Annotated in this window: 216 protein-coding genes, 4 tRNA genes, 1 pseudogene and 1 riboswitch (2 of these 222 only partly in view); of the genes and pseudogenes, 85 read left to right on the top strand and 136 right to left on the bottom strand. The window is 70.9% G+C overall.

The genetic code is table 11. The features are described from left to right. Positions 1–432: the 5' portion of a 5-oxoprolinase subunit B family protein gene (locus HNR22_RS19785; RefSeq protein ID WP_179781591.1), read on the bottom strand. Its footprint begins 225 nt before the window's first position; 432 of the gene's 657 nt are visible here — the first part of the coding sequence; the start codon lies at positions 430–432; its stop codon lies off the left edge, out of view. 107 nt (positions 433–539) lie between these two features. On the opposite strand from HNR22_RS19785, the gene trhA reads away from it, so the two are divergent. Continuing rightward, positions 540–1217, top strand: a complete 678-nt coding sequence (trhA, locus tag HNR22_RS19780) for a PAQR family membrane homeostasis protein TrhA (RefSeq protein ID WP_179781590.1) — start codon at positions 540–542, stop codon at positions 1215–1217. Positions 1218–1351: 134 nt separating this feature from the next. On the opposite strand, the gene HNR22_RS19775 is transcribed toward trhA, so the two are convergent. Then, positions 1352–1639 carry a DUF6458 family protein gene (locus HNR22_RS19775; RefSeq protein ID WP_088950887.1) on the bottom strand — a complete coding sequence of 96 codons (288 nt, stop codon included), beginning with the start codon at positions 1637–1639 and terminating at the stop codon, positions 1352–1354. A 113-nt stretch (positions 1640–1752) separates the two neighbouring features. Here HNR22_RS19775 and HNR22_RS19770 point away from each other — a divergent pair, with 113 nt between their 5' ends. Beyond that, positions 1753–2292, top strand: a complete 540-nt coding sequence (locus tag HNR22_RS19770) for a SixA phosphatase family protein (protein ID WP_179781589.1) — start codon at positions 1753–1755, stop codon at positions 2290–2292. Positions 2293–2344: 52 nt separating this feature from the next. Here the strand turns inward: HNR22_RS19770 and HNR22_RS19765 are convergent, their stop codons facing one another. The 4 genes from HNR22_RS19765 to HNR22_RS19750 form a co-directional block, all read right to left on the bottom strand. Continuing rightward, the gene (locus tag HNR22_RS19765) at positions 2345–2614 is read right to left on the bottom strand and encodes a DUF6458 family protein (RefSeq protein WP_030332052.1); all 270 of its coding nucleotides are present in this window, start codon (positions 2612–2614) and stop codon (positions 2345–2347) included. Positions 2615–2897: 283 nt separating this feature from the next. Beyond that, a complete protein-coding gene (locus HNR22_RS19760; protein WP_179781588.1) occupies positions 2898–4754 on the bottom strand; it encodes an acyl-CoA dehydrogenase in 1857 nt (618 codons plus the stop codon). A 129-nt stretch (positions 4755–4883) separates the two neighbouring features. After that, positions 4884–6008 carry a PP2C family protein-serine/threonine phosphatase gene (locus HNR22_RS19755; protein ID WP_179783633.1) on the bottom strand — a complete coding sequence of 375 codons (1125 nt, stop codon included), beginning with the start codon at positions 6006–6008 and terminating at the stop codon, positions 4884–4886. Positions 6009–6112: 104 nt separating this feature from the next. Beyond that, entirely contained in the window at positions 6113–6745 is a 633-nt protein-coding gene (locus tag HNR22_RS19750; protein WP_179781587.1) for a septal ring lytic transglycosylase RlpA family protein, read from the bottom strand. Between the two features lie 187 nt (positions 6746–6932). Between HNR22_RS19750 and HNR22_RS19745 the strand changes: the two genes are divergently transcribed. Genes HNR22_RS19745 through HNR22_RS19735 form a run of 3 tightly spaced genes read left to right on the top strand, consistent with a single transcriptional unit; the run spans position 6933 to position 9048 of the window. Next, positions 6933–7484: a phosphoribosyltransferase family protein gene (locus HNR22_RS19745; protein ID WP_179781586.1), complete on the top strand. Its 552-nt coding sequence runs from the start codon at positions 6933–6935 to the stop codon at positions 7482–7484. Positions 7485–7517: 33 nt separating this feature from the next. Beyond that, complete coding sequence (locus tag HNR22_RS19740; RefSeq protein WP_179781585.1) at positions 7518–8558, top strand: questin oxidase family protein; 1041 nt, start codon at positions 7518–7520, stop codon at positions 8556–8558. Between the two features lie 58 nt (positions 8559–8616). Further along, positions 8617–9048 carry an ASCH domain-containing protein gene (locus HNR22_RS19735; RefSeq protein WP_179781584.1) on the top strand — a complete coding sequence of 144 codons (432 nt, stop codon included), beginning with the start codon at positions 8617–8619 and terminating at the stop codon, positions 9046–9048. Between the two features lie 5 nt (positions 9049–9053). On the opposite strand, the gene HNR22_RS19730 is transcribed toward HNR22_RS19735, so the two are convergent. Next, positions 9054–9938, bottom strand: a complete 885-nt coding sequence (locus tag HNR22_RS19730) for an LLM class flavin-dependent oxidoreductase (protein ID WP_179781583.1) — start codon at positions 9936–9938, stop codon at positions 9054–9056. A gap of 140 nt (positions 9939–10078) precedes the next feature. Between HNR22_RS19730 and HNR22_RS19725 the strand changes: the two genes are divergently transcribed. From HNR22_RS19725 to HNR22_RS19715, 3 genes are all read left to right on the top strand, one after another. Then, positions 10079–10435, top strand: coding sequence for a hypothetical protein (locus HNR22_RS19725; protein WP_179781582.1), 357 nt, complete (start codon positions 10079–10081; stop codon positions 10433–10435). Between the two features lie 74 nt (positions 10436–10509). Beyond that, positions 10510–11211 (top strand): dihydrofolate reductase family protein, encoded by a 702-nt coding sequence (locus HNR22_RS19720; protein ID WP_179781581.1) that lies wholly within the window; start codon positions 10510–10512, stop codon positions 11209–11211. Then, complete coding sequence (locus HNR22_RS19715) at positions 11208–11882, top strand: dihydrofolate reductase family protein (RefSeq protein ID WP_343059882.1); 675 nt, start codon at positions 11208–11210, stop codon at positions 11880–11882. The genes HNR22_RS19720 and HNR22_RS19715 overlap by 4 nt, the downstream gene beginning before the upstream one ends. A gap of 72 nt (positions 11883–11954) precedes the next feature. Here the strand turns inward: HNR22_RS19715 and HNR22_RS19710 are convergent, their stop codons facing one another. Next, positions 11955–12299 (bottom strand): VOC family protein, encoded by a 345-nt coding sequence (locus tag HNR22_RS19710; protein ID WP_231927181.1) that lies wholly within the window; start codon positions 12297–12299, stop codon positions 11955–11957. Between the two features lie 229 nt (positions 12300–12528). Between HNR22_RS19710 and HNR22_RS19705 the strand changes: the two genes are divergently transcribed. Continuing rightward, on the top strand, positions 12529–13044 hold the full coding sequence (locus HNR22_RS19705) for a DUF6886 family protein (RefSeq protein WP_343059881.1): 516 nt from the start codon (positions 12529–12531) through the stop codon (positions 13042–13044). Between the two features lie 73 nt (positions 13045–13117). Beyond that, the gene (locus HNR22_RS19700) at positions 13118–13447 is read left to right on the top strand and encodes a hypothetical protein (RefSeq protein WP_179781579.1); all 330 of its coding nucleotides are present in this window, start codon (positions 13118–13120) and stop codon (positions 13445–13447) included. Positions 13448–13507: 60 nt separating this feature from the next. Here the strand turns inward: HNR22_RS19700 and HNR22_RS19695 are convergent. After that, positions 13508–13581: transfer RNA gene (locus tag HNR22_RS19695), tRNA-Gly, on the bottom strand. 202 nt (positions 13582–13783) lie between these two features. On the opposite strand from HNR22_RS19695, the gene HNR22_RS19690 reads away from it, so the two are divergent. After that, complete coding sequence (locus tag HNR22_RS19690) at positions 13784–14767, top strand: zinc metalloprotease (RefSeq protein WP_179781578.1); 984 nt, start codon at positions 13784–13786, stop codon at positions 14765–14767. Between the two features lie 74 nt (positions 14768–14841). On the opposite strand, the gene HNR22_RS19685 is transcribed toward HNR22_RS19690, so the two are convergent. Beyond that, positions 14842–15381 carry a pyridoxamine 5'-phosphate oxidase family protein gene (locus tag HNR22_RS19685; protein WP_179781577.1) on the bottom strand — a complete coding sequence of 180 codons (540 nt, stop codon included), beginning with the start codon at positions 15379–15381 and terminating at the stop codon, positions 14842–14844. A 97-nt stretch (positions 15382–15478) separates the two neighbouring features. On the opposite strand from HNR22_RS19685, the gene dcd reads away from it, so the two are divergent. After that, a complete protein-coding gene (gene dcd / locus HNR22_RS19680; RefSeq protein WP_179781576.1) occupies positions 15479–16057 on the top strand; it encodes a dCTP deaminase in 579 nt (192 codons plus the stop codon). A gap of 75 nt (positions 16058–16132) precedes the next feature. Here dcd and HNR22_RS31890 read toward each other — a convergent pair whose 3' ends face one another. Next, entirely contained in the window at positions 16133–17173 is a 1041-nt protein-coding gene (locus HNR22_RS31890) for an NlpC/P60 family protein (protein WP_179781575.1), read from the bottom strand. 13 nt (positions 17174–17186) lie between these two features. Then, positions 17187–17322: riboswitch (cyclic di-AMP (ydaO/yuaA leader) on the bottom strand. Positions 17323–17558: 236 nt separating this feature from the next. On the opposite strand from HNR22_RS31890, the gene HNR22_RS19670 reads away from it, so the two are divergent. After that, positions 17559–19538, top strand: a complete 1980-nt coding sequence (locus HNR22_RS19670) for an N-acetylmuramoyl-L-alanine amidase (protein ID WP_179781574.1) — start codon at positions 17559–17561, stop codon at positions 19536–19538. 54 nt (positions 19539–19592) lie between these two features. Here the strand turns inward: HNR22_RS19670 and HNR22_RS19665 are convergent, their stop codons facing one another. The 5 genes from HNR22_RS19665 to HNR22_RS19645 all read right to left on the bottom strand — a co-directional run bounded on the left by HNR22_RS19665 (position 19593) and on the right by HNR22_RS19645 (position 25865). After that, positions 19593–20606: a C40 family peptidase gene (locus HNR22_RS19665; protein WP_179781573.1), complete on the bottom strand. Its 1014-nt coding sequence runs from the start codon at positions 20604–20606 to the stop codon at positions 19593–19595. A gap of 167 nt (positions 20607–20773) precedes the next feature. Then, on the bottom strand, positions 20774–21775 hold the full coding sequence (locus HNR22_RS19660; protein WP_179781572.1) for a hemolysin family protein: 1002 nt from the start codon (positions 21773–21775) through the stop codon (positions 20774–20776). Beyond that, the gene (locus HNR22_RS19655) at positions 21768–23093 is read right to left on the bottom strand and encodes a hemolysin family protein (RefSeq protein ID WP_218906527.1); all 1326 of its coding nucleotides are present in this window, start codon (positions 23091–23093) and stop codon (positions 21768–21770) included. Before HNR22_RS19655 ends, HNR22_RS19660 begins: the two co-directional genes overlap by 8 nt. A 104-nt stretch (positions 23094–23197) precedes the next feature. Then, complete coding sequence (locus HNR22_RS19650; protein WP_179783630.1) at positions 23198–25393, bottom strand: (Fe-S)-binding protein; 2196 nt, start codon at positions 25391–25393, stop codon at positions 23198–23200. 208 nt (positions 25394–25601) lie between these two features. Beyond that, positions 25602–25865 (bottom strand): cell division protein CrgA, encoded by a 264-nt coding sequence (locus HNR22_RS19645; RefSeq protein WP_088950861.1) that lies wholly within the window; start codon positions 25863–25865, stop codon positions 25602–25604. A gap of 221 nt (positions 25866–26086) precedes the next feature. Between HNR22_RS19645 and HNR22_RS19640 the strand changes: the two genes are divergently transcribed. The 4 genes from HNR22_RS19640 to HNR22_RS19625 all read left to right on the top strand — a co-directional run bounded on the left by HNR22_RS19640 (position 26087) and on the right by HNR22_RS19625 (position 29652). Next, a complete protein-coding gene (locus tag HNR22_RS19640) occupies positions 26087–26890 on the top strand; it encodes a DUF881 domain-containing protein (protein ID WP_179781571.1) in 804 nt (267 codons plus the stop codon). A gap of 932 nt (positions 26891–27822) precedes the next feature. Then, positions 27823–28716 carry a class E sortase gene (locus HNR22_RS32050; protein WP_425488066.1) on the top strand — a complete coding sequence of 298 codons (894 nt, stop codon included), beginning with the start codon at positions 27823–27825 and terminating at the stop codon, positions 28714–28716. Positions 28717–28720: 4 nt separating this feature from the next. Further along, positions 28721–28999 (top strand): hypothetical protein, encoded by a 279-nt coding sequence (locus HNR22_RS19630; protein WP_088950858.1) that lies wholly within the window; start codon positions 28721–28723, stop codon positions 28997–28999. A gap of 2 nt (positions 29000–29001) precedes the next feature. Then, positions 29002–29652, top strand: coding sequence for an aminodeoxychorismate/anthranilate synthase component II (locus tag HNR22_RS19625; RefSeq protein ID WP_179781569.1), 651 nt, complete (start codon positions 29002–29004; stop codon positions 29650–29652). 21 nt (positions 29653–29673) lie between these two features. Here the strand turns inward: HNR22_RS19625 and HNR22_RS19620 are convergent, their stop codons facing one another. The 8 genes from HNR22_RS19620 to HNR22_RS19585 are packed head-to-tail and all read right to left on the bottom strand — an operon-like array spanning position 29674 to position 39382. Next, the gene (locus HNR22_RS19620) at positions 29674–30366 is read right to left on the bottom strand and encodes a SanA/YdcF family protein (RefSeq protein ID WP_179781568.1); all 693 of its coding nucleotides are present in this window, start codon (positions 30364–30366) and stop codon (positions 29674–29676) included. 20 nt (positions 30367–30386) lie between these two features. Beyond that, positions 30387–32204, bottom strand: coding sequence for a Stk1 family PASTA domain-containing Ser/Thr kinase (gene pknB, locus HNR22_RS19615; RefSeq protein ID WP_179781567.1), 1818 nt, complete (start codon positions 32202–32204; stop codon positions 30387–30389). Then, positions 32201–33613 carry a serine/threonine-protein kinase gene (locus HNR22_RS19610; RefSeq protein WP_179781566.1) on the bottom strand — a complete coding sequence of 471 codons (1413 nt, stop codon included), beginning with the start codon at positions 33611–33613 and terminating at the stop codon, positions 32201–32203. Before HNR22_RS19610 ends, pknB begins: the two co-directional genes overlap by 4 nt. Then, a complete protein-coding gene (locus HNR22_RS19605) occupies positions 33613–35118 on the bottom strand; it encodes a penicillin-binding transpeptidase domain-containing protein (RefSeq protein WP_179781565.1) in 1506 nt (501 codons plus the stop codon). The genes HNR22_RS19610 and HNR22_RS19605 overlap by 1 nt, the downstream gene beginning before the upstream one ends. Next, positions 35115–36605 (bottom strand): FtsW/RodA/SpoVE family cell cycle protein, encoded by a 1491-nt coding sequence (locus tag HNR22_RS19600; RefSeq protein WP_179781564.1) that lies wholly within the window; start codon positions 36603–36605, stop codon positions 35115–35117. The genes HNR22_RS19605 and HNR22_RS19600 overlap by 4 nt, the downstream gene beginning before the upstream one ends. Positions 36606–36635: 30 nt before the next feature. After that, the gene (locus HNR22_RS19595) at positions 36636–38105 is read right to left on the bottom strand and encodes a PP2C family protein-serine/threonine phosphatase (protein ID WP_179781563.1); all 1470 of its coding nucleotides are present in this window, start codon (positions 38103–38105) and stop codon (positions 36636–36638) included. Next, on the bottom strand, positions 38102–38587 hold the full coding sequence (locus HNR22_RS19590) for an FHA domain-containing protein FhaB/FipA (RefSeq protein ID WP_088950851.1): 486 nt from the start codon (positions 38585–38587) through the stop codon (positions 38102–38104). The genes HNR22_RS19595 and HNR22_RS19590 overlap by 4 nt, the downstream gene beginning before the upstream one ends. A gap of 6 nt (positions 38588–38593) precedes the next feature. After that, positions 38594–39382: an FHA domain-containing protein gene (locus HNR22_RS19585; RefSeq protein WP_007454122.1), complete on the bottom strand. Its 789-nt coding sequence runs from the start codon at positions 39380–39382 to the stop codon at positions 38594–38596. Positions 39383–39589: 207 nt separating this feature from the next. On the opposite strand from HNR22_RS19585, the gene HNR22_RS19580 reads away from it, so the two are divergent. The 3 genes from HNR22_RS19580 (at position 39590) to HNR22_RS19570 (ending at position 41661) form a co-directional block, all read left to right on the top strand. Next, a tRNA-Leu gene (locus HNR22_RS19580) sits at positions 39590–39675 on the top strand. 64 nt (positions 39676–39739) lie between these two features. Next, complete coding sequence (locus HNR22_RS19575) at positions 39740–40855, top strand: NAD-dependent epimerase/dehydratase family protein (protein ID WP_179781562.1); 1116 nt, start codon at positions 39740–39742, stop codon at positions 40853–40855. Continuing rightward, a complete protein-coding gene (locus HNR22_RS19570; RefSeq protein WP_425488065.1) occupies positions 40852–41661 on the top strand; it encodes a WecB/TagA/CpsF family glycosyltransferase in 810 nt (269 codons plus the stop codon). The genes HNR22_RS19575 and HNR22_RS19570 overlap by 4 nt, the downstream gene beginning before the upstream one ends. A gap of 64 nt (positions 41662–41725) precedes the next feature. On the opposite strand, the gene HNR22_RS19565 is transcribed toward HNR22_RS19570, so the two are convergent. Continuing rightward, positions 41726–43282: a S8 family peptidase gene (locus HNR22_RS19565; protein ID WP_179781560.1), complete on the bottom strand. Its 1557-nt coding sequence runs from the start codon at positions 43280–43282 to the stop codon at positions 41726–41728. Positions 43283–43499: 217 nt separating this feature from the next. Here HNR22_RS19565 and HNR22_RS19560 point away from each other — a divergent pair, with 217 nt between their 5' ends. Further along, complete coding sequence (locus tag HNR22_RS19560) at positions 43500–44099, top strand: hypothetical protein (RefSeq protein ID WP_179781559.1); 600 nt, start codon at positions 43500–43502, stop codon at positions 44097–44099. On the opposite strand, the gene HNR22_RS19555 is transcribed toward HNR22_RS19560, so the two are convergent. From HNR22_RS19555 to HNR22_RS19545, 3 genes are all read right to left on the bottom strand, one after another. Continuing rightward, positions 44067–44465: a hypothetical protein gene (locus tag HNR22_RS19555; protein ID WP_179781558.1), complete on the bottom strand. Its 399-nt coding sequence runs from the start codon at positions 44463–44465 to the stop codon at positions 44067–44069. The two genes, HNR22_RS19560 and HNR22_RS19555, sit on opposite strands and share 33 nt — an antisense overlap. A gap of 215 nt (positions 44466–44680) precedes the next feature. Next, positions 44681–44902 carry a DUF397 domain-containing protein gene (locus tag HNR22_RS19550; RefSeq protein ID WP_088950846.1) on the bottom strand — a complete coding sequence of 74 codons (222 nt, stop codon included), beginning with the start codon at positions 44900–44902 and terminating at the stop codon, positions 44681–44683. Beyond that, positions 44878–45753 (bottom strand): helix-turn-helix domain-containing protein, encoded by an 876-nt coding sequence (locus HNR22_RS19545; RefSeq protein WP_088950845.1) that lies wholly within the window; start codon positions 45751–45753, stop codon positions 44878–44880. The genes HNR22_RS19550 and HNR22_RS19545 overlap by 25 nt, the downstream gene beginning before the upstream one ends. Before the next feature lie 626 nt (positions 45754–46379). Between HNR22_RS19545 and HNR22_RS19540 the strand changes: the two genes are divergently transcribed. Together HNR22_RS19540 and HNR22_RS19535 are read left to right on the top strand one after the other, a co-directional pair. Further along, positions 46380–46664, top strand: coding sequence for a hypothetical protein (locus HNR22_RS19540; RefSeq protein WP_179781557.1), 285 nt, complete (start codon positions 46380–46382; stop codon positions 46662–46664). 98 nt (positions 46665–46762) lie between these two features. Then, a complete protein-coding gene (locus tag HNR22_RS19535) occupies positions 46763–47224 on the top strand; it encodes a hypothetical protein (protein WP_179781556.1) in 462 nt (153 codons plus the stop codon). A gap of 7 nt (positions 47225–47231) precedes the next feature. Here HNR22_RS19535 and HNR22_RS19530 read toward each other — a convergent pair whose 3' ends face one another. Then, on the bottom strand, positions 47232–48116 hold the full coding sequence (locus HNR22_RS19530) for a PASTA domain-containing protein (protein WP_179781555.1): 885 nt from the start codon (positions 48114–48116) through the stop codon (positions 47232–47234). A gap of 178 nt (positions 48117–48294) precedes the next feature. Continuing rightward, positions 48295–48990 carry a PASTA domain-containing protein gene (locus tag HNR22_RS19525; RefSeq protein ID WP_179781554.1) on the bottom strand — a complete coding sequence of 232 codons (696 nt, stop codon included), beginning with the start codon at positions 48988–48990 and terminating at the stop codon, positions 48295–48297. A 122-nt stretch (positions 48991–49112) separates the two neighbouring features. Between HNR22_RS19525 and HNR22_RS19520 the strand changes: the two genes are divergently transcribed. After that, entirely contained in the window at positions 49113–50495 is a 1383-nt protein-coding gene (locus HNR22_RS19520) for a hypothetical protein (protein WP_179781553.1), read from the top strand. A 107-nt stretch (positions 50496–50602) separates the two neighbouring features. On the opposite strand, the gene HNR22_RS19515 is transcribed toward HNR22_RS19520, so the two are convergent. Continuing rightward, positions 50603–52081, bottom strand: coding sequence for a glutamate-cysteine ligase family protein (locus tag HNR22_RS19515; RefSeq protein WP_179781552.1), 1479 nt, complete (start codon positions 52079–52081; stop codon positions 50603–50605). A 297-nt stretch (positions 52082–52378) separates the two neighbouring features. Next, positions 52379–52960, bottom strand: coding sequence for a YceI family protein (locus HNR22_RS19510; protein WP_179781551.1), 582 nt, complete (start codon positions 52958–52960; stop codon positions 52379–52381). A 99-nt stretch (positions 52961–53059) separates the two neighbouring features. Between HNR22_RS19510 and HNR22_RS19505 the strand changes: the two genes are divergently transcribed. Beyond that, positions 53060–53566 (top strand): MarR family winged helix-turn-helix transcriptional regulator, encoded by a 507-nt coding sequence (locus HNR22_RS19505; protein ID WP_099849546.1) that lies wholly within the window; start codon positions 53060–53062, stop codon positions 53564–53566. Between the two features lie 251 nt (positions 53567–53817). Here the strand turns inward: HNR22_RS19505 and HNR22_RS19500 are convergent, their stop codons facing one another. The 3 genes from HNR22_RS19500 to HNR22_RS19490 all read right to left on the bottom strand — a co-directional run bounded on the left by HNR22_RS19500 (position 53818) and on the right by HNR22_RS19490 (position 59362). Next, the gene (locus HNR22_RS19500; protein WP_179781550.1) at positions 53818–56478 is read right to left on the bottom strand and encodes an ATP-binding protein; all 2661 of its coding nucleotides are present in this window, start codon (positions 56476–56478) and stop codon (positions 53818–53820) included. 124 nt (positions 56479–56602) lie between these two features. Further along, positions 56603–57751 (bottom strand): acyl-CoA dehydrogenase family protein, encoded by a 1149-nt coding sequence (locus HNR22_RS19495; RefSeq protein ID WP_179781549.1) that lies wholly within the window; start codon positions 57749–57751, stop codon positions 56603–56605. A gap of 78 nt (positions 57752–57829) precedes the next feature. Continuing rightward, positions 57830–59362 carry a carboxyl transferase domain-containing protein gene (locus HNR22_RS19490; protein ID WP_179781548.1) on the bottom strand — a complete coding sequence of 511 codons (1533 nt, stop codon included), beginning with the start codon at positions 59360–59362 and terminating at the stop codon, positions 57830–57832. Positions 59363–59528: 166 nt separating this feature from the next. Here HNR22_RS19490 and HNR22_RS19485 point away from each other — a divergent pair, with 166 nt between their 5' ends. Continuing rightward, positions 59529–60089 carry a snapalysin family zinc-dependent metalloprotease gene (locus HNR22_RS19485; protein WP_179781547.1) on the top strand — a complete coding sequence of 187 codons (561 nt, stop codon included), beginning with the start codon at positions 59529–59531 and terminating at the stop codon, positions 60087–60089. Between the two features lie 61 nt (positions 60090–60150). Here HNR22_RS19485 and HNR22_RS19480 read toward each other — a convergent pair whose 3' ends face one another. The 3 genes from HNR22_RS19480 to HNR22_RS19470 all read right to left on the bottom strand — a co-directional run bounded on the left by HNR22_RS19480 (position 60151) and on the right by HNR22_RS19470 (position 63252). Next, positions 60151–61062, bottom strand: coding sequence for a hydroxymethylglutaryl-CoA lyase (locus HNR22_RS19480; protein WP_179783629.1), 912 nt, complete (start codon positions 61060–61062; stop codon positions 60151–60153). Positions 61063–61242: 180 nt separating this feature from the next. Continuing rightward, positions 61243–62580, bottom strand: coding sequence for an acetyl-CoA carboxylase biotin carboxylase subunit (locus HNR22_RS19475; protein ID WP_179781546.1), 1338 nt, complete (start codon positions 62578–62580; stop codon positions 61243–61245). A gap of 72 nt (positions 62581–62652) precedes the next feature. After that, positions 62653–63252, bottom strand: coding sequence for a TetR/AcrR family transcriptional regulator (locus HNR22_RS19470; RefSeq protein WP_088950830.1), 600 nt, complete (start codon positions 63250–63252; stop codon positions 62653–62655). Between the two features lie 96 nt (positions 63253–63348). Between HNR22_RS19470 and HNR22_RS19465 the strand changes: the two genes are divergently transcribed. Beyond that, on the top strand, positions 63349–64602 hold the full coding sequence (locus tag HNR22_RS19465; protein WP_179781545.1) for an MFS transporter: 1254 nt from the start codon (positions 63349–63351) through the stop codon (positions 64600–64602). A gap of 6 nt (positions 64603–64608) precedes the next feature. Here the strand turns inward: HNR22_RS19465 and HNR22_RS19460 are convergent, their stop codons facing one another. Further along, on the bottom strand, positions 64609–65766 hold the full coding sequence (locus HNR22_RS19460; protein WP_179781544.1) for an FAD-dependent oxidoreductase: 1158 nt from the start codon (positions 65764–65766) through the stop codon (positions 64609–64611). A gap of 106 nt (positions 65767–65872) precedes the next feature. On the opposite strand from HNR22_RS19460, the gene HNR22_RS19455 reads away from it, so the two are divergent. The 3 genes from HNR22_RS19455 (at position 65873) to HNR22_RS19445 (ending at position 68261) form a co-directional block, all read left to right on the top strand. After that, positions 65873–66454, top strand: a complete 582-nt coding sequence (locus tag HNR22_RS19455) for a TetR/AcrR family transcriptional regulator (RefSeq protein WP_179781543.1) — start codon at positions 65873–65875, stop codon at positions 66452–66454. 68 nt (positions 66455–66522) lie between these two features. Further along, positions 66523–67080: a SigE family RNA polymerase sigma factor gene (locus tag HNR22_RS19450; RefSeq protein ID WP_179781542.1), complete on the top strand. Its 558-nt coding sequence runs from the start codon at positions 66523–66525 to the stop codon at positions 67078–67080. Continuing rightward, positions 67077–68261, top strand: coding sequence for a hypothetical protein (locus HNR22_RS19445; RefSeq protein WP_179781541.1), 1185 nt, complete (start codon positions 67077–67079; stop codon positions 68259–68261). The genes HNR22_RS19450 and HNR22_RS19445 overlap by 4 nt, the downstream gene beginning before the upstream one ends. A 55-nt stretch (positions 68262–68316) precedes the next feature. Here the strand turns inward: HNR22_RS19445 and HNR22_RS19440 are convergent, their stop codons facing one another. The 6 genes from HNR22_RS19440 to HNR22_RS19415 all read right to left on the bottom strand — a co-directional run bounded on the left by HNR22_RS19440 (position 68317) and on the right by HNR22_RS19415 (position 73811). Beyond that, entirely contained in the window at positions 68317–69219 is a 903-nt protein-coding gene (locus HNR22_RS19440) for a sulfurtransferase (RefSeq protein ID WP_179781540.1), read from the bottom strand. A 91-nt stretch (positions 69220–69310) separates the two neighbouring features. After that, entirely contained in the window at positions 69311–69757 is a 447-nt protein-coding gene (locus HNR22_RS19435; RefSeq protein WP_179781539.1) for an imidazolonepropionase-like domain-containing protein, read from the bottom strand. 2 nt (positions 69758–69759) lie between these two features. Continuing rightward, positions 69760–70527 carry a GDSL-type esterase/lipase family protein gene (locus tag HNR22_RS19430; RefSeq protein ID WP_179781538.1) on the bottom strand — a complete coding sequence of 256 codons (768 nt, stop codon included), beginning with the start codon at positions 70525–70527 and terminating at the stop codon, positions 69760–69762. Positions 70528–70761: 234 nt separating this feature from the next. Continuing rightward, the gene (locus HNR22_RS19425; protein ID WP_179781537.1) at positions 70762–71871 is read right to left on the bottom strand and encodes a TolB-like translocation protein; all 1110 of its coding nucleotides are present in this window, start codon (positions 71869–71871) and stop codon (positions 70762–70764) included. A gap of 228 nt (positions 71872–72099) precedes the next feature. Beyond that, the gene (locus tag HNR22_RS19420; RefSeq protein ID WP_179781536.1) at positions 72100–73284 is read right to left on the bottom strand and encodes a TolB family protein; all 1185 of its coding nucleotides are present in this window, start codon (positions 73282–73284) and stop codon (positions 72100–72102) included. Then, entirely contained in the window at positions 73281–73811 is a 531-nt protein-coding gene (locus HNR22_RS19415) for a SigE family RNA polymerase sigma factor (protein WP_179781535.1), read from the bottom strand. The genes HNR22_RS19420 and HNR22_RS19415 overlap by 4 nt, the downstream gene beginning before the upstream one ends. A 178-nt stretch (positions 73812–73989) precedes the next feature. Here HNR22_RS19415 and HNR22_RS19410 point away from each other — a divergent pair, with 178 nt between their 5' ends. From HNR22_RS19410 to HNR22_RS19395, 4 genes are all read left to right on the top strand, one after another. Beyond that, positions 73990–75759: a proline--tRNA ligase gene (locus HNR22_RS19410; protein WP_179781534.1), complete on the top strand. Its 1770-nt coding sequence runs from the start codon at positions 73990–73992 to the stop codon at positions 75757–75759. A 58-nt stretch (positions 75760–75817) separates the two neighbouring features. Beyond that, complete coding sequence (locus tag HNR22_RS19405; protein ID WP_179781533.1) at positions 75818–76243, top strand: CBS domain-containing protein; 426 nt, start codon at positions 75818–75820, stop codon at positions 76241–76243. A gap of 69 nt (positions 76244–76312) precedes the next feature. After that, a complete protein-coding gene (locus HNR22_RS19400; RefSeq protein ID WP_088950821.1) occupies positions 76313–76741 on the top strand; it encodes a SufE family protein in 429 nt (142 codons plus the stop codon). Between the two features lie 20 nt (positions 76742–76761). Then, positions 76762–77397, top strand: coding sequence for a DsbA family oxidoreductase (locus tag HNR22_RS19395; RefSeq protein ID WP_179781532.1), 636 nt, complete (start codon positions 76762–76764; stop codon positions 77395–77397). Positions 77398–77465: 68 nt separating this feature from the next. On the opposite strand, the gene HNR22_RS19390 is transcribed toward HNR22_RS19395, so the two are convergent. The 5 genes from HNR22_RS19390 to HNR22_RS19370 all read right to left on the bottom strand — a co-directional run bounded on the left by HNR22_RS19390 (position 77466) and on the right by HNR22_RS19370 (position 80832). Further along, on the bottom strand, positions 77466–78014 hold the full coding sequence (locus HNR22_RS19390; protein ID WP_088950819.1) for a YbaK/EbsC family protein: 549 nt from the start codon (positions 78012–78014) through the stop codon (positions 77466–77468). Between the two features lie 95 nt (positions 78015–78109). Next, entirely contained in the window at positions 78110–78304 is a 195-nt protein-coding gene (locus tag HNR22_RS19385) for a hypothetical protein (RefSeq protein ID WP_088950818.1), read from the bottom strand. 116 nt (positions 78305–78420) lie between these two features. After that, positions 78421–79074 (bottom strand): GAP family protein, encoded by a 654-nt coding sequence (locus HNR22_RS19380; RefSeq protein WP_179781531.1) that lies wholly within the window; start codon positions 79072–79074, stop codon positions 78421–78423. A gap of 63 nt (positions 79075–79137) precedes the next feature. After that, positions 79138–80514, bottom strand: coding sequence for an MFS transporter (locus tag HNR22_RS19375; RefSeq protein ID WP_179781530.1), 1377 nt, complete (start codon positions 80512–80514; stop codon positions 79138–79140). Between the two features lie 57 nt (positions 80515–80571). Continuing rightward, positions 80572–80832 carry a hypothetical protein gene (locus tag HNR22_RS19370; RefSeq protein WP_179781529.1) on the bottom strand — a complete coding sequence of 87 codons (261 nt, stop codon included), beginning with the start codon at positions 80830–80832 and terminating at the stop codon, positions 80572–80574. Between the two features lie 217 nt (positions 80833–81049). Between HNR22_RS19370 and HNR22_RS19365 the strand changes: the two genes are divergently transcribed. Then, the gene (locus HNR22_RS19365; protein WP_179783628.1) at positions 81050–85501 is read left to right on the top strand and encodes a cation-translocating P-type ATPase; all 4452 of its coding nucleotides are present in this window, start codon (positions 81050–81052) and stop codon (positions 85499–85501) included. 62 nt (positions 85502–85563) lie between these two features. After that, complete coding sequence (locus HNR22_RS19360; RefSeq protein WP_179781528.1) at positions 85564–86364, top strand: MBL fold metallo-hydrolase; 801 nt, start codon at positions 85564–85566, stop codon at positions 86362–86364. A gap of 100 nt (positions 86365–86464) precedes the next feature. On the opposite strand, the gene HNR22_RS19355 is transcribed toward HNR22_RS19360, so the two are convergent. From HNR22_RS19355 to HNR22_RS19345, 3 genes are all read right to left on the bottom strand, one after another. Continuing rightward, positions 86465–86884 (bottom strand): CBS domain-containing protein, encoded by a 420-nt coding sequence (locus HNR22_RS19355; protein WP_179781527.1) that lies wholly within the window; start codon positions 86882–86884, stop codon positions 86465–86467. A gap of 111 nt (positions 86885–86995) precedes the next feature. Further along, positions 86996–87304, bottom strand: a complete 309-nt coding sequence (locus HNR22_RS19350; protein WP_246380944.1) for a hypothetical protein — start codon at positions 87302–87304, stop codon at positions 86996–86998. A gap of 64 nt (positions 87305–87368) precedes the next feature. Then, positions 87369–87743, bottom strand: coding sequence for a YciI family protein (locus HNR22_RS19345; RefSeq protein ID WP_179781526.1), 375 nt, complete (start codon positions 87741–87743; stop codon positions 87369–87371). 218 nt (positions 87744–87961) lie between these two features. Here HNR22_RS19345 and HNR22_RS19340 point away from each other — a divergent pair, with 218 nt between their 5' ends. Then, a complete protein-coding gene (locus tag HNR22_RS19340; protein ID WP_179781525.1) occupies positions 87962–88519 on the top strand; it encodes an AAA family ATPase in 558 nt (185 codons plus the stop codon). Between the two features lie 42 nt (positions 88520–88561). On the opposite strand, the gene HNR22_RS19335 is transcribed toward HNR22_RS19340, so the two are convergent. The 6 genes from HNR22_RS19335 to gyrB form a co-directional block, all read right to left on the bottom strand. Continuing rightward, a tRNA-Ala gene (locus HNR22_RS19335) sits at positions 88562–88637 on the bottom strand. A gap of 42 nt (positions 88638–88679) precedes the next feature. Beyond that, positions 88680–88808, bottom strand: coding sequence for a DLW-39 family protein (locus HNR22_RS31005; protein WP_007453934.1), 129 nt, complete (start codon positions 88806–88808; stop codon positions 88680–88682). A 43-nt stretch (positions 88809–88851) separates the two neighbouring features. After that, a tRNA-Ile gene (locus tag HNR22_RS19330) sits at positions 88852–88925 on the bottom strand. Between the two features lie 150 nt (positions 88926–89075). After that, positions 89076–89984: a DUF3566 domain-containing protein gene (locus tag HNR22_RS19325; protein ID WP_179781524.1), complete on the bottom strand. Its 909-nt coding sequence runs from the start codon at positions 89982–89984 to the stop codon at positions 89076–89078. 4 nt (positions 89985–89988) lie between these two features. After that, the gene (gene gyrA, locus HNR22_RS19320; protein ID WP_179781523.1) at positions 89989–92511 is read right to left on the bottom strand and encodes a DNA gyrase subunit A; all 2523 of its coding nucleotides are present in this window, start codon (positions 92509–92511) and stop codon (positions 89989–89991) included. A 130-nt stretch (positions 92512–92641) separates the two neighbouring features. Then, complete coding sequence (gyrB, locus tag HNR22_RS19315) at positions 92642–94588, bottom strand: DNA topoisomerase (ATP-hydrolyzing) subunit B (protein ID WP_179781522.1); 1947 nt, start codon at positions 94586–94588, stop codon at positions 92642–92644. A 520-nt stretch (positions 94589–95108) separates the two neighbouring features. Here gyrB and HNR22_RS19310 point away from each other — a divergent pair. Continuing rightward, the gene (locus tag HNR22_RS19310; protein ID WP_088950808.1) at positions 95109–95663 is read left to right on the top strand and encodes a hypothetical protein; all 555 of its coding nucleotides are present in this window, start codon (positions 95109–95111) and stop codon (positions 95661–95663) included. Here HNR22_RS19310 and HNR22_RS19305 read toward each other — a convergent pair. Then, positions 95648–96148 (bottom strand): MarR family winged helix-turn-helix transcriptional regulator, encoded by a 501-nt coding sequence (locus tag HNR22_RS19305; protein WP_179781521.1) that lies wholly within the window; start codon positions 96146–96148, stop codon positions 95648–95650. The two genes, HNR22_RS19310 and HNR22_RS19305, sit on opposite strands and share 16 nt — an antisense overlap. A gap of 104 nt (positions 96149–96252) precedes the next feature. Between HNR22_RS19305 and HNR22_RS19300 the strand changes: the two genes are divergently transcribed. After that, positions 96253–96480: a hypothetical protein gene (locus tag HNR22_RS19300; protein WP_179781520.1), complete on the top strand. Its 228-nt coding sequence runs from the start codon at positions 96253–96255 to the stop codon at positions 96478–96480. Positions 96481–96487: 7 nt separating this feature from the next. On the opposite strand, the gene HNR22_RS19295 is transcribed toward HNR22_RS19300, so the two are convergent. The 5 genes from HNR22_RS19295 to dnaA all read right to left on the bottom strand — a co-directional run bounded on the left by HNR22_RS19295 (position 96488) and on the right by dnaA (position 102892). Further along, positions 96488–97099: a DciA family protein gene (locus tag HNR22_RS19295; RefSeq protein WP_179781519.1), complete on the bottom strand. Its 612-nt coding sequence runs from the start codon at positions 97097–97099 to the stop codon at positions 96488–96490. Further along, a complete protein-coding gene (gene recF, locus HNR22_RS19290) occupies positions 97089–98222 on the bottom strand; it encodes a DNA replication/repair protein RecF (RefSeq protein ID WP_179781518.1) in 1134 nt (377 codons plus the stop codon). Before recF ends, HNR22_RS19295 begins: the two co-directional genes overlap by 11 nt. Positions 98223–98238: 16 nt before the next feature. Further along, on the bottom strand, positions 98239–99111 hold the full coding sequence (gene gnd, locus HNR22_RS19285; protein WP_179781517.1) for a phosphogluconate dehydrogenase (NAD(+)-dependent, decarboxylating): 873 nt from the start codon (positions 99109–99111) through the stop codon (positions 98239–98241). Between the two features lie 40 nt (positions 99112–99151). Further along, on the bottom strand, positions 99152–100285 hold the full coding sequence (gene dnaN / locus HNR22_RS19280) for a DNA polymerase III subunit beta (protein ID WP_088950803.1): 1134 nt from the start codon (positions 100283–100285) through the stop codon (positions 99152–99154). 777 nt (positions 100286–101062) lie between these two features. Next, a complete protein-coding gene (gene dnaA / locus HNR22_RS19275; RefSeq protein ID WP_179781516.1) occupies positions 101063–102892 on the bottom strand; it encodes a chromosomal replication initiator protein DnaA in 1830 nt (609 codons plus the stop codon). A 624-nt stretch (positions 102893–103516) separates the two neighbouring features. On the opposite strand from dnaA, the gene rpmH reads away from it, so the two are divergent. The 10 genes from rpmH (at position 103517) to HNR22_RS19225 (ending at position 113320) form a co-directional block, all read left to right on the top strand. After that, on the top strand, positions 103517–103654 hold the full coding sequence (gene rpmH, locus HNR22_RS19270; RefSeq protein WP_007453904.1) for a 50S ribosomal protein L34: 138 nt from the start codon (positions 103517–103519) through the stop codon (positions 103652–103654). A gap of 34 nt (positions 103655–103688) precedes the next feature. Continuing rightward, the gene (gene rnpA / locus HNR22_RS19265; protein ID WP_179781515.1) at positions 103689–104105 is read left to right on the top strand and encodes a ribonuclease P protein component; all 417 of its coding nucleotides are present in this window, start codon (positions 103689–103691) and stop codon (positions 104103–104105) included. After that, positions 104102–104389 (top strand): membrane protein insertion efficiency factor YidD, encoded by a 288-nt coding sequence (yidD, locus tag HNR22_RS19260; RefSeq protein ID WP_088950801.1) that lies wholly within the window; start codon positions 104102–104104, stop codon positions 104387–104389. Before rnpA ends, yidD begins: the two co-directional genes overlap by 4 nt. A gap of 3 nt (positions 104390–104392) precedes the next feature. Next, a complete protein-coding gene (gene yidC, locus HNR22_RS19255) occupies positions 104393–105385 on the top strand; it encodes a membrane protein insertase YidC (protein ID WP_179781514.1) in 993 nt (330 codons plus the stop codon). Between the two features lie 212 nt (positions 105386–105597). Next, a complete protein-coding gene (locus HNR22_RS19250; RefSeq protein WP_179781513.1) occupies positions 105598–106233 on the top strand; it encodes a R3H domain-containing nucleic acid-binding protein in 636 nt (211 codons plus the stop codon). A 4-nt stretch (positions 106234–106237) separates the two neighbouring features. After that, positions 106238–107086: a 16S rRNA (guanine(527)-N(7))-methyltransferase RsmG gene (gene rsmG, locus HNR22_RS19245; RefSeq protein WP_179781512.1), complete on the top strand. Its 849-nt coding sequence runs from the start codon at positions 106238–106240 to the stop codon at positions 107084–107086. Between the two features lie 610 nt (positions 107087–107696). Beyond that, entirely contained in the window at positions 107697–108668 is a 972-nt protein-coding gene (locus HNR22_RS19240) for a ParA family protein (RefSeq protein WP_425488108.1), read from the top strand. Positions 108669–108695: 27 nt separating this feature from the next. Continuing rightward, positions 108696–109709 carry a ParB/RepB/Spo0J family partition protein gene (locus HNR22_RS19235; RefSeq protein ID WP_179781511.1) on the top strand — a complete coding sequence of 338 codons (1014 nt, stop codon included), beginning with the start codon at positions 108696–108698 and terminating at the stop codon, positions 109707–109709. 1311 nt (positions 109710–111020) lie between these two features. Further along, entirely contained in the window at positions 111021–111860 is an 840-nt protein-coding gene (locus HNR22_RS19230) for a hypothetical protein (protein WP_179783626.1), read from the top strand. Positions 111861–112138: 278 nt separating this feature from the next. Continuing rightward, on the top strand, positions 112139–113320 hold the full coding sequence (locus tag HNR22_RS19225; protein ID WP_179781510.1) for a Cmx/CmrA family chloramphenicol efflux MFS transporter: 1182 nt from the start codon (positions 112139–112141) through the stop codon (positions 113318–113320). 127 nt (positions 113321–113447) lie between these two features. Here the strand turns inward: HNR22_RS19225 and HNR22_RS19220 are convergent, their stop codons facing one another. Together HNR22_RS19220 and HNR22_RS19215 are read right to left on the bottom strand one after the other, a co-directional pair. Then, positions 113448–114452 carry a D-alanine--D-alanine ligase family protein gene (locus HNR22_RS19220; RefSeq protein ID WP_179781509.1) on the bottom strand — a complete coding sequence of 335 codons (1005 nt, stop codon included), beginning with the start codon at positions 114450–114452 and terminating at the stop codon, positions 113448–113450. 7 nt (positions 114453–114459) lie between these two features. Beyond that, positions 114460–115773, bottom strand: a complete 1314-nt coding sequence (locus HNR22_RS19215; protein ID WP_179781508.1) for an aminotransferase-like domain-containing protein — start codon at positions 115771–115773, stop codon at positions 114460–114462. 294 nt (positions 115774–116067) lie between these two features. Between HNR22_RS19215 and HNR22_RS19210 the strand changes: the two genes are divergently transcribed. Beyond that, entirely contained in the window at positions 116068–116733 is a 666-nt protein-coding gene (locus HNR22_RS19210; protein WP_088950792.1) for a GNAT family N-acetyltransferase, read from the top strand. Between the two features lie 38 nt (positions 116734–116771). On the opposite strand, the gene HNR22_RS19205 is transcribed toward HNR22_RS19210, so the two are convergent. From HNR22_RS19205 to murJ, 7 genes are all read right to left on the bottom strand, one after another. Then, positions 116772–117935, bottom strand: a complete 1164-nt coding sequence (locus tag HNR22_RS19205; RefSeq protein ID WP_179781507.1) for an N-acetylmuramoyl-L-alanine amidase — start codon at positions 117933–117935, stop codon at positions 116772–116774. Between the two features lie 171 nt (positions 117936–118106). Then, positions 118107–118430, bottom strand: coding sequence for a thioredoxin (gene trxA, locus HNR22_RS19200; RefSeq protein ID WP_088950790.1), 324 nt, complete (start codon positions 118428–118430; stop codon positions 118107–118109). 31 nt (positions 118431–118461) lie between these two features. Then, entirely contained in the window at positions 118462–119412 is a 951-nt protein-coding gene (gene trxB, locus HNR22_RS19195) for a thioredoxin-disulfide reductase (protein ID WP_179781506.1), read from the bottom strand. Positions 119413–119595: 183 nt separating this feature from the next. Continuing rightward, the gene (locus tag HNR22_RS19190; RefSeq protein WP_179781505.1) at positions 119596–120606 is read right to left on the bottom strand and encodes a hypothetical protein; all 1011 of its coding nucleotides are present in this window, start codon (positions 120604–120606) and stop codon (positions 119596–119598) included. Continuing rightward, entirely contained in the window at positions 120603–121319 is a 717-nt protein-coding gene (gene sigM / locus HNR22_RS19185; RefSeq protein ID WP_179783625.1) for an RNA polymerase sigma factor SigM, read from the bottom strand. Before sigM ends, HNR22_RS19190 begins: the two co-directional genes overlap by 4 nt. 43 nt (positions 121320–121362) lie before the next feature. Continuing rightward, the gene (locus tag HNR22_RS19180; protein WP_179781504.1) at positions 121363–122979 is read right to left on the bottom strand and encodes a protein kinase family protein; all 1617 of its coding nucleotides are present in this window, start codon (positions 122977–122979) and stop codon (positions 121363–121365) included. Between the two features lie 446 nt (positions 122980–123425). Further along, positions 123426–125177 carry a murein biosynthesis integral membrane protein MurJ gene (gene murJ, locus HNR22_RS19175; protein ID WP_179781503.1) on the bottom strand — a complete coding sequence of 584 codons (1752 nt, stop codon included), beginning with the start codon at positions 125175–125177 and terminating at the stop codon, positions 123426–123428. Between the two features lie 126 nt (positions 125178–125303). On the opposite strand from murJ, the gene HNR22_RS19170 reads away from it, so the two are divergent. Beyond that, positions 125304–126764 carry a CCA tRNA nucleotidyltransferase gene (locus HNR22_RS19170; RefSeq protein WP_179781502.1) on the top strand — a complete coding sequence of 487 codons (1461 nt, stop codon included), beginning with the start codon at positions 125304–125306 and terminating at the stop codon, positions 126762–126764. Positions 126765–126905: 141 nt separating this feature from the next. On the opposite strand, the gene HNR22_RS19165 is transcribed toward HNR22_RS19170, so the two are convergent. Continuing rightward, positions 126906–128438 carry a flotillin family protein gene (locus HNR22_RS19165; RefSeq protein ID WP_179781501.1) on the bottom strand — a complete coding sequence of 511 codons (1533 nt, stop codon included), beginning with the start codon at positions 128436–128438 and terminating at the stop codon, positions 126906–126908. Between the two features lie 28 nt (positions 128439–128466). Further along, positions 128467–128973 carry an NfeD family protein gene (locus HNR22_RS19160; RefSeq protein WP_141913045.1) on the bottom strand — a complete coding sequence of 169 codons (507 nt, stop codon included), beginning with the start codon at positions 128971–128973 and terminating at the stop codon, positions 128467–128469. 268 nt (positions 128974–129241) lie between these two features. On the opposite strand from HNR22_RS19160, the gene HNR22_RS19155 reads away from it, so the two are divergent. Together HNR22_RS19155 and HNR22_RS19150 are read left to right on the top strand one after the other, a co-directional pair. Continuing rightward, entirely contained in the window at positions 129242–129721 is a 480-nt protein-coding gene (locus HNR22_RS19155) for a methylated-DNA--[protein]-cysteine S-methyltransferase (RefSeq protein WP_179781500.1), read from the top strand. A 107-nt stretch (positions 129722–129828) separates the two neighbouring features. After that, a complete protein-coding gene (locus HNR22_RS19150; RefSeq protein ID WP_179781499.1) occupies positions 129829–130776 on the top strand; it encodes a hypothetical protein in 948 nt (315 codons plus the stop codon). A 93-nt stretch (positions 130777–130869) separates the two neighbouring features. On the opposite strand, the gene HNR22_RS19145 is transcribed toward HNR22_RS19150, so the two are convergent. Both HNR22_RS19145 and HNR22_RS19140 read right to left on the bottom strand, forming a co-directional pair. Beyond that, the gene (locus HNR22_RS19145) at positions 130870–131949 is read right to left on the bottom strand and encodes an inositol-3-phosphate synthase (RefSeq protein WP_179781498.1); all 1080 of its coding nucleotides are present in this window, start codon (positions 131947–131949) and stop codon (positions 130870–130872) included. A gap of 23 nt (positions 131950–131972) precedes the next feature. Then, a complete protein-coding gene (locus HNR22_RS19140; protein ID WP_030331823.1) occupies positions 131973–132611 on the bottom strand; it encodes a PadR family transcriptional regulator in 639 nt (212 codons plus the stop codon). 175 nt (positions 132612–132786) lie between these two features. Between HNR22_RS19140 and HNR22_RS19135 the strand changes: the two genes are divergently transcribed. The 3 genes from HNR22_RS19135 (at position 132787) to HNR22_RS19125 (ending at position 137915) form a co-directional block, all read left to right on the top strand. Then, a complete protein-coding gene (locus HNR22_RS19135) occupies positions 132787–133236 on the top strand; it encodes a DUF5318 domain-containing protein (RefSeq protein WP_088950777.1) in 450 nt (149 codons plus the stop codon). 197 nt (positions 133237–133433) lie between these two features. Beyond that, positions 133434–136286: a transglycosylase domain-containing protein gene (locus HNR22_RS19130; RefSeq protein ID WP_179781497.1), complete on the top strand. Its 2853-nt coding sequence runs from the start codon at positions 133434–133436 to the stop codon at positions 136284–136286. A 126-nt stretch (positions 136287–136412) separates the two neighbouring features. Then, the gene (locus tag HNR22_RS19125; RefSeq protein WP_179781496.1) at positions 136413–137915 is read left to right on the top strand and encodes a glycosyltransferase family 87 protein; all 1503 of its coding nucleotides are present in this window, start codon (positions 136413–136415) and stop codon (positions 137913–137915) included. Positions 137916–138043: 128 nt separating this feature from the next. Here the strand turns inward: HNR22_RS19125 and HNR22_RS19120 are convergent, their stop codons facing one another. Then, the gene (locus tag HNR22_RS19120) at positions 138044–140458 is read right to left on the bottom strand and encodes a hypothetical protein (RefSeq protein WP_179781495.1); all 2415 of its coding nucleotides are present in this window, start codon (positions 140456–140458) and stop codon (positions 138044–138046) included. Next, on the bottom strand, positions 140455–141246 hold the full coding sequence (locus tag HNR22_RS19115; RefSeq protein WP_179781494.1) for a deoxyribonuclease IV: 792 nt from the start codon (positions 141244–141246) through the stop codon (positions 140455–140457). The genes HNR22_RS19120 and HNR22_RS19115 overlap by 4 nt, the downstream gene beginning before the upstream one ends. Before the next feature lie 636 nt (positions 141247–141882). On the opposite strand from HNR22_RS19115, the gene rpsF reads away from it, so the two are divergent. The 4 genes from rpsF (at position 141883) to rplI (ending at position 143530) form a co-directional block, all read left to right on the top strand. Continuing rightward, positions 141883–142173: a 30S ribosomal protein S6 gene (gene rpsF, locus HNR22_RS19110; RefSeq protein WP_036391391.1), complete on the top strand. Its 291-nt coding sequence runs from the start codon at positions 141883–141885 to the stop codon at positions 142171–142173. Between the two features lie 81 nt (positions 142174–142254). Further along, positions 142255–142788 carry a single-stranded DNA-binding protein gene (locus HNR22_RS19105; RefSeq protein WP_030331808.1) on the top strand — a complete coding sequence of 178 codons (534 nt, stop codon included), beginning with the start codon at positions 142255–142257 and terminating at the stop codon, positions 142786–142788. Then, entirely contained in the window at positions 142788–143069 is a 282-nt protein-coding gene (gene rpsR / locus HNR22_RS19100) for a 30S ribosomal protein S18 (RefSeq protein WP_051723758.1), read from the top strand. The genes HNR22_RS19105 and rpsR overlap by 1 nt, the downstream gene beginning before the upstream one ends. A gap of 14 nt (positions 143070–143083) precedes the next feature. Further along, on the top strand, positions 143084–143530 hold the full coding sequence (gene rplI / locus HNR22_RS19095) for a 50S ribosomal protein L9 (RefSeq protein WP_179781493.1): 447 nt from the start codon (positions 143084–143086) through the stop codon (positions 143528–143530). Positions 143531–143650: 120 nt separating this feature from the next. Here the strand turns inward: rplI and HNR22_RS19090 are convergent, their stop codons facing one another. After that, entirely contained in the window at positions 143651–145183 is a 1533-nt protein-coding gene (locus tag HNR22_RS19090) for a hypothetical protein (RefSeq protein WP_179781492.1), read from the bottom strand. 382 nt (positions 145184–145565) lie between these two features. Here HNR22_RS19090 and dnaB point away from each other — a divergent pair, with 382 nt between their 5' ends. Beyond that, the gene (dnaB, locus tag HNR22_RS19085; RefSeq protein ID WP_343060042.1) at positions 145566–148403 is read left to right on the top strand and encodes a replicative DNA helicase; all 2838 of its coding nucleotides are present in this window, start codon (positions 145566–145568) and stop codon (positions 148401–148403) included. A 23-nt stretch (positions 148404–148426) separates the two neighbouring features. On the opposite strand, the gene HNR22_RS19080 is transcribed toward dnaB, so the two are convergent. The 5 genes from HNR22_RS19080 to HNR22_RS19060 form a co-directional block, all read right to left on the bottom strand. Continuing rightward, the gene (locus HNR22_RS19080; RefSeq protein ID WP_179781491.1) at positions 148427–149104 is read right to left on the bottom strand and encodes a maleylpyruvate isomerase N-terminal domain-containing protein; all 678 of its coding nucleotides are present in this window, start codon (positions 149102–149104) and stop codon (positions 148427–148429) included. Between the two features lie 106 nt (positions 149105–149210). After that, a complete protein-coding gene (locus HNR22_RS19075; RefSeq protein ID WP_179781490.1) occupies positions 149211–149588 on the bottom strand; it encodes a TFIIB-type zinc ribbon-containing protein in 378 nt (125 codons plus the stop codon). Between the two features lie 22 nt (positions 149589–149610). Beyond that, the gene (locus tag HNR22_RS19070; RefSeq protein WP_141911918.1) at positions 149611–150243 is read right to left on the bottom strand and encodes a phosphoribosyltransferase; all 633 of its coding nucleotides are present in this window, start codon (positions 150241–150243) and stop codon (positions 149611–149613) included. 41 nt (positions 150244–150284) lie between these two features. After that, positions 150285–151628, bottom strand: coding sequence for a glycosyltransferase 87 family protein (locus HNR22_RS19065; RefSeq protein WP_179781489.1), 1344 nt, complete (start codon positions 151626–151628; stop codon positions 150285–150287). A gap of 49 nt (positions 151629–151677) precedes the next feature. After that, a complete protein-coding gene (locus HNR22_RS19060; RefSeq protein WP_425488064.1) occupies positions 151678–154206 on the bottom strand; it encodes a putative bifunctional diguanylate cyclase/phosphodiesterase in 2529 nt (842 codons plus the stop codon). A 602-nt stretch (positions 154207–154808) separates the two neighbouring features. Between HNR22_RS19060 and HNR22_RS32045 the strand changes: the two are divergent. The 5 genes and pseudogenes from HNR22_RS32045 (at position 154809) to HNR22_RS19030 (ending at position 158339) form a co-directional block, all read left to right on the top strand. Further along, positions 154809–155518 (top strand): annotated as a pseudogene (locus HNR22_RS32045) (AfsR/SARP family transcriptional regulator). A 105-nt stretch (positions 155519–155623) separates the two neighbouring features. Next, entirely contained in the window at positions 155624–156115 is a 492-nt protein-coding gene (gene moaC / locus HNR22_RS19045; protein WP_141911911.1) for a cyclic pyranopterin monophosphate synthase MoaC, read from the top strand. Next, entirely contained in the window at positions 156112–156582 is a 471-nt protein-coding gene (locus tag HNR22_RS19040) for a molybdenum cofactor synthesis domain-containing protein (protein WP_179781486.1), read from the top strand. The genes moaC and HNR22_RS19040 overlap by 4 nt, the downstream gene beginning before the upstream one ends. Before the next feature lie 75 nt (positions 156583–156657). Continuing rightward, on the top strand, positions 156658–157914 hold the full coding sequence (locus HNR22_RS19035) for a molybdopterin-binding protein (protein ID WP_179781485.1): 1257 nt from the start codon (positions 156658–156660) through the stop codon (positions 157912–157914). Then, a complete protein-coding gene (locus HNR22_RS19030) occupies positions 157911–158339 on the top strand; it encodes a molybdenum cofactor biosynthesis protein MoaE (RefSeq protein ID WP_130405760.1) in 429 nt (142 codons plus the stop codon). The genes HNR22_RS19035 and HNR22_RS19030 overlap by 4 nt, the downstream gene beginning before the upstream one ends. A 4-nt stretch (positions 158340–158343) precedes the next feature. On the opposite strand, the gene HNR22_RS19025 is transcribed toward HNR22_RS19030, so the two are convergent. Beyond that, on the bottom strand, positions 158344–159789 hold the full coding sequence (locus HNR22_RS19025; protein ID WP_179781484.1) for a glycosyltransferase 87 family protein: 1446 nt from the start codon (positions 159787–159789) through the stop codon (positions 158344–158346). Between the two features lie 215 nt (positions 159790–160004). Further along, a complete protein-coding gene (locus HNR22_RS19020) occupies positions 160005–160550 on the bottom strand; it encodes a DoxX family protein (RefSeq protein ID WP_179781483.1) in 546 nt (181 codons plus the stop codon). A 133-nt stretch (positions 160551–160683) separates the two neighbouring features. Here HNR22_RS19020 and HNR22_RS19015 point away from each other — a divergent pair, with 133 nt between their 5' ends. Continuing rightward, positions 160684–161232: a GNAT family N-acetyltransferase gene (locus HNR22_RS19015; protein WP_343059875.1), complete on the top strand. Its 549-nt coding sequence runs from the start codon at positions 160684–160686 to the stop codon at positions 161230–161232. An 11-nt stretch (positions 161233–161243) separates the two neighbouring features. Here HNR22_RS19015 and HNR22_RS19010 read toward each other — a convergent pair whose 3' ends face one another. The 3 genes from HNR22_RS19010 to HNR22_RS31420 form a co-directional block, all read right to left on the bottom strand. Then, positions 161244–162485: an AAA family ATPase gene (locus tag HNR22_RS19010; protein ID WP_179781481.1), complete on the bottom strand. Its 1242-nt coding sequence runs from the start codon at positions 162483–162485 to the stop codon at positions 161244–161246. 137 nt (positions 162486–162622) lie between these two features. Beyond that, the gene (locus HNR22_RS31885) at positions 162623–163072 is read right to left on the bottom strand and encodes an LppU/SCO3897 family protein (RefSeq protein ID WP_179783622.1); all 450 of its coding nucleotides are present in this window, start codon (positions 163070–163072) and stop codon (positions 162623–162625) included. A gap of 392 nt (positions 163073–163464) precedes the next feature. Next, positions 163465–164004: an LppU/SCO3897 family protein gene (locus HNR22_RS31420; protein ID WP_425488107.1), complete on the bottom strand. Its 540-nt coding sequence runs from the start codon at positions 164002–164004 to the stop codon at positions 163465–163467. A gap of 393 nt (positions 164005–164397) precedes the next feature. On the opposite strand from HNR22_RS31420, the gene HNR22_RS18995 reads away from it, so the two are divergent. Both HNR22_RS18995 and HNR22_RS18990 read left to right on the top strand, forming a co-directional pair. Next, on the top strand, positions 164398–165402 hold the full coding sequence (locus HNR22_RS18995; RefSeq protein WP_179781479.1) for an EamA family transporter: 1005 nt from the start codon (positions 164398–164400) through the stop codon (positions 165400–165402). Between the two features lie 10 nt (positions 165403–165412). Beyond that, on the top strand, positions 165413–166054 hold the full coding sequence (locus tag HNR22_RS18990) for a prepilin peptidase (protein WP_179781478.1): 642 nt from the start codon (positions 165413–165415) through the stop codon (positions 166052–166054). Between the two features lie 165 nt (positions 166055–166219). Here the strand turns inward: HNR22_RS18990 and HNR22_RS18985 are convergent, their stop codons facing one another. From HNR22_RS18985 to HNR22_RS18965, 5 genes are all read right to left on the bottom strand, one after another. After that, positions 166220–169414, bottom strand: a complete 3195-nt coding sequence (locus HNR22_RS18985; RefSeq protein WP_179781477.1) for a UvrD-helicase domain-containing protein — start codon at positions 169412–169414, stop codon at positions 166220–166222. 61 nt (positions 169415–169475) lie between these two features. Then, complete coding sequence (locus tag HNR22_RS18980) at positions 169476–170723, bottom strand: metallophosphoesterase (RefSeq protein ID WP_179781476.1); 1248 nt, start codon at positions 170721–170723, stop codon at positions 169476–169478. 13 nt (positions 170724–170736) lie between these two features. Beyond that, positions 170737–170991 carry a MoaD/ThiS family protein gene (locus HNR22_RS18975; protein WP_179781475.1) on the bottom strand — a complete coding sequence of 85 codons (255 nt, stop codon included), beginning with the start codon at positions 170989–170991 and terminating at the stop codon, positions 170737–170739. 3 nt (positions 170992–170994) lie between these two features. Continuing rightward, a complete protein-coding gene (moaA, locus tag HNR22_RS18970) occupies positions 170995–172008 on the bottom strand; it encodes a GTP 3',8-cyclase MoaA (protein WP_179781474.1) in 1014 nt (337 codons plus the stop codon). Further along, positions 172005–172919, bottom strand: coding sequence for a fructosamine kinase family protein (locus tag HNR22_RS18965; RefSeq protein WP_179781473.1), 915 nt, complete (start codon positions 172917–172919; stop codon positions 172005–172007). The genes moaA and HNR22_RS18965 overlap by 4 nt, the downstream gene beginning before the upstream one ends. Before the next feature lie 174 nt (positions 172920–173093). On the opposite strand from HNR22_RS18965, the gene HNR22_RS18960 reads away from it, so the two are divergent. From HNR22_RS18960 to HNR22_RS18945, 4 genes are all read left to right on the top strand, one after another. Beyond that, positions 173094–174140: a DUF4192 domain-containing protein gene (locus HNR22_RS18960; protein ID WP_179781472.1), complete on the top strand. Its 1047-nt coding sequence runs from the start codon at positions 173094–173096 to the stop codon at positions 174138–174140. A 49-nt stretch (positions 174141–174189) separates the two neighbouring features. Beyond that, the gene (locus HNR22_RS18955; RefSeq protein WP_179781471.1) at positions 174190–174441 is read left to right on the top strand and encodes a hypothetical protein; all 252 of its coding nucleotides are present in this window, start codon (positions 174190–174192) and stop codon (positions 174439–174441) included. Then, entirely contained in the window at positions 174438–174836 is a 399-nt protein-coding gene (locus HNR22_RS18950; RefSeq protein WP_179781470.1) for a hypothetical protein, read from the top strand. The genes HNR22_RS18955 and HNR22_RS18950 overlap by 4 nt, the downstream gene beginning before the upstream one ends. A gap of 218 nt (positions 174837–175054) precedes the next feature. Continuing rightward, positions 175055–175768: a GAP family protein gene (locus tag HNR22_RS18945; protein WP_179781469.1), complete on the top strand. Its 714-nt coding sequence runs from the start codon at positions 175055–175057 to the stop codon at positions 175766–175768. Here HNR22_RS18945 and fdhD read toward each other — a convergent pair. Further along, entirely contained in the window at positions 175758–176612 is an 855-nt protein-coding gene (gene fdhD / locus HNR22_RS18940; protein WP_179783621.1) for a formate dehydrogenase accessory sulfurtransferase FdhD, read from the bottom strand. The two genes, HNR22_RS18945 and fdhD, sit on opposite strands and share 11 nt — an antisense overlap. A gap of 152 nt (positions 176613–176764) precedes the next feature. Between fdhD and mobA the strand changes: the two genes are divergently transcribed. The 3 genes from mobA (at position 176765) to HNR22_RS18925 (ending at position 178821) form a co-directional block, all read left to right on the top strand. After that, positions 176765–177370 (top strand): NTP transferase domain-containing protein, encoded by a 606-nt coding sequence (gene mobA, locus HNR22_RS18935; protein WP_179781468.1) that lies wholly within the window; start codon positions 176765–176767, stop codon positions 177368–177370. Continuing rightward, positions 177367–177633 carry a DUF6457 domain-containing protein gene (locus tag HNR22_RS18930; protein WP_179781467.1) on the top strand — a complete coding sequence of 89 codons (267 nt, stop codon included), beginning with the start codon at positions 177367–177369 and terminating at the stop codon, positions 177631–177633. Before mobA ends, HNR22_RS18930 begins: the two co-directional genes overlap by 4 nt. Positions 177634–177714: 81 nt before the next feature. After that, positions 177715–178821 carry a T3SS (YopN, CesT) and YbjN peptide-binding chaperone 1 gene (locus tag HNR22_RS18925; RefSeq protein ID WP_179781466.1) on the top strand — a complete coding sequence of 369 codons (1107 nt, stop codon included), beginning with the start codon at positions 177715–177717 and terminating at the stop codon, positions 178819–178821. Between the two features lie 10 nt (positions 178822–178831). On the opposite strand, the gene HNR22_RS18920 is transcribed toward HNR22_RS18925, so the two are convergent. Both HNR22_RS18920 and HNR22_RS18915 read right to left on the bottom strand, forming a co-directional pair. Continuing rightward, a complete protein-coding gene (locus HNR22_RS18920; protein ID WP_179781465.1) occupies positions 178832–179788 on the bottom strand; it encodes a zinc-binding dehydrogenase in 957 nt (318 codons plus the stop codon). Positions 179789–179859: 71 nt separating this feature from the next. Next, on the bottom strand, positions 179860–180321 hold the full coding sequence (locus tag HNR22_RS18915; RefSeq protein ID WP_088950743.1) for an Lrp/AsnC family transcriptional regulator: 462 nt from the start codon (positions 180319–180321) through the stop codon (positions 179860–179862). Positions 180322–180380: 59 nt separating this feature from the next. Between HNR22_RS18915 and ddaH the strand changes: the two genes are divergently transcribed. Next, positions 180381–181214, top strand: coding sequence for a dimethylargininase (gene ddaH, locus HNR22_RS18910; RefSeq protein ID WP_343059873.1), 834 nt, complete (start codon positions 180381–180383; stop codon positions 181212–181214). Positions 181215–181281: 67 nt separating this feature from the next. On the opposite strand, the gene HNR22_RS18905 is transcribed toward ddaH, so the two are convergent. Together HNR22_RS18905 and HNR22_RS18900 are read right to left on the bottom strand one after the other, a co-directional pair. Continuing rightward, on the bottom strand, positions 181282–182469 hold the full coding sequence (locus HNR22_RS18905; protein ID WP_179781464.1) for an ABC transporter substrate-binding protein: 1188 nt from the start codon (positions 182467–182469) through the stop codon (positions 181282–181284). Between the two features lie 80 nt (positions 182470–182549). Next, positions 182550–183347, bottom strand: a complete 798-nt coding sequence (locus HNR22_RS18900) for an alpha/beta hydrolase family protein (protein WP_179781463.1) — start codon at positions 183345–183347, stop codon at positions 182550–182552. Between the two features lie 84 nt (positions 183348–183431). Here HNR22_RS18900 and HNR22_RS18895 point away from each other — a divergent pair, with 84 nt between their 5' ends. Beyond that, on the top strand, positions 183432–184034 hold the full coding sequence (locus HNR22_RS18895) for a bacterial proteasome activator family protein (RefSeq protein WP_088950739.1): 603 nt from the start codon (positions 183432–183434) through the stop codon (positions 184032–184034). 19 nt (positions 184035–184053) lie between these two features. Here the strand turns inward: HNR22_RS18895 and HNR22_RS18890 are convergent, their stop codons facing one another. The 3 genes from HNR22_RS18890 to HNR22_RS18880 all read right to left on the bottom strand — a co-directional run bounded on the left by HNR22_RS18890 (position 184054) and on the right by HNR22_RS18880 (position 186616). Then, positions 184054–184866 (bottom strand): HAD family hydrolase, encoded by an 813-nt coding sequence (locus HNR22_RS18890; RefSeq protein WP_179781462.1) that lies wholly within the window; start codon positions 184864–184866, stop codon positions 184054–184056. Then, positions 184866–185687: an HAD family hydrolase gene (locus HNR22_RS18885; protein WP_179781461.1), complete on the bottom strand. Its 822-nt coding sequence runs from the start codon at positions 185685–185687 to the stop codon at positions 184866–184868. Before HNR22_RS18885 ends, HNR22_RS18890 begins: the two co-directional genes overlap by 1 nt. A 203-nt stretch (positions 185688–185890) precedes the next feature. After that, a complete protein-coding gene (locus tag HNR22_RS18880) occupies positions 185891–186616 on the bottom strand; it encodes a hypothetical protein (RefSeq protein ID WP_179781460.1) in 726 nt (241 codons plus the stop codon). A gap of 133 nt (positions 186617–186749) precedes the next feature. Between HNR22_RS18880 and HNR22_RS18875 the strand changes: the two genes are divergently transcribed. The 3 genes from HNR22_RS18875 to HNR22_RS18865 all read left to right on the top strand — a co-directional run bounded on the left by HNR22_RS18875 (position 186750) and on the right by HNR22_RS18865 (position 188509). Then, on the top strand, positions 186750–187181 hold the full coding sequence (locus tag HNR22_RS18875; RefSeq protein WP_088950735.1) for an OsmC family protein: 432 nt from the start codon (positions 186750–186752) through the stop codon (positions 187179–187181). A gap of 146 nt (positions 187182–187327) precedes the next feature. After that, complete coding sequence (locus HNR22_RS18870) at positions 187328–187675, top strand: metallopeptidase family protein (protein ID WP_172862248.1); 348 nt, start codon at positions 187328–187330, stop codon at positions 187673–187675. A 111-nt stretch (positions 187676–187786) separates the two neighbouring features. Further along, positions 187787–188509 carry an AIM24 family protein gene (locus tag HNR22_RS18865; RefSeq protein WP_179781459.1) on the top strand — a complete coding sequence of 241 codons (723 nt, stop codon included), beginning with the start codon at positions 187787–187789 and terminating at the stop codon, positions 188507–188509. 83 nt (positions 188510–188592) lie between these two features. On the opposite strand, the gene pheA is transcribed toward HNR22_RS18865, so the two are convergent. The 5 genes from pheA to HNR22_RS18840 form a co-directional block, all read right to left on the bottom strand. Next, positions 188593–189549, bottom strand: a complete 957-nt coding sequence (pheA, locus tag HNR22_RS18860; protein ID WP_179781458.1) for a prephenate dehydratase — start codon at positions 189547–189549, stop codon at positions 188593–188595. A 10-nt stretch (positions 189550–189559) separates the two neighbouring features. Then, positions 189560–190069 (bottom strand): hypothetical protein, encoded by a 510-nt coding sequence (locus HNR22_RS18855; RefSeq protein WP_179783619.1) that lies wholly within the window; start codon positions 190067–190069, stop codon positions 189560–189562. A 201-nt stretch (positions 190070–190270) separates the two neighbouring features. After that, positions 190271–190660 carry an ACT domain-containing protein gene (locus HNR22_RS18850; RefSeq protein ID WP_179781457.1) on the bottom strand — a complete coding sequence of 130 codons (390 nt, stop codon included), beginning with the start codon at positions 190658–190660 and terminating at the stop codon, positions 190271–190273. A gap of 75 nt (positions 190661–190735) precedes the next feature. Continuing rightward, positions 190736–191194: a hypothetical protein gene (locus HNR22_RS18845; protein ID WP_179781456.1), complete on the bottom strand. Its 459-nt coding sequence runs from the start codon at positions 191192–191194 to the stop codon at positions 190736–190738. 170 nt (positions 191195–191364) lie between these two features. Continuing rightward, positions 191365–192102: a hypothetical protein gene (locus HNR22_RS18840; protein WP_179781455.1), complete on the bottom strand. Its 738-nt coding sequence runs from the start codon at positions 192100–192102 to the stop codon at positions 191365–191367. A 164-nt stretch (positions 192103–192266) separates the two neighbouring features. Between HNR22_RS18840 and HNR22_RS18835 the strand changes: the two genes are divergently transcribed. After that, positions 192267–193508 (top strand): arginine deiminase, encoded by a 1242-nt coding sequence (locus HNR22_RS18835; protein ID WP_099849398.1) that lies wholly within the window; start codon positions 192267–192269, stop codon positions 193506–193508. On the opposite strand, the gene HNR22_RS18830 is transcribed toward HNR22_RS18835, so the two are convergent. From HNR22_RS18830 to HNR22_RS18775, 12 genes are all read right to left on the bottom strand, one after another. Continuing rightward, complete coding sequence (locus HNR22_RS18830; protein WP_179781454.1) at positions 193495–194382, bottom strand: DUF5926 family protein; 888 nt, start codon at positions 194380–194382, stop codon at positions 193495–193497. The two genes, HNR22_RS18835 and HNR22_RS18830, sit on opposite strands and share 14 nt — an antisense overlap. 117 nt (positions 194383–194499) lie before the next feature. Continuing rightward, the gene (locus HNR22_RS18825) at positions 194500–194916 is read right to left on the bottom strand and encodes an ATP-binding protein (protein ID WP_179783618.1); all 417 of its coding nucleotides are present in this window, start codon (positions 194914–194916) and stop codon (positions 194500–194502) included. Between the two features lie 60 nt (positions 194917–194976). Further along, positions 194977–196431, bottom strand: a complete 1455-nt coding sequence (locus HNR22_RS18820) for a sensor histidine kinase (protein WP_179781453.1) — start codon at positions 196429–196431, stop codon at positions 194977–194979. 45 nt (positions 196432–196476) lie between these two features. Further along, positions 196477–197265 carry a glycerophosphodiester phosphodiesterase gene (locus HNR22_RS18815; RefSeq protein WP_179781452.1) on the bottom strand — a complete coding sequence of 263 codons (789 nt, stop codon included), beginning with the start codon at positions 197263–197265 and terminating at the stop codon, positions 196477–196479. Between the two features lie 10 nt (positions 197266–197275). After that, positions 197276–197611, bottom strand: coding sequence for a rhodanese-like domain-containing protein (locus HNR22_RS18810; protein ID WP_030487745.1), 336 nt, complete (start codon positions 197609–197611; stop codon positions 197276–197278). A 58-nt stretch (positions 197612–197669) separates the two neighbouring features. Continuing rightward, positions 197670–198632: an LCP family protein gene (locus HNR22_RS18805; protein ID WP_179781451.1), complete on the bottom strand. Its 963-nt coding sequence runs from the start codon at positions 198630–198632 to the stop codon at positions 197670–197672. 176 nt (positions 198633–198808) lie between these two features. Beyond that, positions 198809–200089 carry an LCP family protein gene (locus HNR22_RS18800; protein ID WP_179781450.1) on the bottom strand — a complete coding sequence of 427 codons (1281 nt, stop codon included), beginning with the start codon at positions 200087–200089 and terminating at the stop codon, positions 198809–198811. 180 nt (positions 200090–200269) lie between these two features. After that, entirely contained in the window at positions 200270–201496 is a 1227-nt protein-coding gene (locus HNR22_RS18795; protein ID WP_179781449.1) for an LCP family protein, read from the bottom strand. A gap of 76 nt (positions 201497–201572) precedes the next feature. Then, a complete protein-coding gene (locus HNR22_RS18790; protein ID WP_179781448.1) occupies positions 201573–202550 on the bottom strand; it encodes an NAD-dependent epimerase/dehydratase family protein in 978 nt (325 codons plus the stop codon). Between the two features lie 80 nt (positions 202551–202630). Next, a complete protein-coding gene (locus HNR22_RS18785) occupies positions 202631–204322 on the bottom strand; it encodes a sodium:solute symporter family transporter (RefSeq protein WP_179781447.1) in 1692 nt (563 codons plus the stop codon). Next, positions 204300–204665 carry a DUF485 domain-containing protein gene (locus HNR22_RS18780; protein ID WP_088950720.1) on the bottom strand — a complete coding sequence of 122 codons (366 nt, stop codon included), beginning with the start codon at positions 204663–204665 and terminating at the stop codon, positions 204300–204302. Before HNR22_RS18780 ends, HNR22_RS18785 begins: the two co-directional genes overlap by 23 nt. Before the next feature lie 175 nt (positions 204666–204840). Continuing rightward, a complete protein-coding gene (locus HNR22_RS18775; protein WP_179783617.1) occupies positions 204841–205593 on the bottom strand; it encodes a flavin reductase family protein in 753 nt (250 codons plus the stop codon). Between the two features lie 609 nt (positions 205594–206202). Here HNR22_RS18775 and HNR22_RS18770 point away from each other — a divergent pair. Together HNR22_RS18770 and HNR22_RS18765 are read left to right on the top strand one after the other, a co-directional pair. Beyond that, positions 206203–206988: a helix-turn-helix domain-containing protein gene (locus HNR22_RS18770; protein WP_179781446.1), complete on the top strand. Its 786-nt coding sequence runs from the start codon at positions 206203–206205 to the stop codon at positions 206986–206988. Then, positions 206985–207191, top strand: a complete 207-nt coding sequence (locus HNR22_RS18765) for a DUF397 domain-containing protein (RefSeq protein WP_179781445.1) — start codon at positions 206985–206987, stop codon at positions 207189–207191. The genes HNR22_RS18770 and HNR22_RS18765 overlap by 4 nt, the downstream gene beginning before the upstream one ends. On the opposite strand, the gene HNR22_RS18760 is transcribed toward HNR22_RS18765, so the two are convergent. The 13 genes from HNR22_RS18760 to HNR22_RS18700 form a co-directional block, all read right to left on the bottom strand. After that, positions 207188–208882: an ABC transporter permease gene (locus HNR22_RS18760; RefSeq protein ID WP_179781444.1), complete on the bottom strand. Its 1695-nt coding sequence runs from the start codon at positions 208880–208882 to the stop codon at positions 207188–207190. The genes HNR22_RS18765 and HNR22_RS18760 overlap by 4 nt on opposite strands. After that, positions 208867–209631, bottom strand: a complete 765-nt coding sequence (locus HNR22_RS18755) for an ABC transporter ATP-binding protein (RefSeq protein ID WP_088950716.1) — start codon at positions 209629–209631, stop codon at positions 208867–208869. Before HNR22_RS18755 ends, HNR22_RS18760 begins: the two co-directional genes overlap by 16 nt. A gap of 95 nt (positions 209632–209726) precedes the next feature. Further along, positions 209727–211367: a sodium:solute symporter family transporter gene (locus HNR22_RS18750; RefSeq protein WP_179781443.1), complete on the bottom strand. Its 1641-nt coding sequence runs from the start codon at positions 211365–211367 to the stop codon at positions 209727–209729. Position 211368: 1 nt separating this feature from the next. After that, a complete protein-coding gene (locus HNR22_RS18745; RefSeq protein WP_231927173.1) occupies positions 211369–211782 on the bottom strand; it encodes a DUF485 domain-containing protein in 414 nt (137 codons plus the stop codon). 44 nt (positions 211783–211826) lie between these two features. Then, on the bottom strand, positions 211827–213278 hold the full coding sequence (locus HNR22_RS18740; protein ID WP_246380936.1) for a DUF4153 domain-containing protein: 1452 nt from the start codon (positions 213276–213278) through the stop codon (positions 211827–211829). Between the two features lie 206 nt (positions 213279–213484). Next, positions 213485–214558 carry an ATP-binding protein gene (locus HNR22_RS18735; RefSeq protein WP_179781441.1) on the bottom strand — a complete coding sequence of 358 codons (1074 nt, stop codon included), beginning with the start codon at positions 214556–214558 and terminating at the stop codon, positions 213485–213487. Beyond that, positions 214555–215232 carry a response regulator transcription factor gene (locus HNR22_RS18730; RefSeq protein WP_179781440.1) on the bottom strand — a complete coding sequence of 226 codons (678 nt, stop codon included), beginning with the start codon at positions 215230–215232 and terminating at the stop codon, positions 214555–214557. Before HNR22_RS18730 ends, HNR22_RS18735 begins: the two co-directional genes overlap by 4 nt. Before the next feature lie 183 nt (positions 215233–215415). Then, positions 215416–217488: a carboxypeptidase-like regulatory domain-containing protein gene (locus tag HNR22_RS18725; protein ID WP_179781439.1), complete on the bottom strand. Its 2073-nt coding sequence runs from the start codon at positions 217486–217488 to the stop codon at positions 215416–215418. A gap of 166 nt (positions 217489–217654) precedes the next feature. Beyond that, entirely contained in the window at positions 217655–218317 is a 663-nt protein-coding gene (locus HNR22_RS18720; protein ID WP_179781438.1) for a DUF5701 family protein, read from the bottom strand. 64 nt (positions 218318–218381) lie between these two features. Beyond that, entirely contained in the window at positions 218382–219143 is a 762-nt protein-coding gene (locus HNR22_RS18715) for a LytR/AlgR family response regulator transcription factor (protein ID WP_088950711.1), read from the bottom strand. Between the two features lie 23 nt (positions 219144–219166). Then, the gene (locus HNR22_RS18710) at positions 219167–220393 is read right to left on the bottom strand and encodes a histidine kinase (protein ID WP_179781437.1); all 1227 of its coding nucleotides are present in this window, start codon (positions 220391–220393) and stop codon (positions 219167–219169) included. 39 nt (positions 220394–220432) lie between these two features. Continuing rightward, positions 220433–222004 carry a sugar transferase gene (locus tag HNR22_RS18705; protein WP_179783616.1) on the bottom strand — a complete coding sequence of 524 codons (1572 nt, stop codon included), beginning with the start codon at positions 222002–222004 and terminating at the stop codon, positions 220433–220435. A 264-nt stretch (positions 222005–222268) separates the two neighbouring features. After that, positions 222269–223129 (bottom strand): Fpg/Nei family DNA glycosylase, encoded by an 861-nt coding sequence (locus HNR22_RS18700; RefSeq protein ID WP_179781436.1) that lies wholly within the window; start codon positions 223127–223129, stop codon positions 222269–222271. 165 nt (positions 223130–223294) lie between these two features. Here HNR22_RS18700 and HNR22_RS18695 point away from each other — a divergent pair, with 165 nt between their 5' ends. Continuing rightward, on the top strand, positions 223295–224563 hold the full coding sequence (locus HNR22_RS18695; RefSeq protein ID WP_179781435.1) for a glycosyltransferase: 1269 nt from the start codon (positions 223295–223297) through the stop codon (positions 224561–224563). 126 nt (positions 224564–224689) lie between these two features. On the opposite strand, the gene HNR22_RS18690 is transcribed toward HNR22_RS18695, so the two are convergent. Together HNR22_RS18690 and HNR22_RS18685 are read right to left on the bottom strand one after the other, a co-directional pair. Beyond that, a complete protein-coding gene (locus HNR22_RS18690) occupies positions 224690–225412 on the bottom strand; it encodes a CDP-alcohol phosphatidyltransferase family protein (protein ID WP_179781434.1) in 723 nt (240 codons plus the stop codon). After that, a protein-coding gene (locus HNR22_RS18685; RefSeq protein ID WP_179781433.1) for an iron-containing alcohol dehydrogenase family protein crosses the window boundary here: on the bottom strand, positions 225387–225799 show its 3' portion. Its footprint extends 655 nt past the window's final position; the window shows 413 of its 1068 coding nt (coding positions 656–1068); its start codon lies off the right edge, out of view; its stop codon occupies positions 225387–225389. The genes HNR22_RS18690 and HNR22_RS18685 overlap by 26 nt, the downstream gene beginning before the upstream one ends.

Below are 225799 nucleotides of genomic sequence, written 5' to 3'. Positions count from 1 at the left end.
CAGGTAGGGGAAGCCGGGGGCGAAGCCGCAGAATGCGACCCGGAACCGGGTGCGGGTCAGCCGGGACAGCACGGCGGGCACGTCCACGCCCCAGTGCTCGGCCACCGCCGGCAGGTCCGGTCCGTCGAAGTCGACCGGGACGACGGTCTCCGTGCCGTCGTTGTGCTCGCCCCTGCCGCGACGGGCGGTGGCGGCGATCACAATGGCCGGCTCCCACCGGATCAGCCGCTCGGCCGTGACGGCCGGGTCGGGCAGGCCGTCGAGCAGGACGGTGCTGGCCGCCGGCACGATCTCGACGGCGGCCAGGTCACCCTGCTCCCGACGCCGCCACAGCTCGGCTCGCCATGCGTCGACCAGGTCGGCCTCCGGCACGCCGTCGGGGCTGGTGCAGTCGAGGAGCAGGGCGTGCGCCCCGACGGGCCGGATCCGCATCGGCTCATCTTCGCCGATGGCCGGCGGTCGCGGTGTTCACGGCGACGGTGCCGGGTGTCACCGGCGTGACTACTTGAAAGTAACCTACGGTGCCGTAACCTGAGGAGGTGACCACCTCCGCCCCGCTTCGCCTGAAGCCGGTCGACATCGGTAAGCCCCGGATGCGCGGCTGGCTGCACACGTACGCCTTCTTCGTCGCCCTGGTCAGCGGCATCGTTCTCTGCTCGATCGCCGCCACCCGACCGGGCTGGGCGCCCCTGGTGAGCTGTGTCATCTACAGCCTGACCGTCTGCGGGCTATTCGGCACCAGCGCGCTGTACCACCGTCGGGTGTGGTCGGAGCGCGGCTACCAGATCATGCGCCGGATGGACCACTCGATGATCTTCGTGTTCATCGCCGGCACGTACACGCCGCTCTGCGTCATGCTGCTCGACCCGCGACCTGCCACCGTGATGCTGGTCCTGGTCTGGGGCGGCGCTCTTGCCGGCGTGGCGCTCAAGTTGGTCTGGCCGCACGCGCCGCGCTGGGTTTCCGCGCCGCTCTACCTGGCGCTGGGCTGGGTGGCGGTGGCCATGTTGCCGGACATCCTGCACGGCGGCGGCGTCACCGCACTGGTGCTTCTGGTCGTCGGCGGCGCGATCTACAGCGTCGGCGCGGTCTTCTACGCGTTGCGGCGGCCCAATCCGTGGCCGACCGTCTTTGGGCACCACGAGTTCTTCCACGCCTGCACGCTGCTGGCGGCGCTCTGCCACCACATCGCGATCTACTTCGCGCTGTTCGCCTGAGCGCCGAGCCGGCGCTGTTCGCCTAAGCACTGAGCCCGCGCTGTTCGCCGAGCGCCGAAGCCGGCGCGCGCCGGGGGCAGACGCGAGCCGGGGCCCCGCGACGCTGCGGGACCCCGGAGTTTCGCGAGCGAGGTTCAGACCGGTCGGCCCGGCCGACGCACCTCGCGGTACTCCTGCACGACCTGGTCATCCTGGACCGGCACCACCCGGTCCGCCACGACGCGCTGCTCGCGCACCGGCGCGGCGACCACGGTGCGGCGGCGGCTGTTCCAGAAGTAGAGGGTCGTGATCAGGCCGGCGACGCCGGCCAGCATCAGCACCCAGCCGACCACGGACAGGTCCAGCCAGCCCAGATCGGCCTCCACGGCGAATGCGAGGATCGCGCCGAGCGCGATCAAGAAGATGCTGCCACCAATGCCCATGTCTCGCTCCTCGGCTCAAAACCTGGCGTACGACGCGCCGCGGCCGTCGGTAGGGGTGCGGCATCCATCGACTTACCCAGGCACGGAGATCGCCAATCGGGCAAGCTGGGAGCATGACGGACGCCGACCCCGATACCCGGACGCTGGTGTTGTTGCGGCACGCGAAGGCCGAGCAGGGTAGCGACGCGGCGGACGACGCCGAACGGCCGCTCAGCGCACGCGGGACCGCAGACGCCGCGGCAGCCGGCGCCTGGCTGGCGCGCCACGGGTTGCTACCCGACGTGGTGATCTGCTCGACGGCCAGACGCACCCGCCAGACCTGGCACGGGGTGGCGATGGGAATGACCGGTTCGCCGCCGGAGGGTGGCCCGACTGGGCCACGGCCGACCGTCCGTTACGAGCCCGGCGCGTACGACGCGCACCCCGAGGAGTTGCTGGCGCTGGTCCGCACGGTCGACCCGACGGCTCGCACGGCGCTGCTGATCGCCCACAATCCGGGCATCTCACTACTCTCCGCGCTCCTTGATCCGGAGGGCGCGGCCGACGAAGGGCTACGCACCGCGGAGCTGGCGGTGCACCGTGGCCCACTCGGCTGGACGGAACTGGGTCGGTCGGGCGCTCCGGTCACCGCGCGGCACACCGCACGCGACTGAGCCACCCGCCGCTTCTCGACGGGTGGCTCAGAGGGACGCGCCCAGGTCCAGCTCAGGACGGCGGCGCGGTTGGTGGCGGCGGGTCCGGCGGCGGCGGCATCATCGCGGTCGGATGAGAGAGCCGGTTCTCCTCCACGATGAGGGTCCGAGCCCGCTTGCGCCGGTCCTGCCAGAACCAGAGCGTGGTCAGCAGTACGGCCAGCCCGGCCAGGATGAAGACCCAGCCGACGGCCCGTACGTCGATCCACCAGACGTTGGCTCTCAGCGCGAAGGTCAGGATCGCGCCGATCGCGATGAGAAAAATGCCGCTTCCGACACCCATATGCGCTGCACTCCCCCGTGCGGTGGCTCTGGGCGTTCCCTTTCGAGGTCACGCGACGGTTACCCGCCACGCGACCGGCATACCCGGCCAGGCTCGCCCAATACCCGGCCAGAGGAGGAACCGACCGGTGGTCCTTGCCCCGGAACGGGACGTCGGGGCCGGGAGCAGAGGGAGTCGCTGACCCCCGGACGCGGCGACGGCCGGTGGGGCAGCTGCCCCACCGGCCGTCGGTGTCGGTCCCAGGTGGTGCGACCCGGGACCGGTCAACCGTGCCGTGGCACGGTCAGAAGGCCTCCTCCGGGAGGTCCATGATGTCGAGGTCGGTGTTCTCGATGATCCGCCGGTCGGCGCCGATGCGGGGCAGCACCTCGCGGGCGAAGAAGCGGGCAGCGGCCACCTTGCCGGTGTAGAAGGCCTTGTCGCTGGCGGAGACCTCGCCGGTCAGTGCCTTCAACGCCACCTCGGCCTGCCGCTGGAGCAGCCAGGCGACAACCAGATCGCCGATCGCCAGCAGGAACCGGCGGCTGCTCAGCCCGACCTTGTAGAGCGCGCGGGTGTCGCCACCCTGCGCCTCGCCCAGCCAGCCGGTCATCACACCGAGGATGTTCTGCACCTCGGCCAGCGCCTTGCCGAGCGCCTGCCGCTCCTCCTTGAGCTGGCCGTTGCCCGCCTCGGAGGAGATGAACTCCTGGATCTCGCTGGCGACCGCCATCAGCGCCTTGCCGTTGTCCCGGACGATCTTGCGGAAGATCAGGTCCAGGCTCTGGATGGCGGTGGTGCCCTCGTACAGGGTGTCGATCTTCGCGTCGCGGACGTACTGCTCCAGCGGGTAGTCCTGGAGGAACCCGGAGCCACCGAAGGTCTGCAGGGACTCGTGCCCGAGCATCTCGTAGGCCCGCTCCGACCCGACGCCCTTGACCAGCGGCAGCAGCAGGTCGTTGACCCGCTTGGCCAGCTTGGTGGCCTTCTCGTCGCCGGCGGCCTCGGCGATGGCGACCTTGTCCTGCCAGGAGGCGGTGTAGAGAACCAGGGCACGAAGACCCTCGGCGTACGACTTCTGCAGCAGCAGCGAGCGACGCACGTCCGGGTGGTGGGTGATGGTGACCCGCGGGGCGGTCTTGTCGGCCTGCTGGATCAGGTCGGCGCCCTGCACCCGGCTCTTCGCGTACTCCAGGGCGTTGAGGTAGCCGGTGGAGAGGGTGGCGATGGCCTTGGTGCCGACCAGCATCCGGGCGTACTCGATGATCATGAACATCTGGCGGATGCCGTCGTGCTTGTCGCCGAGCAGCCAGCCCTTGGCCGGTACGCCGTGCTCGCCGAAGGTCAGCTCGCAGGTGTTGGAGACCTTCAGGCCCATCTTGTGCTCGACGTTCGTGGTGTAGACGCCGTTGCGCTCACCCAGCTCGCCGGTGGTCTCGTCGAAGTGGAACTTCGGCACCACGAAGAGCGACAGGCCCTTGGTGCCGGGGCCACCGACGCCCTCGACGCCGACCGGGCGGGCCAGCACGTAGTGCACGATGTTGTCGCTCAGGTCGTGCTCGCCCGAGGTGATGAAGCGCTTCACGCCCTCGATGTGCCAGGAACCGTCGGGCTGCTGGATCGCGCGGGCACGGCCGGCACCGACGTCCGAGCCGGCGTCCGGCTCGGTGAGCACCATTGTGGAGCCCCACTGCTTGTCGATGAAGAGCTTGGCCCACCGCTTCTGCTGCTCGTTGCCCTCGACCTCCAGGACGTGCGCGAAGGAGGGGCCGGAGGCGTACATCCAGATGGGAGCGTTCGAGCCGAGCACCAGTTCGGCGAGGGCCCACCAGAGGGCGCGCGGCGCGTTGGTGCCGCCCAGGTGCGGCGGCAGGTCCAGGCGCCAGAACTCGGAGTCCATGAATGCCTGGTACGACTTCTTGAACGCCGCCGGCAGCGGCGCGGTGTGCGTGGCCGGGTCGAAGACCGGCGGGTTGCGGTCGCTGTCCGTGTAGCTGGCGGCCAGATCGCCGCGGGCGAGGCGGTCGAGCTCAGCGAGGAACGTGCGGGCGGTGTCGGCGTCGAGTTCCGAATAGGGCTCCTGGCCGAACGCCTGGTCCGCCCCGAAGACCTCGAACAGGTTGAACTCAAGGTCCCGCAGGTTGCTCTTGTAGTGGGTCATGCTCGCTGGCCCCGCTTCCGGACAGGTGTTACCGATCAGTAACCCACACTGTATTACTCGCGGGTAGCCAGCGACAAGCGGATCACCCAAGTGACGGCGATTACACACCTCCGGGCCGCGCTGACCGGATCAGCTCTCGGCGGCGCCGACCTCCCAGCTCGGGACCGCTGCGGTCACGCCGGTGCGGGCACCGACGTACTCCATGAGGACCAGAGCGATGTCGTCGTCCAGACGACCATGGACCCACTCGATCAGCGCCGTCTCCAGCGAGGCCAGCCCGTTGGCGACCGTGCCGTGGCCGAGCAGTCGCCAGGCCCGGTCGGCGGTCGGGAAGAACTCCCCGTCCCGCCGCGCCTCGCCGAGCCCGTCGGTGAACAGCAGCAACCGGTCGCCGGGCTCCAGGCGCTCGACCCGGGGGCGGACCACCGGCATGAACCCGAGCGGAGGAGCCGGCGCCGGCGGCTCCAGCGGGATCACCGCGCCCCGACGCAGCAGCAGCGGCGGCGGATGCCCGCAGTTGACGATCGTGAGCGTGCCACCGCGCTCCTCGACCAGCGCCGCGGTGACGAAGTCCTCGTCGCCCACGTTGCGGGCGACCGCGCGGTCCAGGTCGGCGACGACGGCGCGCAGGTCGGCCCGCTCGTACGCCACGTGGCGATAGGAACCGAGGACGATGCTCGCCAGCCGGACCGCGTCCAGGCCCTTGCCGCGCACGTCACCGATGATCATGCGTACGCCGTAGGGCGTGTCGATCGCCTCGTACAGGTCACCGCCGATCTCGGCCGTGGCAGTGGAGGAGATGTAGCGACCGGCGACCGAGAGCGTGCCGACCTGCGGCCCGAGAGGGCGCAGCACCGCCTGCTGGGCCACCGAGGCGAGTTTGGTCAGCTCGACGATCCGGTCCGCCTGCCGCTGGCGGACCGACGTCACCGCCACCGCCAGCCCGGTGGCGAGCGCGACCCAGACCACGTTGACCGAGGTGACCAGCAACATCTCCGGATCGAGCAGCGCGAAGGCGACCCCGATCACTGTCGCGGCGACACCCACCCCCAGCACCACCGGCCACGCCGCCAGTGCGGCGGCCAGGATCGGTGCGGCCGCCAACAGTGCGACGTAGTTCGCCGAACGCCCGTCCGCCGCCTCCACCGCCGACACGATCGCGAGCAGAACGAGGGCCGCGCCGAGGCCGGCGCGGGATCCGGGGCTCAGCGGGCGACGGCCCGACTGAAGGAGTCGCGTGGGTACGAGAGACAGTTTGCCTGATCGGCGTGAAACGGTGAATGAACCTGACCCGTCGTCCGAGGAGGTTCTGACCGGCCGGTCCGATCGACCGGCCGAATCGACGTCACGTGCCCCGCTCAGCCGAGTACCTCGTAGCGGACGGTGAGCGCGCCCACGTCGACCGAGGCGATGGTGGCGAACGCGGCGCGGGAGAGGTCCAGGCAGCGGCCGTCGATGAACGGGCCGCGATCGTTGATCCGCACCACGACCGACTTGCCGTTGGCCGGGTTGGTCACCCGGACCTTGGTGTTGAACGCCAGCGTCTTGTGTGCGGCGGTCAGCGCGTTCGGGTTGAACGACTCACCGTTGGCGGTGAGCTGCCCGTCGGAGTAGAACGAGGCGCCGCAAGAGCCGCTGTCCAGCACCTTCGGGGCGGCGGTGGTCTTCTTGGCGGTCGGCTTCGGCTTCGGCGACGCGGTGCGCTCCTTGCCTCGGGAGGCGGCCTGCTGCGACCGCGTGGCCGAAGGGCTGGCGGACGCGCTCGGGGAGACGCTGGCACTCGGGGAGGCGGCCGGGGAGTTGGGGGCGAGGCTGCTGGCGGCGGTGGTGGGGGCGAGGTCGAGAGTCGTCTGGCCCGACTGAGCGGAGCCGGAGGTCAGCTGCACGGCACCGAACGTGCCCCCGACGGCGAGGGCGACGCCGACCGCCGCGGTGGCCACGATGCCCGCCGGGGAGGAGAAGATGCGGGTACGGGAGTGCTTACCTGCCACCGGCCCGGTCCTTTCGTCGACTGAACAAACCGGGTCGGACCGTAACGAGAGAAGCACTTCCGAAGTCAACGTGATCATAGTGGTATGCCCGTATTTGCACTGGTACGTGTAGCCGATCATCCGATCCGGGGTGGGCCGGCCGGCCCGGGCGTCGGCACGTCGACCGGCCGTGCCGCAAGATGAGTGGATGCCCGCTGAGCTGACCGAACGCCTGGCCGCCCTGTTCCGGTGGATCGACCCCGGTCCGGGCACCAGTCACCTGGTCAGCGACATCTCCGGTTGGTGGCGCGACCCGACGGTGCTGGCCGAGCTGGGACCGGCCCTGGTCGCGCCGTACCGGGCCGCCCGGCCCACGGTCGTGCTCGCCCCGGCGGTCACCGGGCTGCTTCTCGGCCCACTGGCCGCCACCGCCCTCGGGGTCGGCTTCGTGGCCGCACACAAGCCCGGCGACGGCCGACTGCCGGCCGGCCCGCTCACCTGGGCGCAGAGCCCACCGGACTACCGGGGACGGCAGGTCGACCTGGCCGTGCGGGACCGGCACCTCGGCCCCGACGACCGGGTGCTGGTGGTGGACGACTGGGTGCGTACGGGCGCGCAGGTCCGCGCCCTCTACGACATCTGCGCGACGCGTGGCGCCGAGGTGCTCGGCACCGCCGTGGTGGCCGTCGACTGCCCGCCCGAGGTCGCGGCCGACCTGCGGATCACCGGCCTGATCGACGCCGCCGATCTGCACGCTTGACCTGAACCTCGGTTCACGTCCGACGATCGATGCATGAGTGACGGCATTCTCGACGAGGCGTACGAACGACTGCATCGCACCGGCCCCGAATACGAGGGGTGGCTCTCCAACCACGGACCGATGGCCGTCGAAGCGCTGACCCGAAACGGGCACCAGGGACAGGTGCACCGTTGGCTCGACGACTACCTCGGCCGACTCGACGAACTGCCCCGGGGGGTGCACCCGATCGACGACTGGCGAGCGGCGCTGGGCGATCCGAAGCGGGCCGGTGACTGGCTGGCGTACTTCGACCGGCAACTGCGCGAACACCCGTGGCGCGACGTGCTCGGCACCTGGTGGCCCCGCCTGCTGCCGGGCATCGCCGCCGGCGCCACCCACGGGGTGATCCGGGTCGGGCACGCCGTACGCGTCCTCGAAACCGACGACGCGAACCCACCTCGGCTCACCGAACTGGCCCAGGCCCTCGGCTACTGGGCGGCCCGCTGGCAGCCGATCCCCGGCACCGACCGTGTTCTCGACGGCCACCCGGCCGGCTGGGAGCAGATGGATGTGGACGCCGCGCTGGCCGGGCTGCCCCGGATCGACGACCAGACCGGCGGCGTCCGGGATCGGCTGGTCCAACTGCCGGGCGTACCCCGGTGGGAGCCGGCGCTCGCGGCGCTGCGCCCCGCGCGGAGCCCGGACGAGGCGAAGCGCGGGCTCACCACGTTGGTGCACCGCGCCGGCCTGGACTACCTGCGCTTCGGGCACGCCGCGCCGGTCATGCTGGTGCACGCGGTCACCGCGCCGACCGCGGTGCTGCGTACCCTGCCTGCCCTGGACCGGGCGCTGTGGGCGCCGAGCCTCGCCGCGGCCTGGACCGCGACGGCGGCCATGACCTCGGTGTACGCCCCAACCGACGGCATCGCACCACCGACCGTGGCCGCCGCGACCCCGGCGGAGGTCTTCGCCCGAGCGGCTCGGCACGGCGACGAGCACGTGGTCAAGCTCGCCGACGCGGTGCTGGACGCGCACGCGGCGACCGGTGACGAGCGGCTGCTCACCGCCGCCGGCTACGCGGGTCAACTGATCTGAGCAGCGCCCCGGCGCAATGCGGCGGCGGTACGGGGCGCGCTGGCCTAGCCTCGGCAGGATGTGGCCTCGGATCGGCGAACTGCGCACCCTTGCCCTCGGCACCCCCGGCGAGCTGCGGGCGACCCTCAACACCCTCGTGCTGGCCGGCGTGAAGACCGCGACGGCCGGCCGGCTCGCCGAGTATGCGGAAGAGGGCGAGGAGCTGGAGCAGGTCGGGGAACGGCTGGCCCTGGTCGACGACGGCGACGCGCTGGCCGGCGTCGTGGAGATCACTGGAGTCGAGGTGGTCCGCTTCGGTGACGTGCCGTGGGAGTTCGCCCGCGCCGAGGGTGAGGGCGACCGTTCGATCGAGGAGTGGCGCGCCGGGCACTCCGCCTACTGGGCGCGGCTCGGCACGCCGGTCGACGACGACAGCCCGATCGTCTGCCTACGTCTGCGACTGGTCTCCGGCGGCGAGGGTGGAGTCGCCAGCGGCGACCTCGGCACCTGACGAGGTCACCTCTGGCCGCGCAGCTCGGGCAGCAACCGCGTCGCCACGTCCGCCAGGATGGCCTCGTCGCCGGCGTACCAGCTGCTGGCGCGCGGCCAGTGCGTCACCACGTCGGTGAAGCCCAGCTCGGCGGCCCGACCGACCTGGTCGGCGAAGAACTGCGCGCTGCTGAGCGAGAACACCGGCGCCGCGTCCAGCGAGAGGTAACGGTCCAGAGTGGCCGGATCCCGGCCGGCCTCCTCCAGCGTGCGATCCATCCGCGCGGACAGCGCGGACACGGTGTCCCACCAGCCCGACACGTCGTCGGCATCGGTGCCGGTGGTCACCCAACCCTGACCGAACCGGGCCACCAGCCGCATCGATCGCGGCCCGTTGGCGGCCACCACGAAGGGCACCCGGGGCTGCTGCACGCAGCCGGGGTTGTTGCGGGCGTCCACCGCCGCGAACCACTCACCACGCCAGGTGGTGCCGTCCTCGCGCAGGACGAGATCCAGCAGCTCGGTGAACTCGGCGAACCGGTCCACCCGCTGACGCGGCGGCAACGTCTCGCCGCCCAGCACCGCCGAGTCGAAGCCGATGCCACCCGCGCCCAGGCCGAGCAGCAGCCGACCGTCGGAGACGTCATCCACGGTGGTGATCTGCCGGGCGAACGCCGCCGGGTGCCGGAAGTTCGGCGACGCCACCAGGGTGCCCAACCGGATCCGGGAGGTCACCGTCGCGGCGGCGGTCAACGTGGCCATCGAGTCGAACCACGGGCCGTCGACCAGGTCCCGCCAACCCAGGTGGTCGTACGTCCAGGCGTGGTCGAAGCCCCACTCGTCCACCTGCCGCCACCGACGCTGTGCCTCCGCCCACCGCTGGTCCGGCAGGATGACGATGCCAATCCGCATGATCGCCAGCCTAGCCGGGGACAGCACCACCACTGGTTGTCGATCCACCGGTTGCGGTCAAGTCGTACCCTCCGGGAATGCCCGCCGAAGCGCCTGCTGCCCGCGTACCACGGGATCGCCGCTGGCGCACGATCCGCACGGTGGCCATGACTCTCGCGGTGGTTGTCCCGTCCTTCCTCCTCCGCGACCTGTTCGAGTCCCGGTTCGGTAGCGGGCCGATGGCCGACCTCAGTGCGATCGCACTGCCGATGGCGGCGACCGCGTGGCTCGCGCCGTACGCCTCCTATCGGCGACGCGACGCCCTGCTCTGGCTGGCCGGCCCGGGCTTCTACGTCTTCATGGTGATCGCCTGGCGGGTGGCCCTCGCGCCCTACCGGGACTGGCGGCCCCGCCCGGAGGAGTTGCCCCGGATGCATTGGTCCCGCGACCCGGAACACGCCGGAACCTGGTACCTGGCCGAGCCAGCGGGTGACGCACGTCACACTGCTCTCCGGTAGGGGTCCTCCGTTCGGTTCCGACCCCTTGGCGAGCTGCACCCGTCGGGGGTGTGACCGAGGAGAGGACCAGCGCGATGACCAAGGTGACCGCACAGCTGTCGGTGTCGGTGGACGGCTTCTACGCCGGCCCACGGTTCGAGGGCGACGGCAACTGGATGGACTCGGCGGAGAGCGCCGGGTTCTTCCGGATCACCCGCTGGGCGACCGAGGCGTCTGCGTGGCGTGAACGACAGGGCCTCGCCGGTGGTGAGCAGGACACCAACTCCGAGGTCATCGCCGAGTCGTTCGGGGCCGCCGGCGCGTACGTGATGGGGCGCCGGATGGCCGACGGCGGTGAGGTGCCCTGGGGCGAGGAGCCGCCGTTCCGGGCGCCGGTCTTCGTGGTCACGCACCGCCCCCGCCAGACTCTCCTGCGGGGCGGAGGCACCAGCTTCACCTACGTCACCGATGGCGTGGCCAGTGCCGTCGAGCAGGCGCGCGCCGCAGCCGGCGGCAAGAACGTCGCCGTGGCCGGAGGCGGCAGCCTGGTGCGGCAGGTCGTCAAGGCGGGGCTGCTCGACGAGTTGGAGCTGCACGTCGTACCGGTCGTGCTCGGCACCGGCCTGCGACTGTTCGACGCGGACCTCGACCTCGGCGACAAGGAGGCGATCGAACTGACGCCGACCCGCGTCCTGCACACCCCGCAGGTCACCCACATCCGGTACGAGGTGAACGGTCGCGCCCCACTCGTGCTCGACGATCGGGGCAGCGGCGGCGGCCCGACGGTGACCAGGTGACACCGTCGTTCCAGGAGGAGATGAAGATGCCGCAACTGCTGCGGGTGCAGTGCTTCAACGTGTCGCGCGACGGGTTCGGCACCGGCGAGGGGCAGAGCCTGGAACGGCCCTTCGGCCACGCGGACCCCAACCCGCTGTTCTCCTGGCGGGCCGCCACCGCCAGCTTCGTGTATCGCACCGAGCCCGGCGGCACTCGCGGCCTCGACGACTATCTGACCCGCGACGCCGAGTGCAACATCGGCGCAGAGATCATGGGTCGCAACAAGTTCGGCCCTCAGCGTGGCCCCTGGGAGAACCACGACTGGCAGGGCTGGTGGGGGGACAACCCGCCGTTCCACACGCCGGTCTTCGTGCTCACCCACTACGAACGCCCGTCGTTCACGCTGTCCGACACCACGTTCCACTTCCTCGACGCCAGCCCGGCCGAGGCGCTGGCCCGGGCGAAGCAGGCAGCCGACGGTCGGGACGTACGCCTCGGTGGTGGGGTCGCCACCATCCGCGAGTTCCTCGATGCCGACCTGGTCGACACGATGCACATCGCCGTCGCGCCCGTGGACCTCGACCGGGGTGAGCGCTTGTGGGACAGCCCCGACGAACTTCTCGACCGCTTCCACCTCGAGTCGGTGCCCAGCGCCAGCGGAGTCACCCATCTCCTGTTCTGGCGACGCTGACCGTTTGGCGCCTCAGATCTTGGACAGTTTCCGTTACGCCTGAACGGAAACTGTCCAAGATCTGTGCAGGCCCTAAGCGAGGCGGGACAGCACCAGCATGCGGTTGCCGTCGGGGTCCGTGACCCGGGCGGATCGCTCCCCCCACGGCTGGTCGACCGGTTCCTCGGTGACCGTGGCACCGCCCGAGCGCAGGGCGTGCACGGCGGCGTCGCAGTCGTCGGCGTAGACGCACAGCTCCCAGCGGTGCGATTCGGCCGGCCCGCCGGCCTCCGGATTCGCGGCCAGGCCCAGCTCGCTGTTGCCCAGTCGGAGTGCGACGAACTCCGGAACGCCCTCGTCCGGGAACCGGTAGGTCAGCTCGAAGCCGACCACATCCCGGTAGAACCCGATCAGTCGTGGCAGGTCAGGTGTCGTCACGATCGGAAAAGCTTCGGTGAACACGGACCACCTCCAGAGCGGACACTAACGGACGCCCTTGGTGATCGGGAGCAACCGTTTGGGAGGCCACCTCCGTCGAAGAGCGGTTTTCGAGTGCCGGCATTCCGGCGACGCTGAGTTCGGAGCGCGACCGGAGGCTGCCCGAATGTAGTTGAGCTGAGCACCGCTCCCAGGTAGGAACGACCAGATGCGACCAGAGCCTGGGCAAGTGCTGCATTTCTCGGAAGATCCGACGATCACGCGGTTCGTTCCGCATGTCGCCGCGACCGCTCAGCAACCGGGCGCGTACGTGTGGGCCGTCGACCAGGATCGGGCTCCCGATTACTGGTTCCCGCGCCAGTGCCCCCGGGCGATGGCCTGGGTGCTGCCGACCACCTCTCTGGCGGATCGTGATCGCGTCGTCGGAGCGGGCTGCGGCGAGCGAGTCCACGCGATCGAGTACGGCTGGCTGGAAGCGATGCAGAGGGCGCGACTGTTCGCGTACCGGCTACCAGCCGATCGCTTCCAACCCTTCGGCGCTCCCGAACCACACGCGCTCGTGGCAGTCGAGCCCGTCACACCCCTCGGTCCTCCCGAGCCGGTGGGTGATCTGCTGCGGTGCCACGCCGAGGCGGGAATCCAGCTGCGCGTGCTGGACAACCTCTGGTCCTTCTGGGACGTAGTGATCAACAGCTCGGTCGGCTTCAGCGGCATCAGACTGCACAACGCAAGGCCCCGCTCCTGATCCTCCCCGGAAACCGGAAGGAACGAATGGGTCACCGCCTGGGGTCCCTTGACGGCTGTGGGAGTCTCGCCGAGTGCTGGTTAGAGCAATCGTCGGGGCCGTCATCACCGCCATCGGGTGCGCGGGAGCGGTTGTCTTCGCCTATGCCGTGATCCTGGTCGGCGTGAAAGGCCAACGCGCCAGCGAACGGGCATGGGGGCGGGCGGCCAACCTGCCCCGAGCTGTCTTCGCTGGCTATTTCGGCGCTGCCGGTCTTGCTCTGCTGTCGACGGCGCAGCTGGTCCTGTTCTACCGCGACGAAGAGTGGTTCTGGCTGATCGCGCCCCAACAGGGAGCGATGGTGCTGTCTCTTGCGGCGGGATGGCTCGCGATGCACAGGATGGGCAGGTCCGCGTACCAGTAGCGGCCGCAGCAACGTCGAAGGCCCTGGCGGGGACTTGCGTCCTGACCAGGGCCTTCGCAGTGGAGCGGGTGACGGGAATCGAACCCGCACTGTCAGCTTGGGAAGCTGATGTTCTGCCATTGAACTACACCCGCAGGCGGCACCACTGTACCCGAGTGGTCGATCCGGTGCACCCAGGCACCCCCGCGAGCCCGCCACGCCAGGCGCCCAGGAAGAAGTTTCCGGACGGCAACATATGGCCGTTCTCAAATGCGTCGATGGGTTGTAACGTCTGCCACACGTTGCCAGCCACGGCGTGACACACTCCCTGCCGCGCCGCCAGAAAGAGGTGGGCCCATGGGACCCCGTCCCAACCTGCTGACCCGGCGTGCCGCCGGTGTCGCGTCGACGACCCTCGCGCTGCTGCTCAGCACCGCCGCGGTGGGCGTCGTTCCGGCCGCTTCGGCCTTCTCCGCGGCGCCCGGCGGCGCCTGCGTGGAGCCAGCCGACAGCCACTCCAACGCCCGGATCAAGCCCGGTGCCGCGGCCAAGCACGACCCGAACGAGCTGACCGCGCAGCAGGTCCGCGAGCGGGACGCGGACCTCGCCGCTGCGTTGCGCGAGCGCGCCAACTTCCGCACCGGCGCCGGCGCGACGGCGCTGGCCACGGTCACCATCCCCGTGGTGGTGCACGTGATCCAGGAGAACAGCACCCGGGCCGGCGGCAACATCCCCGACTCGATGATCACCTCGCAGATCACCGTGCTCAACCAGGCCTACGCCGGTGCGACCGGCGGAGCGGTCACCGCGTTCGCCTTCCGACTCGACAAGATCAACCGGGTGACGAACCCGTCGTGGTACCCGATCGTGCAGGGCTCGTCGGCGGAGCGCTCGATGAAGTCCTCGTTGCGGGTGGGCGGCAAGAACACCCTCAACATCTACCTCGGCGAGCTGAGCAACGACCTGCTGGGCTGGGCGACCTTCCCGCAGCGCAACCTGAGCAGCATGGACGGCGTGGTCGCGCTGAACGAGTCACTGCCGGGCGGCACCGCCACCAACTACAACCAGGGCGACACCGGCACCCACGAGGTGGGCCACTGGCTGAACCTCTACCACACCTTCCAGGGCGGGTGCGGCGGCTCGGGTGACAGCGTCAGCGACACCCCGGCCGAGGCGTCGCCGGCCTACCAGTGCCCGACCGGGCGCAACACCTGCTCGGCGACCGGGCTGGACCCGATCACCAACTTCATGGACTACACCTACGACTCGTGCATGTACCAGTTCACCCCCGGGCAGGCCAGCCGGATGCTGACCGCGTGGAACGCGTACCGCGCGGCGTAACTTCCCCGCGTACGACCGGTGCCGGCCCCGTCACGACGGGGCCGGCACCGGTGTCTTTCTCCCCAGGACCAGACTCAGGCGGCCGAACACTGGACGTTGCGGCTGCGGCGGGCCGGGCGAGCCTGCGGTACGGCTGAAGGTGCGGCCGGGGCCAGCGGGTCGAGCCACACCTGCACCTCCGGCCCACCGACGGCGACGCCGAGGCCGTGCTGCTCCCGGCGGGCCAACATCGCCACGTCGACGGTGAACTCGAACAACCGCCAGTCGACCTGCGGCTCCGCCCGGGCACCCTGCGCCAACCGTGCGAGCTGGAGCGGATCGGTCACCGGACGGGCGCGACCCGCCACGTACGCCTCGTCGTCGCTCTCCTCCGGAGGGAACGAGTGCAGCGCGTAACGGCCGTCGCGTTCGAGATCGCGGCGCTTCGGAGAGTCGACGATGAAGCAGAACAAGCCCTCGTCGGTGATGACCGGGGAGACCGGATGGACCCGGGGCCCGCCGTCGGCGCGGACCGTGGCCAGGTAGCCGAAGCCTGGCCCGTACTGCTGGAGGAGAACGCGGATCCCGTCGGCGAGTCGGGGCTCGTCGGCGGCGAATTCGGACCAGGAAGCCATGTGGGCATTCTATCGAACAAATGTACGAGCAGCGACCTCGACGCGCTGGTCATCGGCACCGAATCCTGGCACTTTCGACAACAGCTATGGTGGTCCGATGCTGCTCTCCGACCGCGACCTGGTCTCCGAGCTCAAGGCCGGCACGCTGGGCCTGGAGCCGTTCGAGCCCACCCTGGTCCAACCCTCCAGCATCGACGTCCGACTCGACCGGCTGTTCCGGGTCTTCAACAACCACCTCTACACGCACATCGATCCGGCGATGCAGCAGGACGACCTGACGTCGGCGGTCGAGGTGCCAGACGGCGAGCCGTTCGTGCTGCACCCGGGCGAGTTCGTGCTGGCCTCGACGCTGGAGGTCATCTCGCTGGGCGACCAGCTCGCCGGCCGACTGGAAGGCAAGAGCTCCCTGGGCCGGCTCGGGCTGCTCACACACTCCACCGCCGGCTTCATCGACCCGGGGTTCTCCGGTCACGTGACGCTGGAGCTCTCCAACGTGGCGAACCTGCCGATCACCCTCTGGCCGGGCATGAAGATCGGGCAGCTCTGCATCTTCCGGCTCTCCTCGCCGGCCGAGCACCCGTACGGTTCAGCGGTCTACGGCTCGCGCTACCAGGGCCAGCGGGGGCCGACGCCCAGCCGCGCCTGGCAGCACTGGCGCACCTGGCCCACCCGCTGACGGGCTGAGGCACGACGGTCAGACGACGAGGGCCCGCCGCGACGGATCGCGACGGGCCCTCCTGGTCACCCGGGGTCAGCCTGGGCGGCCGTAGCTGTGGATCGGGCCGTCGTCGACCTTCTTCATCTTGACCGGCTGGCCGGCCTGCGAGGCGTGCACCACCCAGCCGTTGCCGACGTACATGCCGACGTGGTGGATGTCGCTGTAGTAGAAGACCAGGTCGCCGGGGCGCAGGTCAGCCTTGCTGACATCCTTGGTGACGCGGCTCTGCTGGGCGGCGTTGTGCGGCAACGACACCCCGGCCTTCGCCCATGCGGCCAACATCAGACCCGAGCAGTCGTACGAGTTCGGGCCCTCGGCACCCCACACGTAGGGCTTTCCGATCTGCGCGCAGGCGAACTTGACCGCCGTGCCGGCGGCGCCGCCGGGGTAGCTCGCCGGACAGGGCGCGGGACGCAGCGGACCGCCGCCCCCGTTGCCGTACACCTTGAGGCGCAGCTTCTGCAGCCGGTCGATCTCTTCGTTGATCTGCTTCTTCTTGGCCGCCAACTGGGCCTCGGTGCGGGCCAGCTGGGCGACCATCTCGTCCAGCGGCGCCTTCTGCGCGGCCAGCTCGTCGCGCAGGTCGGCGACCTCGCGTACGTCCTGCTGCTGGTTGTGCGCGAACCGGTCGAGCATTTCGAGCTGGCTGACCACCTCGCTGGGCGACCGGCTGCCGAGCATCGCGTTGACGGTCGAGACGGTCTCGCCCTTGTACGCGCGCACGGCCAGCGCGCTGACCTTGTCCATCGCGGCGTCGACCTGCCGCTCCAGCGGGGCGATCCGGGCGGCCAGCGCGTCCGCCTGCTTGCGCTTGGCGGCGAGGTCGGCCCGGGTGGCGTTGTGCCGTTCGATGATGGGTTCGAGTGTGTTCCAGTCGGCGTCGATCTGGCGCTCGATCTCGGCGACGGACGGGTCGGCGTGGGCGGCCGTGGCGCTGCCCGTCAGGACGACGGCGACGCCGACCAGTGCGGCGAGAGCGGTGGTGAAGCGGGACCAGCGTGGGCGCGGCACGATCGACGTCGGGACGGCGAATGCCGACCGCTCGGACGACGGCCGCGGGGCATGGAGTGCCACCGGGGTTCCGTACTCCTTCTTCCTGACCGCCTACCGGGTTAGCTGACGGGTTCGGGCGGGAAGTCGGCGCCCTACCGCAGTGGCTGCGGATTCACCCCGAGGGACGTGGGTCCCCGGTTCGCTCGGAAACGACTCGGCGGTGTCGGTCCGTTACCGCCCGGGATGGGCAGAGCTGCTGTCGGGCCGACAAATGACCAGAGTAGAGACGCCCGTTACCGATCCGCAACCCGTACGGCCGTGACACTCCGTACCGATCGGATGGGGGTCACCGACCGTGTATGAAGATTTCTTTCTGAACAAGTCGATAGATGGAAAGGTATTGACGCGGACTCTCCAGCGGCGCGATGGTGACCTGACCTCTACCCGCGAGAATCTAGGGGGTTCGATGCACCATCCAACAGTGTCGGCCGGCTGGCGCGCACTGCTCGCCACGACCGTCGTCGCCGCCGCGAGCGCGGTGCCACTCTCCACGGCCGCCACCGCCGCACCCACCGCCGATCGCCAGCAGCAGTACGCGACCGCGGCGACCGAGTACGGCGTGCCGACGGGCGTGCTGCTCGGCGTCTCCTATCTGGAGTCCCGCTGGGACAGCAACGCCGGCACACCGAGCACGAGTGGCGGCTACGGCCCGATGCACCTGACCGACGCCCGCCACGTGACCGCTCTACCCGGGCGCGGCCACCACGACGCCGGCGCCGAGGACCCACGCGGTGACGACTCCCGGCCCTCCCGCGTGCCCGCACCCCGACCCGTCGAGGCCCCCGCACCGACCGCCGCCGCGTTGCAGACCGTGGACGCGGCGGCCGCACTGACGGGTGCCACCCCCGAGGCGCTGCGCACCGATGCGGCGGTCAACATCCGGGGTGGGGCCGCGTTGCTCAGCGCGTACCAGCGGGAGTTGGGTGCGCCGGTCGGCGCGGACACCGACCCGGCGGCCTGGTACGGCGCGGTGGCCCGCTACGCCGGTGCGGACAGCGCCGACGCCGCCGCGGCCTTCGCCGACGAGGTCTTCACGACCATCGCCGCGGGCGAGTCCCGGGTGACCGACGACGGCCAGCGGATCACCCTGCCGGCACGCGCGGTACAGCCCGAGCGCTCCTGGTTGGACCGGCTGGGCCTGCGCCGGTTGGCCCGCCCGGACGGGCTGGAGTGCCCGCGCACCGTCTCCTGCGAGTGGATCCCGGCGCCCTACGAGGCGTTCGGCGACGGGGACTACGGCAACCACGACCTCTCCGACCGGCCCGCCCGGCAGAAAATCGAGTACATCGTCATCCACGACACCGAGGCGAGCTGGGCGACGACCCTGCAACTCGTCCAGGACCCGACCTACGTGAGCTGGCACTACTCGCTGCGCTCCGTCGACGGGCACATCGCCCAGCACGTGAAGACCAAGGACGTCGGCTGGCACGCGGGCAACTGGTACGTCAACGCCAAGTCGATCGGTCTCGAACACGAGGGCTTCGCCGCGCAGGGCACCTGGTACACGGAGGCGATGTACCGGACCTCGGCGAAACTGGTGCGGCACCTGGCGCTGCGGCTGGGCATCCCGCTGGACCGCCAGCACATCATCGGCCACGACAACGTGCCCGGCACCGTCGCCTCGACCGTGCGGGGAATGCACTGGGACCCGGGCCCCTACTGGGACTGGACGCACTACTTCGACCTGCTGCACGCACCTCGGCTGGACACCGGCACCCCGGCCACCGGGCTGGTCCGGATCGACCCGGACTACGCCACCAACCAGCCGGCGTTCGTCGGGTGCGTCACCCCTGGTGTGCCGTGCACGCCGCGCGGCTCCTCGTCGGTGATCCTGCACAGCGCGCCGTCCGCAGACGCGCCGCTTGTCAACGACATCGCCCTGCGCCCCGACGGCACCCCGAACACCATGGAGGTGTCGGACCATGGGGCCCGGGCATCCGCCGGGCAGACGTACGCGCTCGCCGGGCGGCAGGGCGACTGGACCGCCATCTGGTATCTCGGGCAGCGGGCCTGGTTCCACAACCCGGCGTCCGCGCCGACCGCCAGTTGGACCGTCGGCGTCGTGGCCACGCCGAAACCCGGAAAAACGACCATCCCCGTGTACGGGCGGGCGTACCCGGAACAGGCGGCGTACCCGGACGGGGTGCCCTACCAGACGATCTCGCCGCTGCAGTACACCCTGGCCGCCGGACAGCGGTACGCCGTCGGCGCGGTGCTGGCCGGCGAGTACTACCGGGCCAGCACGTTCGACGGCTCGTCGCCGGGCGACTGGACGGTGATCCGCGGCAAGAACCGCTACGCGCAGATCCAGTTCGGCCACCGGATCATGTACGTCGATCTCGCTGACGTGCAGCTGTTGCCCTCCCCGGTGGGCGCGCCCCGCTGACGAACAACGACGGCCCCCGGTCGGTGACCGGGGGCCGTCAGTGCGTGATCTGGATCAGCCAGGTCTGCGGAACCCGGCGACCGGCATGGTGTTGATGCTGGACACCTGCACCGGTTTGCCGGCACGTGGCGCGTGCACCATCTGGTTGTTACCCAGATACAGCCCGACGTGACTCAGCCCGGAGAAGAAGAAGACCAGGTCACCGGGGCGAGCGTCGGCTCGCGCAACCGCCTTGCCCTCGTTCCACTGGTCACCCGTGTGGTGGGTGAGGTAGATCCCGGCCGACTTGTAGGCGTACTGGGTCAAGCCCGAGCAGTCGAACGAGTTCGGCCCGGTGGCGCCCCAGACGTACGGATCACCGACCTGTTGGCAGGCGGTCTTGATCGCCTTCTGGGCAGCCGTGCTGGTCACACCGTTGATTGTCGGGCAGCCCTCGGTCTTGACCGTGGTCTTGGGCATCGACGCCTCAAGCTGCTTGATCTCGGCGTCGATCTGCTTCTTCTTGGCCGCCAGCTCGTTCTGCTGCTTGGTCTGCGTGACGATCAGCTCGTCCAGCTTCTGCTTCTCGCCGTCGTACTTGGCCCGCACGGCCAGCACGCCCTCGACCTCCTTGCGCTCCTGCGCAGCCAGCCGATCGAGCACGGTGAGCTGCTCGGCGAGCGTGTCCGGCTTGACGCTGACCAGCAGGGAGCCGATGTCGTGCGACGGCCCGGAGATGTAGTAGCGGGAGGCGAGGTCGCCGACCCGGTTGAGCGCCAGCTCGCTCTGGAGCGCCAGCGGCGCGATCTTCTTCTGCAGATCCGCCGACTTCTGTCGATTGACCTTCAGCTGCGCCCGGACCTTGTTGTACTGCTCGATGGTGGGCTCCAGCTGCTCCCACTTCTTGTCGATCTGCGCCTCGATCTCGTCGACCGTCGGATCGGCGTGAGCCGGTGCGGCGAGCAGACCGGCGCCGACTGCGGCGGCGGCGACCAGGACGAGCAGACGGTGGACGCCGCGGCGCAGGCCACCTGGCCGAGCAGACGTGTTCAGGCCGTGACGATGAGGGGGCATGGTTGCCACCGGCATCGACTCCTTTGCAACCGACCGCCGGGCGCCTCGCGTGAGGGAAGGGCCGAGGCAGACGACCCACAGCGGTCGGTGCCTCACATTAGGGAAGCTCGGAGCGGTAATCAAGGTGAGCGCAGTAACCATCACTGTCGTGCAACCGCTTGCACACCAAGGGTATTCGCTGATTAGCCAACGATAGCGGTCAATACGTCGTCGAGAGTGACCACACCGAGAGGGCGCCGGCCGTCGCTGACCAGCACCATGTGTCGCCGCTCGCGGCGCATGGCCAGCAGCAGATCGGCCAGCGTACGCTCCGGCGGCACCACCGCCAGCGGTCGGTAGACCCGGGCGGGCACCGGCGACCGACGACCCTGCCCGGCGTACCCGAGGACGTCCTTGACGTGCACGAAGCCGAGCACCCGACGGGTCGACCGCTGCACCACCGGAAAGCGGGACCGGCCGGTCCGGGTCGCCAACACCTCCAACGACGCCGGTGAGACGTCCTCGGCCACCGTCACCACCGTCGACCACGGCTGTAGCGCGTCCGCCGCCGTGCGGCTGTGCAGGGCCAGGGCGCCGGTGATCCGGGCGTGCTGCTCCTCGTCGAGCAGACCCTCCGTACGCGCCTGGGAGACGAGCCCGGCCAGTTCCTCGGCGGTGAACACCGTCTTCACCGCCTCGGACGCCTCGATGCGCCAGAACGCGAGCACCCGACGGGCCGCCCATTTCATCGCGAGCAGCAGCGGCTTGGTGGCCACACAGAACGCCAGCATCGCCGGGCCGAGCCACAGTGCCGAGACCTCCGGACCGGCCAGCGTGATGTTCTTCGGCACCATCTCGCCGACGACGGTGTGCAGGAAGACCACCACGCCCAGTGCCAGCACGAACGCCACCGGGTGCACCGCCCGCTCGGGCAGGCCGGCCGCGTGGAACGGAGGCTCCAGCAGGTGGGCCAGCGCCGGCTCGGCGATCGCGCCCAGACCCAGCGAGCAGACCGTGATGCCGAGCTGCGCGCCAGCGATCATCAGCGGGATCTGGTTCATCGCCGACAACGCCCAGCTGGCCCGTTTCGATCCGGCGGCCAGCGGCTCGATCACCGTCCGGCGGGACGCGATGAGCGCGAACTCACTGCCCACGAAGAACCCGTTGCCGAGCAGCAGCAGCACGGTCACCAACAGCTCAGTCATCGTCGTCCGGCTCCGCTGGGCGCAACACCCGGACCTGCTCGATCCGGTGCCGCTCCACCTCCACCACTGTGAACTCCCAGCCGTCGGACTCGACAGTCTCGCCGGCCAGCGGGATGTGCCCGAGCCGAGCCATCAGGAACCCGGCCAACGTCTCGTACGGGCCCTCGGGCAGCCGGAAGCCGGTCTGCTCGGCCACCTCGTCGGAGCGGAGCACCCCGTCGACCAGCACGGTGCGCTCACCGCCGGGCACGGTCAGCTCGCCCGCGTCAGCGTCGTCCACGCTGGCCGGGTCGAACTCGTCGGCGATCTCCCCGACCAACTCCTCGACGAGGTCCTCGATCGTCACCACGCCGTCCGTCCCGCCGTACTCGTCGACCACGATGGCCAGATCGGCGCCGGCCGCCTTCAACGCGGCCAGGACGCCGTCCAGGTCGAGGCTCTCCGGCACGTACACCGGCTCGCGGGCCACCGACCCGACCATGGTCGACGCACGCTCGGCCAGCGGCACGCCCAGCGCGTCGGGCACACCCGCCACGCCGGTCACCAGGTCCAGCGTCTCCTCGTACACCGGGAAGCGGGTCCGTCCGGTCCGCCGGGACTCCTCCAGCAGCTCGGCCACGGTGGCCGTGACGCGCAGCGCGACCACGTCCACCCGGGGGGTCATCGCCTCGGCGGCCCGCTTGTCGCCGAACCGGATGGTGCGGCGCAGCAGCATGGCGGTGTCCGTCGGCAACGCGCCGGCCCGGGCCGAGATGGCCGCCAGCAGACCCAGCTCCTCCGGTGAGCGGGCGCTGGCCAGCTCCTCCTGCGGCTCGACACCGAGCGCTCGGACCAGTCGGTTCGCCGAGCCGTTCAATCCCCGGATCAGCCAGCCGAACGTCCGGGAGAAGGTGTGCATCGGCCCGGCCGTGGCCAGCGCCGCCGGCATGGGCCGGGCCAACGCCGCGTTCTTCGGCACCAACTCACCGAAGAGCATGGAGATCAGCGTGGCCAGGGCCAACGCGAGGAACGGGGTGTAGCGCCCGGTGTTCTCCCCGACAAGCGGGCGCAGCAGCGGGGTGAAGAGTCGGGCCAGGGCCGGTTCGGCCAGGTAGCCGGTGAGCAGCGCGGTGATGGTGATGCCGAGCTGTGCGCCGGAGAGCTGGAAGGAGAGTTCGCGCAGCGCGGCGCGTACCGTCAGGGCCGCCTGGTCGCCTGCGGCGGCCCGCCGGTCGATCTCCGCGCGGTCGACCGTGACCAGGGCAAACTCGGCCGCGACGAAGAACGCGTTGCCCGCGGTCAGGGCAACGAACCCGACCAGGGGTAACAGCGTCGTCAAGAGTAGGCCGTCGATGTCGCCTCACCTCGGCGAGATTCTTGCACGACGGCGGCGGCCCCTCGGGGGCCGCCGCCGTCGATGTTCAGATCCCAGATGTACGCGCCTCAGCCGACCGGTGCCGTCTCCTTGCCGCCCTGCGGCTGCTCCGGCTTGACCGAACGGAGCAGCACGCTCGCCACGTCGATCACCTCGACCTGCTCGCCGGCACCCTTGCCGTTGACGCCGTCGTTGAGCATCGTCGAGCAGAACGGGCAGCCGACGGCGACCGTCTTCGCCCCGGTGGCCATGGCCTCCTCGACCCGGTCCACGTTGATCCGCTTGCCGATCTTCTCTTCCATCCACATCCGGGCACCGCCGGCGCCGCAGCAGAAGGAACGCTCGCTGTTACGCGGCATCTCGGTGAGCTCGCCCTCGATGGCGTCCCCGAGCACCTCGCGGGGGGCCGCGAAGATCCGGTTGTGCCGGCCCAGGTAGCAGGGGTCGTGGTAGGTGACGCCACCGTCGACCGGCTGCACCGGGGTGAGCTTGCCGGTGGAGACCAGGTGGGCCAGCAACTGGGTGTGGTGGACCACCTCGAACTCGCCGCCGAGCTGGCCGTACTCGTTGCCCAGGGTGTTGAAGCAGTGCGGGCAGGTCGCAACGATCTTGCGCTTGGCCTTCTCCCGACCCTCGAACGCCTCGTTCAGCGTCTCGACGTTCTGCTGGGCGAGCATCTGGAAGACGAACTCGTTGCCGATCCGCCGTGCCGGGTCACCGGAGCAGGTCTCGCCCTCGCCCAGGATCGCGAACTTCACCCCCGCCTCGTTGAGCAGGGTGGCCACGGCGCGGGTGGTCTTCTTGGCCCGGTCCTCGAACGCGCCGGCGCAGCCGACCCAGAACAGGTACTCGAAGTCGTCCACCTCGCCGACCCGGGGCACCTCGAAGTCCAGGCCCTTGGTCCAGTCCTCGCGGGTGTTCTGCGGGGCGCCCCACGGGTTGCCCTTGTTCTCCAGGTTGCGCAGCATCACGCCGGCCTCGGAGGGGAAGCTCGACTCGATCAGCACCTGGTAACGGCGCATGTCGACGATGTGGTCGACGTGCTCGATGTCCACCGGGCACTGCTCGACGCAGGCGCCGCAGGTGGTGCAGGACCAGAGGACGTCCGGATCGATGACACCGCCCTCCTCGGCGGTGCCGATCAACGGCTTGTCGGCCTCGGCCAGGGCCAGCACGTCCAGGTGCGCGAGCTGCGCCTGGGTGGCCTTCTCCTCGCCGGTCAGGTCCTTGCCGCCACCGGCCAGCAGGTAGGGCGCCTTGGCGTAGGCGTGGTCGCGCAGGCTCAGCACGAGCAGCTTGGGCGACAGGGGCTTGCCGGTGTTCCAGGCCGGGCACTGCGACTGGCAACGACCGCACTCGGTGCAGGTGCTGAAGTCCAGCAGACCCTTCCAGCTGAACTGCTCGACGTGGGCCACGCCGAACTGGTCCTTCTCGGGATCGGCCTCCTCGAAGTCGAGCGGCTTGCCCTGGCTCGTCATCGGGCGCAGCGCCCCGAGGCCGGACCCGGCCGGTCGGGTCGGCTCGCGCTTGAAGAAGATGTTGGGGAACGCCAGGAAACGGTGCCAGGCGACACCCATGGTGACGTTCAGCGAGATGACGATCAGCCAGGTCATCGAGATAATGATCTTGATGACAGCGGCGACGCTCGTACCGTCCTGCCAGGCGGGCAGCACCGCGCCAACGGCGTGGCTGACCGGGGTGGCCCAGAACGGGTACTCGAAGTGGTCGGTGGCGACCTTGAAACCGCGGATCAGCAAGCCGAAGATCAGGACCAGCAGCACGATCCACTCGACGAAGTAGCCCTGCCACATCGTCGAGCCGGTGAACCGGGAACGACCGCCCGGCCGGTTCGGCCGGTTGCGCAGCCGGATCGCCATCAGTACCAGGATGCCGACCAGGCCCAGCACGGTGATGACCTCGGTGGCCAGGCCGAAGATCGTCCAATGCCCGATGATCGGCAGCCCGCCCGTCGGGGTGACCACCTCGAAGTACGCCTCGAGCACCAGCAGTGACAGCACGATGAAGCCGACCATCACGAACCAGTGGGCGGCACCCACCACGCCCCACTTGAGCATCCGCGTGTGGCCGGCGGTCTCCACCAGCATCGTCTTCGTGCGGGCGCCCTTGTCCGTGAACCGCTCCGGCGCGGGCTGCCCGAGCCGGATGACTGCCGTCATCTTCAGGACCGCACGCACTGCAAGCCACACCGCCACAGCGGTGATGGCGGCCGCGAGGATCGTGGTGACGATCTGGACGCTGCCCATCGAGTTGGCCTCCCCGGTCTGCTGCCTGATGACCTCGCTGCGCTCGGTCATGCAATGCAGCCTACGCGAAGGTTACCCAGCAGTAACGTGAGTCATCTCGCAGTAGGCCACGCTGCCTGCGGACACCATAGGGTGCCCCATCCGATCCTGCCGGGCAGGGGCTCGATGAGGTGATGCGCAACCGCCGGTGCGGCGACGCCGAGCCGGCTCAGCGCCAGCGAGAGAGCAGCGCCAGCGAGGCGACCATCGCGCCGAAGCCGACCGCGAGGTTCCAGTACCCCCACGCCATGACCGGGTACTCCTGCTCAGACAGGTAGTAGACGACCAGCCAGCCGATCCCGGCGACGATCAAGGCGACCGCGGTGACCGGCAACCACACCGGGCTAGGCTTGCGCGACGAAGCCGTCGTCGTCGGACGGACGTCCGTCGGCGGGGTGTACACCTTCTTCTTACGGACCTGAGACTTGGGCACGGCGCTCTCCAGAGGGGTGACGACCTCGTCCGGCCTGACAACCGGGCGCGGGGGCGACGGTCCATGGCCAATAATGTTCGAGAGCTAGCGTAGTCCCGATTGCCCGCCCGGACCACGAATGGGGTCAGGCCGGTGCACGGAGTGACCGAAAGAGGCGGGACTGTTCGCATCACCGGCCCGGCCGGGGCGGACCGATCCCTGATATGCGGAAGGAACGCTCGGTGGAGTACACATCCGGCGCAACCTCCTGGCAGAAGGTCCTGCGCCGGGCCGCCGCCGGGCTGCTGCCCCGGCGACCGCGTCAACGGCGTCCGGGCTGGTCGATCGGGGTGCCCCTGATCGCCGCCGCGGCGGGGCTGCTCTTCACCACTTCCGCGACCACAGCCGACGGCACCGCCCTGCGCGAGGACCGGCGACCCCAGCTCAACCAGCTCATCGAAGACCGGCGCGAGCAGGTGGCGGCGAGCGAGCGACGGGCCGCCACGCTGCGCGGCGAGGTCGAGCAACGCACCAACACGCTCGCCGGCTCGGACACCCCGATCAAGAGTCAGCAGAATCGCGCCCAGGGCAGCCTCCAGGCCGCCGGGTTCACCGCCCTCGCCGGCCCCGGGGTGACAGTGGAGCTGAACGACGCGCCGCAGCTCGACCAGACCCAGCCGAACGCCAGCAACGACGACCTGGTGGTGCATCAGTCTGACGTACAGGCGGTGGTCAACGCGCTCTGGGCCGGCGGAGCGGAGGCCATGTCAATCATGAATGTCCGCGTGCTCACGACCAGCGCGGTACGCTGCGTCGGTAACACCCTGCTGCTCCATGGCCGGGTGTACTCCCCACCGTTCAAGATCGTGGCGATCGGCGATCCCGCTGCCCTCCAGCAGGCCCTCGCCAGCTCTGAGGGAGTCCGGTTGTTCAAGGACGCGGTCGACGACTACCAGCTCGGTTACAAGGAAACGACCTCCACGGTGGTGCGGGTCCCGGCATTCGAGGACTCAACCGCCCTGCGCTCGGCTACGGTGCCCAAATGAGTGGGCCGGACGAGCGTCGCGACGGGCGACACCGGAATCAGACCGACGAGCCGACGGATTTCCTTCCCAAGGTCGACCGTCCCGAGCCGGCACCCCGCCCGACCCCGGCCGGCAACTGGCCCGAGCCGGTGCTGCCGAGCCGACCCGCCGCGGCGCGCCCGCCGACCAACCCCGAGCCTCCCCGCGCCACTGAACCTCCCCGCACTCCAGAGCCGCTACGCGCCGCCGGGCCTCCTCGGGACGACCGGCCTGCTGTGCCGCCGCCTGGCCGCACCGATGATCCCGGACGTGTCGACCATCCGGGACGACCGGGCGCCAGCCGACCCGACCCGGCCCCGGGTCGCCCAGGTGTCGAAGCGCCCCCGCCCTGGCCGGGCAACGCGGCGCACAGGCCGAGCCCGCACGGTGGGGCCGGTCTGCCCCCTTCGGCGCCCCCCGGCCCACCGCCGACCCCGACCAACCAGGGCCCGATTCGGCCCGCTGCCCCCGGCAGCGCCCCGACCCGACCTTCCTGGCCCAGCGCCTCGTCCACCCGACCGGCCGGAGCCGCCTCCACCCCGCCACCGGCGACCGGGGACCGGCCGGGTGCGGCCCCGACCAGCCCGGGCGCTGCCGGCGGGCCAACCCACCCGACCTCGGGCGCGCCGGGCCGGCCTGCCCCGTCCGGCCCCTCGACCCCGCCGGTTGCCGATTCGCCGACCGCGTTCATACCCCAGGTCCCCGCACGCCCCACCGGCTCCCCGGCCGTGCCGATCTCACCGGCCGCCCCCGGCCGCGTGTCGGCAGCCGGCCAGGACAACTTCTTTCCGACCGGGCCGGGCCGTGTCCCGCCAGCCGGGCCCGGTCGGGTCCCTCCCCCTGGGCCGGGCCGTGTCCCTCCCGCCGGGTCGGATCGCGCCGTCGACCCTGCCGCCACCGCCTTGATCCCGACGGTGCCCGCCACACCCGCCACCCGGCCGCCGGCCATGGACTCGACGCAGCTGATGGGTGCCGTGCCCCGCGCCTCGGTCCCCGACGAAGAGACCGGCGGCGGCGACAACCCCGCCGAGCCTCCTCGACCCCGGCGCGGCGAACGGGTCGTCCAACTCCGGCCACACCAGACCGGCGAGGGCTACAAGAGCGTCTACTCCGAGCTGACCCGGCCGTCGCTCGGCTCCCGGATCCGCACCGGCATCCGCGTCACCGGCGAGGTCCTGATCACCTTCGGCCTCGTCGTGCTGCTCTTCGCCGGCTACGAAGTCTGGGGCAAGTCGGCCATCGTCGACGCCCACCAGAACGACCTCAACAGCCAACTCGCGCAGGAGTGGGGCCCGACCGACGACCCGACGGTGGCTCCGTCGGTCGGCCCGAGCGTCAAACCGTCTCCACCGGTACGCGGCAAGCCGCTCGCGGGCCTCTACATCCCCAAGCTCGACAAGAACTGGGTCGTGGTCGAGGGCGTCACCCAACAGGACATCCGCTACGCCCCGGGCCACTACCCGGCCAGTGCGCTGCCCGGCCAGGTGGGCAACTTCTCCGTCGCCGGCCACCGCAACCGGGCCACTTTCTGGCGACTGGACGAGCTCAATGACGGCGATGCGATCGTCGTCGAGAGCAAGACCGACTGGTACGTCTACCGGGTGTCGCAGTCGCGGATCGTCCGGCCCACACAGGTGGAAGTGGTGGCACCGGTGCCCGGCGATCCGGACAAGAAGCCGACCAAGCGGATGCTCACCCTGACCACGTGCAACCCGAAGTTCGACAACTACCAGCGCCTGATCATCCACGCCGAACTGGACCGCACCCAACCCAAGTCAGCGGGCCGCCCGGCGGAGCTGGGAGGCTGATCCGATGTACGCGTTCATCTGGCGCAAGCTGCCCTTCGGCCTGGTCGGAAAGCTGACCGGCTCGGTGCTCCTGGTGGCCGCCACGGTGGCCCTGCTCTGGTATGTCGCCTTCCCGTGGGCCGAGCCCCTGCTGCCCTTCGACGACGTGCAGGTCGAGTCCGGCGTTCCCGCGGAGTCGGGCGACAACGCCCCGGTGACCGGTGACACCCCGGCCGGTGACGAGCACGAGCTGCCGTACGACACCGACCAGAACAACCCCGTGCCGTCCTCCCCGAGCAGGTGACCATGCGGGTTCTGGTGATCGACAACTACGACTCGTTCGTCTTCAACCTCGTGCAGTACCTTGGCCAGCTCGGCGTGGACTGCGAGGTCCGCCGCAACGACGAGATCGACGTCGCGGAGGTGGGCAAGGTCGGCGCGGACGGCATCCTGCTCTCACCGGGGCCGGGCAGCCCCGACCGCGCCGGCATCTGCCTGGACGTCATCCGGGAGTACGCGGGCGAGCTGCCCATCTTCGGCGTCTGCCTCGGCCACCAGGCGATCGGCGAGGCGTTCGGGGCTACCGTGACCCGCGCCCCCGAGCTGCTGCACGGCAAGACCTCCGAGGTGCGGCACAACTCGGTGGGCGTCCTCGCCGGCCTGCCCGACCCGTTCACCGCCACCCGGTACCACTCGCTCGCCGTGCTCCCCGAGACGCTCCCCGACGAGCTGGAGGTGACCGGCTGGACCGGCTCCGGCGTGGTGATGGCGATGCGGCACCGCACGCTGCCCATCGAGGGTGTCCAGTTCCACCCGGAGTCGGTGCTCACCGAGGGCGGCCACCTGATGCTGGCCAACTGGGTGGCGGGTTGCGGTCACCCGGAGGCGCTGGAGCGGGCACCCGCGCTCGCCGCCGAGGTCGACGCCCGCCGCCGGGCCGCATTCGCCACCAGCTGAGGCTCCGCCGTCCGGGCCTGCTCAGCTCCGCAGCGCGTTCTGGACCGCCGGGTCAGCGGGCGAGCGGACCGCCGGGGCGCGACCCCGGAGCGCGTCCCACGCCGCCTTGCCACTGGCGAAGTAGTCCCGGACCGACTTCTCGGCCAGCAGGGCTGGGCCGCAACCGTCGCACCGGGCGACCACCCCGTCGACGTCGAGGCCGAGATGTCGACACAACGTCACCGCCCGGGACAGGTGGTAGGACTGGGTCACGATCAGGGCCCGCTCGACGCCGTACACCTCGCGCGCGCGGGCGCAGCTGTCGTAGGTGTCCAGACCGTACGGGTCGGCCACGACGCGACGTGGGTCGACGCCGCGCTCGGTGAGGTACGACGTCATCACGGCCGGCTCGTCACCCGATGTGCCACCGCCGTCGCCGGAAACGAGGACGACAGTGGCCCGTCCACTGGTCACCAGTGCGGCGGCGGTCTCCAGGCGACCGGCGAGCCGATCACCTGGCCGCTGCCGATCGGCCGACACGGCGGTGCCGAGGACGATCACCACGTCGGCGGACGGCGCATCCGCCTCGTCGTGCACGTGGCCGCGCGCGGCGAAGGTCGTCCACAGCCACGGAAGGCTCGCGAGAACCAGCACGGCGACGGCCACGACGGACAGGCGTCGAAGGCGACGCGGCCGTCCGCGCACGGGAGCGCCGGAAGGCTCCACGTCGGTCATACCGGCTTCGAAACCCTGATCTAGTTCTCGGGAAGCCGGCCCGGCGGGGGCGGGAACGGCAGACCGACGCCGCCGCCGTTGCCGGGAGTGGTCGGCGTGGCCGTCGGTGTGCCGGACGGCGTCACGGTGGGCGTCGGGTCGACGACCTTCTCCGGGATGCCGATCTCGATGGTCACGGTCTTGTCCTTGGCCAGTTCGGTGCCCGCGTTCGGGCTCTGCTTCTGGACCCGGCCGGCCTGGTCGGCCGGCACCTCGTCACCGTCCCGGAACTCGACCTTGTAACCCGCCTCGCGGAGCTCCTGGGCGGCCTCGTCCCGGGTGGAGTTGACCACGTTGGGCACCTTGTTGACGTTGCCCCTGGAGACCTCGACGATCACCTTGCTGTCCTGCGGGACGGTGGTCCCCGACGGCGGGGTGACCTTGAGGACGGTGCCCTTGGCCGCGGGGTTGTCCACCGACTTGTCCTGGACCACCAACCCCAGATTCTCGAGCTGAGGCTTGACGTTCTCGAGCTGGGAATTGATCAGACCAGCGGGGATCTTCACGTCGGGCTTGCCGCCGCAGAGCTGGATGGTCACCGTGCTTGCCTGCTTCAACCGTGTGCCCGGCTCAGGATTCTGCTTGGCGACGGTGTTCTTCGTGCAGTCGTTGGCCAGGACGGGGTCGCCCACCTGCGGTTGAAGCTCGGCGCCGCGGATCGCGGCGACCGCGGCGGCCTGGTCCTTGCCGACCAGGGTCGGCACCGACTTGTTGGCCTTGCCCTGCTGCTGGCTCCAGAGCAGGGCCGCGACCAGCGCGATCACCGCCAGCACGCCGACCGCGCTGAACGTCGCGATCAGCCAGGAGGACGCCTTGCGTTGACGCGGGTCGCCCACCCGGGCCATCTGCCCGGTCTGCGGCCCAGCGGTGGGAGCCGGGTAACCGCCCCGGCCGCCGGCAGGGGCCATCGCGACCGTCTCCGCCTCGCTCATGACCGGGGTGGCCAGCACGGGCCGGCCGGCGGCGGCACGGAGCAGGTCGGCCCGCATCTCGCCAGCGCTCTGGTAGCGGTTGAGCGGGTTCTTCGACAGCGCCTTCAGGACGATCGCGTCGATCGCCGGGGTGACGTCCGGGTTGATGTCGCTCGGCGTCGGCGGCGTCTCCCGTACGTGCTGGTAGGCGACGCTGACCGGGCTGTCCCCGACGAACGGCGGGTGCCCGCAGACCAGCTCGAAGAGCACACAGCCGGCCGCGTACACGTCGGAGCGGGCATCGACGGCCTCGCCGCGCGCCTGCTCCGGGGACAGGTACTGCGCCGTGCCGATCACCGCGCTGGTCTGCGTCATGGTGGTCGCACCGCTGGCGAGCGCGCGGGCGATGCCGAAGTCCATCACCTTGACCTGGCCGGTCTGGGTGAGCATCACGTTGCCCGGCTTGATGTCGCGGTGGATGATGCCGTGCCGGTGGCTGAATTCCAGGGCCGCGCACATGTCGGCGCAGATCTCCAACGCCCGGCGCGGCTGCAACCGCCCCTCGGCGCCGAGGACCTCCTTCAAGGTCCGCCCGTTGACGAACTCCATCACGATGAACGGCAGTGTCTCGCCGGTCGGCGCGGTCTCCTCGCCGGTGTCGTAGACCGCCACGATCGCCGGGTGGTTGAGCGAGGCGGCGTTCTGCGCCTCCCGACGGAATCGCATCTGGAACGTCGCGTCCCGGGCCAGGTCGGTACGGAGCATCTTGATCGCGACGTCCCGACCGAGCCGGAGGTCGCGACCGCGGTGCACCTCGGCCATGCCGCCGTAGCCGAGCAGCTCGCCGACCTGGTACCTGCCACCGAGCAGGCGGGCCTGCGCTGTCATCGCGTCTGTCGTCCTTCGCTCGTCGTCGTCCCGCCGTTGCCCGGCTGGAGTCGTACCTCCCGACGGTACGACGTTCGGGTCGGATCGTCGCGCCCGTCGAGTCGTAGCGCGCCGGACGTCACGGCACGTGGAGTCATCCCGGCGTGTTCACCGGCCTGCGACTGCTTCCGCAGGTTGTAGGAAATCACGCCGGAGCAGAGTAGGACCAGCACGGCCAGCAGGATGGCCAGAAGGACCATCCCCGGCCGGGACCGGCGGGGACCGGGCGACGGCACCGACGGGCCGGCCTGCCGGACGTACGCCGGTGGGTGTTCCTGGCGGGACGGTGCCGACGGCACCGAGGCGGCACCGCGCGGATATCCGTTCGGTGCCATCGGCGGCCGGGCTGGCTGGACTGCCGGCGCGACGGCGGTGGGGCGCGGCTGCTGCTGGGCTGGCACGACCGCTGTCGGCCTCGGCCCGGCGGCGGATGGGCGGGCACCTGGAGGACGCATCTGGTGCGCCTGCGGCACCTGGGCCCGGCCGGGCGCGGCGGGCGAAGCCGGCGCCGCGGAGACCGGCCCGGAGTTGCCACCGGCCCGGGCCTGCTGGGAGAGCGTGACCTTGAGCTGGCGGGCGACCCCGGCGAGTGCGGCGGCGCTCGGCCACCGGGCGGCCGGGTCCTTGGCCAGGGCCCGTTCCACCACCTGACGCACCTGCGGCGGGATGTCGGCGGGCAACGGTCGGGGCTTCTCCCGCACGTGCTGCATCGCGATGTCGAGCGGGTTGTCGCCCTCGAACGGGCGCCGACCGGCCAGGCACTGGTAGGCGACAACGCCGAGCGCGTACACATCGGATGCCGGGGTCGCCACACCGCCGGTGGCCTGCTCAGGCGAGATGTACGAGGCGGTGCCGAGCACCGAGCCGGCGGCGGTGAGCTGACCGACGAGGTCGGAGCGGGCGATGCCGAAGTCGGTCAGCACCAGCGTGCCGTTCGGCCGGACCAACAGGTTGCCCGGCTTCACGTCGCGGTGCACGATGCCCTTCTCGTGCGCCGCGTGCAACGCGTCCGCGGCCTGCGCGACGAGGGCCATCGTCCGGGCCGGGGTGAGCCGGCCGACCCGGCTCAGCGTGGACGACAGGGCGTCGCCCTCGACGTACTCCATGACCAGGAACGCGATCTGCTGGTCGTTGCCGAAGTCGTAGACGTCGACCACGCCGGGGTGGTTGATGGTGGCCATGGTGCGAGCCTCACCGCGGAACCGCTCGGCGAAGTCCGGGTCGTCGAGCAGGGCGGGGAGCAGGCTCTTGACCGCGACCGTCCGGCCGAGCACCTGGTCGGTGCCGCGCCAGACGTCGCCCATGCCGCCGCTGGCGATCCGCTCGTCGAGACGGTAGCGGTTGCCGAGCTGAACGCCGGGGCTCAGCATCAGCGACCCCCGGGGTCGGCGATGGCGGCCCGCATGACCTGGCCGGCGATCCGGGCCGCCTCGGCGCTGCCGCCGGAGCCGGCCTGCTCCAACATCACGCAGACCGCGGAGACCGGCGTGCCGTTCTTGTCCAGCGCGAAGCCGATGAACCAACCGTGGTCGGGCCGGTCCGGAGCGGACTGCGCGGTGCCGGTCTTGCCACCGACCGTGTAACCGTTGATCGCGGCCTTCCGCCCGGTGCCGTTCTCCACCACGCTGACCATCATCTCGCGCAGGTCGGTAGCGACCTGCGCGTCGACCGGCTGGCGCAGCTCACGGGCCTTGGCGGTGTAGTAGCTGGTGGTCCGGTCCGGAGCGAGCAACTGCCGCACCAGGTACGGCCGCATCTGACTGCCGTTGTTGGCGACCGCACCGGCGATCATGGCGCCTTCGAGCGGGGTCATCGTGACGTTGTTCTGGCCGATCGAGGACTGGGCCAGCGCGGCCGGGTCGGTGCTGCCGTCGGGGTTCTGCATGTCCCCGGTCCGGCTGGGCTCCGTGCGCAGGCCTCCCTCGCCGAGCTGACCGACGGTGAGGTCCTCCTGCTCGAAGCCGAACTGCCGGGCCTTCTCCTTGATGGCGTCGGCGCCGAGCCGCACACCGAGCTGAGCGAAGCCGGTGTTGCACGACTCGGTGACCGCCTCCATCAGGGTCACCTTCGGCTCCGGGCAGATCGACGCAGCGGCGTTGCGGATCGGGCTGCCCGAGGTGGGCGGGGTGTAGCTCGAACCGGCCGGGATCTGGGTCGTCTTGCTGATCCCGTTCTCCAGCGCTGCCGCGGCGACCACGATCTTGAAGGTGGAGCCCGGCGGCAGCGTCTCGGAGAGCGCGCGGTTCTTCAACGGCTCGGCCGGGTCCTTCTCCAGCTTGTTGAACGCCGCAGTTGCCTCGGCGCCGTCGTGGCTGGCCAGCGGGTTCGGGTCGAAGCTGGGCATGGAAACCAGCGCCTGAACGGCGCCGGTACGCGGGTCGATGGCGATCACCGCGCCCTTCTTCGCCCCCACCTGGTTGTTGCCCAGCTGGTCGTACGCCACGTCCTGAGCCCGCTTCGAGAGCGTGAGCAGCACGTTGCCGCCACCGGTGTCGTCGCCGGTGAACATGTCCTTGAACCGGTCGCCGATCAGATTGTCGCTGGTGCCGGCCAGGAAGTCGTTCTCCACGCGCTCGATGCCGGTCTCGGCGAGGTTGACCGGCTTGTAGCCGAGCACGTGGGCGTACTTCGCGCCGCCCGGGTAGCTGCGCTGGAACTTCAGCTTGCCGGTGGTCTCCTTGCTGGTGGCCAGCGCAGTGCCACCAGCCTCGATGTTGCCGCGCTTGCTCTTGTAGTCGGCGACCTGGACCCGACCGTTGTAGTCGCTGGTGCGGTATTCGTCGGCCTTCTGGAACTGAACCCAGTTGAGGTTCGCGAAGAGCAGGCCGAACAGGACCATGACGACAACGCCGACGCGGCGCAGTGGTGCGTTCACGGCTTGATCACCTCCGTGGGAGCACCGTGCAGCTGCTCGGGCGGGCCACCGGCGGGTCGGGCAGCCTTGCTGGCGCTCCCGCCCACCGGCCGGCGGGCCCCGTCGGAGACCCGCAGCAGCACCGCGATGAGCAACCAGTTGGCCATCAACGACGAGCCACCGGCGGACAGGAACGGGGTGGTCTGACCGGTCAGCGGGATGAGCTTGCTGATCCCGCCGACGATCACGAAGACCTGGAGGCCGAGGGTGAACGCCAGACCGCCGGCGAGCAGCTTGCCGAACGAGTCCCGGACCGCGAGCGCGGCACGCAGCCCTCGCTCCACGATCAGCAGGTAGACGACCAGCAGCGCGGAGAGACCGAAGAGGCCGAGCTCCTCACCGAGGCCAGCGAAGATGAAGTCGTTCTGCACCTCGGGCAGGATCTCCGGCTGACCGCCGCCCGGCCCCGCACCGAAGAGCCCGCCCGTGCCAAGGGCGAGCAGCCCTTGGACGAGTTGGTAGCCCTTGTCGGTCGGGTCGGCGAACGGGTCCAGCCAGATCTCGGCACGCACGTAGAAGTTGGCGAACGGCCCGCCGACCGTCGAACCGAGGACGTAGGCGAGATAGGCGCCGCCGAAGAAGAGGACCAGGCCGATCAGCAGCCAGCTGACCCGTTCGGTGGCGATGTAGAGCGTCACCACGAACATGCCGAAGTAGAGCAGCGAGGTGCCCAGGTCCTTCTCGAAGACCAGGACGAGGAGGCTGACCAACCAGACGCCGACCACCGGGCCGAGGTCCCGTCCACGGGGGAAGTCGATGCCGAGGAAGCGTCGACTGGCCAGCGAGAGCACCTCGCGCTTGCGGACCAGGTAGTAGGCGAAGAACACCAGCAGCGCCAGCTTGGCGAACTCACCCGGCTGGATGGAGAAACCGCCCACCCGGACCCACAGCTTCGCACCGTTGATCTCGGAGATGCTGGCCGGCAGCACCGCCGGGAGCATCACCAGCACGATGCCGGCCAACCCCAGGGTGTACGCGTACCGGGAGATCGACCGGTGGTCGCGCATCAGGGCGAGCAGCCCGGCGGCGAGGATCACCGAGGCGAGCGTCCACGCGAGCTGCCGCCCCCCGATCCCGGCGAAGATGGCCAGGCTCTCGCGCTCGGGCACGGGGGCTTCGCCAAGGTCGATCCGACGCAGGAAACCCACCCCGAGCCCGTTGAGCAGGGCCACCGCCGGCAGCAGGGCCGGGTCGGCGAACGGGGCGAGGAACCGGATGACCAGGTGCAACCCGAGGAAGACCGCACCGAGCGCGGCTGCGGGCATCCAGAAGTCCGGGGTGACCGTGTCCAGCAGGTTCGCTTCGACGGTCGCCCCGTACGCGGCCACCAGCACCATCGCGAGCAGCAGCAGGGACAGCTCGGCGTTGCGGCGCGACCGCGCCAGGCGTACGCCGGACTGCTCGCCCGCGGTGGCGGGCGAGGGTGCCGGTGTGGCCGCTACGGTCACGGGTGGAGTCCTCTGGATCTCAGCCGACGCTCACTCAGGAGACCGGCAACCGGCCGGGTCGAGCGCCGGTGTGGCCGAATCGGAGGGCGTGACGTCGGGTGTGGTGGTCGGGCCGGTCGCACCGACGGCGTCGGTGGCACCGACGGTCGGGCTTGCGCTGACAACCCCGTTGGGGGTCACCGACGCATCGGCGCTCGGGCTGCCGTTCGGGGTCGGCGTCGTGCCGGTCGGCGGGGGCGTCGGAGTGCCGCCCACCGTGCCGGTCGGGTCGGGGGGGCAGAGCGGCTTCAGGTTGGGGTTGCTCGGGGTGTCGCTGGTCAGCTCGGCGAGCTGACGCTCGGCGTCCGGCTCGTTCTTGGCCCGGATGCCGACCTTGACGGTGTCCTGCGCGGCGACCGTGAGGTCGTCCAGTCGGGTGCCGCTGCGCCGGTGCACGGTGGAGAGGTCCATCCCGGCGATCTGACCCTGGACGCCACGGAAGACGGCGACCTGGCCCTCCTCGGTGGCTCCCACGTAGTACTGCCGCTGGGTGTACGTCCAGCCGCCGAAGGCTGCTCCGCCCACGATGATCAGCAGGGCCAGGGCCATGGCTGCGGTCCGCGCCGGGCGGCGCTTCGGCCGGTCCGATTCGTCGTCCGACGCTGCCGGCTCCTCCGGCGCGGGCGGGCGCGGCGCGGAGAGCGCCGATGCCCGTGCGGCCGGGGTCGAGTCGTCCGCGGAGGTCGCCATGCCCCGGTCGCGGGCGGCGGCGCCGCCGACGATCGGGGTCGCCTCGACGATGTCCTGATCCGTCGCGTCGGCGATGATCACCGTGATGTTGTCCGGACCGCCGCCGCGCAGCGCGAGTTGCACCAGCCGCTCGACGCACTTCTGCGGGTCGACATATTCCCGCAGGGTCTCGCCGATGGTTTCGGCGCTGACCACACCCGAGAGGCCGTCGGAGCAGATCAGGTACCGGTCGCCGGGCAGAACCTGGCGCACCGAGTACTCCGGGTCGATGTCCCGGCCGTCCAGCGCTCGGGTGAGCAGCGACCGCTGCGGGTGGCTGCTCGCCTCCTCGGCGCTGATCCGACCTTCGTCGACGAGCATCTGGACGTAGGTGTCGTCCTTGGTGATCTGCGCGAACTCGCCGTTACGCAGCAGGTAGGCCCGCGAGTCACCGATGTGGACCATTCCCAGCTTGCTGCCGGTGAAGAGGGTCGCCGTCAGTGTGGTGCCCATCCCCTCCAACTGCGGGTTGGCGTCCACCGTGTCGCGGAGTTGTTGGTTGGCGGTGCCCACGGCCGAACGCAACGCATCGACGAGGGCGTCCCCCGGGACGTCCTCGTCGAGCGGCGCCATGGCACCGATGACGATGTTGCTGGCGACGTCACCGGCGGCCATACCGCCCATGCCGTCGGCAACGGCGAGTAGCCGCGGCCCGGCGTAGACGGAGTCTTGATTGCCGTCTCGGATCAGACCGCGGTCGCTGTGGGCCGCATAGCGCAGGGTCAGAGTCATGGCCGTAATTCGAGGGAAGTGCGGCCGATCCGGATCGGCACGCCGAGGGGGACGGGGGTTGGTCCGGTGACCTTAGCGCGATCGAGGTACGTGCCGTTAGTCGAGCCAAGGTCCTCGACGTACCACTGCCCGTCACGTGGCACGAGCCGGGCGTGTCGCGCGGAGGCGTAGTCGTCGGTGATGACCAGGGTGGAGTCCTCGGCTCGACCGATGGTGATCTGCGCTTCACCCAGAGTGATCCTGGTGCCGGCCAGTTGCCCGGCCGTCACCACCATCTGGTGTGCCGCCCTACCCCGTTTCACCTTCGCCGGCTTCGCCCCCTGCCCGGTCGAGGCTCCGACCGCGCGTGGTGCGGCGACCAGACGACCGGACCGGGCGCCCGCGAAGAGATCCCGGCGGATCACGCCGACCACCGTGAACACGAAGATCCACAGCAGGATCAGGAACCCGAACCGGGCAACCGTGATGACCAGTTCCGGCAAGGCGGGTCAGCCGTCCACGCGGAAGGTCAGCGTCGTGGTGCCGAGCTGGACCATGTCACCGGGGTTCAGTGCGACGGCGGAGACCCGCTGCCCGTTGACCATGGTGCCGTTGGTCGACCCCAGATCGGTCAGCACGACCTGACCCCCGTCGAAATCCAGCCGGGCGTGTCGCCGGGAGATGCCGACGTCGGGCAGGCGCAGGTTGGCCTGGTCGCCGCGACCGATCACCGTCGACCCCATCTGGAGGGGGTAGGTGCGACCGTCGCCGGAGACCAGCCGCACATTGCGACCGCCACCGTGCCCAGGCGGGGGGCCGTAGCCACCGCCCTGGTCGTACGCGGGGTAGGCGGGCGGGCCGGCGTCGTAGCCGGGTGCCGACACCGGGGCGACCTCGCCGCCGGTGTAGACCTCGGCCGTGACACGGAACATGCCCGTGTCCAGGCCCTCGCCTCGCTCGATCTCGACGATCACGTCGCCGTAGACAGTCCAGGCCTGCTCGCCGATGAACTCCGCCTGCGACTGGGCCAACTCCTGGGCCAGCGCAGCGGCGTACGGCGCCAGCCGACTGTGGTCGAACGGCGAGAGATCGATCACGTAGCGGTTGGGCACCAACGTGCGCCCACCGGCCAGGATCGCCTTGTGCGCCTCGGCCTCCCGCTGCATGGCGTTGAGGATCTCCACGGGGTGGACCACCCCTTTGAAGACCTTGGCAAAGGCCCCTTCGACCAGGCCTTCCAGACGCTTCTCGAAGCGTTGCAGCACGCTCACCGGCTCCTCCTCGGGTCCCGAGGACATGATGGTATCCGGCCGGCGCGCGCGCAGCTCACACGCCGCTCGGCCGCCTGCTCTCGACCCGTTCGGAAGGGCCGGGACTGTCGTGCTAATCTTTCGTCCGCCACGAACGGTAACCGCTCGTGGCGAGCGCCAGGGACAGCGTAGTATTCCCGAGGCCCGCTGGAGACAGGGGGACCGGGGCGGCTACAGTGTTCCGGGTCGTGCCACGGGGATGTGGCGGAATGGCAGACGCGCACGGTTCAGGTCCGTGTGCCCGAAAGGGCGTGGGGGTTCAACTCCCCCCATCCCCACCACAGACGAGGGCTCCGCTTGATGCGGGGCCCTTCCGTCATATCGGGACGTGCCGGACGCCACGCTATGCTGCGATGGATTCTGCCTCCGATGGACCAGGAGTGGCGTGTGAGTGTCGCGTTGGTGACAGGGTCGGGTGGCCTGATCGGCTCCGAGGCGGTCCGGCACTTCGCCGGCCTCGGTCTGGACGTCGTCGGCATCGACAACGACATGCGCCGGTACTTCTTCGGCGAGGACGGCTCCACCTCGTGGAGCCTGGAGCGGCTCCGCCGTGACCTGGGCAACTCGTACACCCATTTCGCGGTGGACATCCGGGACCGCGACGGCCTGGAGCAGGTCTTCAAGAGGTACGGCTCGGACATCGCCGTGGTGATCCACAGCGCCGCCCAGCCGAGCCACGACTGGGCCGCCAAGGAGCCGTACACGGACTTCGACGTGAACGCCGGCGGCACTCTCAACATCCTGGAGAACACCCGCCTGCACGCGATCGACGCGCCGTTCATCCACTGCTCGACCAACAAGGTCTACGGCGACCGGCCCAACAGCCTGCCGCTGGTCGAGCTGGAGACACGGTACGAACTGCCCGAGGACCACCGCTGGCACCAGGGCATCACCGAAGAGATGTCGATCGACCACTCGCTGCACTCGGTCTTCGGCGCCTCCAAGGTCGCCGCGGACGTGATGGTCCAGGAGTACGGGCGCTACTTCGACATGAAGACCGCCTGCTTCCGGGGCGGCACGCTGACCGGCCCGGCCCACTCCGCGGCCGAGCTGCACGGGTTCCTGGCCTACCTGATGCGCTGCGTCATGGAGGGCCGCACATACAACCTGTACGGCTACAAGGGCAAGATGGTCCGCGACGCCATCCACTCGCGGGACGTGCTGACCGCGTTCGAGGCGTTCTTCCGGGCCCCGCGCTCCGCCGAGGTCTACAACCTCGGCGGCGGCCGGCACTCCAACACCTCCCACATCGAGGCGTTCCGGATCGCCGAGGAGATCACCGGCAACGAGGCACGGATCAACTACGTCGAGCAGAACCGCACCGGCGACCACCAGTGGTACGTCAGCAGCATGGCCCGGTTCGAGGAGCAGTACCCGGACTGGAAGATCACATACGACGTGCCGATGATCCTGCGCGAGATCTACGAGGCCAACGTCGGCAAATGGGTGCCCCAGTCATGACTACGCCACGGACCAAACGCAACGTCCTCGGTGTCCTGGTCGACGCCACCGACTACGCCACGGCGACCGATGCGGTGGTGACCGCGGCGCACGAGCGGCGCCCGCTCGCGCTGACCGCGCTGGCCGTGCACGGCGTGATGACCGGAGTGCTGGACCCGGCGCACAACGCGCGGCTCAACTCCTTCGACGTGGTCACTCCGGACGGGCAGCCGGTGCGCTGGGCGCTCAACCTGCTGCACCACGCCGGGCTCACCGACCGGGTCTACGGGCCGACGCTGACGCTGCACGTGCTGTCGCGCTTCGCCGACGAGGGCCTGCCGGTCTACCTGTACGGCTCGACCGAGGAAACCCTCGCCAGGTTGATCCCGGCACTGGAGCGGATGTTCCCGGCGCTGAAGATCGCCGGGGTGGAGCCGTCGAAGTTCCGTGCCGCCCAGCCCGGTGAGGATGCCGAGATCGCCGACCGGATCCGTTCCAGCGGTGCCCGGCTGGTCCTGGTGGGGCTCGGATGCCCGCGCCAGGAGGTCTTCGCGTACGCCATGCGACCGCTGCTCGACATGCCGCTGATGGCGGTCGGCGCGGCCTTCGACTACCACGCCGGGTTGCTCCGCCAGCCCCCGCCGTGGATGCAGCGCGCCGGCCTGGAGTGGTTCTGGCGTCTGGGTCTGGAGCCGAAGAGGCTCTGGCGCCGCTACGTCATCCTCAACCCGGCCTACCTGAGCCGGCTCACCGCGCAGAAGACGGGCCTGTGGAAGGCCCGCCCGCCGGCGCCGGCCACCGAAATGCCGGCCACCTTCTCGGTCTGACCCGATCCCTTACGGCACGAGGCCCCACCGGTCTTCCGGTGGGGCCTCGGCCGTGGGAGACCGGTCAGACGGTCAGGGTCCAGGTGTTGATGTAGCCGGTGTCGGCCGAGTAGGTGTCCCGCACCTGGAGCCGCCAAATGCCGTCGGCGGCCTCACCGGACACGTTGACCGTGTACGTGGCGTTCACGTTGTCGGCGCTGTCCGAGGTGCTGCTGTTCTTCAACCGGTACGCGCTGCCGTCCGGCGCGAGCAGGTCGATGACCAGGTCACCGCGGTAGGTGTGCACGATGTTCACCGCGACGGTGGAGGTCGACGAGGCGTTGCGTCCACAGCCGGAGATGGTGATCGAGCTGGTCACCGCGGCGCCGGCGTCCGGGATCGACACGTCGGAGCCGTTGGTGCCGGTGCAGCCGGTGGGCGGCGGCGGGGTGGTGCCGGTGCCCACGTTGAGCAACAGGTTCGGCGAACCCGAGCCGGGGTTGGAGACCACGTTGGGGGTCGCGTTGGCCACCAGTTGGTTGCGGACCTGCGCCGGGGTCCAGCCCGGGTTGGCGCTGGCCACCAGGGCCGCCGCTCCGACCACGTGGGGCGTGGCCATCGAGGTGCCGCTGATCGTGTTGGTGGCGGTGTTGCTGGTGTACCAGGCTGACGTGATCGACGAGCCGGGCGCGAAGATGTCCAGGCAGGTGCCGATGTTGGAGAACGACGAGCGGGCGTCCGTGTTGGTCGTCGAGCCGACCGTGATGGCTTCCGTGGTGCGCGCCGGTGAGGTGTTGCAGGCGTTCGCGCCGCTGTCGTTGCCGGCCGCCAGGCCGTACGTCACACCCGAGGCGATGGAGTTGCGGACGGCGTTGTCCAGCGAGGTGTTCGCGCCGCCGCCGAGGCTCATGTTGGCCACGGCCGGCTTGATCGCGTTCGCGGTGACCCAGTCGACACCGGCGATGACCCCGGCGTTCGTGCCACTGCCGGAGCAGTTCAGCACCCGTACGCCGACGAGCTGGACGGCCTTGGCCACCCCGTATGCGGAACCGCCGACGGTGCCGGCGACGTGCGTGCCGTGCCCGTTGCAGTCGTCGGCCGAGCCGCCGTCCACCGCGTCGTAGCCGGAGGTCGCCCGGCCACCGAAGTCGTTGTGGGAGAACCGGATGCCGGTGTCGATGATGTAGGCGTGCACGTTGCTCGCCGTGTTCGGGTAGGTGTAGGAGCTGTCCAGCGGCAGGTTGCGCTGATCGATCCGGTCCAGGCCCCAGGAGGGCGGGTTGGCCTGCGTTCCGGAGATCGACACAGTGTGGTTCTGCTCGACGTACGCCACCGCCGGGTCGGCCGCGATCCGCGCCGCCGCGCTCGCGCTGACCTTGACCTCGAAGCCGCGCAGCGCCGCGCCGTAGGTGCGGGCCAACGTGCCACCGTGGCGGCCGGAGAGCCGCTTCGCGGTGTCACCGACCCGGTCCCGGGCCACCGCGCTGTCCTTGAGTACGACGATGTAGCTGTCCGGCACGGCGGTGGCGCCGCCCGCGGCCCGGACCGCACCGGTGGGTTCGGCGGCCAGCGCTGGGGTGCCGACGGCCAGAATGGTCGCTGCGGCCACCCCGACCAGCACGGACCTTCGTGGAAGACCCATTTCCTACCTCCCTCCGACCGGCGGCGGAACGCGACCGCCAGTCCCCTGAATCAATCGACCATTGCCGATCCAGCTGAGGGTAGATCAGGGCCCAGGCAGTTGGACATGTCGAAACGTCCATAACTCCAGGAGGATGCCCCCTACGGGCACGACGTCCGGGGCGAACGGGGGACCGGCCCGGATTCGCCTCGCCGCGATCCGGGAAAGACTCTCGAACATGGAGAGTCAGCTCACCATCCTGCTTCCGGTCGCCGCCCTCTGGTTGGCCGCCGGCGTCGTTGCCGACGGCCTCCCTCGGCTGCACAACACCCGCGTGCTGCGCCGGCGTACCGGATGGTTGCTGGTGTTGACCCTCACCGGGGTGGCGCTCACCGCGGCCGTGCTCGGCGGCGGTCTGGTCAGCGCCGGCACCACGCCGGTCGACCGGGCCGCCGCCGGGCTCGGCCTGGCGGCCGGGCCGGCGCTCGTGGCCGCGGTCTGCTCGGTACGCCGGGTCCGCCGGCTGTGGGCCGGCGCGGGCGCCTTCGCCAGCGCGCCCGCGACACCCGCGCCGCACGGGCTGCGCGCCGCCGCGGCCCACCCGCTGCTCGGGCTGCCACTGCAGGTGACCGCCCTGGCCACAGTGCCTGCGGTGATCGCGGCGATCGGCACCGACCTCGGAGCCGATCCGGGTGTCACCGGGCCGGCGATCACCGTGGGCGCGCTCGCGGTGGCCGCCATCGCGGTCCGGCACGCGCTACGCCACAGCCGTCTCGCCGAGCGGGCCCAGCCCGACGTGCCACGGTCAACGCGGGCGACCAACCCCCTGCACGTATAGCAGCTCCAGGATTGCCCTGGTCGCCTCGAACCAACGGTCCAGCCAGTCCTGCGGGGGAGCACTGCCCTTCGGCGGCAACTCCATCAGGAGGCCACGCAGCAACGGATGATCGGCAAGGGAATCGGTGGACTCCATCGGCCAGCCGGCCGGCGGAAACGACGGCTCGATCAGCGGATTCGGGTCCAGCGAGGGCAGTGAGAGCGGCGGATCCGTCGACTCGGAGGATCCCTCCCGCCCGCTCAACTCCTGGTCCGTCGAAACCACCTCGGTCAGAACGGTGTCCCGACGGGCGCCGCGGTACTTGCCACCGAATCGTTCCGGCTTGGCCGGACCGTTGGTGAGATTGTCTGAACCGATCGTCGTCATCCGTCTCGCCTACTCGCTCGGTTGCGGGTCGGTGCGGCAGACCGTTGACCATCGCCGTACCGACCGGTTCAACGAGACGGGCGCGTTGTGGCGACGGGATTGCCAACGGAACCTCACCCACCACCCTCGCGAACCGACCTCCCACCAGGGCTTTTCCCCGGGCGCGGCAAAGTCCCCGTCCGGAGGACCGGACGGGGACTTCGTTGACCACTCGGTCAGGCCACGCCGAACGCACCGCCCCGGGTGCCGGCGACGAAGGCGTGCCAGTCACCCGGCGCGAAGACCAGGGCTGGGCCCGCCTTGTCCTTCGAGTCCCGCACTCCGACCGCCCCCGTCACGTATGCCACCTCCACGCAGTTGTCACAGTTCGGCCCGCTCTTCGAGCTCTTGAACCATGCTGCCTGCGCCAGGTTCACGGGGAACCCCTTGGTCGCCATTTCCACAACGGCTCCTCTGCCAGTTTTGCGATGTGTGCGACGGACTCCTCCGGACGTATGGCCGCAGCGCGGATGTGATCGAAGATGAAGCTGTACTTCTGTAGTTCGTCGCTCTTCTCGAGGAAAAGCCCACCCGTGGCGTTCTCCGCGTACACAACATCCGGATCACCGGGCTCAGGGAAGCTGAGGATCGTGAAAGTGCCGTCCATGCCGGCATGCGCACCAACCTCGAACGGCAGGATCTGCAGCGTCACGTTCGGCAACTCGGCCACCTCGACCAACCGCTTGAGCTGGCCGCGCATCACCTCGTCCCCGCCCACCGGCCGACTTACCACCGCCTCATCGAGCACCACCCACAGATCGACCGGATCGTCCTGGGTCAATAACGACTGACGGCCCAGACGGACACGCACCCTCTGGTGCACCTGATCAGGGGTGAAGTCCGGCCGAGCGGCGCGGATCATGGCGCTGGCGTACTCCTCGGTCTCCAGCAGACCCGGCACGACCTGCTGCTCGTACGCCCGGATCGAACTCGCCGCCGCCTCCAGCCCGACGTACGCGCCGACGAGCACCGTGCTGTACGGGTGCCACCAGCCCTTCTGGCGCGCCTCCCGGGCGATCTGCACGAGCTCGTCGCTCTCGGCACCGACCACCCCGTAGATCCGCAGCATGTCCCGCACGTCGCGAGGGGTGGCCGTGGTGTGGCCGGTCTCGATCCGGGAGACCTTCGAGGCGGAGCACTCCAACTGCTCGGCGACCACCTCGATGGTGATTCCGGCGGACTCCCGCTGGCGGCGTAGCTCGGCACCGAGCCGTCGCCGTCTGATGGTGGGACTGCGCCTCTCACTCATGGCGCAACCCGTGCGCCACTGGTCCCCGCCGCTGGCTGCTCGACCCCACTCGGGCTACCTCCGGTCACGCGCCACTGGGTGACACCCGCCGGGGGCGCGACCGTCGACCGGCGAGCGTTCGCGACGAAGGGGGGTGGTGCCGGTCCTCGGCCGGCCGCGACGGCGATACCGGCCCTCAGTGTGCCGTCCGGACGCGGATGGCTTCAATAGGCCTTTCGCGCGACACGCTCACGTATCGGCAAAAGTCGACGTGCAACTTGCATGAAGCACGTCCCTGATGCACTCTGTCCGTATGGCACGGATCACTCAGCGTCTCCGTCCGGTCCCTCGGAGTGGTGACCCCACCGAGCCGGGGAAGCCGGACACGACGCGGACCCGGCCGACGATACCCAGACCTGCTCCGGGGTGATGACCCCGCCGCTGCAAGCCGGCAAGCTGCGGCGGCGGGCGCGGTTCCCGGAAGCAGTCGGGTGGTGGTCGGGTGGCGGCACGTCACCAGCGGAGTACGGCCCGACCACCACCATCCGCACCACCGGTTCACGAGGCACGACCCCGTCACCGGCCGAGACGTCCCCCGTTCAGGCACCGCCGGCACCACGGCCGGCCGATCCTCCCCAGGAGCCCATGTGCTTCCCCGCACCGGTGACGTACTGCACGTGACTCGCGCGGCGAGTGTCCAGTTCCTCAGGCCCATCAAGTTCCGGGTGATCCGGTTGCTCGACTGGCCCACCTATGACGGCTGGCTCTGGCTCGACGGCTACGAATTGAACGCCGCGGGCGACGCGGTCAACCGACGCTCGATCTTCGTCCAGCGGGCCGGGCTGGAGCAGCTGCAGGCCGCCCCCGAGCCCCGTCCGCACACCGTGCGGGCCCGGCGGCCGGTCGCCCGTACCCCACTCCGGGTGGGCTGACCGACCCGATCCGCCGCCGGTGGGCGTGCCGTCGCCATAGAATCGGTACGCCCACCCCGGCACCGTTCCACCCGTACGTCCAGGACCCTGACCCTGGGATGGTCATGGTCAATCAGCCCGCCCTGCGGCGGCACCACCGCTCCCGTATCGCCTACGCATTCGGACTACTCGCCCTCCTCGGGGCGATGGCCACACTGCTGGTCCTCGTCCGCGACCCAGCGATGTCGTCCACCCGGCTGACCGCGCCGGTGCCCGCACCGGAGATCACCGTGGTCGACGTCGACCCTCCGTCCGACGAAGATCCATCGGTGCGCGACGACCCCGGCTGGATCGGCGCCGACGCTCGGAGCAGCCACGCCGGAGTTGCCGACCCGACCGCCCCGGTGGCCGGCCACGGCGCCGGCGGCCAGTCCGACGGGCGTCAGGAACTCACCGAAGCAGCTCCGTCCGGGCACACCGCGACGGACGTCCGCCGCTCCCTGTTCTGGTCCGGGATCTTCGGCCTCACCATCTCGCTGGCCGGCCTCGGCCTGGTCGGCACCCGCCGCCGGATGTGGTGACCACCGGTCACGGCGTGTTCGTCACCGTGGGGCGCGGCGTCGTCGGGCTCGCCCCGGTCGAGGGTCGGGCCTGGGAGATCACCAACAACACCTCGTCGTCGGTCGACACCGACGTGCCCGCCTCCGGCTCGGTGCCCACCACGGTCCCCGGCGGCAGTTCCGACGGCCGGTACACCACCCGGTGGGCGAGGCCGAGCCGGTCCAGCAACCCCTCGGCGGTGGCCTGCGGCAGGCCGGTGAGTGGCGGCACCGGCACCTCCTCCGGTGCCGTGGTGGTCGCCGAACTGCTCGGCGTCTCGCTGGTCGGCGCCGCCGAGGTCGGGGACGCGCTGGTCGGCGCGGCGCTGGTCGCGCTGGCGGACGGGAGCGACGGGGTTGACCCCGGGTCGTCGCGATCCTCCTCCCGGCTGGAGAGCACCAACCAGAGGGCTCCCCCGAGCAGGGCGACGAGCAGCAACGCGAGCACACCCCAGAGGATCGGCAGCCACCATCGCCGGCCACCCTGTTCCTCGACGTACCACTCCCCGGCGGGTTCCGCCGATCGTGGCGGCCGCACCTCGGCCCGTCCAGACCACGACGGCGGGGTCGGCGGCGGGCTCGGCGTCTCGGCGGGGAACCGCCTCGTCTGGTCGCTCGGCGCGCCCGACGGCGTACCGGCGGAACGATCGATCGGCATGGTCTGGTCCGGCGACAGGGCGGGGCCAGCCGGCTCGGTGCGGTCGATCGGCGCGGTCTCATCCGGAGCCGCAGGCCGAGTCATCGGTGCGGTCTCATCCGGCGCGGGGGCAGGTCGGGCCGGTTGCGGTGGTTCCGGCCGGTCGGCCGGTGGCAGAGGGCGGGTCCGGTCGTCGTCGTGCTCGCCGGCGGGAGGCTCCTGGCGGTCGTCGCTCATCGCTCGTCCCTTCCCGGACCGGACGGGCGTCATGGCCCTCGACCGTCAACCTAGCCGGCCGTAGCGCCATCGGTGGGGATCAGCGTGTCGCGTCGCGCCTGCTGCCGACCCGGACGCGGCATACCGATCCCCGGCGGAGCCGCGCAACCCGTCGCCGAGAATCAGCCCGCGTCCGAGGTCAGGGGGTGGGCTTCGTGGTCGGCTGTTCGGGGGCGTCCGCCCCACACCAGATGCTGACCTCGTCGTTCCAGCGGGCAGGGCCATCCTCGGCCGGCTCCTGCCGGGTGACCTTTCCGCTGCGTCCGCTGACGTAACGCGGGTAGAGGCCCTCGTCGATCAAGTCGTTGACGGCCTTGTCGCAGTTGTCCCCGACCACGTCCGGCACCTCGGCCGCTGGCGCCGGCCCGGACACCTGAAGTTGCACCGTCGTACCCCGGGTGACCTCGGTGCCGACGTCGGGTGAGGTGCTCTCGACCGTACGACCGGTGCCGCCACCGAAGACCAACCGCCAACCCAGCCGCTGCTTGCGCAACGCGTCCCGGGCCTGCACGAAGTCGGTGCCGATCACCGGTGGCACGGTCAGGCCCGCCCCCTTCGTCGCGGTGGCGGAGGTCCTGCCGGCCGACGGTGTGGCCCGGCCGGTGCTCGGCCGGGAAGCGGTGGCCCGGCTGGTCGGAGAAACGGTCGTTGCCACCGCCAACGGATCCCCCGAGGATGCGCCGTCCTCGTCGGCCAGCAGCCAACCGCCCGTCGCGCCGACCGCGGCCAGCAGCACCGCGGCCAGCCCACCGCCCAGCAGCACGCTGGCCCGGCCCGCGCCGCCGCCGTCCTGACCACCGACGGCATCCTGTCGGCCCGTGTTCGTGTCCGTCATACCGTCCACCGCCTCATCACCGGCGACCGTACCGCCCGCCGCCCAACCTGTTGCGCCGGGCCGTTCATACCGGCGGGTCGTGCGACTCGCCGCGCCGACGACGGGACGTTACGCTGCCCGGCATGGCCAGACAGGGCTGGGGAGTGTCGATCGCCACGGCGATCGGGGTCGCTGCCGGCGCGGGCGCCGCCCAACTGGGCTTCGGCTACGGGCTGGGCGTCATCACCTGGACGCCCACCGATGCCGGGGCCACCGACACCGCCTGGGCGGATGGTCTCGCCTGGGCGACCTGGCTCGCTGCCAGCTCAACGGTCCTCGGCGCGGTCTGCGCGCAGCGACTGCACCAACGCACCACACCGACGACAGCCGAGCCGCAGGTGACGGAGCCCGCCACCGTGCCGGAGCAGGCGACGCAGGGCGGCGGAGTTCCGCCTGCCACCGATGCCGCCGACCCGCAGACGAACCAGGTGACCACGCCCGACGACCGAGGTGGTCTGCTGCGCCGGGTTGCCCTCGCCCTCGGCGCCGGAGTCGGCGGCCTGGTGACGGTGCTGCTGATCGCCGTGCCCGCGCGGGTCGCGACCGGCGCGGACACCGGCGCACCGCAACGGACCGCCGCCGTCCAGGCGACGCTGGGCATCCTGCTGGGCGTACTCGTCGCGGTCTGGGCGCTCCGCTCCCGGGCAGCCGCGGTCAACGTGACCGCGACGGCCGCCTGGCTCTGGCTGCTCGCGGTGGTCTCGGTGATCGACGGGGTACGCGTCGGGCGAGGGCTGACCGGTGCTCAACTGGGCACCTGGCAGCTCGACCCGGACCACCCGCGGTACTGGATCGGTGACCAGCTCTACTGGCCCGGCGCGCTGCTGGCACTCGTACCCGCGCTGCTGATCGGTCTGCTGGCCGCCCGGCGGGCCGCCCGCCCGGCCGGGCACCGCGTCGGCGCGGCAGCCTCCGGCGCTGCCGGCCCGGTGCTCGTCGCGCTCGCCTACCTGACCACACTGCCGCACTGGTCGACGCTGGGCCCCGCACAGTTGTCCACCCAGCTGATCGCCCCGTACGCGGTGATTGCGGGGGTCGGCGGCTCGGTGCTGGCCGCCGTCCTCGCCGAGCGGGCCGAACGGCACCGGGCGGGACACCGCGGCGCGGCCTCGCCGCGTACGACCACCGGCCCGACCTCGACCGTTGAGCCCGAACCGACCCCGGCTACCGCCGGCGGGACGACTCCGACCACGCGGGCCACGCCCACTCCGGTCGCCGAAGCCGACTCCGCCCCACCGGCCCCCGAATCGTCGACCCGCACCGCAGGTCGGCGTGGCAGGGCCGACGCCGCACCGCAGGCAACCGAGGCAGGCTCCCCGCCGAACGAGGGTCCGACGCCCAGGGTGCCCGCACCACGCGTGAACCCGGACGTCCCGGTTGTCGCCCCATCCACCACGGAGGATCCGACGTCCAGCGCCCGGCGCACCCGCTCAGCCCGCCGCACCACCCGCCCCACGGCGGACTGAAAACCGCCCCACCCGGGCCTGCCCCACCCTGTTGACCATGAAGTTGTTGCCATCCCTCCCGGCGTGTCGTGGCAACAACTTCATGATCGACGCGGGTGGGTGGGGGGTTAGGGGACTGGCCAGGTGTGGACGGGGTTGTTGGTGCGTTGGAGTTCCAGGTAGCGCTGGACCATGTGGTGCAGCGCGTCCTTCCGGTCCATGCCGTGCCGCCGCTCCGCCGCCCAGACCGCCTCGGTCTGCCACACGGCGCCGTTGCGGCCGGTCCGGCAGCGCTGCTCGATGATGCCGAGCAGCCGGTCCCGCTGGGCCGGGGCGACACCGAACCCGTCCAGGCCGACGGCGGCGGTGGGCAGCAACTGGTCCAGCACCAGCTTGGTGACCGGCACTTCACCGAGCCCGGGCCAGTGCAGCACGGCGTCGAGGCCACGTCGGGCGGCGGCGTGGAAGTTCTCCTCGGCGGAACTGAAGGTGAGCTGACTCCAGATCGGGCGGTCCGACTCGGCCAGACCGCGGGCCAGCCCGAAGTAGAAGGCCGCGTTGGCGAGCATGTCCACCACCGTCGGACCGGCCGGGAGCACCCTGTTCTCCACCCGCAGGTGCGGGCGGCCGTTCATGATGTCGTAGACCGGGCGGTTCCACCGGTAGACCGTGCCGTTGTGCAACCTCAGTTCCCCGAGCTGCGGCACACCGCCGGCGTGCAGCACCTCCACCGGGTCCTCGTCCTCGCAGATCGGCAGCAGCGGCGGAAAATACCGGACGTTCTCCTCGAACAGGTCGAAGATCGAGGTGATCCACCGCTCGCCGAACCACACCCGGGGTCGTACGCCCTGGGCCTTGAGTTCATCCGGACGAGTGTCGGTGGCCTGCTGGAACAGGGCGATCCGGGTCTCGGCCCAGAGTTGGCGGCCGTACAGGAAGGGGCTGTTCGCGCCGACCGCCACCTGCACGCCGGCGATGGCCTGGGACGCGTTCCAGTAGTCGGCGAAGCTGTCCGGTGCCACCTGGAGGTGGAACTGGAGGCTGGTGCAGGCCGCCTCGGGGGCGATCGAGTCGGTGTGGGTCCGGAGCTGTTCGACGCCACGGATGTCCAGCTCGATGTCCTCGCCCCGAGCGCCGACGATCTGGTCGTTGAGCACCCGGTAGCGCTCGTTGGTGGAGAGATTGTCCTCGACCAGGTGCCCCTCGGTGAGGGTGGGCAGGATGCCGACCAGGACGATCTTCGCGTCGGACCTGGCCGCTCGCTCGTCGGCCCGGGAGAGGCTGCCGCGCAGGTCGTGCTCGTATTCGGCGAAACCGGCGCCCTCGATCAGCCGGGGCTCGGCGTTGAGTTCGAGGTTGAACTGCCCCAGCTCGGTCTGGAAGAGCGGGTCGGCGATGTCGGCGAGGATCTCCTCGTTGCGCATCGCCGGCTCGGCCGCCGAGTCGACCAGGTTGAGTTCGATCTCCAGGCCGGTCATCGGTCGGTCGGCGTCAAACCCGAAGTCGTCCAGCATCAGGGCGAAGACGTCCAGGCACCGCCGCACCTTCTGCCGGTACCGGACGCGATCATCCCGGGTGAAGGCGCCCTGCGAGACGTCCCTGCCCATGTGGTGTCCTCCCGACAACCGGCGCGGTCGGGATCCTGCCGTCCCGGAAAGCGCATTGTGAACCATCACGGTAAGAGCGCCCACCTGACCGGGGCCAGAGGCCAATGGCGGTCATCCGACATCGACCCGAGCGGACGCTGCTCGTGGCGCCATCTGTACCCCGCCGCCAGCCGCCAGGACCCGGTGGCGGCGAGAACAACTCGTGACAATTACCACGACCTCGGCACCGGACGGCAGAGACGACGCAGGGCCCGCGCCGACGTGCGGCGCGGGCCCTGCGTGGTGATCCGGGAGGGATCAGGCCTGACGGACGGCCTCGCCCTCGATCTCAATCTTGATCTTGCGGCTGACCAGCACGCCCCCGGTCTCCAGGGCGACGTTCCAGGTCAGGCCGAACTCCTCGCGGTCGATCTCGGTGCTCGCCGAGAAACCGAAGATGTCCTGGCCGAAGGGGCTGCGGCCGACACCCTCGAACTCCACCTCCAGCTCGACCGGGCGGGTGACGCCCTTGATGCTCAGCTCACCGGTGAGCACGAACTCGTTGCCGCGGCGGGACTTGACCCCGGTGCTGCGGAACTCGAGCGTCGGGAACTTCTCCGAGTCCAGGAACTCGGGGCTGCGCAGGTGTGCGTCCCGGTCGGCCTGCGTGGTGTCGATGCTGGCCGCCTGAATGGTCGCGACGACCGACGACTGCAGCGGGTCCTCGGCGACGGTGATGGTGGCGGTCGCCTCGTTGAACTCACCGCGAACCTTGCTCACCATCATGTGCCGGGCAACGAAGCCAACCCGCTTGTGCGCCACGTCCAGCGCGTAGGTGCCGGCCGTCGGGATGGTGAGGCCGTCCCAGTCGCGGGTAACCGCATCGATGCTGCTGGTCATGCTGCTGTCCTCCAGGAGATTGTTTAGTAGCCCAACGACTGCCTGAGCAACTATAACCACTGCAATATTCCCCGTGTCAAGTACTGCTACCATGAACGGGTGACCAACGTCTTCGACGATCCCCGGATCACCGCCGTCGGCCTGCTCTTCGAGGCACACGCCGGGCTCTCAGCCCGGTTCAACGCTCAACTCGAAGAGCACGGCCTCTCCGCGGTCGAGTTCGAGGTCATCACCCGTCTGGCCCGCTCACCGGGCAACCAGCTACGCATGACCGACCTCGCCGCGCAGACCTCCCTGTCGACCAGCGGAGTGACCCGGGTGGTGGACCGGATGGAACGTGACGGGCTGCTCACCCGGCGCGCCTGCCCGAGCGACCGGCGCAGCTCGTACGCGGTGGTCACCGCCGCCGGGATGCAGCGACTGAACGAGACGCTGCCCGGGCACCTACAGATGATCGAGCAGTGGTTCACCGGCCAACTCGACCCCGAGGCACTGGCGGCCCTTCTGGACGGGCTGCGCCGGGTCCGCGACGCCGCGCATCCGTGCGCCACCGCCGGCAGCGACGACACCAGCTTCGAGCAGCAGACCGACGCCGCCCGGTCCTGAGCACACCCGAGGCTGGGCGCGGTGGCAGCACCGGCAGAAAGACCGGCAGAACTGGCTGAGCCAAGCTGGATGATCCGGGCGAAGCCGGCTTTCTGCCGTCGCAGCGGTGGCAGGCTTCGTGCACCGGGGATCACCGGGGGGTGACGGCGCGGGCGATCAGCGAGGGGTAGCACCAAGGGGGCTCTTCGCCCGCGCCACTCTCTCGCCCCCGGTCGTCCCCGGCCGCGTCCGAGGCATCCAACCCCTCCGGGCTACTGCGGCGCCGCCGGCCCTTCCCGAGCGGCGGTCAACGCGTAGAGCAGTCCCGTCTCCTGCGGCAGCAGCTGGATGCCGCTCTCCCGGCAGGCCTGGGCGAGCCGGTCGAGCACTGCACGGTCGGCAGTGCTCGCGGCCAGCCCCACCAGCGCTTCCACCACGTCCCGGCGGTCCTGGCCCGCCTCGTCGGCGGCGGCGGCGAACCACTCGGCAGCCAACTCCCGGTCACCCCGGTGCAGCGCGAGATTCCCCTCGATCAACGCGCAGAGCCCGGCGTCCGGTCCACCCCAGGGCAGTGCCGTGTCACCGGAGCGCTGTCGCGGCAGGACTCGCCCCGACCCGGCCGCCGCAGCCTCGGCCACCCCGGTACGCAGCTCGGTGAGCACCTCGGTCGCCTCGGCAGCACGCCCGTCCTGGGCGAGCGCCAACCCGACCGTTCCCAGCACCCGGCGGCGGTGCCCGGGATCGCCCAGCTCGGAGAACCCCGCCATCGCCCGTCGACCATGGTCGACGGCGTCCGCGTACCAGCCCTCCAGGCGGGCGACCTCGGCGCGATTGGCCCAGGCCAGCACCCGCAACCGCTGCTCTCCACTCTCGGCGGCGAGTCGGTCCACCGCGGCGAGCCGGCGTCGGGCCGCAGCCAGGTCGCCAACCCGGATCTCGTGCCAGGCCAGGCTGTTCTGGGCCACCGCCAGGTCCCGGGTCCGCCCATTGCGGGCGGCCAACCGCAGCACCACCTCGGCCTGCTCGCGAGCCTCGTCGTGCCGGCCGACGGAGATCAACAAGTTGCCGAGCACGGTGCGCGCCTCCAACTCCCCGGTGACGTCGCCGGCCTTCAGGAAGGTGTCCAACGCCGCGCGCGCCGTCGGCAGTTCCTCGGCGCTGGCGCCGTGCTCGGCCGCGAGCCGGGCGACCCCGAGCGCGGCCCAGCCACGCAGGACCGGATCGGCGTCGGCGGTACGCGGGTCGGCCAGCAACCGGTGCAGCCACTGTCGTCCGACGATGTCGCGCCCACGGAACCGCCACCAGCGGGTCAGACAGGCCGCCAGCCGCAGCGCGGTCAACGGGTCGTCGGTGGCCGCGTGGGCCAGCGACGAACTGATGTCGCTGCTCATCTCGTCCAGCCGGTGCACCGCGTCGGACATTCGTGGGCCGACCAGGTCGATCGCGGTCCGGGCCACCAACCGCGCGATCACCTCCGCGTGCCGCCGCCGGATGCAGGTCAGCTCACCCTCCCCGGCCGCCTGCTCCACGGCATAGTCACGGACCGCGTCGAGCAGCCGGAACCGGAACGACCCGGTACCGCGTACGCCCAGCAGCCCCAGCTCGACGAGCCGGTCCAACAGCGGAACACTGTCGATCGCCACCGTGCCGTCCCGATCGGCCTCGTCGGCGAGCATCTCCTCGGCCAACTCCACCGACCATCGGTTGCCGAACACGGCGAGCTGTCGCAGCGCCGCCCGCTCGTCCGGTGCCAGCAGTCGGTAGCTCGTCGCCACCGCGTCGCGCAGGGTGACCGTGGCCACCGCCGGGGTGGTGTCCGGCCCGCCTGGCACCGGGGTGAGCGCGTCCGGCGCGTCCCAGCCGGGGTGGACGGCGGGATCGGCGGGAGTGGCGAGGTCGAGCACCCGGTCGCCGTACCGGTCGAGGAGCTCGGTGAGGTCGAGGAGCCGGCCGCGGGCGGCCATCAGCTCGATGGCCAGCGGCAGCCCGCCCAGGCGACGAACCAGTGCGGCAAGGGCTGGCAGCTCGTCGGGTGTGGGTGTCTCCCGGCGGACCTGAGCGAGCCGGGCGGTGAACAACGCGACCGCCGGCCACGATTCGAGCGTGGCCAGTCCGGAGCGTTCGGCGTCCGGTGGCGGCACGTCGAGCGGGGCGACCGGCCAGACCCGCTCGCCGGGTAGGCCAACCGGGTGCCGTCCGGTGACCAGCACCCGCAGCGAGGGCAGGGCCGCGAGCAGCCGGTGCAGCGTCGCGGCCACCGGGCCCGGTGCGCGTTCCACCGCGTCCATCACCAGCAGCGCCGGCTGCCCGGCGAGCCGGGCCACCAGGTCCGGCAGCCGGGCCGCGCCGAGCACGGACATCGAGGCGGCGAGCACGTCCGGCCCGTCCGAGCCCTCGCCGATCAGCACCCCGGCCACTCCGGCCGGGTGGGCCGAGGCCACCACGTGCGCCACCGACGTTGCCAGGGAAGTCTTGCCGACCCCGGCCAGCCCGACCAGGCTCACCAGCCGGGGCCCGCGCTCCGCCGTCAGCATTCCGGTCAGCTCGGTGAGGTCACGGTCCCGGCCGATCAGCGTTACCGGTGGTGGGAGGGTGACCGGCCGGTCGGCGGACGTGGTTCTGCCGCTGACCGCGAGCGCAGTCGAGGTGGTGTCCGGCCGGGCCAGCTCACCAGCGGCGCCGCGGGCCGCGGCCAGGAACGCCGCCCGGCCGGTGTCGGTCAACGCCAGCGCCGTGGCGAGCAGATCCACTGTGGTGCGCTGCGGCCGGACCGCCCGACCGCGCTCCAGGTCACGCACCGTCCGCACACCCACCCCGGCCCGGGACGCCAGCTCGGCCTGGGTCAGGCCGGCGGCGCGTCGATGCTCGCGGAGCAGCTCCGACAGGGCGGTACGACCAGCCGGGCTCCGCGACCGATCATGAGCCGGAGTCATGGGCACGAAGAGTACGGATCGACTCCGACGCTCGGCAGTCGAACGTCGGGCTATTGACGCCCACCCGCCGAAACCCGACAGCCGTACGGGCGGTCCACCCGGTGCGGGTGTCCGGCTGGATCTCTCAGAGGCCCAGATCGCGGGCGATGATCATGCGCTGCACCTCACTGGTGCCCTCGCCGATCTCCAGGATCTTGGAGTCCCGCCAGAAACGGGCCACCGGGTACTCGTTCATGAAGCCGTAGCCGCCATGGATCTGGGTGGCCTCCCGGGCGTTGTCCACAGCGATCGTGCTGGCGTGCAGCTTGGCGATGGCAGCCTGCCGCTTGAACGGCTCGCCGGCCAGCATCCGGGCGGCGGCGTCGTAGTAGGCCAGCCGGGCGGTGTGCGCCTTCAGCTCCATGTCAGCGATCTTGAACTGGATCGCCTGGTTGGCACCGATCGGCCGGCCGAAGGCGTGCCGCTCCTTCGCGTACTTGATCGACTCGTCGACGCAGCCCTGGGCGAGGCCGACGGCCAGCGCGGCGATGGCGATCCGGCCCTCGTCGAGGATTCGCAGGAACTGGGCGAAACCCCGGCCACGTGCGCCGAGCAGGTTGGCCGCCGGCACGCGACAGTCGTCGAAGGTCAGCTCGTGGGTGTCCGAGGCGGTCCATCCCACCTTGGAGTAGCCCGGCGCCACGGTGAACCCGGGTGTGCCGGTCGGCACGATGATGGTCGACAACTCCTTGGAGCCGTCCGGGTTCGTGCCGGTCACCGCGGTGACGGTCACCATGGCCGTGATGTCGGTGCCCGAGTTGGTGATGAACGCCTTCGAGCCGTTGATCACCCACTGGTCGCCGTCCAGCACCGCCCGCGTCTGCGTGCCGGCGGCGTCGGAGCCGGTGCCGGGCTCGGTGAGACCGAAACCGGCCAGCGCCTCGCCGCTGAGCAGCTTGGGCAGCCAGGTCGCCTTCTGCTCCTCGGTGCCGAAGCGGTAGATCGGCATCGCGCCCAGCGAGACCGCCGCCTCCAGCGTGATGGCCACGCTGGAGTCGACCCGGGCGATCTCCTCCAGGGCCAGGCAAAGGGCGAAGTAGTCGCCGCCCATGCCGCCGTGCTCCTCGCCGAAGGGCAGGCCGAACAGGCCCATCTTGCCCATCTGCCGGATCACCTCGTACGGGAAGGTGTGCTGCTCGTAGTGCTCGGCGATGACCGGGGCGACCACCTCGCGCGCGAAGTCCCGCACGCTGTCCCGCAGCGCGGCTTGTTCGTCGGTGAGCCGGAAGTCCATCTCATCCTCCTGTAAGGACGGTCCCGCCCGGCGCTCGTGACGCCGGGGCGGGTCGCTGTGCGGGGCCCGGATCGAGGATCAGACCGGGGTGACGCCGTGCCGACGGCGGGAGAAGTGCCGATCCTTCGTACGCGCCGCCGCGAACCGACGGACCAGCTCGGTGCGCAGGTCCTGCGGCTCGACGATGGCGTCCACCACAAGCTCGCTGGCCAGGCGGACGACGTCGATGTCCTGCTCGTACTCGGCCCGCTTCGCGGCGACGAAGGCGGCCCGCTCGTTCTCGTCCGCGATGGCGGCGATCTTGTTGGCGTAGACCGCGTTCACGGCGGCCTCGGCCCCCATCACCGCGATCTTCGCGGTCGGCAACGCGATCGTGGCGTCCGGCTCGAACCCGGGACCGGCCATCGCGTAGAGGCCGGCGCCGTACGCCTTGCGGACCACCACGCAGATCTTCGGCACCGTCGCCTCGGAGATCGCGGTGATCATCTTCGCGCCGTGCCGGATGATGCCCTGCTTCTCCACCGCGCTGCCGACCATGAAGCCGGGTACGTCGCTGAGGAACAGCAGCGGCACGTTGAACGCGTCGCAGAGCTGCACGAACCGGGTCGCCTTGTCGGCCGAGTCGACGAAGAGCACGCCGCCCTTGAACATCGAGTTGTTGCCGACCACACCGACGACCTGGCCGTCGAGTCGGCCGAAGCCGATGGTCAGCTCCTTGGCCCAGAGGGCCTGGATCTCGAAGAAGGAACCCTCGTCGAGCAGGCCCTTGACGTAGCGCCGCATGTCGAACGCCTGCCGCTCGCTGGCCGGCACGAGCGCGGCAAGGTCGGCCTTGGCGGGGGCGGCGACGGCCGGCGCGGTCGGCGGCGCTTGCGTCCAGTTCGCCGGGAGGTACGACAGGTAGGTCTTCACCACGTCGAGCGCGTCGGCCTCGGTCTTGCAGAGGAAGTGCCCGACGCCGGATTCGGTGGTGTGCACCTTGGCCCCACCCATCGCTTCCAGGGTGGTCTTCTCGCCGGTGACCATCTCGACCATCCGGTCCGAGCCCAGATACATGCTCGCGTTGCCGTCGACCAGGGCGACCACGTCGCAGAACGCCGGAATGTACGCCCCTCCGGCGGCGCTCGGGCCGAACAGCGCGCACACCTGCGGGATCGAGCCGGAGGCGCGCACCTGGTTCCAGAAGATCTTGCCGGCGCCACGGCGGCCGGGGAAGAGGTCAACCTGGTCGGTGATCCGGGCGCCGGCCGAGTCGACCAGGTAGACCATCGGCACACCGGCGCCGTACGCCCGCTCGATGATCCGAATGATCTTCTCGACGGTGCGGGCGCCCCAGCTGCCGGCCTTGACGGTGGAGTCGTTGGCCATCAGGCAGACCTGTCGGCCGTCGATCGTGGCGGTGCCGGTGACCACCCCGTCGGCGGGCAGCCCTTCGGCCATCGTGTTGGCGTAGAGGCCGTCTTCGACGAAGGAGCCCTCGTCGACCAGGAGCGCGACCCGCTCACGGGCGAAGAGCTTGCCCTTGGCCGCGTTGGCCGCGTGGTACTTGTCCGCGCCGCCGGACCGGGCCCGCTTGCGCAGTTGCTCCAGTGCCTCACCGTCGAGCGTCACGCCGACTCCCTCGCCATTACGACCTGAACGATCGTTAGGCTAGCGCATCGGCGCGACGGTCGGCGACCCATGGGCGGATCAGACGGCGAAGCTTGACGCAAGACATTGAAAAAGATGAATGCTTGTCGCTAGGCTCCTGACACCCCCTCCCAGATCGGAGTCAGCGATGACCTCACGACTCAATCGGCTCGCGGTCGCGTTCCTCGCGACGGCACTCGCCACCCTCGGCGTCACGGTCGCCAACCCGTCGCCCGCGTCCGCCGCCATGACCATCTGCTACAACACCAGCCAGGCGGGAAGCTACGCCAGCGTCGCCAACCAGGCCGCCTCGATCTGGAACAACGCCACCGTGAACCTGACCCTCTCGGCGAACTGCGGCTCCAACCTCCGCATCTACCGGATCACCGGCGGTGGCTCGTACGCCGTGCGGACCAGCCTCGGCAACGGCCGGGTCTACATCGACACCCAGCAGGCCGCCCAGTACAGCGTGCTGCGGATCATGACCCACGAGATCGGGCACATCCTCGGCCTGCCGGACAACTACAACGGCAACTGCGCGCTGCTGATGTCCGGCGGCAGCGCCGGCACCAGCTGCACCAACGCCTACCCCAGCTCCGCCGAGGCGAGCCGGGTGAGCAACCTCTTCGCCGGCACGTTCAGCGCCACCGACCGCAGCGCGGACATCTTCCGCGACAGCTGGCCGAGCGCGCTCACCTCGGTGAGCTGATCGACCTGGCACCAGGAAGGGGCCGGCGCGTGCGCCGGCCCCTTCGTCGTGTCCGAACCGGTCAGCTCGGCATCGGCGTCAGGCGGGTACGCGGGCCCGCCCGCAGCACGCCGGACGGGAGCTTCTTGCCGAGCAACTCCTCGGCCAGCTCCGCCGCCCCGATCAGGGCCGCCAGGTCGATGCCGGTGTCGATGCCCATGTCGTGCAGCATGTGCACCGCCTCCTCGGTGGCCAGGTTGCCGCTGGCCCCGGGCGCGTACGGGCAGCCGCCCAGGCCACCGACGCTGGCGTCGAACTCGGTCACCCCCAGCTCCAGCGCGGTCAACAGGTTGGCCAGCGCCGTACCCCGGGTGTTGTGGAAGTGCAGCAGCACCGGCACGTGCGCGTTGCGGTCGCGTACCGCGGTCAGCAGCTCGCGGACCCGGCGTGGGGTGCCCATGCCGGTGGTGTCGCCGAACGCGACACGGTCCGCGCCGTCGCGGACCACCCGGTCGACGATGCCGGCCACCCGCGCCGGGTCGATGTCACCCTCGTACGGGCAGCCGAAGCTGGTCGCCACGATCACCTCGACCTGCGCGGACGCGCCGTGCAGCAGGTCGATCAGCTCGGCGATGTCGTCCAGCGACTCGTCGGTCGACCGGTTGACGTTGCGCCGGTTGTGCGTGTCGCTGGCGGAGACCACCACTTCGATCTCGGTGAAGCCGGCGGCGAGGGCCCGCTGGGCGCCCCGGGTGTTCGGCACCAGCGCCGAGTACCGCACCCCGTCGGCCCTGACCGCCCGCTGCCACACCTCGTCGGCGTCGGCCATCTGCGGGATCGCCCTCGGGTGCACGAACGACACCGCCTCGATCCGGCGTACGCCAGTGCCGGAGAGCGCGTCGAGCAGCCGCACCTTGGCGTCGGTCGGGATCGGGTCCTCGTTCTGCAACCCGTCCCGCGGCCCAACCTCACGGATCGACACGGAATCTGGCAAATGGCTCATCGGTCACCTCGCTGTGACGTCGGATCGGGACAGCATGTCGGCCGCTTTGCTCTGCTGCCTTATATGCGACGGCCACTGTCGGCCATGCTGTCGCATATAGGTAAGCAGAGCAAAGGGCGCACCAACCAGTCTCGCCGGCAGGCCAGGCCGAGCCAGGCCAGGCCGAGCCCGTCAGCGCATGCGGGAGACGATGCCGGTGTCGTAGGCGCCGGAGAGGAACTCTTCGTTGGTCAGGAGCTCGGCGAAGAAGGGGACGTTGTTCTTCGGGCCCTCGATCTGGAAGGCGGCGACCGCTGCCTTCGCCCGCTCCAGCACCTCGTCACGGGTGGCGCCGCTGATGATGAGCTTGGCCAGCAGGCTGTCGTAGAACGGGGTGACCGTGTTGCCCTCGGTGTAACCGGAGTCGACCCGGACACCCTCGCCGGTGGGCTCCACCCAGGTCCTGACCACGCCGGGGCCGGGCAGGAAGCGCTTCGGGTCCTCGGCGTTGATCCGCAGCTCGATGGCGTGGCCGCTCGGCGCCAACGCGTCCGGGTCGAAGGTCGGCGCCAGCCCCGACGCCACCCGCAACTGCTCCTCGACCAGGTCCACGCCGTAGACGTACTCGGTCACCGGGTGCTCCACCTGGAGGCGCGTGTTCATCTCCAGGAAGAAGAACTCGTTCGTCTCCGGATCGAGCAGGCACTCCACGGTGCCCGCGTTGCGGTAGCTGACCGCCTCACCCGCGCGTACCGCCGCCGCCAGGAGGCGAGATCGCAGCTCCGGCGACACCGCCGGGGACGGCGACTCCTCGACCAGCTTCTGGTTGCGTCGCTGCACCGAGCACTCCCGCTCGCCGAGCGCCACCACCCGGCCGTCGGCCAGACCGAGAATCTGCACCTCGACGTGCCGCACCCGGGGGAAGTACCGCTCGATCAGCACCGAGCCGTCGCCGAACATCCGCTCGGCGAACGCGCGCACCTTGTCGTACTCGGTGCGCAGCGCGGCCTCGTCGACGGCGACGCCCATGCCCATGCCGCCGCCACCGGCCGCGGCCTTGACCATCACCGGGTAGCCGATCCCGGCGGCGGCCGTCACCGCCGCGTCCAGGTCGGCGGCCGGGTCGGTGGTGCCGGGCGCGACCGGAACGCCGGCCGCCGCCATCAGGTTCCGGGCATTGATCTTGTCGCCCATCGCGGTGATCGCGTCAGCGTCAGGCCCGATCCAGATCAGGCCGCTCGACTCGACGGTACGGGCGAACTCGGCGTTCTCCGACAGGAAGCCGTACCCGGGGTGGATGGCCTGCGCACCGGTCGCCTTCGCGGCGGCGAGGATCGCCTCGGCGTTGCGGTAGCTCTGCGCCGGGTTCGGCGGGCCGATGAGAACGGCCTCGTCCGCCTCGGCCACGAACGGGAGGTCGGCATCGGCCTCCGAGTACACAGCGATCGCGCGGATGCCGAGCCGCTTGGCGGTCCGAATGATCCGGCGGGCGATCTCGCCCCGATTGGCGACCAGCAGTGACTCGATCATGTTTCCTCCCGGCGTCCGGATGGTGGGACGGTAGTCAGGGAATCATGACCGGTGCGGTTCTGACGAGTCGGCTCAGGCGAGCAGCGCGGCCAGGGTCGCGCCGCGCAGCAGCTCGGCACGGCGTCGGCGGTCCACCTCGCCACCGAGGAACGGGGTCGAGTTCATCAGACCGAACGCGGCGTGAGCGAGCACCCGGGCCTCACCGTCGGGCATGCCCGGGTGCAGCGCGGTGAGCACTGTCACCCACTCCTCGACGTAGAGCCGTTGCAGGCGACGGATCTGCCGTCGCGGCTCCTCCGGCAGGCGGTCCAACTCGTGCAGGTGCAACGCGATCACCGCCGGGTTGGCCAGCGCGAACTCGACGTGGAAGTCGATCAGCGACTCCAGCACACCGCGCGGGTCGTCCGGGCGGCCGGCGGCACGTTCCCGCCCACCGGCCAGCAACCCGTCACTGACCGGGATCAGCGCGGCGGCCAGCATGGCCTCCTTGCCGGCGAAGTGGTGGTAGAGCGCCGGACCCGTGACCCCCGCCGCCGCACCGATGTCGTCCATCGACACACCGTGGTAGCCACGGGCGGCGAACAGACCGACCGCGATCTCCAGGATCTCGTCCTTGCGGGACCTGCGCCGGCCCGCGCCCGCCGCACCCCGTGCCTGCTGCTCCACCGTCACCGGGCAAGCGTAGACCCGCGAGCAGCCCTCGGTGGAGCAGCGGTGACGACGTCCACGGCTTGACCCTCGACCCGGTCGAACCCGCACGGTCACCGGATGACCTCCTCAGCTCTGGGCCGGGACTTCCGGCTGCTCTGGTCCGCCGCCGTCTCGTCGCGGTTCGGGGACGCGCTGCGTACGCCGGCACTGGCCCTGCTGGCGGCGACCGTGACCCGCGACCCGCGGGTCATCGCGGCGGTCACCGTGGCCGGTCAGTTGCCGCCGCTGATCTTCGGTCTGCTCGGCGGCGTGTACGCGGACCGCTGGGACCGTCGTCGGACGATGGCCCTGGTCGACGGCATCCGTGCCGTCGTGGTGGCGGCACTGGCCGTGACTGTCGCACTCGACCGCGTCGGTGTCGTGGTGCTGCTGGTCGCGGCGTTCCTGCTCGCCACACTGGGCACGCTCTTCGACTCGGCCTCGTTCGCGCTGCTCCCCGCGTTGGTGCCACCGGATGCGCTGCCCCGGGCGAACGGTCGACTCCAGGCGGGGTCGGCGGTCGCCGGCGGTTTCCTCGGGGCGCCCGCCGCCGGTGTCCTCTTCGCCGTCGCCCCGGCTCTCCCGTTCGCCCTCGACGCCGTCACCTTCGCCGCGGCGGCGCTGCTCGTGCTGGCCCTCGCCCCCACTCCCGTCGCGAGCGTGCAGGCGCGGTCCGGCACTCGGCGCGGGTCGGTGTGGGGCGAGATCGTCGAAGGGCTGCGTTGGCTGCGCGCGCACCGGACCCTGTGGCGGGTCACCCTGCTCACCGCCGCGAGCAACCTGGCGATCAGCGGGATCATGGCGGTGCTGGTGCTCTATGCGCTGGACGTGCTGCGGGTGCCGCCAGCCGGGTACGGGCTGTTCGCCGCCGCCGCGATCGTCGGGGGCGTGGTGGGGGCGCTCGGGTCCGGTCGGCTCGCCGCCCGACTCGGCACGGTGCCGGCGCTGTGCGTGGTGCTCGCCGCGGAGACCGTGGCGCTGACCGGGTTCGCGCTGGCCCGACATCCGGTCCCGGGCGGCTTCGCGTTGGCCGTCTTCGCCGCCGGGACAGTGGTGTGGAACAGCCTGTGGGCGTCGTACGGGCAGCGGAACGTGCCGGCCGGGCTGCTCGGCCGGGTCGGATCGGCCCAGCGGATGGTCGGCCTGCTCACCGCACCGATCGGTGCGGCGCTCGCCGGGCTGGCCGCCGCCGCGTACGGGACGGCGCCGGTGGCGGGTGCGGCGGCCGGCATCTTCGCGCTGGTCACAGTGGCCGCGTGGCGGACACTGCGGCCGGCCGGCCCGCCCGCGGGTGCCCAGCCGGTGCCGGTCGCGCGAGACCTGATCCCCTAGTGCGGTCTAGCCCGGCGTGCGTTCCCGGTGGGACAGCCCGGACAGGCGCAGCGCGATCCGTCGGCGCCACGGTGGCACGGCACCGAGCAGCCGCAACAGCACGTCACGGGCTGGCCGGCGGGCCGGGGAGACGGTGGCCAGCCGGGTCAGCCCGGCGGCGAAGCTGAGCACGTCCTCGGCCATCGGGCGCTGCCGGGCGGTGTAGTCGTCGAGCAGCGCGTCCGGACCACCGTCGAGCACGTCCGCCAGCGCGGTGCCGAGGGCGACCGCGTCGCAGATGCCGAGGTTCATGCCCTGCCCGCCGGCGGGGCTGTGCACGTGCCCGGCGTCTCCGGCCAACAGCACCGGCCCGGCTCGGAACGTGTCGGCGATCCGGTGATGCACCCGGAACCGGGAGCCCCAGAGCACCTCGGTCACCCGGTCGGGTCGTCGCGCCGGACCGCGCTCGTCGAGCAGCGCCTGGAGGTACGCCTCGTCCGGCTCGGCCGGGGCCGTCGCCACGGCGGCGACCAGTCGGACCACCCCGTCCGGGAGCGGGGCCCAGATCAGCGGCCCGGGGCGGGCGAGGAAGAGCGCCGCCTCGTCGCGGGGCAGAACGCTTCGCACCCGTACGTCGGCGAGCACGAAGGACTCCTCGTCGCTGGGGCCGGTGAAGCCGATGCCGACCAACTGACGGACGGTGCTGTGCAGCCCGTCCGCTCCGACGACGAACCGGGCGCGCAGCGTCTTTCCGTCGACCTGCGCGAGCACCCCGGCACCGGTGGTGGCCAACCCGGTCAGCCGGCACGGTCGCCGCACCTGGACGCCGAGGTCGGCCAACTGCCCGGCGAGCACCGCCTCGGTGACCGACTGGGAGACCAGCAGCGCGTAGGGGAACCGGGACGGCAGCTCGTGGAACGGCACCGACAGCAGCACGCGGTCCCGGTCGCGCACGGTGAAGCGCGGCGTCCGCACCCCCTGGGCGTCCAGCGGCGCCGCAGCGCCGATCCGGTCCAGCACCTCCAGGGTGTACGCGTGCACGACGGCCGCGCGCGAGGTGATCGGCGGCTCGGCCAGTTGGTCCAGCACTGTCACCTCGATCCCGCGCCGGGCCAGCGTCAGCGCGGTGGCGAGGCCGGTGGGGCCTGCGCCCACCACCAGGACGTCGGTGCTCGTGGGCAGCATGGCCACCTCCAGAAGACCATTGCCAACATGTGTTGGCAAACACTTGTTGGCGACGCTAGAGGCCTGTCGATTGCGTGTCAACAGGTGTTGGCCTACGGTCGTTGACATGACAGCGTCTGCCCAACCGACCTCTCCCCGCCGCTCGGACGCCACCCGGGCGGCGATCCTGCGCGCGGCCCGGGAACGGTTCGCGGCGGACGGCTACGAGCGGGCCACGATCAGGGCCATCGCCGCCGACGCCCAGATCGACCCGTCGATGGTCATGCGCTACTACGGCAGCAAGGAGGGACTCTTCGCGGCGGCGGCCGAGTTCGACCTCCGACTGCCCGACCTGGCCGCGGTGCCACCCGACCAGCTCGGTGAGACGCTGGTCCGGCACTTCCTCACCCGCTGGGAAGGCGACGAGACGCTCGTGGCGCTGCTGCGGGCCGCCAGCACCAACCCCGGTGCCGCCGAACGGATGCGCGGCATCTTCGCCGACCAGCTCACCGCGGCCGTGGCCACGTTCGGCACCGACCCGACCACTACCGCCCGGCGCGCCGGCCTGGTGGCCAGTCAGATCCTCGGCCTCGCCTACACCCGGTACGTCGTTCGCCTGCCGCCGATGGTGGACACCACACCGCAGGACCTGGTCTCCTGGGTCGCGCCGACCCTCCAGCGCTATCTGACCGGAACGCCGGAGGGCTGACCCAACCTTTTCCCCCTTCCCGTGCGTCTGCCAGGTGACGCGCATCGCGACGGCCGGAAGGGGGGCGGATGGCAGCCACGAGAAACGACGGACGCGACGGCTACCTCGCCTTCGTGGAGAGCCACCAACACCGGCTGCTGCGCGCCGCCTACCTGATCTGTGGCAACCGGCACCAGGCCGAAGACCTGCTCCAGGACGCCCTGCTGAAGCTCGCGCTGCGCTGGTCCTCGGTCCGCGACGGCGACCCCTCCGCGTACGTGCGGGCCATCCTCTACCGCGACGCGGTGTCGTGGTGGCGTCGCCGGCGGCGGGAATGGCTCAGCGCCACACCTCCGGAGCAGGTGGCCCACGACCGGGACGGCGCGTTGCGGCTGACGCTGCACGACGCGTTGGGCCTGCTGCCGCCACGGCAGCGGGCCGTGCTGGTGCTGCGCTACTACGAGGATCTGACCGAGGTCGCCACCGCCGAGGCGCTCGGGGTGACCGTCGGCACCGTGAAGAGCCAGTGTCACGCGGCGCTGCGCCGACTCCGCGAGGTCGCTCCGGACCTGGCCCGGGATGCCCGACCGAGCCAGCGCCCCGCAGCGTCCGGCGACCTGGCGACCGGCGTGGAGGTGAACCCGTGAACGAGCAGGACCTGCGTCAACTGCTGACCGTCAGCGTCGAGGACGTCCGGCCCAGCCACCCCGCGGTGACCGGCTGGGAACGGGCCCGGCGCACTCGGCGTACCCGCCGGGCCGTCGGCGCGGTGGCAGTGGCCGTGGTGCTGATCGGTGGCGGCACTGTCGCTGCCCTACGACCGCCCGCCAACCCACCGCCGGACCACTCGGTGGCGCCGACCGTCGTGCCCAACCACGCCGGACCGGTGGTGCGCGCCCCCGCCGAGCTGACCTTCCCACCTGACCCGCTGGCCCGACTCGGTGACCCGGCGACAGTGCCGCTCTCCGCCCGACCGGTCAAACGGGCGCTGGCGCTGTTCCAGCCGTTTCACAGCGAGGAGTACCGCGCGGACGGTCCCGTCCGGGTGCTCGGGGACGACGGTGTGGTGCGCAGTCTCGACGTGGTGACCCCGGCCCCCACCCGGGACGAGGGCGGCAACCAGGCGCCCGCCCTGAAGTCGGGAGTGCTCTCGCCGGACGGCCGGTCGGCCGCGTTCGCGCAGACCAATGAGCTGATCATGGTCGACCTCACCACGGCGACCGTGCGCCGCATCCCCCTCGATGGCTACCTGGAAATGGTGGTCTGGGCGGGCGACCGGGTGCTGGTCGGCGGCGACGGCCGGACGTACGCGGTGGACCGGGCCTCCGGCGCGGCCAGCCAGCTCAACGTCTCGCTCTGGGACCTGGTCGCGCCCGACCCGGCGGCCGGCCGCGAGGCGGCGCTCGTCGAGGTGAGCGGCATGCGGGACAACCTCACGCTGCGCAGCCGTACCGCCCGCGAGGGCACGGTTCGTTCCGAACAGAAGGTCACCGGCGGCCCGCTACCGGTGCCGTACCAGGTCAACGAGTTCTACGGCCGGGGCTGGCTGCACGGCGAACGCCTGGCCCGCTCGGCGTGGATCACCAACAGCGAGATCGACGGTGCCGAGGGGGTGGCCGTGCTGGATGCCCGGACCGGTGCGGTGGCCCACGTGCTCGACCTCGGCCGTGACCGGTGGAAGGGTTGCTGCGAGGTGCTGGGCTGGGACAACCGGGGTGCCGTCCTGCTCCGCCTGCAGCCGGGCGGCCTGGTGCGCTGGCATCCGGAGACCGGCGAGGTCACCGGCGTGGTCCGCGAGCTGACCGGCATGGTGGCACTGGCCGGCTGAGCCCTCGTCCCCGCGCGGCCGGGTGGTCGCGCGGGGACAGGGCCGGCCGGCTTGGTCAGGCGGCGAGGCCGCCGGGCTGGTCGCCCTTGACCACGGGTGCCCGGACCAGGTTGCCCCACTCGGTCCACGAGCCGTCGTAGTTGCGCACCTGCGGGTAGCCCAGCAGGTGCCGCAGCACGAACCAGGTGTGGCTGGACCGCTCACCGATCCGGCAGTACGCGATCACGTCGTCGTCGGGGCTGAGCCCGAGCTGGTCCGCGTAGATCGCCCGCAGCTCGTCGGCGGACTTGAAGGTGCCGTCCTCGTTGGCGGCGGACTTCCACGGCTTGCTGACAGCACCCGGGATATGGCCGCCACGCAGCGCGCCCTCCTGCGGGTAGTCCGGCATGTGCAGCGTCTCGCCGGTGTACTCACTCGGCGACCGGACGTCGACCAGCGGCCGTCCGGCGGCGATGTGCGCCATGACCTGCTCACGGTAGGCGCGAAGCGGCGCGTCGTCCCGCAGCGGCACCGGGTAGTCGGCGGGGGGCCGAGCCGGCTTGTCGCGGGTCACCTCGCGGCCCTCGGCGATCCACTTCTGCCGACCACCGTCGAGCAGTCGCACGTCGGCGTGGCCGAAGAGCGAGAACACCCAGAGGGCGTACGCGGCCCACCAGTTGAAGTTGTCGCCGTAGAAGACGACGGTGTCGCCCCGGCCGATGCCCTTCGCGGCACACAGCTCGGCGAAGCTCTTCGCGTCCAGGTAGTCCCGGGTCACCTGGTCGTTCAGCTCCAGGTGCCAGTCGACCTTCACGGCACCGGGGATGTGACCGGATTCGTAGAGGAGCACGTCCTCGTCGGACTCGACAACGACGAGGCCCTCGTCGCCCAGGTGCTCGGCCAGCCACTCGGTGGTGACCAGCCGTTGCGGGTCCGCGTACGACTGGAGGCGGGGATCAGGATCGCTCGGCACAGACATGATCCCCAAACTACGCCGCGACACGACCGGACGGCCCGCCATCGGGGATCGGGGGCCACAGATGTGGTGCGGGGAACGTTGATAGTGCCGTTCAGGCGCGGCGATGGACGATTCGTCCGGCGACCACGGTCACCAGGCAGACACCGTCGACACCGTGGACCGCAAGGTCGGCGCGCCCGCCCGGAAGCAGCACCCCCGACACCGCGACGGGCAGCACCAGCAGGTCGCTCCTGTCGACGGCAGCCCGCAGCAGCGGGTCGGTCAGGTGCTCGGCCAACACCGCCGTCACTCCGTTTTGCAGCAGGGCGTGCACCCGCTCGCGTGGGGTGGGTGCCGCCGGCAGCGGGCCGTCGTGCAGCAGACCCGGCCCCAGGGTGCCGGGCCACCGGCGGACCCGAACGCCCGGGTACGCGGCGGTCAGCTCGGCCAGCGGTCCGACGGCCTCGATCCGGTCGCCGCCCACCAGGACGGCGTGCTCCGGCACCGCCTCGCCGGCCCGGTCACGCCACAGCAGCGGCGCGGTGTGCAGGGTGAGCATGCTCAGTCGACGATCGGCCCGAGCAGGGGACGCTTCGCCGTCACCGTGTCGCCGGACGACCGACCGGTGAGCCGTCGCCGCACCCACGGTGCGAGGTGCTGACCGGCCCACCGCAGGTCGGCGGCGCGGGCGGCCAGCCACGGCGACGGGGCCGGGTGCGGCGGGACCATCAGCCACTCCTCGTCGCAACCAACCCCGAGCGCGTTCAACACCTGCCCGGCGACCCGCCGGTGGCCGGCCGGGGAGAGGTGCAGCCGGTCGGTGCTCCAGAGCATCGGGTTGAGGAAGGTGTCGTCGGCGTACAGGTCGACCATGATCGCGCCGTGCCGCTCGGCGGTCTCGCCGACCGCCTGGTTGAGCAGCTGCACCCGGGGAGCGACGAGTCGCTGGCCGGGCAGTCGGGCCATCACGTCGGCGAAGCGGAAGAGCAGCACGTCCGCGCCGCCCGAGCGCAGTTGCCGGACCACCTCGTCGAAGCGGGCCACCAGCGTGTCCGGGTCGAAGCTGCGGCGCAGCACGTCGTTGCCGCCGGCCGCGAAGCTGATCAGGTCGGGTTTCATCGCCACCGCCGCCGGCACCTGCTCGGCGACCACTCCGGGGAAGAGCCGGCCGCGGATGGCCAGGTTCGCGTAGCGGAAGTCGGGGCCCGCCTCGGCGGCGAGCCGGGTCGCCACCAGGTCCGCCCACCCCCGGTAGGTGCCGTCCGGGTACGCGTCGTCCATTCCCTCGGTGAAGCTGTCCCCGACCGCGACAAAACTGCGCCAGCGCACCCGCGCCTCCCTACGCCATTCGTTGCCTGCGGCGACCAGTCTGTCACCGGAGACACCACCGGCACCGCCCCGAATGACGGACGTGGCGGAGGTCATGGGCCAGCCGCGCGACACCCATGTCGCCCAATCCTGGCGGCCCGACCCGAGACAGTGGCGGCCGGGTCGACAGGAGGGACCGGCCACCCCCGTGAGCGGCCGGTCCCTCGTCGTACCGATGGAAGTCCACCGGTTGGCTCAACCCAGCAGGCCGCCTCGCGGCTGGCCGGCGGGAACCGCCGTGTCGGCCTGCACCCGGCCGTCAGCGCTGTAGCGGACCAACCGGTACGCCGGCGCGTCGTCCGCAGGCGTCGCGGTGTCGACCTGGACCACCAGGCCACCGTCGGCCAGAGCGACAGCCTCGACGGCCTGGCCGTGGCCGGTCGGCTCGCTCCAGGCCCGCTCGAGCGGGGTCAGCTCGGTCGCCTTCCCACTGGCGGCGTCCACCCGGTAGGTGCGGAACCGCCAGCCGCATCCGCATTCACCGGCGTTGGGCACGTGGGTGCTGATCACCAGGAACCGACCGTCGCGGGAGATCCCGGCCACCCCGTCGATGACGAGGCCCTTCGGGACGCGCGGGGTGATCGAACGTTCGGCGCCCCGCTCGTCGCGGACGTGCACCGCTCGATGGGTGAACTGGGCGATCCACCCACCGGACACCGTCGGGCAGCTCGCCTGCCGGGTGGCGACCACCTTCCGGCCGGTGCCGTCGGCGTTGACGGCGACGATGGTCCAGTCCTTCTCCCTGCCCAGGCCGAACAGCACCCGGTCGGAGTCGAGCCAGCTCGGGGCGCAGGTCTGCTGGCCCTGCGTCGGAACGGCGTGCTGCTTCGTGCCGTCGAAGTCGCTGATCACCAGCCGCTTGACGGACGCCTCGGCCCACGCGGCCCGTCGGCCGTCCGGCGCGACGGCGATCTGCCCGGCGGCCGTACCGTTGCCCGGCCGGCCCGCACGCACCAACTGCCAACCTCCATTTGCCGTACGCCGCCAGACCCGAGCCGGATCGTTCTGCTTCTGGCCGTACTCCTGGGCGGTGTACCAGGTCAGCTGCGGCCACTGGGACGAGCCGACGGCCGGGCCGGCCGGAGCCGCGGTGACGGGGGCCGCTTCGGACCCGGAACCACCCGCCCCGCCGACCGAGGTGTCACCGGTCGCGGGAACTCCACCGTCGGTTCCGGCGGGAGCGGACGCGCGGTCCGGCCCGGCGGGACCGCAGGCCGTGGCACCAAGCGTCAGGAACAGCAGGGCGGCCGTACAGACGAGGACGCCGGAACGACGGGCGGGCTGGGTGAACGGGCCGAGGTTCATGGTGTTACTCCTTTATGGAGGTTCGCTCCCGGACGGGACACCACCCAAGACGAGCCCCTGGTCGTGCTGAGTTGTCGCCGCCGGACGCCGCTATCCGACACTCGGATCCGGCCGCCCCGGCAACCATTTCCGCAGATCACCGACGGTGATCAACGCCCTGCGTCGATCGGCTCGGAGGCCGCGGAGGGCGGGCCACCCGAGGTGACCCGCCCTTCGCCTTGCTTGCCGTCAGCTCACGACGGCGAGGATCTGCATGTCCTTCAGAGCCGCCGGCTCGGCGGTCTCGGAGATCTTCCTGCCGTCCTCGCCGACCAGCAGCACGGCGTACCCGTTGCCGCCCTGGACCCGGACGACCATCGACCCGTCGGTCTGGAAGTAGACCTGCCGCAGCGTGCGCCCACCCAACGGCAGCGCCATTGATGTGCCCGTGCGGGTGTCCCACACACCGTTGACCCGCAGGTCACGGGCGACGTCGCCATCGTCCCCACCCGGCTTTTCCCGCAGCAGGGCGACCCGGGAGCCGTCCGGGGAGAGACTGGCGATGTCGTTGCTACGCCAACCGTCCCGGGAGAAGCCGGGAACGACTCGCCTCGTCGCGCCGTCCTTGCCGTAGAGCGTGACCCCGAGGTTGGTGTTCATGGCGATGGTTTGACCGTCGGCCGACCAGAGGGCGTGACAGGCGTCAGGTTCAGTGGTCCACCAGCGCACGGTCTTTGCCGTCGAGCGCACGTCCAGCACGCCATACCGGCCAGGTCCACCCGCGTCGTTCGCCTTTGTCTCGCGGAACAGCAGTTGCCGCCCGTCTGGCGACCAGACCGCGGTGACGCAGTACGGATCCACATCCGAGCGCACCTTTTGCTTGTCGGAGCCGTCGGCGTTGGCGACGAAGAGGTTGTTGCTGGTGCCATCGCTGTCCACCCAGGCCACCCGGCGGCCGTCCGGCGAGACGCTCACGTTGCCCTTCAACGCGAGTTCGGGCAGCGCCAGCAGTCGCACGGGGTTGTCGCCGGGGCGCCAGGAACGCAGGTTCGCGTTCTGGGCGCCGGTGATCTCGGCGGGCCCGTAGAAGAGCTTGCCGATCTTCACCGTCGACGTGTTCGTGCTGGACCCGCTACTGGGCGGTGAGGCCGGTGCGTCGCTGGTGCTGGTGGACGGCGTCGGGTCGGCCGACGGCGTCGGCGACGCCGTGACCGACGGGGTGTCGGCCGGCAGCGGGGGCGAAGACCCGTTCGGTCGGATGGCGAAGGCGGTGCCGGCCGCCGCCGCGATCAGCACCAGAGCGGCGGCGGAGGTGGCCACCGCCCGTTGGATGCCGAGCCGTCGGGACGTACGCAGGGTCCGGTCCCGCAGGTCGACCACGGTGACCTCCTTGGCCAGCTCGGTCAGATCGAGCCGGAGGCGCTGGTCGTTCATCGGGCGCTTCCTTCCAGGACGTACAGCTCGGCGAGCTCGGGCGCGACCACTCGCAACTTGGCCAGCGACTTCGCCGTCTGGCTCTTCACGGTGCCGACCGTGACCCCGAGCAGTTCGGCGGCCTCCACTTCGGTGCGGTCCTCGAAGAACCGCAGCACCAGCACGGCACGTTGCTTCGGCGAGAGCTTCGCCAGCGCCGCCCACAGGGTGAGCCGCAGGCTGGTCTGGTGGGCATGGTCGGGGGCCGAGTCGCCTCCGCGTGGCTCGGGCAGGTCGCCCGGCATCGACTCGGGTACCCGGCGCCGCCGCCACCAGGACACCTGCAGGTGGTACATGGTCTTGCGGGTGTAGGCCTCGGCGTTGCCGCTGTGGTGCAGCCGGTTCCAGGACCGGTGTGTTCGGGCCAGCGCCGACTGGACGAGGTCCTCGGCCAGGTGCTGGTCACCGGTGAGCAGGTAGGCCGAGCGCAGCAGCGCCGGCGTGCGGGTACGGACGAACGAGTCGAACTCACTCAGCAGAGGGTCCACACGGGCCGGTCCTTTGGGTCGTGGTGCGTGAGGGACGTGATGCCTCTCCAGACGTCGCCCCGGGCAACAGTGGTTGCCGGCACGGACGGGCCATTTTTGAGGATTCCCGGGCAACGGCCCGCGACGCACCGGACGAATTGGGTCGCTCGGGCGCTCGGCACGGCTCTACGCTGCGCGCATGCTGCTACGCATGTCGACCCTGCTGCTGCGGACCCTGCGCGAGGATCCGGCCGACGCGGAGGTGCCGAGCCATCGGTTGCTGCTGCGCGCCGGCTACATCCGTCGTGCCGCACCGGGCGGCTACACCTGGCTGCCGCTGGGCAAGCTGGTGCTGGATCGGATCACCGACGTGGTGCGTGGCGAACTGTTCGCGATCGGCGACCAGGAGGTGCACTTCCCGGCGTTGCTGCCGGCCGATCCCTACCGGACGAGCGGCCGCTGGGCGGAGTACGGCGACGACATCTTCACCCTCGCCGACCGGCGCGGCGCCGAGCACTTGTTGGCGCCCACCCACGAGGAGATGGCGGCGCTGCTGGTCAAGGATCTGTTCACCTCGTACCGGGACTTCCCGGTGACGCTGTTCCAGGTGCAGACGAAGTTCCGCGACGAGGCCCGGCCCCGGGCCGGTCTGCTGCGCGGCCGGGAGTTCCTGATGAAGGACGCGTACTCCTTCGACCTGGACGATGCGGGGCTGCGGGACGCGTACGCACGGCATCGGGCGGCGTACCGGCGGATCTTCGACCGGTTGGGCCTGGACTACACGGTGGTGCGGGCGATGTCCGGCGCAATGGGCGGGTCGGCGTCGGAGGAGTTCCTGGCGGCGACACCGGTCGGTGAGGACACCTACGTCGGTTGCACGGCCTGCGACTACGCAGCCAACACCGAGGCGGTGGTGACCCGGGCACCGGCCACCGGCGACCCGGGCGCGCAGCCGTCCGTCGAGGTGCACGACACACCCGAGACCCCGACGATCGCCAGCCTGGTCGAGCTGGCCAACACCCGCAGGTTGGGCGGTCGGGACGACTGGACCGCCGCCGACACACTGAAGAATGTCGTGCTCTCCGTCCGCCAGCCGGGCACCGACCGCTCCGAACCTCTGGTGATCGGGCTGCCGGGTGACCGGGAGGTCGACCTCAAGCGGGTCGGGGCCGCCCTGCACCCGGCCCAGGTGGCCGTCTTCGAGGAGTGGGCCGACCATCCCGAGCTGGTACGCGGGTACATCGGGCCGCAACTGCTCGACAAGCTGGGCATCCGTCTCCTCGTCGATCCGCGGGTGGTGACCGGTTCGGCCTGGTTGACCGGGGCGAACGAGCCGGGCCGACACGCGACCGACGTGGTCTGCGGTCGGGACTTCACACCGGACGGCACGATCGAGGCCGCCGAGGTGCGGGCCGGCGACCCCTGCCCGGCCTGCGACGACGGCGAGCTGACCATTCGGCGGGGCATCGAGATCGGGCACATCTTCCAGCTCGGCCGCCGGTTCACCGACGCCTTCGCTGTCGACGTGCTCGGTCCGGCCGGCAAACCGGTCCGACCGACCATGGGCTGTTACGGCATCGGGGTCTCCCGGGCGGTGGCGGCGGTCGCCGAGCAGCACCACGACGACCGGGGGCTGGTCTGGCCGGCGGCGATCGCGCCGTGCGACGTACACCTGGTGGTTGCGGGCAAGGGCCTGCAGCTCGACGCGGCGCTGGCGCTCGGCGAGCGCCTCGCCGCAGCCGGCCTGCGGGTGCTGGTCGACGACCGCACGCACGTCTCGGCCGGGGTGAAGTTCACCGACGCCGAGCTGATCGGCATCCCCCGGGCCGTCGTGGTCGGCCGCCGACTCGCCGACGGGTACGTCGAGCTGCGTGAGCGGGCCGGCGACGGGCGCACCGAGCTGCCGCTGGAGGGTCTGGTGGACCAGCTCGTCCACGAGGTACGCCAGGAACGTGCGAGCCTGGTGTAGCTGTCGCGTCACGGGGTAGTGCAGTCGGATCGGGTGGATACGTCTTCGGAGGGCTCTCATGACCGGTTACCGGGTCAGTGATGTGATGACCAAACAGGTCGTGTACCTGCCGGCCGAAACCACCCTGGACGAAGCGGCCAGGGTGATGAAGGAGGCGGACATCGGCGACGTGGTGGTCACCGATGGCGCCAGCCTCGCCGGCATGCTCACCGACCGGGACATCGTGGTGCGGGCCGTGGCGGAGAACAGCTCCCCTGCGGCCACCACCATCGGCTCGATCGTCACCCGCGAGGTGGTCATGATCGAGCAGCACTGCACCGCGGGTGAGGCGGCTGCGCTCATGCGCGACCGGGGCATTCGGCGTGTGCTGGTCTGTGACAGTGATCGCAAGCTGGTCGGGATCGTCTCGCTCGGCGACCTGGCCATGCAGCTCGACCCCACCAGCGCTCTCAGCGAGATCAGCGAGCAGTCGCCAACGGCATGACGAACGGGCCGGCCAGGCGCGGTATGCGCCGCCGGCCTGTTCACAACTGACCGGCGGTAGCCTCGACGCATGGCTGACATGCCGGCCCGACTGGCCGAGATCGTCGACGAGTTCGCTGCCGCCCCGCGCGACCTGGTGCTGGAGATGCTCCTGGAGTACGCCGACGTCATTCCGGTGCTGCCGGAGGGCGCCGCCGCACGCGAGGGCATGGAGCAGGTGCCGGAGTGTCAGACGTCGTTCTTCCTGCGCGCCAGGGTGACCCCGGAGGGCACCGTGGAGACGGTCTTCGACTGCCCGCCGGAGGCGCCGACCACCCGGGCGTTCGCCGGGATCCTCGCCGAAGGGCTGGCGGGCGCGAGCGCCGAGCAGGTGCTGGACGTGCCGGACGACCTCTACCAGCGGATGGGCCTGGCGCAGGCGATCAGCCCGCTGCGGATACGTGGCGGCACGGCGATCCTGGGCCGGCTCAAGCGTCAGGTGCGGGAACAACTCGGCTGACCGCGAGGTTGCCACCGATCATGGAAATCGAGATCTACGCGGACGTCATCTGCCCGTGGTGCTACATCGGCAAGCGCCGCCTGGATGAGGCCCTCGCCCGTTACGAGGGCGAGGTGACGGTCCGTTACCGACCGTTCCAGCTCGACCCGTCACCGGTGCCCGAGCCGCTCCCGCTGGTGCAGGCGTTGGCCGGCAAGTTCGGCGGCCCGGAGCGCGCCCAGCAGATGGTCACGCACGTGACCCAGGTGGCGGCGGCTGACGGCCTGCGGCTGGACTACGACCGCGCGGTGATCGCCAACACCTTCGACGCGCACCGGCTGGTCTCCTACGCCACCGACCACGGTCGGGCGGCCGAGATGGTGGAGGCGCTCTACCAGGCGCACTTCAACGAGAGTGTCGACGTCGGCTCCCGAGAGGCGCTGGCCGCGGTGGCCGGTGGGATCGGCCTGGACGCGGTCGACGTCCGCCGCTTCCTCGACTCCGACGAGCGCGTCACCGACATCGCCGCCGAGTTGGCCGGTGCCCGGGACCTCGGCATCACCAGCGTGCCGACCTTCGTCCTGGCCGGAAAGTACGCGGTCTCCGGCGCGCAGGAGGTGCAGACACTGCTCGCCGCGCTCAGCGAGGTCGAGCAGCGCGAGGCCGCGGCACGCTGAGCCACCGGGGCACCCGACATTGATGATCACGATGTTTCACGTGCAACAACATCGATGCCGGTGCCTGCTCAGGCCGGCCTGGCCAGCCCTTCCACCACCTGCGCACCGGGCAGTGCACCCAACGCCGGCCCCGGCAGTGCGATCTTGCTGTGCCGTACGCCGGACCCGATGATCACGTGCGGAGTGGCGATCACGCGCGCGTCCACCAGGATGGGCCACTGCGCCGGCAGCCCGATCGGGGTGATGCCGCCGTACTCCATGCCGGTCAACTCGACCGCGTCGTCCATCGGCGCGAAGCTCGCCTTGCGCACGTCCAACGTGCGGCGGGCCACCCCGTTGACATCGGCCCGGGTGGTGGCCAGGACGATGCAGGCCGCGTAGCGCACCACACCCTCACGCTTGCCAGCCACCACGACGCAGTTGGCCGACACGTCCAATCCCACCTCGTACGCCGCGCAGAACGCGGCGGTGTCGGCGAGCTCGGCGTCGATCGGCGCGACCAGCACATCGTTGACGTCCACGGGCGCGTCGGCGGGCCACTGCGCGATGGCCTCCGCCACCGGCGGAGCGAGCAGGTCGAGGCGGGCGCGGGCCGGTTCGGTCTTCAGCGTTCCCATCACGGGTGCGATCCTCGCATCCGGCATGCCGAACCGCCCGGCGGCTCCCGGGCCGTCCCGGGACACCGCCGGCCTCGGCCGGACCGAACCGGTGCTCAACTGCCGGAGAGGAAGGCGTTGTCGCGCATGAAGGAGCGGTCGCGGGCGGCCGCCAACTCCTCCTCGCGGTGGGCCTTGGCCCGTTGCAACTCCAGGTCCTCCAACGCGTGGCGGACACCCAGCCGGATCACGCCGTAGAGGAAGACGAAGCCGAAGACGTAGAGGATCACCGTGGTGACGACAGCGAACATGGCGTCACCGTAAGACGAACGTGAACCGTTGTTGCTCTCATCTCCGCCCGGTTCCCCCGTACGTGTCAGCGAGGTGGTCGGCCGGTGCTGGACGGCGACTGATGACGGGTTGTGGATCATCCCGACCGCACCAGATCCACCATGGTCAGCAGTGCGAAGAAGCCGATCAGCACCTCGTCGACCACCCAGGAGTGCCCCTCGGCCCAGTCACGCATCCGGGTCAGCGACCGCACCGCGCGCGGCCCGAGCACCACCCGAGCCAGCAGCGGAACAGCGAGCAGAAGGACCGTGACCAGCACGAACGGCACCAGGTTCCACCACGGCAGGTCGTGCCGCGCGACGCTCGCTCCCACTGCTGCCATGGTCAGGTCGTCGCTGGGTGTCACGACGAAGAGCAGCGCGCAGAGTCGCGCCGCCCGGGCCGGACCGGCGTGGTTGAGGTCCCCCAGCCACCGCGGCTGCCCGGCCCGATTCCGCCGCAGCCACACCACCACTGCCAGACTGGCCAGCAGGACGAGCACCACCAGGTCGATGGCCGGACCCCGGTCGATCCGACCGGCGACGGCGCCGGCATCCATGGCCAGACCGCCCACGAGCCGGGTGACCAGCCAACTCACGGTCACCCCGGCGGCTACCACCAGCCCGCCGCCGACGAGGAACCCCAGCGACGCGGCCCGAGGGCGGTCCGCCGAGGCGAGGAAGACCGCCACGACCACCTTGGTCCCGGCGACCATCACCACGGCCAGCGGCAGGACGGTCAGGAAACTCATCGCCCGCCATCCTTCCGGCCGACCAGCGTCGGGCGGTGCCGAATCTGCGGATCGTCAGCCCGGCTACGCGCCCCTGCCCACCACGACCCGGCCGGCCAGCAGCGCCCCGAGCAGCGCCAGGCCGGCAGCCACTACCAGGGTCAACGTGTAGCTGGCCGGGCCAGGTGCGCTTCCCGCCGCCAGCACCGCCCCGGTGAGCGCCAGCACGGTCGCCGCGAACAGGTTGTCGCCCAGTTGCAGCGACGAGCTGTTGCGGCCCTGCTCACCGGGGGCGGACAGCTCCAGGGTGAGCACCGACAACGACGGGTAGAGCAGCCCCATGCCGAGGCCGGCGACCGCCCAGCCGAGCACGGCGACCATGATCGGCAACTCGGGAAGGACGGCCAGCGCCACAGTGGCGGTGCCGACAGTGATGCAGGTCAGCCCGGCACGCGGCAGGCTGGCCCGGGAGGCCGGCACCGGAATCCGGCCCTGCAACCAGGAGCCCACCGACCACGCCAGCGCGCCGACCGTCAGGACCAGCCCGGCCGCGGTCGGCGAGAGGCCCCGCTCCCGGGAGAGCATCAACGGGATGACGACCTCGGCGCCGACGAACGCCGCCGACGCCAGCCCGCGCAGCCCGACGACGGTGGGCAGCCCTCGGGCCGCCCGGAGGAATCCGGCCGGCAGCAGGCGGGGAGCGCAGACCAGCAGGCCGACCACGGCGACCGCGATCAGCACCAGGGCGGTGACGCCACGCTGCTGTCCCCCGATGTGCAGCAGTGCGGCACTCACCGCGGCCCCGCACGCCCAACCGATCCGTGCCGCCGCACCGGCCGCCGGGCTGGTCGCCACACTCCGAGCCAGCGACCGTAGGCCCGGATGGATCAGCAACACCGCCGGCACGGCGACCGCCGGGACCGCCAGGAAGACCCACCGCCAGCCCAGGTACTGCACGATCAGACCCGCGATCGCCGGCCCGACCAGCGACGGTACGACCCACGCCGCCGCGAACGCCGCGAAGATCCGCCGGTGCAGATCCTGCGGGTACGCCTGCCCGACGATCACGTAGAGCGCCACCGAGAGCAACCCGGAGCCGAACCCCTGCACCGCCCGCCCGACGACCAGCGCACTCATCACGGGCGCGGTTCCGGCGATCAGCAGCCCGACCACGAACCACGCGACGCCGTGCCACATCGGCCCCCGGGGCCCTCGGGCGTCGCACCAGATGCCCGAGACCACCATGGCCAGCACACCCGTGGCGAACGGACCACCGAACGCGATCCCGTACAGCGCGAGCCCGTCCAGGCTGCGGGCGACGGTCGGCATCGCCGTACCGACCGCCAGTGCCTCGAAAGCGAGCAACGAGATCAACGCGACGCTGCCCACCGTCATCGCTCGCAGCCGGGGTGCGAACAGTCCCGCTGCGGCGGGTATGGCGGGGGCGACTGTGCTCTGCATGGACCGAGCATCCGACCTCAACCCGGATTCATGTCAATCGCCGTGACCCGGCTCTCGTCAGGCGTCCTGCAGCGCCCTCCCGACCCCGCGCGCCAGTCCGGAAAAATGCTGGTCTGCCAGCAGGTGGCCGGCGGTGACCACCAGAGCGATCGGCCACTCGATGACCTGCAGCGCGGCGAGCACGCCGATCCCGGCGTAGTAGGTGACCTTGTCGGGTGGCGGCAGGGCCACCTCGCCCAGCATCGGTAGGTCCATCCGCCGGCTGTACATCTGGACGTTCTCCTGCGAACCGTTGAGGTGTCGCGTCAGCATGCTCATTCCGGCCTCCCCATGTCCGGTGATGGTCGTCGGATTCCACCGCCCCACCCGTCCATGCTTCGGCGAGGGCGGAAAGTTCCACCACCCGCAGGGCATAACGGACGGCAGGTCGGGAAGCCAGGCCGCCGGACGTGAGGCGGTGGGAGGACGAGATGGCCAAGGTCAGGACCAGCAGCAACAGGGAGCCGGGCCGGCGCCCGTCCAGCCGTACGCCTCGATGACGGCGGCGGGTCGCGCTGCCGGCCGCATCCTGCCCTCCTTTGGCGTGCCGCACCTGGTCGGCGAGGCGTCCCGGACCGTCGGGTCGGCCGCGACCCGGCTGGCCCGGTCGGTCGGGCTCGCCCGGCGTCGGGTCTGGTCCCGGCCCGGTCGCCACCACATCGAGGTGCACGGCGTGTGCCAGGAGGGCGGCGACCAGCTCGCCCGGCAGGTGGAGGGCGCGCTGGAGCGGATGCCCGGGGTGGCGTGGGCCAGGGTGAACGCGCCATCCGGGCGGGTGGTGGTGGCCGTGCAGGCTCCCGAACCGGCTCTGGGTGACCTCATCGCCACGATCAGCCGGGTCGAGCGGACCTGCGACCACGAGCCCGACCCGGAGATTCCGCCCCCGCACCCGCCGGAGGAGGGCCCACACAACCCGCGCACCCTCGGCGCGCTCGCCTCGGACGCGCTGGGTCTGACCCTCTGGGCGGCCACCCGGATCCTGCCGTTCGCACCGTTGCCCGGTGAGGTGGCCGGCGTGCTGTCGGCGGTCGACCTGCAACCGAAGCTGCACGCGTTCCTCGGCAAGGCGTTGCGCTCCGACCCGCGCGCAGAGGTCCTCTTCCCCCTGGCCGAGGCCGTGGTGCAGGGCCTGACCGGCCGCTGGACCGGCATCGTCCTCGACAGCGTCCAACGGTTCGTCGAGTGGGGCGAGGACCGGGCCCAGTTCTCCGCCTGGGAGAGCGCCGAACCGCGGTTGACCGGCGACCCCGAGCGTGCCGTCGCCCGGTGGCCGATAGCGGACCGTCCCCGACCCAAGCCGCACGGCCCGGTCGAGCGGTACATCAACCGGTCACTCGCCGCCGGTACGGCGGCCGGCGCGGCGGCGGCGCCCTTCGCCGGGCGCAAGCGGGCCGCCGCGCTGGGCCTGTCGGCGCTGCCGAAGGCGCCCGGCAGCGGACGCGAGGGGTACGGCGCCCAACTCGGCCGGATGCTGGCCCGGCGCGGGGTGATCGCGATGGACCGCAGTGTGCTGCGGGAGTTGGACCGGATCGACACGCTCGTGCTGGACGCCGCGGTGCTCGGCTCGGACCGGGGCGTACTGGCCGATCTGGCACCCGCGCCCGGTGCGGACGTCGACCAGGTGGCGGAGCGGGCCTTCGCGCTGTTCGACCCCGACGATCCGGCTGCCTCCCGGACGGCGGACGGCTGGCGGCTCGGGCCGCTGGACCAGATGCCCGCTCACGACTCCGGCAACGTCCCGGACGGCGACCGGTTGCGCTCGGCCGGCGGCAAACTGCTCGGCCTCGCCCACGGTGACCGACTCGCCGCCCTGTTGCGTGTCGAGCCGGAACCCGCACCCGGCGTCGACGGGCTGCCGGCCGCCGCGCGGCGGGCCGGCCTGCGGCTGGTCGTGGCGGGCGGTGACGAGCAGCGGTACGGGTTCGCCGATGCGATGCTGCCCGGCGGGGACCGGCTGGCCGAGTCGGTACGCGCGTTGCAGCGCGACGGCGCGATGGTGATGCTGGTTTCCGCGGACCGCAGGGCGCTCGGCGCGTCCGACTGCGGCCTCGGGTTCGCCCCGCCGGAGGACCTGCCGCCGTGGGGCGCGCACCTGCTCGTCGGTGCCGACCTGCGGGTGGTGGCCCTGGTGATCGAGGCGACCGGGGTGGCTCGGCGTACGGCCCGGCAGAACATCCGGCTGGCCATGGCCGGCACCGGCCTCGGGGCGCTGGGCGCGTTCACGGCACCGCCGACCGAGCTGCCCGGCCGGTCGCTCGTCGCGGTGAACGGCGCGGCCGGGTTGGCCTTCGCGAACGGGGTCTGGCAGGCCCGCCGGTTGCACGACCAGTCGGACACACCGGCACCCGTCACGACCCCCTGGCACCTGATGCCCGTCGGCACCGTGCTCGACCACCTGCACACCACGCCGGACGGTCTGGCCAGCGCGGATGCGCAGCGCCGGCACCACGGCACTGGCGGAAACGGCGATGCCGGACCGGGCAGCGGAGGGCTGCTGCGTGCCTTCGTGGACGAGTTGTCCAACCCGCTCACCCCGGTGCTGGTGGCCGGGGCGGTGCTCTCCGCGTCGTTCGGGTCGCTGGTCGACGCCGCGCTGGTGGGCAGCGTCGTCGGCGGGTCCGCCCTGATCGGAGCGGTGCACGAACGCAACACCGAACGGTCGCTGGCCGAACTCCTGTCCCGTTCGGCGGTGACCGCACGGGTCCGCCGCGACGGTGCCGAGCAGGTTCTCGCCGCCGAGGACCTGGTCCTCGGAGACGTCATCGCCCTTGAGCCAGGTGACTCGGTGCCCGCCGACTGTCGCGTCCTGGAGGCGGTGGGTCTGGAGGCGGACGAATCGTCACTGACCGGTGAGTCGTTGCCGGTCGCCAAGTCCAACCGACCGGTGGTGGCCGCCGCGATCGCCGACCGGCACTCCATGTTGTACGAGGGCACCACCGTCGCCGCCGGGCATGGCACTGCCGTGGTGGTGGCGACCGGGCCGGACACCGAATCCGGGCGCAGCCTCGCCCTGGTCAAGCAGGCCCCACCCGCCAGTGGGGTGGAAGCCCGGCTCGGCTCGTTGACCCGGGCGGCCATCCCGTTGGCCGCCGGTTCGGCGGTGGCGGTGGCCGGCGCGGGCCTGCTTCGGGGCGTACCCCTGGCCGAGACGGCGGCGACCGCCGCGAACCTCGCGGTGGCGTCCGTGCCGGAGGGGTTGCCGTTCCTGGTCAGCGCGGCGCAGCTGGCCGCCGCCCGGCGGCTGGCCGAGCACGGCGCCCTGGTTCGCAACCCGCGCACCATCGAGGCGCTGGGTCGGGTGGACGTGCTCTGCTTCGACAAGACCGGCACTCTCACCGAGGGCAAGCTGCTGCTCGCCGGGGTCGGCGACAGCACCGGTGACCGGTACGCCCCGGTGGACCGACTGGACGACCGACTCCAGTTGACGCTGGCCGCGGCGCTGCGGGCCACTCCCGCCGCGACGAAGCCGGAGGAGTTGGCGTTGCAGACCGACCGGGCCGTGTGGCGGGGTGCCGGCGAGGCTGGGGTGGTGGAGCAGACCGGTGCTGCCGGTTGGCAGGCCGCCGGTGGGCTGCCGTTCGAGCCGTCCCGCGGCTACCACGCGAGCGTCGGGGAGACCGACGGGCGCCTGTTGTTGAGCGTCAAGGGCGCTCCGGAGACAGTGCTGCCCCGCTGTTCGGCCCGGCGTACGGACGGGACTCAGGAGCCGCTGGACGATGCCGGCCGCGCGGAGTTGGAGCGGATGCTCGCCGACCGGGCCGGGGCGGGCAACCGGATCCTGGCCGTCGCCGAGTGCAATGTGGCCGATCCGAAGGTGACCGATGCCAGTGTTCGCGGGCTGACCTTCGTGGGTTTCCTGGCCCTCGCGGACGGGGTCCGGGAGAGTGCCGCCCCGGCGGTACGCCGGATCCGGCAGGCCGGCGTGCACACCATCATGATCACCGGCGATCACCCCGCCACCGCCGAGGCGATCGCCGCCACCATCAGCGAGCACGACGAACAGCGGGTGGTCACCGCCGGCGAACTCGACCAACTGGACGACGACGCGCTCGCCGAGCGGTTGGCCAACACCGACGTGGTGGCCCGCTGCACCCCGGCGCACAAGGTGCGGATCATCCAGGCGTTGCAGAAGTGCGGGCGAACCGTGGCGATGACCGGCGACGGTGCCAACGACGCCCCGGCGATCCGGCTGGCCGACGTCGGCATCGCCCTTGGCCAGCGAGGCACCCCGGCCGCTCGCGCCGCCGCCGACCTGGTGGTCACCGACGACCGGTTGGAGACCATCATCGCGACCCTGATCGAAGGGCGGGCGATGTGGTCGTCGGTGCGGCACGCGCTCAGCATCCTGGTTGGGGGCAACCTCGGCGAGATCGCTTTCAGTGTGCTCACCGCCGCGGCGACCGGCCGTTCCGCGCTCACCGGGCGACAACTGCTGCTGGTCAACCTGCTCACCGACCTGGCGCCGGCTCTGGCCATCGCGGTCCGGCCACCAGCGTCGGACCGCACCGATGCGCTGCTGCGGGAGGGCCCGGACACGGCGCTCGGCGAGAGCCTCACCAGGGAGATCGGGCTGCGGGCGGCAGCCACCACGCTGGGCGCGACCGCCGGCTGGACGTTGGCCCGCTACACCGGCCGCCGCCAGCGAGCCGGAACGGTCGCCCTGGTCTCCCTGGTCGGCACCCAGCTCGGCCAGACCATCCTGGCCGGCGGCACCAGCCCGGCCGTGCTGGCGTCCACGGCGGCGTCGCTGGGCGTGCTGGTCGTCGTGGTGCAGACGCCGGGGGTGAGCCAGTTCTTCGGCTGCACCCCGCTCGGGCCGGTCGGCTGGAGCATCGGGGCCGGGTCGGCGCTCGGCGCCACCTTCGCCAACGGCGCGCTCACCAAGCTGATGGAACACGTGCCGCAGGCCCGACCGGGCAGGGACGGCGCGAGCGGTTCCGAGAGCTGAGCACCGAACCAACCGCATGCTCACGGCTCGCCGGGGTACCGCAGCCGGAGGAGGTGGGCAGGATGGCGGAGCAACCACAGGTGACGTTCATCGGTACCGCGACGACGGTGCTGCGGATCGGCGGGTTCACCCTGTTGACCGACCCGAACTTTCTGCACCGGGGCCAACGGGCGTACCTGGGCAAGGGTTTGTGGTCGCGCCGACGCACGGACCCCGCGCTACGCATCGCCCAGCTCCCGGAGCTGGACGCGGTGGTCCTCTCCCACCTGCACGGCGACCACTTCGACCGGGTGGCCCGCCGGGAACTGGACCGCGACCTGCCCATCGTCACCACCCCGGCGGCGGAACGCAGGCTGCGTCGCTGGGGCTTCCAGGCCGCCCAGGGCCTGCCGACCTGGTCGTCCCGAGAGCTGCACCGCGACGGTACGACGCTGCGCCTGACCTCGATGCCCGGACAGCACGGACCGGGTGCTCTGGACCGGCTGATGCCCGACGTCATGGGCACGATGATCGACGTGGAGCGCTCCGGGCGGCGCGAGTTCCGGCTCTACGTCACCGGCGACACGCTCAACCGGCCGCTGCTCACCGCCATCCCCGAGCGCTACCCGGACATCGACGCGATGCTCATCCATCTCGGCGGCACGAAGGTCGCCGGGATCCTGCTCACCATGGACGCCCAGCAGGGCGCCGACCTGGTGGAACTGGTCCGCCCGAAGCTGACCGTGCCGATCCACTACGACGACTACCCGGTGTTCCGCTCGCCGCTGGCGCACTTCGTCGACGAGGCCCGCCGCCGTGGCTGGGTGAAGCAGGTACGCACCATCGCCCGCGGGGAGACCGTCCCGCTCACCCCGTTCTCCTGACCGCCTCTGTCGCTCTGGTCCTCCCGACCGCCGATCGGGTAGAGCCCCGACACGTCGATCGCCGCCCACCCGGGGCGGCGATCGAGGAAGGGTGCGACGGTCAGCTGCGCTCGGAGATGGCCTCGATGAGGTCGCCCACCGGGCGCTCCGGCAGGGAACGGGCCACGTCGGCGACAGCCACGATGCCGACCAGCTCATGCCCGTCGATCACCGGCAGCCGGCGTACCTTGTGCTGGCCCATGGTCCGCAGGATCTCGGCCGCGTCGTCGTCCGCGCCGATGGTCACCACCTCGCCCTGGGCCAGCTCACCGGCCGTCACGTTCGCCGGATCGCGGCCCTCGGCCAGCACCTTCACCACGATGTCGCGGTCGGTCAGCATGCCCTTGAGCCGGTTGTCGTCGCCGCAGATCGGCAGTGAACCGACCCCCAGCTCCGCCATCTGCTTCGCGGCCGACTTCATGTCGTCCTGCTCGCGGACACAGGTCACGTCGTTCGTCATGATCTCGCGTGCCGTAGGCATTGGTGACACCTCGCTTCCGGGGGGTTGTTGCCGTTTCTCCTACCCCGGTCGGGCACGGCCATGCCGCCCACCTTGTCCTCACCGTGCCCGCGCCGTCACCGCGCCCAGCCCTCACTGCTCGTCCGAGCGGAACGGGTCCCGGGCCGGGCCCTGCTCGGCCCAGCAGAGGCCACCGCGAAACTCCACCCCTGGGATGCCGTCGGCAAGGTGGCTGATGTCCACCACGCTCGACACGGAGGCGGCGAGGTCCGATCGAAGCTCCTCGACCGCCGCCTCCAGGTCGTCCTCCTCTGTGGACCAGTCGATGTCGGCTGCACGCAGGTCGGCGACCGCTTGACGGGTGACCGCCGCCGGGTCGGTGACGATCACATCGATCCGGCAGTAGATGTGCATGGTGACTGGTGCCGACTGTGGATCCATGCACGGATCATGACAAGGGCCGCTCGAAAGTGGCAGGTCCCTTCGAGCAGACCTCGCCGGGGAGTCACCCCCGACTTTCGGCCTCACGGATCATGGCGTCCGTCTCGGGGTCGGGCATGAGCTCCCGGACGTCCTGGGCGCAGCGGCAGGCGGCGGCCATCTTGGCAGCCCATGCAAGCGCCTCCTCGCGCGTTGCCACGTCGACGACCGAGAACCCGCCGATGACCTCCCTGGTCTCCGGGTAGGGGCCATCGGTGACCGTCCCATCGGTGGCTACGACGCTCGCCTGCTGCCTTTCGAGTCCGCCGCCGTACACCCACACGCCGGCGTTCACGGCCTCCTGGACGACCGCGTGCGAGGCCTTGCCCACGTCGGGCATCTCCTCGGCGGGGATGTGGTCCATCGCGCCGTCATTGAACGAGATCAGGTACTGCGTCATCGCCATGACTCCCTTGTCCCGGCGGCCTCCTCCGGCCACCTCTCGTCTGATCTACGAACGCCTCGCCTCGGATTCGACACTGTGCCAGAAAAACGTCGCGGGATCTGTCCGCTCCGCTCTCGCTGCTCGTTTGGCTTTCGCGTGAGCTGGGACGTCTCAGGTTGCACCCCTGGTGATGGTCACCACGCCTCCCAAATGATCGCCGATAGGGTGCCCGCGTGGACCAGTCAAGACCGGTGGTGTTTCTCCTCGTGGGGCTGCCGGGCTCAGGGAAATCGACCTACGCCCGGGCGCTGGAACTGACCGGGGTGGTTCGACTGTCGGTAGACGACGTCCTGCAGGCACGGCACGGTCGACTCGGGAAGGACTACCCAGCCGAACGCCATGTCTCCCTGTTGGATCCTGCCGTCGAAGATGTGCGACAGCAGCTCATCGAACTGATCCGGAACGGCCGCTCGGTCGTTCTAGATCACGGCCTCGGGCAACGCCGCGAGCGCGACGACTACAAGCAGCTTGTTGAATCGCTCGGTGCTGGCTGGCGTCTGCTGCACTTCCGCGTCGATCAGGCCGAACTGAGGCGGCGCCTCGCCATCCGGAATGAGGACGCCGCGTGCGGCATCATCCCGCCCGAAACATTGGACTGGATGGCGGACGTCTCGGAGGAACCACATGGCGAGGGAGAAGAGATCGTCACCGCAACCTGGCCGATCGAGCGGGTCACCGTCGTCGGGCTGCCTCGGCCATCGATCGTGGAGGGCGAGGAGGGGAAGGCGTAACCGCTCGGCTGCACTCGGACCGAGATCAACCGGTGAAAGTGCTGGTGGAGCCCAGGGGACTCGAACCCCTAACCCCTGCCTTGCAAAGGCAGTGCTCTGCCAGTTGAGCTAGGGCCCCGTGAGTGGCCGTGGCGTCGATCGCTCGTCGCCGGGCCGGACGTCAGCGCAGGTCGGGTGCGGTGGTCGCCTCGTGCCACAGGGCACGCTCGTCGTTGGCGGCCTTGACCTTGTTGAAGACGACGGCAGCCACGCCGACGACGCCGGCCAGGATCAGCAGCTTCTTGAACATGGGGCGACCCCTCGCGCTCGACTAGCGTCGGACGACAATGCGGTGGGGCTAGATGGAATCGAACCATCGACCTCAGAGTTATCAGCTCTGCGCTCTAACCGACTGAGCTATAGCCCCGCGTTGCGACGAGCAAGATTAACCCATCCACTCTGCCGGCCCCAAATCGGGGTCCGACCCTGCGAGCCGGGCCGTCGCCGCCTGCAAAACCTACCCGAGTACGGGACGCCGGAGCGACCGCATTCCGCGGCGCCCCGGCGTCCCGGTTGCTCAGTCGCGCTCGGCGAGGGTCAGCTCGATCCCGCCGACCAGGTCGGCGCAGACGTTGTAGACGAACGCTCCCAGCGTGGCCAGCGCGGTGAACAGCACCACGTTGACCAGGCCGATGAGCGCCGAGCTGAGGATCACGCCCTTGGCGGTGATCTGGAACCCGCTGGTGCTCTCTCCACCGCCGGCGTTGACCAGGTCACTCAGGCTGTCGTTGACGCTCTGGAACACGCCCATCGCGTCCAACGCCAGGTACAGCACCGAGGTGGCGACCACCACGACGATGAAGAGCACTACCGAGACGGCGAATGCGAACTTCATCACCGACCACGGGTCGATCCGCTTCAGGTTCAGCCGGGCCCGGCGCGGTCCGCGGGAAGCGGCCGAGCTGACCGAGGTACGCGCCGCGCGTACCGCATCGCCAACGCGGGCTGCCCCGACGGCGGACGCGTTGCCGATGCCGGGCGGCAGGCCACCACCGCTGGCCGGACGGCCGGCAGCGGACGTACGCGTCCCGTCCGGCTGCGTCATGCCCGGTGTGATCCGCGGCTGGGTGCCGGTGGACCCGGTCGACGCCGCCTGACCGGGCCGGACGTTGATCGGCTGGGTGGTCGCCGGACGAGCCGAGGGTGGCGCCGCCGCACCCGAAGGTGTGGCGGCTGCCGACGTCGGCGCCTCGGCACCGGACGTCTTCTCGGCCTTGTCGGCGGCCCCGGCGTCCTCACCGGCCGGCTCCGGCGGGGGTGTCATGCCGGGAGCCCTCGTGAATTTCGGGGCAGGCGCATCGGCGGGGACCGTAGCCCGGCCCACGGCCGCGCGGCCGGTCGCTGGTGTGCCGCCCTTGGCGGCCTCCTCGTCGACCGGGTTGGCCGAGGTCCCCGTGTTCCCCGACTTCGCCTGTGTCTCCGTCATTCAACTAGTCCTGTTCGTCAGGCTCGTCGGCATTGCGAGCAATCGCCACGATAGTCACGCCGTCCGGGAGGTCCATCAGCTTGACCCCCATTGTGTTCCGGTCACGCGTACGGCGTACAGGCTTCACCGGAGTCCGAATGACACCACCATTGCTGGTGATCGCGAACAGCTCGTCGTCCGGATCGATCACCACCGCGCCGACCAGACCACCGCGCCGCTCGGTGATCTTCGCAGTCAACACGCCCTTACCTCCCCGGCCCTGCACCGGGTATTCCTCGATCGGGGTCCGCTTCGCGTATCCCCCGTTCGTGGCCACCAGAACGTCCAGGCCGTCCCGGACGACCTCCATGGCGAGCAGGACATCGTCGTCCGTGAAGCGCATGCCGATCACACCCGAGGTGGCCCGGCCCATCGGCCGCAACGCCTCGTCCGAGGCGTTGAACCGGATCGCCTGCGCCTTCTTGGAGACCAGCAGCAGGTCGTTCTCCGGCGCAACCAGCGCAGCACCGACCAGCTCGTCCTCATCGCGCAGGTTGATCGCGATGATGCCGCCGGAACGGTTGGAGTCGAACTCCTCGAGCCGCGTCTTCTTCACCAGGCCGTTCTTCGTGGCCAGTACCAGATAGGGGGCTACCTGGTAGTTCGGGATCTCAATGATCTGCGCTATCTGCTCGTCGGGTTGGAAGGCGAGCAGGTTGGCCACGTGTTGGCCCTTGGCTACCCTACTGGCCTCCGGCAACTCGTATGCCTTGGCCCGGTATACGCGTCCCTTGTTCGTCAGGAACAGGATCCAGTCGTGGGTCGAGCAGACGAAGAAGTGGCTGACGATGTCGTCCTGCCGCAGCGTGGCGCCGCTGACGCCCTTACCGCCGCGTCGCTGCGAGCGGTAGAGATCGACCTTGGTCCGCTTGGCGTACCCGGTGCGGGTGATCGTGACGACCACGTCCTCGCGGGCGATGAGGTCCTCCATCGAGACCTCGCCGTCGAACGGGATGATCTTCGTCCGCCGGTCGTCGCCCCACTTGGCGACGATCTCACCGAGCTCCTCGGAGACGATCTTCCGCTGCCGCTCCGGCTTGGCGAGGATGTCCTTGAGGTCAGCGATCTCGATCTCGAGCTTGGCCAAGTCGTCCACGATCCGCTGCCGCTCCAGGGCGGCGAGGCGGCGCAGCTGCATGTCCAGGATCGCGGTCGCCTGGATCTCGTCGATCTCCAGCAGCCGGATCAGGCCCTGCCGGGCGTCGTCCACTGTCGGGGAGCGCCGGATGAGGGCGATCACCTCGTCCAGTGCGTCCAGCGCCTTGCCCAGACCGCGCAGGATGTGTGCCCGCTCCTCGGCCTTGCGCAGCCGGAACGCGGTCCGCCGGCGGATCACGTCGATCTGGTGCTCGACGTAGTAGCGGAGGAACTGGGCCAGGTTGAGCGTGCGCGGCACCCCGTCGACCAGCGCCAGCATGTTGGCGCCGAAGGTCTCCTGGAGCTGGGTGTGCTTGTAGAGGTTGTTCAGCACGACCTTCGCGACCGCGTCGCGCTTGAGCACCAGGACGATCCGCATGCCGGTACGACCGGAGGACTCGTCGCGGATGTCGGCGATCCCGGCGAGTTTGCCCTCCTTGATCAGCTCGGCGATCCGCTCGGCGAGGTTGTCCGGGTTGACCTGGTAGGGCAGCTCGCTGACGACCAGGCAGGGGCGGCCCCGCTTGTCCTCCTCGACCTCCACCACGGCGCGCATCCGGATCGAGCCGCGACCGGTGCGGTAGGCGTCCTGGATCGCGGTCGTGCCGACGATCAGGCCGTGGGTCGGGAAGTCCGGGCCCTTGACGATGCCGAGCAGGGCTTCGAGGGTGGTCTCCTCGTCCTCCTCCGGGTGCTCCAGGCACCACTGCACCGCCGCACCGATCTCCCGCAGGTTGTGCGGCGGGATCTTGGTGGCCATGCCGACCGCGATGCCCTCGGAGCCGTTCACCAGGAGGTTGGGGATCCGCGACGGCAGGATGGTGGGCTCCTTGGCCCGGCCGTCGTAGTTGTCCTGCAGGTCGACGGTGTCCTCGTCGATGTCCCGCAGCATCTCCATGGCGAGGGGGTCGAGCTTGCACTCGGTGTATCGCATGGCGGCGGCAGGGTCGTTGCCCGGCGAGCCGAAGTTGCCGTTGCCGTCGACCAGCGGGTAGCGCAGCGACCAGGACTGCGCCATCCGGACCAGCGCGTCGTAGATCGCCGAGTCGCCGTGCGGGTGGAACTGACCCATCACGTCACCGACGACGCGGGAGCACTTCACGTAGCCGCGGTCGGGACGGTAGCCGGAGTCGAACATTGCGTAGAGGATCTTGCGGTGGACCGGCTTGAGGCCGTCCCGGACGTCCGGCAGTGCGCGACCGACGATGACGCTCATCGCGTAGTCGAGGTAGGAGCGCTGCATCTCCACCTCGAGCCCGACCGGTTCGATCCGGTCGTGCGCGACCACCGCGGCGATGGCCTCGGCGGGGACCTCGGGCTCGTTCGGTGTGGACTCGGGAGAATCGGTCACTGTATACCCTTATCAGACTCAGAGTCGTTTTCGTGCTGTGGATAACCGCTGTGGATAGCGGCCAAGCTGTGGATAACTCTGTGGATCGGTGGATCGACCGGGCAGCGCCCGGCCGATCCACCGCGATCCGTCAGATGTCCAGGAACCGCACGTCCTTGGCGTTGCGCTGGATGAACGACCGGCGCGCCTCGACGTCCTCACCCATCAGCACACTGAACAACTCGTCGGCGGTCGCCGCGTCGTCGAGAGTGACCTGACGCAGGGTACGCGTCGCAGGGTTCATCGTGGTTTCCCACAGCTCGGGATAGTTCATCTCGCCGAGGCCCTTGAAGCGCTGGATGTCGTCCGGCTTGGCGTTCGGCTTCTTCTGCTGGCGCAGCGCGATCAGACCGTCCCGCTCGCGGTCGGAGTACGCGTACTGGGCGTCGTCGCCCTTCTTGTTCCACTTGATCTTGTAGAGCGGCGGGGCGGCCAGGTAGACGTTGCCCATCTCCACCAGGGGACGCATGAAGCGGAACAGCAGCGTGAGCAGCAGTGTCTGGATGTGCTGGCCGTCGACGTCCGCGTCGGCCATCAGCACCACCTTGTGGTACCGCAGCTTCTCCATGTCGAAGTCGTCGTGGATGCCGGTGCCCAGTGCCGTGATCAGCGCCTGGACCTCGTTGTTCTTGAGCACCCGGTCGATCCGGGCCTTCTCCACGTTGAGGATCTTGCCGCGGATCGGCAGGATCGCCTGCGTCCGCGGGTCGCGGCCCTGCTTGGCCGAGCCGCCGGCCGAGTCGCCCTCGACGATGAACACCTCGGACTCACGCGGGTCGGTGGACTGGCAGTCGGCCAGCTTGCCCGGCATCGAGCCGGACTCCAGCAGCGACTTGCGCCGGGCCAGCTTGCGCGCCTGCTGCGCGGCGATCCGGGCCCGCGCCGCCTGGGAGGCCTTCGTGATGATCATCTTGGCCTCGGCCGGGTTGCGGTCGAACCAGTCGACCAGCCGGTCGTTGCAGACCCGCTGCACGAAGCTCTTCACCGGGGTGTTGCCCAGCTTGGTCTTGGTCTGACCCTCGAACTGCGGGTTGGCCAGCTTGACCGAGATGATCGCCGCGAGCCCTTCGCGAATGTCCTCGCCGGAGAGCTTCTCGTCGCCCTTGAGCAGCTTCTTGTCGGTGCCGTACCGGTTGACCACGCTCGTCAGCGCGGACCGGAAGCCCTCCTCGTGGGTGCCGCCCTCGTGGGTGTTGATCGTGTTGGCGAAGGTGTAGACCGACTCGCCGTACGACTCGTTCCACTGCATGGCGATCTCGAGCGACATGCCCTCCTCCTCGGCGCCGAACTCGACCACGGTCTTGTGGATCGGGCTCTTCGAGGCGTTGAGGTGTCGGACGAAGTCGGCGATGCCACCCTCGTAGTAGAAGGTCACCTCGCGCTGCCGGCCGTCCTCCTCCTCGGCCACCCGCTCGTCGAGCAGGTGGATGCGCAGGGCGCGGTTGAGGAAAGCCATCTCCTGAAGACGTCGGTAGATGGTCTGGAAGTCGAAGTCGACGGTCTCGAAGACGTCGGGGTCGGGCCAGAAGGAGACCGCCGAGCCGGTGCGGTCGGTGGCCTCGCCCTTCTCCAGCGGGCTCGGCTTGGAGTTGGTGTAGTGCTGCCGCCACACGGCGCCGGACTTGTGGATCTCGACGAACATCTTGGTGGAGAGGGCGTTCACCACGGACACACCGACGCCGTGCAGACCGCCGGAGACCGCGTACGCCTTGCCGTCGAACTTGCCACCCGCGTGCAGGATCGTCAGCGCGACCTCGACACCCGGCTTCTTGAGCTTCGGGTGGAGGTCGACCGGGAAACCACGGCCGTTGTCGGTGACCCGCACGCCGCCGTCGGCGAGCAGCACCACGTCGATGGTGTCGCAGTATCCGGCGAGCGCCTCGTCGACAGCGTTGTCCACAACCTCCCAGACGAGGTGGTGCAGACCGCGCTCGCCGGTGGACCCGATGTACATACCGGGCCGCTTGCGGACCGCCTCCAGACCCTCAAGAACGGTGATCGACTCTGCGCCGTACTCCTGCTTGTCCTGCGCTGCCACCCTCGGCCACTTTCTCGCGTCAGCCGCGCCGGTAGGGCGCGTCGGGCGCGGGTTCGGCGGACAGGACGCGACGTCGGCGCGCGGACCGGTGCCGGAGACCTCCGGACAACGGGTCGAACGCGCCGGTCGCCGCGGTTGCCCGCGGATCGCGATCGGCTCGACCCGACGTGGAGAATGAATCTGGGGCCACCGGCCCCGTCCCTCTCCCACACCGGGTCTTCGTCTCGCTGTCAATCCTACTGTGCGTGGGGGACAGAACCACCACTCGGCACCCTCAGAGAGGCGGCTGAGATGTCCGTAGCCGGCAGAACCCCGCTGCCCGCGACTCCCCCCACACGCCAGGGTCCGATCGCACGCGCCGTCCCCGGACGGGTTGACCCGCGCCCGGGCGGGTCGGGGGTCGCGGCCGAAGCATCCGTGCCGTACGTTTGCGGCGCCCCGGAACCAGCCTTGATCTTTACCGGCCGGAACCGGGACGATCGACCCGATCGACCCGACACGTGCTCTTAAGAGGTGACAGATGGGGCTGGACAACGTCGCGGTGCACTGGCCGCGGACCGGCCGCTTCTACGATCCGGTCGCACCGGCCGAGTTCGTCGACTTCGGCGAGATCGTCGACCTGCCGCGAATCTCCGCGCCGACGGCCGCGCTGGCCGAGCTGATCGCGAAGACCGGCACCATCCGGGCGACCGCGTACACCGAGCTGGTGGATCTGCTCCTCGGCCTGGAAGGTGTGTTGTACGCCACAGACGCCGCCGCTGAGGACGAGGACCCGGTGATCGACCCGGACGGCTGCTCCTGGATCGCCAGCGGCATCGAGAGGTTCGTGGCCGGGCACCGTCCTTACGGCGAGGCGGTCACCTTCGAGTCGGTGAGCACGGTGCTGCGTTCTCTGCTCGGCGACGGCAGGCTGGCCGAGCAGCAGCTGCGGTGGTTGGAGACCCGGCTCGACGCGCTGCGCGACGAGCGCGGGGACCCGCCGCAGTGGAACTTCACCTGCGCGGAGCTGGGCGTGCTGGCCGCGTTCTACCGGCGCTGCGCCGAACGTGGTTTCGCCGTCTACGCCGACGCCTGAGCCGCCGCGCCGGCCCCCGGCGAGGTCGGGTCGCCACCCGATCGGTTGGCCGCCGCGATCACCTGCGTGAGCACCGCGTTCAGGTGTTGCAGGTCCTCGACGGGCAGCCCGAGCCGCTGCACGATCGCGGCCGGGATCAGCTCGGCCCGGCTTCGCAGTGCGGCGCCGCTGTCGGTGAGGGTGACGGCGAGGCTGCGCTCGTCGCTGGGATCGCGCTCCCGGCGCAGGTAGCCGGCTGCTTCGAGCCGCTTGAGCAGTGGTGACAGTGTGCCCGGATCGAGCTGCAACAGGCGGCTGAGGTCGCGGCCGGACAACGGTGCGTGCTGCCAGAGCGCCAACATGACCAGGTATTGCGGATGGGTCAGCCCCATCGGCTCCAGGAGTGGGCGGTAGACCGCCACCACACTGCGCGCGGCCACCGAGAGGGCGAAACAGACCTGCTGCTCCAGCGCCAGCGGGTCGACGCCCTCCGGTCTCTCGCTCATCGGTTGCCCTCCTGATGCACGATAGCTATCGTACCAATCATTGGTGTACCAACCATTGGTAGGCCAACAGTTGCGGGACCACACGACGCGGGAGAGTGCGGCAGATGAGCGAGGACGGCGCGGTCACCAGGGCCCCGGGCGAGGGCGGCCGACTCCTGAGCTGGGCCTTCCGGCATCTCGCCGGCCCCGCCGAGGGTGTGAAGGGCGCGGTGCAGGGCGGCTCGGCCGAGGCCCGCGACGCGTGGAAGCGCGACCTGGCCGAGCGCAAGCGCTTCACCCGGGAGCAGCGCGAGCGTAAGCGGGCCGACCGCGAGGCCCAGCGGCGGAGCTGAGGCGCCCTCAGCCGTACGTGTCGCGTGGGCCCCGCCCGCGTACCCGGCGCGGCCCCTTCGCCCAGGAGGGCGCGGCCGGGCCGTGGATGTGCAGCTTGCGCACCACGTTGTGGCCGACCTCGCTGGCGATCTGCTTCAGCAACGAGCCGGCGAGCAGCCGCAGCTGGGTTGCCCAGGCCGTCGAGCGCGCCTCCACGGTCAGCTCACCGTTCTCCAGCTTGACCGGGCGACTGTTCTGGGCGACCTCCGCGCCGACGACCCGCTCCCAGGCGCCGAACACGGTGGCCTCGGCCGCCGGCTGCTGCCAACCACGCGCCTTCACCAACCGGTTCAGCACCGCGCTGAGCGGCTGGGGATCGCGCGGGTCGGGGCCCGGGCCGGAGTAGCCCCGCAACCGCCGCCCCGAGCCGCCGGCAGCGTCGCCGCCTCCGCCGCCGGGGGCACGTCGGGCGCGCGCCGCCTGCTGCCGCCGGGACAGCGCAGCGTCGAGCACCGCCCGGGCCAGCTCCGGCCCGCTGGCGGCCGCCGCCGGCTCACCGCCCGTCGACTTTCCCCCGGGGGTACGCGCGGCGTCGCCCTTTCCGGCCCCGGGACTGTTGGTGCGTGGCTCATCCGACACGGCGTACCGTCCCTTCGCCGACCTGATAGCGGGTGCCCCGCAGAGCGGCCGGCACGTCGTCGTCCACGGCGCAGGTGACGAGCAGCTGACTCGCCCCACCGACCAACTCCGCCAGCCGCTCCCGGCGGCCGGTGTCCAACTCGGCGAACACGTCGTCGAGCACCAGCACCGGCTCGATGCCGTCGGCGCGCAGCAGGTCGTAACCGGCCAGCCGCAGCGCGAGCGCGAACGACCACGACTCGCCGTGGCTGGCGTACCCCTTGGCGGGCAGTGGCCCGAGGGTCAGCGCCAGTTCGTCGCGGTGCGGGCCGACCAGGGTGGTGCCCCGTTCGATCTCGGCGGAGCGGGACGCGGCCAGGGCGGCGGTCAGTGCATCCGCCAACGCGGCCCGGTCGGTGGTCGGCTCGGCCAGCTCGATCGAGGGCCGGTAGGCGATGCTCGCCGCGCCCCGACCGGCGGCCACCGCGTCGTACGCCTTGGCGACGTGCGGGGTGAGCGCGGCGACGAGCTCCAGCCGGCCGGCGAGCAGCTCCGCGCCGTGCTGGGCCAGGTGCGTGTCCCAGACGGCGAGGGTGCCGAGGTCGCCGCCCCGGGACCCGCCGGTCTTGCGAGCCAGGTACGCGGTGCGCAGCAGGGCGTTGCGCTGCTTGACCACCCGCTCGTAGTCGGCCCGCACCCCCGCGTACCGGGGTTGGCGGTTGACCAGCAGGTCGTCGAGGTAGCGGCGGCGCTCGGACGGGTCGCCCCGGACCAGCTCAAGATCCTCCGGGGCGAAGAGCACGAGTCGTAGCGCGCCGAGCACGTCCCGGGCCCGCCGTGCCGGTGACCGGCCCAGCCGGGCCCGGTTGGCCTTGCCGGGCACGATCTCCAACTCGACCAGGAGTTCCCGCCCGTCGTGGGCCACCGCGCAGCGGATCACCGCCGACGCGGCGCCCATCCGGACCAGCGGCGCGTCGGTGGCGACCCGGTGGGAATCCAGGGTCGCCACGTAGCCCAGCGCCTCGACGAGATTGGTCTTGCCGACGCCGTTGGCGCCGATCAGGACGTTCGCCCCCGGCTGGAGGTCGACGGCCACCCGCTCGTACGAGCGAAAGTCGACCAGTTCCAACCGTTGGACGTACACAGGGTGTGGATACCGCTCAGCGCTTGTGGACGGCGTGGCCACCGAACTGCTGACGCAGCGCGGAGACGGCCTTCATGGCGGGCGAGTCGTCCTGCCGCGACGCGAACCGGGCGAACAGCGAAGCGGTGATGACGTTCAGCGGCACGGCCAGCCGGACCGCCTCGTCGACCGTCCACCGGCCCTCGCCGGTGTCCTCGGTGTAGCCGCTCAACTCGGCCAGCTCCGGGTCCTCGTCCAACGCCCGGTCCAGCAGGTCGAGCAGCCAGGAACGGACGACGGTGCCCTCCCGCCAGGACTTGATCACGCCCGGCACGTTGGTCACCAGCTCGGAGGCGGCCATCAGCTCGTAGCCCTCGGCGTAGGCGTGCATCAGGCCGTACTCGATGCCGTTGTGCACCATCTTCGAGTAGTGCCCGGCACCGACGGGGCCGGCGTGCACGAAGCCGAACTCGCCCTCCGGCTTGAGGGCGCTGAAGATCGGCATCAGCCGGTCGACGTGCTCCTGGGCACCGCCGACCATCAGCCCGTAGCCGTTCTGCCGGCCCCACACGCCGCCGGAGACGCCGACGTCGAGGTAGCCGATGCCCCGCTCGTTGAGCCGCTCGGCCCGGGGCGCGTCGTCGCTGAAACGCGAGTTGCCGCCGTCGATGATGATGTCGCCCTCGCCAAGCACCTCGGCCAGTTCGTCGATCGTCGCGTCGGTGACACCGGCGGGCACCATGACCCAGACCGCGCGGGGCGACTCAAGCTTCTCTGCCAGGCCCGCGAGGGTCGTCACGTCGCTGATCTGCGCGTTGTGGTCGAAACCGACAACCTCGTGACCAGCGGCGCGCAGCCGCTCCCGCATGTTGCCGCCCATACGGCCGAGTCCTACAAGGCCGAGCTGCATGTGTTTCTACCTCCGTGGATCTGGGTGTTGCTGGGCGCGATCAGCGAGAGACGCGGATCGGCATGATGAGGTACCGGTACCCCGGAATTACCTCGCCATCCTCGTCGGCGGGAGAGATCACCGCGGGCTTGAAGGCGTCGACGAACGAGAGAACGGCGGTCTGGGAGCCCAGGTTGGCCAGGCCGTCGATGAGGTACTGCGGGTTGAAGCCGATGGTCAGCGCGTCACCGGTGAAGGTGGCCTCCATCGCCTCGCTGGCCCGGGCCTCCTCGGAACCGCCGGCCTCGACCACCAGGCCGTCGGCGCTGAAGCTCAGCAGCACCGGGGTCGTGCGCTCGGCAACCAGCGCGACCCGCTTGACGACCTCGATCAGGGTGCTGACCGGCACCCGGGCCGCGGCGTTGTGGGTGGCCGGGAAGAGCGAACGCACCGGCGGGTAGTTGGCGCCGTCGAGCAGGCGGCTGGTGGTGCGTCGGGTGCCGCCGGCCAGACCGACCATGCCCTCGCCCGCAGCGCCCTGGGCGAGGGCGAGGGTGACCTCGCCGCCCAGCGGGCCGAGAGCCTTGGCGGTGTCATTCAGGGTGCGGGCGGGCACCAGGGCGTTGATGCTCACGTCGGGGTCGTCCGGCCGCCACTGGATCTCGCGCAGCGCCAGCCGGTAACGGTCGGTGGCGAGCATCGACAGCGTGTTGCCGGACAGCTCGACGCGGACGCCGGTCATCATCGGCAGGGTCTCGTCCCGGCCGGCCGCGATGGCTACCTGGGAGACCGCCGTGGCGAACGCGGCGGCGTCGACAGTGCCGGCGCTCTGCGGCATCTCGGGCAACGCGGGGTAATCCTCCACCGGCATGGTGGGCAGGGTGAACCGGGCGCTGCCGCAGACCAGCTCGAGGTGGGCACCGACCGCGGCGATGTCGACCGGCTTGGCCGGCAGCGCCTTGGTGATCTCGGCGAGCAGGCGACCGGAGACGAGAGCGGCGCCGTCGGCGTCACCCTGCACCTCGACGGTGACCTGGCTGGAGACCTCGTAGTCGAACCCGGAGACCCGCAGGTTGCCGTCGGTGACGCGGAGCATCACCCCGGCCAGCACCGGTACGGATGGCCGGTTGGGCAGGCTCTTCGCGGTCCAGGCCACGGCCTCAGCGAGCGCGTCGCGCTCTACTCGGAACTTCATCAATGCCTCCGCGTCGACGTCAGCGACAACTCTCTCATGCCGACCGCTGCCTACCGTCCCGCCCAACCGTGCGGGTACCCATCGCACCTTAGGGCGCGTAGGCATCGGCTGTGCGCCCGACCCCATGGATCGTGTCGGTGCTGACCGGCTGATCCGGCAGCGTTCGGCCCGATCCACAGAAAGCCCAACGGTGATGATTGGTTTTTGTTCTCTTAGAAGAGATAACTCATCGTCTTCATCGCACCTGTGCAAACTGTGGACAACCCGGGTCTGCGCAGCTCAGAGAGGGTATCCACCGGTGATTTAGCTGTGGAGAACCGGGGGTACAACTGGCTCGCGTGTCCACAGGCCGCTCCGGCCGGCCGGTTGTCCACCGTTGTCCACCGGTTGTCCACCGGTAATCCACCGACTTTCTCCCCAAGCCTGTGGATCACGGTGAAGATCACCATTGCCGTCATCCCCAGAACCTTCAACAGCTCGTACACAGGTCGACGGTCATCGGTGGATAACGTGACCGTTGTCCCCAGGCGTCCACAGCTCCGTACACAGGGTTTCTCCACAGCCTGTGGGTAACCGGCGAAAGACGGACCGTAGTTATCCACCGACGGTGGACAACGAGCTGTGGACAACGAGTGGGCGTCGAGGCGGTCACGGCCTCGATGCTGTGGTCTCCACCATGTCGAGAGTCCAGCCGAGGACGAAAAAAAGACCGCCCGGCCGGAGATCCCGGCCGGGCGTGTCCCGAACTTCGTGCCGTCGCGACGGCTGGCGTACGCCTCAGCTGTTCTGCTTGATGCGGTTGGTCAGCTCGGCGATCTGGTTGTAGAGCGAGCGGCGCTCCGCCATCTGCTGACGGATCTTCCGGTCGGCGTGCATGACCGTGGTGTGGTCCCGCCCACCGAAGGCCTGGCCGATCCGGGGCAGTGACAGCTCGGTCAGCTCCCGACACAGGTACATGGCCACCTGGCGGGCGTTGACGAGCACCCGCGACCGGGACTGACCTCGCAGGTCCTCCAGGCTCACCCCGAAGTAGTCGGCGGTCGAGGCCATGATCTGGTCGGCGTTGATCTCCGGTCCGGCGCCGTCGGGCATGAAGTCCCGAAGCACCTCCTCGGCCAGGGACAGCTCGACGGTCGACCGGGTCAGGCTGGCGAACGCCGTCACCCGGATCAGCGCCCCCTCCAGTTCCCGGATCGAGTTCGACACCCGGGACGCGATGAACTCCAACACGTCCGGCGGGGCGTACATCCGCTCCTGCGCCGCCTTCTTCTGCAGGATCGCGATCCGCGTCTCCAGGTCCGGCGGCTGGATGTCGGCCAGCAGCCCCCACTCGAACCGGGTTCGCATCCGGTCCTCAAGGGTGGCGAGCTGCCGCGGCGACCGGTCGGAGGTGATCACGATCTGCTTGTTGGCGTTGTGCAGGGTGTTGAAGGTGTGGAAGAACTCCTCCTGGGTGCGCTCGCGGTTCTCCAGGAACTGGATGTCGTCGATCAGCAGGATGTCGACGTCGCGGTAGCGCCGCTGGAACGCACTGGTCTTGTCGTCCCGGAGCGAGTTGATGAAGTCGTTGGTGAACTCCTCGGTCGAGACGTACCGGACCGAGCGGGCGTTGCCGAGCGTCGTGGCGTAGTGCCCGATGGCATGCAGCAGGTGGGTCTTGCCCAGGCCGGAGTGACCGTAGATGAACAGCGGGTTGTACGCCTTCGCCGGCGACTCCGCCACCGCCACGCTCGCCGCGTGCGCGAACCGGTTGGACGAGCCGATGACGAACGTCTCGAACATGTACTTCGGGTTGAGCCGGTTGCCGCCGGTGTCGGCGCCGGGCAGCCGGCGGTCGTCGCGTCCACCCGCGCGATGGTCCACACCGCTGCGACCCGGGCCGCTGTCCGTTCCGCTGTCCCGGGGCAGCGCGCGGATCACGTGCTGGTCGCGCGGCGACGCCGATTCTTCCCGGTAGCGGGGCTCGTAGGGCCTGGTGTCCGGGCCCGGCGGATCCAGGCGACCAGCCGGCTCGTCGTAGCCGCGCCGGTCCGCTCCAGATCGGGGCGACCGCATCGGCTCCGCGAAGGAGGCACTGAACAGCGCCTCCTGCCCGTCCCTGCTGGCGGGGATCATCCCGGGACGATGCGCGTCGACGCTCGGCGCGAGCGGCGGACCCGCGGGTGCGGGTGGCGCGGCCGGCTCGGGCGTACGCGGCACGTGCGACTGCTCAGGGATCAGGGCATCGGCATGCGTCCGAGCGTCCTGGTCGTCATCGAAGGGTGCGGCAGCCGGACCCTCGACGTCGAACGGACTGGTCTCCGGAGCGCTGCGGTAGACGGTGCCGGCGGGTCGGCCCGTGGCGTCCTCGGCGACCCGAACGGTGACCGCCACCTGGATCGGTCGGCCGAGCCGGCGGGTGAGAGCCTCGGTGATCGCTGGACGCAGGCGGGACTCGATCACGTCGCGGGTGAACGCGTCCGGGACGGAGAGCAGCGCGGTGTCCTCGACGATCGCCCGCAGCCGGGTCAGTCGGAGATAGGCGCGCTGCTGGGCGGAGATGATCTCGTCGGCCAGCTCGTCGGTCGCCGCTAACCACACTGCGGCAAGGTCGGTCGTACCGGCCACCGTCGTGCCACCCCCTCGCCTCTGCTCCCGGCCGCCGCTGTCTGCCAGCCGGCCGTCCCGGGCCCGCCGCGTTCGCGGGTGGAACAACACCCACCTGACGGTCGACCGGTGGTCATCCACAAGTTATCCACAGCCTGTGTACCGACCGAATTGTGGCCGCCGCCGGACGCGGGTGGGACCTGCCCCTGCCTGAACGGGCGCTGAAGCGGGTTCACCGTGCCGAACGATTCACTGCCTGGTCCGGTCTTGCCTGTGCGACGACCGGAGCTTCCGACGCTCACCGCAATCGGGCACGGTAACAGCGTTGTCCCTGCGCCATCAACCGGCGACGCGGCGGGGCCCTTCTCGGCATCAGCGAAAACCGCCCTTCGGCTCGGGCGCGTCCCGTTGGCCGCTCCTCGGGGTGTTTGACGGTCATTGCACCCCTGCGTAGGCTGGAACGGTTGCTTTCTCGCCCTCTGCTAGGGTGATGGGTGCTTGCTGTCCGCGGTCGCATCCCCGCACCGCCGAGGTTCCGCTCCGCCGGGCAGCACCGATCGTGGGCCACCGTCGAGGTGGCCTGGACCACCACACGACCCCGGCGATTCCGTCGCGCGGGGCGCGTACGAAAACGGAGAGCCTGACGTGAGCAAGCGCACCTACCAGCCGAACAACCGCCGGCGCGCGAAGACCCACGGCTTCCGGCTGCGCATGCGCACCCGTGCCGGCCGTGCCATCCTCTCGAGCCGTCGCGCCAAGGGTCGCACCACCCTGTCGGCCTGAGCCGACCGGGCCGGTCCAGGGAACGTGGGCAGTCGTGCTGGCCGCCGCGCAGCGACTGCGGCGCAGCACTGACTTCGCCGCAGCGGTCCGTGGTGGCCGGCGCGCCGGACGTGGCGCCGTCGTGGTCCACCTGACCATGCCGGTGAGCGCCGACCCGAGCACACCGACCTCGTCGCAGCCGGTGCGGGACACCAGTGTGGAGCAGTCCTCCGCGCCGTCCCGCGCCGGCTTCGTCGTGTCCAAGGCCGTCGGCAACGCGGTGACCCGTAATCAGGTCCGGCGCCGACTACGGGAGCTGGTCCGAGAGCGGCTCGCCGCTCTGCCCGAGGGCAGCACCCTGGTCGTTCGAGCGTTGCCCGCCGCGGCCGAGGCGTCGTACCCCCGACTCGCCACCGACCTGGACGCCGCCCTCGCGGTTGCCCGGTCGTCCCGAGAGCGGCGGTCCCGATGAGCGCCGACCCGACGACCCCGCGCCCCACGTCAACCGGTGCCAGGGTGCTGATCGCACCCATCATCGCGTACCGTCGGTGGATAAGTCCGGCGCTGCCGGCCCGCTGTCGGTTCTACCCGTCGTGCAGTGCGTACGCCCAGGAGGCGGTGGCCCGGCACGGTGCCCTCCGGGGAGCCGCGCTCGCGGTCCGGCGGCTGTTGCGCTGCCACCCCTTCCACCCTGGTGGACATGACCCGGTGCCGGAGCCGGGCGGTCGCCGCCGCGCCGATGTGACTGGAGCCTGAGAATTGTTCAGTCTTGACTGGATCTACTATGCGATTTCGTGGATCCTGCTGACCTGGCACTCTGCCTGGGACGCCATCGGGGTGCCGGTCGGCGCGGTCATCGGCACCAACTTCGCCTGGATCCTGTCCATCGTCTTCCTGGTGGTCACCGTCCGGGTGATCCTGTTCCCCGTCTTCGTCAAGCAGATCAAGTCGCAGCGGGCGATGCAGGCGCTCCAGCCCAAGGTCAAGGAGCTTCAGGAGAAGCACAAGGGTGACCGGGAGACGCTCCAGAAAGAAATGATGGAGCTGTACAAGAAGGAGAAGGCCAACCCGCTGATGGGTTGCCTTCCGATGTTCCTTCAGATCCCGGTCTTCCTCGGCCTCTTCCACGTGCTGCGCCGCCTCGACCCGGACAAGCAGAACCAGACCCTCTACGGCTGGACCGTCGACCAGTTCCAGAGCGCCTCGCAAGCGAAGCTGTTCACCGCCCCGATTGCCGGCAAGTTCGGCTCCACCGCGGACGAGCTGGCCAGCCTCGGCGCCAACGGCACCACCGTGAAGATCATTGCTGGCGTCCTGGTCCTGATCATGATCGGCACCACCTACCTGACCAGCCGTCAGATGATCCTCAAGACCGGCTGGGCCGAGGACCCGCAGCAGCGGATGATCCAGCGCCTGATGCTCTACGGCATCCCCGCGTCACTGCTGATCTCCGGCGCGATCTTCCCGATCGGTGTGATCATCTACTGGGTCACCAACAACCTCTTCACCCTCGGCCAGCAGCAGTGGGTGCTGCGGAAGTTCCCGCCGCCGGTGACCGCCAAGAAGGCCGTGGCCCCCGCCGCCAGTCGTAACCCGGTGCAGCCCGCCAAGACCGGCGGCCTGTTCGGCCGCGGCAAGACGGCTCCGCCGGCGCCGGTCAAGGCGGCCGCGCCCAAGGTGGCCGGGCCGAAGCCGGGTGCCAAGCCGACGAACAACCCGAAGAAGAACCGCCCCGCCAAGCGGCAGGGCTGACCTCTGAGGGCCGCCACCAGGTGACTGGTGGCGGCCCGTTCCGCACTGTGCAGCCGCCGTGAGGCCGGCGCCGGGCGGAACCGACCGCGCACCGCGCGGCCACGGGCGACACTGCCCGTACAGACGTGCCTGTGGGCACCGGCGACCTCCCGCCGGCCCCGGGAAACCAGTCGGACCCGACGGTCCGGCCGAGCGAGTACGGAGATGAGACCGTGACCGAGACCAGCATCCCCCGCGCCGAGCAGTCCCTGGACGAGGAGGAGACCGCAACGCTCGCGGTGAACGGCGACGACACCGAGGACGACGAGACCGAGGACGACGACACCGAGGCGGACGACGACACCGGCACCGCCGCTACCGGCGGTCGGACGAAGAAGGCCGTCGGCGAGGGCGACCTGTTCCGGCAGAGCGAGATCGCCGCCGACTACGTCGAGGGGCTGCTCGACATCCTCGACTACGACGGCGACATCGACGAGTTGGTCGCCGCGGGCCGTCCCATGGTCGAGGTGGTCGGCGAGCGGCTCCAAAATCTGGTCGGTCAGCGCGGGGCGACCCTGGAGGCCCTCCAGGAGCTCACCCGCCTCGCCGTCTTCCGGCAGACCGGGACGCCGAGCCGCCTGCTGCTCGACGTCGGCGGCTACCGGGCGAACCGTCGCAAGGAACTCGCCGCGGTCGCCAAGAACGCCGTCGAGAAGGTCAAGGAGTACGGCGAGCCGGTCCGGCTGGACGCGATGTCCGCGTTCGAGCGCAAGTGCGTGCACGACGTGGTCAACGCCATGTCCGGCGTGGCGAGCGAGTCCGAGGGTGTGGAGCCGAACCGGCGCATCGTCGTACGGCCGGCGGACTGACCGGGTGACCCACGACGACATCACGGCCGACGCCGTGACCGGCCCGGGCGGCACGCCGCCCGGGCCGTCCGCTGTCCAGCCCACCGACGCCGACGCTGAATCGACCCGACCCGACAGCGCCCCGTCGCCAGCGGACGCGGCTCTGCCGCCCGAGTTGGCACCGGCCGCACTGACCCTCTTCGGCGACCGTCTCGACCTGGCCGCCGCGTACGCCGAGCTGTTGGCCACCGACGGCGTCGTCCGCGGTCTGATCGGCCCCCGGGAGGCACCCCGGATCTGGGATCGGCACATGCTCAACTGCGCCGCGGTCGCCGAGCGGATCCCGTCCGGCGCGACAGTGCTCGACGTCGGCTCCGGCGCCGGCCTGCCGGGTCTGGTCCTCGCCATCGCCCGTCCCGACCTCACGGTCACCCTGATCGAGCCGCTCGCCCGACGTACCTCGTTCCTGATCGAGGTCGTCGAGCGACTCGGCCTGGCGAAGTCGGTGCGGGTCTTCCGGGGTCGGGCGGACGAGGCGGCCACCGGATCGAGTGGCCGGGACCCGATCAGCGGGGACGTGGTGACCGCCCGCGCGGTCGCCCCACTGGACCGGCTGGCGGGCTGGAGCCTTCCCCTGGCAGTTCGGGGCGGCCGACTGTTGGCGCTCAAGGGGTCGTCCGCCGCAGCGGAGATCGAAGAGCACGCCGAGGTGGTGGCGCGACTCGGTGGTGGCGAGCCGACCGTGCAGCTGTGCGGCGTCGGGGTCATCGATCCGCCGACCACCGTGGTGGAGATCGTGCGCGAGCGAATGGTCGGCCCGGCTCGCCCGGCGGCCAGCAAGCGCTCGCGGGCCGGTCGCTCCCGCCGACGCTGACGATTCGCGCCATCGGGCTTCCGGCTGGTGGGTTGCCTCGTTGTACCGGTACGGATGGACGAGGAGATGACAACCCGACGTGGACCGGCCGCGCCCGTCCGCCGTAGGCTGACCGCGCGTCGATAGTGTGGAGCGGACGGTGGACGTCGCGGGTCTCCGATCGCTCCCGAGGGCCGTACGCTCCGGGATGCGGGCGTGGTGTGGCCAAAGTTGACCGGGGCGCGGACCGACCATCCGAAGCGGGCAGGGATGACAGGTGCATGACGACGGCAGGTATGACGATCCACGCGTGACCGGGTCAACCAGCGATCCCGTTTCACGTGAAACCGACTACCCGAGCTGGTCGCCCGACGCGACCGGGTCACCGACCGGTCCAGCGGACGGCGATGCGCCGGCAGCACACGATCAGTCCCCGGGCTCGGGGCGACCGGAGGGCGCGGCCATCCCGGATCCGGCGAGTGTTCGTCGTACGCCGGAGGGGGTGAGCCGACCGGTCAACGCCGCCGAGGTGCGGTCGACCTCGGGCCGCCGCAACACCGCCGCAGCGGTTCGTTTCGAGCCCGCGGTTCCGCACCAGCCCACCGCCGCAGTCGTTCGGGATGCCGCACCTGTGGTTGCCGAAGCACCGGTGGCTTCTACCGAGTCGTTGGCCGCCGTGGTGGCCGACCCCACGTACGTTTCACGTGAAACCCCGACGCGCGAAGAGGATGACCCACCGTTGGCTATGGAGGCGATGCGCGCCGTGCAGATCCTGAATCCCAGTGGCGAGGTGACCATGCCTCGACCGGACCGGACCCGGGTCATGTGCGTCGCCAACCAGAAGGGCGGCGTGGGTAAGACCACCACCACCGTCAACCTTGCGGTGGCGCTCGCCCTGCACGGCAACCGGGTGCTCGTGGTGGACCTCGACCCGCAGGGCAATGCCTCGACCGGGCTCAACGTTCCGCACCATACCGGCATCCCGGACGTCTACGACTGCCTGATCAACAGCGTTCCGCTGGCCGAGGTGGCGCAGGCGGTCGAGGGCATCCCCAACCTCTGGTGCGTCCCCGCGACCATCGACCTGGCCGGCGCGGAGATCGAGCTGGTCTCCGTGGTGGCTCGGGAGTCGCGGTTGGACCGGGCGATCGCCGCCTACCCGGGCGAGTTCGACTACGTCTTCATCGACTGCCCACCCTCGCTCGGTCTGCTGACGGTCAACGCTCTGGTGGCCGCGCAGGAGGTGCTGATTCCGATCCAGTGCGAGTACTACGCACTCGAAGGGCTCAACCAGCTGATCAACAACATCAACCTGGTACGCCAGCACCTCAACCCGAAACTCGACGTCTCCACCATCCTGCTGACCATGTACGACCGCCGTACCCGGCTGGCCGACGCCGTCGAGCAGGACGTCCGGAACCACTTCGGCGACAAGGTCCTCCAGGCGGTCATCCCCCGCAACGTCCGCGTCTCGGAGGCGCCGAGCTACGGCCAGTCGGTGATGACCTACGATCCCGGTTCGCGGGGAGCGACGAGCTACTTCGAAGCCGCCCAGGAGATCGCGGAACGAGGCGTCAAGGAGCCGGTGGGCCGGAATGCGTAGTGCGGATGAGTCGCTGGGAGGCGTGGCATGAAGAACCGTCCTCGGGGCGGTCTGGGTAGGGGCCTGGGGGCACTGATCCCGACCGGGCCGGCGCCGGCTGCCGCTGGCACCGCGACGGCCGAACCGGAGAACGAGTACGTGGACGACGCGGCGACCGAGGCCGTCGCCGCGGTGCCCGTCGGGGCGCCGGTCCGCGAGCCGGAGCCCGTGCTCAGCCCGGTGCCGGGGGCACGGTTCGCCGAGATCCCGGTCGACGCGATCCTGCCCAACCCGAAGCAGCCGCGCCAGGTCTTCGACGAGGAGGCTCTGGAGGAACTCAAGACCTCGATCCAGGAGGTCGGCTTTCTCCAGCCCATCGTCGTCCGGCAGCTCGACGACGAGAAGTACGAGCTGGTCATGGGCGAGCGCCGCTGGCGCGCCGCTCAGGCGGTGGGGCGGGAGAACATCCCGGCAATCGTCCGGGACACCCGCGACGACGCCATGCTCCGCGACGCCCTGCTGGAGAACATCCACCGGGCCAACCTGAACCCTCTGGAAGAGGCCGCCGCTTACCAGCAACTGCTGGAGGAGTTCGGGGCCACCCACGAGGAGCTGGCCCGCCGGATCGGTCGGAGTCGTCCGCAGATCTCCAACACGATCCGACTGTTGAACCTGCCGGCGCAGGTGCAGCGCCGGGTGGCCGCGGGGATTCTGTCGGCCGGTCACGCCCGTGCCCTGCTGAGCCTCGACGAAGCAGAGGCACAGGAACAGTTGGCATTGCGGATCGTGGCCGAGGGCCTGTCGGTCAGGGCGACCGAGGAGATCGTGGCCCTCACGCTCAACGACGGGCCGGCGAAGGGGCAGGCCGCGAAGCGCCGGCCGAAGGCGCACGCGCCAGCTCTGACCGATCTCGCCGACCGGCTGTCCGATCGGTTCGACACCCGGGTGAAGGTCGACATCGGGCGGAGCAAGGGCAAGATCACGATCGAGTTCGCGACCGTGGACGACCTTGAGCGGATCGTCGGGATTATCGGAGTGCAGCAGGAGGAGAGCGAGGGCTGAGCCCCCTCTCCCCGCCGACGGCCGCGCTACCCCTCAAGGGTGCGCGGCCGTTCCGTATCCCGCTCGTCACGTTTCACGTGAAACGGCCGCCGTTTCACGCCGTACCGATTGGCGGCCCACGACTCGGACGCCTGAGGCTCGCCCAGCCCGAGCCGCGCGGCGTCTCGCCTCCCGATAGCTGCGCCGGTCGACGTCAGCCGGTGGGCGAAGGCCCGAGGCTCTGTTTCACGTGAAACAGGAGGGGTGCCGAGGATGGTCGAGGGCCGACCGCACCTGATTCATCGAGAGCGCGGCTCGGTCACCGAGATCCACGGTGGTGCGGAATTGGATGCCAGTCCCCGAACCTCCCTCTAGGTAGATGCTCATGGAGTGCCCTGCGCGCCGCTCAGTTGCCCGCTGCCGCATCGTGTGCCGCAGAGGGTGCTTGTGATCGACCGGAGCGCCGGGCGGCCTTCTCAGGGCGCGTGGGCATCATGAGGCGGTGGCCGACAGCAAACGCGGCGCCCACTTCTCCCCCTGCCATCGTCCGTGTATCTCGGCCTCGCGCTGTGCGCGCCCCGGTCTGTGCGCGCCTCGCTCTGCGCCTGCTCCCTCTGGCGTCCGGCGATCCGCAGGCTTGGGGTGCCTCTGTGGAAACCTCCCAGGGCTGAGCCCGGTGGAAACTCCACGCGAATGAGGGCAGCGGTTCGAGCCAGGACCTCTTCGGGCACCACGGCAGTGCGGCCTTCCCCCGCTGGGGCGGCATCCGAAGCTCCAGCGCAACCGGGTCGAACGGCAGCGCCCGGATGCCCTCGGCGAACCGTCGCGAACGCCCGTCGGGCAGTTCGCGGACAACGACCGACTCGCCGAAAAGTTATCCACACCCTTTGTCCACAGGCACCCCCTGTTTCACGTGAAACAGCGCGTGGGAGCGGGTGCGAGCCTGTGGATGACGGCCTGTGTTGAGGATCTCGGCAGCCTGTGGATATCGCTTCACGGCGCAGTGGTGACACCGTGTGCCCGGTCGACGACGGGCACTGATTCGGCAGGCCCGGACCGATCATTCAGGTAGGGACAGCGGTGCCAGACTCGGTTAGGGTCAGCGTCGTGCACGACACCCCTCCCTCAGTCCCGGACTTCACCCAGTGGCCGTCGTTCCCCTTCGAAGGCGACCTCCACGTGAAGCAACTCGATGATCCGGTCCCGGTCGAACCGCCCCGGAAGGGCGAGGGTCTCCGGGAATGCACCGCCTGCAACGCACCCGACGACGCCTACATCTGGGTGGGAGAGCGCTGGCGGGTACGCGCCATGGACCGCCCGACCGGGCTGCCCATGGTGCTCATCCTGGAATCGCGGACGCACCTCGATCTCGGTGACCTGCCGAATCTGCTCGCCGCCGAGCTGGGCGTGATGACCGTTCGTCTGGAGCGGGCCATCCGGTCCCTCGACGGGGTGGCGCGAGTCCACGTCAACCGGTGGGGAGACGGCTCGGCCCACCTGCACATGTGGTTCCTCGCTCGCCCGTACGGTCGACTCCAGCTGCGGGGCACCTTCCTGTCATTGTGGGACTCGATCCTGCCGCCGATCTCCGAGGCGCAGTGGCGGGAGAACCTGGCGCTCGTCGCCGCCTGGCTCGCCGAGTTTGGCGGCCGCCCGCTCGCCGAGCCGCCCCGCATCCAGTGGCAGGCACCGTCCAGCCTCCTGGCTCAGTCCGAAGCTGCCGATGCCGCTGCCGCCGATGCCGCAGCGGCTGCTGCTGCCTCGGTCATCGAGGCGGCGGAGGAGATCCCCGAACCAGGGGGCTCCACTCCCAGCGTCGATCCGGCCGACGGCGATACGGCACCATCAGCGGATCCAGTGGACGGGGACGCCGACGCCGGGTCCACGGTCGCCGACGCCGCTCCGACGAGCGAAGCCGCCAGCCCGGCACGAGACGGCAACGCGGCAAGCAACGCACCCGCCGGCACGACATCGTCCGGCACGACACCATCTGTTGTCTCGGAGTCCGGCACACCCACGTCCGGCGTCGCCAGCGCGGTGCCCGCCAACGGACCCGCGGTCCTCTCGGGAGCCGCGGTCCGGAACGATCCGGCGGATGACGCTGCTGACAAGGCCACCGCCGGCGCTCTGGACGAGGCACCCCGCAAGGCCGCCCCGAACAGCGACGCCTAGAACATCGGTGCCTCGTTGTTGTGGGGCGCAAGGTCGACGACACGCGCGCCGGGCGGAAACCGGTTGCGTGGTGACCGGCTGGTTTGAGTAGTGTCTGCGCCATGTCGAGCCCTGAGGCATCCAAGGTGGGGGCTTTCGGTCACGCCGTCAGCCCCGTGAACCACTGAGTTCATAGTCCGCTCCCAGCAGCCTTCGCTGCATGGGCATTTGAGCGCACCCTTGGGCGCTGGCCGCGGTGACGAGACGTCTCCTCGTTCTCTCTCACCTCGGAGTTCTTGATGCCTCTGCCGCTCTACCTGCTTGCCGTGGCGGTCTTCGCCATGGGCACCTCGGAGTTCATGCTTGCCGGCTTGGTGCCGGACATCGCCGCAACCTTCGACGTGTCGGTCGGGGCCGCCGGGCTTCTGACCTCGACGTTTGCCCTCGGGATGATCTGCGGCGCGCCGCTCATGGCGGCGCTTGCGCGCTGGTGGCCTGTCCGGGCCAGCCTGCTGTGCTTCGTGCTGGTTTTTGCCGTGGCCCACGTCGTTGGCGCTCTCACGACGAGCTTCGCGGTTCTGCTCATCACTCGGGTGATCGCCGCCCTGGCCAACGCGGGCTTCCTTGCTGTGGCACTGAGCACGGCGGCCACGCTCGTCGCATCTGATCAGAAAGGGCGTGCGCTGGCGGTGCTGCTCTCGGGTACGACGGTGGCCACCATCGCTGGAGTTCCCGGCGGCGCAGTCCTCGGTACGGTGCTTAGCTGGCGGGCAACCTTCTGGGCGATCGCACTGCTCTGCCTTCCCGCTGCGTTCGGTGTCATGAAGGGCATCCCGGCCCGTGTCGGAAAGACCGCTCGGGACACTCCGGCTGGCTCGTCTCTTCGGATTGAGATTGCCCAGCTCGCGATGCCCAGGCTGGTCCTGGTCATGCTGCTCGGTGCCCTCGTCAACGCTGCCACCTTCGCCACATTCACCTTCCTGGCACCGATCGTGACTGACACCGCCGGCATGGGCGAGCTGTGGGTCTCGGTCGTGCTGGTGCTCTTTGGTATTGGGTCCTTCCTCGGCGTCACCCTCGCGGGACGGCTCTCCGATCAGCGTCCCGGTCTCGTGATCGCAGTCGGTGGCCCGTTGCTGTTGCTCGGCTGGTTCGCGTTGGCGACCCTGGCTACCCAGCCGGTGGCGCTGCTGCTCCTCGTGTTCGTGCAGGGCACGCTTTCCTTCGCGTTGGGGAGCACCCTGATCGCCAGGGTGCTCTATGAGGCAGCAGGCGCCCCCACCATGGGCGGTTCGTATGCGACCGCGGCGCTCAACATCGGTGCCGCTGGCGGCCCCGCCGTTGCAGCAGCGACCCTCGGGGCCAACGCCAACGACCTTGGCCCGGCATGGGTCAGTGGCTTCCTGGTTGCGGTCGCACTGCTCATCGCCCTGCCGCTGCGGCGATTCATCGCACCTCGCGTCGGCCAGGCGATTCGATGACCCACGCGAACGCTCCGAACGTCCGGCCCTCATACAAACGTCCTGGACAGCACACCTGGGACGGGCCCGCTGAGGCAGCGGGATCGCAACCTCAGACACCCCGACAGGGGTGTCTGAGGTGAGCAGATCAGGAAGTGGTGAGGCGAGCCGCTGCTCGGGTGACCAGCGTGCCGAGGAGCCGGCCGAAGTCCAAACCTGCCGCCTGCACGGCGAGCGGCAGCAGTGACGTCTCGGTCATGCCCGGCGAGACGTTGACCTCCAGCACGTGCGGCTGGCCCGAGGCGTCCACGATCACGTCGACGCGGGAGAGGTCCCGCAGGCCGAGTGCGGTGTGCGCGGCGAGCGCCACGTCGGCGACCGTGGCGGCCACCTCCGGGTCCAGCCGGGCCGGCGCGTGCCACGTGGTCCGGCCGGCCGTGTAGCGGGCGGCGTAGTCGTACACGCCGTTGCGCGGCACGATCTCCACCGGCGGCAACGCCTGCGGTCCGTCGCCGAGGTCGACCACGGAGACCGCCACGTCCATGCCGGGCACGTACCGCTCGACGAGCGCCGTGGAGTCGTACGCGAAGCAGCCGACCATCGCCGCGGGCAGTGCCGCCGCGTCGCGGACCACCGCGCCACCCAGCCCCGACCCGCCCTGGGCGGGCTTGACCATCAGGGGCAGGCCCAGCCGGTCGACGATCCGGTCCAGGACGGCGACCGCACCCAGCTCGGAGAAGCGATCATGTGGCAGGGCCACCCAGTCCGGGGTGGGAATGCCGGCCTCGCGAAGCACGGCCTTGGCCGAGGGCTTGTCCCAGGCGACCCGGGAGGCGCGGGCATCGCAGCCGACGTACGGGATGTCGCACAGGTCCAGCACCCCGCGCAGTGAGCCGTCCTCGCCGGTCGCGCCGTGCAGTGCGATCACCACCGCGTCCGGTGGGTCGGCGGCCAGCGACGGGAGCAGCGCCACGTCGGCGTCGCGCAGCTCTGCTTCCACCCCTACGGCGCGCAGTGCGTCGAGCACCCGCCGACCGGAGCGCAGTGACACGTCCCGCTCGTAGGAGAGCCCACCCGCGAGCACCACGACGCGCAGGTCGGGCGAGGCGACGGAATCGGTCACGAGGAGGCGCTCAACGGCGGTCGTACCCATGCCGGCATCATGCCAAGTCGGGGCCTGGCACGTCGGAGCCGGCCCGGCCGCGTCGGCCGGCGACGCCGCCCACAGCACCGAAGACGCGGCGCATCGCGATCTCCTGCTCCATCACACCGGCCAGCCGGCGGACGCCCTCGCGGATCCGTTCCGGCGGCGGGAAGCTGAAGTTCAGCCGCATCGCGCCGGTGCCGGTGCCGTCGGCGTAGAAGCCGGTGCCGGGCACGTAGGCGACCCGGGCGGCGACCGCTCGCGGCATCATGGCCTTGGAGTCGAGCCCCTCGGGCAGGGTGGCCCACACGAAGAGACCACCGGCCGGCGTGGTCCAGCTGGTGCCTTCGGGCATCAGGTCGGTCATCGCGTCGAGCAGGGCGTCCCGGCGCTCCCGGTAGACCTCGCGGTAGACCTTGAGCTGCTGCCGCCAGGGCATCGTGCCCAGGTAGGTGGAGACGGCGGCCTGGGCGTAACCGCTGGGGCACAGGATCTGGGCCTCGCTCGCGATGACCAGCTTGTCGCGGACCGCGTGCGGCGCCAGGATCCAACCGACCCGCAGCCCGGGCGCGAAGGTCTTGGAGAAGGTGCTGAGGTAGAAGACCCCGTCCCGGCGGCGCGCCCGCAGGGGCGCGGGGGCCTCACCCTCGAAACCCAACTGACCGTACGGGTCGTCCTCGACGACGAGCAGGCCGGCGCGCTCACAGATGTCGAGGACCCGTTCCCGGCGTTCCTCGCTGAGCGTCACGCCGGTCGGGTTCTGGTAGGTGGGGATCGTGTAGAGGAACTTCACCCGGCGGCCGGCGCGGGCGAGGTCGGCGATGGCCGCCTCCAGCGCCTCCGGGACGAGCCCGTCCTCATCCATCGGTACGTGCACGACCTGCGCCTGGGCGGCCTGGAAGACGCCGAGCGCACCGACGTACGTCGGACCCTCGGCCAGCACCACGTCACCGGGGTCGAGGAAGAGCCGGGCCACCAGGTCCAGGGCCTGCTGCCCGCCCACGGTGACCACGACGTCCTCCGGAGAGGCGCCGCACGCGGCGTCGATCCCGGAGAGCGACATCACCTCGCAGATGCGCTCGCGCAGCTCGAGGGTGCCCTGACCGATGCCGTACTGGAGGGTGGTGACACCGTGCTCCGAGCCGAGCCGGCCGAGCATCTCACCGACAGCGTCCAGCGGAAGGGCGGCGATGTATGGCGCGCCACCAGCGAGCGAGACGACCTCCGGACGGCTGGCGACCGCGAACAGTGCTCGGATCTCCGAGGCGGTCATCCCGCGTACCCGCCGGGCGTACCGGTCGGTGTAGTCGTCGAGTGTCGTGCCGGTCATGACCTCACCTCGATCGCTGCTCGGGTGGCTCTCGCCCCGGGTACCCCGCACGCCGCTGACCATGGCGGCGGGACACCGATTGTCGATCCTAGTCCGCCGAAGCCACCCTGCGACCGTGCCGAGACGGATCGACCACATGGCGGACCGTGTCCGGCGTCCCCCGGTGAGGTGGGCATCTGCGCGTCCCTTCCCGCATCTCCGATCCGCGGCGTACGATCGCTCGTCGGGGGCAGGAAGGCGGCGCTGTCGTTCCATGCCGGTCTCACCACCGAGCCTATTGTGGGGATGCTCCATATGTCGCGACGTCTGGTCAGCCTGACCCTCGACACGTTGGAAGACCTCCCGCGACCGTGCCGGCAGTGCGTCTACTGGGAGCTCGATCCGGTCTCCGCGGAGCGGGCCTGCGCCGCCGGCGATCCGGGCCTGGAGAAGGAGGCGTGGGTCTCCCAGACGCTGCTGGAGTGGGGCTCCTGCGGCAAGCTCGCGTACGTCGACGGCATGCCGGCTGGCTTCGTGATGTACGCCCCACCCGCCTACGTGCCCCGCTCGATGGCGTTCCCGACCTCGCCGGTCTCCGCCGACGCGGCACTGCTGATGACGGCCAACGTGGTTGCCGCGTTCGCCGGTGGCGGGCTGGGCCGGATGTTGGTGCAGGGCGTCGCCCGGGATCTCACCAAGCGGGGGATCAAGGCAATCGAGGCGTTCGGCGACGCCAAGTTCGGCGACGCGGACGACCCCTCGGGTGGCTGCGTGGCGCCGGTCGACTTCTTCCTCTCGGTGGGGTTCAAGACCGTACGTCCGCATCCACGTTTCCCCCGGTTGCGCCTTGAGCTGCGTACGGCGCTGAGCTGGAAGTCCGACGTCGAGTACGCGCTGGAGAAGCTGCTCGGCTCGATGAGCCCGGAAACGCTGCTCCGCCCGGTCCGTCCCGCCCCGGCCACCCGTTCCACCAACGGCTGACCGCCGGGCTCGTGCGGCGACCGCGCTCAGGCGGAGGATCAGTCGACCACGGTGCCGGCGGCCACGACGGCCCGCAGTTCGCTGACGTCCAGCGAGCCGGTCGGAACGTCCCGTTCGATCGGGTAGTACATCCGCTGCACGGCAGCCACGATCGCCTCCACCACACGGTCACGGAACCGGGGGTCGACCAGTTGGGCGCGGTCTGTGGGCGAGGTGAGGTAGCCGACCTCGACCCGGACGGCGGGCATCCGGGTCAGTCGCAGCAGGTCCCACGTCTTGGCGTGGGTGCGGCAGTCCCGCAGCCCGGCCCGGGCGACGATTTCCCGCTGCACGAGCCCAGCCAGACGCTCACCGGTCGCCGAGGTCACCCCGTTGTCGGTGCCGTAGTGGTAGGTGGCGACGCCCTCCGCATCCGGGTTGGCGTGGCCGTCCAGGTGCAGCGAGATGAACACGTCGGCACCGAGCGAATTGGCCAGCTCGGCCCGGTCGGTGTCCGGCAGACAACGGTCGGGCGACGGCCCCCGGGTGAGCTGCACCCGCACCCCGGACGCGGCGAGCCGCCCTTCCAGCCGGCTGGCGAGGTCGTGCACCAGGTCCGCCTCCGTCCAGCGCAGCGGCCCGTCCGGCACCACCATCCCGGGGTCGGTGCCACCGTGCCCCGGGTCGATGACCACCGTCTTGCCGACCAGCGCCGGCCCGGACTGCCGGATCGCGTCAGACTCGCGTAGCCACTGCGGGCGGCCACCGACCACCTTGCGGCCGATCCGGCGCAGCGCGTTCATGGTGTGTGGGCCGCAGGAGCCGTCGGGGGTGAGACCGACCTCGCGCTGGAACTGGGCCACCGCGCGGGACGTCCGGACGCCGTAGATGGCGTCCGCGCGGCCCACGTCGTACCCCATCTCCAGCAGTCGCTCCTGCAGTGACCGGACGTCCTCGCCGGTGAGCGGCTCGGGGACCGCGTGGTAGAGGGTGCGGGCGCCGAGCCGCCAGCGGGCGGCGTCCAGGGCGCGCCAGGTCTCCGCCCCGACCCGGCCGTCCACGCTGAGCCCTCGGGACTGCTGGAACGCCCGGACGGCCCGCTCGGTGTCGAGGTCGAACTCGTCGGCATGCGGCCCGGCTGCGGCGAGCAGGTCGAGGCCGACCAGGATGGTACGAATTTCCGTGACCGCGGGTCCCCGGTCACCGGGTCGGATCGGACGCACGCACGACCCCCTCTGCACGACGCTGGCTGGCCGGGCGGCCCAGGCTTGAGGCTATGCGTTCTCCGGCGGTGAGGTGGCTGGGGCCAGGAAAAACGTCGCCGGTGCGGCCCGGGAGACGACGAACCCCGCACCCGGCGAGCGGGTACGGGGTCCGGTTGGTGTTTCTGCTGGTCAGAGGGCCGATTCGATGAGCTTGACCAGCTCACCCTTCGGCTTGGCGCCCGCGATCGACTGCACCGGCTGGCCGTTCTTGAAGACGGTGAGCGTCGGCACCGACATCACCCGGTAGGCCCGCGCGGTCTCCGGGTTCTCGTCGATGTTGAGCTTGACGATGGTGACCTGGTCACCCATCTCGCCGGCGATCTCCTCGAGCAGCGGCGAAACCTTGCGGCAGGGGCCGCACCACTCGGCCCAGAAGTCCACCAGAACCGGCTTGTCAGCCTGCAGCACGTCGGCGACGAAACTCGCGTCCGTGACGGCCTTGGTCTTTCCCACTATGGCCCCTCCTCAGATGTGTTCGGTTGCTTCAGCTGAGCGTCGCGATGAACCGCTCGGCGTCGAGCGCGGCGGCACAGCCGGTGCCGGCCGCGGTGATCGCCTGGCGGTAGGTGTGGTCGACGACGTCGCCGGCGGCGAAGACACCGGGCACGTTGGTGCGGGTGCCGGGGGCCTGGACCTTGACGTAGCCCTCGTCGTCCATCTCGACCTGACCACGGAAGAGTTCGCTGCGGGGGTCGTGACCGATGGCCACGAAGACGCCGGTCACGTCCAGCACCTTGGTCTCGCCGGTGTGCACGTTGCGGACCCGTACGCCGGTGACCTTGCCGTCGTCGCCGAGGATCTCCTCGACGGTGCTGTTCCACTCGACCTTGATCTTCTCGTTGCTCAACGCCCGGTCGGCCATGATCTTGCTGGCCCGGAACGAGTCGCGCCGGTGGATGATCGTGACCGACTCGGCGAAGCGGGTGAGGAAGCTAGCCTCCTCCATCGCCGAGTCGCCGCCGCCGACGACCACGATGTGCTGGTTGCGGAAGAAGAAGCCGTCGCAGGTGGCGCAGGAGGAGACGCCGTGGCCCAGGTATTCCTGCTCGCCGGGCACGCCCAGCGGACGCCAGGCCGAACCGGTGGAGAGGATGATGGATCGCGCCCGGTAGGCGGTCTCGCCGACCCAGACGGTGCTCACCGCGCCGGAGCCGGCGTCGCCGGTGTCCACCAGCTCGACGCGGGTCACGTCGTCGGTGAGGAACTCGGCGCCGAACCGCTCGGCCTGCTTGCGCATGTTGTCCATCAGCTCGGGGCCGAGGATGCCGTCAGCGAAGCCGGGGAAGTTTTCCACCTCGGTCGTGGTCATCAGCGCGCCACCGGACTGCACGCCCTCAATGATCAGCGGCTTCAGGTTGGCGCGTGCGGCGTAGACCGCCGCCGTGTAGCCGGCCGGCCCGGAGCCGATGATGATCAGGTTGCGGACCTCGTCCACTGCCGTCTCCCGAGTTGTGTGTGTTCGGCGTCGGCGCGAGCACCGATGCTGATCCGAGTTGCCGACGCCTGGGTGGGGCCGGCAGCTGACTTCCAGAACGTCATCGTACGAACCGGGGATTCCCGAGCCGGGCATCCGGTGGGTCAGGTCACGTGGGCGGTCATCGTGCCGTTGACCGTGGATTCACCCTACCCGCGCCGAATACCGGCTGTCCGAGCCGGACCCGGGCACCCCGCACTCCGGGCCGCTCACCCAGGCCCAGCGAGCGCCGGTCGCGTCGGTGAAGCGGATGACCAGGGCCTGCTCGCCCTGGAACCGCGCGTAGTCGAGCACCTCGACCGTCAGTGGTGCGTTGCCGTGCTCGGCCGCCACGTCGGCCAGGCAGGTCGCCAGCGCGGCCTCGTCGGTCAGCCGGGCCAACTGGGTCAGCCCGTCGCCGGCGGGACGCCGGCCTTCCTCGTCGTCCTGCGGCTGGGCGCCGGGGGTCTTGCTGGTCACTCGGCTGGGAGTCGGCGTGCTCAGCGTGCCGACACCCGGCTCGGTGCCGAGGATCTGCGGGGTGTAGTCCGTACCGCTGCGCAGTGCGGGGCCTGTGGTGCGGACCGCGCCGGCCGCCGCGGCGTCTGCGGGTGCTCTGGCCGGCCGGTCCTGGGCGCTGGTGGCACTGGTGCCGTCCGAGACGTTCGTCGCCAGCTGGTTGAGGCCCAGCGCGACCGCGACCACGGCGACCGTGGCGGCGGCCACCGGTGCGCCGCGGCGGGCCCATTCATGCCAGCGACGACCAGGGCCGGTGGATGCGCGGCGTCCTGACCTGGAGAAGGTGGGTGTGGCGGGCCGGCGACCGGCCCCGCCCTGCACCGGTACGACCAGCGGCGACCCGGTGTCGGCGGCGTCGACCCCGGGCGCGGTCTGCTCGACGGAGGGGTCGTCCGACGTCGGCTCCGCGGCGGCCAGCGCGGCGGAGAGGCGGTCGACGATCGCCTGCGGCATCTCCAGTGACGGCTCGGCCCAGCGGGTCAGGCTCGCACTGACCTCCGTCAACGCGGGAGCCAGCAGTGCGTACGCCTCGGCCCAGGCCGGGTCCGCGGACACCAGTTGGGCGACTTCCTCCTGCTGCGGGGTGCCGTCCAACGCCCCGCCGAGGTAGTCAGCGAGGAGGTCGTCGTCGACCTCCCGGAACCCCTCGGTCGTCACGTGTCCTCCTGGTTGGCGTCCCGCCGGTACCGGCTCGACCCCGATCCGACGCCCTCGGTCGGGCCTGGGTTCCCCGGCGTGACGCCCGGCACGTCACCGACCATCCCGGCCGGGTCCGATCGTGCCGAGGGCGTTGCGGCCACCGCAGGGCGGAGATGCCCGAGCAGCACCGCCAGACGGGCCCGGCCCCGGGCACACCGGCTCTTCACCGTCCCCTCGGCGACGCCGAGGATGCGGGCGACCTCGGCGACCGGGTAGCCCTGCACGTCGACCAGCACCAGCGCGGCGCGTTGTTCGAGGGGCAGCGCGGCGAGCGCCGCGCGGACGACCAGCACGGTGTCGTGGTCCTGTGCCACGGCGGCCGGCTCGATCCCGCCGGTGCCCGAGCCGTCCTCGGCACGGTTGCCGTCCGGCAGCGGCACTGTCGGGTGTGCCTGCCGGCGACGGATCCGGTCCAGACAGGCGTTCACCACGATGCGGTGCAGCCAGGTGGTGACGGCGGAGTCACCGCGGAACCGGGACGCCGCCCGGTGCGCGGAGAGCAGCGCGTCCTGGAGTGCGTCGGCTGCCTCCTCGCGGTCACCGAGGGTCCGCAGGGCGACCGCCCAGAGCCGGTCGCGGTGCCGGCGGAACAACTCGGCGAAAGCGTGTCGGTCGCCATCGACGTGGGCACGCAACAGCTCCAGATCGGTAGCTGTGGCGTGCCCGTCCATCACCACGTCCGGTGGAAGCAGTGCCACGGAGGAGGCGCCGGGCTCACGACCCCTGGACCGTGATCTCCTGGACGTCGACCTGGAAGCCCCGCTCGCTGGCCGGCAACTCGGTGATCCAGAACAGCAGGTACTGGTATTTCTGGTCGGCGTCGAACCCGTTGAACGTCATGGTGGTGCCGTCGTGGTCCTCGAACGGCTGCCCGATGGTGGTGTTCGGGGTCTTGTAGGCCTGGACCATCTGCTTGTCGCCGTTGGAGGACGACGGCGGTGCGGTGGTGCCGGTGAGCAGCTCGGCGGACGCGCCGGTCGCGGACAGCACCGCCTGCACCGACTTGACGCTGTGCGGCTCGCCGAGGTCGAGCCAGACCCCCATGCCGGACTTCTGGTTGCCGAACTTGGCCGCCGTGTACGTGTCGGTGCCCCAGCCCTTGTCCGCGTCACCGTCGATGATCTTGTCGGCACCGCCCAGCTCGTCGCGCTTCTGGCTGTCCGGATCGATGATCCGGACGCTCTTGACGGCCAGCTTGCGGACCGCGGCGGCGGCCGGGGTGGCATCACCGGCCGGGGCGGTGGAGGTGGGAGCGGGAGGTTGGTTGGCCTGCGGGTCCTTGTCGCCGTCGTCGCCCAGGGTGTTGATCCCAATCAGGAGACCCACCAGGGCGACCACCAGCAGACTGGCGATGCCCAGGGCGACCTTGCGACCCCCGGCCGCAGCCAGTGGCGACGGCTCTTCCTCGGTGTCGGCGGCGAACCGCAGCGGCCCGCTGTTGTCGAGGTAGTGCTCCTCCTCGGCCGGCACGTCCAGCCGGGCCAGCTCGGCGGCGAGCACATCGGACGACGGCGGCGCGATCTCGGCGTCGAGCAGATCCATGGTCAGGTCGTCCAGGTACGCGGGAACACCCGCCCGGACCTGGCGAGGTGCCGCGATGGCGCCCCCGGCGTCGCGAACGGCGTCCGGGATGGCGGCCCGGCCGTGGCCGGCGGTGGCGCCACGCAGCGGCGCCTCGGCGTGCGGCCAGTAACCGGTCAGGGCGAAGTAGAGGACACCGCCGACCGCCCGGATGTCGTTCTCCTGGCTGTCGTCGCCATCGGTGCGGGCATCCGCCAGGACCACGCGGCCCTCGTCACTGATCATGACGGTGCCGGGGTGGACGTTGCCGTGCACCATGCCGGTGGCGTGCACCGCGGCGAGAGCGCTCGCGACGGCGTTGCCGATCGCGGTGGCCCGGGCCGGGTCCAGTGGACCGTCGGCCGCCAGGTCCCGCAGGGACTGCCCGTCGACCCACTCGCGCACCACGTACGCGCGGTCGGCCTCGTCGATCGCGTCGTAGACGCCGACCAGGTTGGGGTGGATGACCCGGCTGGCCGCGACGGCCGCCTGAAGCATTTCGGTGGCGGAGTCGCCGCCCGGGTAGCGCAGCACCACCGCGACGGGACGACGCAGGATGACGTCGACCCCGCGCCAGACCAGCCGACCCGCGCTGTCGTTGTTGATGTGCTCAACCAGCTCGTACCGCTCGGCGAGGACTTCACCGGCCGTGGGAGCACCGAAGGTCATGACCGGAGGAGCGCTTTCGTCCGCCTCCTGACCCTCGCCGACCTGGGTCACCCGTCCTCCCTCGGTGATCGTGTCGATCGATGGACCCGCACTGCTGGGCATGTGGCTTCCCGCTCTGCCGTTGAAGGAACCGGCCGACCGGTGTCGACGCGCAGCGTCGGCCCCTGCCGTACCCGTCGAGAGCGACCTTACCTGGGTTGCCCGTCTCCCCGACATGTCATCTTCCCGCCGTACCCGGCGGGTTCCCGGCAGTCGAAGAGCTCGTCCGGTTACGACCGTTGTCAGCCACGTTGCTGGCACATGTACTAGCTAATCTACGGCTTCACCGCAAGTGACCGACGCCGGGGCTGGGCTGGCGCGACCCCTCCCTACAACTGGCATGTTCCCACCGATCGGCCCGGCACGCTCAGCCGTACGGCTGGTTATCCACAGGCTGATGCGGTGGTTGACCGGCGAATCGCAGAGTTATCCACAGGTGCATCCCCAGCCTGGTGATCCGCGGTCACAGTCCGTGCCTGCAGAAACTTTTTGTGAACAGGCGCTGACGGTCAGCGACCCAGGCGGCGGCGGACCATGCCGACCACCTCGGTGATCTCACTGATCCGCAGCAGCATGGCCAGACCCAGGTAGCTCCCGCCGATCACCGCGCCGCCGATGACAAGCTGCACCACCGCTTCGAGCCGGCTGGGCGTGTCGTCACCGGGCAGCAGCTTGACCACCAACAGGCCGACGAGCGCCGCACCCAGTGCAGCGAGGGCGACCCGTCCCAGGGTGCGCATGATGCCACCCAGGCCGATCCGGCCGACGCGCGGGCGGAGCAGCCAGGCTGAGGCGACGGCGGCGGCGAGGTACGAGACCGCGTTGCCGATCATCATGCCGGAAGCGGCGAAGCTCGCCGAGAAGGCCGCGAAGAGCACGATCTGGACACCGGCTCGCAGCGCCACCACCGGAATGTTCACCAGTGCCGGAGTGCGGGTGTCCGGCAGCGCGTAGAAGGCGAAGGTGAAGAGCTGACTGATCGCGAACGGCACCAGGGCGACGGCGGCGAAGAAGAGCACCGGCGCTACCGACCGGGCGTTCTCGTCAGTGAACGCCCCGTACCGGAAGAGGGTGAAGGCGATCGGCGTGGCCAGCACCGCGTAGCAGACAGCGATGGGGGCGAGCACCGCGGAGACGGTGCGTGTGCCGCGGGAAAGGTCAGCGGCCAGGTCGGCGAAGCGGCCGTCGGCTGCGGCGGCGCTCATCCGGGGCATCAGCGCAGTGATGATCGAGACGGCGATGATGCCGTGCGCCATCATCAGCAGCAGGAAGACGTTGTTGTAGATCAGCGCACCGGCGGAGTCCTTCGGGACCCGGCTGAGCAGGTTGAAGACCACGATCAGACCGATCTGGCTGACCGCCACGTAGCAGAACATCCAGGCACCGAGACGGCCGAGTTCACCGAGGCCCAGCGCCCGGAAGTCGAACCGGAACCGCCAGCGGAAGCCGACCTTACGCAGCGCCGGCAAGAGGCCTGCGGCCTGCACGGCCACACCGATCAGGGTGCCCCCGCCGATCAGCAGGATCTGCCCGGTGCTCATCTCCTCGGGATCGAGGACCTTCGCCCCGAAGATCATGATGTAGAGGCCGGCGGTAGCGATCACCACGATGTTGTTCAGGATCGGCGCCCACATCGGGGCGGCGAAGTGACCCCTGGTGTTGAGCACCGCGCTGATCAACGCGCTGAGGCCGGTGAAGAAGATCATCGGCAGCATGAGCCGGGCCAGGGCGGTAACGAGATCCTGATAGTCCTGGCTCGACTCGTCACTGGCATAGAGCGAGGTCAGCACCGGTGCGAGGATCACCGCCACGATCGCGGCCGCGCCGAGGGCGAGCACCGCGAGGGTCAACAGCCGCTGGGTGTACGCCTGACCACCGTCGGTGTCGAACTTCCGCCGGCGTACCAGCACCGGGATCAGCACGCTGGTGAGGATGCCGCCGAGCAGGAACTCGTAGACCATCCCGGGCAGGATCTGCGCGGTGGTGTACGCGTTGCCGATCGCCGAGCCCAGCGCGGCAGTCAACACCAGCGTGCGGAGGAAGCCGGTGCCGCGGCTGACCAGGCTGCCGATCGCCATCACCGCGCTGTTCGTCGCCGCGCTCGCCTCGCCCACCTGTTCCTGCGGTGGCGCGGTCGACTCCAGGGCCGGCTGGTTCAGCGGCTCGGCGGAGATGAAGGTGGCGCCGTCACCCGGACGCGCGCTGCCCCCGGGCCCGCCGTCGTGCGCGGCGTTGGCGCTGCGGTAGAGCCCGCCGCTCATCTCCAGCCTCCCAGGGGTACGTCGAGCCGGACACCGACCCGCACGCCACAGACCATAGTCAACCCCCACCCGTTACCCGCGCCCGGCGGATCGGATCACACCCTGGCCCGATAAGCTGGCGATCCCATGTCCGAAGCTTCCGCTCCTCACGCCGCCGACCGCCGCGAACTCACCGCCGCGCAGCGCAACGCCGTCGCCGAACTGCTCCGGGTTTCCCCGGTCGCCGACGAGTTGGGCCGCCGCTTCGTCCGCGCCGGTCACGAGTTGCACCTGGTGGGCGGTTCGGTGCGGGATGCCCTGCTCGGCCGACTCGGGGACGACCTCGACTTCTGCACCGACGCGCACCCCGACGAGACGCTGCGGGTCCTCAAAGGCTGGGCCGAGTCGATCTGGGAGACCGGTCGGGAGTTCGGCACCATCGGCGCCCAGCGCGACGGCCTCCGGCTGGAGATCACCACGTTCCGCGCGGAGTCGTACGACCAGGTCAGCCGCAACCCGGTGGTGGTGTACGGCACCAGTCTCGACGAGGACCTGAAGCGGCGCGACTTCACCATCAACGCGATGGCGGTCAGCCTGCCGGAGCACCGGTTCACCGACCCGCACGGCGGGCTGGACGACATCTCGGCCAGGATGATCCGTACCCCGAGCACCCCCGGGGAGTCGTTCGGCGACGACCCGTTGCGGATGCTGCGGGCCGCCCGGTTCGCCGCCCAGTTGCGCTTCGCCGTGCACCCGGACGTGCACCGGGCGATGAGCGAGATGTCCGCCGACCTGGACCGGATCACCGCCGAGCGGATCCGCGACGAGTTCACCAAGCTGCTCTGCGGCGCAGACCCGATCACCGGGCTGCGGCTGCTGGTCGACACCGGGCTGGCCGAACGGTTCCTGCCGGAGCTGACCGGGTTGAAGCTGGAGATCGACGAGCACGCGCAGCACAAGGACGTCTACGAGCACACCCTGACGGTCGTCGAGAACGCGGTCTCCTACGAGGAGGAGGGCTGCGACTTCATCCTGCGGATGGCCGCCCTCATGCATGACGTGGGCAAGCCGGCGACGAAGGCCGCTGCCCCCGACGGTCGGGTCAGCTTCCACCATCACGAGGTGGTCGGCGCACGGCTGACCAAGGCCCGGATGAAGGCGATGCGCTACCCGAAGGAGGTCATCGCCAAGGTGACCGCGCTGGTCGCGCTGCACCTGCGCTTCTACGGGTACGGGCGGGGCGAGTGGACGGATTCGGCGGTGCGCCGTTACGTCGCCGACGCCGGTGACCTGCTGCCCCGACTGCACAAGTTGACCCGCTCGGACTGCACGACCCGTAACCGGCGCAAGGCGGCCCAGCTCGCCGCCGACTACGACGCCTTGGAGGACCGGATCGCCCGGATCGCGGCCGAGGAGGACCTGGCCCGGGTCCGTCCCGACCTGGACGGCAACGCGATCATGGAGTTGCTCGGCGTACCGCCGGGGCCTGTGGTCGGGCGGGCCTGGAAGCACCTCAAGGAACAGCGCCTTGAGCACGGCCCGCTGGACCGTGACGCCGCGGAGGTCGAGCTGCTGCGCTGGGCCCGCGCCGAGGGCCTGATCAGCTAACTCCACAGCCTGGCCTTGATCGACTCGGTCTAACGGAAATCGGGGTGTCCGGGTCGGCAGGACACCCCGATTTCCAGGAACCCGAGTGGATCTGACGGGCGCCGCCCCCGAACCGGGAGCGACGCCCGTCGGCGTACGTCGTCAGCGGGTCTCGACGGCGGTCCCGTCCACGGCCGGGGCGCCCTTGCCGGCGGAGGTGCCGTTGCCGGCCGCGGACGCCGAGCCGAGCCGGGACAGCAGACCGGCCAGGTCGATCCCGGTCAGGTCGCTGCCGAGCTGGAGCCCCTGGGCCACGTTGCCGGCCACCGACTTCGTCAGCGACGACGCGCCGTCGGTGGAGATGACTGTCATCTTGTCGATCGCCCCGATCGGCGCGCTGGCCGCCTCCACCACCTGCGGCAGCACCTTGACCAGCAGGTCCAGCACCGCCGCCTCGCCGTAGGCGGCGAACGCCTCGGCCTTGCGCGCCATCGCGTCCGCCTCGGCCTCACCCTTGGCCAGGATGGCCGCGGCCTCGGCCTGACCCTCCCGCTCCACCGCCTCGGCGATGGCGGAACGCCGACGCTGCTCGGCCTCACCTTCCTTGGCGCCCTCGATCGCGTTCGCCTCGGCGAGCGCGGCACGCCGAGCCCGCTCGCCCTCACCGGTGAGCCGCGCCTGTTCGGCGGAGGCCTGCGCGGCCGCGATGACCGACTGCCGCTGTGCGTCCGCGTGCAGCACCGCCGCGGCGCGGGACGCCTCGGCCTCCTGCTCCACCTTGTAGCGGGCGGCGTCGGCGGGCTTGCGCACCTCGGTGTCCAGTTGGCGCTGCTTGAGTTCGGCGTTGCGTTCGGCGACCTTCTGCTGCTCGGAGAGGATCGCCTGGTCCCGCTCCGCCTGGGCGAGCGGGCCGGCGGCGGCGGACTTCGCCTTCGCCGCGTCGATCTCGGCCTGGATGCCGGCCTGCTTGAGAGCCAGGTTCCGGTTCGCCTCAGCGATGGCCTCTTCGGCGAGCAGCCGTTCCTGCTCGGCCTGCTGCCGGGCCCGCGCCTCGGCGATGGCCGCGTCCTTGAGCACCCGGGCGGCCTCGGGCCGGCCCAGGTCCTGCAGGTAGGACCCTTCGGCGAGGATGTCCTGAAGTTGGAAGGTGTCCAGCACGAGACCCTGGTTGGTCATCGAGTGCTCGGCCTCCTCGGCCACCGCGCTGGCGAACGCCGCCCGGTCGCGGATGACCTCCTCGACGGTGAGCCGGCCGACGATCGAGCGCAGCGCTCCGGCGAGCACCTCCCGGGTGAAGTTGTCGATCTCGTCCTGTTGGTGCAGGAACCGCTGGGCAGCGGCCCGGATCGCGTCCTCGGTGCCGCCGACCTTGACGATCGCCACGCCGTGCAGGTCGGCGCGGATGCCCTGCTTGCTCACCGCGCCCCGGATGCCGACGTCGATCCGTCGGCTGGACAGGTCGAGCGACTGGAGCTTCTGCACCACCGGCAGCACGAAGACCGAGGCACCCAGCACGACCTTCTGCCCGGAGTTGTCGGTCGAGCGCCCGCCGTCGGCGGTCTGTGTGGTGCGACCCTTGCGACCGGTGACGATGAACGCCTCGTTCGGTCCGGCCACCTTGATCCGGGAGAGCACGAAGAGCACCAGGATGAGCACGAGGAGGACTGCGCCACCGATGGCGATTAGCAGGGCCATATAAAGGAGTCCTGTCTGCGAGGGGAAGTCAGTAGGTTTCGACCTGCACGCTGGTCTCGCTGAGCGCCTGCACCACGAAGACCTGGGCGCCGACCGGTATCGGCTGGTCCGCACGGGCGCTGAGCTTGACCGGTTGACCGGCGAGACGAATCCGTACCTCGCCGTAGCCGTCAACCGGCACCGGGGTGACGACCAGGCCGAGCGCACCGACCAGATCGTCGCGGGTGGGGGTGGGGTCGGTGCGCATGTTCCGCGCCGCCCGGCTGAGTCGGGACGCCAACCAGGCGGTGGGCACGGCCGCGAGCACGCCGCCGACCGCCGCGCCGACGACCATGCCGGGGGTACGCGCACCGAGCAGTTCGTTGACGATGGCCGCACCGAACCCGAACGCGCCGGCGAAGCCGGCGACCGTCTCGACCGAGATCGGCCCGTCGACGTCGGCGTGCCCGAACTGGAACAGCTCGGTGCCGAGCAGGGCGAGCGCGAGCACACCGATGCCCGCTCCGCCGATGATCAGAAAGATGAGCGTCCCCATTGCCACGACCTGCACGGTATCGATGCTGCGCAAGCTCTGACCCCAGCAGGACGCAAAGATGATCTACCACTGCGGGTCGTCGACGCTGACCGAAAAGGGGCAGTGCCGATAGATCTTGGTGAGCTGTCTTCTGCCACGGCCGATTTGCAATCGGACCGCGCCGAGCGGGCCGCGGCGGCGGAGGCCATCCGGGCTGCCGAGGAGTGGCGTTCGGCCCGACGCTGACAGCCGGGCGGGCCAGCAAGTCAGAGACAGGGAGAATGGGTGGATGCGTTGGACCGTGCTCGACTCACCGATCGGCGAGTTCTCCGTGGCCAGCGACGGTGCGAGCGTCTGCGGCGCGCACTTCGGCCGGGTCGACGCGGCAGCGGACGATCCCGACCACGCGCTGTCCCGGCAGGCCGTAGCTGAGCTGCGGGCTTACTTCGCTGGTGAGCTGACCGGGTTCACCGTCCCGGTGACCATCCCCCGTGGTTCGGATTTCGAGCGGGCCGTGTGGCGGGAGATGACTCTGATTCCCTACGGCGAGACGCTCACCTACGGCGAGGTGGCGCGCCGGGTCGGCGACTCCGGGGCGGCCCGGGCGGTGGGGGTGGCCTGCAACCGCAACCCGATCCCCGTCATCGTGCCGTGTCACCGCATCGTCGGTGCCGGCGGGCGGCTCGTCGGCTTCGGGGGCGGTCTGCCGCGCAAGGTGCACCTGTTGGAGTTGGAAGCCCGGGTGGCTTTGCAGCAGGCGTGGTCCTGACCGGTCCCGGCGGGCCGATCTGTATTCATCGGCCGATCGGTCGATGTGGACACCCTGTCCCATCCGCCATGATCGGGCCTCATTTCACCGACTCTACGGGGGAACTTTTGACCGAGAACCAGGACAAGACTGTCAACCGCCGTCGGCTGCTGCGCCGTGCCGGCGCCGTCGCGGCTGGCGTTGCCGGAACAACCGTGGTGGGTGCCGCTGCCGCCACGCCCGCTCAGGCCGCGCCCGGCGACCCGGTAGTCCAGGGTGCCACCAACGCTGCGGGCAACAGCACCACGGCGTTGACCAGCACCGGGACCGGCGCCACGCTGCGACTGGAGAACACGAGCACCACCACCTCGGGCGACACGGTACTCGCCCGGCCGGCGCTGCAGCTGACGCCGAGCGGCGATCTGCTGCACCCCGATTCGCCCGGCGGCTCGATCGGCATGGGCACCGACAGCAACATCCAGGTGGTCGCGGAGTACGGCGGCGGCAAGTACCTGGAGTACGTGCACACCACCGGCAACTCGAACCAGATCGTGCCGGTCTCGCCGCAGCGGGTCATCGACACTCGGTCGGCCGCTTCACGCACCCGGATCCTGAACGCGTCGTCGACCACCCTGGACAGCTCGGGTCGCCTGCGGGACGGCCAGACGATCCACATCAACCTGAGTGACTTCGTCTACTTCGGCGACGCCGTCTTCGGCAACCTCACCGTGACCACCGCGGTCGCCTCGGGCTTCGTGCAGATCTTCCCGTACGGCACCCCGCGTCCGGCGAACTTCTCGAACATCAACTACCTGCCCAACCAGGTGGTGGCGAACTCGTTCATGTCGGGAATCGGTTACCAGAACGACAACGCAACCGACGTCATCTCCGTCTACGCTGCCCGGACCACCCACATCATCATCGATGTGGTGGCGTTTGTGGTCGGCGTCGGTGCGGTCTACCCGGATATCCTGCCCTTCGCCGCGAGCGCGACGGCGCGAGGCGCCGAGTCGGCCGAGGAGCGCAGGGCGAAGCGTGCGGCGAAGGCCCAGGCGGGCACGCCCAGCTGGAAGTAAGGCGGTCGCAGGACCAACGGCGAGGTTTGTGAACGCGGCGAGGGCCGGGCCCTTTCGGACCCGGCCCTCGCTGGTGCTTGCTGTTTCAGCGGGTCAGCGCGCGACCTCGCCGGCGATGAACTCCTCGACGGCCTGGTGGGCGTCGTGGTCGGCGTACTGCACCGGCGGGGACTTCATGAAGTACGACGAGGCCGACAGGATCGGGCCACCGATCTTCCGGTCCAGCGCGATCTTCGCGGCCCGGACGGCGTCGATGATGACGCCGGCCGAGTTCGGAGAGTCCCACACCTCGAGCTTGAGCTCGGCGTTGAGCGGGGTGTCACCGAACGAGCGACCCTCCAGGCGGATGTACGCCCACTTGCGGTCGTCCAGCCACGGCACGTGGTCCGACGGGCCGATGTGCACGTCGCTCTTGCTCATCTCGTGCGGGATCTGCGAGGTGACCGACTGGGTCTTCGAGATCTTCTTCGAGACCAGCCGCTTGCGCTCCAGCATGTTCATGAAGTCCATGTTGCCGCCGAAGTTGAGCTGGTACGTGCGCAGCAGCTCGACGCCGCGGTCCTCGAAGAGCTTCGCGAGGGCGCGGTGCACGATGGTGGCGCCGACCTGGCTCTTGATGTCGTCACCGACGATCGGCAGGCCAGCGTCGGTGAACTTCTGGGCCCACTCCGGGTCGGAGGCGATGAAGACCGGCAGGGCGTTGACGAACGCGCAGCCGGCGTCGATCGCCGCCTGGGCGTAGAACTTGGCGGCCTGCTCGGAGCCGACCGGGAGGTAGCAGACGACGACGTCGACCTGCGCGTCGCGCAGCGCCTGCGCCACGTCGACGGGCGTGGCGTCGGACTCCTCGACGATCTCGCGGTAGTACTGGCCCAGACCGTCGAAGGTCGGGCCGCGCTGCACGCTGACGCCGGTCGGCGGCACGTCGCAGAGCTTGATGGTGTTGTTCTCGCTGGCGACGATCGCCTCCGCGAGGTCCATGCCCACCTTCTTGGCGTCCACGTCGAACGCCGCGACGAACTCCACGGAGTTGACGTGGTAGTCGCCGAAGGCGACGTGCATGAGACCCGGGACGCGGTCGTTCGGGTTGGCGTTCCGGTAGTACTCGACGCCCTGAACCAGGGACGAGGCGCAGTTACCCACACCGACGATGGCGACGCGGACGGAGCCCATAGCGTCTGCCTCCTTCTTTTCTGTCACGGCCGCTCATTCCTGGTCTCTCCAGGCGGAGGCGGGCTGTTGTCTTCTCGTCGGCCGCCGGCTGTCCCGATGTTCGGGACCGTCGGGGCTCGGCCGGAGCGCTCGTTGGCGATGAGCTCCTCCAGCCAGCGGACCTCGCGCTCACAGGCATCAAGGCCGTGGCGCTGCAGTTCCAGCGTGTAAGCGTCGAGGCGCTCGGCCGCCCGGCCCAGCACGTCGCGAAGCCCTTCGCGACGCTCCTCGATCTTGCGGCGGCGACCCTCCAGAATGCGGAGGCGGGTCGCCTGGTCGGTCCGGGCGAAGAACGCGAAGTGCACCCCGAAGCCCGTGTCGTCGTACGTCTCGGGCCCGGCCTGTGCGATCAGCTGGGCGAAGCGTTCCTTGCCCTCCGCGGTGATTTTGTAGACCACCCGACCTCGTCGGCTGGTCAGCGCGGGGACCTCCTCGGCAGTGGCGGGTGTCTCAGCAGCTTCGGTGATCCATCCCGCCGCCTGCAGCCTGCGTAGCGTGGGGTAGAGCGAGCCGTAGCTGATCGCCGCCCGGATCGCGCCGAGTTTGGCGGTCAGCTCCTTGCGCAGCTCATAGCCGTGCATCGGAGACTCCTGCAGGAGGCCGAGGATGGCGAACTCAAGCACTGGCCACCCTCTCTTTACCCTCCGGCGTGGAGCAGTAACCGCCGCGATGTATCGGACCGATACATCGCACGTTAGCGGGTCACGCGGGCCAGGGCAAACCCCCGCTCCGAGAGGATGTCGTCACGGATTGTGAGCGTGGTCGCCTGCTCGGGCCGGACCGCGTACCCTTCTTCGCATGCGTACGCAGCGCCAGGTCGTCGACTACTCGCTTCAGAAGCGAGCAGTGCTGCGTGAGCTCCTGGCCGGCCGGGTCGGCACGTACGACGTGTGCGACGCATCGCCGTACCTGAAGAACGCCGCCCGGTTCCACGGTGAGCCGACCGACCGGCGCTGCCCGATCTGTCGCAGCGAGAACTTGACTCTCGTCCACTACATTTACGGTGACGAGCTCAAGCAGTCCGCCGGGCAGGCCCGGACGCTGACCGAGCTGCCTGTGCTGGCGATGACGCTGCGTGAGTTCCAGGTCTTCGTGGTGGAGGTGTGCCTCGGTTGTGACTGGAACCATCTCGTCGAGCAGTACCTGCTCGGCCGGGACGGTCTGGCCGGCGACAGCGACGGCACCGGCGAGCAGGACGTGGCGGCCGCCGAAGGTGCGGGTCGGCGGAGGCGAGAGGCGCAACGGTGATCACAGCTGGTTGGACCGGCCCCGGGGCCGTAGACGAAACCCGGGACGGTCAACCGCTCGTTGGTCCGATTAGCCCTATTAATACGGCAAGTCCCCCGGTGAAACGGCACCCCCGTGCCGGTTTCCCGGGTGAAGCAACTCACGGCAACCCGGTGGCGGCGCAGTCGCGCCCCACCGCGACCGGCAGGGTGTGAGGAATGAACTCGTACGGCGATCCCAGTTCTGCGCGTGGACGGGCCCAGTACTCGGGCCCCGAGGGCGACACCGGGAAGGGCGCGGACGACGCGTACCGCCGCCCCGGCGGTGACTCCCGCGGGAATGGCTGGTCGGCCCCGGAGGGTGGCACGGCGACCCCGGGCCGCGCTTCGGTGACCCCACGGGCCGCCGGTGGGCGGGCCACGGTCGGCGGATCGGCCTCGGTGCCGCCGCGCGGCGCTGCCGCGGCCGGTTCCGCCTCGGTCGGTTCGGCGACCCCCGGCCGCGCCGGGCGGGCGTCGGTGCCGGTGTCGCCGGCACCGGGTGTGGCCGCCGGACGGGCCGGTGCGGGCCGGGCCTCGGTGCCCGTGTCCCCTGCGCCAGGCGCCCCGGCAGGCCGAGCCGTGGTCGGCGCCGCCGCCGTCGGTGCCGCCCCGGCGGGCCGGGCCAGTGTCGGCTCCGCGTCGGTGGGTGGCCGTGCCGCTGTCGCCCGGGCGAGCGTCTCGCCGGTCTCCGGTGGTCCGGGTGGTCCGGGTGGACCGAAGGGTCCGGGCCGGGGCGGCCGTGGTGCGGGTGACCCGGGCGCCGCCGGACGGGCGAAGAAGCGCAAGCGGATGAACCTGCTGATCGCCGGTGTCGCGGTCTTCATCATGCTCGCCGGTGTCGGCGTGGTGGGGTTCACCTACTACTCGACCAACGTGGTCATGCCCGAGGAGATGCCACTGCCGCTGTCCACCACCGTGTACGCCAAGGACGGCAGGACCCAGTTGGCCAAGCTGGGCAGCGAGAACCGCAGCTTCGTCACCATCAACCAGATCCCGCTGCACGTGCAGCACGCGGTGGCGGCAGCCGAGGACCGCAACTTCTACCGGCACTCCGGCGTCGACTACAAGGGCATCGTCCGAGCCGCGTGGAACAACGTCTCCGGTGGTGACAAGCAGGGTGCCTCGACGATCACCCAGCAGTACGCACGCAACGCGTTCGAGAACCTCCAGGACGACACGTACGGCCGGAAGGTGAAGGAGGCAATCCTCGCCTCCAAGCTGAACGAGAAGTACGACAAGCCGGAGATCATGCAGCACTACCTCAACGTGATCTACTTCGGACGCGGTGCCTACGGCATCGAGGCCGCGGCATGGACGTACTTCGGCAAGGCGGCGAAGGACCTGACCGTGGGCGAGGGTGCGGTGCTCGCGGCGGTCATCAAGCAGCCGCAGCCAAGCGAGACCCACCAGGGGTTCGACCCCGCGGTCAACCCGACCGACGCCAAGTCGCGGTGGGACTACGTGATCGCCGGCATGAAGAAGGAAGGCTGGGTGGACGCCCCCGGCCAGCCCGCGTCGCCGACCGAGTACCCGAAGGTGCAGGCGCCGAAGAAGGGCGGGAACGGGTTCGGTGTCGACAGCCCGCGAGGCAACGTCATCAACTACGTCCGCCAGGAGATGGACGCGATGGGCCTCTGCTCCGACACCGGCGCGGAGGGCAAGACGAGCTGTGTGGACGCGCTGCGCGACGGCGGCTACCGGATCACCACCACCATCGACCCGAAGCTGCAGTTGGCCGCCGAGAACACTGCGATGCAGTCCAAGAAGGGTTCGGAGCTCAACGACCAGCCGAAGAACCTGATGGCAGCGGTGGTGTCGATCGACCCGTCGAAGGGTCGGGTGCTCGCCTACTACGGCGGTGACAGTGGCGCCGACTTCGACTACGCCGGCAAGAACACCGACAAGAACGGTGACCTGACCGGTGGACACCAGCCGGGCTCGTCGATGAAGGTGTACACCCTGGCCGCCGCGATCGAGGCGGGCATCTCGGTCAAGTCGCACTGGGACCCCACGCCGTACAAGCCCGAGGGCTCGGATGTCGCGATCGGCAACGCCGGCCGCACCAACCTCAAGTGCGGCAAGTACTGCACCCTCGAAGAGTCGACGGTCCAGTCGTACAACGTGCCGTTCTACTGGGTCACCAAGGAACTCGGCGCTGCCAAGGTGGTCGACATGGCCCGGAAGGCCGGTGTGACGACCATGTGGGGTGTCGACCCGCCGCAGGCCTTCGACCTGTCGAAGAAGGGGCCCAACCCGTTCGACAACTACACCGGTTTCGGCAAGTACCCGATCACCGTGTTCGACCACGCCAACGCCCTGGCAACCTTCGCCAATGACGGCAAATACATCAAGGCCCACTTCGTCGTCAAGGTGGAGCAGCAGGACAAGGTAACCGGCAAGTGGAAGGTCGTCGGCAGCGAGCGCATCAAGCCGGAGCAGCGGATCGCCAAGAAAGTCACCGACGAGGTCACCGGCGTCCTGAAGCAGATCCCGCGCCCCAACAACATCTCGCTGGAGAACGGCCGCCAGGCTGCCGCCAAGACCGGCACCTGGGAGTACGACAAGGACGACAACTCGCACGCCTGGACGGTCGGCTACACCCCGCAGAACGCCACAGCGGTGTGGGTCGGCAGTCGGGATCCGAAGAAGCCGGAGATCCGGCTCGCCAGCGGCAAGGACATCGGTGGTTCGACGCTCCCCGGCCCGATCTGGGAGAAGTTCATGAACGCCGCCCTCAAGGGCCTGGATGAGCTCCCCCTGCCCAGCGTCACCGGCGAGGGTGACGTCACGAAGGGCAACGGCAAGGAGCCGCCGGTGGCGCCGACGATCCCGGGTCTGCCGGGCGGTCCGGGCGGTCCGACCTGTGACCCGCTGACGGACCCGTTCTGCCCGCGTGTCGGCGGCACCCCGGGCGGCAACCCCGGGGGTAACCCGGGAGGCAACCCCGGAGGTAACCCGGGCGGCAACCCCGGTGGCGGCGGAGGCGGTGGTGGCGGACTACTGCCCGGCCTACCGCCCAACCGGGACTGACCCGCACCGCTTCATGACGCCGCCGCTGGCCGGACGACCTGTCCCGGCCGGCGGCGGCGTTTTCCTACCCGGATCTCCGCGCCGGGACGGGACGGACACCCCCGTCGTACGGCAGGATGCCTCTTCATGAGCACCCAGTCGACGCCCGGCATCGACGACGCCGGTACCACCGACCACCCGTCCCGCTCCGACGGGTTCGTCCGCGGCATGTCCAGCGCGATCGGCGGCCCGCTGGGCGACCACGCGACCGCACTGGACCGGCCAGCAGGCCAGGAACGTCGCTTCTGGACCGCGGTCCGGATCGTGCTGGCGCTGGCGTGTCTCACGCTCGCGCTGCACTGGGTGCAGAAGTCCCCCTGCCAGGACGGCGCCTGGCAGAACAACGTCCAGTACACCCGGTTCTGCTACACCGACGTCCTCGCCCTCTACTACGCCGAGGGGCTCAACGAGGGCAAGGTGCCCTACCGCGACCACCCGGTCGAGTACCCGGTGCTGACCGGCTACTTCATGGGGGCGCTGGGCCTGCCGGTGCACTCCATCGGCGAGGGCGACCCCAGCATCAACCAGGCCCAGTGGTTCTACAACCTCAACGCCTTGGTGCTGGGCGCCCTCGCGGTGGCCACCGTGGCGGTGATCCTGGCCCTGCGCCGCCGACGACCCTGGGACGCCGCCTTGTTCGCGCTGGCCCCGGCGCTGCTGCTCACGGCCACCGTCAACTGGGACCTGCTCGCCATCGGGCTGGCCGCCTTCGGTCTGCTGGCCTGGGCTCGGAAACGACCGGCGGTGGCCGGTGTGCTGCTCGGGCTCGCCGGTGCGGCGAAGCTGTGGCCGCTGTTCCTGCTCGGGCCGCTCCTCGTCCTGGCGCTGCGGGCCGACCGGGTCCGCGCCGCGCTCGTCGCCACCGGTACGGCGATCGCGGCGGTGGTGCTGGTGAACCTGCCGGCCGCCCGGGCGTACCCGGAGAACTGGGACCGGTTCTTCGAGCTGAACACCACCCGGCCCATCGACTGGGGCACGCTCTGGTACATCGGCCGCTACCTGGACGGCAAGGTCGGCAACGACCCCGCCCAACTCGGGCCGTTCGAGTGGCTGAACGCCAACATCCCCACCCTCAACACCATCTCGTACGCGCTGTTCGGGTTGGCCTGTCTCGGTGTGGCCGTGCTGACGCTGCGGGCACCGCGTCGCCCGCGGTTGGCGCAGGTCGCCTTCCTGGTGGTCGCCGCGTTCCTCATCTTCAGCAAGGTCTGGTCTCAGCAGTTCGTGCTGTGGCTGCTGCCGCTGGTGGTGCTGGCCCGGCCCAAGTGGGGTGCCTTCCTGGCCTGGCAGATCGCCGAGGTCTGCTACTTCGTCGCCTTCTACGGAGAGCTGCTCGGGGCGGCGACCAGCCGGCCGGTCTTCCCGGAGGGGGTGTTCGTGCTGGCCTCGACGTTCCGGCTGACCACCGTGGTGGTGCTCTGCGTGCTGGTCGTCAAGGAGATCCTGCACCCCGAGCGGGACGCGGTCCGGGCGACCTATCCGGACGACCCGGACGGTGGCGTGCTCGACGGCGCACCAGATGCCCCCTGGCTCGACCGCTGGCGCCGCCAACCAACCAGTGAACCCTCACGAGAGCCCGCAACCGCCTGACCCCTCAAGGTCGAACGAGGCCGGACCACGTCAGGATTTGCGGGGAGCCCGCCCGGCGCAGGGATCAAGCCTGACCGCCCGGAGCCGGGTGGGCTCCCCGCAAATCCGCCTTAGAGATCAGCCACGTCTCAGAGCCGATACACGACCGCGTCGCCGACGTCCTGCCGAGTGATGCCCAGCGAATCCACCGGTGCGTCGATGGTGATCTCCCACGGAGTGCCCACCACCTGCCCGCGCAGCAACACCACGGAGCGGACCCCGAGCGTGCGCAGGTAGTCGACGCTGGTCTGGTCGGGGAACGACTGGCTCACCCGACGAACGTCGTCGAGCTGGCGCGGAGTGAAGCCACTGCCGCCATTGACCACGTCGGGGAAACCACTCGTCGACCACAGCATCACGTGCTGGTCCAGACTCTGGTTGCTCGGCAGCACCAGCAGCGGCCCCTCGGCGGAACGCATCGCGGCCGGTTGGGTCGGCACCACCGGATGAGGCGTGGTGTTCAGGCCCTCGACGGCGACCAGCAGCAACGGCAGCAGGGTGGCCGTCCGCAGCCACGGCCCCGGCCACGACGGGATCCGCTGCGCGGTCAACTCGCGGACCCGGTCGGTGAGCGCGGTGACCGCGCCCGCCGCGAGCAGACCGAGCAGCAACGTGGTCCACAGCATCAACCGACCGGGGGTACGCAATCCGTTCCAGCCCGGCAGGTGCTCGAAGAGCGGCACGTAGGTGAAGGTGCCGTCGAAGAAGCGGGTGCCCATCGCGAAGGCCATCGTCACCAGCACTCCAGCGAGCAGCAGCAGTCGGTGCCGCAGCCGCCAGACCGAGAAGATCAGCCCACCAGCGGCGAGCGCGTAGAGCACGAACCCGGGCAGCAGGGTCATCTCCGGGTGCCACGGCAGCGCCGCGCGTGCCCCCTCGTGCAACCCACCCCAGATCCGCGACTCGGCCGGCGCCGTCACGAAACCCGTCGCCGGCGGCGAAAAGATGCTGATGTCGCCGATGGTCCGCTCGGCGTACGGGTGCAGCTCGGTCACCTTGAAGAACGGGAACGCCATCAGCAGACCCACGCCGGCGAACAACAACCCGCCGAGGAGGTCGGCGAGGAACAACCGGCGACCGAAGGGCGCGGCCTTGCCGGTGCGCAGCCGGCGCGCGCAGTAGAGGACGGCGGTGACGATCACCGCGCAGCCCAGGAGGTACGCGAACGGCAGCCCGATGCCGAACCCGAGGCTGAGCTGCCAGGCCGCCACCAGCCAACCGGCGTAGACCCACCCGTCGTGTCGGCGCTCGGGCCGGTAACCGTGCCGCAGTGACCAGCCGTGCCCGCGGGCCAACATCGCCAGTGCCAACGGGATCCCGCCGTTGGAGAGCACGTGCAGGTGCCCGGCCTGGGCCAGCAGCCACGGCGCGTACGTGTAGCTGACGCCGGCGACGGCGGCGCCGATTCGGCCAGCCCCGAGCTGCCGGGCCAGCGCGTACGCCCCGAGCGTGGCGAGCGCGTGCGCCAGCACGAACATGATGTTGTAGCGCAGCACCGCGTCCTCGGGGCCGCTGCCGAGCATCCCGGCCGGGGCGTACCCGAGCAGCGTGTCGGAGAACGCGAAGCTCCACAGCTCGGGGAAGAACGTGTTGGACTGCCACAGGCGCGCCGGCTCAGCCAGCAGGATGTGCCCGGACCAGGCCATCTGCCAGGCCTGCAGGCTCGGGTCCCAGTAGTCCTGCGGGAGCGTGTAGCGGGGATAGCGCAACGTCGGCCACGTCATGAGCACAGCCAGTGCCAACGCGCCGAGGGTGGCCAGGGTCCACTCGTGGATCAGGAACCGGCCGACGGCTCGGCCCGCCCGGGTGGCGATGGAGGGCCGCGGCTCCGGGGCGGAGGCGAACGCCTCCCAACGATCGGGGTCGTCCGGCTTGGCCTCATCGGTCCCGGTGTCACCGTCGGTCTTTGCCTGACCGTCGGTCCTGCCCGCTCTCCTGCCCCTGCTCCACCACCTGCCCTTGCCCGCGCCTGTGCCCTTGACCGGGACGTCTTCCGAGCCGCCGTCCGTGCCGTCCTTCGCCGGGGCGCCGTCTTTGGCCGGGTTGGTCGTCGTGCTGTCGGCCTTGGCGGTGCTGTCGGCCTTGGCGGTATCGCTGTCCTTGGCGGTGCTGTCGTTGGCCGGGCTGCTGTCCGTGGCGGTGCTGTCGCTGGTTGCGCTGCCACCCTCGGTGCCGCCGCCCGTGGCCACGCTGCCCTTCCGGCCGCCGCCCTCGCCGGTGGCAGCGTCTGCGGCGGTTTCCTTCTTGGCACCGCCGCTCTTCGAGGGCTGCGGGTCGCCGCTCGTGCTGGCTCCGGTCGTGCCGCCGTCGCTCGACCGCGGCTGGTCCGCGACGGCCCCCGTGCTCGGCGGATTGGTCTCGGCGGTCGGCGCGGGAGTCTTGCCGGAGACGGCGTCGGAGGTGCGAGCCGGCTGTGCCGGGGTGCCCGAGGCGGATCGGGTCTCGGCGTCCGTGCCGGTGGGGGTGGGCCGGGCCTTCCCGGTCCCGGGCTGTCCGGTCGTCATGCTGCCGGGCTCGCCGTCCCGAGCTGCTGGCGGAGGAAACCGATGTCCGCTGTCTGGCCCTCCACGCCGCCCGGTGTCTCGACGACCACCGGGGCTCCGGCAGCCCGGATCACCGCCACGACCAACTCCGGGTCGATCGTGCCACCGCCCAGGTTGTCGTGGCGGTCCTGGCCGGAGTTGAACGCGCCCTTGGAGTTGTTGGCGTGCACCAGGTCGATCCTTCCGGTGATCGCCTTGACCCGGTCGACGAGGCCGAGCAGATCCTCGCCGCCCGCGTACGCGTGGCAGGTGTCCAGGCAGAAGCCGACCTCGTAGTCGCCGATGGCGTCCCAGAGTCGGGCGAGCGCGTCGAGTCGCCGGGCGCACGCGTTGTCGCCGCCGGCGGTGTTCTCGATCAGGACCGGCACGCCGAAGCCGCCGGAGTCGGCCGCGTACGCGAAGGTCTTGCGCCAGTTGTCGAAGCCGACGGCCAGGTCGTCCCCGGCGTTGACGTGTCCACCGTGGACGATCAGACCCTTGGCGCCGATGGCGGTGGCCGCGTTGGCGTGCCCGAGCAGCAGCTTTCGGCTGGGAATCCGGATGCGGTTGTTGAGGGTGGCCACGTTGATGACGTACGGCGCGTGCACGTAGAGGTCAACCTCGGCCGTGCGCAGCCGCTCGGCGTCCTCGCGGGGCTTGGGTGCCTTCCATCCCTGTGGGTCGGAGAGGAAGAACTGCACGGTGTCGGCGGACCGGGCGGCCGCCTCCGCCAGCGGGTCGGTCGAATCGACGTGGGCTCCGATACGCATGCGAGCGAGCCTACGTCGCGACCCCGACTGGCGGGTGACGGCCGGGGCGGTGTCGCGTGCGGTCGCGTCACCGGACGGACCGACGATCGTTGATGGAATTGAACCGGCGACCAGCATTCGGTGCCGCCAGCGGCGCAAGCCTCGCAGATGGCGACCGGAGGTCGACGGCCGACAGCGAGGTCACCTCCGCCCTGCGGCCCGGCGTGGCGGAGGGGACCCCTCGCACAGCGATCGCCCACCGATGAAGAATCTCGGAAATTTGTGCTTTTTCCCCCGACAAGGTACGAGTGCCGTTGTATCGTCAGGTAACAACACGATAAAGCTCCGCGGGGCGTCTTCGGTCCAACCTCATCGGTGTGGTCGTTCCTCCCCAGGTCCCACCCAAGGAATGCGGACCGGACGCCCCGCGGCCTCGTAGACGGGGGTTCACCACCGACCGGTTGACGGTCGGACGGTGGGCCCCCGTCGGCACGTCCGGGCCCGGACCCGGCCGCCCCGGGCATGATCGTTGGGACCGGGTATCCTGGTCAGGTTGTCCGCGTCCGGCCGGGTTCCCTCGGCGCGTGCGGGCAGCGACACAAGACCTCCTGCCACGGAAGGACCGTGGCCGCTTAGCCCACAGGAGGTGAGCACGTCTTGCGTCACTACGAACTAATGGTCATCCTCGACTCCAGCCTCGAGGAGCGCACCGTCGCACCGTCGCTCGACACGTACCTGAACGTGATTCGGACCGCGGGTGGCTCGGTTGAGAAGACCGACGTGTGGGGCCGCCGGCGCCTCGCGTACGAGATCAACAAAAAGGCAGAGGGCATCTACGCCGTCATCGACCTGCAGGCCACGCCTGCTGCGGTGGCCGAGCTGGACCGTCAGCTGCGACTCAACGAGTCCGTGTTGCGCACCAAGGTCATCCGACCGGAAATGCGCTAAGCCTTCAAACCCCCGGTTCGTCCGGATCAGCCTCCGCGACTCTGTCGGAGGGCTCTGAGAGCCTGTACGACGAGACGCTGAGTGCGCGAGGAGATGGTCATGGCAGGAGACACCACCATCACGGTCATCGGCAATCTGACCGATGACCCCGAGTTGCGGTTCACCCCCTCCGGGGCTGCGGTCGCCAAGTTCCGAGTCGCTTCGACGCCCCGTTTCATGGACAAGGCGTCGAACGAATGGAAGGACGGCGAACCGCTGTTCCTCGCATGCACCGTGTGGCGTCAGGCCGCCGAGCACGTCGCCGAGTCGCTGCAGCGCGGCGCCCGGGTGATCGTGTCGGGCCGGCTGCGTCAGCGGTCGTACGAGACCCGCGAGGGTGAGAAGCGCACAGTCATCGAGCTTGAGGTCGACGAGATCGGCCCGTCGCTGCGCTACGCCACGGCGAAGGTGCAGAAGATGTCCCGCTCCGGCGGCGGTGGCGGCGGCTTCGGTGGCGGTGGTGGTGGCAACCAGGGCGGCGGCGGAGGCAACTTCGACGACCCCTGGGCTTCGGCCGCTCCCTCTCCCGCGCGTGCCGGTTCGGGCGCCAATTTTGACGAGGAGCCACCGTTCTAATGGCGCCTAGCGCTCGCGATCGCAAACCAGGAGCACGTGCAACGGCCAAGGCTGCGGCACTGCGCAAGCCGAAGAAGAAGGTGAACCCGCTCGACAAGGACGGGATCGCCTACATCGATTACAAGGACACCGCGCTGCTGCGCAAGTTCATCTCCGATCGCGGCAAGATCCGCGCTCGTCGGGTGACCGGCGTGACCTCGCAGCAGCAGCGGCAGATCGCCCGTGCGGTCAAGAACGCCCGTGAGATGGCGCTCCTGCCGTACACGGCCACCACCCGCTGAGAGGAGGCACCGATATGAAGATCATCCTGACTCAGGAAGTGTCCGGCCTCGGTGCCCCGGGCGACATCGTCGAGGTCAAGGACGGCTTCGGCCGTAACTACCTGCTGCCGCAGGGCTTCGCGATCGCCTGGACCAAGGGCGCGGAAAAGCAGGTCACGGTCATCAAGCGGGCCCGTGGGGCCCGCGAGATCCGCGACCTCGACCACGCCAACGAGGTCAAGGCTCAGCTCGAGGGTCTCAAGGTCAACCTGAAGGTCCGCGCCGGCGACGGCGGACGGCTCTTCGGCTCGGTCACTCCGGCCGAGATCGTCGACGCCGTCAAGGCGGCCAGCGGCCCGGTCCTCGACCGGCGTCGGCTGGAGGTGCCCGGTCACATCAAGTCGACCGGCACCTACCCGGTGAAGATCAAGCTGCACCCCGAGGTGACCGCGTCGTTCAACCTGAACGTCGTTCAGGGCTGACGTCCGCAACACCACCACGAAGGCCCGCACCGAGCGATCGGTGCGGGCCTTCGCGCGTACGCCGTCTGAGCCCGCGCCGCGAGGACACCCGATCCGTGCCACCCTCACCCGCAGGGCAGGTCACCCGATCGGCTGACCGGTCACCGCGCTGATCAACACCGTGGAAAGGCCGCCGCCCACCACCGCCGCGGCGAGCGCGATGGTCGCCGAGCGCCACGTCGTACCCACCCGACGCAGCAGCGCTGCCACCACCAGACTGCTCACCAGCGCCAGACCGAAGCGCGGCGAGCCGGCGAGCAGCGACTCCAACGCCCGCGACCGGGCCGATTCGCAGCCACCCCCGCTGATGTCCGTCACACAACCAGCCGGCGCCTGGCTGTCCAACGTCAACAACCAAACGAAGATCAACATCGCCGGCACCAGGTAACAGGCCGCGGTGAACAGCAATGGCCGGAAGGGCCCACCCGGATCCGGGTCGAGCAGATCGTCCTCCAGGCGCCGCGAGAAGGCACCGCTGGCCGCCGACTCGACCCGCTGACGCACCGACGCCGCCCCGACCGCAGGCCGGTCCGACCGACGCCGCGGCGCTCCACCACGCGGCACCGGCGCACTGCGCGGTCGCGGAGCGGTGTAACCCACCACGGGCGACCTGGGCGCCGACGTCGCCGGATCCATCCACCGGGGGTCGTCATCGGCCAGCCGCGTGCCGGGCCAGAACCCGTCGTCCCGTGCCGGCCAACCCTCCGCCGCCACGGACCGGTCCGAGCGCGGCGGCAGCGTACGGTCCCACTGGTCGTCCTCGATCGCGGACCGCTCCCACTGGCCGGTGCGGTCGGACCGCTCCCAGCCACCGACGCTCTCCACGGCCGACCACTGCCCGCTCAGATCCGTGCCGTCCGCCCCGGCGGCCGGCGGCCACGCGTGCACACCCGAGGCATCCCAGGGATCCACAGCGGGCGGATACGACGGCTCGGGCTCAGCCACCCGGTCGGACCCGCGCACCCACGCGTCGGCCGCCGGACGGGACCAGGACTCCTCCGCCGCACGACGGCTACGCCGGGTGGGGCGGCTCACGTCCGGTTCAGGCGCGGGCTCACTCGGAGCGGACTCCAGATCCCCGCCCGACCAGATCACCTGGGGACGGCCAGCGGGGGCGCGGCGGGGGCGACGGTCCCGGATCGCACCGGAAACCGGCTCGTCCTCCCCGGCGTCGGCGCGCCGACGGCCGGCGTACCCCTGGTCCTGCGGACGGTCGAGCGTCCACTCCCGAGTGTGGTCCGAGTCCGGTCCGGCACCGATCGCCGCCTGTTCGCGCCAACCCGCCTCGCTGCGCCGACCTCGGCCGCTCGACGCCTCGGCAGAGCGTCGGCCAGCACCGGAGGTTGGCCGCTCGCGCTCGTCCTCGTCCGGTGCCGCGTGACGCCCGCCGCCGTCAGCGTGCCGGACACCCGACTCCAACGCCCACCGGGGCAGGTAGGCGTCGACGGGCTCGTCCTGGCCCCGGTCCAGTGCACGCCGCCGACTGGAGGTGCGGTATCGCCCATCCTCGTCGTACGGGTCGACCGGAACGGACGCCGCGCGTTCACCCCACGAGGCGGTCGGCTGGCGCTCGCGCGGGCTGCCATCCCCGCGTCCCCAGTCCCGGTAACTCACGGCCGGAGTGTGACCCTTCTGAACCGAAAGCGGAATCCGCTGTCCAGGTGTAGCCGTTCGCTGGAGATAGTACGGGACGATCGTGTCACAGGCCCGACCGAAATATCTTCCTCCACAGGCTGGGGAGCACGTTTCCGCAGGTCAACGAGTTATGACGAAGAATTCCCCAACAGTTTTCCACAGGCTGTGCACACACCACGCACATGCTGTCCCCCGGCATCCACAGGTTGTCCCAAGGCTCGTCCACCGGCGTTGTTGAGTCTCTGACCTTGGGGTCCGTATGGTTGGCCCTCGACCGCCGGCGCGATGGCCCCCGATCGACCGGCCCGGTCGGACGGAAGTGTCGCACCCCAGCGGTAGAGCTGGAATCAGATCCGGCGCAGTGGAGGGGGGACCCGTGTCGGTCACCGACGACATGCGGGCAGAGTCACGCTCCGGCGGAGGCCAACCACCTGCGCCGCGGGACGGCCATTTCGACAAGACTCCGCCCCAGGACGTCGCCGCCGAGCAGTGCGTCCTCGGCGGCATGCTGCTCTCCAAGGACGCCATCGCCGACGTCGTCGAGATCCTCAAGACCAACGACTTCTACCGGCCGGTGCACGCCACCATCTTCGACATCATCCTGGACATCTACGGCCGGGGTGAGCCGGCCGACTCGATCACGGTCGCGGCGGCGCTCGCCGACTCCGGCGATCTCGTCCGGATCGGTGGCGCGCCCTACCTGCACACCCTCATCGCCAGCGTGCCCACCGCCGCGAACGCGGCCTACTACGCGCGGATCGTCAGCGAACGGGCCGTGCTGCGCCGCCTGGTCGAGGCCGGCACCAAGATCGTGCAGTTGGGCTACGGCACCGCCAGCGGCGGCAGCCGCGACGTGGACGACGTCGTCGACCTCGCTCAGCAGGCCGTCTACGACGTCACCGAACGCCGGGTCAGCGAGGACTTCGCGATCCTGGCCGACATGTTGCAGCCCACGCTGGACGAGATCGAGGCGGTGGGGGCGACCGGCGGCATGATGACCGGCGTGCCCACCGGCTTCAGCGACCTGGATCGACTGCTCAACGGCCTGCACGCCGGCCAATTGATCATCGTGGCAGGCAGGCCCGGTCTCGGGAAGGCGCTCGCGCTGGACACCCCGCTGCCCACGCCTGACGGCTGGACCACGATGGGCGAGGTCAAGGCGGGCGATCAGCTACTGGCGGCAGACGGCAGACCCACCACGGTCACACACGCCTTCGACGTCATGCACGACCGCCCCTGCTACGAGGTGGAGTTCGCCGACGGCACGGTCATCGTGGCCGACGCGGAGCACTTGTGGAAAACCACCAGCCGGGCTGGTCGGCGGCAGGAGCCGGCGCGGCGAAGGCGACACTGGCCCGAGTCGTCACTCGCCAACGTACGTGCGGCACATGAGCGGCTGAGCTCCCAACGGAATCAGCCGATCACGCTCTTCGACACGATTGAGCAGGTGGGGCCGGAGTTCCGGCATGTCCTGCACAGCGTCGCCCACGAGGTCGGGTCGGTTGGCCGGATCAGCCGTCCCATCGTCCGCAACGGCAAGCCGCAGAACTGGACTGCGCCCGGCTATCCGGCCGGTCCGCTTCTGAGCGCGCTCCTTGAACGAGCCGAGCGGGAGGTCAATGCCGGCAGCCGGGCCGACCACGACGGCGTCGTCACCACTGCCGAGATCGCGGCTACGCTGCGTACTGACACCGCCCAGCGGCGGCTCAACCATGCCGTACGGAATTGCGCTCCCATCCAACTCCCGGACCGTGATCTGCTGGTCCCGCCCTATACCTTGGGGGCGTGGCTCGGCGACGGGCACAGCGACGCCAGCCGCTTCACCACGGCAGATCCGGAGATGGTCACGCACGTTGAGGCGGACGGCTTCGTCGTGCGGCCCAGCGGGCCGATGGTCTACACCATTCTGCTGAAGCCCACGTCCGCTGCTCCGCGGAACGGTGTCTGCGTGGACTGTGGCGTTTCCACCAGGGCGTTGCGTGAGAATCCAGCGACCAGGAAGTGTGCCGATTGCCGTCACCGGAACGGTTCCTTCCTCGGGCTGTTGCGTCAAGTCGGGGTAGCGGGCAACAAGCACATCCCGGGCGTCTATCTGCGCGCCTCGGAGGGTCAGCGCAGGGCGTTGCTCGCTGGGCTGATGGACACCGATGGGACCGTCGCACCCTCCGGCAACCTCCAGTACACGTCGACCTCGAAGCGGCTGGCTGATGGCGTGCGGGAACTCATCGTCAGCCTCGGCTACCGCTGCACGGTCAACGCGAAGCCGGTGCGCGGCCGCACCCGCGAGTCGTCGATCGCGTACACCTTGAACTTCTCCACGCCGGACGTCATCTTCCGGCTCGGGCGCAAGCAGGATGCACACGCCGCACGCCGCCGCACGGCCTCCGATGTGCGAACGACCTCGCGGTTCATCGTCGACGTCCGGCCGGTCCCCAGCGTTCCGGTGCGGTGTGTGACCGTCGATAACGACGAACACCTGTACCTGGCCAGCCGGGCGATGATCCCTACCCACAACAGCACGGCTAGCATGGACTTTGCCCGAAATGCTGCGATTCGCGCCAACCAGGCCGCCGCGATCTTCTCGCTGGAAATGAGCAAGGTCGAGATCGTCATGCGACTGCTCTCCGCCGAGGCGCGGGTGCCGCTGCACGTGTTGCGCAGCGGGCAGCTGTCCGACGACGACTGGACCAAGCTGGCCCGATGCATGGGCGAGATCAGCGAGGCGCCGCTCTTCGTCGACGACACGCCGAGCATGAACCTGATGGAGATCCGGGCGAAGGCTCGACGGCTGAAGCAGCGGCACGACCTCAAGATGATCGTGGTCGACTATCTCCAGCTGATGACGTCGCCGAAGCGCACCGAGAGCCGCCAGCAGGAGGTCGCGGACCTGTCCCGTGGCCTGAAGCTGTTGGCCAAGGAGGTCGAGTGCCCGGTCATCGCGGTCAGTCAGCTGAACCGTGGCCCCGAGCAGCGCACGGACAAGCGACCCCAACTGTCCGACTTGCGTGAATCAGGCTCAATTGAGCAGGATGCTGACGTTGTCATCCTGCTGCATCGTGACGACTACTACGACAAGGAGTCGCCGCGGGCGGGCGAGGCGGATTTTATTGTTGCCAAGCATCGGAATGGGCCAACCGACACCGTAACGGTGGCAGCGCAGCTGCACCTGTCCCGTTTCGTGGACATGGCCATCGGCTGACCGCTGGGACGACCCGCCGTCGGTCAGCCGAGCAGCGGAAACCAGCCCGCCGACTCGCCCAACTCCAGCCGGTCCCGTTCGGTGAGGGGCACGCGCCCGGTGGCCTTCAGCAGGAAGTCGTGGTCGTCCCAGGCGGTGGGGCGGACGGTGTCGTCACTGAGCAGACCGTCCATGGTCGCCACCGCGACTCGTACTGCCAGTGGGCCGGGCGGCGGCGCGCCGGGCAGGTCCACGGTCAGGTCCAGGTGATGCACGACGGCTTCGGTGGTCAGGGTGGCGAGGAAATCCGGTACGCGCAGCACGTGCCCCTGTGTCGTCACGTACCCCTCGGGGTCGGCTGACGCGGCGGCGCGGACCGCCGCCGGGGCGGTCTCCTGCCAGAGCCGGACGATCCCGGTCGGACGGTCGAAGGCGGCGGCCGATCGGCGGACCCACCAGGCGTGTCGGGCGGCGTTGTCATCGCCGCCGGGAAAGTCACGCCAGTAGCTCACGTCGTCGACGTCGGCGGGACCGTCGACGGGGCTGGCCAGCGCGACCAGTGCCCGTTGGGCGTCGCCGAGCACGTGCAGCAGCAGGTCGGCGATGAGCCAGCCCTGACAGCGGGTGGTTCGTTGCAGGCCGGCGTCGTCCAGGCCGTCGATGGCCGCGGTGATCCCGTCGTACGCCTGGGCCAGCGCCTCGTCCGGTCGGATCACGGTCATGCGAATCACCCTCGCATGGACGATCGCGCCCGCCAACCATCGACGGGGTGGGCGATGTGCCCGGGCCGACACGTCGATCGACCCGGGCGGGATGTCGGCTCTGGGATCAGCCGAACATCTCGTCGAGGAAGCCCTTGCGCTTCTTCTGCCGGTAGTGCCCGTGGTAGCCGTGGTGCTGTTGCTGCTGGTGGCCGTACGCTGGCTGCGGCGGGTAGCCGTGGGCGGGCGGGGGCGGCGGCGGGACGGCACCGTAACCGGGCTGGTGCGGCGGCGGCGGGGGCGGGTAGCCGGCCGGCTGCTGGGCGGGCTGCGGCGCACCCCCGGTCTGTTGGCGGCTCCAGTTGGCCTCCGCCTCGAACAGCTTCTCCAGCTCGCCGCGGTCCAGGAAGATGCCTCGGCACTCCCCGCACTGGTCGATGACGACGCCGCTGCGCTCGTATTGGCGCATTTCTCCGTGACACTTGGGACAGGTGAGACTACTCATCGCCCGACGGTACCTGGTGGACCTAGGCAGTTGCTGTGAGCGCCTCGGTGACTTCCTCGTCGGACACCTCGTGGAAGTCGTCGTAGTAGACGCTCACCGCGCCGAAATCCGCTGGGCGTTGGGCGCAGATGACCTGGTCCGCCTCGGCGGCGAGTAGTTCGTAGGCTTCCTGCGCGCCGACCGGGACCGCGACCACGACGCGGTGTGCCCCGAGTTGGCGGACGACCTCCACTGCGGCGCGGGCGGTCGCGCCGGTGGCCAGGCCGTCGTCGACGATCACAGCGGTACGCCCGGTGAGGTCCAACTGTGCGCGACCGCCCCGGTAGAGGCGTTCCCGGCGTTCAAGTTCGGCCTGTTCCCGACGGCTGACCTCGGCGATGTCGTCGCTGCTGAGTCGGCTGGCCACCGCGTCGTTGAGCACCTGGACACCACCCGGCCCGAGCGCGCCGAAGGCGACCTCCCGGGCCCATGGCATGCCGAGCTTGCGGACGACCAGCACGTCCAGTGGTGCGCCGAGTCGTTCGGCGACGACCCGTGCGACGGGCACGCCGCCGCGGACGAGGCCGAGGACGACGACGTCGGGTTCGCCGATGAGCGCGGTGAGCCGGTCGGAGAGCACCCGGCCGGCGTCGGCCCGGTCGCGGTACGTCGTCATGCCTTCAGGTCTACGCCCTGACGCGCCGTTCCGCCCGCCAGTTACGCGGAAGTGGCCCGACCGGGCAGGTGGTCGGGGACCGGGGTCGGCGGTGTGTCGACCGGGCCGCGCAGGGCAGGTGCCCAGGTGAGCAGGGCGAGCGGGTACAGCAGGTAGCCGAAGCGGGTCGAGGGCATCAGGGCGATGGCGACGAGCAGCCCGTACCCGCAGATGAGTGCGGCGGCGACGGCGGTGCGGGGCGGGCGGCGGGCGAGCCGGACGGCGATGGCGACTCCCGCCGCGACCAGCAGTGCGGCGGCGATCAGCCGGCCGGCGGGCAGTGCGGTGGCGATCAGGTAGCCGGGGAACGGGGACTGTGCGGGGCTGGTGACCAGGCCGTGGCCGAGGGGGAAGCGCAGCACGTTCTCGGTCAGCGCGTCCCGGTCGACCAGCATGGCGGGCAGGAGGGCGGCGACGGGAAGGCCGATCGCGCCCGCGGCGACTCGGGTGCCGGCGCGCCGGGTCAGACCCCAGACGATCAGGACCAGGGCGACCGGCCAGGCAAACAGCTTCAGTGCGCCGGCCAGCCCGACCGCGAGGCCGGCCCGGCCGGGTCGGTCGGCGGCGGCGAGTGCGAGGGCCAGCAGGCAGAGTGCGAGTACGGGCAGGTCGTCCCCGCCGGTGGCGAGGGTGAGGGCGCAGATCGGCAGTACGGTGGCGGCCTGCACGCCGCGCAGCAACGCGGCGTCCCGCCGGTGGCCGGTGTCGACCTGGTCGGTGGCGGCCGGTTTTCTGCGCAGGGCGGCCACGGCCAGGGCGAGCGCGAGTGCGGTGCCCACCGCGAACCAGACCCGCGAGTCGGTCCACCAGGTGTCGGCCAGCGCTCTGGGCAGGCCGAACATCGCCATGCCGGGCTGGTACGGGGTGTAGCCCATCAGTTGCTCGCCGGGTGGCAGGGCGGCTATCGCGTCGGGCCCGAGGTACGGCGTGCCGTGCTCCAGGAGCCGGGTGCCGGCCCGCTCCACGACCAGCACCTCCTCCTGGGCCCGGTCGGTGCGGCCGCCGGCCCGGTCGATGCTCTGCCAGAGCAGGGGCAGCAGCGCGGTGCCCGCCCAGGCGAGACCGGTGACCGCCCAGCGGGCTGGCAGCCCGACCAGGGGTGAGGTCGGTGAGCGCCGACGCAGCAGGAGTTGGACGAGCGCCACCAGCGTCGCGACCAGGTATCCGACGGCGGCGACGGCGCCCCACGCCCGGTGCGGCAGCAGGGTCGACGTGACCGCGGTGATCGCGGCGAAGACGGCGGAGGCGGCGTAGAGGCCCAGGTCGAGGGCGAGTCCGCCGCCGGCGGCGTCGAGCGTTCGCCAGTGCCAGCGACGGCGGCGGGCGGTCGGGTCGTCGGCGATCACGGCGCCAGTCTGGCAGACCGGCCTGCGTCGGCACCCGGCCGATGCTGGGTCAGGCGGGCAGGTGCGGGAGGCGGTCGGGGCGGGAACGGCCGGCCTGGCGGCGGTTCTGGCTCAGCCGGATCACCGCGCCGGCGTCGTGCAGTGGCGCGGCCAGGGCGCCGGGTCGGCCACCCGAACCGCGCTGCATCGCCGCGAGCAGGGTGCCGGCCGGCATCGGCCGGGCGAACAGGTGGCCCTGGCCGGCGACGCAGCCCAGCTCCCACAGGGCCCGCCGCTGCGGTTCGCTCTCCACGCCCTCGGCTACGACGTCCAGGTTGAGGCTGCGACCCAGGTCGAGGGTGGAGCGGATGACGGCGGCGGCCTCCGCCGAGCTCTCCATCGTCGTCACGAAGCTTCGGTCGATCTTCAGCTCGTGCACGGGGATTCGGGAGAGCAGCGAGAGTGATGAGTAGCCGGTGCCGAAGTCGTCCAGCGCCAGCCGGACACCCTCGTCGCGGAGCCGGCTGAGCACCCGGTCGACGACGTCGAGCTGGCTGAGGGTCAGCGTCTCGGTCAGCTCCAGCACCAGCCGGTCCGGCGGCAGGTCGTGGGCGCGCAGGCGGGCCAGCACCGAGCCCGGGAACCGCGCGTCGAGCAGGCTGCGTGGGGACACGTTGACCGCGACGGGTACGTCGAAGCCGGCGTCGCGCCAGTTGGCCGCCGCGATCAGCGCCTGGTCGAGGATCGCCTCGGCGAAGGCCGGCAGCAGGCCCGAACGCTCGACGGCCTCCAGGAAGCGCAGCGGGTCGATCATGCCGTGGGTGGGGTGGTGCCAGCGGGCCAGCGCCTCGGCGCTGGTCACCTCGCCGGTGCCCAGGTCGACGATCGGTTGGAAGTTGACGACGAACTCGTGGTCGGCGACCGCCCGGGGCAGGTCGCCACCGAGGGTGAGGCGGCCCAGGTCGGCGGTGTCCCGGGTCGGGGCGTACGTGGCGATCCGCTGCCCGGCCCGCTTGGCCTGGTACATGGCGACGTCGGCGCGGCGCAGCAGCTCGGCCATGCCACCGCTGGACGGTGCGACGGAGATTCCGCCGCTGGCTTCGACGCTGATCCGCATGCCGTCCAGCTCGAACGGCTCGTGCAGGGCGGCGAGCAGGGTCTCGGCCCGGTGTGCGGCGACCGCCGGGGCCGGCAGCCCGCGCAGGAGTACGGCGAACTCGTCGCCGCCGAGGCGGGCCACCAGGTCACTCGCCTGGGCCGCGCCTCGCAACCGGTCGGCGACCTGCATCAGCACCTGGTCGCCGGCGGCGTGCCCCAGCGTGTCGTTGACCTCCTTGAAGTGGTTGAGGTCGATCAGCACCAGCGCGGTCACCCCGTCGGCGTGGCGGGCGCTCAACTGCTCGGTGCCCTCGTCGAGGAGGTGTCTGCGGTTGGCCAGGCCGGTCAGCGCGTCGTGCGCGGCCGCGTACGCGTGTTCGTCGGCCACCCGGGCCAGCTCGGCGTACGCCTGGGCGTTGCGAACGGCGGTGCAGAGCGCGGAGGCGAAGGTGCGCAGGGTGTACTGCTCCCGCTCGGAGAGTTGCACCGGGCCGCGGAAGCGCAGTCGAAGTACACCGACGTCGACGGTGCGGTCGTGTCCTTCCAGCGGTGCGGGGACGATGGTGCCGTCCACGTCGGTGGGCGTGCCGGTCGGGCCGTCGAAGGTGATGCCGCCGGTGCCGCCGCGGACGGTGCGATCGCCGAGGCGCAGCTCGATCTCGACCTCGTCGGCGGAGAACAGCTCGGCGGCCTGGGTGACGGCCGTGGTGAGGACGGTGTCCAGGTCGACCACGTTGAGCGCGTCGGTGGTGCGGGCGAGCCGCTGCCATGCCTGCTGTTCGGTGCGGCCGCGGATGCGCGCGGAGTAGGCCAGATGGAGGCTCAGGACCAGGGGCGGAACGGCGAGCAGTAGACGCTGATCCGCCTGAAGGATGATCAAGGTCAGGGCGGCCACCACGAATCGGACGGCGAATCCGGCCAGCCGCAGGTCGAAGTGGGTACGGAACTGCCGGACGATCCGCGTGCCCGACGCCAGGGCGATGACCGGAATGGCCAACAGGTCATCGAGTACTGCGGCGACGAGGTAGACCGCCCCGAGCAGTATGAGGTGATTCCAGAGGCCGTCTGGCGGCCAGCGCTGGCCGAGAAGCATGATCACTAGAGTGGCGCCGCCGGCCACGAGGGTGTGCTTGGCGATGGCGAAGGCTGCCTTGATCGCGGTCAGCCGGTTGACGAGTGACACGCAGGCGATGCCGATGCCCGTGGACAGGATCACCCAGGGTGGCGGGGCCAGCGCGAGTCCGAGGACGATGGCCGTCTCCACCCAGGCGAACGAGAAGGTCGTCGACCTGATCCGCAGGCGTGTTTTGACGACTGCCCCTAAGGCGATCATCAGGACGAGCGCGGAGATTGTCGAGACGTCTCCTGCGCTGTCTGGCACGTTGCGTGTCGTTGCGATCGCTGCTGTCACGGCGACGACGGTTGCCAGCGTCACCATCAGTCCGACGAGGCTCAGCAGGCGTGGGTCGGCTCCCCTGTGACGACGCGTCGTCCGGCTCACTCAACCTCACCCGTAACCCACCGTCGGTGTCCGCTGACGGGCAGCGTACCGCTGTGTCGCCACGGTGATAAGGACTCAGTCCCATTCGGTGCTACGCATCTGACACCCCTTCAGCGTCGAGGATTTGCATCGGGCTGAAGGTGGACTAGTCCCACTCGGTGCTGTTGCGCATCGTTCGACCTCCCTTGCCACCACGGAGCGCCGTGTTGGGCGCCATTCGTTCGTAGGGCTGAGAGTAGGAGGACTCATGGGTGGGAAGGAACAATTAATGTCGGTATGCGCAACATTAGCCAAGCTGGAGCGGATATGTCACTTTCTGTCCGCACTCCTGAGCGGAGCGCTCAACCCTCTCGCCTGGCTGGTCGGGACGAATCGACCATTCGTGGCGGGCCCGGGCGCGTATTAGGTGTGTGGGAACCCGCAGGCGGGTTCAACCGCAGTTCGTGCCCCATGGGAGGCGAATCGGATCGCTCCTGAGTGAGTGTCTAAGCAGATCATTCCAGTTGACGGTCAAGCTGGCGACGTCGGCAGGGTCGGTTCCGGTCCGTAAGCTCCGTTGCGTGGTCGACTGGATACATGACTGCCGTTGAGGTCGGGGTCTGGTGGAGATTCGAGTTCTTGACGGCCTCTCTGTGCAACTGCCCGCTGGCACTTTGCAGCTGGGTACGCCAAAACAACAGGTAGTCTTCGCGCTGCTCACCGTTCAGGTCGGCCGACTGGTGACAGTGGATGAACTCGTGGATGAGTTATGGGCCGATCGCCCACCGCGATCAGCCATAGCTAATGTGCGGACCTATGCCGCCAATCTGCGTCGGACTTTCGAGGCTTCCCCGGCCGGGCGCGGTGTCATCGAGCGCCAACGCAACGGCTATCGACTCGTCGTGGACCCGGACCAAGTCGACGTCTTTCGCTTCGAGCTGGAGCGGAACGCGGGGCGGGAAGCCCCGGCGGTTGGCGACCTGGACAGCGCACGGCAGCTACTCGAGCGCGCCCTGGCTCGGTGGCGGGTCCGATGCTCGCTGGCATCCCGCTCGGGCCTGTCCTCACCTCCCGAACCGTTGCGGTCGAAGAGGAGCGGCTGCTGACCGTGGAGCTCCTCGCCGACGTCCAGCTGCGCTCGGCCCTGGACGACCTGGCGATCCCGCTGCTGCGTGACGTGGTGGCTCGCCACCCTCTCCATTTCTTATCGCCACACCCGGTAGCTTCTCGGCCGTATCGACGAACGGGGGCGGTTCTGCCCCGGGGCAGAACCGGGTCGTCGACACGTACCCGCTGCCAGGTCCCCCCAGCGACCTCGGTGGCGGGTCGGTGAGGAAGGAGCGGCGTCCGACCGGTGCGCCGTCAGCACCCGGCGCTGCGGTCGACGCGACGCCGCTCCTTCCGAACGCCGTCGTACCGCACCGATAGGCTCACGACCGTGACCGAACCCGCACAGCTCAGCCACGTCGATCGTGCTGGCGCGGCCCGCATGGTCGATGTCTCCGCCAAGGCGGTGACGGGCCGGCTGGCCGTCGCGGCGGGCCGTCTGCGGACCACGCCCGAGGTCATCGACCTGTTGCACCGCGACGGGTTGCCCAAGGGTGACGCGTTGGCGGTCGGTCGGCTGGCCGGGATCATGGGGGCGAAACGCACTCCCGATCTGATCCCGCTGTGCCACCCGATCGCCCTGCACGGCGTCACTGTCGACCTGCAACTGACCGCCGACACCGTGGAGATCACGGCCACCGCCCGCACGGCGGACCGCACGGGGGTGGAGATGGAGGCGCTGACGGCGGTTGCCGTCGCCGGTCTCGCTCTGATCGACATGGTCAAGGCGGTCGACCCGGCGGCCTCGGTGGAGGCTGTCCGGGTGCTGCGCAAGGAGGGCGGCAAGACCGGCGAGTGGGTCCGGCCGGAGGACCGGCCGTGATCCGGGCGCGGGTGATCGTCGCGTCCAACCGAGCTGCGGCCGGTGTCTACGCCGACACCAGCGGTCCACTGCTCGTCTCCGGCCTGCGCGAGCTGGGGTGCGAGGTCGACGAGCCGGTGGTGGTGCCCGACGGGGAGCCGGTCGGTGCCGCCTTGCGGGCCGCCCGCGCCGACGGTGTCGACGTGGTGGTGACCAGTGGTGGCACCGGGGTGACCCCGTCGGATCGCACACCGGATGTGACCCGGGGCCTACTCGACTACGAGGTCCCCGGCATCGCCGAGGCGATCCGCGCGCACAGCCGCGACCGGGTGCCCACGTCGGTGCTGTCCCGGGGTCTGGCCGGGGTGGCTGGTCGGATGCTCGTGGTCAACCTGCCCGGCTCGACCGGCGGCGCCCGCGACGGCCTGGCCGTGCTCGGGCCGATCCTCGGGCACACCGTCGACCAGTTGCGCGGCGGCGACCACTGAGGTTCCCGGCTCCGCCCACCGACCGGTCCACGCCAGGCCCCGACGGGTGTCGGTCCGTGCCGATAGGCTCGGTCGGTGAGCACGGAAACCGCACCCACCGCGGATCGGGTCGTCGCACCCCCACCAGCCGGCTGGGAGGAAGCGCGGTCGCGGGTCTACGCGGTCGGTCTGGCCGCCGCGCTGCCCGCCGTCGCCCGCCCGTTGGCCGACATCGACGGGTCCACCCTTGCTGAGCCGTTGACCACCCGCACCGACCTGCCCGCCTTCCCGACCTCCAGCGTGGACGGCTGGGCGGTGCGCGGCACCGGCCCGTGGCGGGTCATCGGCCGAGTGCTGGCGGGCAGCACCCCCGCGCCGCTCACCGAGGACGGCACGACCGTCGAGATCGCGACCGGAGCCATGGTGCCCGAGGGTGCCACCGCCGTGCTGCGCGTCGAGGAGTCCACGACCGTCGACGGTCTGGTCCACGGCACTCCCCGGGAGACGCCCGAGTGGCGGCAACCCGGCGAGGAGGCGTACGCCGATGAGGAGCTGTTGCCGGTCGGCACGCCGGTCGACCCGGCGCTGATCGGCCTGGCGGCCTCGTGCGGGCACGACACGCTGCGGGTCCGGCGAGCGCCGCGCGCCGCGCTGCTCGTCTTCGGCGACGAGCTGCTGACCGCGGGCCCGCCGGCAGCCGGTCGTGTCCGGGACGCGTTGGGCCCGGCGGTGCCCGGGTGGCTGCGACGGTACGGCTGCCAGATCCGCCCGTCCGACGTGGTCGGCCCGGTGGCCGACACGCTGCCCGCGCACGTGGCGGCCCTGCGCTCGGCGTTGACCGGTGCCGACCTGGTGTGCACCACCGGGGGCACGATGAACGGCCCGGTCGACCACCTGCACCCGACCCTGGAGGCGCTGGGCGCCGACTACGTGGTCAACACGGTCGCGGTCCGGCCGGGCTTCCCGATGCTCCTGGCCCGGCTGGCCGGCCACGACGGGCGGATCCGCTTCGTGGCAGGGCTGCCGGGCAATCCGCAGTCCGCCATCGTCGCGCTGGTGTCGCTGGTGGCGCCGCTGCTCGCCGGTCTGCAGGGCCGCTCGATGCCGGTGCTTCCGCAGGCCACCCTGGCCGAGGCGGTGCCCGGTCGTGGTGACCACACCCACCTGGCGCTGGTCCGACTGGACCGGGCCGCCGGCACCGCGTCCCCGGTGCGACACGTCGGTTCGGCGATGCTGCGTGGCCTGGCCGGCGCGGACGGGTTCGCCGTCATCAGGCCCGGCACCAGCGGCGAGCCGGGTGACCGGGTGCCCATCGTGCCACTGCCGTTGCTTCCTGGGGAGCGTGCTTCATGACCGCACCGGCGATCACCTTCGGCGAGGTCACCGACCAGCCGCTCGACCTCGCCACCCACGAGGCGGCGGTCGCCGACCGTCGGGCCGGCGCCGTGGTCTCCTTCCAGGGCGTGGTCCGCGACCACGACCACGGGCGTCAGGTCACGAGCCTGGAATACGAGGGGCACCCGAGCGCCGCGCAGGTGCTGCGCGAGGTGGCCGCCGAGATCGCCGCGGAGCCCGACGTCTACGCGGTGGCGGTCTCGCACCGGGTCGGCCCGCTGGCGATCGGTGACGTGGCGCTGGTCGCCGCGGTGAGCACCGCACACCGGGCGGCGGCCTTCGCGGCCTGCGCCCGGCTGGTCGACGAGGTCAAGGCGCGCCTGCCCATCTGGAAGCGGCAGGTCTTCACCGATGGCACCGAGGAATGGGTCAACTGCCCCTGACCGCTCAGCGGCGGCCGTTGACCAGCACGGCCCTGGTGATCCGGTCGCCGTAGAACGCCGGCTCCGCACCGGGGCGCCAGGGCAGCGCGGCGACGAGCACGATCAGCGCGACCGCGAGCGAGTTCTCCATCAGCGCTCCGAAGAGACCGTCCTGGTAGTGCGACATCTCCGGTAGCTGGTGCTCGTACGGCCAGATCGGGGAGATCAAAAAGAGCAGATAGAGCCCGATCGCGGCGACACCGTGACGGAGCCCGGTCAGAGTGGGATACCAGATCGGTGGGCGGAGCCCGTTGACCCCGGGCAGCCCGCCGAACACCGTCCCCGGGCCGGTGCGCTGTGGCATCCCCCGACTCGCCTCCCGGCGGCGCACGGCGGCGTCGGCCAGCACGATGATCGCCGGGATCACCCAGACCAGGTGGTGGGTCCAGGAGATCGGGCTGATCACGTTCGCGGTCAGGCCGACCAGGGTGAACGCGGTCAGCTCGTCACCGTCGGCACGGGAACTCGCCGCCCGGGACAGGCCCAGCGCCAGGATCAGCACCGAGAAGGCGAACCAGAGCAGCCCGGGGGTTTCGATCGAGTCGTACAGCCGGGCGAGCAGACCGGCGAGGGACTGGTTGGGTGTCATGTCCGCCGCGCCGACCCGTTCGGTCTGCCAGAGCACACTGCCGAAGTACGCCCGCGACTCGTCGCCGACGATGGCGAAGCTCGCCACCGTCACGCCGATTGTGGTGCCGATGGCGGTGGCTGCCACCCGCCACTGGCGGGTGATCAGCAGGTAGGCGATGAACAGTGCCGGGGTGAGCTTGACCGCGGTGGCGAGGCCGATGCCCGCGCCAGCCCAGGCTCCGCCGTAGAGGAAGCGCAGCAGGGGACCGTCGGTCGTGGCGTAGTGGGTGCCCCGGCGGGAACGCCAGCGCAGACCGATCAGGTCAGCCATGATCAACGCGAACAGCAGGATGTTGACCTGGCCGTAGCCGAGGGTCTCCCGGGATGGCTCGATGGCGACCGCGAGCGGCACCGCCAGCGCCACGGTGAACCACAGTGGCCACCCCAGCCGGTCCACGATGGGACGAAGCAACCCGGCCAGCACCAGCGCCAACGCGGCGATGCTGGCGGCTGCGTTGACCATGCCGGCCATGCCGATCGGGAGCTGTGCCATCGGCAGCATGACGAGGCCAGCGAAGGGCGGGTAGGTGAAACCGAGCGTGGTTCCGGGCGCGATGAACTCATAGAGCTCGTGACCGCTCGCCCACCACACCACGGCACCGTGATAGATCTTCATGTCGAAGAAGTTGTACGGCCGCCCGAAGGTGCCGATGGCAAGCCATGCGGCGTAGGCGACGGCAGCCACGATGGCGCCCCGTACGACGTTCCTGCGATCGATCCCACGCGTCACGCGTTGGATTGGGGCGAGGCGGTCCGCCCGTCTACCGACAGCCGTCGGCATGGCGTGGCCACCCCCGTACCAAGGTCGTCCTACCCGTCCAGGTCCTGCACGGAGCCTAGAACGGCGCCTCACGTCAGTGCCTCCCGCGTTATGCGACCGTGTCCGATCCCACACATGTTTTTGACATTTCCACCGCGTTAACGCCTACCGGGTGGTTCAGGTAATTCGCGGCCTTAGCGGGGGGTGGGGGTGGCACGGAGACGGATCGACGCAGGTCAGCCGGGGAGTCGACGTGCGGTGGAGGCGGATCGGACGGCGATCCGGGCCTCGCGGCGGGCCGTACGGACGGCGCGCTGCATGGAACGTCGAGAGTGGCCGATGCGGTGGCCGGTGCGCCAACGCAGACCCGGCTTGCCCTCGGTGTCGGCCGCGGCCAGCAGCAGACCCCCGAGGAGACCGAGGTTCTTCAGGAAGTGGACCTTGTTCGTGTCACGGGTGACCGGGTCGTCGTCGTTCCAGAAGGGATGCCCGGCGATGGTCGTCGGCACGATCGTACCGGCGAGGACCAGCGCGGCGGGCCGGGTGAGCCGGCCGGTGGCGAGCATCAGCCCGGCGCCGAGCTGCACCGCCGAGTTGAGCCGGATCAGCTGCACGGTGTCGGTGGGGAGACGGGGGTTCATCTTCTGCAGTGCCGGGGCCACCCGGTCGGTCACTGGCGCGGCCTTCTTGGCCAGCCGCTCCGGGGAACGGAGGTTGCGGTAACCGCTGACCACGAAGATGCCGCTCAGCATGACTCGGGCGAGGGAGCGTACGGGCGTCATGGATCAGTCATACCCCTTCACGACGTTTGCTACCCCGCCAACGGCCGGATCGGATCGGTGCTCGTACACGTGCGCCACGCCGATTCGAGCGGCCGTCACGGATGGACCGGCTGCGGAGGGTAACGTCGCGCGGGTGACCACGCTGCGGCTACGCCCCGAGGACCCGGCCGATGCCGGCCCGGTGCGCCGCGTGCTGGCCGCCGCCTTCGCCCGCCCCGACGTGGCAACGCCGCCGGAGGTGATCCTGGTCGACGAGCTGCGCGGCACCCCCGCCTGGCTGCCGGAGCTGGCGATGATCGCCGAGTACGGCGGTGAAGTGGTCGGATACGCGCTGCTCACCCGGGTGCGTGTGCGGCCGGAGCGAGGCTCGGACGTGCCCGTGCTGGCCCTCGGCCCGGTGGCGGTCGCGCCGCACCGGCAGCGCGTCGGGCACGGCACGGCGGTCGTGCAGGCCGCTCTGGACGCCTCCACCGAGCTGGGTGAGCGGCTGGTCGTGGTCCTCGGTGACCCGGCCTTCTACCGCCGGTTCGGCTTCAGCCCGGCAACGGAGCTGGGCCTGACCGGCCCGTGGGCTGGCCTCGGTGAGCCCTGGCAGGCGTTGGTGCTGCCGCCGTCCACCAGTGAGGAAGGCCCCCCGCCCCGCGGCGAGGTGCTCTTTCCGGCGCCCTGGTCGAAGGTCTGACCCGTCGGCGGTCAGGCCGGTTGGGTGCGCAGGTATCTGCCGAAGTGCGGCACGGTGAAGGCGACAGTGCCCCGCTCACCGGAGTAGATCAGCCCCTTCTTGATCAGCGCGTCCCGCGCCGGGGAGAGGCTGGCGGGCTTGCGACCGAGGGCCCGGGCGATCTCGGCGGTGGGCACGGCCGCATCCATGTCGTCGCGGGCCACCGCTCCGGACTCGCCCTCGACCGCGGACATCGTGGCCATCGCCCGCATGTACTCGCGTTCGGCGGGGGTGGCCCGTTCGAACCGGGAGCCGAAGAACCCGACCGCCAGCTCGGCTTCCGCCTCGGGCGCGGCGACCCGTACGTCGGCGGCGGTGATCGGCGAGCGCGGGGCGTGATCCCAGGTCGCCTTGCCGTACGCCTGGACGAAGTAGGGATAGCCGCCGGACTTCTCGTAGAGCAGGTCGAGTGCCTTCTGCTCGTACTCGACCTCCTCGCGCTCGGCGGGCGCGCAGAGCGCCTGGTCGGCGGCGATCCGGTCGAGCCGGTCGATGCGCTGGTAGCGGAACAACCGTTCGGAGTAGGACTTGGCGGCGCTGAGCACCGCCGGCAGGTGCGGCAGGCCGGCGCCGACGACGATCAGCGGCGCGCCGAGCTGGGACAGCTCGTGACAGGCGGCGCAGAGCGCCGACACGTCCTCCGGGCCGAGATCCTGCATCTCGTCGATGAAGATGGCGATGCCGGTGCCCACGTCACTGGCCACGGCGGCGGCGTCACTGAGCAACTCGACCAGGTCGATCTCGATGTCGCCGGAGTCGGCCCGGCCGCTGGCCGCCGGCACGTCGATGCCGGGTTGCCACCGGTCGCGCAGCTTCGGGGCGGCACCCGCCCGGCCGGTCGGGGCGGATCGTTGGGCGAACGCCTTGAGGACGCCGAGGAACGCGTCGATCCGATCGGGCGCGCGGTGTCGTGGCGCGAGCTCCCGGACCGCCATGTGCAGCGCGGCGGCGATCGGGCGACGCAACGACTGGTCCGGACGTGCCTCGATCTTGCCGCTGCCCCAGAGGCGGTTGATCGCCTGCGACCGGAGCGTGTTGAGCAGGACCGTTTTGCCGACGCCACGCAGCCCGGTGAGCATCAGGCTGCGTTCGGGGCGCCCCCGTGCGATGCGTTCCAGCACGATGTCGAAGACGTCCAGCTCCCGCCCCCGCCCGGCGAGTTCGGGCGGGCGCTGACCGGCGCCCGGCGCGTACGGGTTGCGGACCGGATCCACGCATCGGAGAGTATCGGGCCATCTAGCTGCGGGGCTAGACATGGATAGATGGGGCTACCGGCGTGTCGACCCCGTCGAGACAAAACTAGGGCTGTCTAGCCTGGACGCTAGACAACCCTAGTTTCGGCAATCGTGAGCTACCGCTTCTTCAGACAGAGCACGTAGTCGAACAGGTCGACCGAGTTGTCGTGCACGTAGTTCGCGGTCGCCTGCGGCGCGAGCGTCTCGCACCGGTCTCCGTCGGTGGTCGCCGGGATCCGCAGCAGCACCTGGTAGGTGCTCGGACCGCACGGCACCTTGCGCAGCTCCGCGTTGTCCTCGGTGCCCTCGTTCAGCACGCAGTCGCCCCTGGCGAACTCCTGGTCCGGGGTCGGTGCCGCCGACGGCGGTGCGTCGCTGGGCACGGCGGGTGGAAAGACCGGAGCGCTCGACGACGGCCTGGGCGCGACCTCGTCGCTGGCATCGGCGATCTTCCAGACCGCCCAACCGGCCAGGCCGAGGCACGGGCAGAGCACGAGCAGCACCACCAGCGTGACGATGAGGGCGATCCTGCCGCCGGTCTTTTTCACCGGCGCGGGGGGCGGCATCCCGTAACCGCCGGGAGCCGGTTGACCCCACGCCGCTGGTTGCTGACCCGGCATCGGACCGGTGGGCGGGAACGGACCCGCCGGCGGGAACGGGCCGGGCGGCGGGTAACCCGGGCCGGAGGTGGGCGGCGGCGCCCACATCGGCGCGGTGGGCGGCTCCGGGTTGGCGGGCGGTGGTGCCCACATCGGCGCGGTGGGCGGCTCCTCACCGCTCGGTGCCGGCCCCCACTGCTGCCGGGTCGGATCCTCGGAGGGCGGCGGTGGGCCCCACTGCGGCACTGTCGGATCGACCGGTGGTGAGCCGTCGGACCCGGTGGGCGGGCGTTGGTAAGGGTCGTCCGGCTGACCGGAACCCGCTGGTCCGTAGGTTGTCATGTCATCCCCGGGTGGTCTCAGCGTTGCTTGAGGCAGAGGACGAAGTCGAGAGTGTCCAGCTCGCTGTCGAAGAAGTACCAGTTGGTGTAGCCCTCGACCTTGCCGCACTTGGCCTCGGCGTCCCGCTCGCCGCTGGTGGCGCCGTCGATCCGGCTCAGCACCTCGTACGACTTCGCGGCGCAACCGCTGATCACCAACTTGGGTTTGCCGCCTGCGGCGCCCTCGTTACGGACGCACTGGCCGACCTTGGCGAAGCGCGGATCGGCCGACGACTCCGGCGCGGCGGCACTCGGCGCCGGCTCGGCCGCGTCCGCGCTGGGCTCACCGGCGACGGCCGAACCGGACGGCGCGGCCACCGGCGCCGGGTCGTCGCCCTGCCCGCGCAGGAACCAGAACGCACCGCCGGCCACCACCAGCAGCAGTACGACGGCCAGCACCGCGATCAGCGGCCCTCGACCGCGCCGGCCCGGTGCCGGAGCCGGATCGCCACCGTAGGGATCGCCGCCGTAGGGATCGCCGTCCGGCCGGTACGGCTGCCCGCCGTACGTCGGGTTCACCCCTGTCGACCCGTACGAGCCGCCGTAGGGCGCACCGGGCTCGCGACCGTAGGGCGTCTCGGCCCCGCCGTAGGGGGCGCCCTGCTCACGGCCGTAGGGCGTCTGCGCTCCGCCACCGTAGGGCGCGGCGGGTGGGCCGTTGTACGGCCCGGGATGCCCCTGGGGTGCGCGCGGATAGGACGGGACCGCAGGGGGGTAGGGCTCGGCTGCTGGCGGGTACGGCTGCTGCACCGGCCGGCCGGGCGTCTCGTCGGGTCGTTGCCCACGCCACGGTCCCGGGTTGCCGCCACCCGGTGGTCCGTAGTTCGTCATGCCGCCCTCCTGCACGAGTGGTGAGAGGCCGGCCACCAATGCGGGACGCCGACTCCGAGGTCACCGTAGCGTGGTCCACTGATGAGCTCACCTCCACCGAGCGCCGCAGCCCTCGCCGGCCGCCGCGCAGGCGCCACGCCGACCCTGATCTGGACCGCGTTGATCGTGGTCTACCTGCTCTGGGGTTCCACCTATCTGGCCATCCGCATCACAGTGGAGACGCTGCCGCCGCTGCTGTCGGCCGCACTGCGGTTCGCCGTGGCCGGGCTGATCCTGGCGGTGGTGCTGCGGCTCCGCCGAGGGCCCGGCGCACTGCGGGTGGACCGCCGGCAACTCGGCTCCGCCGCGCTGGTCGGGGTGCTCCTGCTCGCCGGCGGAAACGGCCTGGTGGTGCTCGCCGAGTCCGGGCCGCCCGGGGTGGCGGTGCCCTCCGGCATCGCCGCGCTGCTGGTCGCGACCGTCCCGCTGCTCGTGGTGCTGTTGCGCTCCGCCAACTCCGACCGGCCGCCGCTCTGGACGTTCGCCGGGGTCACAGTGGGTTTCGCCGGTCTGGTCCTGCTGGTGCTGCCCGCCGGCAACTCGGACGCCGTACCGCTGGTGGGGGCGTTGACCGTGGTGGCGGCGGCCACCTCCTGGTCGGTCGGGTCGTTCCTGTCCGGACGGATCCGGATGCCGGCCGACCCCTTCGTGGCCACGGTGTACGAGATGGTGGCCGGCGCGCTGGTGTTGGCCGTCGTCGCCGCCGGTCGGGGCGAGTTGGGGGACTTCCACCCGGCCGCGGTCAGCACCCGGTCCTGGCTGGCGTTGGGCTACCTCATGGTGGCCGGCTCGCTGGTGGCCTTCACCGCGTACGTCTGGCTGCTGCACAACGCGCCCATCTCGCTGGTGTCGACGTACGCCTACGTCAACCCGGCGGTCGCGGTGGCGCTCGGCGCGCTGCTGGTCGCCGAGCCGATCACCCCGCAGGTGCTGCTCGGCGGCGCGGTCATCGTCGCCGGGGTGGCCCTGGTGGTGAGCACCGAACGCCCCCGTCGGGTGAGCGCGGAAGCGCGATCGGGGACCGCGCCGACGGGGGACCGCAGCTAACGTCCGGCTCATGCCGACCGCCGTACTGGTCGGGGTGGCGTTGCTCGGCGGGCTGGTCGGTCTCGTCGTACCCTCGCTGGCCCGGCGTTTCGCGACCCCGCCGGCCCGGCCGCGACCTGTGCGCGGTGCCTGGGTCCTGCTCGGCCCGACGGTGGCGGCCAGCGTCTTCGCTGGTCTCGTCGTCGCTGTGGGTGACGACCCGGCGCTGCCGGTCTTCCTCGCGATCGCGGCGGTCGGTCTGGTGCTGGCTCGGGTTGATCTCCTCTGCCTGCGGCTGCCGGACCCGTTGGTCCTCGCCGCAGGGGTGTCGGCGCTCGGTGGCCTGACCGGTGCGGCGCTGTTGTCCGGGACTCCCGGCCGACTGGTCGGGGCGCTGGGCGGCGCGGCGGTCGCGGGTGCGGCGCACGTGCTGCTGGCCCTGCTCCCCGGGTCTCGGCTGGGCTTCGGGGACGTCAAGCTGGCCGCGGTCCTCGGCGCACCGCTCGGCTGGCAGGGCCGGGACGCTCTGCTGGCTGGCCTGCTCCTGCCTCACCTGCTGCATGGTGGCCTGGTGCTCGGCCTGCTCGCCGCACGGCGGGTACGCCGGGACACCCTGCTGCCACTCGGGCCGGCCCTGCTCGCCGGCGCGTGGCTTGGCGTCGTCCTGGGCTGACAGTGCCGAACCCCGTCGCCTGGTCACCGTCGGTGACGCCGTGGGTGGCGCTCGCCCGCATGAACGTGATACCTCACGGGCATGTTTATGACTCTGAGGTATCCCGCTCTTCGAGATGAGTCGGCCCGAGCGCGCCACGCCGGTGGCCCGTCGGCGTCCGGTGGCTCAGATCAACCGGAGCTGCCGGTCCTTCGGGCGGCGCGGCTCGGCCTCACCGAACCGCTCGAACAGGCCGGGGTCGATGACGCCGAGGAACGGCGACGGGGCGCAGTCCCGCTCCACACCGTGCCGGGTCCGGCGGGCGGCGTGCGTGACGTACAGCCGGTCCTGGGCGCGGGTCAGGCCGACGAAGAAGAGCCGGCGCTCCTCGGCGACCGCGTCCTCGTCGGGTGTCGAGCCCGGCCAGCGCAGCGGCAGCAGCCCGTCCTCGACGCCGACCAGGAAGACCACCGGGAACTCCAGGCCCTTCGCGGCGTGCAGGGTGAGCAGCGTGACCGCCTCCGCGCGCGGATCGAGCGCGTCCACCTCCGCTCCGGTGGCCAGTTGCGACAGGAACGTCTCCAGGTCGTCGCCGCAGCGCCGGGCCAGCGGGGTCAGCAGGTCCACGGCCGAGCGGACGTCCTCGGGACGTACCGTGCTGGCGGCGCCGTCCAGGGTGGGCACGGCGAACCGCTCCGCGACCACCTGGCCGGCCAGCCGCACCCGGGCGGCCAGCGAGCCGGCCAGCCCGTCGGCGTGCCGCAGCTCGCGGGCGATGGCCGCGACCCCGGGCCGGTCCCGCAGCCGGTCGTGTGACCGCTTCTGCACCGGGATGTTGGCCCGGGTCAGGGCGTCGACGACCGGCGCGGCCTGTGCGTCGGTGCGGTACAGCACGGCGATGTCGGAGAAGGACAACGAGGTGGACCGGCCGTCGATCCGGCCCGAGTCCAGCGAACGGTGGGACAGCCCGCCGACCAGTTCGTCGACGGTACGGACCACGAAGTCGGCCTCCTCGGCCACCGACGCCGCCGGGTAGCGCCCGACCAGCGGGGCCTCCGGGTCGAGCCGGGCCGGGTCCAGCCGCCGGCCACGAACCAGCGAGGACGGCGCGATGGCCTGCACGGCGGCGGCCAGGATCGGCGCCGATGAGCGGTAGTTGCGGTTGAGCCGCACCAACCGGGCGTCCGTGAAGTCCTCGGAGAAGCGCAGGAAGTAGCCGACGTCGGCGCCCCGGAACGAGTAGATCGCCTGATCCGGGTCGCCGATCGCGCACAGGTTGCCGTCCGCCGGGCTGAGCAGCCGCAGCAGCTCGTACTGCGTCGCGTCCACGTCCTGGTACTCGTCGACGAAGATCCACCGCCAGCGGTCCCGGTAGCGTTCGACCAGCTCACGATCGGCCCGCAGCAACTCCACCGGCAGGCTCACCAGCTCGTCCAGGTCGACCAGGTCCTGCTTGCGTAGCAGCGCCGCGTAACTGGCGTTGTCGTCGCCGGCCTCCGCGCGAGCGGCCGCTCGCTCGGCGTCGTCGGCGATGCGGAAGTCGGCCGGCAGACCGGCGGCGTCCGCGTTCTCCCGCAGGATGGTCAACCCCAGCGCGTGGAACGTACCGACGGTGACGTCCTCGGCGACCGGGCCGAGCAGGCCGTCGAGGCGGTGCCGGAGCTCCTCGGCGGCCCGGCGGGTGAACGTGATCGCCAGGCAGTGCTCGGGGAAGACGTTCAGCTCCGCGCAGAGATACGCGATCCGGTGGGTGAGAGTCCGGGTCTTGCCGGTGCCCGGACCAGCCACGATGAGCAGCGGACCACCGGGTGCGGAGGCGGCCACCCGCTGCATCGCGTCCAGCCGGTCCAACAGACCGGTGCCGACCTCCTCCATCCCGGAGAGCATCGGCTCGAACGGTTCGTGGGGAGACGGCGGCGACGCGATCGGCGGCGCCGGCGCCGGGGCCGGCTTGCGCTTCGGCTCCGCCTTGGCCGCCGCCGGGCGCTTGGCCGCGGCCCTGGCCGCCGGCTCCGCGGGTCGCCGCTGCGCCGGCACGGGTACGTCGAACAGCGTCTCCTGTGCCGTGCCCGCGTGGGCGCCCAGCTCGGCCGGGTCGAAGAGGGTGATCACCCCGTACTCGCCGTCGTAACCCGGCACCCGGCGGACATCGCCGCGCCGCAACCGCCCGATGCCCTCCGCGAGCAGCTCGCCACCCGCCTGCGCAATGTCGCTCAGTGGCGTCGTGGTCAGGATCTCCAGCTCAGGGCCGAGCGCGGCGAGAAGCTCGTTGAACCGCCCCTCGACCTTCTTCGACCGGGCACCCACCTTGTTGATCTCGCCGAGGATCTCGGCCAGCGGCACCAGGTGGGTGACGTCCCGGGCGTGTGACGGACGGTGCCCCTGCGGTCGGTCGGCCAGCTCCTCGATGCGGCTGAGTACGCCCACGGTGAGCGGCTTGCCGCACTCGGGGCAGCGCCCGTCAGCCGCGCGGGTGCGCTCCGGGGACCAGTTGACCCCACACAGCCGGTGCCCGTCCGCGTGGTACTTGCCCTCCTCCGGGAAGAACTCGATCGTGCCGGCCAGGCCGTCGCCGGTCCGCAGCGCCTCCCGGACGGCGAAGTAGTCCCGCTCGGCGGTCAGCACTGTCGCCTCCCGGCCGAGGGCGGGCGGTGAGTGCGCGTCCGAGTTGGACACCAGTTGGTAGCCGTCCAGGCTGCCGACACGCCAGTTCATCGCCGGGTCGGAGGAGAGACCGGTCTCCACGGCGAAGATGTGCTCGGCCAGGTCGGCGTAGCAGTCCGCGATCGCGTCGAAGCCCGACTTCGAGCCCAGCGCGGAGAACCACGGCGTCCAGATGTGCGCCGGCACCAGGTAGCCGTCCGGGCTGGCCTCCAGGGTGATCTCCAGCAGGTCGCGGGAGTCCAGGCCGAGGATCGGCCGGCCGTCCGAGCCGAGGTTGCCGATCCGGCCGAGCGCGGTGTTGAAACGCGCCACCGCGTCCAGGTCCGGCAGGTAGATCAGGTGATGCACCTTGCGGGTCCGGTCGTCCCGCTTGTAGATGGTGGAGATCTCCACGCTCAGCATGAACCGGACCGGGTCCGCTTCCGCCGTCCCGGCGAGCCGCGGCGGCAGCCGGCGTGCGACGTCCCGTTCCGCCTCGGCGTCCAGCCGGTACAACCCCGGCTCCGCCGGGCGCAGGGTCTCCCGCAGGTGGTCGTACCAGGCGGGGTGGGTGAAGTCGCCGGTGCCGAGCAGACCGATGCCCTTACGCCGGGCCCACCACGCGAGATTCGGCAGCGTGAGGTCACGGCTGCACGCGCGCGAGTACTTCGAGTGGATGTGCAGGTCCGCGACGAATGGCCGTAGGCCACCGGGGGGTACGGCGCTGAACGGAGGCACGCCGCATCCTGTCACGCCCGCCGCGCCGGCCGCCCGCCGCCACGCGCGGACGTGACGTCCGCTATGCCGAGCGCAACTCGACCAGACTGATCTGCGGCTCGGCCCCGACCCGGACGGGCGGCCCCCAGAAACCGGCGCCGTTGGTCACGTAGACCTTGGTGCCGTCGACCTCGCCGAGCCCGCTGACCACCGGCTGCTCCAGCCGCACGGCCAGGTCGAACGGCACCATCTGCCCACCGTGGGTGTGCCCGGACAGTTGCAGGTCGACGCCGTACCGGGCCGCCTCAACAGCGGCCAGCGGCTGGTGGGCGAGCAGCACCACCGGGCGACTCGGATCACGGTCACCGAGCGCGGCGGCGAAGTCCGGCCCGGCCGCCAGGCCACTGTCTCCCGTGGCGTCCAGGTCGTTCACGCCGGCCAGGTCCAGCACGCCACCCCGGGCCTGGATCTCCTGGCGCCGGTTCTGCAGGACCCGCAGGCCCAGACGGTCGACCTCCTGGACCCACTCCTCCACCCCCGAGTAGTACTCGTGGTTGCCGGTGACGAAGAAGCTGCCGTAACGGGAGCGTAGGTCGCGCAGCGGGGCCGCGGCCGAGCCGAGTTCGGCGACGGAGCCGTCGACCAGGTCCCCGACGACCGCGACGAGGTCCGCGTCGAGGCGGTTGATCGCGGCGACGATCCGCTCGGTGTGCGCGCGGCCGCGCAGCGGACCGAGGTGGATGTCGGAGACGGTGGCGATGCGCAGGCCGTCCATGCTGCGGGGGAGCTTGGCGAGCGGGATCTGCACCCGGTCGAGGCGTGGTGGGCCGAGGGCGGTCCGGACGCCGTACCCCACGGTGCCGGCGGCGGTGAGGCCGGCGAAGATGGCCGCCCCACGGGCCAGCAGCAGCCGGCGGCCCGGGTCGTGGTCCGGTGCCGCGACGGCACCGGCGGCCGGCGGGTCGGTCGGCCCGGCGGCACCGACCAGCACCGGCTCGGGCGCGGCGGCGGTCGGCTCCGCGGCAACCACCCGGCGACGCAGCACCAGCCGGGTGACCAGCATCGGCACTTCGAGCACGATCAGCACGACGAGCAGGTAGAACATCAGCGCGAGCCACACGTAGCCCGGCCAGGCGAGCCAGTAGAGCCCGGCCTGCGTCCCGGCGAGGGTGACCGGCACGAGCAGCGCCAGCACCAGGGCGGCGATCGCGCCGATCCGGCGCCAGCGGCCCGGTGTGGTGGTGTCCCGAACGAGCCGCTTCCACAGGTAAAGGTGGATCAAGCCGGTGATCAGGGCCAGGACGGCCACGAACCCCAGAACCGCCAACATGCGTGCGCCTCCCTCAGCCACCCGCGAACGGGGGCAGGACGTCGATCGTGGCCCCGGCCGGCAGGGGTGCCTGACGATCATGACAGGTGACGCCGTCCACCAGGAAACTCGCCACTCGCAGCACGGCGGCGAGCCGGTCGCCGTGGCGTCGCACCAGCTCGGCCGTGAGGTCGTCGAGGGACCGGCCGGCGGGCAGGACCTCCTCGGTCTGGCCGGCGGCGGCGCGGGCGCCCGCGAAGTAGCGGACGGTCAGCGGGCTCGGCGTCACGGCTCAGCCTCCGATCGCGGACATCGGCCGGGTCGGCTGGAGGAAGGTGGGGTCGTCGATGCCGTGCCCGGCGCGCTTGCCCCACATCGCGGTGCGCCAGCGCCGGGCCAACTCGTCGTCGTCCGCGCCGGTGCGCAGCGCGGCACGCAGGTCGGACTCCTCGGTGGCGAAGAGACAGGCGCGGACCTGGCCGTCCGCGGTCAACCGGGTGCGGTCGCAGTCTCCGCAGAAGGGGCGGGTGACGCTGGCGATCACGCCCACCCGGGCGGGGCCGCCGTCGACCAGCCAGGTCTCCGCGGGTGCCGCGCCGCGCTCCGCCGGGTCGGGACTGAGATCGAAGGTGGTCCGCAGGGAGGCCAGGATCTCCTCGGCGGTGACCATCGTGCTGCGGTCCCAGCCGTGCTGGGCGTCCAACGGCATCTGCTCGATGATTCGCAGCTGATAGTCGTGGTCGAGGGCGAAGCGCAGCAGGGCCGGCGCCTCGTCCTCGTTGACACCGCGCATCAGCACGGAATTGATCTTCACGGGACGGAGCCCGGCGGCCGCCGCACCGGCGAGCCCCGCCAACACCGCGTCGAGGCGCGGACGGCGAGTGAGTCGGGTGAACCGGTCCGCGTCCAGAGTGTCCAGAGAGACGTTCACCCGGTCCAGGCCGGCGGCGCTCAGCGCCGCGGCCACCCGGTCCAGGCCGATGCCGTTGGTGGTCAGCGAGATCCGGGGGCGGGGCTGCAACGCGGCGACCGCGGTCACGATGCCGACCAGCCCGGGCCGGATCAGCGGCTCACCGCCGGTGAACCGCACCTCGGTCACGCCGAGCCGCTCGACGGCCACCCGGACCAGCCGGACGATCTCCTCGTCGGTCAGCAACTCGGGGCCGGCCAGCCAGGGCAGACCTTCGGCCGGCATGCAGTAGGTGCAGCGCAGGTTGCACTTGTCGGTGAGGGACACGCGCAGGTCCCGGGCGACGCGGCCGTACCGGTCGACGAGGACCCCGTCGGTCCCCGGGGCGGCGCTCACCTGTCGACCGTAGCGCGCTCGGCGCCGCCCAGGGCGGCACGGGCGGTCTGGACCACCGCATCTCGGTAACTGCCGCCGAACAGCGCGGTGTGCACGAGCAGCAGATGCAGTTGATGCAGTGGCACCCGGTCGCGCCAGCCGTCCGGCAACGGCCAGCTCTCCTGATAGGCGGCCAGCACCCGATCCAGGTGGGGGATGCCGCCGAAGAGGGCGAGCTGGGCAAGATCGGTTTCCCGGTGCCCGCCGTGCGCCGCCGGGTCGACGAGCCAGGCCCGGTAGTCGGCCCCCCACAGCACGTTGCCCGGCCACAGGTCGCCGTGGATGCGGGCGGGCGGCTCGTCGCCGCCGAGCCCGCCGACCCGATCGATCACTCGCTCGATCAGGATGACGTCGGCGCTGTTCAGCGCAGCGGCGTCGACCGAGCGCCGCAGGTAGGGGGTGAGGCGTCGCTCGGCGAACCACGTCGACCAGGGCCCGTCGGTCGGGGTGTTGTCCTGGGGAAGTGACCCGATGAAACCGGCCCAGGCGGCGCCGAAGGTGGCCGCACCAGCCCGGTGCAGCTCGGCCAACTCACGGCCGAAGCGGTCCGCGGCCTCAGGCGTCGGCTCGCCGGGCTCCACCCAGTCGAGCGCCAGCAGGTCCGGCAATGCCACGACCACCTCGGGTACGGCGACAGCGCCGGCCTCCCGCAGCCAGCGCAGGCCGGCCGCCTCGGCGGCGAAGAAGCCCTCCGGTGCCGGTCGGTCGGCCCCTTCCGGCCAGGACTTGGCGAAGACGGAGTGGCCGTCGTCCAGGGTGAGCCGGGCGGCGGCACAGATGTTTCCGCCGGCCACCGGCGTCTCCCGGAGCCGCTGATGGGTCCGGAAGGTCGGCAGGTGTGCCGGGTGCGCGCGCAGGTACGCCAGGTCCATCAGCGCACGGTAACCGCTCCCCACGACAGCACGGTCCCGTCCGAGGACACCGGCGCCGTTCCGGCAACCCGTAGGTGCGGGCTGAGCAGGGTAAACACGCTGAGTAGCTGTGGATAAGCCGCGTGTCATCCACAGGGTCTGTCGAGCCGGGCGGACCCGCCGCACGCTTCCGTCATGACCTCGACCGAACGCCCCAAGCTCGCCGTCCGCTCACCCGCCGACCTGATCGCCGCGGTGCCGTACCTGCTCGGTTTTCATCCCACCGACAGCGTGGTCGCCGTGGCGTTGCTCGGCCGGCAGATCATCTTCGCCGCCCGTGCGGACCTGCCCGACCCGTCGACCGACCAGGTCGAGCGGGCCCGGCACCTGGCCGGCGTGATCCGCCGGCAGGGCGCGGAGGCCGCCACCGTGGTCGGCTACGGGCAACCCGATCGGGTGACGCCGGCCGTGGACGCGGTGCGCGCCGCACTGAGCGCCGGCGGGATGGACGTGCTCGACGCGCTGCGAGTGACCGACGGCCGATGGTGGTCCTATCTCTGCACCGAGCCCGACTGCTGCCCGCCCGAGGGCCGGCGCTACGACCCCGATGCCAACCCGTTGACCGCATCCGCTGTCTTCGCCGGCCAGGTCGCACTCCCCGACCGGGCCGCCCTCGTGGCGCAGGTGTCGCCGGTGGACGGCCCGGCCCGGGACGCGGGGCGCGCGGCCACCGACCGCGCCAGGCTGAGGCTGGCCGAGCTGATCGAGCAGGCGCCCGAGAGTGATCTGCTCGGCGGTCGTGCGGTGCGTTCCGCCGGGGTGACGGCGGTCCGCGAGGCCCAGCGCCGGCAGCGACGTGGTGAGCGGCTCGACGACGACGAGGTGGCCTGGTTGAGCCTGCTGATGACCCACCTGCCGGTCCGCGACCACGCCTGGGAACGCACCGACGGTCGGGACCGGGACATCGCCCTCTGGACCGACGTGCTGCGGCGGGTCGAGCCGGAGTTGGTCGCCGCTCCGGGTGCGCTTCTGGCGTTCGCCGCCTGGCGCGCGGGGCAGGGCGCGTTGGCGGCGGTCGCGATCGAACGCACGCTCAGCCTGCACCCGGACTACTCGCTCGCCGTGCTGCTGGACGACCTGCTCCGCCGCGGCGTGCCCCCGTCCGAGCTGGACGGCTGGCCGTCGGTCGGAATGCCCGGCGTGGTCCGTCCCCGCAGGCGGAGCCGACGTGGCCGCCGCTGACCAGCATGGTAATACCGTGGGTGCTACCAGAATGGGTAGGCTGCCGGGTATGACCGTGAAGCGCTCCGTGAGCCTCCCCGACGACGTCGCTGAGTGGCTCGACCGGCAGCCCAACGTCTCGGCCGCGATCACCGCGGCGGTGCGCGCCCAGATGGCCGTCGTGCACGTCCACGAGGTGCTGCGACGAGCCGGCATCGAGCCGACCGAGGCGGGCCGGGCGCGGTGGCGGGAGCGGCTGGCGACACCCATTCCGCCGGACGCCCTGGCCGAGGGCCGCCGGATGTTGGGAGATGCCGGATGAGTGATCGGATCGCGGCCGTGTTCGACGCGTCGGCGTTGACGGCCTACCTCGACGGCAACGTGTCGGTGGGGGAGTTGATGCTGGAGGTTGCCGACGAGGGGCGGCAGGTGGCGGTTCCCGCGACCTGCCTGGCGGCCGCCCATGCGAGCGTGGGTGACGAGATCGACGCCGCGCTGCTGGCGCTGATGATGAGTTCCCCGATGATCTGCCTGCTGCCGCTCGATGCCGGTGATGCGCAGGACACGGGCAGGCTGGCCCGGGCGGTGGGTGGAGACATCTCGCTCGGTCATGCGGCCCGTGTGGCACTCACCCACGGGGCGCACTACGCGACCGTGCAGTCCGCAATGGCGGCGAAGGTGCTGCCGACCAACTGGAGCATCCTGGACCTGGCCTGACGGCAGCTGGCAGAAACCAACCTCGTCGGCAGGAGTCAACGTCTCGCCGGGCTGGATGAGGCGAAGCCGACCGTTTCACCGATCCGGCGCAGCTTCGGATATCCCCGGACGCCCAGGGTCCGTCGAAGGATGTAGCGGACGTTCGTTCCACGGGGCGAGTCATCGCGCCTGCCGTCGCCGCAGAATGATCAGATGCCCCTACTGAGCGAACGCCCCACATGAGCGTCGGACTGCTGCTGTCGCTCGCAGGCCTGGCCCTGATCGACAGCACCAGCATCGGGACTCTCTTCATCCCGATCTGGTTGCTGCTCGCGCCCGGGACGGTCAACGCGCGGCGGATCCTCGTCTACCTCGGCACCATCGCCCTCTTCTACCTCGCCGTGGGGCTGCTGCTCGCCGTGGGTGGCAGCCAGTTGGCCGACGTCCTCGGCGGGGCGATGGACAACCGGCCGGTGCTCTGGGCGCAGCTCGTTCTCGGCGTTGGGCTGTTCGCTCTCAGCTTCCGGTACGACGGGAAACGACGGCCACGCGGCGGCGGGGTACTGCGGTGGCGGGACCGGGTCACCGCCGGCGACTCCTCGATGCGCTGGATGGTGGGGTTGGCGCTGCTCGCCGCGCTCGCGGAGGTGGCGACGATGTTGCCGTACCTCGGTGCGGTCGGCCTGCTGACCACCTCCGGCATCGGTGCGGCGGAGATGGTGGGGCTGCTCGCCGGTTACTGCCTTGTCATGGTGTTGCCTGCGGTGTTGCTGCTCGGGGCGCGAGTGGCGTGGCCGAGGCTGGCCGAGCCGGTGCTGGTGCGGCTCAACGGCTGGATCGCCCGCCACTCCGGCGGCATGCTTGGCTGGGTCCTCGGCATCGCCGGCTTCCTGCTGGCCCGCGACGCCGTGATCCGGCTGGGCCTGCTCGACGAGCTGGTGATCAGACTGTGACCCGTTCGGGGCGGGCGTAGACGTTCATCGTGTTGCCACGAAGGAAGCCGACCAGTGTCATGCCCGCCTCCTCGGCCAACTCGGCGGCGAGGGTGCTCGGGGCGGACACCGCGGCCAGCAGCGGCAACCCCGCCATCCACGCCTTCTGGGTCAGCTCGAAGCTGGCCCGCCCGGAGACCAGCAGCAGGTGCCCGGCCAGCGGCAGCCGCCGCTCCCGCACCGCCCAGCCGATCACCTTGTCCACGGCGTTGTGCCGGCCCACGTCCTCCCGGAGCACCACCAGCTCACCGTCCGGGGTGAACAGCCCCGCCGCGTGGAGTCCGCCGGTCCGGTCGAAGCCGCGCTGGGCGGCGCGCAGCCGGTCCGGCAGCTCGGTGAGGAGGGCGGCCGGCACGCTGAGCGGGTCCTCCGAGACCGGGAACAGCGACCGGGTGCGGACCGCGTCGATGCTGGCCTTGCCGCAGACCCCGCAGGAACTGGTCGTGTAGAAGTTGCGGGACGGGTCGGTGGTCGGTTCCGGCACGCCGGGGGCGAGCACCACGTCCACCACGTTGTAGGTGTTCGGCGTCTCCGCGCCGGCGCAGAGCTGCGCGGTCAGCACGTCATCGGTCGAACGGATCAGCCCCTCGGTCAGCAGGAACCCGATGGCCAGGTCCAGGTCGTCACCCGGGGTGCGCATGGTGACGGCGAGCGGCTTTCGTCGGCCCGGGCCGGCCGCGCCGACTCGGATCTCCAGCGGCTCCTCGACCGCGAGCGTGTCCGGTCGGCGGACCGACCCGCGCCCCGCGGTCGCAGCGTCCAGGTCAATGCGGAGTACGCCCCGTCGATCAGTTGCCCGTCCCATCCCGCCATCCTCCACCCGACGCCGGTACGCCCGCACGGCCACCAGCCATCGGGCACCGGCAGCGAGCGCGTCGGGGCATCCACACGACCAGCCGCCGTCGGGCATCCACGCGGCCAGCTCTGTCGGGGCGTCCACACGGCTACGGTGGCCGGGTGGAGACGTACGCCGCTGTGGTGCTCGCGGGTGGGGCCGCCCGGCGGATGGGCGGGGTGGACAAGCCCGCGCGCCCGGTCGGTGGCCGGCCGATGCGCGACCGGGTGCTGTCCGCCGTCAGCGATGCCGCGCCGAGGGTGCTGGTCGGTCCGGCCGACGCCGTCCCCGCAGGCGTGCGCGTCATCCGGGAGGACCCACCCGACGGCGGGCCGGTCGCCGCGGCGGCTGCCGGCCTGGCGCTGCTGGATCCCGACACGGCACTTGTCGCGCTGCTCGCCGCCGACCTGCCGCTGCTCACCCGGGAGGCGATCGGTGACCTGCTGAATCAACTCGGCGGCGACGAGCAGGGGCCCGATGGGGCGTGCTTCGTCGACGGGGACGGGCGGCGGCAGTCGCTCTGCGGTGTCTGGCGTGTCGCCGCGCTGCGGGCCGGGCTGGACCGGCTGGCGGTGGAGCGTGGCGGCAGCCTGAGCGGGGCGCCGGTCCGGGCGTTGCTGGCCGGTCTCGTCGTACGGGAGGTGCCCTGGTCCGGCGACGGCCCGCCGCCCTGGTTCGACTGCGACACTGACGAGGACGTACGCCGGGCGGAGGAGTGGGCGCGATGACGGTGATGGACGACTGGGTCACGGCGGTGTGCACGGAGTTGGATCTGGACCCGGCCGGGGTGCCCGTGCCGGCGGTGCTGGATCTGGCCCGGGACGTCGCCCACCAGGTGCTGCGGCCCGGGGCGCCGGTCACCGCGTACCTCTTGGGGTTGGCGGTTGGTCGAGGGGCGGACCCGGCCGGCGCCGCGGCCCGGATCAGTGCGCTGGCGGGCACCTGGCCCGTCGAGCTGGGCGCCGACCCCGCGGACCCGACGGTGCCCTGACCGCCGTTGTCCGATCCCGGTCCGGGCTGATCCGGCCCACAGGCGGCGTGGGTAGGGTGATCGTGACGGACGGAGGCGATCATGACGGCTGACCACCCCTCGGCGCCGCACGGTGAGCTGCCCGGCGCTACGGCTGAGCCGGTGGAATCGATCCTGCTCGACGAGCCCAGCACCACCGACCTGCGGGCGAAGGTGACCGAGGCGTGGCAGGAGTTCGCCCGCGCGCTCGCCGTACGACTGCGGGACCTTCCGGTGGGGGCGCATCTCGACGTGACGCTGGACCCGACCGCCTCCGGCACCGGAGACGCCGTCTACTCGATCAGCGTCGACGTGGACGCTGGCGGCGTGCTGTCCGCCCGCGCTGTCGGAAACGCCACCCTGCCGGCGGGCTACCGACTGGACCGGGGCGCGGTGGCGGACATGGTCGCGCTCGGTTGGTCCCCTCCGGGGGTGGTCGCCGGCTCCGGCGGTTCCTTCGGGCTGAACGCCACGACGGGCGAGTCGACCCGGGTCGCCACGCTGCTCTCCCGCACACTGCGTGACGTCTACGGTGCTCCGCACCCGGCCTTCCTGGTCTATCTGGTGCACGACGCCGAGGGTGAACCGCTGTCCTCGGAACCGCTGGGCACCGCGCGCAGCGAGTTCGGCCCGGACGCCGATGTCGAGGCGGACCTGGAGGAGGCGCTCGCCGAGGCCGCTGCCGCGCAGGTCGAGCGGGACGACGTGCTCGACCTGGCGGACCGGGTCCGTACCGTGGTCTCCACGATGTTGAAGTCGGACACCGACCGGTTGCAGATCGACTCGGACGGCGACATCACCATCCGCGCCGGCTCGGCGATGGTCTTCGTGCGGGTGCGGGACAATCCGCCCCTGGTGGACGTCTTCTCCCCGGTGCTCACCGAGGTGGAGCCGACCGAACGCCTCTACGTCAAGCTCTCCGAGTTGACCAACCGGATGCCGATCGGCCGCCTCTACTGTGCCGACGACACGGTCTGGGCGTCGATCCCGGTCTTCGGCCGCAACTTCCAGGCCACCCACCTGATGTTGGCGGTGCAGGTCATGACCGGTCTCGCCGACGAGTTGGACGACCGTCTGCACGGCGAGTTCGGCGGCAAGCGGTTCTTCGGTGAGGGCGACAAGCCGGTCCGGCGCGACGAGTCGGAGCACCGCACCGGCATGTACCTGTAGGGCGCGTTTCCTAGGACACGTCCAGCAGGGTCTTGCCGACCGTCGCGCGCGCCTCGATGGCGGCGTGCGCGTCGGCGGCGCGGTCCAGCGGGAATCGCTGGCCGATCATTGGTCGCAGGCGGCCGGCCGCCGCGTCCGCCAGGGCCTGCTCGGTGTACGCCCGCAGCCGCGCGGGCGGCACGTCCGGCCGGATCACTGTGACCTGCCGTGCGGTGGCTGCTTCCTCCGACACCGGCGACCACTCTCCGCTGGCCAATCCGAAGCTGACCATGCGGCCACCCGGGTCCAGCAGCTCGAATGCCGCTCGGGCCACCGCCCCGCCGACCCCGTCGAGCACCACGTCGGCCCCGCCCGTCGCAGCTCGGACGCGGTCGGCCCAGTCGGGCAGGCGGTAGTCGACGGCCAGGTCGGCGCCCAGGCCGGTCAGCAGCTCCACCTTGCGGGGCCCGCCGGCGACGCCGATCACCCGGGCACCGGCCCGGGACGCGAGCTGCACGAGCAGGCTGCCCACGCCGCCAGCGGCAGCCTCCACCAGCACCCGGTCACCGGCGTGTACGCCCACCGCCTCGATCAGCATGGTGGCGGTACGCCCGTCGGCCAGCAGTGCCACCGCCTCGTCCAGCGCCAAGCCGGCGGGCACCTCGATCGGTGCGGACACGTCCACCACCGCGCGTTCGGCGTAGGCGCCGGAGCCGCCGGTGGCGCTGACCACCCGTCGCCCGATCAGTGCCGGGTCGACGTCCGGCCCGACGGCCGTGATGATCCCGCCGACGCCGTTGCCGGGGATCAGCGGTGGGGTGACCTGGAACGGCCCGGGGCGACCGGAGCGCTGCTGCGTCTCGACGAAGGTGATGTTCACGTGCGCGATGTCGATCAGCACCTGCCCGGGGCCGGGCGTCGGGTCGGGGGCGGTGCCCGGCACCAGCACGTCGGGCCCGCCGAACTCCCGCAACCAGATCGCCCGCATGTGGTCCCCCTCGGCCGTGGCGGGCCTCGCGCCACGCCACGACCATTGCACGTGTTGAAGCGGGCTTGAGGTCAAGGTCGGGTGGAGGGACCCACGCCCGGGGATTCGACCAGCCGGGAGAGCACGATGGTGCTGCGGGTGGAGGTCACGAAGGACTCGGCGCGCAGCCGCTCCAGCGCCGCCTCCAGGTGGGCGATGTCGGCGGCGCGCAGGTGCACGAGGGCGTCCGCCTCCCCGGAGACCGTGTACGCGCCGACGACCTCCGGGTGTCGACGTGCGGCCACCCCGATCTGTGCGGGGGTGGTCCGGCCGGCGCAGAACAGCTCGACGAACGCCTCCGTGGTCCACCCGACGGCGGCCGGGTCCACGACGGCGGTGAATCCCCTGATCACGCCGGTGGCCCGCAGCCGGTCGACGCGACGCTTGACAGCCGGGGCGGAGAGTGACACCCGGGTACCGATGTCGGCGTACGACGCACGGGCGTCGGCGACGAGTAACGCAATGATCCGCTGGTCTACCGCGTCTATCTGCAACGTTCCGCCTCTGGGAAGCAACGGTTGTGGCTGTTACCAAAGTTCAACGGTACCTACTCTTGGTGACCGTGAACCAGCACCGAGTCCCGCGAAAGCGGACATATCTCATGTGCTCGCCGGAGCACTTCGCGGTTGAGTACGCCATCAACCCGTGGATGGACGTGACCACCCCGGTCGACAGGGACCTGGCCGTCAAACAGTGGGACCGGCTGCGCGAGACGCTGGTCGGCCTCGGTCACGAGGTGCACCTGCTCACTCCCGAGCAGGGCCTGCCCGACATGGTGTACGCCGCCAACGGCGCCTTCACGGTGGACGGCAGCGTGTACGGCGCTCGGTTCAAGCACGAGCAGCGGGCCACCGAGGCCGCCGTTCACCACGCCTTCTACGAGTCGCAGGGCTGGCGGTTCATCGCACCGAGCGAGACCAATGAGGGCGAGGGCGACTTCGCGTACGTGCCGGAGGCGCACGGCGGGCTCATCCTGGCCGGGCACGGCTTCCGCACCGAGCTTCCGGCGCATGGTGAGGCGCAGGAGGCGTTGGGCCGGCCGGTGGTGTCGCTGCGTCTGATCGACCCTCGCTTCTATCACCTGGACGTGGCGCTCGCGGCCATCGACGACTCGAACGTCGTCTACTTCCCGGGCGCGTTCTCCGCGGCCAGCCAGCGGGTGCTGACCCAGCTCTTCCCGGATGCGGTGATCGCCGACGACGAGGACGCGATGGCCTTCGGGCTCAACCTGGTCAGCGACGGCGCCAACGTGGTGCTCAACAGCGAGGCCACCCGGCTGGCCGGCAAGCTCAAGGCCGCCGGCTACAACCCGGTCGCGGTCGATCTGGCCGAGCTGAAGAAGGGCGGCGGCAGCGTGAAGTGCTGCATCGCCGAGTTGCGGCCCTGACCCGCGAACGCCTCGGGGCCGGCCTCCCACTGGGAGACCGGCCCCGAATCGTGCTCCGGGTGGGCGTTCAGCCCAGCGTGGCCAGCTCGTTGATCAGCACGTTCGACATGACCTGACCGTCGCGCTGCACCTCCCGCAGATACCACTTCTGCTGGGGCGTTCGCGGCTGGTTGAACTGCCAGATGCCGCGCGGGCTGTCGATCTGGCCGATCTTGCCCAGGGCCAGGTTGACCTGCTGCGGCGTGGGCTTCCCGCCGGTCAGCTGAATGGCCTGGTCGAGGACCTGCGCCGCGTCGTAGGACGCCATCGCGTACGTGGTGGGGGTGACCTGGTGCTTCTTGCGGTAGGCCGAGGCGAAGACCCGGTTGGACGTGTTGTTCAGGTCGGCCGAGTAGTTCAGCGCGGTCTGGATGCCCAGCGCGTTGTCCCGCAGGTTCTCCAGCACGGTGCCCTCGGTGAGGAAGCCGGGTGCGTAGACCGGTCCGGCGAACTTCTCCCGAAGCTGCTTGATGAACTCCACAGCGGCAGCCCCGGCGAAGAAGCAGAAGACGACGGTGGGCTTCTTGGCCAGTGCCTTGGTGATGTCCGAGGCGTACGTCGTCTTGCCCGGGTTGGGGGTGGCGTTCGTGTAGGTCACCGGGTCGGCGATGCGCGGGTCGGTCGCGCCGAACTCCTGCCGGAAGCCGCGGACCACGTCCGGGCTGCCGACGTTCTCCGGCATGATGATCGCGACGCGGCCGTTCGCCGGCAGTTGGTCGCGCAGGTAGCGGCCCAGCGCCCGGCCGGCCTCGTCCAGCACGTACGACGTCCGCCAGATGTAGAAGACGCTCTGCAGGCTGCTCGGTGAGGCGTTGGAGCCGATCAGCGGGACGCGGGCCTCCTCGACGGTGTCGCGGATGCCGACCATCACCGCCGAGTTGACCACGCCGGTGAGCGCCAGCACGCCCTGCTTGAGCAGGCCTTCCACGGCGGCCTTGCCGGTCTTGGCGGTGTCACCCTCGTCGGCGGTCAGCAGGTCGACGGGGTGGCCGCCGAGCCGCTGCTCGTGCAGGTCGAGGAAGAGCTGGAAGCCGTTGGTGATGTCGTCGCCGATGCTCTTGAGCCCGCCGCCCTGCGGCGTGATCAGACCGATCTTGACCGGGCTGCGGTCGGCGGTCGGCTGGGCGTCGGTGTCGGAGCCACACGCGGCGACGAACCCGGTGGTACCGAGCGCGGCCAACAGTTGGAGCGCCCGCCTGCGATTCATCTGCGACACCGAGTTCCTTCCAAGGAGCGTTGCAGGGCCGAACACCGCCCCTCCGGCGTTCTACCTGGTCCGCGACGCTGCGTCAATGGCTATAGATCATCGTGCAGGGACCGCAACACGTTGAGAACCTCAGGCCAGGCGGACGACTCGGGGTCGATCAGCCCGAAATGCTCGCGTCCGGGCAGTTCAACAAGGGAGATATCGGACCCTGCGCCGCGGGCTGCTGTGACGAAGTCGCGGCTCATCTCCACCGGAACCTGTTGATCCTCCGAGCCGTGCATGACTACGGTGCGTGTCTGAATGGGTACCAACATTCGTGGATCCGCCGCCGCGTACCGGTCCGGGACCTCCGTCGGGCCGCCGCCGAGCAACGCCGCCACCGCGCCCGCGTCCAGGTCCCGCCGGTACGCCTCGCCCAGGTCGGCCACCGGGGCCAGGGCGAGCACCCCGGCCACCGTCGCCGGGGCGGTGGCCGCCACGTACATCGCCAGGTGGCCGCCGGCAGAGTGCCCGAGCAGGATCGGCGCGGCCCGGGTCACCCGGTCGGGCAGCGCCTCGGCGGCCAGCGCCGGCAGCTCGGCCACCCCGGTCAGCACGTCGGTCAACGTGCCCGGCCAGCCGCCGCCCGGCTGCCCGGTCCGCCGATATTCCAGCTGCCCCACCGGGTAACCGCAGGCAGCGAGAGCGGCCGCGAGCGGGCCGGTGTGCCGCCGGTCGTACTCGGCCCGCCAGAAGCCGCCGTGCACCACGACGACCAACGGTCGCGCCGGGCCGGTCCCCGCCGGGAAGCGCAGGTCGGCCACCTGATCCGGGTGGTCGCCGTACGCGACGGTCCGGTCGGGTTCCGGCGCGGGTCGGGTCAGCACGGCGCGCGGGTCGACAGGCATGGCGCGACGGTAGCGCGCCCCGCCCGGGTGTTTCGGCCCCGGGAGTAGGTCCCGGGCGGCATGGGTCGCGCTCGCTGGGTAAAGATGGACCCCATGACCGAAGCGCGCTCCGCTGGACAAGACGACGAGCCCGGCCCCGACGACTCCGGCCACTCCGGCACCGTTGTGGTGGTCGGCCCGGACGGCCGGCCGATCGGCACGATGCAGACCGACGAGGGCCAGGGCGAGGACCCGACCCGCCTGGTCGAACAGCCGGCCAAGGTGATGCGGATCGGCAGCATGATCAAGCAGTTGCTGGAGGAGGTGAAGGCCGCACCCCTGGACGACGCCAGCCGCAACCGGATGCGGGAGATCCACGAGCGGTCGATCGTCGAGCTGAAGGAGGGCCTCGCCCCCGAGCTGCGCGACGAGCTGGAGCGCATCTCGCTGCCCTTCGCCGAGGACAAGGCTCCCAGTGAGGGCGAGTTGCGGATCGCGCACGCCCAGCTCGTCGGTTGGCTGGAGGGCCTGTTCCACGGCATCCAGGCGGCCCTGGTGGCCCAGCAGATGGCCGCCCGGGTCCAGTTGGAGCAGATGCGCGGCGGCCGGCAGGCGCTGCCCAGCGGCCCCGGCGGGATGGTCCCCGGGATGCCCGGCATCGCCCAGCCGGGCGGCGGTGAGGGCCACAACACCGGCCAGTACCTCTGACCGACCGGTCGCGGCCCGCTCAGCCCAACCCGAAGACCTTCTCCAGGTACGCCGCCACGCCGTCCTCGGTGTTCGCCGTCGTCACCTCGTCGGCGACCGCCAGGACGGCGCGGTGCGCGTTGGCGACCGCCACGCCCCGCCCCGCCCAGGTGAGCATCGGCACGTCGTTGGGCATGTCGCCGAAGGCCAGCACGTCGGCGGCGCTCACGCCGAGTCGATCGCAGTACCAGTCCAGGCCGGCAGCCTTGGTCACCCCGGCGGCGGAGATCTCCACCAGGCCGGAGGACGACGAGTGCGTGGCCTCCGCCAGCCCCGCCACCGCTGACGCGATCAGCTCGGCGAACGCGTCCGGATCCTGCTCGCCGGCCCGGGCGAGCAGCTTCACCGCCGGCAGCGAGAGCAACTCCGCCGGCGTCTCGATCGGTCGGATCCCCTCGGGGTCGACGTCCCAGCGCAGCGGATAGTGCGCCTCATGTCGCATCTCCCGGCTGTTCAGGATCTCGACGGCGAAGCTGATGCCGGGCACCTCGGCGCGCAGCCTCCGGGCCACCTCGGCCAGGTGCTGCGGCGCCAGCGGGTCAGCCCGCAGCACCTCGTCGGAGAACGGGTCGTAGACCACGGCCCCGTTGGCGCAGACGGCCGGCAGAGGCTCGGCCAGTTGGTCGTACACCATCTTGAGCCAGCGGACCGGACGGCCGGTGACCAGGACGACCGGCGTGCCCTGCGCGGAGATCCGCGCGAGCACGTCGGCGGTGCGTGGGCTGACGGTGTGGTCGTCGCGGATCAGCGTGCCGTCGATGTCGGTGGCGATCAGGCGGGGTGTCTCTTGCATCACCGGGACAGTAGCCGGTCGAGGTACACCGCCACTCCGTCGTCGTCGTTGCGCAGGGTCACCTCGTCGGCGGCGGCCCGGACGTCGGGGTGCGCGTTGGCCACCGCCACCCGCGCCCAGCCGGCCCACTCGAACATCGGCAGGTCGTTGGGCATGTCACCGAAGACCAGCACGTCGGCCGGGTCGACCCCGAGGGTCTGCGCCACCACGGTCAGCCCGCTCGCCTTGTCCACGCCGGGCGGGCAGATCTCGATGAAGCCGAGCCCGGCCTGGGTGAGCGTGGCGACCTGCGGTGAGACGATCCGGCGGGCCACCGCGAGCAGCTCGTCCACGTGGTGGTCGGCGGTCCGGGCGAACGCCTTGATCACATCACAGGAGAGGCACTCCGCGCGGGTCCGCGCCTCGAACCGATCCTGGTAGGGCCAGCTCTCGTGGTAGTCACCCCAGAGCGGCGCGTCATGCTCGTCGGACGCCTCGACCATCACCGTCAGCGGGCCGACAGCGGCTTCCAGGTCGGCGAGCAGCCGGGCCAGCACCTCGGCGGGCAGCCGCTCGTCGCGGAGCACCAGCGGGCCGGTGGGGTCGCTCTGGTCGACCACCCGTCCGCCACCCGCCATCACCAGGAAGTCGGCGGCGCGGATGTCGTTGCGGGTCAGTTCGGTCAGCCGAGGACCGCGACCGGTCGCGCCGACCACCGGAATCCCGGCGGCCCGCACCCTGTCGAGCACCCCATGGGTGTACGCGGAGACGGTCTCGTCGCTGCGGACCAGTGTCCCGTCGAGGTCGGTCGCGATCAGCTTGGGTAGTCCCGGGCGGGTCATCGTTCCTCCTTCGCCCGCCGCCGTCGCAGCCTGCCGTGCGGTCGGAAAAGCCGAGGCCCGGCGTGACGGCGGGCAGCAACCGTACCTCGCGGAACGGGTCGCATCCATGGCTTCCAGGCGAATCGGACGCCAACGAGCGGCAGCCGTCCGGTGTCCGTCGAACACGGCGCGGCGGGGACAGCCGTTGCCGGGATCCCCGCAGCTCAGGCCGGGGTGTCGGGGCGCGCGAAAGGCGCGGCGGGGGTGACCGTCAGGTCGGCCGGTGCGGGCAGGCCGTCCTCCTGCACCGGGTCGCGGTCCCGGCGACGGCGCCAGGCACGGGCCGCCGGCGCGTCCCCGGCCCGGTGGTCCTCCGGCGTCCCGGCCGGGGCCAGCCGCAGGGCCGCACCGAGCAGCACACAGGCGGCGAAGGCCATGATCAGGCCGCGACCGTACTCGGCCTTGAAGCCGTCCTGTGCCGAGTAGAAGAAGGTCCGCTGACCGGAATCGTTGAGGGTGGCCGTGGCGGCGACCAGCAACGCCAGCAGCGCACCGGCCAGCGTGAGGCCGGCCAGCCGGGCATTCGACCGCACGGACGCGGTGCCGCGAAGCGCCAACACCACGGTGCAGACCAGTGCGAGAAGCCCCACCAGGTAGCCGACTCCGAATCCGCCGACCTCGGACACCCCGGCGGGCACCTCGATCGTGGCGTCCCCCTCGGGCCCGCCGTTCGGCAGGCTCATCACCAGCCACTCACCGACCATGGAGGCGACCCCGGCCACCGCGCCCAGACCAGCGAGCAGCAGAGGCAGCCGAGGGTCCTGGGTGAGCCCGGCCAGGGACCAACCGAACCGGCGGCGCGGGGCCGGGTCGTCGTCGGCACCCCACTCGATCACGGCCAGACCGTCGGAGCGGTCGCCCTGCCGTGGGATGGGAAGCTCCTCGGACATCGGTCATCCTTCCGCCCGGGTCACGGACCTGGGTCGCATCATGGCACAGCCAGCTGTGCGTGACGGGGATCGCAGGGCGGGCGTCCGCCCCGGTCGGTCGCTCGGCGGTCACCTTTCCGCTAGCGTTCTCCCCATGCCTATCCGTACCGCTTCAGCACAATGGCAGGGCAATCTCACCGAGGGCGCCGGCACCGTCCGCACCGGTAAGGGCGGCCTGTCGGGCAACTACTCCTTCAAGTCGCGCTTCGAGGAGGGCGAGGGCACCAACCCCGAGGAGCTGATCGCCGCCGCGCACGCCGGCTGCTTCTCGATGGCGTTCTCGAAGGCCCTCGCCGACGCGGGCTCGACGGCCACCTCGGTCGAGACCACCGCCAAGGTCCACCTGGACAAGACCGACGCCGGGATGACCGTGACCCGGATCGACCTGGAGACCGTCGGCCAGGTCCCGGGCATCGACGACGCGGAGTTCCAGAAGCTCGCCGAGGCCGCCAAGGCCAACTGCCCGATCTCCCGCCTGCTCTCGCCCGGCGCCGAGATCACCCTCAACGCCCGCCTGGCTTCCTGAGCCGGTCGACCCACGCACCGCTCGACCACGGAGAGAGTCCTCGCCCACCTCGGGAATCACTCTCTCCGTGGCCCCGCGGGTCCCTGCGGTGCTCCAACTGACCGGGCCGGGCACACCCCGCATCGGGCAGAATGGGTGAGGTGCCGGTGGAGATGACCCGCGAGCGCTTCGAGGAACTGGTCGGCGATGCCCTCGACGAGGTGCCCGAGGAACTGCTCGGCCTGATGAGCAACGTGGTGATCCTCGTCGAGGATGACCCACCGCCGGGCGAGGCAGACCTGCTCGGTCTCTACGAGGGTCACGCCCTCACCAGCCGCGGCTGGGACTATTCCGGCGTCCTGCCGGACCGGATCTTCATCTACCGACACCCGATCCTGCGGATCTGCGACAACGACGACGACGTCATCGACGAGGTGGCCGTGACAGTGGTGCACGAGATCGCCCACCACTTCGGCATCGACGACGAGCGGCTGCACGCGCTGGGCTGGGGCTGAGCGCCACCGGTCAGCGGCAGGCGGACCCCACAGCGCGGCCGCTGGCACGTGGTTGCCCGGGTCGCCTACCTTCGGTGCAGCGACCGCAACCCTGTCAGGAGGCACCCTTTCATGCGCAGCGAGCTGTTCTCCTCGGAGAATCTGGAAAAGGAGTCCGCACAGCCCGGCATGCGGCTGCAGAACTCCAAGATGTTGAAGATCGAGCTCAACGGTGAGGCGATGGCCCGGGTCGGGTCGATGGTCGCCTACCAGGGAAATGTGCAGTTCCAGGCGTTGGGCTCGGGTGGGCTCGGCAAGTTCCTCAAGCAGAAGCTCACCGGCGAGGGCGTCCCGCTGATGAAGGTCTCCGGCCAGGGTGACGTCTTCCTCGCCGAGCTGGCCAAGGACGTGCACATCGTCGACCTGGAGCCGGGCGACGCCCTCTCCATCAACGGCTCCAGCGTGCTCGCCTTCGACTCGACCCTGCAGTACGACATCAGGATGGTCGGCGGTGCCGGGATGGCCTCGTCGTCCGGCCTGTTCAACTGTGTGTTCAGCGGCTACGGCCGGATCGCCATCACCACCAAGGGCACGCCGGTCGTGCTCAACGTGGACGCCCCGACGTACGTCGACCCGCAGGCAGCGGTCTGCTGGTCGGCCAACCTGCAGACCGGCTACCACCGGGCCGAGCAGATGGGCCTCGGCACCCTGCTGGGCCGACGCACCGGCGAGTCGTTCACGATGAGCTTCGCCGGCCAGGGCTTCGTGGTGGTGCAGCCGTCCGAGGAGCCGCCGGTCCTGGGCAGCGGCCAGCAGCAGCAGGAGGGCGGTCTGCTCGGCGGTCTGCTGAGCTGACAGCGGCGGTGCGGGCGACCCCGATCTGTTGAGTTGATCGGAGCGGTGCGGGCGCTCCCGAACTTCGGGGGCGCCCTGCCCGGTCAGGTCAACTCGCCCGTGCGCAGTCGGGCCAGCCAGGCCGCCGCGTCGGCGTAGTCGACGTCGGAGAGGCCGGCCGGTGCGGGCACCGGCCGCTCGCCCGCCGACTCGGCCCACCGGTGCCGGGGATACGAGCCCAGGAAGCGGACGTCGGCGCAGACCCGGCGGAGGCCCTGCAACGCTTCGCCCAGGCGTACGTCGGCCACGTGACCGGTGCAGTCCAGGAAGAAGACGTACCGGCCCAGCGCCTCCCCGGTCGGGCGGGACTCGATGCGGGTCAGGTTGACCCCGCGTACGGCCAGCTCCATCAGCACCGACAGCAGCGCGCCGACCCGGTCGTGGGCGATGTAGACCGCGAGCGAGGTGAGGTCGTCGCCGGTCGGCGGCGGGGGCGGCCCGGGACGGGACACCAGCACGAACCGGGTCACCGCGTCGGGATGATCCGCGATCTTGTCGGCAAGTACCGCGAGCCGGTGCCGGGTGGCCCCGATCGGCGCGCAGATCGCCGCGTCGTACTCACCGGCACCGGCACCGGCGGCAGCCGCGCCGTTGGACAGCACGTCGACCACGACGGTGTCGGGCAGGTGGTCGCGCAGCCAGCCCCGGCACTGGGTGGACGCCTGAGGGTGGGCCGCCACCGTCCGGATCGAGGTCAGCGACGTGCCGGGTCGGGCGCCGAGCACGAACTCCACCGGCAGGATCACCTCCCGGGTGATCACCAGCGGCTCGCCCTCGGCCATTTCGTCCAGCGTGACGCCGACCGCGCCGCCGATCGAGTTTTCCAGCGGCACCAGCGCGGCATCGGCGTCGGAGTCACGGACGCTGTCCAGTGCCTCACCGACGCTGCGGGCGGGCGTACGGGTGCCGCGCTCGGCGGCGGGGACGGAATGTAGGGCCTGCTCGGCGAAGGTGCCCTCCGGCCCGAGGTAGACGAAACGTGTCGGCGGTGTTCCCGGCATGCCGATCAGCCTACGCACCTGGGAGGGCGGCCGGACCGGCCTCACAGGCGAGGGCACGGATCCCGGCGGGGCCGGTGGCGCGTACCTCGATGGTGCAGACGTCCGTGCCGGCCGTGACCAGCGTCGGTGCGGCTGGTTGGCCCCGGGTGACCACCTGGAGTTCCTCGTGGCCGGTCACCTCCAGCACGGTGAACTGCCAGTCGGCGGCGCAGAGCGGGCCGGTGCGGACCTGGACCCGGACGTTGGCCGGGAGGACTCCCGCCCGGCCGCGCAACAGCTGCACCACCCGCTGCCCGGTCGGCCCGTTGCGGCAGGCGGTAGCGACGAGCCCGGCATCGGCGGTGGGTGTGACCGCAACCGGCGGCGGTGCGCTCACCTGCGGGGTGGGGGGAGCGGTGCTCGCGCCAGGTGGCGTCGGGGCCGCGGTGCGGGTGGGCAGGGCGGTCGGCTCCCTCAGCTCGGGTGGGGCGCCACAGCCGGCCAGCACCGTGACGACGAGCACCGCGAGTGCGACCGGCAGGACCCGGGCGGCGGTCCGCGTGGGGACGCGACCGGTCGACCGGCCACGAGTCGCCGGTGAGGTGTGGATCGTGGCCCGCGATGGGGGAGACGCGGGGCTGGGTGGGGTGAACGGCACGGGCCGATCCTCGGGACATCGGAGAATTCGTCGCGGCCGGGGTGGCCGAGCCCATCGTAGGGTGAGCGGCCGGTGGGGTGAAGCTCAGCCGGTGACGCGGTGCCCGGCGCGCTGTAGCGCGGCAGTGCCCTCGGTCAGCCGGACGGCCGGCACCAGCAGATAGTCGGTGTCGAAGGTGGAGAACGTGACCACGCTGACCCGTGCCTCGGCCAGCGGGTCTACCAGCGCGGCCAGGCTGCCGATGGCGGCCATCCCCACCGGGGCAGTGACCCGTAGACAGCGCCACACGGTTTCCACCACGGCCTGTGCCGGAGCCCGGTCGGTCGGGCAGATCACGGAGATCCCGTCGGAGGTCCAGCTCACCGTGACCACGTCGCTGTCGCGAAGCCCGCTGGACAACGCGTACGGCAGGGTGGTGCCGGCGGCCAGGCGGCACACGGCGTAGTCCCCCGGCAGCAGCGCGATATCGAGCATGAGGGCACCCTACGGCCTGCGCGCGGGCTCATCCCAGCAACGCCGCGTGCGGTGAACAACACACTCCGCCGCAGGTCAGACCTCGGAGAAGAAGGTGAGCGAACCGGCGACGGTGCCGTCGGTGAGCACCGGAGTGGAGATCGCGTCAACGGTCGCGTCGGAGCTGTTGGCCGAGGCGGCCTGCACCCGGAGCAGCCCACGAGCGAGTCGGCCGGAGGAGAGCGCCAGCAGGGGCGGGATCTTGTCGGCCTCGGCCTCGGTCAGCTCGCCCCGGTTGGCGGTGAAGTCGAGCAGGCGCAGCCCTCCGTCGAGCAGCGGTCGCCCGATCAGAGCGCCCGGCTCGCCCAGGCAGAGCAGCTCACAGCCGGCCGTGGAGATCGCCACGACCCTCGTGTGGGCGTCGATCAGCAGGCACGGCTCGTCGGCCCGGGACACTGTCGAGGACCATTGGCCGACATTGTCGGACTCCGGCTCTGTCGAGGCCCGCGCCGCCGGCACGAACGCTTCCGAGAGCGAAAGTTCGACGTGGGCCACCGCGCCTCCTATGTGCACCGATCGACTGTCCACGCTAGCGGGTCGCCGACGAATCACCGAGCGCACCGGGTCACCCAGGCCGCGCAGCCTGAACCGAGGCGGCCGGTGACGGCGCGGGAAGCCGGTGAGGTGGACGGGGGGACCGGAGCCGCGTGGCGTCGCCGGTGACGTTACCGGCGACTGGCCGGCTTGTCAGCGGCCGTTCGGCCCTCGTCATACCACCGGTAGTCGGCAGCTGGACGGTACGTGCCGTTCAGCCAGGTGCCAGGGTGCTGTGCGACCCGGGACAGCTTCTCGGCCGTGGCAGGGCTGATCCGACTGCCACCGGCCACGAGAAGTCGATCCAGCTCGCGGTGGGTGGCCATCAGACAGTCCTTCGGAAGGCCGTAGACGCTGATCACGCCGGAGCCGACGAAGGTCAGCACCGGCGTCACCGGAACGGGCAGCCCCACCGCGTCGGAGAGGGCCTTGCTGGCCCGCCTGGCGTCCCGGCGGGACTCGGCCACGTACGGCGGTCGCTTGCCGTTGATCTGCACGACGTCCCCGGCGACGAGCACTCGGGCCCGGCCGTGGTCGGCGATGGTCACGGCGAAGAGGCCGCTCGGCCCGATGGCGAGGAACCCGGCGCGCTCGTCCTGGCCACGGTCGAGGACGTCTGTCACGTCGGTGCGCGGCCACTCGATCACGTGCCAGGCGGGCCCGAGGTGATCGAGTTGGCCCAGCGCCCGCGCCCCGGCCGCCTCCAGGCGGCGCGCCCCCCGCTCGGCCCGACGGCGGCGGGCCCATTCGAGCGGTGTCGGACGGACTGGTTCGAGAACCCCCGTCGACTCGGCACGGGGGTGTGGCACCGCGACGGGCGGCAGTGCCCGAGCGGACGGTACGGCTCGTCGTGCGGGAAAGACAGTCATCGTCGACCTCCGGCAAAAGGTCCCTCGAAGTTATGTCCCCACTACCCTACGTTGCCACTACCGGGGTTCGGCAAGCCGGAGCGCCGGAGTGACTGTGGATGAATGCCATATTCATCCACAGTTCTTTTCTCGGATGCCGCCAAACCCTGACCTACGCTGCGGGAGTGACCCACTACGTCGACAGTGAAGTCGGGCGCCTCGGCACCGTACTGCTGCACCGGCCCGGCCCCGAACTGGCCCGGCTCACCCCACGCAACAACGACTCGCTCCTGTTCGACGCGATCCCCTGGGTCGGGCGGGCCCAGGAGGAGCACGACGCGTTCGCCGCCGCCCTGCGCGAGCGCGGGGTGGAGGTGCTCTACCTCGCCACCCTGCTGGCCGAGACGCTTGCCGTCGCGGACGCCCGCGCCGAGCTCACCGAACAGGTGCTGCGCTCCCGGCGGCTCGGCGACACCCTGCGGGCCCGCGTCGCCGACCATCTCTCCTACCTGGACCCGGCGGCCCTGGCCGACGTGCTGACCGCCGGACTGGCCCACGAGGAACTGCGGATCAGCTCGGAGCGGCCCGGCGGCCTGGTCTACACCCTGATGGATCGGCACGACTTCGTCATCGACCCGCTGCCCAACCTGCTGTTCACCCGTGACTCGTCGCTGTGGATCGGCGACCGGGTCGGCGTCACCAGCCTGGCCATGCCCGCCCGCCGCCGCGAGACCACGCTGACCGACGCCATCTACCGGCACCACCCGCGCTTCGCCGGCACGGAGTTCGTCTACCGCCCCAACCTAGAACACCTCGAGGGCGGGGATGTGCTGCTGCTCGCACCCGGGGTGCTGGCGGTCGGGGTGGGCGAGCGGACCACACCGGCCGGTGCCGAACGCCTCGGCCGGCAGGTCTTCGCCGCCGGCCTGGCCCACACCATCCTGGTGGTGCCGATCGCCCAGAAGCGCGCCACCATGCACCTCGACACCGTCTGCACGATGGTCGACGTGGACGCCGTGCTGATGTACCCCAACATCGCGAGCACGCTGTCGGCGTACACCGTCATCGCCGGCGCGGACGGTGAGGACCCGCGGGTGGACGGGCCGGCGCCGTTCCTGCGGGCCGCCGCCGACGCGATGGACCTCGACCTGCTCCGGGTCATCGACACCGGGCTGGACCCGGTCACCGCGGAACGCGAGCAGTGGGACGACGGCAACAACACCCTCGCGCTGGCGCCCCGGCTCTGCGTGGGCTACGAGCGCAACACCGAGACGAACGCCCAGTTGGAGCGAGCCGGCATCGAGGTGATCCCGATCGCCGGCTCCGAGCTGGGGTCCGGTCGGGGCGGGCCGCGCTGCATGTCCTGCCCGATCACCCGCGAGCCGCTGCCGGCCGGAACGGGCCGGGTCGGGCTCAGCGGAGGGTGAGCTGGCGGCCGAGCAGCCCCTGACGGGCGCGTCGGCCGGCGGCGTCCAGCGGGTCGGTGGCGGCGAGCGCCTCCGCGTACCGCTTGGCGAACTGCGCCACCGGGTCCTCCCAGTCGGCCGCCGGAGTCTCCTCCGGCAGGTCCCAGACCGGCACCAGACGGCCGTGCGCGCGGAACATGCCGGCGAACTTGGTCTGCTCGCCGAGCGTCAGCGAACCGGCCGCGCCGAGTCGGGCCAGCGCGTCCAGGGCGGCGTCCTCGTCCTCGGGCAACACCCACCGCACGTGTGCCTTCTCCGGGACCTGACACCAGTACGCGGCCTTCGCGGCGGTCAACCGCACGGTCGGGTAGATGGCGGCGTTCGCCCGCTCCAGAGACGCCTGGACGCTCGGATCATCGCCGGCCCCGGGGTCGAGCCAGAACTCGAAACCCTCGTGCATCGTGATGTCCAGTGGACCGTCCGCGAGGATGTCCTGGAGGCGTGGGCCGGGGCCGGGCAGCGGCGGCACGGCCACCTGGCCACCCGGCTCGGTCCGTAGTGCGCAGAGCAGCGCCTCGGCCAGGTCCCGGGAGACGTCACCGGACTGCTGGTGGCGCTGGAGGCCGATGAGCACCCGACCGTCCGGCTTGGTGATCGCCGGGGCGGCCATCGGCAGCACCGTGGCGAGCGTCGCCGACCGGTCGCCGAACTCCTCGACCAGGGCGGGTGCCAGTCGCAGCGGCGCGGAGGCGGCCGGCACCAACTCGCGCAGGGCGATCCACTCGGGTTCGTCGACCAGCCCGTCGAACGGACGCGGCACGAAGATGTCCCGCACCTTCTCCCGGCGGGGGGCGGTGTCGGCTGCGGTGCGCTGGCTCTTTCGACGCTTGCTCACGGCGTCACAGCCTAGAGCCCCGACCGGCTCGGCGTGGGCTGGACCCACCCAACCTCCGCCCGTCGATCACCGAAGGCGCCACCACCCGGGGCGGCGGCGACCGCACGACCGCGGGGCTCAGCCCGCCGGCACCAGGTCGGGTCGGGGTGCCGGCACCGGGTCGAACTCGGCCCAGACGCGCTGGCCCATGCCGTCGCGCTCGACTCCCCAACGGCTGGCCAGACCGGCCACGATGTGCAGCCCTCTCCCGTCCGCCGCGTCGAGGCTGGTCGTCCGCATCCGCGGCCCGGTGCTCGCACCGCCGTCGGTGACCCGCAACTGAATCAGAGCGCCCTCGGCCGCGGGGCGTAGGTGCCAGGCCACCCGGATGACTCCGCCGGGCAGCGGCCGGGCGTGCCGCACCGCGTTACCCACCAGCTCCGCGAGCACCGCGATCAGATCCGCGAGAAGCGTCGGGGGTACGACGTCCGCCAACTCGCCGGCGAGCCGGTGCCGGGCCAGCCGTGCCCCGACCGGGTGGTGGGGAACCACCACGCACCACGCCCGTTCCCTCGCTGCCGCTGCCACCGTCGCCTCCACGTCGCGCCACCTCGGTCAACCGCGTGGTAGCCGCACCTCTGCGACCGTACCGCCGCCGGTCCTCGGACGTAGGGATACCCATCCATTCTGTTGTTCAACGATCCGGCGGACGAGATAGAGGCCGAGCCCTGCCCCTGGATAGCCGCGCCGGTCGCCGGACTCGCCCTGCCAGAACCGGTCGAAGGCCCGCTCCACGTGCTCCGGTCGGATGCCGATGCCCCGGTCGCTGACCCGGAACGCCACCAGTTGACCGTCCACCGAGGCGGTGATCTCGATCGGGGAGTCCGGTGCCGAGTACTTGCCGGCGTTGGTCGTCAGCTCGGTCAACACAGTGGCCAGGCTTGGTCGGTGGCCGAGTGCCTTGGGCAGGTCGGTCGGGACGAGCAGCACCAGCCGGCGACGCAGGTCCGCGGGCAGGTCGCCGACGGCGGAGCGCAACGCCTCGCCGAGGTCGAACGGGGTGGCGGGGTCGTCCCCCGGCCCCGCCTCGGCGGCCGAGGAGAGGAGACGGTCGACCAACCGGGCCAACTCGTTGGCGCGCTGACCGATCACCCGGGCGGCCTGCCGCCGGTCCACCTCGTTGAGCGACTCCCAGTGGTCGGTGAGGGTGTCCGCGTACCCCTTGATGACGGTGACCGGGGTGCGAAGCTCGTGGCTGGTCACCGCGACGAACAGTTCCCGGTCGTGGTCGCGGCGCTGCTGGTCGGTGATGTCGCGAAAGGTGACCACCCGCAACGTGCCCGGGCCCGGCAGCTCGCCGGAGGTGATCCGCAGCCAGCGGCCGTCCGGCATCCGGTGGTCCCGGACCTGGCCGGAGGGGGGCAGCGGGAACGGCAACGGCGCGCTCAGCGCCTGCTCGACCGACCGCCCGGTGACCTGGGCGGCGGCCGGGTTCCAGAGTCGGACGTGCCCGTCCCGGTCGACGACGGCCAACCCGTCGGCGAGTGCCGCCACCACCGGGCCGTCGCCGTGCACCGGCAGGCCGCTCTGGTCGCCGTACATGTGCGCCACGCAGGAGGCGAGGTAGCCGATCACCCCCTGCTGGTCGGGGCCCGGCTCGTCGTCGTCCGAGTAGAGCGCGTGCAGGCTCCCGACGATGTGGCCGCCGATCTCCGCCCGGGAGACCACCATCCAGTGCAGGTCGCTGCCGCTCAGCTCGCCGGCCAGTTTGCCGTTGAGGTGGTCCACCTGTACCTGACGTACCCGTGGCCCGGCGAGCAGACAGGCAGTGTCCGGGTCGTCGGCCGCCAGCGGACGACCGAGGGCCCATTCCGCCGCGCCGGTCGCGGAGATCACGCGACCACCGGTCGGACCGAACTCGACGAACGCCATACCGGTCGCGCCGAGTGCCGGCTGGGCCACCCGGAGGAGCTGGGTGAGGACCGGCAGGCCGGCGTCCCCAGAATTGATCATCTCGATCACGACGGTGTGGCCGGCGAGGAGAGCGGGGAAATCAATACGCTCCGGCATGGGGCGAGTCTGCCCCGTCGACCCGGATTTGGGCACCCCCGCCCGTCAGCGGCCCAGCCGGGCGAGGGCGTACGCCGGCCGGTCGGTGATGATCCCGTCCACCCCGGCGGACAGCACCAGCTCCAGGTCGGTGGGCTCGTTGACCGTCCAGACGTACACCTGGTTGCCGGCCGCGCGCAGTGCGGGCAGGAGCTGCGGACGGCCCCGGACCAGGCCGATGCCCGGCCCGGCGATACGGGAGCCGAACGGCAGCCGGCCCAACCGCAGCCAGCGCGGCAACACCTCCAGCAACAGCACGGTGGGCAGCGTCGGAGCGAGTTCGCGCACCCGGCGGACCGCCAGCGGGGAGAACGACATCACGGTGACCTGCACCGGGTCGTCCGGCGCCGGGTCGGCCAGCCCGTACCGGCGCAGCAAGCTGACCAGTCGCCGTTCCACGTTCGAGCCGTAGCGGGACGGGTGCTTCGTCTCGACCAGCAGCCGGACCGGCCGGCCGGCGTCGAGCACCGCGTCCAGCAGCCGGGCCAGGGTGAGCAGCCGGGTGTGCGAGTCGTCCGGCGGCAGGTCGCCGCCGGGTGCGCTGCCCGGATGCCACGAGCCGAAGTCCAGTGCGTCCAGCTCGGCGAGGGTACGCGCGCTGACCAGACCGCGACCGTTGCTGGTGCGGTCGAGTCGACGGTCGTGTACGCAGACCAGGTGCCCGTCCCGGGTCAGCCGGACGTCGCACTCCAGGCCGTCGGCGCCCTCGTCGAGAGCGCGAAGGTACGCGGCGAGGGTGTGCTCGGGAAGGTCGTACGAGGCGCCGCGGTGCGCGAAGACCAGTGGCCCGCCCATCCCGCCCGCCTCAGATGACCTGGCCGGGCTGCCCGTTCGCGTCGACCACCGGTCGGCCGACGGCAGCCCACTGGCGCATCCCGCCGTCGGCGTTACGCACCTGCTCCCAGCCGTTGTTGATCAGGTAGGCGACGACCTGGGCGGAGCGCCCGCCGGAACGGCAGACGACAGCCACCTCCCGGTCGGTGGGCACCTCGGCCAGCCGTGCCGGCAACTCCATCATCGGCAGGTGGTGAGCGGTGGGGGCGTGGCCGGCCGCCCACTCGTCGTCCTCCCGCACATCCAGCAGGTAGGTCTCGTCGGCGATCTCGGTCACGGGCACGGTGGGAACCTGGGGTCCGAACACAGGAAGCAACACTAGATCCTCGCCGGCCGGTTCGGCACCGACCCGGCCGTCGCCACTGTCACAACCGGGTCACCCAGCGGGGGTTGGCCTGCGCCCAGGCCGGCACCCGGGTGCCGCGAACCGCCTCGAACAGCCCGTTGCCCCCGTTGTCCAGCACCACGTACGAGACCTCGTCGATGGTCTGCGGTGACGAGGGCACCTGGACGCCGCGCATCCCGTCGGGCGGCAGCGCGCGCAGCGCGAGGAGCAGGTCCTCCAGGGGTACGCCGTTGGTGTCGACGGTCAACGACCCGCCGACCGCCCGGAGCACCTGGTCGAGCTTGATCGGGTTGTTGCGGAGGTCCGCCCTGCCGGCGCTGTCCAGCATCGCCCGGAGCAACTGTTGCTGGTGGTGCTGCCGGTCGTAGTCGCCGCCGGGCAGGTCGTAGCGCTGCCGTACGTAGTCCAGTGCCTGTGCCCCGTCCATCTGCTGACAGCCGACGGGAAAGACCCGGTTGGTGTGGATCGAGCGGACCTCGGTGTCCACGCACATCTGCACCCCGCCGAGCAGGTCGATGACCTTGCGGAAGCCGGAGAAGTCGATCAGTGCGGCACCGTCGAACCGGATGCCGGTGAGCCGCGTCAGCGTGGCGGAGAGCAGTTGGGCGCCGGCCTGCCCACCGCCGCCGTGCTCGTACGCCGCATTGATCTTGTCCTGGCCGCCGCCGAAGCCGTTCCCGGCAGGGATGGCGACCAGGAGGTCACGGGGAATGGAGACGAGGTAGGCCTCCCGCTGCCCGGCGGGTACGTGCACGATGAGGATGGTGTCGGACCGTTGGTCCGGCCCGCTGCCTCCGGGGCGGCGGTCGGAGCCGACCAGGAGGTAGTTGAGCGGCCCGTCCAGGTCGGTGCGGGCGGTGCGGGCGTCGGCGTCGAGCAACTGCTCCTTGGTCACCGTTCGCTCGTACCTGTTGCTCAGTGCTCTGATCCCGGCCACGGCGAGCCCGGCCAGCAGGACGAGTACCAGGCCGACGCCGAGCATGATCCGCGACCCGCGGGCGTGGCGTGCTCGGGCCGACGGGGCCGCTCCGGCCCGGCCCGCCGCGTTCCGTCCCCACCTGGACGTGACCGCCTCCCCGCAGCCGATACGTGAAACCTGCTCACGTCAGGCTACGGGCGGTGACGATGCCGTCGCTGGGTTTTCGCGACTCCCGGCCGTCACTTGCGGTTGGAGATCACCTCGGGGTGGGTGAAGACGAACTCGGCGAGCTTGTCCTGCTTGACCGCCCGGAACATCTCCTTGGTCTCCTCGTTCAGACCCTCGGTGTTGTTGCCGTTGGCGTGGAAGGTGCCGTTGTTGGTCTTGAGCATGGTCAGCTCGTTGCCGGTGACCCCGCGCATGGTGAAGATGAAGTCCTCGATCGGCACGCCGCCGGTGTCCAGCACGGACGCCTCACCGGCCGCCTTGATCAACTGCTTGATCTTGGCCGGGTTGGTCAGCATCCCGCGGTCGGTGGCCTTCTTGGCCATCGCCTTGATCAGCTGCTGCTGGTTCTGCTGGCGGTCGTAGTCGCCGTTGCGGAGGGTCTTGCGCTGCCGGGAGTAGTCCAGCGCAGCCCAGCCCTCCATCTCCTGGCAGCCCTTCTTGTGCACCACCGGGGTGCGCGGCTTGCCGGTCTTCTTGGCGTCGGCGTTCCACATCGGCTTGCCGTCGACGTACGACATGTGCAGCGACTTGACTTCCTGGGTGACGCAGATGCGCACCGTGCCCAGGGTGTCGATGACGTTCTTGAAGCCACCGAAGTTGATGATCGCCGCGCCGTCGAAGCTGATCCCGGTGAGGCGCTTGATCGTCTGCGCCATCAGCTGCGCGCCACCCTCCCAGCCGCCACCGTTGCGGGCGCCCGCCTGGAACGCGGCGTTGATCTTGTCGGTGCCGCCGGTGAAGCCGCTCTTCGGGAAGGCCGGGATCTGTGCCTCGGTGTCCCGGGGGATGGAGATCAGGTACGCCTGGTCGTGCGTGGCCGGGATGTGCAGGATGATGATGCTGTCCGAGCGGACGTCGTCGGCGGCCCAGCGCTCCCGGGCGTCCACGCCCAGCAGCAGCATGTCGATCGGCCCGTCCAGGCTCGCCCCGCCTTCGGCGTCGGACTTGCCGGCCCCACCCAGCAGGTCGCGCTGGGCGATGCCGCCGGTCGCCTGCCCGATCACCACCTTGCTGCCGACGATGGCCGCCCCGCTGCTGAGCATCAGCACCGCCCCGAACACCACGGTCAGCCGGGCCCAGAGGGGGTCCTTGCGCTTGGTCCGCTTCTTCGCCGACCCACCGCCACCGGCGCGGCCGCTGCCACCCGAACTGCCGCCGTCGCCGCCGCCGGGCGGACGACCGCCCGGTCCGCCGCCCGAGGGGCGCGGCTGCACTGGTATGGCCGCAGCGATCCGGCCGCTGGGCGCGGCGGACCCGGAGGAGGAAGGGCGACGACTGGCCTGAACCGGCATGCGTGCTCCAGCTCGTGATCAGGAGGGGGCGGCACCACTGTACGGACATGAAAACGACTTGGCGAGTTCATCTCGGATCAATCGGATGTCGATCTCCCCGGATTCAGTCGATCGTCGCCACTCGATGACCCGAACGGCGGGTTCGCCGTCGGGCCGTCGGCAGCGGGGTGCCCGCCACGGTCAGCCGCCGGCGTTGCCCTTCGGAGGGTTGGCCTTGACCCAGTCCGCCATGGTGTCCGCCGACATGGCCTTGTACATGGCAAGCGCCTTCTCCCGGTCCGAGACAACCACCGACTCGCCGTTTCTCGTCTCGCTGCCCGAGTTCGGGCTGGTCACAAAGGTGAGGTTCTGGCCGCGCAGGTTGCGGAACTGCAGCGCCATGTCTGTAACCGAGAAACCCTGGTCAACGGTTACGGCCGCGGTCACCGACTGGAGGAAATCGTTGAGCTTCTTCGGGTTCGCCAGCGTGCCGCTGCTCGCCGCCTTGTCCATCAGTGCCCGAAGGAACTCCTGCTGGTGCCGCATCCGGGCGAAGTCCCCATCCGGGAACTGCTTGCGCTGCCGGATCCAGTCCAGAGCCTCCGCGCCGTCCATGTGGTTGGTGCCCTTGGTGAACGTCCGGTACGGCTTGTGGATCGAGGTGACCGTCCGCTCCACCTTCAGGTCCACCCCGCCGAGGGCGTCGGTGACCTCCTTGAACCCGCCGAAGTCGATCGCCATCACATGGTCGATCCGCACGTCGGTGAAGCACTCCACGGTGCGTACCGCCAGCGGCAGCCCACCGAACGCGAACGCCGCGTTGATCTTCGCGCGCTCACCGGAGTCGCAGTCCGCACCGGCGCTCTCCGGGATCGGCACATAGAGGTCACGCGGAATGGAGACCAGGTAGGCCTCCTGGTGGTCGGCCGGAATGTGCATCACGATGATCGTGTCGGCGCGCCACTGACTCTTGGTGTCGACAGGTGCGTCCGGGTCCCGTGAGTCGCTGCCGACCAGCAGGATGTTCAGCGCGCCGTCGACGGCCTTGACCGGCCGGCCACCGGTGATCTCCGCGAACGGGTCGGTGCGCGCCAGGTCGCTGTTGAGGTTGCGGGCGTAGAGCCAGGCCCCCACGCTGCCGAGCAACGCCAGCACCAGCACCGCGACCCCGGCCACCAGGGCGATCCGACCCCAGCGCGGTCGCGGGCCACGCCGCCCGGACCCGCCGGCACCACCCGGGCCGCCGGGCCCACGTGGCCCCGCCGGGCCGCCGGGCCTGGGCTCCTCCTCGTCGTACGACGGGTAGAAGCGTGCCTCGGTCGGACGGGCACGCCCGGAGGCGCCCCGATCGGGGCCGGGCACCGACGCGCGCCCGGCGCTGCGGTGCAGGTACGGATGCGGGACGCCGGCAGACGAAGTCGCGGACATGTAACTCAGGGTACGTAGCGGGAGCCACCGCCGCCTTCAGGCGACACTCAGCGGCAGGCGGTACGCGGTGAACTGGTTACCCTAGCCGTGCCCGGAAGTGCTCGATCGTGCGTCGCAGGCCATCTTCGGGCGCGACCGCCGGTTCGTATCCGAGCAGTTCACGGGCGAGCGTGAGATCGGGGCGGCGCATCTCCGGGTCGTCCGAGCTGCGAGTGACGTAGGTCACCTCGGAGTCGCTGTCGGAGAGCGACACGATCAACTCGGCGAGTTGCCGCATGGTCAGCTCGTGCTCGGTGCCGCAGTTGACCGGGCCCGTCTCGGTCGAGTCGAGCAGCAGCAGGATGCCCCGCACCAGGTCCTCGACGAAGCAGATGGACCGGGTCTGGTTGCCGGTGCCGTGCACGGTGATCGGCTCGCCGCGCAGCGCCTGCGAGATGAAGGTGGGGATGGCTCGGCCGTCGTCCGGGCGCATCCGCGGGCCGTACGTGTTGAAGATCCGGACGATCGCCGCGTCGAGCCCGCGGTAGCGGTGGTACGCCATCGTCGCGGCCTCGGAGAAGCGCTTGGCCTCGTCGTAGACGCTGCGGACCCCGATCGGGTTGACGTTGCCCCAGTAGGTCTCGCGCTGCGGGTGCTCCTTCGGGTCCCCGTACGCCTCGGAGGTGGAGGCCATCAGGAACCGGGCGCCGTCGGCGACCGCGCGCTCCAGCAGGTGCAGGGTGCCCACCGAGCCGACCCGGAGGATCTCCACCGGCAGTTGGGCGAAGTCGGTGGGGCTGGCCGGCGAGGCCATGTGCAGGATCGCGTCGAAGCGCTCGGCCAGCGCCGGGTGGTCGGTCGGCAGGCCGTCGGAGAGGTCCGCCTCGACGAGCGTGAAGGTGGGCCGGTCCAGCAGGTGGGCGACGTTCTCCTTGGAGCCGGTCACGAAGTTGTCCAGCGCCACCACCGTGCAGCCCCGGGCGATCAGGGAATCCACCAGGTGCGACGGGACGAAACCGGCGCCGCCGGTGACGAGAACGCGGTGACCGGAACCGAAGCGCTCAGCAACCTTCATGCCGGTCAGCCTACCGACCCCCATTTGCACGAAGAGGCCCCCTGTTGAGCACAGGGGGCCTCTCGTGACGAGCGCTCGGATCAGTGGGCGCCGGAGCCCGTGAGGGCCCGCACCTCCAGCTCCGCGTACTTGTCCTCGTCGTGCTCCTTGGAGATGACGGTGCCGATCCACCCGCACAGGAAACCGAACGGGATGGAGAGGATGCCCGGGTTGGACAGCGGGAACCACTGCCAGTCGTGGTCCGGGAACATCGACGTCGCCGCGCCGGAGACCACCGGCGAGAAGAACACCAGCAGCACGGCCGAGAGCAGACCGCCGTAGATCGCCCACACCGCGCCGGAGGTGTTGAACCGCCGCCAGAAGAGGCTGTAGAGGATCGCCGGCAGGTTGCCCGAGGCGGCGACCGCGAAGGCCAGCGCCACCAGGAACGCCACGTTGAGGTTCTGCGCGAAGATCGACAACAGGATGGAGATCGCGCCGATCACCAGGGCGGAGATCCGGGCGACCCGTACCTCCTGGCGCTCCGACGTCTCGCCCTTCTTCAGGACGTTCGCGTAGAAGTCATGCGCGAGACTGGACGACGAGGCCAACGTCAACCCGGCGACCACCGCCAGGATGGTCGCGAAGGCGACCGCCGCGATTATCGCCAGCAGAGCCGCCCCGCCCAGGTCGCCGCCGAAGAACTCGAGGCCGAGCGCTTCGGCGAGCTGCGGTGCGGCCGTGTTGCCGGCCTTGTCCTGCGCGGTGATGGCCTCGCTGCCCACCAGCGCCGCCGCACCGAAGCCGAGGGCCAGGGTGAGCAGGTAGAAGGTGCCGATGATGCCGATCGCCCAGAGCACGCTCTTGCGGGCGGCCTTCGCGGTCGGCACCGTGTAGAAGCGGATCAGGATGTGCGGCAGGCCGGCGGTGCCGAGCACCAGGGCGATACCGAGCGAGAGCAGGTCCATCTTGTTGTAGAAGGTCTGCGTCGAGTTGCCGGCGACCTCGACGCCGTACCGCAGGCCCGGTTCCAGGAGTTTGTCACCCTTGCCGGAGGCTGAGGCGGCAGCGCCGAGCAGCTCCGACAGGTTGAAGTTGAACTTCGCCAGCACGAGGATCGTCATCAGCAGCGCGCCGCCCATGAGCAGGAACGCCTTGACGATCTGCACGTAGGTGGTGCCCTTCATACCACCCACGGTGACGTAGATGATCATCAGTGCGCCGACCATGATGATGGTGGCGATCTTCGCGGTGTCCGCGTCCATGCCGAGGAAGGTCGTCCCCGGCCGGATGCCGAGCAGCAGCGCGACCAGCGCGCCGGCGCCCACCATCTGCGCGAGCAGATAGAAGATCGACACCGTGATGGTGGAGACCGCCGCCGCCGTACGCACCGGACGCTGGCGCATCCGGAAGGCCAGCACGTCGGCCATCGTGTACCGGCCCGAGTTACGCAGCAGCTCCGCGACCAGCAGGAGGGCCACCAGCCAGGCGACCAGGAAGCCGATCGAGTAGAGGAAGCCGTCGTAGCCGTAGAGCGCGATGATGCCGGCGATGCCGAGGAACGACGCGGCCGACATGTAGTCGCCGCCGATCGCCATGCCGTTCTGGAAGCCGGAGAAGGACCGGCCGCCCGCGTAGAAGTCGGTTGCCGTCTTGGTCTGCCGGCTGGCCCAGATCGTGATGGCCAGGGTCACCGCCACGAAGACCAGGAACAGCGTGATGGTCAGGTTGCGGGCGGTGTGATTGCCCGCCTCAGCCGCGAGGAACGTCTCAACCGCGTGAACCGTCTTCACGGGTCACCTCCCCGATCTCGGCACGGATCCGGTCGGCGATGGGGTCGATCTTCCGGTCCGCGTACCGGGAGTAGAGCCAGGCGATCAGGAACGTGGAGACGAACTGGAGCAGGCCGAAGACCAGCGCGACGTTGATGTTGCTGCCGAACAGCTTCGTGCCCATGAAGTCCCGGGCGTACGCGGAGAGAATGACGTAGAGCGCATACCACAGGAAGAACGCGACGGTCATCGGGAAGACGAAGCCGCGCAGCGCACGCCGCAGCCCGGCGAACTCGTCCGACCGTTGTACGGCCAGGTACTTGTCCGACTGGGAAGCGGCCGGAGCGGGTGTGTCCGTGGACATCTGTGGATCACCACCTTCACAGGCGTCAGAGGAGTTTCGCGCACCGTAAAGAGCGCGCTCCCCGACGGGGAAGGCCGAGATCGACGCCGGTCGTCGAGTGCGCCAAGCGGTTGCCTGGCTGCGCCGAGTGACTCAGATCACCCCGGTGACCGGTCGGTCCCCGGGGGTCGCCCGTTCAGCTCGGCAGCTCGTGGTACCGCCCGCGATAGTGCAGCAGCGGAGCGGCCTCCTCGGCCAGGTCGACTGCCTCGATGGTGGCCTCCACCAGCAGGCCCCAGCCGTACTCCCGGGCGGTGTCCAGCCGGCACGCGGCCCAACCGCCCGCGTCCGCCGGCACCGGCCCGTAGGGCGTCTCGATCCACGTGTCCGCGGCGAAGAGCCCGCCCGGAGAGGGGAACAGGCCGGCGAACCGGTCGGCGAGCTGCCGGTGCGGCGGGCCGAGCGGCGTGACCGCGAACCGGCCCGCCTCCTCGGCTGCCGCCCAGAAATCGGACTCCGCGTCGATCAGCCCGACCAGCCGGTCCGGCTCCCCCTCGGCGACCAGGGTGGACGACACCGTGAGCCCGGCCGGGCCGGGGGCCGTCCAGAGAGTCACCGGCGCGGCGAGCCGGCCGCGCAGTCGACGTACCGGCGATCGCTGCCCGCTCGGCACCGCGAACGGATCGGTGGAATGGATCTCGGCGCCCGGCTCATGATTCACGTGAAACATTGTGCCGCCCCGGGCCCTCGCCCAACCAAGGAAGCGTTCGTGCAGGTCGGCGGGGCGCCCGTTGAGGCGGGCGAGTTGATCGCCCGCCTCCGCCATCAGCGTGCCCAGATAGAACAGCAGCGCGGTGCGGTCGTGCCGGTACTCGGCCAGCAACGCCAGCCGCGCCGGCTGGCACGGCCAGAGCGCGCCGCAGCCCCGACACCGCCACAGCGGCCGCATCGGCAGATGTGGCCGGCTCACCGGTGACGCTCCACGTCACACTCCAAGATCCGAGCAACTTCCCGGATGTTGCTGCCTCCGACACGCGGAAGGCACCAACAACCCTGATGTTGCGCGGATCTTGGCCACGAGCGCTTGGCGCGGGCGTCCGCGCCGGTGGCGGGGTGCTTCCGGACGGCGGAGCTCACCACCGGCCACCGTTCGCGCGCCAGGTCTGCGCGGGGGTCAGCCAGCCGGCCCGGCCGGGTCGCGGCAGGGCGACCGTCGGCCCGTTCGCCCACGCGGGTGGTCGATTCGGCGGGCCTGCCGACCGCTCCGATCCGGTCGCGCCCGGCACGGCCGCCGGTGCCGCAACCTTCCTTCTCCGGTACGACCACCGTGCCCCGTTCCTGCCACGGATGAACCCGAACATGGCTGTCTCCTCCCGGTCGACGAGGGCCGCCCCGATCGGGGGGATGACCGGGGCGGCCCGAACGCAGGACCGGACGCCGGGACATCGCCTCCACCGACCGGGCCGCGTGTCATCCACCCTGGACTGAGAGGCGCGGAGAGGGGAGGATGCCAGGGCTTACTACGCAGCGGGGTCACGTACTTACCGGAGAGGTAAGGATGAACGTCGAGATGTGGGTACGGGCGTTGAAGGCCGCCCGAGCCGGTGCCGAGGTGTCCCAGGAGGCTCTGGCTGCGCTGACCAAGTGGAGTCCATCCACGGTGGCCGCCATCGAGACCGGGCGGCGTCGGCCGACCATGGAATTCGCGGTCGCCGCCGACGAGGCCCTCGCCACCGGCGGCCTCCTCGCCGAACTGTTGCGGGCCGCTGATCGGCAGCGGCTGCCGACGTGGTTCGTCCCTTGGCGCAATCATGAGGAGCAGGCGATCCGGCTCTGCGAATTCGAGCCGTGCCTGATTCCGGGACTCCTGCAAACCGAGGACTACGCGCGCGCGGTCATTTCCGCCGGTGGCCTGAATCCGACCAGGGTGGTGGACGAGCTGGTCACGGTTCGGATGGATCGACAGCAGTTGTGGCAGCGGGCAGAGTCGCCGCAATGCGTCTTCGTCCTGGACGAGACGGCTCTACGCCGCCCGATCGGCGGACCGGCGGTACTGGACGCTCAGCTTGGTCGGCTGATGGAACTCGCCATAATGCCGAGCGTCAGACTGCACGTCGTGTCGCTCGACGCCGGAGCCCACGTCGGGTTGACGGGCGGCTTTCTGCTCGCTGAACTGCCCGACGGTGAACGGGTCACCTATGTCGAGGACGTTGCTCGTGGACACGTCATCGACGACCCGGACGTCGTGCGTCTGATTGGTCGGAAATGGGATAGCCTGCTCGGCGAAGCACTCTCCACAAGCGCCTCGCTGGATCTGATCCGGAAACTGAAGGTGACGCCATGACCGTTCCTCAACCCCGCTGGCGGACGTCGACCAGGTCCGGCGACACGGGTGGTGCCTGCGTCGAGGTGGCGGACAATCTGCCCGGCGTCGTGCTGGTTCGGGACAGCAAGGACCGCTCCGGCCCGACCCTCACCTTCGCTCCGGCCGCTTGGCGTGGCTTCGTCGCCGGCGCTGCCCTGGCCCCCAGCCGACACACCGGCTAGCGGCGTGGGGTGACCGTGGCCAGCAGCTCCGGTTGGCGTCGGTCCAGGACGTCACCGGCCAGGTACGCGCCCAGCAGCGCCGCGCCCAGCCCGTACGCCGCACCCACCGGCAGGGCCAGCCAGAGCCAGGCGTCGCCGAGCAGTGCAGCGGCCACGACCATCGGCACCGCCGCGACCGCCGAGGCGAGCATGGTCAACAGGGTGAGCAGCCCCTTCGTGAGGCCCGCGCCGCTGTTCATCGCGAACGGGTTGCTCGTCTCCGGCAGCGAGTACGCCCCGAGCACCGAGACCAGGCTGTTCACCGCCAGCCCGGCGCCGTAGGTGGCGACCAGGCTACCGAAGGTGAGCCCGATCCAACCCGGTCGACTGAGCAGCACCGACAGCACCACCGATACGAACGCCAGCATCGGCAGCACGTACAGCGAGAAGGCCGTCATCCGCGCCCGCAGCTCCACCCGACCGGGCACCCCGGCCACCACGTTCGCGGCGTACGCGCTGCCGTCGAAGCCGAACTGGTTGGCCAGGGTGGCGGCGGCGAGCACACCCACGAGGACCATGGAGATGGTGACCACGACCGGTGAGCTGTCGCTGGCAGCCCCCGTCAGCCCCCCGCTCTCCATGGCTGCGAAGTCCCCGCCCGTGACGTTGATGAACACGGGTACGAAGATGCCGACCACCGCGATGGTGATCAGGTTGGCCCGGCGGCGAGCGTCCCGCCACCAGTAACGGGACTCCCGGGCGACCAGGGCGCCGAACCGGTCCCGGCGCGCCCACCCAGTGACCCGGGGGAACAGTTGGGCGACCGCGCCGCCGGTCACCCCGCGCCGAGCGGGGGCCTTACCGGCGCTCGCCGCGCCCACCATGGCCGACTCGAGCGACCGCGACCACCAGGCCAGCAGGGCGCCGAGCGCCACCAGCGTGATCAGCAACTTGACCGGTGCCGCCCACACCCGTCCCTGGGCCACGTCGATGCCGGCCGTCCACGGCGCGCCGAGCGGCGTCCAGCCGATCACGGTCGCCGCGCCGGTCAGCCGGGTCAGGTCCGCCTCCCGCAGCGCGGCGAGACCGAAGACCTGCAACGGGCCGAGAAGTGCGGCCACCACCGCCAGCAGCACGGCCGCCAGGTCCCGAACCCGCCGGGACCGCAGCATGGTGGCGAAGGCGCTGGTCACCGCCCGGCTGGCGGCCACGCAGAGCAGCAGCCCCGCGACCACACCGACCACGGCCACCAACCCCGCCGACCAACCGCCCAGCGACCAGGAGGTGAGCACCAGCCCGAACGACGCGATCAGCACCGCCAGCACCGGCACGCTGAGCAGAGCCGCCGCGAACAGCCCGGTCACCAGGGTGCGGCGGGGCAGCGGCAGCAGCGCGAACCGGGCCGGATCCAGTGTCTCGTCCACGCCGAAGAAGACCAGCGGCAGGAGCAGCCAACCGAGCACCAGCAGCCCACCGCCGGCCGCCGCGACCAGCACCGCGTACTGGCCGTCACCCGTCAGGCCGGGCAGGGCAAAGAGGAAGAAGCCGCTGGCGGCGAACCAGAGGCCGAGGAACACGCCACCGATGAACAGCGCGATCCGCCAGCCCTGGCCACGGAAGTTGTTGCCCATCACCCGCAGCTTGAGCCGTACGAAGTGCCGGGCGGAGACCGTGCGTACGGGCGCGGAGTCCGTGCTCACCGGGACAGCCACGACAGCTCCTCGCCCGTCGCGGTGCGCCCGCCGACCACCTCGACGAAAACCTGCTCCAGCGAGCGGTCACCACGGACCTCGCCGATCGTCCCGACCCGCTTGATGGTGCCGCTGGCCAGGATCGCCACGTGCGAGCAGAGCCGCTCGACGACCTCCATCACGTGACTGGAGAAGACCACAGTGCCGCCGCCGGCCGCGTACCTGGTGAGGATGTCCCGGATCAGCGCGGCGGAGACCGGGTCGACCGCCTCGAACGGCTCGTCCAACACCAGCACCCGAGGGCCGTGCAGCAGCGCGCAGGCCAGGCCGATCTTCTTCTTCATGCCCGCCGAGTAGTCCACCACCAGCGTCCGACCGGCGTCGCCGAGGGCCAGCACGTCCAGCAGCTCCGCGGCCCGCTGGTCGACCACCGCCGGGTCCATCCCCCGCAACAAACCGTTGTACGCCAGCAGCTCCGCGCCGGTCAGCCGGTCGAACAGGCGCACACCGTCGGGCATCACGCCGAGCAGCCGTTTGGCGGCCACCGGGTCCTGCCAGACGTCCTGCCCGAGCACCCGGGCCGAGCCGGCGTCCGGGCGCAACAGCCCGACCGCCATCGACAGGGTCGTGGTCTTGCCGGCGCCGTTCGGGCCGAGCAGGCCGTAGAAGGAGCCGGCGGGGACGTCCAGGTCGACGCCGGCCACCGCGATCGTGCCGTCGAACCGCTTGGCCAGGCCACGCAGTGCGAGCGCGGGGTGCTCAACAGTCATGCGCCGACGTTATCCGTCGATCGCCAGCTCTGTCGTCCCGCGACGGGCGGACCCGAGATCATCCCCGAGGCGGACGGCCCCACAGCAGGAGCGGGTCACATCCGGAGGGCTTCCGGGGTGTGCAGGCGGAGCATGGTGGCCGCGACGTCGGCGGGGGCACGGCGGCGGGTGGCCATGGACACCGCGACCATCACGGTGAAGGCCAACGGCACCGTCCAGGCAGCCGGCTGCGTGGTGAGCGTGGCCGGCCAGCCGGACAGCGGAGGGCCGAGCACGGTGACCAGCACCGCACCGATCGCCGCCCCGCCGCCGACCAGCACACCGGCGGCGGCGCCCAGGTCGGTCAAACCACGCCACCAGATGCCGAGCACCAGCAGGGGGCAGAAGCTCGACGCGGCGACCGCGAAGGCCAGCCCGACCACCTGCGACACGTCCAGTCCGGAGACGTGCAGCGCCAGCACCGTCGGCACCGCTCCGGCGATCACCGTGGCCAGACGGAAGCCGCGTACCGAGCCTCGGCCGAGCACATCCGTCGAGATCACCCCGGCGACGCTGGTCAGCAGCCCGGACGACGTGGAGAGGAAGGCCGCGAACGCGCCCGCCGAGACCAGCGCGGTCAGCAGCCGCCCAACCGTCCCGTCGCCGAGGGCCGCGCCGGGCAGCAGCACCACCACCGCGTCGGTCTGCCCGCTGACCAGCAACTGCGGGGTGTAGATCCGGCCGAGCACCCCGTACAGGGTGGGCAGCAGATAGAAGGCACCGACCAGCGCCAGCACGACCAGGGTGGTCCGGCGGGCCGCCGCGCCGTCGGGGTTGGTGTAGAAGCGGACCAGCACGTGCGGCAGGCCCATGGTGCCCAGGAACGTGGCAAGGATCAGCGAGTACGTCCCGAAGAGCCCTCGGTCGTCGTCACCCGCGGCGCTGGGCAGCAACCAGTCGTTGGCGTCGGCGGCCACCCCGGACACGTCCGGCACCGGGTCGCCGGCGGCGAAGGTCAGCTCGTCGCCGGGGCGTACCTCCCGGATCTCGCCGTCGGGCAGGGTGAGGGTCGCGCGGTGCTCGACCACGACGGTGGTGGCGACCCGGAACGTCGGCCCGTCGGGCGGGGTCACCGCCGGGCGGCCGTCGGCCTGCCACTGCAACGCCAGGAAGATCACCGGTACGGCGAGCGCGGTCAGCTTGAGCCAGTACTGGAACGCCTGCACGAAGGTGATCGCCCGCATCCCGCCCAGCGCCACGTTCGCGGTGACCACGGCGGCCACCAGCAGGGCACCCACCGGGTACGGGGAGCCGGCCACCGTTGCCAGCGTCAGCCCGGCGCCCTGGAGCTGCGGCACCAGGTACAGCCAACCGATGAAGATCACGAAGGCGGTGGCCAGGATGCGCAGCCGGCGGGACCCCAGCCGCAGCTCGCAGAAGTCGGGCAGGGTGAACGCGCCGGAGCGGCGCAGCGGTGCCGCCACGAAGAGCAGCAGGGCGAGGTACCCGGCGGCGAACCCCACCGGGTACCAGAGCACGTCCACGCCGTACTTCAGAACCAGGCCGGCGATGCCCAGGAAGCTCGCCGCCGACAGGTACTCCCCGCCGATCGCGGCGGCGTTCCACGTCGGGCTGATCGCCCGGGACGCCACCAGGAAGTCCGACGTGGTCCGGGCCAGCCGCAGCCCGTAGAAGCCGATCCCGACGGTCACCAGGGTGACCGCCACGATGGCCGGAACCACGAAATCGTTGCTCACCTCAGCGCTCCGGCCGCTGCACCAGGTCGCTGAAGTCCTGCTCGTTGCGCTCGGCCAGCCGCACGTACGCCCAGCCCACCCCGATCAGGAACGGGAAGGAGGCAACCCCGAGCAGCAGCCAGGGCAGGTTGACACCGGCGATGGTGGTCCGGCCCAGCGAGGGTGCGATCGCGAACAGCCACGGCAGCCCGCCCAACCCGATGACCACCACCAGCGAGAGCCGCAACGCCAGCGCGAGTTGGGCCCGGACCAGGCCGCGGACCAGCGCCTCACCGACCTGGGTCTGCTGGGCCAGCTCGGCGCGGGTCCGTTCGGCGCGGGTGTCCTGCCGGGTGATCTCGGCCAGCACGATCCGAGCCCGCCGGGGCGGCGGTACCGCACCGCCCGACCCCACGTCAGGGAGTTGCTTGGCCACCCCGGCAGTCTCACCCGCCGCGCGGGATTGTCAAGCCGCGACAGTCACCAGGACCGGCCACCGTTGCAGTCGGCCCGCGCGGTCAGCGGGATGCTGCTGAGTTCACGCCGCGCCCGATCCCGGCCGAGGTTCGTCCCCCAGAGGCCGTCCGAGGGCAGCTCGGCGGCGATCTGCCCCAACGCGCAGACGCGCATCGGCTCGGGCAGCCGGGCCAGTGCCGGTACGGCGTCCGCCGACAGCCCGGACAAATAGGTGACGTCCAGCCGGCCGGTCTGCAGGTACCGGTCGACGTTCCGGTCGGCGATCAACCGGTCCGGGTTGACCAGGGCCAGTCCGAGCAGAGCCAGCACCGCCGTGCCGATCACCAACCGGGGCAGCCAGTCGGCCCGCAACCGCACCACCGCCACCCCGACCAGCACGAAGAGCAGCCCGAGCCAGAGTTCGACGGTCGCCACCACGAGCCGTAGCCGGGTGGCGCCGTAGGCGTCCGCGTAGACCTGCATCCGGTACAGCGCCGAGGCGACGATCACCAGGGTGAGCCCGGTGAGCGTGCCGAGCAGGACGCGCACCAGCAGGCGGTCCGCCCGGGTGGCCTTCGGTGCCCGGCGGGCGGCGATCGCGATCACCAGCAGGGTGAGTGCGGTGACGGCGAGCAGCTGCCAGAACCCGCCGCGGGCGTACTGGGCGTAGGTGAGCCCGGCCGTGCGCAGGACGTGCCCCGCGCCGCCGAACAACACCGTCAGCTGAACCAGCACGAACACGCTGAACAGGGCGACCAGCAACACCAGCGGGAGGGTCCACTCCAACCGGTGGGCCGGTCGGGGTGGTGCCGGGCGCAGACCCTCCAGATCGGGTGGACGGCTAACCAGGAACGCGCCACCGAGCAGGGCTCCGCCGATCAGCGCCAGCCGCGCCAGCCAGCCGAGCACTCCGACCGACGAGACGTCCGGCAGCAGGCCGGTGACCAGGTTCTCGAAGACCGCGTCGGCGGAGGAGAAGAGCAGACCGAACAGCAGCAGCAGACCGGCCGAGACCGCCAGGCTGGTCAGGATGCGCCCGAGCGCCATACCCGAGGTGGCTGGCTGTCCTACCCGCAGCCCGCGTACCGCCCAGGGGAGCGCCCGTACCGTCGCGGCGGGCGGCAGCGTCGCGGCGACCAGCATCCCGAGCGGGCTTCGCCCACCGGTCACCGCGAGCGTCCCCGTCACCGCGGCCGCGAGCAGGCAGAGGGCGAAGAGCCAACCGGCTGCCCGGACCGTGCCGACGGCGACCAACGCGATCGTCGCGGCACCCCAGGCGACCTGCGCCGCCCGCCCCGGTGCCCCCGTGGCACCGGGACGGGCGGTGGTCGCCGCAGCTGGCGGAGCCGGCGTGGCGGTGGTGTTCAGCGCGGCGGTGACGAGGGCGGCGGTGCCGGCCAACGCGGCCACCAGCCAGCCGAGCCCGGGACGAACCATCGTGAGCGCGGACGCGCCGACGACGGTCGCCGCCGTCAAGGCCGCCAGGACCAGAGGTCGGGCGGAGCCGGACGGCCCTGGCCAGCGCCGCGCGATCAGCGACGGCGGCCTGGGCAGGGCCGGCGTGACCGGCCACGGTTGGGGCCGACCGGTGGCCGCCGGGGCAACCGTGCCGGGTCTGACGGGCGGGGGGACCTGCGCTCCGGTCGGCCCGGTGGCCGGAACGGGAACGCTGCCAGGGCTGGTCATGCGGCCTCTTTTCGGTGTGGCCCGTCGATCGGGATGGTGACCTGGATGCGACAGCCGGGCTGGTCTCCCCGGTGCGGTCCGACCGGATCGAGGACCCGGATCTGCCCGCCGTGCAACTCGACGACCCATCGCGCGATCGCCAGACCGAGACCCGTCCCGCCGCCGGCCGACCGGTCGCCGCGGGTGAACCGCTCGAAGACCCGGGAACGCTCGTCCGCCGGAATGCCCTGGCCCTCGTCGCTCACCTCGAACCGGAGCTGGTCACCGTGGTCCTCGGCGCTGACCCGCACGACGCCGCCGGGTGGGCTGTGCCGCGCCGCGTTGTCGAGCAGGTTCGCGAACACCTGGTGCAACCGCCACGGGTCCGCGTTGACCGTCAGCGGTGTCAGCAACTCGCGAAGCTCGAAGTGCACGTCCATGCCGGCGCCGGACGCGCTGGCCGTCGCGTGCTCCACCGCCTCGTCGAGGAAGTCCCCCACGTCCATCCGTACCCGGCGCAGCGGCACCACCCCGGCGTCGAGGCGGGACAGGTCGAGCAGGTCGGCGACGAGGTGTCCGAGCCGTTCGGTCTGGGCCAGCGCCGAGCGCAGCGCCGCGGGCTCGGGATCGGCCACCCCGTCCACCATGTTCTCCAACACGCCCTGCAACGCGGTGATCGGCGTACGCAGCTCGTGCGAGACGTTGGCGATCAACTCACGTCGACGCTGGTCAGCGGCGTGTAGGTCCTCGGCCATCTTGTTGAAGGCCTGAGCCAGCTCACCGACCTCGTCCCGGGAGGTGGCGCGTACCCGTCGCGTGTAGTCGCCCCGGGCCATCGCTCCGGCCGCCGCTGTCATCTCCCGCAGCGGCGAGGTCATCCCGTGGGCGAGCACCTGCGAGGTGACAAGACCGATGCAGATGCTGGTGACCGCTGTGCCCGGCGGGAGCCAACCGATGCCGTACCAGAAGTAGCCGATGGCCACCGCCCAGGAGGCGACCAGCAGGACGCCGAGCTTCATCTTGATCGAGCGGACCGGATCCAGCGGGCGGGGAAGAACCTGGTCCAGCCAGGCCACGAGCCGGCCGGTCACGCGGGAAGGTCCAGGGCGTACCCGACTCCGTGCACGGTGCGGATGAGATCCGCGCCCAGCTTGCGGCGCAGGGCCTTGATGTGGCTGTCCACAGTGCGGGTGCCGCTTCCGTCGACCCACCCCCAGACCTCGGCGAGGAGTCGCTCTCGCGGCAGCACCGTGCGGGGCCGCCCGGCGAGGTGGACCAGCAGGTCGAACTCGGTCGGGGTGAGGTGCACGTCCGCACCGTCCAGGCGCACTCGCCGTTCGGCCTGGTTGATCTCGATGCCGCCGATCCGGATGGCGGGCGGCGCGGCACCGGCGGCCCGCTCCAGTCGGCGTAGCAGGACGTGCACCCGCGCGGCCAGCTCCCGCATCGAGAACGGTTTGGTGAGGTAGTCGTCCGCGCCGACTGCGAGCCCCACCAGCAGGTCTGTCTCGTCGTCGCGGGCGGTGAGCATCAGCACCGGCACCGCACGGTCGGCCTGGATCCGCCGACACACCTCCAGGCCGTCGAAGCCGGGCAGCATCACGTCCAGGACGACGAGGTCCGGCTGGCCGGCGTGGAACTGCGCGACGGCGCTGGGCCCGTCCGAGGCGATCTCCACCGTGAAGCCCTCTGCCCTCAGCCGAGCCGCGATGGATTCGGCGATGGTCCGTTCGTCCTCGACCACCAGTACCCGGCGTTGCGTCATGGGTCCCGACTGTAGGGAGCCGCCGTGGAGATCAGTGGGTGGCGTTGTGAATAACCTGTGGAGAACGGTTCACGGCTGTGGATAACTCCGCCACCATGCCGGCTGGCCGCTGCCAGCACCTCTCTTCCCCGGGCACGGAGCGGGGCCGGTGGCGCATGCCACCGGCCCCGCCACGTCGAACCGTCAGCTGGTCGGTACGACCAGGTCCACGGACAGGCTGCCGCTGGCCGGAACGCTGAAAAGCCCCAGCTTGCGGGTGCCGTCCGGCTGGGTGACCAGGTAGCGACCGTCGAACTGCTTCTCACCGAGCGTCGTGTTGTAGGTGAAGAAGATCCGCTGTGGTCCCTTGAGGCGCAGTCTGAACTGGCCGTCGGTGAACCACACGTTGCCCGCGACGTCACCGGTGTCGGCACTGCGGGCGATGATGAAACCGCTGGTGAAGGGAGTGCCGTCCGGCGTACGGAAGGTGCCGGTCAGCTCGACGCCCTGGTCTAGTTGAACGTTGTGGGTGGCGGCTGCCCCGGCGGTCACCGTCACCGGGGTGGCGGTGAACCGGCTGGTCTTGTCGCCGGACCACTCACTGGCGTACGGGTTGGCGGCGACCACCAGCGGCCACGCGTACGGGCCGAGCCGCTTGAGCGTGTAGACACCGTGCTCGTCGGTGGTGGCGTCCTGGGCGCCGACACCGGGGTGAGCGGTCAGCACCGACACGCCCGCGTTCGGCACCGGCTGCCCCGTCGGGTCGGTGACCGTGCCGGTGATCGTGCCGGCCCGGTCCATCTTGACCTGCGGCCCGGTGACGACCTGGCCAACGGTCGCGGTGACCGCCACTGCCTGTCGCTCGTCGCCGGTGCCGCCGTCGGCACCGACCCACTGGCGGCCGTAGGTGTCGCTGAGCGGCACCGCGAGGAGCTTGTAGTTGCCGGCGGCGAGTGGTCCCACCTGGATCTTGCCGTTGCGGTCGCTGCAGTCGCCGTAGCCGTCCCCGAGCGACGCCTGCTTCGGCAGGAAGGTGTCCAGGCAGATGTCCGCCACCGGTGCGCCGCTCTGCCGGTCGACGATGGTGGTGCTGATGAGCGCGCCGGGCCGCATCTTCACGGTCAGCTTGGTGTCGCCGTTCGCCTTTACCCGCACCCCGGTCACCTCGCGGGAGAAGTGGAGCCGGTCCGGAGCGTCCAGGTAGAGGGTGTGGCGGCCCTGCGGCAGGTCGGTGACGGTCACCGTCCCCGTGCCGTTGCTGCACACCGACTGGGCGCAGAAGTCGGCGATGGGCGCGCCGGTGACCGAGTCGACCGCCTGCAGGGTGATCGAGCCGGTGCCCAGCAGTGAGTCCGTGATCGTCGTCTGCTGACCGCCCCGTACCTCGATGTGGTCGGCTTCCTCGGACGTCAACTTGCCGCGGTAGTACTGCTGCCGGTCACCGGCGAACACGCCGACGATGTAGGAGCCCGGGAGCAGTTGCGCGCTGAACTCACCGTTCGCGTCGGTCTGCAGGTAGACCGCGCTGGCAGCGGTGGTGGCGCTGACGATGACCTGGGCGTCGGCGAGCGGGGCACCGGTGGCAGTGGTGAAGCGGCCGCTGAGGCCGCCCGCCGGCAGCGCCGTCTCGTTCACCACGGTCGTCTCGTCCGTTTTCACGTCGAAGACTCTGGCGCTCTCCCGGTCGGTCGTTCCGGGCACGTACTGCACCTGGTCGGAGCCCTGGATCGGCTGGAGGCTCAGGATGTAGCGGCCCGGCCGCGTGACGAAGGTGAACCGACCCTGGTCGTCCGTGCGACCCCCGGTCAAGGCGTCCGTGTCGACCTCTCGGGCGTCGATGGCCAGGTCGGGCAACGGGTCGCCTGCGGCGTTGACGATCTGGCCGCTGATGGTGCCGGTGCCGAAGAGCTGATCGTCGGCCCTTGCGGTGCCACCGGCGGTGACGGTCACCGGGGTGGCGTCCCAGATGGTCGCCTGCTGGCGGTAGTACTGCCCAGGTTGCTCGAGCGGGAAGTAGCCCACCAGGTACGAGCCTGCGGGCAACCCGGAGAGGGTGTAGTTGCCGTCGGCGTTGGTGCTGGTGTCGTCGACGTAGTTCCAGCTCTCAGACTCGTAGACCAGCACTTGGACCTCGGCGGCGGGTGTGCCGGTGCTGGTGGTCAGTCGTCCGCTGATGGCACCCGTTGCCGCGGCCTGTGCCGGTGTGGCACCGGGCAGCACGAGTGCCGCCACGATGGCACCGGCCAGCAGGGCGCGGCGGGCTGGGAACAGCTTCATGGATTTCCCCACGTGAGGGTGGCGGGGCGGCCTGAGCAGGCTCCGCCCACACCGACCCTGCGCCCCGTAACGGAATCGGCACTCGGAGAATAGGCCATCGGCTATGTCAGCCGGGAGGGCCGGTCGGACGAAACCGCGCGACCGGTCATCCCTCCTCAGCGGACGGTCACTCCAGGCCGACTCGCTCCGGCCGAGCCGACGCGGAGCCGAGCCAGGTGTGCGGGTTGCCGTACCAGCACCAGCCCAGTTTCGGCGCGCCCTGGCTGATCCAGAGCGCAGGCACCCGCTTGTCGCCGCAGCGGGACCCGACGAGCGAGAAGCACCGGTTGCTCGCCAGCGCGGCCGGGTGCAGCGTGACGAAGGCCAGCCCTTCGTCGATGGTGAGCGGCAGCCGACCCTGGGCGGTGATCCCCTCCATGGCGGTGGCCGGTGCCAGGTTGCGGAACTCCTCACCCCGGTCGACGTCGAAGAGCAGGTACGCCGGCCCGGCTGGCACCTCCAGCTCCTTGATCGGGTCGAAGCGCGGCAGGTCGTCCTCGGCGTAGTGGCGGTCCAGGACGCCGGGCTTGCGTTTGCCGGCCAGCGTGGTGAGCTCCAGTCGTTCCTGCACCCCGACCAGGTCGCGGGTGATGACCAGCAGGAAGGGCACCCGGGCGTCGGTGGGGGCGGACAGCCCGCCGGCACCTTCGATCGCCCTCGTGCGCAGCGGCGCGACCAGGTCGCGGAAGGCGCTCTCGGGCAGCCCGGCGAGGGTGGGGTAGCCGAGCTGGACCAGTCGGTCGACCTGACGGTCGAACTCGGTCTCGGCGTCGAACGGGGAAACATTCACGGCAGCCTCCGGAAGTCGTACGGACTAGCGTACAACGTACGGCAGCTGTCGTCCCATTCCCGGATCAGCGACTCCAGTCCTGCTTCGCGGCCCTGACCAGCTTGTCCTTCAGCTCCCGGGTGTGCCGCCGACTCACCGGCAACTCGGTGGAGTCGATCACCACGACGTAGCCGGAGTTGACCAGCCGCAGCTCTGCGATCAACTTCAACTGCACCAGGTACGACCGGTGCACCCGGACGAAACCGGCATCCGCCCAGCGCTCCGCCAGCGTGGCCAGCGAGACCCGCACCAGGTGCGACCCCTCGGCGGTGTGCAACCGCGCGTAGTCACCCTGCGCCTCCACCCACCGCACCGCCGAGCGGGGCAGCATCCGCGTGGTGCCGGCCAACTCGATGGGGATGGTCGGGTCCTCCTCGGCGCGTGCGAGGGCCGCCGGATGCGACGGCACCACCCGCGACCCGATCACCCGACGCAGGGACTCGGCCAGCCGGTCGGCGCGAACCGGTTTGCGCACGTAGTCGGTGGCACCCAGGTCGAAGGCGTCGACCGCGCCGTCGTCGTACGCGGTGACGAAGACGATCGCCGGTGGTCGGGCGAACCGGCGCAGCACCCGGGCCAGCTCCATCCCGTCCAGCCCGGGCATCCGGATGTCCAGGAAGACCACGTCCACGTCACCGTCCCGGAGCAGCCGCAGCGCCTCCGTCGCGTCACCGGCCGTGTGCAGCCGGGCCACCCGGGGATCGGCCCGCAGGTGGTACGCCAGCTCGTCGAGCGCGGGCGGCTCGTCGTCCACCGCCAGCACCCGCAGGAAACCGGACGCGTTCACCGCACCCGTCCCCGTTCGCTCGCTCACGACCCTGCCCGTACGCCGGGGTGGAACTTCGGCACCCGCATGCTCACCTTCGTGCCCGAGCCCAGCCCGGTCTCCACGACCAGGCCGAACCGGTCCCCGAAGACCGACCGCAGCCGCTCGTCGACGTTGGAAAGACCGACGTGCTGGCCCGTGTCGTCGCCCGGGTCGCCAGTGCCGCGGGCCAGCTCGGCGATGCCGGCGGTCAGCGTGGTCGGATCCATTCCCACTCCGTCGTCCTCCACCGTGATGTGGCATTCGGCGCCCGCGTCCCGGGCCTCGATGCTCACCATGCCCGTGCCCGGCTTGCGGGACAACCCGTGGCGAACCGCGTTCTCCACCAGCGGTTGCAGGCAGAGGAACGGCAACGTCACCGGCAGCACCTCCGGGGCGATCTGCAACCGCACCTGCAACCGATCGCCGAATCGAGCCCGCTCGATGGTCAGGTAGCGGTCGATCGAACGCAGCTCCTCGGCGAGAGTGGTGAACTCCCCGTGCGCCCGGAAGGAGTACCGGGTGAACTCCGCGAACTCCAGGATCAGCTCCCGGGCCCGCTCCGGGTCCGTGCGGACGAACGACCCGATCGCGGTCAGCGCGTTGTAGATGAAGTGCGGGCTGATCTGCGCCCGCAACGCGCGGATCTCGGCGCGGGCCAACCGCTCGCGGGACGAGTCCAGCTCGGCCAGGGCGAGCTGGTTACCGGCCCAGTGCGCCGTCTCCAGGGTGGCCTGCACCAACCCCGGTGGTGGTGGGCTGTCGGCGATGGCCACCAGCGCGCCGACCACCCGGCCGTCCGCCCCCTGCAACGGCGCGACCACCGCCCCTCGGATCGGGCAGTCGACCCGGTCGCAGTGCAGCTCCTGCTCACCGAGCACCGTCGAGCGGCCGGTCTCCACCGTCCGCTGGGCCGCCGCGAGCAGTTGCTCGCCGTGGTGCGTGCCACGTCCGTCGAGGGCCAGCAGCCGGTCGGCGTCGGCGAGCGCCAGCCCGGCCGCGCCCACCAGAGCCCGCAGATGGCGTACGGCCTTCGCCGCGCCCGCCTCGCTCAGCCCCGCTCGCAGCGGCTCGGCGGCCAGACCGGCGGTGTGCAGCACCTCGTAGGTGGCCCGTTGGGTGGCGGTGGCGATGCCCCGGCGAGCCCGCAGACGCAGCACCGCCAACAGAGCGGCGGTCAGCGCGGTGACGAGCGAGACGACGCCGACCACGGCGGAGAGGTTGGCACCCACGCAGCGATCCTTGCCCCTGCGGGCCGGCGCGCCAAGCCCCTAGTACGCGCCCTTGCGAGCGAGCACCACCCCGACGGTGCGCCACAGGATGCTGAGGTCGTACGCCAGCGACCAGTTGTCGACGTAGTAGAGGTCCAGCCGGACCGACTCGTCCCAGGACAGGTCGGAGCGGCCGGAGACCTGCCACAGCCCCGTCATGCCCGGGCGGACCAGCAGGCGGCGGCGCACGTCGCCCAGGAAGTCGCCGTCGTCGGCCGGCAACGGACGGGGCCCGACCAGCGACATCTCACCCCAGAGCACGTTGATCAGCTGCGGCAGCTCGTCCAGCGAGGAGGCCCGCAGGAAGCGGCCGACCGGGAAGACCCGGGGGTCCTGCTTCATCTTGAACAGCATGCCGTCGGTCTCGTTGCGGTCGACCAGGCTGGCCAGCCGATCCTCGGCGTCGACGTACATGGTCCGGAACTTCCACACCCGGAACGTGCGCCCCTCGTGCCCCACCCGCGGTTGGCGGAAGAACACCGGCCCCCGGTCGGAGATCCGGATCGCCACGGCGATGCCCACGAAGAGCGGGATCAGCAGCAGCAGGCCCAGGCCGGCGGCGACCCGGTCCATCAGGTTCTTCGCCAGCAGCGCCGGCCCGGAGAGGGTCGGTTCCTCGACGTGCAGCAGCGGCAGACCCTCGATCGGGCGGATGTGCACCCGAGGGCCAGCGATGTCGGTCAGCTGCGGTGCGACCACCAGGTCGACGCCGGAACCCTCCAATTGCCAGGCCAGCCTGCGCAGCTCGCCCGGCTCGGCGCTGGCCGACCCGCAGACGGCGATCGTGTCGCCACCGACCTCCCGGACCAGGGCGAGAACGTCGCGACCGGCGTAGATCGGAACCGGGGTCGGCATGCCCCGGGCCGCCGCGTAGCCGTCGGTTATGTGGATGGCGACGGGCACCAACCCGGCGGCCGGGCTGCGGGTGACCGCCGCGTAGACCTCCAGGCACTCGGGCAGGGTGCCGACCAGCACCATCCGGTGAGCGGCCTGACCGGCCCGCCGCCGGATGTAGTGCAGCGCCCAGCGGGCCACGAACCGGCCCCACAGGATCAACAGCAGCGCCCCGAGCAGGGCCGTGCCGACCGTCCAACGGGACAACGCGGTCTTGGTGGCGAAGGCGAGGAACGAGACGCTCGCCGCGACCGTCACCGCGGCCCGGATCACCCGCTTGAACTCGTCCGGGCCCAGCCCCAGGTAGCGCCGGTCGTACGCCCGGTTGCTCCAGAGGATGACCACCCAGCCGAGCGGGAGCAGCAGGTAGGAGATCGTGTGGAACCAGGTCGGGTCCTGCTGGGTGCCAGAGAACCCGGAGGCGGCCTGGTCGAAGAGCTGGATCGCGATCCAGCTGGCGAACGCCGCCGCGCCGAAGTCGAGCAGCAGCAGGATCGCGATGTAGGGGCGGTGCCAACGGGAGACACGACGTCGCGCCCTGGTCCACGCCGACCGGGGGACGCCGTTGTGTGACGGCGGCGTCGGCGGCTGGATCTCGAAGCTGTCGACGTGCCGCACGAGTCTGCTCCGGCCTTCGTTGGTTACCGGGCGCTGGAGGCTTGCCGTCACCTCACCCATGTCCTCCCGCATGACACGGGCTGCTCACTCGCAGTGAGGGCCCGGGTCGCCCACCGTCCCAGTCTCCCACGCGGACTCCGACCGGTCGCCGCCCAGAAGGAGATTGACGACCGATGGTGCCGGCGGGATCTGGCCGGCTCCGCACCATTTCAGAAGCCGGGGACCGGGCCACTATACCGATGGATGCGCGCGTGGCGAGAATGGCGGACCGGAGCTTCCGCTCAGTAAGGGCGATTCCGCTCCGTAGTCGCGGAGTGGAATTACTCACCGTACGAGACGGGACAACCGTCGGTCAGCGAGCGGCTTGCCGCCGGTCTGGCACGTCGCGCAGTACTGAAGGCTCGAATCGGCGAACGACACCTCGCGTACTGTGTCCCCACACACAGGGCAGGGCAGCCCGGTGCGGGCGTGCACCTTCAACCCGGACCGCTTCTCGCCCTTCAGCTCCGCCGCCCGCTGACCGAGGGACCGCTCGACCGCGTCGCCGAGCACCTGCCGGGTGGCCGCGTGCAGGGTGGCGATCTGGTCGTCGGTGAGCCGGTTGGTGATCGCGAACGGGGACAGCTTCGCGGCGTGCAGAATCTCGTCGGAGTACGCGTTGCCCACCCCGGACAGCACCGACTGGTCGGTCAGCACCCCCTTGACCTGCCCCCGCCGGCTCCGCAGCCGCTCGGCGAAGGTGGGCAGGTCCGCGGCGAGCGCGTCGGGGCCCAACTTGGCCACCCCGGGCACCGTCGCCAGGTCGGTGACCAGGTACGCGGCCAGCTTCTTCTGGGTGCCGGCCTCGGTCAGGTCGAAGCCGGACCCGTCGTCCAGGCGTACGCGCACCGCGATCGGACCCTTGCCGGGACGAAGCGGGGTGGTGGACGGGAACGCCTCCCGGTAGTGCAGCCAGCCAGCCCGGGCCAGGTGCACCACCAGGTGCAGGTCGCCCTCGAAGAGCACGTCGAGGAACTTGCCGTGCCGGCTGGCATCGACCACCGCTCGACCGGCAACCGCTGTCGGTGCCGGTTCGTACGTTTTCAGGGCGCTGATCGCGGCGATCTCCAGCCGGTCGACACGCCGCCCCACCGCGCGCTGTCGCAGGTAACCCGCGAGCGCCTCAACCTCCGGTAGCTCGGGCACGACACAACGGTAGCCTTCTTTCCGGTGAGCGTGCGGAATCAGCTCGCGAGTCCCTGTCGCGAGCGCGGGGGCGTGAGCCTGCGAGCCCCGCAGACGTGATCTTGCGAGCCTTCGCGCAGGCGGGGGGCAGAAGCCGGCACGGCCGCGAACGAAAGGCAAGGCTCCGTGAAAATCGTGGTGGCGCACAACCGGTACCGGGAAGCACAGCCCTCCGGCGAGAACACGATCGTCGACTCGGAGATCGCTCAGCTGACCGCCGCCGGCGTCGAGGTGCTGCCGTTCATCCGCAGTTCGGACGAGATCCCGTCGATGTCGAAGGTGGCGAAGGCGCTGCTGCCGATCTCGCCGATCTGGGCGCCGCGCGCCCAGCACGACCTGAGCCGGCTGCTCACCGAGCACCGACCGGACGTTCTGCACCTGCACAACCCGTACCCCCTGCTGTCGCCGTGGGTGGTGCGGACCGCGCACCGCCACGGCGTGCCGGTGGTGCAGACGGTGCACAACTACCGGCAGGTCTGCTCCTCGGGGATCTACTTCCGTGACGGTGTGATCTGCCAGGACTGCAAGGGCCGGGCGCTGGGTGTGCCGGCGATCAGGCACCGCTGCTACCGCGACTCGGCGGCCCAGAGCGCGTTGATGGCGACCACCCTGGCCGTGCACCGGGGCACCTGGCGCTCCGTCGACCGGTACGTCGCGCTCACCTCGGCGATCGCCGATCACCTCCGCGACTACGGCATACCGGACGAACGCATCGTGGTGAAGCCGAACTCGGTGCCCGACCCGGGCCGGCCGACGCCGCTCGGTGACGGGTTCCTCTACATGGCCCGGCTCTCCCCGGAGAAGGGCGTCGACCTGCTGCTGGACGCCTGGCGCCGACACCCGGTGGGTGCGCTGGGCACGCTGCGCGTGGCGGGCGACGGTGAGCTGCGCCCGCTCGTGGAGGCAGCGGCCGCCGAGCGGGCCGACGTCGTCTACCTCGGTCAACTCGACCGTGCCGGGGTGCGGGCCGCGGTCGAGGCGAGCGCGGTGGTGATCGCCGCCTCCATGTGGCACGACGTACTGCCGACCGTGATCCTCGAGGCGCTGGCCAGCGGCCGGCCGGTGCTCGGCACGGCGTTGGGCGGCATCCCCTACCTGGTCGGAGCCGACGCCCCGCACGAGCCCGCCGGCACCGGTCCGGCGCAGGTCGCCTCCGCCGTCGCCGGCGGTGGCGGGTCGCCGATGCCGGCCGGGATCGGTCTGGGCGATGCCGGCTGGGTCGTCGCCCCGGAGCCCGCCGCGCTCGCCGCCGCCCTGCCGGTCGCCCGGGCCGGCGCCCCCGGGCTGGCGCTGACCGCCCGCGCTCGCTACGAGCGCACCTTCCACCCCGACGTGGTCACCAAGCAGCTCATCGACATCTACGCGGGCGTAGCCCGCACCCCCCACCACGTCTGAACCGCGCGTGCGCTTCCGCGCGTGCGCTGGCGTCCGCGTGCGGCCTCGCGCCGAGCGCGGGGGACCGCCGCGCGGGCAATCTTGGGACCGCGCCGGATCGCGTCGCGCCGCAGGTGTCGGTGGCGGTCAGCGCAGGGAGGCGCGGGCGGAGAAGGCGATGCTGGCGAGCAGGAAGCCGCCGTTGACGATGGTGAACGCGACCATCACCCAGAGGACCAGCGCGGGGGCCACGGCCAGCACCAGGGCGGCCACGAAGATCACCGCGCCGTAGTCGCGGATCAGCTTCACCACGCGGACCGGCAGCGAGGTCGAGGTGACCATGCTGGCGGCGTTGGGGCCGGCCTGCATCACCGAAGTGACCAGGTTGACCATCCAGGTGCCCGCGAAGGTCGCCACCAGCCAGGTCGGGGTGGAGGGTTCCTGCGCCACGGCGGTCGCGGCGAGCGCGGCCACCAGGGCGATCTGCGCGGCCACGTCGCAGAGCACGTCGATGCGCGCGCCGGCCGCGCTGCCCTGGCCGGTCACCCGGGCCAGCTGCCCGTCGGCGCAGTCGAGGGAGTACGCCACCTGCCAGCCGATCAGGGCGAGCAGGCCGACCGCCCAGGCCGGTACGTCGCCGTCGGCGACCGGGCCGGCGAGCGCCACCACGGTGACCGAGGTGGCCAGCCCGAGCACCAGGTTGCTGATGGTCAACGCGGTGGGGCGCAACCCGAGCCGCTGGGCGACCAACGCGAAGACGGCCCCCAGCCACTGGCTGATCGACTCGCTGAACAGGCCGCCGCCCCGGTTCACCCGGTGGAAGTCGGCGACGGTGGGACGGGGGTCAGCCAAGCTGGTCGCGGATTGCACCGGCGTAGTCTGCCAGCCGCTCCCGCGTCTCGGTAGGCGACAGCGCCAGGTGCTCCAGGATCGTGTAGCGGTCCGGTCGGGTACGCGGCGCGAACTGCACCGCCTCGATGAACTGGTCGTCGGTGAGCGCCACCTCGGCGGGAAGCCGGGGCAGACCGTGCCGGGCGAGGCAGGCCGACATCTCCCCGAACCGGCGGAGGTCCCCGCGCAGCCAGGTGCAGAACAGCGCGCCCAGCCCGGCCAGCTCGCCGTGTGAGGCGGTGCCGGGGAAGAGCGAGTCGACCGCGTGCATGATCTCGTGGCAGCCGCCGCTGCACGGTCGGCTGGTGCCGTCGACAGCCATCGCCAGACCGCTGGAGATCAACGCCTCGGCGAGGACGATCACGA

This window comes from Micromonospora jinlongensis, from assembly GCF_013410645.1.
Lineage (GTDB): Bacteria > Actinomycetota > Actinomycetes > Mycobacteriales > Micromonosporaceae > Micromonospora > Micromonospora zamorensis.
The sequence above is the reverse complement of the archived record's forward strand: the minus strand, read 5'-3'. Positions and strand labels throughout refer to the sequence as shown.

Excerpts from the sequence above, each read along its gene's own strand:
- HNR22_RS19775 (WP_088950887.1), bottom strand. The coding sequence starts at position 1,639 with ATGGGCATTGGTGGCAGCATCTTCTTGATCGCGCTCGGCGCGATCCTC.
- HNR22_RS19770 (WP_179781589.1), top strand. The coding sequence starts at position 1,753 with ATGACGGACGCCGACCCCGATACCCGGACGCTGGTGTTGTTGCGGCAC.
- HNR22_RS19765 (WP_030332052.1), bottom strand. The coding sequence starts at position 2,614 with ATGGGTGTCGGAAGCGGCATTTTTCTCATCGCGATCGGCGCGATCCTG.
- HNR22_RS19760 (WP_179781588.1), bottom strand. The coding sequence starts at position 4,754 with ATGACCCACTACAAGAGCAACCTGCGGGACCTTGAGTTCAACCTGTTC.
- HNR22_RS19745 (WP_179781586.1), top strand. The coding sequence starts at position 6,933 with ATGCCCGCTGAGCTGACCGAACGCCTGGCCGCCCTGTTCCGGTGGATC.
- HNR22_RS19740 (WP_179781585.1), top strand. The coding sequence starts at position 7,518 with ATGAGTGACGGCATTCTCGACGAGGCGTACGAACGACTGCATCGCACC.
- HNR22_RS19735 (WP_179781584.1), top strand. The coding sequence starts at position 8,617 with ATGTGGCCTCGGATCGGCGAACTGCGCACCCTTGCCCTCGGCACCCCC.
- HNR22_RS19730 (WP_179781583.1), bottom strand. The coding sequence starts at position 9,938 with ATGCGGATTGGCATCGTCATCCTGCCGGACCAGCGGTGGGCGGAGGCA.
- HNR22_RS19720 (WP_179781581.1), top strand. The coding sequence starts at position 10,510 with ATGACCAAGGTGACCGCACAGCTGTCGGTGTCGGTGGACGGCTTCTAC.
- HNR22_RS19690 (WP_179781578.1), top strand. The coding sequence starts at position 13,784 with ATGGGACCCCGTCCCAACCTGCTGACCCGGCGTGCCGCCGGTGTCGCG.
- HNR22_RS19685 (WP_179781577.1), bottom strand. The coding sequence starts at position 15,381 with ATGGCTTCCTGGTCCGAATTCGCCGCCGACGAGCCCCGACTCGCCGAC.
- dcd (WP_179781576.1), top strand. The coding sequence starts at position 15,479 with ATGCTGCTCTCCGACCGCGACCTGGTCTCCGAGCTCAAGGCCGGCACG.
- HNR22_RS19670 (WP_179781574.1), top strand. The coding sequence starts at position 17,559 with ATGCACCATCCAACAGTGTCGGCCGGCTGGCGCGCACTGCTCGCCACG.
- HNR22_RS19665 (WP_179781573.1), bottom strand. The coding sequence starts at position 20,606 with ATGCCGGTGGCAACCATGCCCCCTCATCGTCACGGCCTGAACACGTCT.
- HNR22_RS19660 (WP_179781572.1), bottom strand. The coding sequence starts at position 21,775 with ATGACTGAGCTGTTGGTGACCGTGCTGCTGCTGCTCGGCAACGGGTTC.
- HNR22_RS19650 (WP_179783630.1), bottom strand. The coding sequence starts at position 25,393 with ATGGGCAGCGTCCAGATCGTCACCACGATCCTCGCGGCCGCCATCACC.
- HNR22_RS19630 (WP_088950858.1), top strand. The coding sequence starts at position 28,721 with ATGTACGCGTTCATCTGGCGCAAGCTGCCCTTCGGCCTGGTCGGAAAG.
- HNR22_RS19625 (WP_179781569.1), top strand. The coding sequence starts at position 29,002 with ATGCGGGTTCTGGTGATCGACAACTACGACTCGTTCGTCTTCAACCTC.
- HNR22_RS19620 (WP_179781568.1), bottom strand. The coding sequence starts at position 30,366 with ATGACCGACGTGGAGCCTTCCGGCGCTCCCGTGCGCGGACGGCCGCGT.
- pknB (WP_179781567.1), bottom strand. The coding sequence starts at position 32,204 with ATGACAGCGCAGGCCCGCCTGCTCGGTGGCAGGTACCAGGTCGGCGAG.
- HNR22_RS19610 (WP_179781566.1), bottom strand. The coding sequence starts at position 33,613 with ATGCTGAGCCCCGGCGTTCAGCTCGGCAACCGCTACCGTCTCGACGAG.
- HNR22_RS19595 (WP_179781563.1), bottom strand. The coding sequence starts at position 38,105 with ATGACTCTGACCCTGCGCTATGCGGCCCACAGCGACCGCGGTCTGATC.
- HNR22_RS19585 (WP_007454122.1), bottom strand. The coding sequence starts at position 39,382 with ATGTCCTCGGGACCCGAGGAGGAGCCGGTGAGCGTGCTGCAACGCTTC.
- HNR22_RS19575 (WP_179781562.1), top strand. The coding sequence starts at position 39,740 with ATGCTGCGATGGATTCTGCCTCCGATGGACCAGGAGTGGCGTGTGAGT.
- HNR22_RS19570 (WP_425488065.1), top strand. The coding sequence starts at position 40,852 with ATGACTACGCCACGGACCAAACGCAACGTCCTCGGTGTCCTGGTCGAC.
- HNR22_RS19565 (WP_179781560.1), bottom strand. The coding sequence starts at position 43,282 with ATGGGTCTTCCACGAAGGTCCGTGCTGGTCGGGGTGGCCGCAGCGACC.
- HNR22_RS19560 (WP_179781559.1), top strand. The coding sequence starts at position 43,500 with ATGGAGAGTCAGCTCACCATCCTGCTTCCGGTCGCCGCCCTCTGGTTG.
- HNR22_RS19555 (WP_179781558.1), bottom strand. The coding sequence starts at position 44,465 with ATGACGACGATCGGTTCAGACAATCTCACCAACGGTCCGGCCAAGCCG.
- HNR22_RS19550 (WP_088950846.1), bottom strand. The coding sequence starts at position 44,902 with ATGGCGACCAAGGGGTTCCCCGTGAACCTGGCGCAGGCAGCATGGTTC.
- HNR22_RS19545 (WP_088950845.1), bottom strand. The coding sequence starts at position 45,753 with ATGAGTGAGAGGCGCAGTCCCACCATCAGACGGCGACGGCTCGGTGCC.
- HNR22_RS19535 (WP_179781556.1), top strand. The coding sequence starts at position 46,763 with ATGGTCATGGTCAATCAGCCCGCCCTGCGGCGGCACCACCGCTCCCGT.
- HNR22_RS19530 (WP_179781555.1), bottom strand. The coding sequence starts at position 48,116 with ATGAGCGACGACCGCCAGGAGCCTCCCGCCGGCGAGCACGACGACGAC.
- HNR22_RS19525 (WP_179781554.1), bottom strand. The coding sequence starts at position 48,990 with ATGACGGACACGAACACGGGCCGACAGGATGCCGTCGGTGGTCAGGAC.
- HNR22_RS19520 (WP_179781553.1), top strand. The coding sequence starts at position 49,113 with ATGGCCAGACAGGGCTGGGGAGTGTCGATCGCCACGGCGATCGGGGTC.
- HNR22_RS19515 (WP_179781552.1), bottom strand. The coding sequence starts at position 52,081 with ATGGGCAGGGACGTCTCGCAGGGCGCCTTCACCCGGGATGATCGCGTC.
- HNR22_RS19510 (WP_179781551.1), bottom strand. The coding sequence starts at position 52,960 with ATGACCAGCAGCATCGATGCGGTTACCCGCGACTGGGACGGCCTCACC.
- HNR22_RS19500 (WP_179781550.1), bottom strand. The coding sequence starts at position 56,478 with ATGACTCCGGCTCATGATCGGTCGCGGAGCCCGGCTGGTCGTACCGCC.
- HNR22_RS19495 (WP_179781549.1), bottom strand. The coding sequence starts at position 57,751 with ATGGACTTCCGGCTCACCGACGAACAAGCCGCGCTGCGGGACAGCGTG.
- HNR22_RS19485 (WP_179781547.1), top strand. The coding sequence starts at position 59,529 with ATGACCTCACGACTCAATCGGCTCGCGGTCGCGTTCCTCGCGACGGCA.
- HNR22_RS19475 (WP_179781546.1), bottom strand. The coding sequence starts at position 62,580 with ATGATCGAGTCACTGCTGGTCGCCAATCGGGGCGAGATCGCCCGCCGG.
- HNR22_RS19465 (WP_179781545.1), top strand. The coding sequence starts at position 63,349 with ATGACCTCCTCAGCTCTGGGCCGGGACTTCCGGCTGCTCTGGTCCGCC.
- HNR22_RS19460 (WP_179781544.1), bottom strand. The coding sequence starts at position 65,766 with ATGCTGCCCACGAGCACCGACGTCCTGGTGGTGGGCGCAGGCCCCACC.
- HNR22_RS19455 (WP_179781543.1), top strand. The coding sequence starts at position 65,873 with ATGACAGCGTCTGCCCAACCGACCTCTCCCCGCCGCTCGGACGCCACC.
- HNR22_RS19450 (WP_179781542.1), top strand. The coding sequence starts at position 66,523 with ATGGCAGCCACGAGAAACGACGGACGCGACGGCTACCTCGCCTTCGTG.
- HNR22_RS19440 (WP_179781540.1), bottom strand. The coding sequence starts at position 69,219 with ATGTCTGTGCCGAGCGATCCTGATCCCCGCCTCCAGTCGTACGCGGAC.
- HNR22_RS19435 (WP_179781539.1), bottom strand. The coding sequence starts at position 69,757 with ATGCTCACCCTGCACACCGCGCCGCTGCTGTGGCGTGACCGGGCCGGC.
- HNR22_RS19425 (WP_179781537.1), bottom strand. The coding sequence starts at position 71,871 with ATGAACCTCGGCCCGTTCACCCAGCCCGCCCGTCGTTCCGGCGTCCTC.
- HNR22_RS19420 (WP_179781536.1), bottom strand. The coding sequence starts at position 73,284 with ATGAACGACCAGCGCCTCCGGCTCGATCTGACCGAGCTGGCCAAGGAG.
- HNR22_RS19410 (WP_179781534.1), top strand. The coding sequence starts at position 73,990 with ATGCTGCTACGCATGTCGACCCTGCTGCTGCGGACCCTGCGCGAGGAT.
- HNR22_RS19405 (WP_179781533.1), top strand. The coding sequence starts at position 75,818 with ATGACCGGTTACCGGGTCAGTGATGTGATGACCAAACAGGTCGTGTAC.
- HNR22_RS19400 (WP_088950821.1), top strand. The coding sequence starts at position 76,313 with ATGGCTGACATGCCGGCCCGACTGGCCGAGATCGTCGACGAGTTCGCT.
- HNR22_RS19395 (WP_179781532.1), top strand. The coding sequence starts at position 76,762 with ATGGAAATCGAGATCTACGCGGACGTCATCTGCCCGTGGTGCTACATC.
- HNR22_RS19390 (WP_088950819.1), bottom strand. The coding sequence starts at position 78,014 with ATGGGAACGCTGAAGACCGAACCGGCCCGCGCCCGCCTCGACCTGCTC.
- HNR22_RS19385 (WP_088950818.1), bottom strand. The coding sequence starts at position 78,304 with ATGTTCGCTGTCGTCACCACGGTGATCCTCTACGTCTTCGGCTTCGTC.
- HNR22_RS19380 (WP_179781531.1), bottom strand. The coding sequence starts at position 79,074 with ATGAGTTTCCTGACCGTCCTGCCGCTGGCCGTGGTGATGGTCGCCGGG.
- HNR22_RS19375 (WP_179781530.1), bottom strand. The coding sequence starts at position 80,514 with ATGCAGAGCACAGTCGCCCCCGCCATACCCGCCGCAGCGGGACTGTTC.
- HNR22_RS19370 (WP_179781529.1), bottom strand. The coding sequence starts at position 80,832 with ATGAGCATGCTGACGCGACACCTCAACGGTTCGCAGGAGAACGTCCAG.
- HNR22_RS19365 (WP_179783628.1), top strand. The coding sequence starts at position 81,050 with ATGACGGCGGCGGGTCGCGCTGCCGGCCGCATCCTGCCCTCCTTTGGC.
- HNR22_RS19360 (WP_179781528.1), top strand. The coding sequence starts at position 85,564 with ATGGCGGAGCAACCACAGGTGACGTTCATCGGTACCGCGACGACGGTG.
- HNR22_RS19355 (WP_179781527.1), bottom strand. The coding sequence starts at position 86,884 with ATGCCTACGGCACGCGAGATCATGACGAACGACGTGACCTGTGTCCGC.
- HNR22_RS19350 (WP_246380944.1), bottom strand. The coding sequence starts at position 87,304 with ATGGATCCACAGTCGGCACCAGTCACCATGCACATCTACTGCCGGATC.
- HNR22_RS19345 (WP_179781526.1), bottom strand. The coding sequence starts at position 87,743 with ATGACGCAGTACCTGATCTCGTTCAATGACGGCGCGATGGACCACATC.
- HNR22_RS31005 (WP_007453934.1), bottom strand. The coding sequence starts at position 88,808 with ATGTTCAAGAAGCTGCTGATCCTGGCCGGCGTCGTCGGCGTGGCTGCC.
- HNR22_RS19325 (WP_179781524.1), bottom strand. The coding sequence starts at position 89,984 with ATGACGGAGACACAGGCGAAGTCGGGGAACACGGGGACCTCGGCCAAC.
- HNR22_RS19310 (WP_088950808.1), top strand. The coding sequence starts at position 95,109 with ATGGGGCTGGACAACGTCGCGGTGCACTGGCCGCGGACCGGCCGCTTC.
- HNR22_RS19305 (WP_179781521.1), bottom strand. The coding sequence starts at position 96,148 with ATGAGCGAGAGACCGGAGGGCGTCGACCCGCTGGCGCTGGAGCAGCAG.
- HNR22_RS19300 (WP_179781520.1), top strand. The coding sequence starts at position 96,253 with ATGAGCGAGGACGGCGCGGTCACCAGGGCCCCGGGCGAGGGCGGCCGA.
- gnd (WP_179781517.1), bottom strand. The coding sequence starts at position 99,111 with ATGCAGCTCGGCCTTGTAGGACTCGGCCGTATGGGCGGCAACATGCGG.
- dnaN (WP_088950803.1), bottom strand. The coding sequence starts at position 100,285 with ATGAAGTTCCGAGTAGAGCGCGACGCGCTCGCTGAGGCCGTGGCCTGG.
- yidD (WP_088950801.1), top strand. The coding sequence starts at position 104,102 with ATGAGCGCCGACCCGACGACCCCGCGCCCCACGTCAACCGGTGCCAGG.
- HNR22_RS19235 (WP_179781511.1), top strand. The coding sequence starts at position 108,696 with ATGAAGAACCGTCCTCGGGGCGGTCTGGGTAGGGGCCTGGGGGCACTG.
- HNR22_RS19230 (WP_179783626.1), top strand. The coding sequence starts at position 111,021 with ATGGTGCTCATCCTGGAATCGCGGACGCACCTCGATCTCGGTGACCTG.
- HNR22_RS19225 (WP_179781510.1), top strand. The coding sequence starts at position 112,139 with ATGCCTCTGCCGCTCTACCTGCTTGCCGTGGCGGTCTTCGCCATGGGC.
- HNR22_RS19220 (WP_179781509.1), bottom strand. The coding sequence starts at position 114,452 with ATGGGTACGACCGCCGTTGAGCGCCTCCTCGTGACCGATTCCGTCGCC.
- HNR22_RS19215 (WP_179781508.1), bottom strand. The coding sequence starts at position 115,773 with ATGACCGGCACGACACTCGACGACTACACCGACCGGTACGCCCGGCGG.
- HNR22_RS19210 (WP_088950792.1), top strand. The coding sequence starts at position 116,068 with ATGTCGCGACGTCTGGTCAGCCTGACCCTCGACACGTTGGAAGACCTC.
- sigM (WP_179783625.1), bottom strand. The coding sequence starts at position 121,319 with ATGGACGGGCACGCCACAGCTACCGATCTGGAGCTGTTGCGTGCCCAC.
- HNR22_RS19180 (WP_179781504.1), bottom strand. The coding sequence starts at position 122,979 with ATGCCCAGCAGTGCGGGTCCATCGATCGACACGATCACCGAGGGAGGA.
- murJ (WP_179781503.1), bottom strand. The coding sequence starts at position 125,177 with ATGAGCGGCGGGCTCTACCGCAGCGCCAACGCCGCGCACGACGGCGGG.
- HNR22_RS19170 (WP_179781502.1), top strand. The coding sequence starts at position 125,304 with ATGTCCGAAGCTTCCGCTCCTCACGCCGCCGACCGCCGCGAACTCACC.
- HNR22_RS19165 (WP_179781501.1), bottom strand. The coding sequence starts at position 128,438 with ATGGCCCTGCTAATCGCCATCGGTGGCGCAGTCCTCCTCGTGCTCATC.
- HNR22_RS19160 (WP_141913045.1), bottom strand. The coding sequence starts at position 128,973 with ATGGGGACGCTCATCTTTCTGATCATCGGCGGAGCGGGCATCGGTGTG.
- HNR22_RS19155 (WP_179781500.1), top strand. The coding sequence starts at position 129,242 with ATGCGTTGGACCGTGCTCGACTCACCGATCGGCGAGTTCTCCGTGGCC.
- HNR22_RS19145 (WP_179781498.1), bottom strand. The coding sequence starts at position 131,949 with ATGGGCTCCGTCCGCGTCGCCATCGTCGGTGTGGGTAACTGCGCCTCG.
- HNR22_RS19135 (WP_088950777.1), top strand. The coding sequence starts at position 132,787 with ATGCGTACGCAGCGCCAGGTCGTCGACTACTCGCTTCAGAAGCGAGCA.
- HNR22_RS19130 (WP_179781497.1), top strand. The coding sequence starts at position 133,434 with ATGAACTCGTACGGCGATCCCAGTTCTGCGCGTGGACGGGCCCAGTAC.
- HNR22_RS19125 (WP_179781496.1), top strand. The coding sequence starts at position 136,413 with ATGAGCACCCAGTCGACGCCCGGCATCGACGACGCCGGTACCACCGAC.
- HNR22_RS19120 (WP_179781495.1), bottom strand. The coding sequence starts at position 140,458 with ATGACGACCGGACAGCCCGGGACCGGGAAGGCCCGGCCCACCCCCACC.
- HNR22_RS19115 (WP_179781494.1), bottom strand. The coding sequence starts at position 141,246 with ATGCGTATCGGAGCCCACGTCGATTCGACCGACCCGCTGGCGGAGGCG.
- rpsR (WP_051723758.1), top strand. The coding sequence starts at position 142,788 with ATGGCGCCTAGCGCTCGCGATCGCAAACCAGGAGCACGTGCAACGGCC.
- rplI (WP_179781493.1), top strand. The coding sequence starts at position 143,084 with ATGAAGATCATCCTGACTCAGGAAGTGTCCGGCCTCGGTGCCCCGGGC.
- HNR22_RS19080 (WP_179781491.1), bottom strand. The coding sequence starts at position 149,104 with ATGACCGTGATCCGACCGGACGAGGCGCTGGCCCAGGCGTACGACGGG.
- HNR22_RS19075 (WP_179781490.1), bottom strand. The coding sequence starts at position 149,588 with ATGAGTAGTCTCACCTGTCCCAAGTGTCACGGAGAAATGCGCCAATAC.
- HNR22_RS19070 (WP_141911918.1), bottom strand. The coding sequence starts at position 150,243 with ATGACGACGTACCGCGACCGGGCCGACGCCGGCCGGGTGCTCTCCGAC.
- HNR22_RS19030 (WP_130405760.1), top strand. The coding sequence starts at position 157,911 with ATGACCGCACCGGCGATCACCTTCGGCGAGGTCACCGACCAGCCGCTC.
- HNR22_RS19025 (WP_179781484.1), bottom strand. The coding sequence starts at position 159,789 with ATGCCGACGGCTGTCGGTAGACGGGCGGACCGCCTCGCCCCAATCCAA.
- HNR22_RS19020 (WP_179781483.1), bottom strand. The coding sequence starts at position 160,550 with ATGACGCCCGTACGCTCCCTCGCCCGAGTCATGCTGAGCGGCATCTTC.
- HNR22_RS31885 (WP_179783622.1), bottom strand. The coding sequence starts at position 163,072 with ATGCCGCCCCCCGCGCCGGTGAAAAAGACCGGCGGCAGGATCGCCCTC.
- HNR22_RS18995 (WP_179781479.1), top strand. The coding sequence starts at position 164,398 with ATGAGCTCACCTCCACCGAGCGCCGCAGCCCTCGCCGGCCGCCGCGCA.
- HNR22_RS18990 (WP_179781478.1), top strand. The coding sequence starts at position 165,413 with ATGCCGACCGCCGTACTGGTCGGGGTGGCGTTGCTCGGCGGGCTGGTC.
- HNR22_RS18980 (WP_179781476.1), bottom strand. The coding sequence starts at position 170,723 with ATGTTGGCGGTTCTGGGGTTCGTGGCCGTCCTGGCCCTGATCACCGGC.
- HNR22_RS18965 (WP_179781473.1), bottom strand. The coding sequence starts at position 172,919 with ATGGACCTGGCGTACCTGCGCGCGCACCCGGCACACCTGCCGACCTTC.
- HNR22_RS18960 (WP_179781472.1), top strand. The coding sequence starts at position 173,094 with ATGACCTCGACCGAACGCCCCAAGCTCGCCGTCCGCTCACCCGCCGAC.
- HNR22_RS18955 (WP_179781471.1), top strand. The coding sequence starts at position 174,190 with ATGACCGTGAAGCGCTCCGTGAGCCTCCCCGACGACGTCGCTGAGTGG.
- HNR22_RS18950 (WP_179781470.1), top strand. The coding sequence starts at position 174,438 with ATGAGTGATCGGATCGCGGCCGTGTTCGACGCGTCGGCGTTGACGGCC.
- HNR22_RS18945 (WP_179781469.1), top strand. The coding sequence starts at position 175,055 with ATGAGCGTCGGACTGCTGCTGTCGCTCGCAGGCCTGGCCCTGATCGAC.
- fdhD (WP_179783621.1), bottom strand. The coding sequence starts at position 176,612 with ATGGGACGGGCAACTGATCGACGGGGCGTACTCCGCATTGACCTGGAC.
- HNR22_RS18930 (WP_179781467.1), top strand. The coding sequence starts at position 177,367 with ATGACGGTGATGGACGACTGGGTCACGGCGGTGTGCACGGAGTTGGAT.
- HNR22_RS18925 (WP_179781466.1), top strand. The coding sequence starts at position 177,715 with ATGACGGCTGACCACCCCTCGGCGCCGCACGGTGAGCTGCCCGGCGCT.
- HNR22_RS18920 (WP_179781465.1), bottom strand. The coding sequence starts at position 179,788 with ATGCGGGCGATCTGGTTGCGGGAGTTCGGCGGGCCCGACGTGCTGGTG.
- HNR22_RS18900 (WP_179781463.1), bottom strand. The coding sequence starts at position 183,347 with ATGCCTGTCGACCCGCGCGCCGTGCTGACCCGACCCGCGCCGGAACCC.
- HNR22_RS18895 (WP_088950739.1), top strand. The coding sequence starts at position 183,432 with ATGGACCCCATGACCGAAGCGCGCTCCGCTGGACAAGACGACGAGCCC.
- HNR22_RS18890 (WP_179781462.1), bottom strand. The coding sequence starts at position 184,866 with ATGCAAGAGACACCCCGCCTGATCGCCACCGACATCGACGGCACGCTG.
- HNR22_RS18885 (WP_179781461.1), bottom strand. The coding sequence starts at position 185,687 with ATGACCCGCCCGGGACTACCCAAGCTGATCGCGACCGACCTCGACGGG.
- HNR22_RS18880 (WP_179781460.1), bottom strand. The coding sequence starts at position 186,616 with ATGTCCGAGGAGCTTCCCATCCCACGGCAGGGCGACCGCTCCGACGGT.
- HNR22_RS18875 (WP_088950735.1), top strand. The coding sequence starts at position 186,750 with ATGCCTATCCGTACCGCTTCAGCACAATGGCAGGGCAATCTCACCGAG.
- HNR22_RS18865 (WP_179781459.1), top strand. The coding sequence starts at position 187,787 with ATGCGCAGCGAGCTGTTCTCCTCGGAGAATCTGGAAAAGGAGTCCGCA.
- pheA (WP_179781458.1), bottom strand. The coding sequence starts at position 189,549 with ATGCCGGGAACACCGCCGACACGTTTCGTCTACCTCGGGCCGGAGGGC.
- HNR22_RS18850 (WP_179781457.1), bottom strand. The coding sequence starts at position 190,660 with ATGCTCGATATCGCGCTGCTGCCGGGGGACTACGCCGTGTGCCGCCTG.
- HNR22_RS18840 (WP_179781455.1), bottom strand. The coding sequence starts at position 192,102 with ATGACTGTCTTTCCCGCACGACGAGCCGTACCGTCCGCTCGGGCACTG.
- HNR22_RS18820 (WP_179781453.1), bottom strand. The coding sequence starts at position 196,431 with ATGCCGGAGCGTATTGATTTCCCCGCTCTCCTCGCCGGCCACACCGTC.
- HNR22_RS18815 (WP_179781452.1), bottom strand. The coding sequence starts at position 197,265 with ATGGGCGGGCCACTGGTCTTCGCGCACCGCGGCGCCTCGTACGACCTT.
- HNR22_RS18805 (WP_179781451.1), bottom strand. The coding sequence starts at position 198,632 with ATGCTCGGCGTCGGCCTGGTACTCGTCCTGCTGGCCGGGCTCGCCGTG.
- HNR22_RS18800 (WP_179781450.1), bottom strand. The coding sequence starts at position 200,089 with ATGCCGGTTCAGGCCAGTCGTCGCCCTTCCTCCTCCGGGTCCGCCGCG.
- HNR22_RS18795 (WP_179781449.1), bottom strand. The coding sequence starts at position 201,496 with ATGTCCGCGACTTCGTCTGCCGGCGTCCCGCATCCGTACCTGCACCGC.
- HNR22_RS18790 (WP_179781448.1), bottom strand. The coding sequence starts at position 202,550 with ATGAAGGTTGCTGAGCGCTTCGGTTCCGGTCACCGCGTTCTCGTCACC.
- HNR22_RS18780 (WP_088950720.1), bottom strand. The coding sequence starts at position 204,665 with ATGTCCACGGACACACCCGCTCCGGCCGCTTCCCAGTCGGACAAGTAC.
- HNR22_RS18775 (WP_179783617.1), bottom strand. The coding sequence starts at position 205,593 with ATGCGGCCGCTGTGGCGGTGTCGGGGCTGCGGCGCGCTCTGGCCGTGC.
- HNR22_RS18770 (WP_179781446.1), top strand. The coding sequence starts at position 206,203 with ATGAACGTCGAGATGTGGGTACGGGCGTTGAAGGCCGCCCGAGCCGGT.
- HNR22_RS18765 (WP_179781445.1), top strand. The coding sequence starts at position 206,985 with ATGACCGTTCCTCAACCCCGCTGGCGGACGTCGACCAGGTCCGGCGAC.
- HNR22_RS18755 (WP_088950716.1), bottom strand. The coding sequence starts at position 209,631 with ATGACTGTTGAGCACCCCGCGCTCGCACTGCGTGGCCTGGCCAAGCGG.
- HNR22_RS18730 (WP_179781440.1), bottom strand. The coding sequence starts at position 215,232 with ATGACGCAACGCCGGGTACTGGTGGTCGAGGACGAACGGACCATCGCC.
- HNR22_RS18725 (WP_179781439.1), bottom strand. The coding sequence starts at position 217,488 with ATGAAGCTGTTCCCAGCCCGCCGCGCCCTGCTGGCCGGTGCCATCGTG.
- HNR22_RS18705 (WP_179783616.1), bottom strand. The coding sequence starts at position 222,004 with ATGGGTGAGGTGACGGCAAGCCTCCAGCGCCCGGTAACCAACGAAGGC.